196 protein-coding genes, 6 tRNA genes and 2 pseudogenes (1 of these 204 only partly in view) are annotated in these 230,686 nt (G+C 43.6%); 94 read left to right on the forward strand and 110 right to left on the reverse strand.

Annotated elements, in window-relative coordinates:
- Window positions 1–658, forward strand: the 3' portion of a protein-coding gene (locus ACX6CI_RS18835; protein ID WP_458775206.1) for an aldo/keto reductase. It extends 284 nt beyond the left edge of the window; 658 of the gene's 942 nt are visible here — the last part of the coding sequence; its start codon lies off the left edge, out of view; the stop codon is at window positions 656–658.
- 190 nt (window positions 659–848) lie between these two features.
- Window positions 849–2,477 carry a diguanylate cyclase domain-containing protein gene (locus ACX6CI_RS18840; RefSeq protein WP_458775207.1) on the forward strand — a complete coding sequence of 543 codons (1,629 nt, stop codon included), beginning with the start codon at window positions 849–851 and terminating at the stop codon, window positions 2,475–2,477.
- Here ACX6CI_RS18840 and ACX6CI_RS18845 read toward each other — a convergent pair.
- Window positions 2,474–3,790, reverse strand: coding sequence for a thiamine pyrophosphate-dependent enzyme (locus ACX6CI_RS18845; protein WP_458775208.1), 1,317 nt, complete (start codon window positions 3,788–3,790; stop codon window positions 2,474–2,476). The two genes, ACX6CI_RS18840 and ACX6CI_RS18845, sit on opposite strands and share 4 nt — an antisense overlap.
- Window positions 3,787–4,836 (reverse strand): transketolase C-terminal domain-containing protein, encoded by a 1,050-nt coding sequence (locus ACX6CI_RS18850; protein WP_458775209.1) that lies wholly within the window; start codon window positions 4,834–4,836, stop codon window positions 3,787–3,789. The genes ACX6CI_RS18845 and ACX6CI_RS18850 overlap by 4 nt, the downstream gene beginning before the upstream one ends.
- Window positions 4,837–4,980: 144 nt before the next feature.
- On the opposite strand from ACX6CI_RS18850, the gene ACX6CI_RS18855 reads away from it, so the two are divergent.
- Window positions 4,981–5,748: a TatD family hydrolase gene (locus ACX6CI_RS18855; RefSeq protein ID WP_458775210.1), complete on the forward strand. Its 768-nt coding sequence runs from the start codon at window positions 4,981–4,983 to the stop codon at window positions 5,746–5,748.
- On the opposite strand, the gene ACX6CI_RS18860 is transcribed toward ACX6CI_RS18855, so the two are convergent.
- From ACX6CI_RS18860 to aroD, 3 genes are all read right to left on the reverse strand, one after another.
- The gene (locus ACX6CI_RS18860; protein WP_458778488.1) at window positions 5,741–6,115 is read right to left on the reverse strand and encodes a diacylglycerol kinase; all 375 of its coding nucleotides are present in this window, start codon (window positions 6,113–6,115) and stop codon (window positions 5,741–5,743) included. The two genes, ACX6CI_RS18855 and ACX6CI_RS18860, sit on opposite strands and share 8 nt — an antisense overlap.
- A gap of 197 nt (window positions 6,116–6,312) precedes the next feature.
- Entirely contained in the window at window positions 6,313–8,028 is a 1,716-nt protein-coding gene (gene hcp, locus ACX6CI_RS18865; protein ID WP_458775211.1) for a hydroxylamine reductase, read from the reverse strand.
- 352 nt (window positions 8,029–8,380) lie between these two features.
- Entirely contained in the window at window positions 8,381–9,151 is a 771-nt protein-coding gene (gene aroD, locus ACX6CI_RS18870) for a type I 3-dehydroquinate dehydratase (protein WP_458775212.1), read from the reverse strand.
- 222 nt (window positions 9,152–9,373) lie between these two features.
- Between aroD and ACX6CI_RS18875 the strand changes: the two genes are divergently transcribed.
- A complete protein-coding gene (locus ACX6CI_RS18875) occupies window positions 9,374–9,850 on the forward strand; it encodes a cyclic nucleotide-binding domain-containing protein (protein ID WP_458775213.1) in 477 nt (158 codons plus the stop codon).
- A gap of 345 nt (window positions 9,851–10,195) precedes the next feature.
- Here ACX6CI_RS18875 and ACX6CI_RS18880 read toward each other — a convergent pair whose 3' ends face one another.
- On the reverse strand, window positions 10,196–11,272 hold the full coding sequence (locus tag ACX6CI_RS18880) for an AI-2E family transporter (RefSeq protein WP_458775214.1): 1,077 nt from the start codon (window positions 11,270–11,272) through the stop codon (window positions 10,196–10,198).
- Between the two features lie 477 nt (window positions 11,273–11,749).
- Complete coding sequence (locus ACX6CI_RS18885) at window positions 11,750–12,274, reverse strand: hypothetical protein (protein WP_458775215.1); 525 nt, start codon at window positions 12,272–12,274, stop codon at window positions 11,750–11,752.
- A gap of 344 nt (window positions 12,275–12,618) precedes the next feature.
- Here ACX6CI_RS18885 and ACX6CI_RS18890 point away from each other — a divergent pair, with 344 nt between their 5' ends.
- The 4 genes from ACX6CI_RS18890 to glgC all read left to right on the forward strand — a co-directional run bounded on the left by ACX6CI_RS18890 (window position 12,619) and on the right by glgC (window position 16,208).
- Complete coding sequence (locus ACX6CI_RS18890; protein WP_458775216.1) at window positions 12,619–13,185, forward strand: flavodoxin family protein; 567 nt, start codon at window positions 12,619–12,621, stop codon at window positions 13,183–13,185.
- Window positions 13,186–13,389: 204 nt separating this feature from the next.
- Window positions 13,390–13,665 carry an Lrp/AsnC family transcriptional regulator gene (locus ACX6CI_RS18895; RefSeq protein ID WP_458775217.1) on the forward strand — a complete coding sequence of 92 codons (276 nt, stop codon included), beginning with the start codon at window positions 13,390–13,392 and terminating at the stop codon, window positions 13,663–13,665.
- A 3-nt stretch (window positions 13,666–13,668) separates the two neighbouring features.
- Complete coding sequence (locus tag ACX6CI_RS18900; protein ID WP_458775218.1) at window positions 13,669–14,868, forward strand: MalY/PatB family protein; 1,200 nt, start codon at window positions 13,669–13,671, stop codon at window positions 14,866–14,868.
- Between the two features lie 119 nt (window positions 14,869–14,987).
- Window positions 14,988–16,208 carry a glucose-1-phosphate adenylyltransferase gene (glgC, locus tag ACX6CI_RS18905; RefSeq protein WP_458775219.1) on the forward strand — a complete coding sequence of 407 codons (1,221 nt, stop codon included), beginning with the start codon at window positions 14,988–14,990 and terminating at the stop codon, window positions 16,206–16,208.
- A gap of 42 nt (window positions 16,209–16,250) precedes the next feature.
- Here the strand turns inward: glgC and ACX6CI_RS18910 are convergent, their stop codons facing one another.
- Window positions 16,251–16,697, reverse strand: coding sequence for a group II truncated hemoglobin (locus tag ACX6CI_RS18910; protein ID WP_458775220.1), 447 nt, complete (start codon window positions 16,695–16,697; stop codon window positions 16,251–16,253).
- Between the two features lie 241 nt (window positions 16,698–16,938).
- The gene (locus ACX6CI_RS18915; RefSeq protein WP_458775221.1) at window positions 16,939–18,135 is read right to left on the reverse strand and encodes an FprA family A-type flavoprotein; all 1,197 of its coding nucleotides are present in this window, start codon (window positions 18,133–18,135) and stop codon (window positions 16,939–16,941) included.
- A gap of 356 nt (window positions 18,136–18,491) precedes the next feature.
- On the opposite strand from ACX6CI_RS18915, the gene ACX6CI_RS18920 reads away from it, so the two are divergent.
- Window positions 18,492–19,310: a rhodanese-like domain-containing protein gene (locus tag ACX6CI_RS18920; protein ID WP_458775222.1), complete on the forward strand. Its 819-nt coding sequence runs from the start codon at window positions 18,492–18,494 to the stop codon at window positions 19,308–19,310.
- Between the two features lie 58 nt (window positions 19,311–19,368).
- Here ACX6CI_RS18920 and ACX6CI_RS18925 read toward each other — a convergent pair whose 3' ends face one another.
- Window positions 19,369–19,911: a hypothetical protein gene (locus ACX6CI_RS18925; protein ID WP_458775223.1), complete on the reverse strand. Its 543-nt coding sequence runs from the start codon at window positions 19,909–19,911 to the stop codon at window positions 19,369–19,371.
- Between the two features lie 363 nt (window positions 19,912–20,274).
- Between ACX6CI_RS18925 and ACX6CI_RS18930 the strand changes: the two genes are divergently transcribed.
- The 9 genes from ACX6CI_RS18930 (at window position 20,275) to ACX6CI_RS18970 (ending at window position 29,639) form a co-directional block, all read left to right on the forward strand.
- Complete coding sequence (locus ACX6CI_RS18930) at window positions 20,275–21,453, forward strand: ABC transporter substrate-binding protein (RefSeq protein ID WP_458775224.1); 1,179 nt, start codon at window positions 20,275–20,277, stop codon at window positions 21,451–21,453.
- Between the two features lie 124 nt (window positions 21,454–21,577).
- Window positions 21,578–23,158: an ABC transporter substrate-binding protein gene (locus tag ACX6CI_RS18935; protein WP_458775225.1), complete on the forward strand. Its 1,581-nt coding sequence runs from the start codon at window positions 21,578–21,580 to the stop codon at window positions 23,156–23,158.
- 58 nt (window positions 23,159–23,216) lie between these two features.
- On the forward strand, window positions 23,217–24,308 hold the full coding sequence (locus tag ACX6CI_RS18940; RefSeq protein WP_458775226.1) for an ABC transporter permease: 1,092 nt from the start codon (window positions 23,217–23,219) through the stop codon (window positions 24,306–24,308).
- A gap of 6 nt (window positions 24,309–24,314) precedes the next feature.
- Window positions 24,315–25,247: a nickel transporter permease gene (nikC, locus tag ACX6CI_RS18945; protein WP_458775227.1), complete on the forward strand. Its 933-nt coding sequence runs from the start codon at window positions 24,315–24,317 to the stop codon at window positions 25,245–25,247.
- A 38-nt stretch (window positions 25,248–25,285) separates the two neighbouring features.
- A complete protein-coding gene (locus ACX6CI_RS18950; protein ID WP_458775228.1) occupies window positions 25,286–26,170 on the forward strand; it encodes an ABC transporter ATP-binding protein in 885 nt (294 codons plus the stop codon).
- Window positions 26,157–26,933 carry an ABC transporter ATP-binding protein gene (locus ACX6CI_RS18955; protein WP_458775229.1) on the forward strand — a complete coding sequence of 259 codons (777 nt, stop codon included), beginning with the start codon at window positions 26,157–26,159 and terminating at the stop codon, window positions 26,931–26,933. Before ACX6CI_RS18950 ends, ACX6CI_RS18955 begins: the two co-directional genes overlap by 14 nt.
- Window positions 26,934–26,962: 29 nt before the next feature.
- Window positions 26,963–27,742 (forward strand): C40 family peptidase, encoded by a 780-nt coding sequence (locus ACX6CI_RS18960; RefSeq protein WP_458775230.1) that lies wholly within the window; start codon window positions 26,963–26,965, stop codon window positions 27,740–27,742.
- 71 nt (window positions 27,743–27,813) lie between these two features.
- Complete coding sequence (locus ACX6CI_RS18965) at window positions 27,814–28,845, forward strand: dipeptidase (RefSeq protein ID WP_458775231.1); 1,032 nt, start codon at window positions 27,814–27,816, stop codon at window positions 28,843–28,845.
- Window positions 28,846–29,210: 365 nt separating this feature from the next.
- A complete protein-coding gene (locus ACX6CI_RS18970) occupies window positions 29,211–29,639 on the forward strand; it encodes a hypothetical protein (protein ID WP_458775232.1) in 429 nt (142 codons plus the stop codon).
- A 307-nt stretch (window positions 29,640–29,946) separates the two neighbouring features.
- On the opposite strand, the gene ACX6CI_RS18975 is transcribed toward ACX6CI_RS18970, so the two are convergent.
- Both ACX6CI_RS18975 and ACX6CI_RS18980 read right to left on the reverse strand, forming a co-directional pair.
- On the reverse strand, window positions 29,947–30,444 hold the full coding sequence (locus ACX6CI_RS18975; protein ID WP_458775233.1) for an ecotin family protein: 498 nt from the start codon (window positions 30,442–30,444) through the stop codon (window positions 29,947–29,949).
- A gap of 10 nt (window positions 30,445–30,454) precedes the next feature.
- Window positions 30,455–31,300, reverse strand: a complete 846-nt coding sequence (locus ACX6CI_RS18980) for a DUF4405 domain-containing protein (protein WP_458775234.1) — start codon at window positions 31,298–31,300, stop codon at window positions 30,455–30,457.
- A gap of 202 nt (window positions 31,301–31,502) precedes the next feature.
- On the opposite strand from ACX6CI_RS18980, the gene ACX6CI_RS18985 reads away from it, so the two are divergent.
- Together ACX6CI_RS18985 and ACX6CI_RS18990 are read left to right on the forward strand one after the other, a co-directional pair.
- A complete protein-coding gene (locus tag ACX6CI_RS18985) occupies window positions 31,503–32,213 on the forward strand; it encodes a fumarylacetoacetate hydrolase family protein (protein WP_458775235.1) in 711 nt (236 codons plus the stop codon).
- Window positions 32,214–32,279: 66 nt separating this feature from the next.
- Window positions 32,280–33,047: a PHP domain-containing protein gene (locus ACX6CI_RS18990; RefSeq protein WP_458775236.1), complete on the forward strand. Its 768-nt coding sequence runs from the start codon at window positions 32,280–32,282 to the stop codon at window positions 33,045–33,047.
- Between the two features lie 76 nt (window positions 33,048–33,123).
- Here ACX6CI_RS18990 and ACX6CI_RS18995 read toward each other — a convergent pair whose 3' ends face one another.
- Window positions 33,124–34,587: an MltF family protein gene (locus ACX6CI_RS18995; protein ID WP_458775237.1), complete on the reverse strand. Its 1,464-nt coding sequence runs from the start codon at window positions 34,585–34,587 to the stop codon at window positions 33,124–33,126.
- A gap of 385 nt (window positions 34,588–34,972) precedes the next feature.
- Here ACX6CI_RS18995 and ACX6CI_RS19000 point away from each other — a divergent pair, with 385 nt between their 5' ends.
- Complete coding sequence (locus ACX6CI_RS19000) at window positions 34,973–37,270, forward strand: response regulator (RefSeq protein WP_458775238.1); 2,298 nt, start codon at window positions 34,973–34,975, stop codon at window positions 37,268–37,270.
- Window positions 37,271–37,331: 61 nt separating this feature from the next.
- Here the strand turns inward: ACX6CI_RS19000 and ACX6CI_RS19005 are convergent, their stop codons facing one another.
- The 6 genes from ACX6CI_RS19005 to ACX6CI_RS19030 all read right to left on the reverse strand — a co-directional run bounded on the left by ACX6CI_RS19005 (window position 37,332) and on the right by ACX6CI_RS19030 (window position 54,494).
- Window positions 37,332–39,800, reverse strand: a complete 2,469-nt coding sequence (locus tag ACX6CI_RS19005; RefSeq protein WP_458775239.1) for a bifunctional aconitate hydratase 2/2-methylisocitrate dehydratase — start codon at window positions 39,798–39,800, stop codon at window positions 37,332–37,334.
- Window positions 39,801–40,493: 693 nt separating this feature from the next.
- Entirely contained in the window at window positions 40,494–48,635 is an 8,142-nt protein-coding gene (locus ACX6CI_RS19010) for a retention module-containing protein (protein WP_458775240.1), read from the reverse strand.
- A gap of 178 nt (window positions 48,636–48,813) precedes the next feature.
- On the reverse strand, window positions 48,814–49,440 hold the full coding sequence (locus ACX6CI_RS19015; protein ID WP_458775241.1) for a response regulator transcription factor: 627 nt from the start codon (window positions 49,438–49,440) through the stop codon (window positions 48,814–48,816).
- A gap of 3 nt (window positions 49,441–49,443) precedes the next feature.
- Window positions 49,444–50,802, reverse strand: coding sequence for an HlyD family type I secretion periplasmic adaptor subunit (locus tag ACX6CI_RS19020; RefSeq protein WP_458775242.1), 1,359 nt, complete (start codon window positions 50,800–50,802; stop codon window positions 49,444–49,446).
- A 22-nt stretch (window positions 50,803–50,824) separates the two neighbouring features.
- Window positions 50,825–52,996, reverse strand: a complete 2,172-nt coding sequence (locus ACX6CI_RS19025) for a type I secretion system permease/ATPase (RefSeq protein ID WP_458775243.1) — start codon at window positions 52,994–52,996, stop codon at window positions 50,825–50,827.
- Window positions 52,997–53,153: 157 nt separating this feature from the next.
- Window positions 53,154–54,494 (reverse strand): TolC family outer membrane protein, encoded by a 1,341-nt coding sequence (locus tag ACX6CI_RS19030; RefSeq protein WP_458775244.1) that lies wholly within the window; start codon window positions 54,492–54,494, stop codon window positions 53,154–53,156.
- Between the two features lie 528 nt (window positions 54,495–55,022).
- Between ACX6CI_RS19030 and ACX6CI_RS19035 the strand changes: the two genes are divergently transcribed.
- Window positions 55,023–55,412 (forward strand): tetratricopeptide repeat protein, encoded by a 390-nt coding sequence (locus ACX6CI_RS19035; RefSeq protein WP_458775245.1) that lies wholly within the window; start codon window positions 55,023–55,025, stop codon window positions 55,410–55,412.
- 538 nt (window positions 55,413–55,950) lie between these two features.
- On the opposite strand, the gene pruA is transcribed toward ACX6CI_RS19035, so the two are convergent.
- Both pruA and ACX6CI_RS19045 read right to left on the reverse strand, forming a co-directional pair.
- Complete coding sequence (gene pruA, locus ACX6CI_RS19040; RefSeq protein ID WP_458775246.1) at window positions 55,951–57,591, reverse strand: L-glutamate gamma-semialdehyde dehydrogenase; 1,641 nt, start codon at window positions 57,589–57,591, stop codon at window positions 55,951–55,953.
- A 73-nt stretch (window positions 57,592–57,664) separates the two neighbouring features.
- Window positions 57,665–58,576 carry a proline dehydrogenase family protein gene (locus tag ACX6CI_RS19045; RefSeq protein ID WP_458775247.1) on the reverse strand — a complete coding sequence of 304 codons (912 nt, stop codon included), beginning with the start codon at window positions 58,574–58,576 and terminating at the stop codon, window positions 57,665–57,667.
- 234 nt (window positions 58,577–58,810) lie between these two features.
- Between ACX6CI_RS19045 and ACX6CI_RS19050 the strand changes: the two genes are divergently transcribed.
- Window positions 58,811–59,482 (forward strand): GntR family transcriptional regulator, encoded by a 672-nt coding sequence (locus tag ACX6CI_RS19050; RefSeq protein WP_458775248.1) that lies wholly within the window; start codon window positions 58,811–58,813, stop codon window positions 59,480–59,482.
- A gap of 26 nt (window positions 59,483–59,508) precedes the next feature.
- Here the strand turns inward: ACX6CI_RS19050 and hemW are convergent, their stop codons facing one another.
- The 5 genes from hemW to rdgC form a co-directional block, all read right to left on the reverse strand.
- Window positions 59,509–60,681 carry a radical SAM family heme chaperone HemW gene (gene hemW / locus ACX6CI_RS19055; protein ID WP_458775249.1) on the reverse strand — a complete coding sequence of 391 codons (1,173 nt, stop codon included), beginning with the start codon at window positions 60,679–60,681 and terminating at the stop codon, window positions 59,509–59,511.
- Window positions 60,638–61,375 (reverse strand): RadC family protein, encoded by a 738-nt coding sequence (radC, locus tag ACX6CI_RS19060; RefSeq protein WP_458775250.1) that lies wholly within the window; start codon window positions 61,373–61,375, stop codon window positions 60,638–60,640. The genes hemW and radC overlap by 44 nt, the downstream gene beginning before the upstream one ends.
- 44 nt (window positions 61,376–61,419) lie before the next feature.
- Window positions 61,420–62,841 carry an Asp-tRNA(Asn)/Glu-tRNA(Gln) amidotransferase subunit GatB gene (gene gatB / locus ACX6CI_RS19065; RefSeq protein ID WP_458775251.1) on the reverse strand — a complete coding sequence of 474 codons (1,422 nt, stop codon included), beginning with the start codon at window positions 62,839–62,841 and terminating at the stop codon, window positions 61,420–61,422.
- Window positions 62,842–63,010: 169 nt separating this feature from the next.
- Window positions 63,011–63,559, reverse strand: coding sequence for a hypothetical protein (locus tag ACX6CI_RS19070; protein WP_458775252.1), 549 nt, complete (start codon window positions 63,557–63,559; stop codon window positions 63,011–63,013).
- 145 nt (window positions 63,560–63,704) lie between these two features.
- On the reverse strand, window positions 63,705–64,310 hold the full coding sequence (gene rdgC / locus ACX6CI_RS19075) for a recombination-associated protein RdgC (RefSeq protein ID WP_458775253.1): 606 nt from the start codon (window positions 64,308–64,310) through the stop codon (window positions 63,705–63,707).
- Between the two features lie 412 nt (window positions 64,311–64,722).
- Between rdgC and ACX6CI_RS19080 the strand changes: the two genes are divergently transcribed.
- The 4 genes from ACX6CI_RS19080 to ACX6CI_RS19095 all read left to right on the forward strand — a co-directional run bounded on the left by ACX6CI_RS19080 (window position 64,723) and on the right by ACX6CI_RS19095 (window position 65,379).
- Window positions 64,723–64,798: transfer RNA gene (locus ACX6CI_RS19080), tRNA-Lys, on the forward strand.
- Between the two features lie 15 nt (window positions 64,799–64,813).
- Window positions 64,814–64,891: transfer RNA gene (locus tag ACX6CI_RS19085), tRNA-Glu, on the forward strand.
- Window positions 64,892–65,210: 319 nt separating this feature from the next.
- A tRNA-Lys gene (locus ACX6CI_RS19090) sits at window positions 65,211–65,286 on the forward strand.
- A 15-nt stretch (window positions 65,287–65,301) separates the two neighbouring features.
- Window positions 65,302–65,379: transfer RNA gene (locus ACX6CI_RS19095), tRNA-Glu, on the forward strand.
- A 369-nt stretch (window positions 65,380–65,748) separates the two neighbouring features.
- Here the strand turns inward: ACX6CI_RS19095 and nadB are convergent.
- Window positions 65,749–67,275, reverse strand: coding sequence for an L-aspartate oxidase (nadB, locus tag ACX6CI_RS19100; protein ID WP_458775254.1), 1,527 nt, complete (start codon window positions 67,273–67,275; stop codon window positions 65,749–65,751).
- A 169-nt stretch (window positions 67,276–67,444) separates the two neighbouring features.
- Here nadB and ACX6CI_RS19105 point away from each other — a divergent pair, with 169 nt between their 5' ends.
- Genes ACX6CI_RS19105 through ACX6CI_RS19115 form a run of 3 tightly spaced genes read left to right on the forward strand, consistent with a single transcriptional unit; the run spans window position 67,445 to window position 69,591 of the window.
- Window positions 67,445–68,221, forward strand: coding sequence for a ParA family protein (locus ACX6CI_RS19105; RefSeq protein WP_458775255.1), 777 nt, complete (start codon window positions 67,445–67,447; stop codon window positions 68,219–68,221).
- 2 nt (window positions 68,222–68,223) lie between these two features.
- The gene (locus ACX6CI_RS19110; protein ID WP_458775256.1) at window positions 68,224–69,087 is read left to right on the forward strand and encodes a ParB/RepB/Spo0J family partition protein; all 864 of its coding nucleotides are present in this window, start codon (window positions 68,224–68,226) and stop codon (window positions 69,085–69,087) included.
- A gap of 27 nt (window positions 69,088–69,114) precedes the next feature.
- Entirely contained in the window at window positions 69,115–69,591 is a 477-nt protein-coding gene (locus ACX6CI_RS19115; RefSeq protein WP_458775257.1) for an SH3 domain-containing protein, read from the forward strand.
- Window positions 69,592–69,984: 393 nt separating this feature from the next.
- On the opposite strand, the gene ACX6CI_RS19120 is transcribed toward ACX6CI_RS19115, so the two are convergent.
- Together ACX6CI_RS19120 and ACX6CI_RS19125 are read right to left on the reverse strand one after the other, a co-directional pair.
- Window positions 69,985–70,076 (reverse strand) — tRNA-Ser (locus ACX6CI_RS19120).
- A gap of 12 nt (window positions 70,077–70,088) precedes the next feature.
- Window positions 70,089–70,174: transfer RNA gene (locus ACX6CI_RS19125), tRNA-Ser, on the reverse strand.
- Window positions 70,175–70,348: 174 nt separating this feature from the next.
- On the opposite strand from ACX6CI_RS19125, the gene ACX6CI_RS19130 reads away from it, so the two are divergent.
- Genes ACX6CI_RS19130 through ACX6CI_RS19140 form a run of 3 tightly spaced genes read left to right on the forward strand, consistent with a single transcriptional unit; the run spans window position 70,349 to window position 73,167 of the window.
- Window positions 70,349–71,902: a sigma-54 interaction domain-containing protein gene (locus ACX6CI_RS19130; RefSeq protein WP_458775258.1), complete on the forward strand. Its 1,554-nt coding sequence runs from the start codon at window positions 70,349–70,351 to the stop codon at window positions 71,900–71,902.
- 18 nt (window positions 71,903–71,920) lie between these two features.
- Window positions 71,921–72,472 (forward strand): epoxyqueuosine reductase QueH, encoded by a 552-nt coding sequence (locus tag ACX6CI_RS19135; protein WP_458775259.1) that lies wholly within the window; start codon window positions 71,921–71,923, stop codon window positions 72,470–72,472.
- A gap of 20 nt (window positions 72,473–72,492) precedes the next feature.
- Window positions 72,493–73,167: an XTP/dITP diphosphatase gene (locus tag ACX6CI_RS19140; RefSeq protein WP_458775260.1), complete on the forward strand. Its 675-nt coding sequence runs from the start codon at window positions 72,493–72,495 to the stop codon at window positions 73,165–73,167.
- A 12-nt stretch (window positions 73,168–73,179) separates the two neighbouring features.
- On the opposite strand, the gene ACX6CI_RS19145 is transcribed toward ACX6CI_RS19140, so the two are convergent.
- The 4 genes from ACX6CI_RS19145 to dnaN form a co-directional block, all read right to left on the reverse strand.
- Window positions 73,180–74,223 (reverse strand): NAD(P)H-dependent glycerol-3-phosphate dehydrogenase, encoded by a 1,044-nt coding sequence (locus ACX6CI_RS19145; protein WP_458775261.1) that lies wholly within the window; start codon window positions 74,221–74,223, stop codon window positions 73,180–73,182.
- Window positions 74,216–76,780, reverse strand: coding sequence for a DNA gyrase subunit A (gyrA, locus tag ACX6CI_RS19150; RefSeq protein ID WP_458775262.1), 2,565 nt, complete (start codon window positions 76,778–76,780; stop codon window positions 74,216–74,218). Before gyrA ends, ACX6CI_RS19145 begins: the two co-directional genes overlap by 8 nt.
- Before the next feature lie 55 nt (window positions 76,781–76,835).
- On the reverse strand, window positions 76,836–79,250 hold the full coding sequence (gyrB, locus tag ACX6CI_RS19155) for a DNA topoisomerase (ATP-hydrolyzing) subunit B (RefSeq protein WP_458775263.1): 2,415 nt from the start codon (window positions 79,248–79,250) through the stop codon (window positions 76,836–76,838).
- A 141-nt stretch (window positions 79,251–79,391) separates the two neighbouring features.
- Window positions 79,392–80,522 carry a DNA polymerase III subunit beta gene (dnaN, locus tag ACX6CI_RS19160; protein WP_458775264.1) on the reverse strand — a complete coding sequence of 377 codons (1,131 nt, stop codon included), beginning with the start codon at window positions 80,520–80,522 and terminating at the stop codon, window positions 79,392–79,394.
- 361 nt (window positions 80,523–80,883) lie between these two features.
- Here dnaN and ACX6CI_RS19165 point away from each other — a divergent pair, with 361 nt between their 5' ends.
- Window positions 80,884–81,996 carry a serine hydrolase domain-containing protein gene (locus ACX6CI_RS19165; RefSeq protein WP_458775265.1) on the forward strand — a complete coding sequence of 371 codons (1,113 nt, stop codon included), beginning with the start codon at window positions 80,884–80,886 and terminating at the stop codon, window positions 81,994–81,996.
- Window positions 81,997–82,031: 35 nt separating this feature from the next.
- Here the strand turns inward: ACX6CI_RS19165 and ACX6CI_RS19170 are convergent, their stop codons facing one another.
- The 4 genes from ACX6CI_RS19170 to ACX6CI_RS19185 all read right to left on the reverse strand — a co-directional run bounded on the left by ACX6CI_RS19170 (window position 82,032) and on the right by ACX6CI_RS19185 (window position 83,228).
- Window positions 82,032–82,205: a hypothetical protein gene (locus tag ACX6CI_RS19170; RefSeq protein ID WP_458775266.1), complete on the reverse strand. Its 174-nt coding sequence runs from the start codon at window positions 82,203–82,205 to the stop codon at window positions 82,032–82,034.
- An 18-nt stretch (window positions 82,206–82,223) separates the two neighbouring features.
- Complete coding sequence (locus ACX6CI_RS19175; protein WP_458775267.1) at window positions 82,224–82,526, reverse strand: hypothetical protein; 303 nt, start codon at window positions 82,524–82,526, stop codon at window positions 82,224–82,226.
- 11 nt (window positions 82,527–82,537) lie between these two features.
- Window positions 82,538–82,852, reverse strand: coding sequence for a peroxiredoxin (locus ACX6CI_RS19180; protein ID WP_458775268.1), 315 nt, complete (start codon window positions 82,850–82,852; stop codon window positions 82,538–82,540).
- Window positions 82,853–82,970: 118 nt separating this feature from the next.
- Window positions 82,971–83,228: a sulfurtransferase TusA family protein gene (locus ACX6CI_RS19185; protein WP_458775269.1), complete on the reverse strand. Its 258-nt coding sequence runs from the start codon at window positions 83,226–83,228 to the stop codon at window positions 82,971–82,973.
- Window positions 83,229–83,526: 298 nt separating this feature from the next.
- On the opposite strand from ACX6CI_RS19185, the gene ACX6CI_RS19190 reads away from it, so the two are divergent.
- The 6 genes from ACX6CI_RS19190 (at window position 83,527) to cmk (ending at window position 89,941) form a co-directional block, all read left to right on the forward strand.
- Complete coding sequence (locus ACX6CI_RS19190; protein WP_458775270.1) at window positions 83,527–84,759, forward strand: YeeE/YedE thiosulfate transporter family protein; 1,233 nt, start codon at window positions 83,527–83,529, stop codon at window positions 84,757–84,759.
- 211 nt (window positions 84,760–84,970) lie between these two features.
- Window positions 84,971–86,035 (forward strand): histone deacetylase family protein, encoded by a 1,065-nt coding sequence (locus tag ACX6CI_RS19195; RefSeq protein WP_458775271.1) that lies wholly within the window; start codon window positions 84,971–84,973, stop codon window positions 86,033–86,035.
- A gap of 39 nt (window positions 86,036–86,074) precedes the next feature.
- The gene (locus ACX6CI_RS19200; protein ID WP_458775272.1) at window positions 86,075–87,166 is read left to right on the forward strand and encodes an HD domain-containing phosphohydrolase; all 1,092 of its coding nucleotides are present in this window, start codon (window positions 86,075–86,077) and stop codon (window positions 87,164–87,166) included.
- A gap of 46 nt (window positions 87,167–87,212) precedes the next feature.
- Window positions 87,213–87,497, forward strand: coding sequence for an Asp-tRNA(Asn)/Glu-tRNA(Gln) amidotransferase subunit GatC (gatC, locus tag ACX6CI_RS19205; RefSeq protein WP_458775273.1), 285 nt, complete (start codon window positions 87,213–87,215; stop codon window positions 87,495–87,497).
- A gap of 217 nt (window positions 87,498–87,714) precedes the next feature.
- Window positions 87,715–89,172 carry an Asp-tRNA(Asn)/Glu-tRNA(Gln) amidotransferase subunit GatA gene (gene gatA, locus ACX6CI_RS19210; protein ID WP_458775274.1) on the forward strand — a complete coding sequence of 486 codons (1,458 nt, stop codon included), beginning with the start codon at window positions 87,715–87,717 and terminating at the stop codon, window positions 89,170–89,172.
- An 88-nt stretch (window positions 89,173–89,260) separates the two neighbouring features.
- A complete protein-coding gene (gene cmk, locus ACX6CI_RS19215) occupies window positions 89,261–89,941 on the forward strand; it encodes a (d)CMP kinase (RefSeq protein WP_458775275.1) in 681 nt (226 codons plus the stop codon).
- 79 nt (window positions 89,942–90,020) lie between these two features.
- Here the strand turns inward: cmk and ACX6CI_RS19220 are convergent, their stop codons facing one another.
- Window positions 90,021–90,656, reverse strand: a complete 636-nt coding sequence (locus tag ACX6CI_RS19220; RefSeq protein WP_458775276.1) for an OmpA family protein — start codon at window positions 90,654–90,656, stop codon at window positions 90,021–90,023.
- Window positions 90,657–90,944: 288 nt separating this feature from the next.
- On the opposite strand from ACX6CI_RS19220, the gene rlmKL reads away from it, so the two are divergent.
- The 13 genes from rlmKL (at window position 90,945) to ACX6CI_RS19285 (ending at window position 102,633) form a co-directional block, all read left to right on the forward strand.
- Window positions 90,945–93,095 carry a bifunctional 23S rRNA (guanine(2069)-N(7))-methyltransferase RlmK/23S rRNA (guanine(2445)-N(2))-methyltransferase RlmL gene (gene rlmKL / locus ACX6CI_RS19225; RefSeq protein ID WP_458775277.1) on the forward strand — a complete coding sequence of 717 codons (2,151 nt, stop codon included), beginning with the start codon at window positions 90,945–90,947 and terminating at the stop codon, window positions 93,093–93,095.
- 139 nt (window positions 93,096–93,234) lie between these two features.
- Window positions 93,235–93,636: a response regulator gene (locus ACX6CI_RS19230; protein WP_458775278.1), complete on the forward strand. Its 402-nt coding sequence runs from the start codon at window positions 93,235–93,237 to the stop codon at window positions 93,634–93,636.
- Between the two features lie 23 nt (window positions 93,637–93,659).
- Complete coding sequence (locus ACX6CI_RS19235) at window positions 93,660–94,052, forward strand: hypothetical protein (RefSeq protein ID WP_458775279.1); 393 nt, start codon at window positions 93,660–93,662, stop codon at window positions 94,050–94,052.
- Between the two features lie 48 nt (window positions 94,053–94,100).
- Complete coding sequence (locus ACX6CI_RS19240) at window positions 94,101–95,786, forward strand: response regulator (protein ID WP_458775280.1); 1,686 nt, start codon at window positions 94,101–94,103, stop codon at window positions 95,784–95,786.
- Between the two features lie 227 nt (window positions 95,787–96,013).
- The gene (locus tag ACX6CI_RS19245) at window positions 96,014–97,048 is read left to right on the forward strand and encodes a 3-oxoacyl-ACP synthase III (RefSeq protein ID WP_458775281.1); all 1,035 of its coding nucleotides are present in this window, start codon (window positions 96,014–96,016) and stop codon (window positions 97,046–97,048) included.
- The gene (gene amrA / locus ACX6CI_RS19250) at window positions 97,048–97,617 is read left to right on the forward strand and encodes an AmmeMemoRadiSam system protein A (RefSeq protein ID WP_458775282.1); all 570 of its coding nucleotides are present in this window, start codon (window positions 97,048–97,050) and stop codon (window positions 97,615–97,617) included. The genes ACX6CI_RS19245 and amrA overlap by 1 nt, the downstream gene beginning before the upstream one ends.
- Entirely contained in the window at window positions 97,614–98,237 is a 624-nt protein-coding gene (locus ACX6CI_RS19255; RefSeq protein WP_458775283.1) for a hypothetical protein, read from the forward strand. Before amrA ends, ACX6CI_RS19255 begins: the two co-directional genes overlap by 4 nt.
- Window positions 98,238–98,271: 34 nt before the next feature.
- Window positions 98,272–98,469 (forward strand): hypothetical protein, encoded by a 198-nt coding sequence (locus ACX6CI_RS19260; protein WP_458775284.1) that lies wholly within the window; start codon window positions 98,272–98,274, stop codon window positions 98,467–98,469.
- 6 nt (window positions 98,470–98,475) lie between these two features.
- Complete coding sequence (locus ACX6CI_RS19265) at window positions 98,476–98,982, forward strand: PaaI family thioesterase (protein ID WP_458775285.1); 507 nt, start codon at window positions 98,476–98,478, stop codon at window positions 98,980–98,982.
- A gap of 65 nt (window positions 98,983–99,047) precedes the next feature.
- Entirely contained in the window at window positions 99,048–99,374 is a 327-nt protein-coding gene (locus tag ACX6CI_RS19270; protein ID WP_458775286.1) for a hypothetical protein, read from the forward strand.
- 16 nt (window positions 99,375–99,390) lie between these two features.
- Window positions 99,391–100,440 carry an NAD-binding protein gene (locus ACX6CI_RS19275; protein WP_458778489.1) on the forward strand — a complete coding sequence of 350 codons (1,050 nt, stop codon included), beginning with the start codon at window positions 99,391–99,393 and terminating at the stop codon, window positions 100,438–100,440.
- A gap of 17 nt (window positions 100,441–100,457) precedes the next feature.
- Complete coding sequence (locus ACX6CI_RS19280) at window positions 100,458–100,673, forward strand: 4Fe-4S dicluster domain-containing protein (protein WP_458775287.1); 216 nt, start codon at window positions 100,458–100,460, stop codon at window positions 100,671–100,673.
- Window positions 100,674–100,845: 172 nt separating this feature from the next.
- Window positions 100,846–102,633 carry a hypothetical protein gene (locus ACX6CI_RS19285; RefSeq protein ID WP_458775288.1) on the forward strand — a complete coding sequence of 596 codons (1,788 nt, stop codon included), beginning with the start codon at window positions 100,846–100,848 and terminating at the stop codon, window positions 102,631–102,633.
- A 220-nt stretch (window positions 102,634–102,853) separates the two neighbouring features.
- Here ACX6CI_RS19285 and ACX6CI_RS19290 read toward each other — a convergent pair whose 3' ends face one another.
- Together ACX6CI_RS19290 and ACX6CI_RS19295 are read right to left on the reverse strand one after the other, a co-directional pair.
- Window positions 102,854–103,918 carry a cytochrome-c peroxidase gene (locus ACX6CI_RS19290; RefSeq protein WP_458775289.1) on the reverse strand — a complete coding sequence of 355 codons (1,065 nt, stop codon included), beginning with the start codon at window positions 103,916–103,918 and terminating at the stop codon, window positions 102,854–102,856.
- A 214-nt stretch (window positions 103,919–104,132) separates the two neighbouring features.
- A complete protein-coding gene (locus ACX6CI_RS19295) occupies window positions 104,133–104,453 on the reverse strand; it encodes a hypothetical protein (RefSeq protein WP_458775290.1) in 321 nt (106 codons plus the stop codon).
- Window positions 104,454–104,658: 205 nt separating this feature from the next.
- On the opposite strand from ACX6CI_RS19295, the gene ACX6CI_RS19300 reads away from it, so the two are divergent.
- The 3 genes from ACX6CI_RS19300 (at window position 104,659) to ACX6CI_RS19310 (ending at window position 107,228) form a co-directional block, all read left to right on the forward strand.
- The gene (locus ACX6CI_RS19300; RefSeq protein ID WP_458775291.1) at window positions 104,659–105,132 is read left to right on the forward strand and encodes an RNA polymerase sigma factor; all 474 of its coding nucleotides are present in this window, start codon (window positions 104,659–104,661) and stop codon (window positions 105,130–105,132) included.
- Entirely contained in the window at window positions 105,132–105,704 is a 573-nt protein-coding gene (locus ACX6CI_RS19305; RefSeq protein WP_458775292.1) for a glycogen-binding domain-containing protein, read from the forward strand. Before ACX6CI_RS19300 ends, ACX6CI_RS19305 begins: the two co-directional genes overlap by 1 nt.
- A 423-nt stretch (window positions 105,705–106,127) precedes the next feature.
- On the forward strand, window positions 106,128–107,228 hold the full coding sequence (locus ACX6CI_RS19310) for a hypothetical protein (RefSeq protein ID WP_458775293.1): 1,101 nt from the start codon (window positions 106,128–106,130) through the stop codon (window positions 107,226–107,228).
- Between the two features lie 305 nt (window positions 107,229–107,533).
- Here ACX6CI_RS19310 and ACX6CI_RS19315 read toward each other — a convergent pair whose 3' ends face one another.
- The 4 genes from ACX6CI_RS19315 to ACX6CI_RS19330 all read right to left on the reverse strand — a co-directional run bounded on the left by ACX6CI_RS19315 (window position 107,534) and on the right by ACX6CI_RS19330 (window position 111,829).
- On the reverse strand, window positions 107,534–107,962 hold the full coding sequence (locus tag ACX6CI_RS19315; RefSeq protein WP_458775294.1) for a hypothetical protein: 429 nt from the start codon (window positions 107,960–107,962) through the stop codon (window positions 107,534–107,536).
- A gap of 321 nt (window positions 107,963–108,283) precedes the next feature.
- Window positions 108,284–109,549 (reverse strand): MFS transporter, encoded by a 1,266-nt coding sequence (locus tag ACX6CI_RS19320; protein WP_458775295.1) that lies wholly within the window; start codon window positions 109,547–109,549, stop codon window positions 108,284–108,286.
- A gap of 157 nt (window positions 109,550–109,706) precedes the next feature.
- Entirely contained in the window at window positions 109,707–110,834 is a 1,128-nt protein-coding gene (locus ACX6CI_RS19325; protein ID WP_458775296.1) for a hypothetical protein, read from the reverse strand.
- 8 nt (window positions 110,835–110,842) lie between these two features.
- Window positions 110,843–111,829, reverse strand: coding sequence for a hypothetical protein (locus tag ACX6CI_RS19330; protein ID WP_458775297.1), 987 nt, complete (start codon window positions 111,827–111,829; stop codon window positions 110,843–110,845).
- 333 nt (window positions 111,830–112,162) lie between these two features.
- Between ACX6CI_RS19330 and ACX6CI_RS19335 the strand changes: the two genes are divergently transcribed.
- Complete coding sequence (locus tag ACX6CI_RS19335) at window positions 112,163–113,608, forward strand: sigma 54-interacting transcriptional regulator (RefSeq protein WP_458775298.1); 1,446 nt, start codon at window positions 112,163–112,165, stop codon at window positions 113,606–113,608.
- 89 nt (window positions 113,609–113,697) lie between these two features.
- On the opposite strand, the gene ACX6CI_RS19340 is transcribed toward ACX6CI_RS19335, so the two are convergent.
- The 8 genes from ACX6CI_RS19340 to cbiM form a co-directional block, all read right to left on the reverse strand.
- Window positions 113,698–114,384: a CPBP family glutamic-type intramembrane protease gene (locus ACX6CI_RS19340; protein ID WP_458775299.1), complete on the reverse strand. Its 687-nt coding sequence runs from the start codon at window positions 114,382–114,384 to the stop codon at window positions 113,698–113,700.
- Window positions 114,374–114,661 (reverse strand): hypothetical protein, encoded by a 288-nt coding sequence (locus ACX6CI_RS19345; RefSeq protein WP_458775300.1) that lies wholly within the window; start codon window positions 114,659–114,661, stop codon window positions 114,374–114,376. The genes ACX6CI_RS19340 and ACX6CI_RS19345 overlap by 11 nt, the downstream gene beginning before the upstream one ends.
- A 289-nt stretch (window positions 114,662–114,950) precedes the next feature.
- On the reverse strand, window positions 114,951–115,664 hold the full coding sequence (locus ACX6CI_RS19350) for an energy-coupling factor ABC transporter ATP-binding protein (RefSeq protein ID WP_458775301.1): 714 nt from the start codon (window positions 115,662–115,664) through the stop codon (window positions 114,951–114,953).
- A gap of 95 nt (window positions 115,665–115,759) precedes the next feature.
- On the reverse strand, window positions 115,760–116,833 hold the full coding sequence (locus ACX6CI_RS19355) for a DUF933 domain-containing protein (protein WP_458775302.1): 1,074 nt from the start codon (window positions 116,831–116,833) through the stop codon (window positions 115,760–115,762).
- An 81-nt stretch (window positions 116,834–116,914) separates the two neighbouring features.
- Window positions 116,915–117,664 (reverse strand): cobalt ECF transporter T component CbiQ, encoded by a 750-nt coding sequence (gene cbiQ / locus ACX6CI_RS19360; RefSeq protein WP_458775303.1) that lies wholly within the window; start codon window positions 117,662–117,664, stop codon window positions 116,915–116,917.
- Window positions 117,665–117,681: 17 nt separating this feature from the next.
- A complete protein-coding gene (locus ACX6CI_RS19365) occupies window positions 117,682–118,461 on the reverse strand; it encodes a DUF4198 domain-containing protein (RefSeq protein ID WP_458778490.1) in 780 nt (259 codons plus the stop codon).
- Between the two features lie 22 nt (window positions 118,462–118,483).
- Window positions 118,484–119,071 carry a hypothetical protein gene (locus ACX6CI_RS19370; protein ID WP_458775304.1) on the reverse strand — a complete coding sequence of 196 codons (588 nt, stop codon included), beginning with the start codon at window positions 119,069–119,071 and terminating at the stop codon, window positions 118,484–118,486.
- 2 nt (window positions 119,072–119,073) lie between these two features.
- Window positions 119,074–119,676 carry a cobalt transporter CbiM gene (gene cbiM, locus ACX6CI_RS19375; RefSeq protein ID WP_458775305.1) on the reverse strand — a complete coding sequence of 201 codons (603 nt, stop codon included), beginning with the start codon at window positions 119,674–119,676 and terminating at the stop codon, window positions 119,074–119,076.
- Between the two features lie 159 nt (window positions 119,677–119,835).
- Between cbiM and tsaA the strand changes: the two genes are divergently transcribed.
- Complete coding sequence (gene tsaA / locus ACX6CI_RS19380; RefSeq protein WP_458775306.1) at window positions 119,836–120,543, forward strand: tRNA (N6-threonylcarbamoyladenosine(37)-N6)-methyltransferase TrmO; 708 nt, start codon at window positions 119,836–119,838, stop codon at window positions 120,541–120,543.
- Here tsaA and lptC read toward each other — a convergent pair.
- Genes lptC through ACX6CI_RS19400 form a run of 4 tightly spaced genes read right to left on the reverse strand, consistent with a single transcriptional unit; the run spans window position 120,540 to window position 124,256 of the window.
- Complete coding sequence (gene lptC / locus ACX6CI_RS19385; RefSeq protein WP_458775307.1) at window positions 120,540–121,121, reverse strand: LPS export ABC transporter periplasmic protein LptC; 582 nt, start codon at window positions 121,119–121,121, stop codon at window positions 120,540–120,542. The genes tsaA and lptC overlap by 4 nt on opposite strands.
- Window positions 121,118–121,756: a KdsC family phosphatase gene (locus tag ACX6CI_RS19390; protein ID WP_458775308.1), complete on the reverse strand. Its 639-nt coding sequence runs from the start codon at window positions 121,754–121,756 to the stop codon at window positions 121,118–121,120. Before ACX6CI_RS19390 ends, lptC begins: the two co-directional genes overlap by 4 nt.
- Window positions 121,756–122,595 carry a 3-deoxy-8-phosphooctulonate synthase gene (gene kdsA / locus ACX6CI_RS19395; RefSeq protein WP_458775309.1) on the reverse strand — a complete coding sequence of 280 codons (840 nt, stop codon included), beginning with the start codon at window positions 122,593–122,595 and terminating at the stop codon, window positions 121,756–121,758. The genes ACX6CI_RS19390 and kdsA overlap by 1 nt, the downstream gene beginning before the upstream one ends.
- Window positions 122,595–124,256 (reverse strand): CTP synthase, encoded by a 1,662-nt coding sequence (locus tag ACX6CI_RS19400; protein ID WP_458775310.1) that lies wholly within the window; start codon window positions 124,254–124,256, stop codon window positions 122,595–122,597. Before ACX6CI_RS19400 ends, kdsA begins: the two co-directional genes overlap by 1 nt.
- A 199-nt stretch (window positions 124,257–124,455) precedes the next feature.
- Between ACX6CI_RS19400 and msrB the strand changes: the two genes are divergently transcribed.
- Window positions 124,456–125,508 carry a peptide-methionine (R)-S-oxide reductase MsrB gene (gene msrB, locus ACX6CI_RS19405; RefSeq protein WP_458775311.1) on the forward strand — a complete coding sequence of 351 codons (1,053 nt, stop codon included), beginning with the start codon at window positions 124,456–124,458 and terminating at the stop codon, window positions 125,506–125,508.
- A gap of 78 nt (window positions 125,509–125,586) precedes the next feature.
- Here the strand turns inward: msrB and ACX6CI_RS19410 are convergent, their stop codons facing one another.
- A complete protein-coding gene (locus ACX6CI_RS19410) occupies window positions 125,587–126,306 on the reverse strand; it encodes a YkgJ family cysteine cluster protein (protein WP_458775312.1) in 720 nt (239 codons plus the stop codon).
- Window positions 126,307–126,366: 60 nt separating this feature from the next.
- A complete protein-coding gene (locus ACX6CI_RS19415; RefSeq protein WP_458775313.1) occupies window positions 126,367–126,891 on the reverse strand; it encodes a YqaA family protein in 525 nt (174 codons plus the stop codon).
- A gap of 195 nt (window positions 126,892–127,086) precedes the next feature.
- On the opposite strand from ACX6CI_RS19415, the gene ACX6CI_RS19420 reads away from it, so the two are divergent.
- On the forward strand, window positions 127,087–128,319 hold the full coding sequence (locus ACX6CI_RS19420; protein ID WP_458775314.1) for a lytic murein transglycosylase: 1,233 nt from the start codon (window positions 127,087–127,089) through the stop codon (window positions 128,317–128,319).
- Window positions 128,320–128,333: 14 nt separating this feature from the next.
- Here ACX6CI_RS19420 and ybaK read toward each other — a convergent pair whose 3' ends face one another.
- The 3 genes from ybaK to ACX6CI_RS19435 all read right to left on the reverse strand — a co-directional run bounded on the left by ybaK (window position 128,334) and on the right by ACX6CI_RS19435 (window position 131,956).
- Window positions 128,334–128,804: a Cys-tRNA(Pro) deacylase gene (gene ybaK, locus ACX6CI_RS19425; protein ID WP_458775315.1), complete on the reverse strand. Its 471-nt coding sequence runs from the start codon at window positions 128,802–128,804 to the stop codon at window positions 128,334–128,336.
- Between the two features lie 31 nt (window positions 128,805–128,835).
- Entirely contained in the window at window positions 128,836–131,646 is a 2,811-nt protein-coding gene (locus ACX6CI_RS19430) for a PAS domain S-box protein (protein ID WP_458775316.1), read from the reverse strand.
- 88 nt (window positions 131,647–131,734) lie between these two features.
- A complete protein-coding gene (locus ACX6CI_RS19435) occupies window positions 131,735–131,956 on the reverse strand; it encodes a hypothetical protein (RefSeq protein ID WP_458775317.1) in 222 nt (73 codons plus the stop codon).
- Between the two features lie 270 nt (window positions 131,957–132,226).
- On the opposite strand from ACX6CI_RS19435, the gene ACX6CI_RS19440 reads away from it, so the two are divergent.
- Window positions 132,227–132,886 carry a DUF2959 domain-containing protein gene (locus ACX6CI_RS19440; RefSeq protein ID WP_458775318.1) on the forward strand — a complete coding sequence of 220 codons (660 nt, stop codon included), beginning with the start codon at window positions 132,227–132,229 and terminating at the stop codon, window positions 132,884–132,886.
- A 114-nt stretch (window positions 132,887–133,000) separates the two neighbouring features.
- Window positions 133,001–133,858, forward strand: coding sequence for a KPN_02809 family neutral zinc metallopeptidase (ypfJ, locus tag ACX6CI_RS19445; RefSeq protein WP_458775319.1), 858 nt, complete (start codon window positions 133,001–133,003; stop codon window positions 133,856–133,858).
- A gap of 110 nt (window positions 133,859–133,968) precedes the next feature.
- Here ypfJ and ACX6CI_RS19450 read toward each other — a convergent pair whose 3' ends face one another.
- On the reverse strand, window positions 133,969–136,650 hold the full coding sequence (locus ACX6CI_RS19450; protein WP_458775320.1) for a hybrid sensor histidine kinase/response regulator: 2,682 nt from the start codon (window positions 136,648–136,650) through the stop codon (window positions 133,969–133,971).
- Between the two features lie 258 nt (window positions 136,651–136,908).
- A complete protein-coding gene (locus ACX6CI_RS19455) occupies window positions 136,909–138,684 on the reverse strand; it encodes an SLC13 family permease (RefSeq protein WP_458775321.1) in 1,776 nt (591 codons plus the stop codon).
- Window positions 138,685–139,208: 524 nt separating this feature from the next.
- Between ACX6CI_RS19455 and ACX6CI_RS19460 the strand changes: the two genes are divergently transcribed.
- Window positions 139,209–140,366 (forward strand): glycosyltransferase family 10 domain-containing protein, encoded by a 1,158-nt coding sequence (locus tag ACX6CI_RS19460; RefSeq protein WP_458775322.1) that lies wholly within the window; start codon window positions 139,209–139,211, stop codon window positions 140,364–140,366.
- A 58-nt stretch (window positions 140,367–140,424) separates the two neighbouring features.
- Here ACX6CI_RS19460 and ACX6CI_RS19465 read toward each other — a convergent pair whose 3' ends face one another.
- Window positions 140,425–141,705, reverse strand: coding sequence for a CDP-alcohol phosphatidyltransferase family protein (locus ACX6CI_RS19465; protein ID WP_458775323.1), 1,281 nt, complete (start codon window positions 141,703–141,705; stop codon window positions 140,425–140,427).
- 331 nt (window positions 141,706–142,036) lie between these two features.
- On the reverse strand, window positions 142,037–142,396 hold the full coding sequence (locus ACX6CI_RS19470; RefSeq protein WP_458775324.1) for a tRNA-binding protein: 360 nt from the start codon (window positions 142,394–142,396) through the stop codon (window positions 142,037–142,039).
- A gap of 209 nt (window positions 142,397–142,605) precedes the next feature.
- Here ACX6CI_RS19470 and ACX6CI_RS19475 point away from each other — a divergent pair, with 209 nt between their 5' ends.
- From ACX6CI_RS19475 to ACX6CI_RS19485, 3 genes are all read left to right on the forward strand, one after another.
- On the forward strand, window positions 142,606–143,628 hold the full coding sequence (locus ACX6CI_RS19475; RefSeq protein WP_458775325.1) for a succinylglutamate desuccinylase/aspartoacylase family protein: 1,023 nt from the start codon (window positions 142,606–142,608) through the stop codon (window positions 143,626–143,628).
- A gap of 49 nt (window positions 143,629–143,677) precedes the next feature.
- Entirely contained in the window at window positions 143,678–144,685 is a 1,008-nt protein-coding gene (locus ACX6CI_RS19480) for a DUF3089 domain-containing protein (RefSeq protein WP_458775326.1), read from the forward strand.
- A gap of 89 nt (window positions 144,686–144,774) precedes the next feature.
- The gene (locus ACX6CI_RS19485; protein ID WP_458775327.1) at window positions 144,775–145,995 is read left to right on the forward strand and encodes a multidrug effflux MFS transporter; all 1,221 of its coding nucleotides are present in this window, start codon (window positions 144,775–144,777) and stop codon (window positions 145,993–145,995) included.
- Between the two features lie 44 nt (window positions 145,996–146,039).
- Here the strand turns inward: ACX6CI_RS19485 and ACX6CI_RS19490 are convergent, their stop codons facing one another.
- The 5 genes from ACX6CI_RS19490 to ACX6CI_RS19510 form a co-directional block, all read right to left on the reverse strand.
- Complete coding sequence (locus tag ACX6CI_RS19490) at window positions 146,040–146,603, reverse strand: hypothetical protein (protein ID WP_458775328.1); 564 nt, start codon at window positions 146,601–146,603, stop codon at window positions 146,040–146,042.
- Window positions 146,604–146,722: 119 nt separating this feature from the next.
- The gene (locus ACX6CI_RS19495) at window positions 146,723–147,223 is read right to left on the reverse strand and encodes a cytochrome P460 family protein (protein ID WP_458775329.1); all 501 of its coding nucleotides are present in this window, start codon (window positions 147,221–147,223) and stop codon (window positions 146,723–146,725) included.
- A gap of 30 nt (window positions 147,224–147,253) precedes the next feature.
- Window positions 147,254–148,363 carry an Lrp/AsnC ligand binding domain-containing protein gene (locus ACX6CI_RS19500; RefSeq protein WP_458775330.1) on the reverse strand — a complete coding sequence of 370 codons (1,110 nt, stop codon included), beginning with the start codon at window positions 148,361–148,363 and terminating at the stop codon, window positions 147,254–147,256.
- Complete coding sequence (locus tag ACX6CI_RS19505; RefSeq protein ID WP_458775331.1) at window positions 148,347–148,940, reverse strand: metallophosphoesterase family protein; 594 nt, start codon at window positions 148,938–148,940, stop codon at window positions 148,347–148,349. The genes ACX6CI_RS19500 and ACX6CI_RS19505 overlap by 17 nt, the downstream gene beginning before the upstream one ends.
- A gap of 12 nt (window positions 148,941–148,952) precedes the next feature.
- Entirely contained in the window at window positions 148,953–150,590 is a 1,638-nt protein-coding gene (locus tag ACX6CI_RS19510; RefSeq protein WP_458775332.1) for a hydantoinase/oxoprolinase N-terminal domain-containing protein, read from the reverse strand.
- Between the two features lie 152 nt (window positions 150,591–150,742).
- On the opposite strand from ACX6CI_RS19510, the gene ACX6CI_RS19515 reads away from it, so the two are divergent.
- The 7 genes from ACX6CI_RS19515 to ACX6CI_RS19545 all read left to right on the forward strand — a co-directional run bounded on the left by ACX6CI_RS19515 (window position 150,743) and on the right by ACX6CI_RS19545 (window position 157,568).
- Window positions 150,743–151,699, forward strand: a complete 957-nt coding sequence (locus tag ACX6CI_RS19515; RefSeq protein WP_458775333.1) for an ABC transporter substrate-binding protein — start codon at window positions 150,743–150,745, stop codon at window positions 151,697–151,699.
- 12 nt (window positions 151,700–151,711) lie between these two features.
- Window positions 151,712–152,530, forward strand: a complete 819-nt coding sequence (locus tag ACX6CI_RS19520) for an ABC transporter ATP-binding protein (protein ID WP_458775334.1) — start codon at window positions 151,712–151,714, stop codon at window positions 152,528–152,530.
- Window positions 152,527–153,279, forward strand: a complete 753-nt coding sequence (locus tag ACX6CI_RS19525) for an ABC transporter permease (protein WP_458775335.1) — start codon at window positions 152,527–152,529, stop codon at window positions 153,277–153,279. Before ACX6CI_RS19520 ends, ACX6CI_RS19525 begins: the two co-directional genes overlap by 4 nt.
- Before the next feature lie 132 nt (window positions 153,280–153,411).
- On the forward strand, window positions 153,412–154,317 hold the full coding sequence (locus ACX6CI_RS19530; RefSeq protein WP_458775336.1) for a 1,4-dihydroxy-2-naphthoate polyprenyltransferase: 906 nt from the start codon (window positions 153,412–153,414) through the stop codon (window positions 154,315–154,317).
- An 81-nt stretch (window positions 154,318–154,398) separates the two neighbouring features.
- Complete coding sequence (locus ACX6CI_RS19535) at window positions 154,399–155,202, forward strand: enoyl-ACP reductase FabI (RefSeq protein WP_458775337.1); 804 nt, start codon at window positions 154,399–154,401, stop codon at window positions 155,200–155,202.
- Window positions 155,203–155,220: 18 nt separating this feature from the next.
- Window positions 155,221–156,048, forward strand: a complete 828-nt coding sequence (locus tag ACX6CI_RS19540; RefSeq protein ID WP_458775338.1) for a nitroreductase family protein — start codon at window positions 155,221–155,223, stop codon at window positions 156,046–156,048.
- A 332-nt stretch (window positions 156,049–156,380) separates the two neighbouring features.
- Complete coding sequence (locus ACX6CI_RS19545; protein WP_458775339.1) at window positions 156,381–157,568, forward strand: hypothetical protein; 1,188 nt, start codon at window positions 156,381–156,383, stop codon at window positions 157,566–157,568.
- Window positions 157,569–157,923: 355 nt separating this feature from the next.
- On the opposite strand, the gene ACX6CI_RS19550 is transcribed toward ACX6CI_RS19545, so the two are convergent.
- The 8 genes and pseudogenes from ACX6CI_RS19550 to ACX6CI_RS19585 all read right to left on the reverse strand — a co-directional run bounded on the left by ACX6CI_RS19550 (window position 157,924) and on the right by ACX6CI_RS19585 (window position 165,325).
- Window positions 157,924–158,391, reverse strand: coding sequence for a GNAT family N-acetyltransferase (locus tag ACX6CI_RS19550; protein ID WP_458775340.1), 468 nt, complete (start codon window positions 158,389–158,391; stop codon window positions 157,924–157,926).
- A gap of 75 nt (window positions 158,392–158,466) precedes the next feature.
- Complete coding sequence (locus ACX6CI_RS19555; RefSeq protein WP_458775341.1) at window positions 158,467–158,814, reverse strand: hypothetical protein; 348 nt, start codon at window positions 158,812–158,814, stop codon at window positions 158,467–158,469.
- A 247-nt stretch (window positions 158,815–159,061) separates the two neighbouring features.
- Window positions 159,062–160,177: a sodium ion-translocating decarboxylase subunit beta gene (locus ACX6CI_RS19560; RefSeq protein WP_458778491.1), complete on the reverse strand. Its 1,116-nt coding sequence runs from the start codon at window positions 160,175–160,177 to the stop codon at window positions 159,062–159,064.
- Between the two features lie 123 nt (window positions 160,178–160,300).
- A pseudogene (locus tag ACX6CI_RS19565) lies at window positions 160,301–160,576 on the reverse strand (biotin/lipoyl-containing protein); the annotation flags it as partial.
- Window positions 160,577–160,790: 214 nt separating this feature from the next.
- Window positions 160,791–162,587, reverse strand: coding sequence for a biotin/lipoyl-containing protein (locus ACX6CI_RS19570; protein ID WP_458775342.1), 1,797 nt, complete (start codon window positions 162,585–162,587; stop codon window positions 160,791–160,793).
- 81 nt (window positions 162,588–162,668) lie between these two features.
- Complete coding sequence (locus ACX6CI_RS19575; protein ID WP_458775343.1) at window positions 162,669–162,938, reverse strand: OadG family transporter subunit; 270 nt, start codon at window positions 162,936–162,938, stop codon at window positions 162,669–162,671.
- Between the two features lie 250 nt (window positions 162,939–163,188).
- Window positions 163,189–163,473, reverse strand: a complete 285-nt coding sequence (locus ACX6CI_RS19580) for an antibiotic biosynthesis monooxygenase family protein (RefSeq protein WP_458775344.1) — start codon at window positions 163,471–163,473, stop codon at window positions 163,189–163,191.
- A gap of 115 nt (window positions 163,474–163,588) precedes the next feature.
- Complete coding sequence (locus tag ACX6CI_RS19585) at window positions 163,589–165,325, reverse strand: vWA domain-containing protein (RefSeq protein WP_458775345.1); 1,737 nt, start codon at window positions 165,323–165,325, stop codon at window positions 163,589–163,591.
- A 161-nt stretch (window positions 165,326–165,486) separates the two neighbouring features.
- On the opposite strand from ACX6CI_RS19585, the gene ACX6CI_RS19590 reads away from it, so the two are divergent.
- The 8 genes from ACX6CI_RS19590 (at window position 165,487) to ACX6CI_RS19625 (ending at window position 176,933) form a co-directional block, all read left to right on the forward strand.
- Window positions 165,487–166,299: a hypothetical protein gene (locus ACX6CI_RS19590; RefSeq protein ID WP_458775346.1), complete on the forward strand. Its 813-nt coding sequence runs from the start codon at window positions 165,487–165,489 to the stop codon at window positions 166,297–166,299.
- A gap of 79 nt (window positions 166,300–166,378) precedes the next feature.
- Window positions 166,379–167,263 carry a hypothetical protein gene (locus ACX6CI_RS19595; RefSeq protein ID WP_458775347.1) on the forward strand — a complete coding sequence of 295 codons (885 nt, stop codon included), beginning with the start codon at window positions 166,379–166,381 and terminating at the stop codon, window positions 167,261–167,263.
- Between the two features lie 63 nt (window positions 167,264–167,326).
- A complete protein-coding gene (pyrF, locus tag ACX6CI_RS19600) occupies window positions 167,327–168,034 on the forward strand; it encodes an orotidine-5'-phosphate decarboxylase (RefSeq protein ID WP_458775348.1) in 708 nt (235 codons plus the stop codon).
- A 289-nt stretch (window positions 168,035–168,323) separates the two neighbouring features.
- The gene (locus ACX6CI_RS19605; RefSeq protein ID WP_458775349.1) at window positions 168,324–169,781 is read left to right on the forward strand and encodes a TrkH family potassium uptake protein; all 1,458 of its coding nucleotides are present in this window, start codon (window positions 168,324–168,326) and stop codon (window positions 169,779–169,781) included.
- A gap of 212 nt (window positions 169,782–169,993) precedes the next feature.
- On the forward strand, window positions 169,994–171,328 hold the full coding sequence (locus ACX6CI_RS19610) for a PhoH family protein (protein ID WP_458775350.1): 1,335 nt from the start codon (window positions 169,994–169,996) through the stop codon (window positions 171,326–171,328).
- Window positions 171,329–171,549: 221 nt separating this feature from the next.
- On the forward strand, window positions 171,550–173,583 hold the full coding sequence (locus ACX6CI_RS19615; RefSeq protein ID WP_458775351.1) for a TonB-dependent receptor plug domain-containing protein: 2,034 nt from the start codon (window positions 171,550–171,552) through the stop codon (window positions 173,581–173,583).
- Between the two features lie 6 nt (window positions 173,584–173,589).
- Entirely contained in the window at window positions 173,590–174,144 is a 555-nt protein-coding gene (locus ACX6CI_RS19620) for a YfiR family protein (RefSeq protein WP_458775352.1), read from the forward strand.
- Window positions 174,144–176,933: a response regulator gene (locus ACX6CI_RS19625; protein ID WP_458775353.1), complete on the forward strand. Its 2,790-nt coding sequence runs from the start codon at window positions 174,144–174,146 to the stop codon at window positions 176,931–176,933. Before ACX6CI_RS19620 ends, ACX6CI_RS19625 begins: the two co-directional genes overlap by 1 nt.
- A 28-nt stretch (window positions 176,934–176,961) precedes the next feature.
- Here the strand turns inward: ACX6CI_RS19625 and ACX6CI_RS19630 are convergent, their stop codons facing one another.
- From ACX6CI_RS19630 to ilvY, 5 genes are read right to left on the reverse strand one after another with little or no spacing between them, the layout of a single operon-like run.
- Window positions 176,962–177,441, reverse strand: coding sequence for an LEA/WHy family protein (locus tag ACX6CI_RS19630; protein ID WP_458775354.1), 480 nt, complete (start codon window positions 177,439–177,441; stop codon window positions 176,962–176,964).
- A gap of 22 nt (window positions 177,442–177,463) precedes the next feature.
- Window positions 177,464–178,870 carry a Trk system potassium transporter TrkA gene (gene trkA / locus ACX6CI_RS19635; RefSeq protein WP_458775355.1) on the reverse strand — a complete coding sequence of 469 codons (1,407 nt, stop codon included), beginning with the start codon at window positions 178,868–178,870 and terminating at the stop codon, window positions 177,464–177,466.
- A complete protein-coding gene (locus ACX6CI_RS19640) occupies window positions 178,870–179,793 on the reverse strand; it encodes a cation diffusion facilitator family transporter (RefSeq protein ID WP_458775356.1) in 924 nt (307 codons plus the stop codon). The genes trkA and ACX6CI_RS19640 overlap by 1 nt, the downstream gene beginning before the upstream one ends.
- Before the next feature lie 22 nt (window positions 179,794–179,815).
- Entirely contained in the window at window positions 179,816–180,574 is a 759-nt protein-coding gene (surE, locus tag ACX6CI_RS19645; RefSeq protein ID WP_458775357.1) for a 5'/3'-nucleotidase SurE, read from the reverse strand.
- Between the two features lie 12 nt (window positions 180,575–180,586).
- Window positions 180,587–181,477 carry an HTH-type transcriptional activator IlvY gene (gene ilvY / locus ACX6CI_RS19650; protein ID WP_458775358.1) on the reverse strand — a complete coding sequence of 297 codons (891 nt, stop codon included), beginning with the start codon at window positions 181,475–181,477 and terminating at the stop codon, window positions 180,587–180,589.
- A gap of 235 nt (window positions 181,478–181,712) precedes the next feature.
- Here ilvY and ilvC point away from each other — a divergent pair, with 235 nt between their 5' ends.
- Entirely contained in the window at window positions 181,713–183,185 is a 1,473-nt protein-coding gene (ilvC, locus tag ACX6CI_RS19655; protein WP_458775359.1) for a ketol-acid reductoisomerase, read from the forward strand.
- A 275-nt stretch (window positions 183,186–183,460) separates the two neighbouring features.
- Entirely contained in the window at window positions 183,461–183,802 is a 342-nt protein-coding gene (locus ACX6CI_RS19660; RefSeq protein ID WP_458775360.1) for a ComEA family DNA-binding protein, read from the forward strand.
- Between the two features lie 582 nt (window positions 183,803–184,384).
- On the opposite strand, the gene ACX6CI_RS19665 is transcribed toward ACX6CI_RS19660, so the two are convergent.
- The gene (locus ACX6CI_RS19665; RefSeq protein ID WP_458775361.1) at window positions 184,385–184,525 is read right to left on the reverse strand and encodes a hypothetical protein; all 141 of its coding nucleotides are present in this window, start codon (window positions 184,523–184,525) and stop codon (window positions 184,385–184,387) included.
- Window positions 184,526–184,860: 335 nt separating this feature from the next.
- On the opposite strand from ACX6CI_RS19665, the gene ACX6CI_RS19670 reads away from it, so the two are divergent.
- Entirely contained in the window at window positions 184,861–185,553 is a 693-nt protein-coding gene (locus tag ACX6CI_RS19670) for a helix-turn-helix domain-containing protein (RefSeq protein WP_458775362.1), read from the forward strand.
- A gap of 27 nt (window positions 185,554–185,580) precedes the next feature.
- Here ACX6CI_RS19670 and ACX6CI_RS19675 read toward each other — a convergent pair whose 3' ends face one another.
- The 15 genes from ACX6CI_RS19675 to ACX6CI_RS19745 form a co-directional block, all read right to left on the reverse strand.
- The gene (locus tag ACX6CI_RS19675) at window positions 185,581–186,768 is read right to left on the reverse strand and encodes an acyltransferase family protein (protein ID WP_458775363.1); all 1,188 of its coding nucleotides are present in this window, start codon (window positions 186,766–186,768) and stop codon (window positions 185,581–185,583) included.
- A gap of 70 nt (window positions 186,769–186,838) precedes the next feature.
- Entirely contained in the window at window positions 186,839–187,624 is a 786-nt protein-coding gene (locus ACX6CI_RS19680; RefSeq protein WP_458775364.1) for a carbohydrate ABC transporter permease, read from the reverse strand.
- Between the two features lie 54 nt (window positions 187,625–187,678).
- Complete coding sequence (locus ACX6CI_RS19685) at window positions 187,679–188,539, reverse strand: carbohydrate ABC transporter permease (protein ID WP_458775365.1); 861 nt, start codon at window positions 188,537–188,539, stop codon at window positions 187,679–187,681.
- A gap of 475 nt (window positions 188,540–189,014) precedes the next feature.
- Window positions 189,015–189,809, reverse strand: coding sequence for an ABC transporter ATP-binding protein (locus tag ACX6CI_RS19690; RefSeq protein ID WP_458775366.1), 795 nt, complete (start codon window positions 189,807–189,809; stop codon window positions 189,015–189,017).
- Entirely contained in the window at window positions 189,806–190,630 is an 825-nt protein-coding gene (locus ACX6CI_RS19695) for an ATP-binding cassette domain-containing protein (RefSeq protein WP_458775367.1), read from the reverse strand. Before ACX6CI_RS19695 ends, ACX6CI_RS19690 begins: the two co-directional genes overlap by 4 nt.
- Window positions 190,627–191,463 (reverse strand): nickel ABC transporter permease subunit NikC, encoded by an 837-nt coding sequence (gene nikC, locus ACX6CI_RS19700; RefSeq protein WP_458775368.1) that lies wholly within the window; start codon window positions 191,461–191,463, stop codon window positions 190,627–190,629. The genes ACX6CI_RS19695 and nikC (ACX6CI_RS19700) overlap by 4 nt, the downstream gene beginning before the upstream one ends.
- Window positions 191,460–192,404 carry a nickel ABC transporter permease subunit NikB gene (gene nikB / locus ACX6CI_RS19705; RefSeq protein ID WP_458775369.1) on the reverse strand — a complete coding sequence of 315 codons (945 nt, stop codon included), beginning with the start codon at window positions 192,402–192,404 and terminating at the stop codon, window positions 191,460–191,462. The genes nikC (ACX6CI_RS19700) and nikB overlap by 4 nt, the downstream gene beginning before the upstream one ends.
- A 35-nt stretch (window positions 192,405–192,439) precedes the next feature.
- A complete protein-coding gene (gene nikA, locus ACX6CI_RS19710; protein ID WP_458775370.1) occupies window positions 192,440–194,029 on the reverse strand; it encodes a nickel ABC transporter substrate-binding protein in 1,590 nt (529 codons plus the stop codon).
- Between the two features lie 170 nt (window positions 194,030–194,199).
- Window positions 194,200–194,331, reverse strand: a complete 132-nt coding sequence (locus ACX6CI_RS19715; protein WP_458775371.1) for a hypothetical protein — start codon at window positions 194,329–194,331, stop codon at window positions 194,200–194,202.
- Window positions 194,307–195,275, reverse strand: coding sequence for an FmdE family protein (locus ACX6CI_RS19720; RefSeq protein WP_458775372.1), 969 nt, complete (start codon window positions 195,273–195,275; stop codon window positions 194,307–194,309). Before ACX6CI_RS19720 ends, ACX6CI_RS19715 begins: the two co-directional genes overlap by 25 nt.
- Before the next feature lie 597 nt (window positions 195,276–195,872).
- Window positions 195,873–197,087, reverse strand: a complete 1,215-nt coding sequence (locus tag ACX6CI_RS19725; RefSeq protein ID WP_458775373.1) for an ABC transporter substrate-binding protein — start codon at window positions 197,085–197,087, stop codon at window positions 195,873–195,875.
- Between the two features lie 199 nt (window positions 197,088–197,286).
- The gene (locus ACX6CI_RS19730) at window positions 197,287–198,975 is read right to left on the reverse strand and encodes a sensor histidine kinase (protein WP_458775374.1); all 1,689 of its coding nucleotides are present in this window, start codon (window positions 198,973–198,975) and stop codon (window positions 197,287–197,289) included.
- 194 nt (window positions 198,976–199,169) lie between these two features.
- Entirely contained in the window at window positions 199,170–199,640 is a 471-nt protein-coding gene (locus ACX6CI_RS19735; RefSeq protein ID WP_458775375.1) for a hypothetical protein, read from the reverse strand.
- 231 nt (window positions 199,641–199,871) lie between these two features.
- Window positions 199,872–200,471 (reverse strand): alpha/beta hydrolase, encoded by a 600-nt coding sequence (locus ACX6CI_RS19740; RefSeq protein ID WP_458775376.1) that lies wholly within the window; start codon window positions 200,469–200,471, stop codon window positions 199,872–199,874.
- Window positions 200,472–200,674: 203 nt separating this feature from the next.
- On the reverse strand, window positions 200,675–201,238 hold the full coding sequence (locus ACX6CI_RS19745) for a cysteine hydrolase family protein (protein ID WP_458775377.1): 564 nt from the start codon (window positions 201,236–201,238) through the stop codon (window positions 200,675–200,677).
- Window positions 201,239–201,367: 129 nt separating this feature from the next.
- On the opposite strand from ACX6CI_RS19745, the gene ACX6CI_RS19750 reads away from it, so the two are divergent.
- On the forward strand, window positions 201,368–201,652 hold the full coding sequence (locus tag ACX6CI_RS19750) for a hypothetical protein (RefSeq protein ID WP_458775378.1): 285 nt from the start codon (window positions 201,368–201,370) through the stop codon (window positions 201,650–201,652).
- A 204-nt stretch (window positions 201,653–201,856) separates the two neighbouring features.
- Here the strand turns inward: ACX6CI_RS19750 and ACX6CI_RS19755 are convergent, their stop codons facing one another.
- The 10 genes from ACX6CI_RS19755 to ACX6CI_RS19800 all read right to left on the reverse strand — a co-directional run bounded on the left by ACX6CI_RS19755 (window position 201,857) and on the right by ACX6CI_RS19800 (window position 214,277).
- Complete coding sequence (locus ACX6CI_RS19755) at window positions 201,857–204,223, reverse strand: hybrid sensor histidine kinase/response regulator (RefSeq protein WP_458775379.1); 2,367 nt, start codon at window positions 204,221–204,223, stop codon at window positions 201,857–201,859.
- A 108-nt stretch (window positions 204,224–204,331) separates the two neighbouring features.
- On the reverse strand, window positions 204,332–205,357 hold the full coding sequence (locus tag ACX6CI_RS19760; protein WP_458775380.1) for an ABC transporter substrate-binding protein: 1,026 nt from the start codon (window positions 205,355–205,357) through the stop codon (window positions 204,332–204,334).
- A gap of 95 nt (window positions 205,358–205,452) precedes the next feature.
- The gene (locus ACX6CI_RS19765; RefSeq protein ID WP_458775381.1) at window positions 205,453–206,502 is read right to left on the reverse strand and encodes an ABC transporter substrate-binding protein; all 1,050 of its coding nucleotides are present in this window, start codon (window positions 206,500–206,502) and stop codon (window positions 205,453–205,455) included.
- A 533-nt stretch (window positions 206,503–207,035) separates the two neighbouring features.
- Entirely contained in the window at window positions 207,036–208,673 is a 1,638-nt protein-coding gene (locus ACX6CI_RS19770; protein ID WP_458775382.1) for an FAD-binding oxidoreductase, read from the reverse strand.
- A 1-nt stretch (window position 208,674) separates the two neighbouring features.
- A complete protein-coding gene (locus ACX6CI_RS19775; protein WP_458775383.1) occupies window positions 208,675–209,079 on the reverse strand; it encodes a VOC family protein in 405 nt (134 codons plus the stop codon).
- A 146-nt stretch (window positions 209,080–209,225) separates the two neighbouring features.
- On the reverse strand, window positions 209,226–209,975 hold the full coding sequence (locus ACX6CI_RS19780; protein WP_458775384.1) for a cysteine hydrolase family protein: 750 nt from the start codon (window positions 209,973–209,975) through the stop codon (window positions 209,226–209,228).
- A gap of 78 nt (window positions 209,976–210,053) precedes the next feature.
- Window positions 210,054–210,947 carry an alpha/beta fold hydrolase gene (locus tag ACX6CI_RS19785; RefSeq protein WP_458775385.1) on the reverse strand — a complete coding sequence of 298 codons (894 nt, stop codon included), beginning with the start codon at window positions 210,945–210,947 and terminating at the stop codon, window positions 210,054–210,056.
- Between the two features lie 352 nt (window positions 210,948–211,299).
- A complete protein-coding gene (locus tag ACX6CI_RS19790) occupies window positions 211,300–211,884 on the reverse strand; it encodes a TetR/AcrR family transcriptional regulator (RefSeq protein WP_458775386.1) in 585 nt (194 codons plus the stop codon).
- A gap of 301 nt (window positions 211,885–212,185) precedes the next feature.
- A complete protein-coding gene (locus tag ACX6CI_RS19795; RefSeq protein WP_458775387.1) occupies window positions 212,186–213,562 on the reverse strand; it encodes a dihydrolipoyl dehydrogenase family protein in 1,377 nt (458 codons plus the stop codon).
- A 67-nt stretch (window positions 213,563–213,629) separates the two neighbouring features.
- Window positions 213,630–214,277 (reverse strand): peroxiredoxin-like family protein, encoded by a 648-nt coding sequence (locus ACX6CI_RS19800; protein ID WP_458775388.1) that lies wholly within the window; start codon window positions 214,275–214,277, stop codon window positions 213,630–213,632.
- A gap of 142 nt (window positions 214,278–214,419) precedes the next feature.
- On the opposite strand from ACX6CI_RS19800, the gene ACX6CI_RS19805 reads away from it, so the two are divergent.
- The 9 genes and pseudogenes from ACX6CI_RS19805 (at window position 214,420) to ACX6CI_RS19845 (ending at window position 228,706) form a co-directional block, all read left to right on the forward strand.
- Window positions 214,420–214,986 (forward strand): TetR/AcrR family transcriptional regulator, encoded by a 567-nt coding sequence (locus ACX6CI_RS19805; protein WP_458775389.1) that lies wholly within the window; start codon window positions 214,420–214,422, stop codon window positions 214,984–214,986.
- Between the two features lie 377 nt (window positions 214,987–215,363).
- The gene (locus tag ACX6CI_RS19810; RefSeq protein WP_458775390.1) at window positions 215,364–216,593 is read left to right on the forward strand and encodes a TolC family protein; all 1,230 of its coding nucleotides are present in this window, start codon (window positions 215,364–215,366) and stop codon (window positions 216,591–216,593) included.
- Window positions 216,580–218,256 carry an efflux RND transporter periplasmic adaptor subunit gene (locus ACX6CI_RS19815; protein WP_458775391.1) on the forward strand — a complete coding sequence of 559 codons (1,677 nt, stop codon included), beginning with the start codon at window positions 216,580–216,582 and terminating at the stop codon, window positions 218,254–218,256. Before ACX6CI_RS19810 ends, ACX6CI_RS19815 begins: the two co-directional genes overlap by 14 nt.
- Entirely contained in the window at window positions 218,243–221,383 is a 3,141-nt protein-coding gene (locus tag ACX6CI_RS19820; RefSeq protein ID WP_458775392.1) for an efflux RND transporter permease subunit, read from the forward strand. Before ACX6CI_RS19815 ends, ACX6CI_RS19820 begins: the two co-directional genes overlap by 14 nt.
- Before the next feature lie 76 nt (window positions 221,384–221,459).
- Window positions 221,460–221,876, forward strand: coding sequence for a copper-binding protein (locus ACX6CI_RS19825; RefSeq protein ID WP_458775393.1), 417 nt, complete (start codon window positions 221,460–221,462; stop codon window positions 221,874–221,876).
- A 655-nt stretch (window positions 221,877–222,531) separates the two neighbouring features.
- Entirely contained in the window at window positions 222,532–224,511 is a 1,980-nt protein-coding gene (locus ACX6CI_RS19830; protein WP_458775394.1) for a CHASE2 domain-containing protein, read from the forward strand.
- Between the two features lie 1,123 nt (window positions 224,512–225,634).
- Window positions 225,635–226,480, forward strand: coding sequence for a DMT family transporter (locus ACX6CI_RS19835; protein ID WP_458775395.1), 846 nt, complete (start codon window positions 225,635–225,637; stop codon window positions 226,478–226,480).
- A 183-nt stretch (window positions 226,481–226,663) separates the two neighbouring features.
- A pseudogene (locus ACX6CI_RS19840) lies at window positions 226,664–227,538 on the forward strand (site-specific integrase).
- Window positions 227,525–228,706, forward strand: a complete 1,182-nt coding sequence (locus ACX6CI_RS19845; RefSeq protein WP_458775396.1) for an IS91 family transposase — start codon at window positions 227,525–227,527, stop codon at window positions 228,704–228,706. Before ACX6CI_RS19840 ends, ACX6CI_RS19845 begins: the two are co-directional and overlap by 14 nt.
- Before the next feature lie 461 nt (window positions 228,707–229,167).
- On the opposite strand, the gene ACX6CI_RS19850 is transcribed toward ACX6CI_RS19845, so the two are convergent.
- A complete protein-coding gene (locus ACX6CI_RS19850; RefSeq protein ID WP_458775397.1) occupies window positions 229,168–229,602 on the reverse strand; it encodes a hypothetical protein in 435 nt (144 codons plus the stop codon).
- Window positions 229,603–230,686 lie beyond the last annotated feature (1,084 nt).

Raw genomic sequence — 230,686 nt, forward strand, 5'->3', positions numbered from 1 at the left:
TCTCAAAAACCTGCAACTCGACTACCTTGATCTCTACCTCATCCATTGGCCCGTCGCCTTTCGCGCTGATATCACCTTTCCCAAAAAACCTGAGCAGTTTATCCCCCTAGAAGAGCTGCCCATCATTGAGACCTGGCGTGCCATGGAAAAGATGGTAAAAAAGGGGTTATGCAACCACATTGGAGTCTCAAATTTCAGTATCCCAAGACTCAAAGAACTGCAGTCCCAGGCATCGATACAACCCTTTGTTAATCAAATCGAGCTACACCCCCTTTTGCAACAAGCTGAAATGGTTCGTCACTGTCAGGAAACAGGAGTGCACCTCACTGCCTACTCCCCCTTAGGTTCAGCACAGAGAAAAGAGATCAAAGGGTTTGATATCCTGCGACACCCTCTTATAACTGATCTTTCAGCCAAATACCAGGCGACCCCAGCCCAGATTGTTCTTGCCTGGGGATTACAACGGGGTACCGTTGTTATTCCAAAATCCACCCACCCTACAAGGCTGCGAGAGAACTTTGAAGCCTCCCGTCTGAAGATAACTGATGGCGATATGACCGCCCTTAGTGAGCTTGATCGCGACCATCGTTTTTTGGATGGTGCGTATTTTGCGCCTCCCGGATCACCATATAGCGTAAAAAACCTTTGGGCAAATTAACCCAGGTAACAAAATCCCCCCTTTTGCTTATAAAGAGCATCATTTTATTGCCATTTCCTACCAATCAGGTGTATTCTATTACATTGTCACATTAATGTGATTTATTCTACACATCCAGTCAGTTGAATTTAGAAAAGAATTCGCACAATTAAGTTGTGCGTGATAGTCCACTCTAACCCAATACGTGATTATGGATTTTTTTTATAACCTGCCTGTACCGGCTCTGCATCTCAACGCTGACGCCAAAATATTAAACAGCAATAGGGGAGCGGACAATCTCTTTGGCTGGGAAGAACTTCCCAAAACACAAACGCTGTTCACTTCATTTCTCCAAGCAGACGACAAGGATCTATTTTTACGTTTTTTCCAGAACATCTCTACAATACCAACAAAACACAGTACCACCATCCATCTCACTGATACCAATCAGCAAAAAATTACAATCAGCGCTTCGCGCAATGAAGGCAATGACGTTATATTCCTCATAAACCAGCAGGATTCATGGAGTGCAGGCTGTGGCGAACTGTGTCAACATGCAGCTATCCTTGAAGCTCAGTACCAGCACAATCCCGGTGGTATTCTGATGGTCAATGACAAGATGGAGATGCTTTCCTTTAACGATGAATTTATTAATATATGGGGTATTCCAAAAGAAGTGCAGGCCTCACGTGATGAAGAGACAAGCCTTAGGTTTGTCGTTGATAAACTTGTGGATCCAGCAGGTTTTATCGCAAAGGTCGAGTCCCTCTACAACAACCAGACTGAAGTCGGGACAGATGAAATAGAGCTAAAAGATGGACGAATCCTCTACAGACACACCTACCCGGTACACAGCTTTGGAAAATACCTTGGCCGTGTCTGGTATTTTTTGGATATCTCGCCTTTAAAACAGGCACAAATCAAAATTGAAAAACAACAAATATTTCAAAAAGCAATTATCGAAAACGTCCATGATAGCATTGTTGCCTGCAACTCCAGGGGAAAAATAAACCTCATGAACTTCGCTGGACGTGAGTTATATGGCTACACAACTACAGATCCCATTGGTATAGACATTAGCGAACTAAACCAGTTTGCCCATGATGGAACCACACCTCTTACTGGCAGTGATTGCCCGCTACAAAAAGCCCTCAGTGGTGAAATTGTGGATAACCAGGAAGTTGTTATCACAACCGCGACCAAGAAACAGCATACCTTAAGAGTAAATGGCCAGTCCATGCTGTATGACGGTTCAGATAAAATTGGTGCAGTCGTATCGCTCCACGATATCACTGATATCACCAGGGCAAAAAAACAACTTCAATTTATGGCCTACCATGACGCGCTTACGGGCTTACCCAACAGAAGGCTCTTCCATGATCTGCTGTTGCAAAACCTGAAACAGGCAATCCGTAATGATCAAAAAGTGGGGGTACTGTTTCTCGATATGGATAATTTTAAATCTGTAAATGACACCCACGGCCACGATGTTGGCGATGCTCTGCTCACTGAGGTTGGCAAAACCTTACAATCCTGCCTGCGGGAATCCGATCTCATATGCAGATGGGGTGGAGATGAATTTATTATCGGGTTACCTGAAAATCATGGTTCAGAGGACATCCTCAGAGTTGCAGATAAGATATGTACCACAGTGCTTGCATGTATACAGGCAAAGAACAAGACCTTTAATATCAGTGTCACAATTGGGGTTTCAATAGCCCCTGACCATGGAAGTGATCCGGATATTTTGATACGAAATGCCGATGTCGCCATGTACCACGCCAAAAAACTCGGCAAAAACCGCTGTGAACTCTTTTCAAGAGATCCTGTAACAGTTTAATCTAACGAAGTAGAAGCAGTATACGAAAGTAGTTGATTTACCAATTCAATGGATTGGTCACACATCTTTCCAGAATATCTTATAGTAATTGCCTTTTTCAAGGTAGCTGGTTCAATAACCAGCTTCATCTCGGCAAGTTTTGTTATAAGTACCAAACCTCTCTGCGTTTTCTTCACCTTCATACCGCCCAGAGAGATTTTATTTACTTCTGCCTTGGTAGGAGGAATGTGTAGACCTGGCCATGATAAAATTGTGGTCTTTTTATCCAGTTTTTCAAAAAGAGATTTTCGTCTCTCAATACCCTCCTGAGCTACACATAACACAACCGTTGGGCTAGTCATTCCTGTATACCCAACTGCCTCCAGATCAAATACTAATTCAGCAACTGAATGTCCGCGTAGTACTGTGATTGGATAATCGTTTTTCTGGGTTACAAAGACACCACTACTCATTGCTGCAAGGCTCACTATCTCTGCAACTGTATTAATAAACTGACCAGCGGCCCCTAAAATAACAATCTCAGACCTCTTTTGAATACGAGGTGTTGCCACCACCTCTATTTCATTAAGCGGTTGTGGTCGCCCAGCCTTGTTCGCTGCCAGCCTGTACTGAGCACCATATTCCTGTCTTGCTCCATGGTTGTTCATTTGACTTCTATTTTCAGTCTTCACCATTTCAGCCTTTAACTGGGAAGATGTCATTGGATTCTTTTTCAGATGCCTGCCTGGGCAAAGCCCCCAGATATCAAGAAGAGCAAAGCCTGGAAACTCAATAGCCCGCGCAATTGTTGTGTGCAACTCTGAATCATTTGCCAATGCTTTCTCTTTAAAGAGTGCGCCTGAGGCACTTGCGACTGTGCAGATATCAAGTGGTGCTTCAAGAGTGTTCAAAAAATTTGAAGCACTTTGAGCCGATGCTGGTGTTGTGCTTGAACACTGTCCTCCGGTCATACCGTAGTTAAAGTTATTGAGTACCAGTAGTGTTATATCGAGATTTTTCCTGCAACTTGCCAGTACATGGGCTCCACCTATGCCAAGACCACCATCTCCCATCACAACCAGTACTATAAGCTCAGGGCGCACCATCTTTAAGCCGGTGGCATAGGTCAGAGCACGGCCATGGAGACCATGGATAGCATGGCAGTTAAAAAACGTATCAAATAGGCCTGAGCAACCAATATCACTTACAATTACAAGTTGCTCCCCCTTTAAATCCAAAGACTGAGCAGCCTGATCCACCGCCTTGACAATATGATCGTGTCCGCATCCCGGACAGAACAACAGAGGTCTTTTACTGTTAAGAAGTGACCTCATGTACCAACCTCCCTGACAATGGTCTCCGGACTGATCAACTCCCCATTCATCTGACCAAAGAAGTGAACAGGAACCGTACCTGCTAATCTTCGTATCTCACGAACATATTGTCCCAGATTCATCTCTATCACGACCACCTTCTCTCTATTCTGCACTGCCAGTGCGATTACTTTTTCAGGAACGGGAAAGAGTGTTTTAATCACCATGAGAGCTACCCGTTGTCCTTCTTCTTGTAACACTGAAACAGCCTCCCGTGCAGCGCGGGCTGTTACCCCATATACTACAAGCAGAATACCCTCCTCCCCATCACCTGCAAATTCAACTGGTGACAGTTCATCAGTTACTGTCTCAAGCTTATGGGCAAGTCCATCAACTACGTCTTCTATTACCCTCGTATCAGTGGTTATGTAGTTGTCCCTGCCATGGGTAGACGAGGTGAGTCTAAAGAGTTGTTCTTTACCAGGGACGGGAGGCAGTGGCACACCCTGTACCTGCAAATCATCAATATCAATGCTTTCACGGGTCATGGCCAACTCTTTATTGGAGGCGATGAAAACAGGACAGTGATACCGTTGTGCAAGGTTGAATGCTTGTATCGTCAGCGAAAAAGCTTCTCGCACATTTTCAGGGGCAAGAACAATTACAGGCAGGCCGCCACTATTCCCCCACCTGAGAAACTGAATGTCCCCATCTGCTCCCTTAGTGGCCGATCCTGTGGAAGGTCCTAAACGTTGTACATCCACAATCACTATCGGAATTTCAGCCCCAATGGCAAAGGAAATCTGCTCACTAAAAAGGCTCATTCCTGGCCCTGAGGTGGCTGTCATTACCCTGGCTCCACCTGCAGCTGCTCCCAGACAACAACCTATGGAGGCGATCTCATCTTCTCCTTGAAGGCAAACTCCACCTGCTGGAGGGAGGAAATCGAGCATGTGGTGAAATATTGAGGTAGCAGGTGTAATGGGGTAACCTGCGAAAAAGTTACAACCTGCAGCCATGGCGGCACGTGCAACTGCTTCATTTCCATCGAGAAAAACAGAGCCCATTTTGCACCTTTTCCTGTATTATAAAAAATTCCCTATCCACTCTAAAAAAACAACCCTTTACAAACGGTAGCACACTACATCAGGTAGTTACAATGTTATTAATATGTCACTGTTGTTTTACGTGGTATAGGGTACAATACCCATATGAACCTCATCGACAGCCACTGCCACCTCAACCATCCAAAACTCGCTACCCAATTAGGTACGGTACTCGTTGATGCCAAAAGAGTTGGTGTAGAGGGCTATATCATTCCAGGCGTTGTTGCCGCCCAGTGGAAAGAGATTTTAGCACTTGGCTCAACAAAAGAAGGGAGATACTGCGCTGTAGGTTTACACCCACTCTTTATGCAAGAGCACCGTAACCCTGACCTTGTACTTCTTGAAAAATTATGTGAAGAAAACCGAATAGTTGCAATTGGAGAAATCGGTCTTGATTTCTTTTATGGAAGAGAGAAGAAGAAAGATCAACAGCTTCTATTTGAGCAACAACTAGATATTGCAAGCCGCACTGGTCTTCCAATCATCCTGCATGTACGAAAAGCCCATAACGAAGTTCTTGCAACCCTTAAAAGAAAACACTTTACGAACGGAGGGAGCGTACACGCCTTTAACGGCAGTCTCCAGCAGGCTGAGCAATATATTGAGCTTAACTTCGTAATTGGAGTTGGAGGTGCAATAACCTATGACAGGGCTAAAAAAATACGGATGATGGTAAACGAAGTCCCCGTTCATTCCATTATCCTTGAGACAGATAGTCCCGATATGCTGGTTTCAGGTAAAGACACAGGTCCCAACCTTCCTCAGTATCTACCGGAAGTCCTGTATGAACTGGCTAGGCTTAAACAGATCCCCCCAGAGCAGTTGGCAGAAATTATCGGAACAACAACGCTCAATATTTTTAATCTCAGGTAAAAAAACGACTCCAGCCTATAAGCCCCCAACTTATAACCACAAGAGACAAACTAAAAAAAACTGCAGCTGATCCCATATCTTTAGCCTGTCCAGATAAGACATGTCTCTCAGAGCCAATCCTATCTACAACTGCTTCTATAGCGGAATTTATAAGTTCAACCACAACAACAAGTACACAGGGACCAATAAGTAACAGCTGCTGTTCAACAGTCTCCCCCAACCAAAATGCCAAGGGAAAAAGGATCAGCATTAAGGCGAGTTCCTGGCGAAATGCAGCCTCATTTTTCAACGCTGCGCGTATACCACGATAGGAATAGTAGCCAGCCCAGAAAACCCTTTTTAGTCCTGTACGACCCGGCTTTGTCATCTCTTCATCAGGATTACATGCTTCTTCAGTCATTACAAACCCTTGTGTGTTTTTTTGATCTGTGGATACAGTTGATGTGCCAGCACAATATAAAGCAGAGTGAAACCTGAAACAACATTTCCCTTTTGAAACACAATAAAAAGGGCAACCGAATACATCGGTTGCCCTTAAAAGCGTACAGTAACTTCAGCCTAAGCTTATTTTCCAGCCATCATTGCTGCTACATCTTCTTCTACAGTTCCAATTGGCTTGATATCAAAGTTTTCCACTAGCACATTAAGTACAGTTGGGGAAACAAAGGCGGGAAGGGTGGGCCCTAAACGGATACCCTTAACACCTAAGTGCAACAGCGCTAAAAGAACAGCCACAGCCTTCTGCTCATACCAGGCAATATCAAAAGAGATTGGAAGCTCATTAATATCTTCCAGCTCAAAGACTTCCTTAAGCTTCAATGCAATCACCGCAAGGGAGTAGCTATCGTTACACTGGCCCGCATCCAATACCCGCGGTATACCGCCAATATCACCAAGATTAAGCTTATTATATCTATACTTTGCACAACCGGCGGTGAGTATCACTGCATCTTCTGGCAACTGCTCGGCAACTTCAGTGAAGTAGCCGCGACCTTTTTGACGACCGTCGCAACCAGCCATGACAACAAAGCGCTTAATTGCACCGGATTTCACTGCATCTACAACCTTGTCCGCAAGGGCAAGTACCTGATTATGGGCAAAACCACCTACAATTGTACCTGTCTCAAGCTCTTCAGGAGCCTTACAGCTTTTAGCCTGTTCAATGATGGCAGAAAAGTCTTTTGCCTTACCATCCACACGGTCGGCAATATGTGTAACACCGGGGTATCCCGCCATTCCGGTGGTATACATTCGATCCTTATAATTATTGGTATCTTTAATAGGAATGATACAGTTAGTGGTCATCAGGATTGGACCGTTAAAAGCCTCAAAATCCTTGTTCTGATGGAACCAGGAACCACCATAATTACCTTTGAGGCTCTCATACTTCTTGAACGCAGGATAGTAGTTGGCCGGCAGCATTTCACCATGGGTGTATACATCTACGCCAGTTCCTTCCAGTTGAACAAGAAGCTCTTCAAGGTCTTTGAGATCATGGCCACTAATAAGAATACCAGGTTTATCACTTACACCGATATTAACCTCAGTAATTTCAGGGTTACCATAAGCACCAGTGTTTGCTGCATCAAGCGCTGCCATGGTAGTTACTGCCACTTCACCCGCTTTAAGTACAAGACCTACCATTTCATCTACGGTATGCTCTTCGGTAGTAGAAGCAAGACCCTCAATGACGAAGTCATAAATTTCTTCTTTTTCAACACCGAGAACAGCTGCATGCTCTGCATAGGCACCAATTCCTTTTAAACCAAGAATCAGGAGTTCCCGCAGGGAACGTACATCTTCATTTTCCATCGCCAGCACACCAACGGTTTTAGCCGTTGCCTGGTAAGTGGATGAGTCAGAGGAGAACCAGAGAGCAGAAGCGTCAAGCTTGTCAGAAGGTGAGCTGCTCTCTCCCATACCCAAAAACTGCATGAGTTTTCCAAAGATTGATACCTTATCATCTTCAGAAGGAAGTGCATCATACTGTGTTTTCAGCTGCTGCTTGATTTTCTGGGAGCGCTTAATCCATCTCTCAAGACTGGCGTTATCAAAGTTGGCGTTGGTGATGGTGGTGAAAAGACCCTCAGAGAGGAACAGACCTACATTTTTATCAACCGGAGTGCCGGCCTCTTTTAAGCCTTTTGCCAGTACAGAAATACCTTTAAGATCATAGATCAGAAGATCCTGAAGGTTGGAGGTGGACTCTTCCTTTCCACACATTCCTTTGACAGTACAACCAGTACCTTTTGCCGCTTCTTGACATTGAAAACAGAACATAATGACTCCTTTTAGCTCGTGTAACCGCTTTATAGTGAATCCTTCTTGCCCTGAAAGCCCTTAGTGCCTTACTCCTGAAAGCCTGTCATAAAAAGCAAGAAACTCAGGAGTTACATTTAAAATCGTAAGCTTAGTCTTACCACCAGATAGTGAACGTAGTGAGACCTTCGAGGCACTTATCCCGTTCATCGGGGTTAGATATTACAAAACCGGAAGGAAGCGGTATTAAAACGAGGTTTCCCCCGCACCTTTTCTGCATTGTTCGAAATCAATAGTACCTTAGACTGTATCACCCTTCTTTGACCTGGATCAAATTATAAATTTCTTTTTGTCTTTTCCTCTTTTATCTTTTTTATTTGTACAAGAGAGACATACCCGCTCGCAGCCCATCTATTGAATGCTGACCTGGAGCTGAACTTTCTCTGCCCGCAGCAAAAGTAACATCGGAACCAAAGAGCCCTCCCGCCAACCTGCTCACGCCACCTTCGAGTCCCATAGATATGGTTATCATGGGTACATGGATATTGCCGATCCTGGAACTGTTCGTGGCGCTCAGTAAGGTCAACACATCAGTATAACAGTTTGGCATAACTGCAATTTTTACTATATCAGCCCCTCTTTCCTGGGCTCTGTAGAGTACCTCACAGATAGTGGACTCAGGGGGAGTCTCAGTAAAATTGTGGTGGGAGAGTATAAGTTTAACATCTGCTCTCTTAGCCTCTTGAATAATCGTATCAAGAAACAGATCGTCGTTATCCAGTTCAACATCAATCATATCAACCAAACCTGTCGCCATAGCACCCACGACCAGACTCAGTCTCTTTTTTTGAGACAGAGTTTGTACTCCTCCTTCCCTTTCACTTCTGCAGGTGAAAATAAGAGGGATATCCCCTATAACCCTACGCAGCTGCGTTAAGGCCTGCAGACAAAGATCCTGATCTCCATAACCTGCATAACTATCCACCCGCCACTCAAGAATATCGGGACGACACTGAACAAGTTCGGTCGCCTCGCTTAACAAACCTTCAAGCTCTGGTGAAACCAGCGGTAAACATATACATGGCTTCTCTCCACCAATCACAACTCCCCGTATCTCTATCTTTGTTTTGCTCTGTTGCCTCATCCCACTACCTTTCCATATTTTTTCTTAACATCATGTTTAAACACTCAGTGATTTCCTCTTAAACACAGATTCCTCTATTACACTACTAAGACAAAGTTGACTTTACGAGCAAAACTGCCATATGCTTGTACTAGGCAAAGAGAAGTGACTGTTTTTTATAAGTGACTGTCTTTAATTCTTAGAAGATAACCACTACACCCAGTAGATAATGGAGGCCCTCCCATGGCAACAATTTCTTCGATAATTCGACAAAATATTCGGCAACTTGAGCTATTCACCAATTTACTGGATGATGAAATTGATATCTTAGTCAAACATGCGAAAATTCATTCCCTTATGGAGGACGAAGTCCTGTTCAATGAAGGGGATGATGGTGATTTTTTCGCAATTGTGATTGATGGAGAAATTCAGGTAAAAAAACAGACTGAAAAAGAAAAGCCCATAACCATCGCAACACTCACAAACGGTGCTACACTTGGGGAAATGTCACTTATTGACCATGACACAAGGTCAGCTTCAGCGGTTGCCGCAAAGCCATCAACGGTATTTATTCTTTCTAGACAGAGCTTTGATAGCCTGGTCGACCAATCTCCAAGATGTGGCGTTAAACTCATTCGTAAAATTGCAACTATCCTTTGTGCTACTATACGGAGAACATCAGATATGTTTGCAGATTCTATAGAGCAACCTAACGCGTGAATTCTAGCATGGTATTTCATCTTCGGTTTGTATAGGTGTTGGCTTCCACTGGAATGTCGTACAAATACCGTAACACGTGAATCAGCTCAAGATATTAAAGAGTCAGGCAGGACTGTCGCATTCCCTTAATATCTCAAAAGAATATGAAGAACATTTCAATAGTATATCACTTCGAGCTGAAAGATAAGGCAGTTATGACTTTTCTGATACAGCTCGACGGTGAAATACTGCTATTATTACAGGTTCATGAGAGTGCTTTGCCTGAGTGAATATTACTTCATTACCATAGATGTCCCAAGTGCCAGCTTCCTTTCAACAAGCCAACAAGCCATCTTTACCCGTAGATCAACTCTTATCCACCCCGGCCTCACTCTTTCTTTTTATATACAGGGCGACCTCCCTGTTGGAAGCAAGTAGTAAGGCAATCCACCGATTTGATTCACTATTGGCCAGACCTATCTTAACCGCCATGGTAAGAGGAACAGAGAGCAGCATTCCAACCGGCCCTAGAACCCAGCCCCAAAAACTAAGGGATAGAAATACAACAAGCACCGACAGTCCAACCCCCCGACCCATAACTTTGGGCTCGAGAATCGAACCTATACCAATGTTAATGACCAAAAAACCGAGTGCAGTCAACAAAGCCTGTCCAAATCCAAACTGTATCAGGGCCAGGAGAATTGGAGGAATAGCGGCTATTATAGAACCGATATTGGGTATAAAGTTGAGTAGAAAGGCCAGCAATGCCCAGAGAATAGGAAAATCAATTCCCAGAGAGCGCACCAGAACATACACTATTACCGCTGTGAAAAAGCTGGTTAACGTCTTAATTCCAAGATAGCGATTAACCCCCTCTCCTATTGCTGCATAATCAACACCAGGTGACTTCGAGCCCCAATGTATCGCTTTAATTTTATCTGAAATACCGGTCGCCTCTAAGAGGAGAAAAACAAAGGTAAGCAGGATAAGAAAGGCGTTGGTCAAAATTCCTCCAAGACCATTGAGAGTACCCGCCACCAACATCATTAACTTGCCAGGGTTAAACAATTCCTCAAGACTGGATGTGTCTATGGTTACTCCATGGGTGGCAAACCACCCCCAGAGTTCCCGGGTTATCCCGGTAAGCCTCTCCTGATAGACCGGTACGTTTGTAGAAAAATCACTCAGAGACGTACCCACAAGAATCACGACTCCTGTCCAGACACCAACAACGAATACTAGTATCAACAACAGTCCTAACATCTCCGGCACTCCTTTATTTTTCAAAAAGAAAAATAGTGGAGCACAGATAATTGAGAGAAATATTGCCAATATAAAAGGGACGATAAGAGAACTTGCCGCCTTAATTCCAGCGATAATGATGATAAAGGCAGCAACCTTCACTATGGCACTATTGCTCATTGGTACTTTTGTATCCATCATTATTGCCTCAGGTCATTATTTATGATTGGTAGAGACGCCCCCGCCCCCACCTCTCTTCCCATTCAATAGGTCTGAAGTAATTTCTTCAGCCTTTAGGTAGCTGAAATAATTTTAAAAATACAATAAAAGTCCCAGGATTTACCTAAGGTACCTTATAATAGCTGATAGTTACAAAGAAATATTCCACTTTTACAAACCTCACAAGCATTTTGACCCTTCTTAGTTACGAGTTAAGAATACGATATCAGACATAGGTGACAAGGAATCTTGCTCCTACCTTGAAAAAGGCTACTCACAAAGGCTTGTAAGAATATTAAGGCAGATCATGAGGTAGACAGTTCCCCGTCCCTTGAACACCAGGGGCCACTGTCTAAGGACGATGAAACGGGGGGAAGAAAACATCTGCAGTACTCTACATTTTTATGCAAAAACCAACTGACGCATCTACATATTTATAGGGACAATCATACTATCAGATCAGACATTCTCGTTGGCGACTTCCTGCCGATTACGATTTAAGCCTTGAAAAATAGAAAGCAGGAGTGATTCATTAAGTTTGGCCTCAAGCTGCGCCTCATATTCATCTGCGTCACTTAACCCTGCCCCAGTTATAGACTGTGAACTGTTCTCATGTTCCTGTATCTCAACCCTTTCCCACTTATAGCTGGAATTTTCCGGTGTAAAATCATCACCCTTATGTCGATCAAACCACTGGTCAGTTTCATCATGGGTCCCTAAATGGGTGACAAAGAGATGGCTGTCATTCATAACCGTGACCAGCCTGTAGCCTGCGCCCATATCATACTTCACACAATTTTTAAGGCGCTGCTCCCCTTTTCTGGTTCGCTTGGTTGCCACCTTTTTATGGTGCAATCCAAACTCTCTCATGTCACTTAAAAGTTGCCTGCACTTGAGCATTACACAATTCACGTAATTACTACTGTCAGTGATTTTGTCCAGCTGTCGTTCCAAAGAACAAGATATATGTAAGTAAAAGACCATTGTATCTTTCCTGGTGATGGATGAACATTCTTGTTAGTACCTTACTCAGGAAAACCTACCATAAAGAATAAGGCTTTTAATTTGCCCAATTGGATAATTGGATAATTGGATAACACAAGATTGCATTAGCCTCTGTTACTCATAATTTTAAATAAAACAAACCTCTTCGTCAAATACGTTATTCCTATGCATCGACCACGAGTAATTGGCTCTTTCAATGTGTTATTCCTCAGGAAGTAATTGACAAACTGGAGGAGAACCAGATAATACACATCCAACAAGATCACAAATTCTCCCCCCGATCAACGGGAGGTGAAATCGGAAACATCTTAAAGGAGAACACCTTGAAAGCACTAATATTACATGGCGGAGCGAGAAAAAAAGGAAATACCGCAACTGCTGCAGGTATAGTGGAAACAGAACTCAGCTCCATGGGGCATGAGGTTGAATCCATCTTTCTATTCGAGCAAGATATCAAGGCATGCCTTGCATGCGGTAAATGTAAACAAAAGCCTGAAAGTGTGTCCTGTGTACAAAAAGATGATGCCAGCATTATTCTTGAAAAACTAACAAAAGCGGATCTGGTACTCTTTACATCTCCCCTCTATTTCTGGGGACTCGCAGGACCACTGAAAACCTTTATCGACCGCACCTTCTCACTCTATATTGACTACCACAAACCAACCCACGCGTCTCTGGTAGATGGGCAACGGCAGGCACTGCTTGTAACCGGTGGCGGTCCATATGATAATAATGCAGAACCTGTATTTACCGCCTTTAGCAGACTGCAAAACCCTCATAAGGCAATAAAAGCAGGGGAACTCTTTATCGGAAAATGCACAACGCCTGACAAACTTGTAGAAGAGCATACTGAAAAGATAAAACAATTTGCGAGTAATCTTGTTGCTTAGAACTGTTCAATGTCAAAGGCCCGTAGTCATACCGATATGGGCCTTTAATCGATACTTCGTCCTGCAGTTTGTCCTCATGTTCTATCAATCCAAGGGATTCCATCTCCCCTTACCCAACACTTAGATTGCGTAACAATTGATAATCAGGTTAATGTCCTCTTAAGAAGATTTTTATTTTACTCATCCAAATTTCTCGGAGAAAATATGGTCACCTCAATTGTTCTTATCAACACAGAAAGAGCCCAAATAAACGAAGTCGCTGAACAACTGGCTGCAATGCAAGAAATATCTGAAGTCTACTCCGTAAGCGGTAAGTATGATCTTATAGTCATTGCTAGAGTAAAAACTAACGATGACCTTGCAAGTCTTGTCACAAACAAACTTCTCGCCATTGAGGCCATTACAAAATCAGAAACCATGCTTGCCTTCAAAGCCTTTTCAAAACACGACCTTGAAGCAATGTTTAATATTGGAATGTAAGAAATGACCATACAGCACTACGATTTTGATGAGATAATAGACCGACAGGGAACCAATGCCATGGCAGTTGAAGGGTTTCGGGACTATTTATTTAAAGGACAGGAGAACTTGCAATTCCCAGTCCCTGATGACGAACTCATCCCTATGTGGGTGGCGGATATGGGTTTTGCAACGCCCCCTGAAATCATTACAGCCATAGAAGAGCGATTGGATAAACGAATCTTTGGTTATACCAAAATATTTGATACAGACTATTTCAAGACCTTTTCCAATTGGACAAATTCCCGCTATGGATGGAGTCCCCAGGCAGAACATCTGCTCACATCTCCAGGTATCATCCCGGCGCTTTTTGAACTCATTGAATATATATGCAAACCTGATGAAAAGATCATCATCTTCACTCCATCCTATGCTTTTTTTAAACATGCCGCCGACTACAACAATGTTGAGCTTGTCACATCTGAATTAGTTGAGAGGAATGGCAGGTATTCCATTAATTTTGATGAGTTTAAAGAGAAGTGTGCTGACCCTAAAGTCACCCTTTGCATATTTTGCCACCCCCATAATCCAACCGGACGAGTATGGACAAGTAAAGAGTTACAGAAGGTTGGAGATATCTGCATAAGTAACGATGTGACAGTAATCTCAGATGAGATTCACTGCGACATCCAGAGAAAAGGTGTAGGTCATACGCCTTTTGCCAAACTGTTTCCAAAATCAGAACAAATCATCACCTGCATGGCCCCGAGTAAGACCTTCAACCTCGCCGGCTTTCTCTTTGCAAACATTGTCATTCCAAATAAAATTGTCCGAAAAAAATGGCATGCAAGACACCACATCTTTGATAACCCTCTGAGCATTGCAGCAGCGCAAGCCGCCTACAAGAGCGGGGAAAACTGGCTCGGCCAGCTCACAGATTATCTGGACGAAAACTTTAGGTTCACTCAAGATTTCCTGAAACAGCGACTACCTAAGGCACAATTTTCCATCCCTGATGCAACCTACTTTGCCTGGATCAATGTCGAGGCCTACCTTGCTGGGGAAGAAAACCTGACCCGCTATTTTGCAGAACAGGCCGGAGTTCTTTTGGAAGGTGGTAATATGTTTGTGGCTAATGCGGACAACTGTATTCGTCTCAATCTTGGTTGCCCCAGATCCCAACTGGAAAGAGCCCTTACTCAAATAGCTCAGTGCTGTACTTAAAGTGTGATAGAATATAAGGTTAGAGGTGTATCACAATCAAATGGTTGTTTAACTCGTACTATTATCAGGGAATTGGGCACAATTAAATTTGTTGATATTTTATATATAATCAAACTGTTATGCAAAAGAACACGCTGACGTTTATATTGGCAGGAGGCATGGGCTCCCGGTTATTCCCACTCACCTCCAAAAGAGCAAAACCAGCGGTACCTTTTGGTGGAAAATACAGGATTATTGATTTTACTCTTGCAAACTGCCTCCACTCGGGCTTACGCAGAATCCTGGTTTTAACCCAATATAAATCTCACTCCCTGAATAAACATCTCAGGGACGGCTGGTCAATTTACAACCCAGAATTAGGAGACTATGTGACCCCGGTTCCTGCCCAGATGAATCGTGGCGATCACTGGTATCAGGGCACTGCAGATGCAATTTACCAAAATCTTAATCTGCTTGAGCGCAGCGATGCTGAATACACATTAATCCTCTCGGGGGATCATATTTACCGGATGGATTACGAGGCATTGCTGCAATCCCATAAAGAGCAAGAGGCCGATGTAACAATTGCCTGTATGGATGTTGCTGTGAAAGATGCCTGCGGCTTCGGTATTATTGTCGCCGATCAGGATATGCAGATTGTTGAATATGAAGAAAAGCCAGAACACCCCACCCCTTTTTACAATGACCCACTACGGTGCCTGGCCTCCATGGGTCTATATGTCTTTTCCACAGAATTACTACAGAAGGTACTGATTGCTGACCAGAAAAATCATAATTCAAACCATGATTTCGGCCACGATATTTTACCCCAACTTATCAATGATTACACTGTTAAAGCCTATAAATTCGGCAGTGAAAAGGGGCGGGTCACTCCCGATCGCTACTGGCGGGATGTGGGTACCATAGATGCCTATTACCAGTCAAACATGGACCTGCTAAAACCGGTTCCTCCACTGAATCTGTATCAGAAGGACTGGCCAATTCGTACATATCAGCCCCAGTCTCCTCCGGCTCGAACAGTTGCTGGAATCTCCGGGACTGAAGCGGTCTTTGTTAATTCAATTCTCACAAATGGTGTGGAGATTTCAGGCGGAAAGGTCAAAGATTCGATCCTTTTTCATCATGTTTATATCGATGATAAGGCTACCATAAACAAATCAATACTTTTTGATGGGGTTCATGTGGGAGCTGGGGCTAAATTGCAAAACTGCATCATTGATAAATATGTACAGATCCCAGCTATGGAAGAGATTGGTTATAACCTTCAACAGGACCGGCAACGCTTTACTGTCTCAGATGGTGGTATCGTTGTGGTGCCTGAAGGGTATGTCTTTGGGTAGGTGTCCATTGCTGGAACCTATCTTTTTCTAAAAATTGTACAATTATTCTTCAATCCGGTTCAAGACATTCGTCTGCTGCAGCAACTGTTGTTGACACCAGTTGTAAATTTTCTCAGCTGGAACCCGAAAGCGCTGTGCAAGCTCCTGCTTTAAATCCTCTTCGATATCCTGTTGTTCTATAGCCTGGTCCATGCATGCAAGCCACATATCCCGCTCAGCTTCATTGATGTCTAAAAGAGCATGGAGGCCGGTTAAATTGAGAGAACCATGCTTTTCCTTATACAGTGGAGGGCCACCGAGCCAGCCACAGAGAAAAAGAGTAAAATTTTCACAGGTCGCTTCTATATTAACCGGATGCATTTCCCTTATTTTACGCGCCTCTGGCAGACTGCTCATTATTTCATAGAAACAATCCGCAATCGTTCTCACTCCCGCGCGCCCACCCAATCTTTCAAAGGTGGAGGTATCATGTGTCGCCTCTTCTTCCATCTCTTTTCCATGTATGTTTTTGATTTATTGCTCAATCCTTTATGCTCGTACAAGGTTTTATATAAGTAGACTACATATAGTTACAATCATGAACATGTCACCCCTAAGAATTACCATGTACAGGCCTGGATAGACGAAAAGGATTGGCACATAATATATGCCCATTCGGGTAAGAGAAAACGCTACCTGTATAGAACATTCCATTCAAGTAGCGTTTTGTGTTACTTTTTGGAATTACAGGCTAAGCGACAATAGCCTCCTGTTCTTCCATGGCTGCTGCAATCTTATGCCCATATTCACGACACTGCTGTAACTGATCTTCATCAGGCACAAAAACAATACGCATACCGTCATCGATCCGCTTAATTTTCAGTTTATCAAAGGTATCGCAAATCTGCCGAACCGATTCCCCGCCCCAGCCATGGGAACCAAAGGCAGCCCCTATCTTGTTACGTGGCTTCAGGCCCGTAATATGCTGGAGAAATGCAGCCATACTTGGAATGACACCGTTATTGATGGTCGGGCTGCCAAGCACTAGAGTTGAAGAGGTGAGCAGTTTCTCCATGATATGGGCTCGGTGAGTGTCTTTAAGGCAGCAGAGTGTTGCTTTAACACCTTTTTCTTCCAGTCCCTCAAAGATTGCCTTTGCCATTAATTCGGTGGACTTCCACTTGGTGTCATACACCACGAGAGCCTCGTTTTTGCTTTCCTGACGACTCCAACTTTCATAGGCTTCAATGATCTTTGTCTGGTTCGTCCGCCAGATAAGTCCATGATCCGCGGCAATCATGTTAAGATTAAGCTCCATACCATCAACTTTTGTCAGCAGTTTTTTGATAAGCGGCGAGAGGAGATTGAGGTTATTAGCATAGAAAAATCTGGCGCCCTTCATGACAAAGTCGAGATCACACTCATCATCAAAACGTTCATTGGTAGCAAGATGCTGACCAAAGGCATCATTGGAAAAAAGAATGCCGTCTTCTTTGAGATAGGAAAACATAGAATCTGGCCAGTGGAGCATACGTGTGGTGATAAAATGTACAGTCCGCGCTCCCAGGCTAATCTCATCACCGCTCTTTACTACTTCATACGGCCAGTCTTCCCTGTGGAAGTGAGCAATCAGCGCCTTTTTCCCTGCGGAAGTACAAAACAGTTTCTCAGGTTGTACAATCTTCATGATATCCGGCATGCTACTGGAATGATCAGGCTCCACATGGTTAACAATCATGTAATCAATTTTTTCGGGATCAATAATTTTCCTGATATTTTCCCACAGCTGGTCCTGGTGTGAGTGTTTAACACCATCCACCAGGGTCACCTTATCATCGATTATGAGGTATGCATTGTAACTGGTTCCCGTATAACCACTTGATGCTGGAATATCCCAATCCACTGCACCTACCCAGTACACTCCTTCTGCAAGCTTTATATCACTCATTATTTTTCCTTTCATGAATTTGGGTTTGAAAATTTCAGCCGAAACTTCTTTCATAACCTTTACTTTTAGATCTGATTCTCATTCCTATTTTCGCTATGTACAGTGTTGACGAATCCATTGCAATGGTAATTTTTATTTTCGCCGTTTCTATCTGTTTTTGCTTCATTTTTGCATCACAAGGATGCACATATGCACCATTTGAATAGCAATATATTTTCCTGTATTACTTTGATGCCCATCAAACCTAAAAATAATTTCAACATCCTATGTGGCATAAAACTTGGGAGAGATTCTCAAAACTATTTTCAATTTGAGATCAAGCCGTACTAACCCAAGTTTTATATGAAGGAATAATTATGGAAAAAGAATACCAGGACCTCACCGCAGCAGAAGTTAAAGAGTTTATGCGCACCACAGGTGAGGACAAATACCAGCTCATTGATGTGCGGCTTGAAGAAGAGTACACAGATGAACACCTTCCCGGGGCCATATTGATCCCCGTGGGAGAAATTGAAGACCGGGTGGAAGAGATAGATGCGGACAGGGATATTATCTTTTACTGCTTTTCAGGAAAACGTTCTGTTGCTGCCTCTGTTTTTGTTGGTACACACCCGAATTTCAACGGAAAGATATACAACATGCTAGGCGGTATTCTCACCTGGGATAAAAACACCATACCGGATATGCCCAACGTAAAGGCCTTCGGAGTTTCCGGTACTAAGGACGAGCTACTCTACCAGGCCATGAACCTTGAAAAAGGTGCACACAGGTTTTACGAAATGGTCCTTGAAGAATTCCCGGATGCGCCGTTTACCCCAGTCATGGAAATGCTGGTCAATGCCGAGGAGGTCCATGCAAAAATGATTTATAATTACTGGGCTGACACCCAGGATACTCCCCCCACCTTTGAGCAGGTATACGCCTCGCTTTCAGGTGATATTCTTGAAGGAGGTCTTGAGCTTGACACTTTGACCTCAAAATTAAAGATGAATGGAACCAAATGTCAGGGCGTTATCGAAATGGCAATGGCAATTGAGTTTTCTGCCTACGACCTCTATCGCAATATGGCCCATCTGAATAAAAATACTCCCATGGCAGAACCCTTTCTTGTACTGTGCCAATCGGAAAAAGGGCATATGAAAATTGCGGCCGAAGCGCTTTCTGCCTGCAACTAACCTCTCCTTTGTAGGCTCATAGCATTAGTTTATTTTACTCCGCTATGGGCCTCATTCTTCATTTATCCCGCCAGTCATCCCCGTGTATTTCGCTGTTTATGTAATCAAGAAGAAACATACGCTTATCCTTTTTAAAGAGTGACAGATCCGCTACAAACTGCTCGTACGTTGCGGTTTCCTCCACAAGATCAGCTGTTGCTCTATCAAGTTCTTCCTGCACGTACTCACGGTCATCATCGTCTTTACACTTTGAGAACTGTTTTTTAAGGCTTTTCACTTCTGCTTTGGCCTCTACTACCTGCTCCTTGGAGTTTTTAATCTCATACTTAAGCTCTGCTTCCCGCTCCGCCATATCTTCTTTAAGGCTGCGAACAAAATCAGCGATGTCATCTTTTTCAAGATATCCAACACTCAACATGTATTTTTTATAAACCTGTACCGCCCTTGATACGGAAACAGGTTTCCCCACAGGTGGTATCATTTCAGGGGTCATAAGGGAAAAAACCGCTTCTTCCATAGCATCCCCCTCCACCTCACCCTTTTTCAATAACGTGCTGGTAATTTTACTTAACAGGCCTTTTTTGCCTCGTAACTGCACCACACTTCTCTCCTCATTCAAACAATATTGAGCAATAGCTTTAAAATCATTGGTTATAAATAAAACAGTTGTCTTTTATAGCTCTTAACCAATTTTGGCCTACTTAAAAACAGATCATTTCAGCTTGCAGAATTTCATATTTTCATCGTACAATAGCATTTCAGTAGTGAGTCAATACACAACAATCTACCCCCGATGAACGGGATAAGTGCCTTGGAAGTAATTTTAAGTTTGCAATGTTAACAGGTTCTCCAGTTTTCTCGGAGTCTACGCTACCTGTTTTTTTATGACAGCTTTTCCGGAGTAAGGCACTAACGCTATGACAGTAGTCATTTTAAATTAATTTCGCATCTTTGGAGTTTCACAATGTCAATACGCCGTACAACTGTTGCCCTCTCATTATCTGCCTTGCTCTTCTTTACAAGCATGGCAACCAGCGCCATGTCAACCGAGACCATTGCCATAGGCCTTGACCTGCCACTTTCAGGTGCCTTAAAAGATCTTGGTCTTGATAGTCTTGCTGGGGCCAAATTACTTGAAGATCAAATAAATGATAAAGGCGGTCTCCTGGTTGGAGGAAAAAGGTACCCCATAGAATTCATTACCGTTGACAACAAATCTAACATAGAACAATCGGTCAGTGGAGCCCTTAAACTCATCAGCCGTGATAAGGTGCTTGGGGTGGTAGGGCCTAATGCCAGCTCCAACGCCATCCCTGTTGGCGGCATCTGCTCCTCATTTAAAGCTCCCATGGTGACTCCTACCTCCACCAATCCGGCCACCACACTGAATCGCCCTTTTGTTTTTCGAGCCTGTTTCCTTGATGACTTCCAAGGGGAGGCAATGGCAAGATTTGCCATAAAACAATTTAACGCCGAAAAAGCAGCTGTCCTGTTTGATCAGGATAACGCCTACCCAAAGGGACTTGCAAAGTTCTTTAAACAAGCTTTTGAACAGGAGCAAGGGGATACATCCGTCGTTGCTTATCTCAGCTATGAATCAGATTCAAGCGATCTCACTACTCAGATATCCACCCTGAAAGAGTCGAAAGCGGAGGTTCTTTTTCTTCCCCAGTATGCCCATGAACTACCAGGAATACTCAAACAAATTCGAGATGCTGGCTGGGACAAGCCTGTTCTTGGTGGTGATGCCTGGGAATCTTCCGAGCTGATGGGTAATTGTGGAGATCTGTGTAAGGGTCTTTTCTTCAGCTCCCACTTCAGTCCCTACGGTGCTGAAGGTGTAGCTCTTTCTTTTGTTCAGGAGTATGAGAAAAAAACAGGCAACCTTCCTTCAGCATTTGCAGCTCTTGGTTATGATGCAACCAACCTCCTCCTCACTGCAATTTCAAAGCTTGAGACGCTTGACGGCAGCCTCTTTGCTCTTCGCGCCGAAATACAACAACAGCTTTCCACTATCACCGGCTTTGAAGGAGTCTCCGGTACCTTGAACATGAACCCCAGTGGAAATCCCGCCAAAAGTGCTGTGATCATTCGTATTAGTGATGATGGAAAATTTGAAGCCTATGCTTCCGAAAAACCATAAATGTGGTATGGTATCCTCCAGAACCAGTACAAATAGTAGTGAATGAAGAGCATCGGAAGACAGTGAGTGAACCTACGTAACACACACTGTCTTTACAAAGTTCAACATACTCTGGAGGAAACGTATGAAAAAACTGTTATCAGGTATATGTTGTCTTGTCTTTTTCTTTGTGGGTTTAGCCCAGGCGAGTACCCCAAAAGATTTTCTGGTCATGGGAACCAAGATTGATGACATCATCACCCTTGATCCAGCTGAAATATTTGAGTTTTCAGGTGCTGAATATGCTGCTAACGCCTATGACCGCCTCATTAACTACGATGTAGATGACGTCAGCAACATTTATGGAGGAGTTGCTGAAAGTTGGGATATCGCCGAAGACGGGATAACCTACACCTTCAAAATCCGTAAAAACATCACCTTCCCATCCGGAAATAAACTCACCGCAGATGATGTTATCTTCTCACTGCAGCGGGTAGTAAAACTTGATAAATCCCCAGCCTTTATTTTGACACAGTTCGGTTTTACTCCTGAGAATATTGACAAAACCATCATGAAGATGGACGATTACACGGTTAAACTGACCATCGACAAACCATACGCCCCTACATTCTTTCTCTACTGCCTCACAGCAACCCCCGGCTCTATAGTGGATATGAAAGAGGTTATGGCCCATGAGGTTGATGGTGATATTGGCTACAACTGGCTTAAAACCGCCTACGCTGGCTCCGGTCCATTTATGCTGAAATCCTGGAAACCTTCAGAGTCTTTGATTCTTGACCGTAACGACAGCTATTGGAATGGCCCTGCAAAACTCAAACGTGTTGTACTTCGCCACATAGCTGAATCGACAACCCAAAGACTACTCCTTGAAAAAGGGGATATTGATATCGCCCGCAATCTACAGTCCGATGACATCAAAGGACTAGCAAATAATAAGGATATTACAATTCGTAAAAAAGCAAAAGGTGCGGTGTATTATCTTGGTTTAAACCAGAAAAATAAATATCTGCAGATCCCACAGGTACGTCAGGCATTTAAATACCTGATCGACTATAAGGGAATGGAACAGACCATCTTAAGTGGTAAGGCAACCGTGCACCAGGCCTTCCTGCCAAAAGGTTTTCTTGGTGCCCTTGAGGACACTCCCTTTACTCTCAATGTAGAAAAAGCCAAGGAACTCCTGGCAGAAGTTGGCTTGGAAAAAGGGTTCAGCGTCACCATGGATACTCGCAACAATGAGCCTACAACCTCCATGGCCCTTGCCATCCAGGCGACCCTTGCAGAGGCAAATATCAAACTTGAAATTATCCCCGGTGAAGGAAAACAGACACTCACAAAATACCGCGCCAGAAACCACGATATCTATATCGGACGCTGGGGACCAGACTATATGGACCCCCACACCAATGCAGAAACCTTTGGTCGTAACCCCGACAATTCAGATGAAGGCAAAACCAAGACCCTTGCCTGGAGAAATGCCTGGGATATACCTGAACTGAGTAAACGAACAGAGGCCGCCGTCCTTGAAAAAGACACCAAGAAACGAGCTGATATGTACATTAAGCTGCAAAAGGAACTGCAGCAAATATCACCCTTTGTCATTATGTTTCAGGACATAGAGATCCTTGGAAAACGTGCCAATGTGAACGGCTTCGTACTTGGACCTAGTTTTGACAGCAATTTCTTTAAGGATACAACCAAGTAAAAATGTCGCGCTAAGCTGAAAACTTCAGCAAACATTCCGCACTACTAGGTAGTGCGGAATGTTTGCTGAAGTTCTTTCTCAACCTTCCTACCCGCTGGATACCTCATTTATGCTGGAGAGTATCACCCGAAGACGAATACAAAAAGCCCTGCCCCAGGCTGGCGGTTTACTTGTCATGGTGGCCGTAACCTTTGTTGGTCTTCTGCTCATCACCTTTCTTATTGGCAGGGTTGTGCCCATCGACCCGGTGCTAGCTGTTGTTGGCGATAAGGCGTCCCCTGCAGTATATGAAAAAGCCCGCCTTGCCATGGGCCTTGATCTACCGGTATGGAAACAGTTTATCATCTATGTACAAAAGGTGGTCCAGGGTGACTTAGGTGTCTCGGTACTCACCGCAAAACCTGTTCTCGATGATATATTCAGGGTCTTTCCAGCCACCTTCGAACTCGCTTTCATAGCGACTCTTATCGGTATCTTTATCGGTATACCCCTGGGAGTATTTTCTGCCGTCTATAGAGGAAGTTTTCTTGACCATGTAACAAGAGTTGTTGGCCTGCTTGGTTATTCCCTGCCCATCTTCTGGCTGGCTCTTATTGCTCTTATGATATTTTATGCCAAACTCGACCTGCTCCCAGGGCCTGGCCGTATAGATGTTTTTTACGAGGATATCGTGGACCCGGTAACCGGCTTCATGCTTATCGACTGTCTGCTGGCAAGAGAGTGGGATATCTTCAAAAATGCTTTTTCCCATCTCATCATGCCTGCAGCGCTTCTTGGTTACTACAGTATGGCCTATCTTTCCCGCATGACCAGATCCTTTATGATTGAGCAACTTCGTCAGGAATATATTCTTACAGCCAGGGTGAAAGGAGTGGCTGAGTGGAAGGTTATCTGGGGACACGCTCTTGGCAACTGCGGTATCCCACTCATTACTGTCATTGCTCTCAGTTTCGGTTCTCTTCTGGAAGGGTCTGTACTAACAGAGACCATATTTGCATGGCCGGGTCTGGGGCTTTATTTAACAAACTCACTATTGAATGCTGATATGAACGCAGTGCTCGGATCAACCATTGTGGTGGGAGTAATTTTCCTGAGTGTAAATCTTTTCTCTGATTTTTTGTATAAGATAGCGGACCCCCGTGCACGCTAATTAACCATGGACAATCAACTCATACACAACAGGCCTCAACGGCAAAACTGGCAAAACTGGCTCCTTTCAGACAGCCCCCATTCCGCTCTGCAGGCAAGCCTTGGCAGGCTGTATATAGGTCTTTTAGAATTTGTCAAAAACAGACTCGCTCTTCTGGGCTTTGTTATCATCCTGACCCTTATTTTTCTGGCAATTTTCGCCCCCCTAATTGCTCCATTTGATCCAATTAAAACTAGTCTCGTTGATAGACTGCAAGCTCCTTCGATTGCCCATTTTTTCGGTACAGATGAGATGGGCCGGGACATCTTTAGTCGTATTATCTGGGGCACCAGACTCACCCTTTACGTGATCGGCCTTGTGGCCATTATCGCAGCCCCGGTTGGGATTATTATCGGCACAATTTCAGGATATTTCGGAGGGTTTATTGATACCCTCCTCATGCGTGTAACAGATATCTTTCTCGCCTTCCCAAAACTCATACTGGCCCTTGCCTTTGTTGCAGCACTGGGCCCGGGCATAGAAAATGCCATCATTGCCATAGCCATTACCTCCTGGCCCCCATATGCACGGATTGCACGGGCTGAGACGATCACAATTCGTAACTCTGATTTTATCCGGGCTATACGCTTGCAAGGGGCAAGCTCGTTTAGAATTATCACAAAACATATTATGCCGCTTTGTCTCTCTTCACTCATTGTGCGGGTTACCCTTGATATGGCAGGAATCATCTTAACCGCCGCAGGACTTGGCTTTCTTGGACTTGGCGCCCAGCCGCCTTCCCCTGAGTGGGGGGCCATGACGTCTAGTGGACGCGCCTTTATCATTGATCACTGGTGGGTCATCACCATGCCGGGGACCGCTATTTTTATTGTAAGTCTCGCCTTTAACCTTTTTGGTGACGGGCTACGAGAAATACTTGACCCCAAAAGTGACAGTTAACAATCAATAGTTAACTCATAAACAGTTTAGGATAAAAAATGACCAGCCCACTGCTCTCTGTATCTAATCTCAACGTCTCCTTTCCATCTCCAAAAGGAGAGGTGCATGCAGTAGAGGGAGTGAGCTTTTCTCTTGGCCGGGAAAAAATAGGGATTGTGGGAGAGTCCGGCTCAGGCAAATCGGTTACAGGACGTGCAATACTCCGCCTCACCCCTCCCTACGCGAACGTTCAATGTGATGGGATACAGTTTAAGGGAAAAGATCTCCTCAGTCTCAGTGACAGAGAGATGCGTACTATTCGAGGCCAGGAAATTTCCATGGTCATGCAAGATCCTAAATATTCTCTTAATCCGGTTCGCACAGTAGGTCAGCAGATAGTGGAAGGATATAGGATTCACCGATCTGTTTCAAAACGCGAAGCCAAAGAGAGGGCCCTTGAAATGCTGGCTGCTGTGCAAATACGTAACCCAGGTCAAGCATTTAATCTCTTTCCCCATGAGGTATCCGGCGGCATGGGCCAAAGAATCATGATTGCCATGATGCTGATCCCGGAACCAAGCCTCTTAATAGCCGATGAACCCACCTCGGCACTTGATGTCACAGTACAACTCCAGGTACTTGCTATTCTTGATGACCTCGTCAGTAAAAGCGGCATGGGCCTTATTTTTATTTCCCACGACCTCGAACTCGTTGCCTCCTTTTGTGACCGGGTAATCATCATGTATGGCGGTAAAATCATGGAGATTGTCGAGGCAAAGGATTTGCATACGTCAAACCATCCATATACCAAAGGATTATTGGGTTGCCTGCCTAAGATTGATGGACAAGAGCCCAGACTTCCAACCCTTGACCGAGACAATGTATTACCTCAAGACAATGAGACTCATTCTGCCCAAGAAGGGGAACCCCATGCTGCAGATTGATTCTCTTGATCTTATCTTTGGACACGGCAAAACAAAGAACCATGCTGTGAACAATGTATCTTTTTCTGTAGAAAAGGGGGGCAGTTTTGGTCTTGTGGGCGAATCAGGTTCTGGTAAATCCACGGTTCTCAACTGTATATCAGGACTACTCAGCAAGTGGAACGGTTCCATTGTTGTTGACGGTACTCCGGTCCAGCCTAAACGGACTGTGGAATTTTATCGTAGGGTGCAGATGGTATTTCAAGACCCATACGCCTCTCTGCATCCACGCCACACCATTGACACAACCCTCAAAGAACCTTTAGCTATTCACAGATTCAGGGATGCAAATGATAGGGTCATGCAGGTTTTAGAGGAGGTGGGACTGGGGGCACAGTTTCGTTTCCGCTTCCCCCACCAGCTCTCAGGGGGCCAACGCCAGCGGGTAGCCATTGCACGGGCACTTATTGTAGAACCTGAGGTTCTTCTCCTTGACGAACCTACCTCCGCCCTTGATGTCTCCATTCAGGCAGAGGTACTCAACCTCCTTCATGATATACGTATGGAGCGAAAACTGACCTACCTACTTGTTAGTCACGATCTAGCCGTGGTCTCCCATATGTGCAACAACGTACTGGTTATGAACCGCGGACAGATGGTTGAAAATATAACGAAGGAACAACTCATGCATGGATCTCCCCAACACGCATATACCAAACAGCTTTTGCTGGCCAGTAAAGGTTATAACAGGGATGTCATTGATCAATTCCAGGACTACACTTAAGAAACAGAGATACCGCAAGGAGCCCTTCCATGATCACAACCGCAACCATTAATGTAGGAGTAAGCAGCCACTATCAGGAACCATCCTACGCAAGTGAGCTGACCACCCAGGGATTACTTGGAGAAGAGGTAAAGGTCATAGACCATCAGCCTCTCTTTTCCCAAATAATTCAAAATGATGGTTACACAAGCTGGATATCCACGGACCAACTCTCCTTCCTGCCCCAGAGTAGTCATCCCGCTTATATGGTTACATCGCATTTCATTGCGATTCACAAAGAAGCTTCACCAGGCTCAGATAAAATACGTGATGGTGTCATAGGCTCTACCTTGCATATAATCGATGCAACAGACGACTGGTTCAGAGTAGTGCTGCCCGATGGCCTCTGTGGGTGGGTCCTTCGTAAAGACCTTGGCAGTCAAAAAGAGTTTACAGCTGAAAATCTTACCAGGCAGGCAAGGGATTTTCTTGGTTACCAGTACACCTGGGGCGGTAAAAGCCCCAAAGGATTTGATTGCTCCGGGCTGGTGCAAACTATCTTCACCCTCTGTTCCTACCAGCTCCCTCGGAATTCAAGTCAGCAGCATGAACACCACTTTTTCTCAAACGACCACAGTGAGGCCAGGGCCGGGGACCTGTTCTTTTTTGGAAAGACTACAGACAGAGTGAGCCATGTAGGTCTTGCCACAGGAAATGGCAGATTTATTCACGCCAGCGGCTGGGTAAGAGAAAATAGTTTAAACATCAAAGATTCTGACTTCAGCCAGCATCACCTGGATACCTTCATCTCAGTTAACCGCTATAGCTGACGAATGAACATAGACCTCATACAGATAGTGCATCACATATTTTACCCGCAGCACCTTTAAGGAAATAAACCATGGACAGCTCTCTTCAACAGCAGGTGGATGACCTGCACCGTAAGGCATTCACCGTGGATGCCCACTTTGATCTTACCTATGAGGTTTCAAACAGACGTGAGAGGGGCCACCAGAAAGTCATTGAAACAGACTATCTGGACCAGTTCAAGGCTGGAAGTTTTGACCTGATTGTCTCTGCCATATTTATCCATGACTACTATCTCCCGGAAATGGGCCTTAGAAGGGCGCTTGACCAAATTAGCTGTCTCCATAAAGAAATTGAAGAATCTCCAGGTAAATTTTGCCTCTGTCGAACCGTCCTTGAAGCGGAACAGGCGAAAAAACGTGGTGAAGTTGCTATTTTTCTCTCCCTTGAAGGAGCAGAGCCGCTGCAAAACGATATACATCTGCTGCGTATCTTCTATGAACTCGGGGTACGTGGCCTTGGCCTTGTATGGAGCCGCCGTAACATGGTTGGAGATGGTGTTTTTTACAGTCCTCGGAAAAGTGGAGCACCCGGTGGCATCAGTCCCTTTGGTGTTCACCTCCTTGAAGAAGCGGAAAAACTTGGTATGTTCATAGATGTCAGTCACTTAAATGATACCGGCTTTGACGACGTTCTGGAGCTCTGCCAGTCTCCGGTTATCGCCTCACACTCTAACTGCAGGTCCCTCGCCTCCTCCCCACGTAACCTGACCGACTCCCAGATTGAAGCAATCGCCAGGAAAAACGGGGTAATCGGCATGAATTCCATCAATAAATTTATTCGTGATACTGTTGAGGGTGTTGCTGTACCCCAATTTGTGGACCACCTCGACCATGTTGTTAAGATCGCTGGTATTGATCATGTGGGTGTTGGTTTTGACCTATGTGACAGCTTCAGGGAATACCTGCATATTGAACAGGAACTCCCCAGTAAAGACATCATCGACAGTCATGCAGGCCTTGGCGAATTTACTGCGGAGTTGATCCGAAGAAATTACAGCGAAGATGGCATATTAAAGGTTCTTGGGGGTAACTTTTTAAGGGTATACAGGGCAACAGCGGGCTAACCTCAAGAGATTTTGTCACCCCTCACAACGTGTTTATTTTTATACGTTACATTCTTATCTTTTTCTCAACTGGAGTGTATTTGACAAAAACGCTTCAATGTGATAGGTATTTTTGTTTGTCGGCTATATAGCTAACCCCGATGAACGGGATAAGTGCCTCGAAGGTCTCACTACGTTCACTATCTGGTGATAAGACTAAACTTACGATTTCAAATTCAATTCCTGAATTTCTCGAAGTCTACGCTATCTGTTTTTATGACAGGATTTCAGCAGTAAGGCACTAAATTAGTGAACAATATTCAGTTACAGATACAGCCGCAATAATTCATTATCATTAATATTCCTACCGTGTAAAGGAGATGGCCATGGCAAAATCTGTAATTTTCAAGGTTATCAACAACAGAATGCAATTCAGATGTTCCGCGTGTAAGGCAAAGAGAAATGTAACTATCCCGGCGGACATTCGGACAAAATCAATCCGTTGCCATAAATGTGCAGAGCTCACACGCTGCATTTTTAACAGACGAGTACGGCCGAGAGAAAATCAGAGTGGTTCCATCATCCTCACCACCAGTGCAGGAAGAGAAGTGGAGGTAATGCTCAATGATCTCTCGACTGAGGGTCTTGGTTTTGACATTCCCGTTGGTTCAGCCAGAACATATAGAATCGGAATAGGAAATCAGGTTCGACTTCGCTGTGCCTGGAATCCTCGACTTATCCCGACAACAGCCTTTATTGTAAAAAATATTAAGGGCCAACGGGTCGGACTTAAAACGAAAAAACTGGTGGGTTAATCTTTTTTCTACCACACTCTATGGGGAAAGAGCTAAAGCACCATCTCCCCATAGATCTTGCTTACAAAACTTACCTTCTTTCTCCCTTAGCCCTTGCTCCTGCGCCAGCAGAACGTGATCTTGCATGGGACTGTCTCTGTACACTACCTGAGCGGGAATAACCGCTGCTCGACGACCTGGAAATTGCCTTGTAACATCTGCCTGAGACAACCATGTAATATTGCTGTTCTCTCACCTCCGGACAACACCTTTGCTGATAAATATAACGCCTACCAGAATCTTATAAAAAAACCCTAATATCTAACGGTTACTCTCCTTTCTTCGCTTCCTGTTCTTCACCGGCCGTCCAGATTCTATAACGGATATTCACCCCCTTAGGACCATAGATTACTAAGGGCAAACGGCTATTATAGCGAACCATGAGAGGCCTGCCGGAGACATAATTCTCTGACAACTCAGAACCTTCAGGAACAGCCATCATGGTGCTGAGGACATGATCTTTTCCACTCACCTTGTAATAGGTGTATCCCCACCCCTTAAGACTCACAGGTTCAAGACTCAACCCAAGTCTTACCTTGTTCACTCCATCTGTTTGAACAAGTTTACCGGGAATCAACTCCACCTTATAGTGTATCTCCTCACCCTGCCCTTGTTCCGCAAGCACTATTACATGACGTACCTCATCATCTTCTGCCGGCGGAAAGGCGTCCAGTGGGGATTGAGCCCCGGTGGAGACTGCTGCAATACCAAGAGTTAATCCAACACTCAACACCCCAATAACACCTGTATACATCATCTGATTCATTCTATATCCCCTACTCTTGTTTAATTTGTTCTACCACCCCTTGAAGCACCTCGAAAAGAGCATGGGGGTCACTGTTATTTGCTGTGGCAATCTCTTTGATACTTTGACTTACTTCTGCAACAATTCCATGCTCCCCAAGTGCCGCGACAATCTTTTCACTATCAAGCCCATAAGTGTCACAAATATCCTGGAGTTTTTGCCTGCCCATTCCGGGAAACGGTTGCGTGGGAAAAGAAGATTCTCCTATAGTCTCTGCAGGTTTTGCCTTTTGTGCCGCCAGCCACACCTCTTTTGGGGTGAGCTTGTTCAGTTTCGCAATCTCAAGTAAGCTTTGACCATTCTCTCCAAACTTCACCCCAGCATCGTTCAGCGCCTGCTCCACTCTAGCAAGGTCTAGCCCCGTTCTTTTAGAGAGTGTCTTTAAGGAAGACAATTCGGCGTGTCCATAGGGAGGTTCACCATATTTGTCAGCAGCAGCTTCTTTAAATGATGTTCCAAAATCGAGAATAGTTGATAAGGGAGGAATCCCCATCAAGGTTCCTCCAATAAAAAATATGGTGAGGAGCAGGCTGATGCTAAACTCCAGCGTAAATACTCTCAGTTCTCTGGCCTTATTTTTCAGATAGGACACGATGGCCTTCCAGTTCAGGTACAGGTGAAATAAGCCCGCAGTAAGAAAGAGCCAGCCCAGGTTGATATGGATATCACCCCACTGACTTTTGCTCAAGCCCAGCATTTTCCAGTCGGACCAGTAGGCAACTCTTCCCTCAGGTACTATGTATAATACAACAGAGGTAACAGACAGGGGGACCAGTGAAACAAGTAAGGTGAGTGAGAAAATTTTACGAAATTTCATTGTACTAATCCTTATGTATACGTATTAACTCACTAAAGAACATAACATCTTTCAATCCAAAGAATTGGCACTATTAGTATGTTATACAAGGGGTGCTTTGACAAAACAAATGACAATTAAAATAATTGAATATAAAACAAGTTACTGAGCAAACGATGACCTCCTCTTTTAAAAGATCCCAAAATTTCAGGAGAAACCAAATATGACAGTTCAACTTCCAATGAGTGATGGTAGTAGTTACACAGTAAAACCAACCAAGATCGTTGCCCTGGGCCTCAATTATGTTGAACACATAAAAGAGAGTCAGTCGGTTTGTACAACCAATATTGATGAGGCAATTCCCACAGAACCTTTGCTTTTTCCTAAGACACCCAATGTTCTTACAGGCCCGGGCCAACCTGTAATTATACCTTCATTTTTACAAGATTATAATTTTGATAACTGTAGAACAGACCATGAAGCAGAGCTTGCTATTATCATCAAAGACCGGATCAAAAACATACCAGCAGCAGAGGCAATGGACCATGTTCTTGGCTTTACCTGCTTTAACGATATCAGCCAGAGAAACCTGCAAAAAGGTGATAAATCAGGTTGGTTCAGAGGCAAGTCTCTTGATACATTTGGCCCCATAGGTCCTGTTATTGTGAGCCCGGACAAAATTGGTGATCCGCAAAACCTTAATATAGAATGCAGAGTTAACGGCAAGGTGATGCAGCAATCCAACACAAGACATATGATCTTCAAGCTTCCCGAAATAATCTCCTTTGTCTCGAAAATGTTCACCCTGGAGGAGGGAGACATCATCATCACAGGTACTCCAAGCGGTGTCAGCCCACTCCAGCCTGGCGATACCGTTGAGGTAGAAATTGAAAATATAGGGATTCTGAGCAATAGGGTTGAGGCTGAGAAATAATTCGTTCAGTTAACTGGTTACCGTTATCTCACGCCATGACTTAATTCACATATTTTAAGGTATACGATGCACATCGAAGTTGACAGTCACACCCACACCGTGGCAAGCGGCCATGCCTATAGTAGTCTTGCTGAAAATGTTTCTGCGGCGTCTATTAAGGGAATTCGCTTACTCGCCATAACAGACCATGGTCCACAGATGCCCGGTGCACCACATTTCTGGTTTTTTATGAATATGCGTGTCATACCCCGGGTAATGAACGGAGTTGGAATATTACGCGGGGTGGAGGCGAATATTCTTAATAGTAATGGTGAACTAGATATTGATGAAGACATCCACCAGCAAATGGACATTGTGCTTGGCAGCCTCCATGAACCCATCATCGCCCCCACAAAAAAAAGCATCCATACGGACGCTGTTATCAATGCCATGGCATCAGGGAAAATTGATGTGTTCGCCCACGGTGGTAACCCGGCTTTTCCTATTGATTATCTGGAAGTAGCAAAGGCTGCGGCCCAGTTTGGGGTTCTCATTGAGATTAACAACTCTTCATTTACCACTTCCAGGCAAGGTAGCAGGAAGAATTGCGGACAACTGGCTGAAGCCGTTGCCAAAGAAGACGGGTTACTAACCTTTGGAAGTGATGCACATATTGCACTCAATGTGGGGGGATTTATAGAATGTCTTGATTTAGTTACAACGCTTGGAATCTCTGAGCAAACAGTTATCAGCCGAAATGCAGCAGCCTTCCTTAACCATCTCAGCAAGAGACGTACCCAAGTTAATATGGATGATTACAGGGCTGTATTATACAAATCACCTTCTCCCCCGTAAACTCCTATCCACTGCTCAAAAACGGGACCTTCCAGCGAGGAAGATCCCGTGCAACGGGGTTAGAAATCAGAGAATATTACTTTTTTGCAGCTTCAACCTGATCGTGAAACTTCTCACTGAGCAGCTTATACGCAATATAGTATTTCATAATATTACTCACATATTGCACGGTTTCCCTGCCGATTCTTTTAGCGGCAACCACCTCTACATTATCAAACCAGACATTAGGATCCAGTCCCATTGTCTCGGCCTCTTTACGTAATTTGGCTACCCTGTTTGGTCCTGCATTATATGAGGCAAAGGTAAAAAAGGCCCGGTTCAGAGTATCCAAATCCTCTTCTGGTGGAAAATATCGATCTGCCATAAAACGGAGATATCTAGTACCCGCATGGATATTAGGTTCTATCTTATCAACATTTTTAATACCCACATTTTTATCCTTTGCTGTGGTTGGCAAAATTTGCATGACACCGACAGCTCCAGCCTTGCTTCTCAAACTTTGATCGAGTGTCGACTCCTGATAGGCGAGTGCTGCTAGCATCAGATAATCAAAGTCGTACTGCTCTCCATATTTTTTGAAAAAGTGAATACTGTTTTCAAATTTTTTCCGCTCAGCACCACTGGTTGCATTATTAATGTACTTTGCCGACTTCAAATACCGATTAATAATAACGTTACCGGTCAAAGTTCCTTCTTTATGATCTTTTGCAAATGCAGTCATAACTGCCTGGAGCTCCGGACTGTTTTTTCTGACAGCCCAAGCAATCTTACCGCCACTATGAATTTTTGCGTCCATATGCAGCTTGATGCCAGGTAGAACCTTTTCCCAAAGCTTTGCTTTATGGCTATCAACAATCACAGCCGGAATCAACCCTGCGCCAACCATCTCCATGAGATCTGAGTCTTCAAGGCGTTCTTCCGCTTCCACTATCTTTACCGGCTGCTTGTCAGAGGTTTTTAGCACCTCGTTAAACATCAGCAGGTTTTCATAATAACTGCTGGATTTACGCACATGAATTTCCATACCCGCTATATCATATGGCCGTTTAATAGTTTTCACACCCTTGCCTGTAACCAGGATTTCACTCACATCCTTTGCAAAAGGAGTACTGAAATCAACTATCTTCCTACGTTCATCGGTAATGGTCAGATTTCCCATGGCGATGTCACCCATACCATTTGCTATCCTCTCAAGTTGTTGAGAGCGAGGAGTTGGAACCAGCACCACCCGAACCTTTAAGTTTTTCGTCTTTTCCCGTTTATTAATGAATTTTTCAAAATTGATAGCGGTTTCGTACGTAATTCCTTTAGGTTGTGCACCATCAAAGAAAAAGAACGCCCGATTATAGGGAACCAGGACCCGTATTAATCGTCGTTCAACCATTTCTTTATAGTCACCGCTAAACGCTGCGTTACCCTCTCCTATTATATACTTCTCTGTATTACTATCAAATACAGCAAAAGAGCACTCCGGTAACATGAACCCCACCAGCAGAAGTCCAAATATTAGTCTTTTCACTCCTCTTTTTCTACCAACCATCCTCATATCCTATAATTTAATTAATGTTTTCCAGCATAAGGGTTCGTTTGCAAACTTTGGTCTTTAGTTAAGACCATACTTAACTAAAGCTTTAGCGTGTTGCCAAGTCTAAAGAAAAGAAATTGAAAAAGTTTGCTCACAAACTTCATATCCGGATTTTTTTTTGATATGATTATTAAGTGCTCGGGGGGGCCAGGGAAGGGAGTATCATAGTGTTTATAGTGCAAGACCAATTAACTATCCCCGATGAACGGGATAAGTACCTCAAAGGTCTCACTATACTCACTATCTGGTGATAAGACTAAACTTGCGATTTCAAATTCAATTCCTGAGTCTCTTGTTTTTTATAACAGGCTTTCAGGAGTAAGGCGCTAACGAGAATTGTATGATTACTTCCCGAAACGGTAGTACCGACACACCACAAATTCCTGTCCTGGACCTCATTGGTGAACTTGCCAACTGCCACTCTTCTGTACAAACGACTGAACAACTCGCTGCTTTTCTTCGAAAGGACATTTTCCCCAAACTAGGCGATTTTTCAGTTGAGATCTATCTAAAAATTGAGGGTGCAGATATATTTAGTCCCCCTGGAAATGGAACAAGTACAACTCATATAAATAGCGAGCAAGTCCCGCGATATATTCCCCATAACGATGCATCTGTTACTCAACTAGAAAAAAGTAAGGTTTCACTTCAGCTGAGTAACAGTTGTAATAAATCAGATATTCTCAGGTCAACGTCCCATTCAACCCAGTTGCTTGTTCCTATCTTTAACGATACCCAGTTAATTGCTATTTTGTACATAGCTACATCAAACATCTCCTCTTTTTCCAAGGAATACTGCAAGGCCATCGAGACACTCAGCAAAATTATCGGTGCCCGGCTCAAAAGTATGGGAACAATATTACAACTGCAGCAATCCATTGCTGAGGTTGAGTATTCAGAACGACTGAGAACAGCACTCCACGAGATCAGTGAAGAAGCGCAAAAATCAACTGATATCAACTGTTTATATGTGAAACTCCACCAACTTGTCGCGAAAATAATCCACGCGCCTAATTTTTTCATCGCACTCAATAAAAACAAGGCTGATGGCAGGTACATACACTTTCCCTATTTTGCCGATGATAATGACCCGGAATTTCAGGGAGCTGCATTTAAGGTCAATGCCGCTCCATTAAGCCTTACCAGCTTCTTACTACAGTCACAGGATGTACTGCTGCTCACCCCTGGCAACTTTGATGAAGTGTGCCATAATAACGGTATTGTCCCCCGGGGAACCCGTCCTACCAGCTGGCTGGGTGCGCCCTTCTACCTGGAAGAGATCTCTGGCGTTGTGGCCGTACAGAGCTATGACGACACCATTTACAGCGAAAACGACAAGGAACTCATGTCATTTGTCGCCCGACAGGTTGGTGCTGCACTCAGCAGAAAACTTGCGGTGGATGAGTTAAAAAAGGCAAAGGAGTCGGCGGAAAACGCAGAAAAAAACAAATCCATGTTTCTTGCCAACATGAGTCACGAGATCCGCACCCCCATGAACGGTATTATCGGCCTTACCGATCTGCTCTTAACCACAAAAATCAACGACCAGCAAAGAACATACCTGGATATGGTGAACAGTTCTGCCAATCGGTTACTCAAACTTATTAACGATATTCTCGATTTTTCAAAAATTGATGCAGGAAAACTCGAGTTAGAGCCAGCCCCTTTCAGCCTGCGTAATATTCTGGCCAGTGGTCTTGAAATTTTGGCCATTAGTGCCGCTGAAAAAAATATCAACCTCAGGGTTGACTGTGACCCTCGAATTCCTGACTCGCTGATTGGAGATGAGTATAAACTCAGCCAGGTACTCATCAATCTTGTGGGCAACGGCATTAAATTCACCCAGGCAGGGGAGGTTGCAATTTCGGTACAGCAGCATACCCCCATTGCTGATAACACCATAGAGCTCGATTTTCTTATTAAAGATACCGGAATTGGTATTCCTAAAAATAAAATTTCTCAGGTCTTTCAAGCTTTTAGTCAACTGGGAACGACACGGGACTCCAGTAACCGTGGAACCGGTCTGGGCCTTGTTATTGCGGCGGAACTTGTTGAGATAATGGGGGGTAAGATATTTATTGAGAGTCAGCAGGGAACCGGTACCTCCTTTCTCTTTAGTCTTCGTTTTCCACTCGATACCCAGAAAGAGCTTGTGGCACCATATGCAAGCACTGGAGTTATAAACCAACAGACAAGAGGAGTACTTAACAGACGACTCAATATTCTTCTTGTGGAAGATGAATATATTAACATGACTCTTGCTGTAACAATACTAGAGCGTGAAGGTTGGCGTGTTACAACCGCAGAAAACGGACTTGAGGCCATACAGCTCCACGAGGAAGAACAGTTTGACCTGATATTGATGGATATCCAGATGCCCCACCTTAACGGTTATGAAGCCACCAGGAAAATCCGTCAAGGTGAGAAGGAGGGCAGCCATATCCCCATCATTGCCATGACAGCCTATGCCATAAACGGTGATAAAGAAAAATGTTTAGCAGCTGGAATGGATGGTTATGTATCTAAGCCCATTCGCCCGGAAAAACTGAACTTTGAAATTGAAAAGGTGCTCGAACAACACCTGACCGAGTCCCCACTGCACGCAAGCGCGCAACTTCAGACTCCCGCCTCAAGTTGATCGTTCTCCCCCGCCTAACCTCTAAGGCGGGGGAGAATATCACTTTTCTTACTCTTTGTTATTAACCCAGGTTCTTCTTTTCCAGGAACTCAAAATATTCTGCAGGACTTGGAATCTCACCTTTAAGGCCGGCTATAGCAGTCAGCTCTGTTGAAGCAAGATAAACCTGTGAACCATCACCCAGTCTATTATCAAAGTTACGGGTTGAGGTCGAAATCACCGTGCCACCAGGCCGTACCCGGGCCTGATTCCCCATACAAAGGCTGCAACCAGGGATTTCAACCCTACCGCCAACCTGAGCAAAAACCGACATTCCACCCTCTTTTACCATGGCATCCTGATCCATTCTGGTGGAAGGAGCCACCCAGAGTTGGGCCTTTGCATAGGGCTCACCATCAAGGATTGAAGAAGCCGCCTGGAGATGGGTAAGATGGGTCATACATGAGCCAACAAAGGCCTCATCAATCTTTGCACCCGCCACCTTTGACAAAACCTTGACGTCATCCGGGTCGTTGGGACAGGCAAGTATAGGCTCTGTAATCTCAGCCAGATCAATCTCGATCACACATAAATATTCGGCGTTCTCATCGGCCTGAAGAAGAGACGGCTTCTCAAGCCAGACCTTTAGCTCGGCAATACGATTTTCAATACAGGTCGTATCCTGATACCCCGAGTCCACAAGTGACTGCAGAGTATCAACATTACTTTTTACATTTGTCACTACCGTTTCAAGGGGAAGACGCACAGCGCAACCCGCTGCACTTCGTTCAGCTGAAGCATCTGTGAGCTCAAAAGCCTCTTCCACAGATAAATCATCAACACCTTCAATCTCGAGCACGGCTCCAGCAAAGATATTCTTCTTGTTTTTCTTCTCCACGGTGAGAAGGCCTTTTTCAATGGCCGCAAGGGGAATTGCGTTAACCATATCCCGTACAGTGATACCAGGCTTTCTTTTGCCCTTAAAACGTACAAGAACAGACTCTGGCATTTCAAGGGGCATAAAGCCTAGGGCAGCACCAAAGGCAACGAGGCCCGAACCCGCTGGAAAGGAAATTCCAAGGGGAAAGCGGGTGTGAGAATCCCCCCCTGTTCCCACGGTATCTGGAACAAGCATCTTGTTAAGCCACGGGTGGATAACCCCATCACCCGGTTTTAATGCCAGGCCCCCACAACCCACAGTGGTCTCCTGCATAATATTCCATCTGCCAAAATCTGAAGCCTTAGGATAGGCTGCTGTATGACAGAAAGACTGCATAAAAAGCCCCGCCTTAAATCGAAGACAGGCAAGTTCTGCGATTTCCTGCATGGTCATGGGGCCAGTAGTATCCTGGGAACCTACCGTGGTCATCTTCGGCTCACACACAGTACCCGGCAAAACCCCTTCCACTCCGCAAGCCTTTCCAACCATCTTCTGGGCAAGACTGAATCCTTGATCTGCTTTTTCTTCAGGATTGGTCACAGTGGAAAAAATATCCGGAAAATCTTCATTTAAAAAACTGCAGGCAGAGCGGGTCAACTGTTTACCGATAATAAGATTAAGACGTCCACAGGCCCTATATTCATCAAGAAGGGTGGGAGATGCGGGCTGCATCTTTATTTCAGCCCCTGACTGGCCTGTCAGACTCCAGTTTTTAAGATCAAGGGTAAGGATATCCCCTGTTGCAATTGTTCCCATATCACACTCTATGGGCATTATACCGGCGTCTCTTGCTGTGGCATAAAAAATCGGAGCCATGGTTCCTCCGAGCACTACACCCCCTACCCTCTTATTTGGTACGCCTGGAATATCATCTCCCGTATGCCAGAGCAGAGAGTTGACCGCAGACTTTCTCGACGACCCTGTCCCCACGACATCACCTGCAAAAGCCACCTGCTTATTCTCACTGCGGTAGCCAGCAATGGTTTTAATTCCATCGGGAAACCTGCTGTAACCAAAAAAGTCTGCATGAAGCGGAATATCAGCCCTTGACTGGGCCTGATTGCCGGGTGAGAAGTCATCGGTATTAATTTCACCGTCAACCTTATAGACAGTGAGTTCCATGGTTTCTGGAAGAGGTTTTGCCTCTGTAAACCATTCAGCCCTAGCCCAGGATACGATAACATCTTTGGCATACGAATTTGTTTTTGACAGCTCAGCGACCTTATCAAAACCATCATAAACTTTTATCAACTTTTTTAAACCGGTTGCAGCCTCTGCAGCAATAGTTTCAACCTCAAGTAATTCCACCAGAACTTCTACATTATAACCACCACCCATCTCAGACAGTAACATCACGGCTGCAGCCGGTGAAAGGTTTTGTACAGTCAGTTCCCCAAGGGCGACGGATTTCAACCAGGCAGCTTTTACCTTTGCGGACTTGCTAACACCAGGTTCCACCCTCTGTGCGAGAAGATCCAGGAGAAAAGAGCTTTCCTCACTTCCTTTTTCCAAAAGTGTTGTAACACCTTCTGTCTGTTCCGGGGTGAGTGGTAATGGTGGTACACCCTGCTCTTTTCGTGCTGCAGCTTCCAATTTATATGAGTTCAACATAGGTTCCTCTTTGGTTAATCTTCGCGCAAATTTACTCAAGGCAACATAAAAATTGTTTATGAAGCCGGGATCAGGCTGGTGAATATAGCAAAAATCAGCGACGGAACCAAGGTTTAGCAATAAATTCCTATTACTATGGCCTGGTGACCAATATTACAGCCTAATTTACAACGGGAAAATATGAGTAGTAACTATAGATTGTAGTTATATAAAGGGAGAGAAATTAAATAAATGAAGGAAGCAAAAATATGGCCTGGGACAGTAGCTGTCCCTTTATGTAGGGGGACCTAATCCTACTAATAGCTTGTCAAAATGTCACCCAAGTCTTGAATTATAGCAGATGTTCTTAGTCAGCAGTGCCATTGCAGATGATGGGCATAAAAAAGAGAGACCGAGCCAGATAGCTCAGTCTCCCATTCTTAGGTCACTCACTACGGAGCTCAGGTCGCTCCTCAGCGTTGGCCTATCCTCCGAGTGAGCATTGTAATTATATCAAAAGCAAAGAAATAATAACAATAATAGGACAGGTTAGGCACACCGATATTTATTGCCCCCTTAAATTTATACATAGCCTGGATCACATTAACAGCTACCAGGCCAATTAAACACAGTAAAACCGGAATACGACATATAAGTACTTTTCAACACCCCTATATGTCGTGTTCCGGTTTATAGTTGAGCTACAATTTAGCTTTACGGAGTTACAGGAGGAATCAGATTATCAAGGTCATCCTCTATAGTCTCAGTTGGCACGTCCTGGTCGGTGACTGTATCATTACCATCTTTGTCTCCTATTGTATCAATATCACTACCACCGGTAAGGATATCAATTTCACCATCCTCAACAATATCAGAGTTGCCAGAGGATGCATCAGCTCCAAAGACAGCATCATCACCAACTATCACATCACTACCGGCACCCCCATCTATTGTATCAGCACCAGTACCACCAATGATCTGGTCTTCGCCACCGCCACCATCAATTATGTCATCACCACCACCACCATAGATGTTCTCACCTTCTACACCTCCAACAAAGGCATCGGCATCATCTGTCCCAATCATCTCATTGTCACCATCAAACTCAACACTGATTGTTGCTTCGTCGGTATCGCCGTCAGAATCAGTAATGATCACATCAAACTCTTCATTCACGTCTGTCTCAGTTGATGAAACAGCGAAATCTATACTGGTCAGTTTGAAATTATTATCAATTGCTTCAAGTTCAACCCTGCTTATTTCACCAAGGTTTGCAGTTTGATTAATTGTAAATTCCTCTGAGCTCTCTAAAACGATCTCCTCTCCAGTGTACTGTTGCAACGCTCCCGAGGAAATAATGTTTCCATCAATATCAAGTCTATTCCCATTTTCGTCAAACACTGTATATCTTACAGTTAAATCGCTGGAGTTGGGGACGTGTTTCAGACCAAAGCTTATATCCCCAACAGCAACAGTGCCATCCAACCCAGCGGTACCAAAATCTATAACCAATAATCCCTCACCTTCATTAACTATATTATTTTGAATTCCCATACCATCAGAGCTGCCATTGACATTATTGGCCCCACTCGCATCATATGATGATAGTGTAAATAAAACATCGGAAGATGCTGGAACAGTTTGCGATGGACTATAAGCCTGAGTTGTTCCATCATCATTTTCAGCAATAACCAAGAAGTCTTTTGGCCCACCCGGAAATGAGGTTCCAGATGTGTCAAATTCATATTCAATAATACTGTCAAGCGGAGCATGCATTTCTAGATTATACTCATCGGTAGTAGGATCAACAGCCAGGGTGAACACCAAACTGCCATCAGGATCATTTGGGTCAGTTACCGCTTTCAAAACACTCTTATCTGACGGGTCAACATAGTAATATACCGGTTGCCCTCCAGAGAGATGACTTGAAACAGAAGAAAAAGTCGTTGCTCCGTCCCACCCCTCAATATTTGAAGTAAGATCAGCACTGACAGACTCATCTGCACCTTCATCCACTTCAAAAACACCAACAAGAGTAACACCAGCCTCATTTGCAATATATGCATCTGTAACTGTACCGATTTCAGGAACATCATTTTCTACAACTACATTAATAAGGTTGTCAAATGAGACAGAATCACCATCAGCATCTGTGGCAGTAACAAACTGACCAAGATTATTAATCGCCAAGGTTTCTGCATCACCAAGACCCTCATGGTCGAGCTGGTCATCGAGATCAAAGGTCGCAATACCGGTTGCAGGATCAACACTAAAGGTAAAGACCGTAACGCCTGCTGCTGTGGCGGTTAAGGTACTTCCACTTACGGAGTAGGTTACATCGTTGGTCTTAGATTTAAGCCCAGTTGCAAAACCTGGAGGAATTGCTGTAAAACCGTAGGTCAGATCTTCATCTGCGCCAGATTTTGTTATTGCTGAGAGATCGTAGGTGACAACTGTATCGCCACCACCAATTCCATCGGAGGAATCTACTGGAGTAGCCAAACCATCTTCGTAGACTGTTTGAGATTCAAGTTTTCCTGTAATTTCTGGAACATCATTTTCTACAACTACAGTAATAAGGTTGTCAAATGAGAAAGAATCACCGTCAGCATCTGTGGCAGTAACAAACTGACCAAGATTATTAATCGCCAAGGTTTCTGCATCACCAAGACCCTCATGATCGAGCTGGTCATCGAGATCAAAGGTCGCAATACCGGTTGCAGGATCAACACTAAAGGTAAAGACCGTAACGCCTGCTGCTGTGGCGGTTAAGGTACTTCCACTTACGGAGTAGGTTACATCATTTTCCCTGGACTTCAGACCAGTTGCAAAACCTGGAGGAATTGCTGTAAAACCGTAGGTCAGATCTTCATCTGCGCCCGATTTTGTTATGGAAGAGAGATCGTAGGTGACAACTGTATCGCCACCACCAATTCCATCGGAGGAATCTACTGGAGTAGCCAAACCATCTTCGTAGACTGTTTGAGATTCAAGTTTTCCTGTAATTTCTGGAACATCATTTTCTACAACTACATTAATAAGGTTGTCAAATGAGACAGAATCACCATCAGCATCTGTGGCAGTAACAAACTGACCAAGATTATTAATCGCCAAGGTTTCTGCATCACCAAGACCATCATGATCAAGCTGGTCATCGAGATCAAATGTCGCAATACCGGTTGCAGGATCAACACTAAAGGTAAAGACCGTAACGCCTGCTGCTGTGGCGGTTAAGGTGCTTCCACTTACGGAGTAGGTTACATCGTTGGTCTTAGATTTAAGACCAGTTGCAAAACCTGGAGGAATTTCTGTAAAACCGTAGGTCAGATCTTCATCTGCGCCCGATTTTGTTATTGCTGAGAGATCGTAGGTGACAACTGTATCGCCACCACCAATTCCATCGGAGGAATCTACTGGAGTAGCCAAACCATCTTCGTAGACTGTTTGAGATTCAAGTTTTCCTGTAATTTCTGGAACATCATTTTCTACAACTACAGTAATAAGGTTGTCAAATGAGACAGAATCACCATCAGCATCTGTGGCAGTAACAAACTGACCAAGATTATTAATCGCCAAGGTTTCTGCATCACCAAGACCATCATGATCGAGCTGGTCATCGAGATCAAAGGTCGCAATACCGGTTGCAGGATCAACACTAAAGGTAAAGACCGTAACGCCTGCTGCTGTGGCGGTTAAGGTGCTTCCACTTACGGAGTAGGTTACATCGTTGGTCTTAGATTTAAGACCAGTTGCAAAACCTGGAGGAATTTCTGTAAAACCGTAGGTCAGATCTTCATCTGCGCCCGATTTTGTTATTGCTGAGAGATCGTAGGTGACAACTGTATCGCCACCACCAATTCCATCGGAGGAATCTACTGGAGTAGCCAAACCATCTTCGTAGACTGTTTGAGATTCAAGTTTTCCTGTAATTTCTGGAACATCATTTTCTACAACTACATTAATAAGGTTGTCAAATGAGACAGAATCACCATCAGCATCTGTGGCAGTAACAAACTGACCAAGATTATTAATCGCCAAGGTTTCTGCATCACCAAGACCCTCATGATCGAGCTGGTCATCGAGATCAAATGTCGCAATACCGGTTGCAGGATCAACACTAAAGGTAAAGACCGTAACGCCTGCTGCTGTGGCGGTTAAGGTGCTTCCACTTACGGAATAGGTCACATCATTTTCCCTGGACTTCAGACCAGTTGCAAAACCTGGAGGAATTGCTGTAAAACCGTAGGTCAGATCTTCATCTGCGCCCGATTTTGTTATTGCTGAGAGATCGTAGGTGACAACTGTATCGCCACCACCAATTCCATCGGAGGAATCTACTGGAGTAGCCAAACCATCTTCGTAGACTGTTTGAGATTCAAGTTTTCCTGTAATTTCTGGAACATCATTTTCTACAACTACAGTAATAAGGTTGTCAAATGAGACAGAATCACCATCAGCATCTGTGGCAGTAACAAACTGACCAAGATTATTAATCGCCAAGGTTTCTGCATCACCAAGACCATCATGATCGAGCTGGTCATCGAGATCAAATGTCGCAATACCGGTTGCAGGATCAACACTAAAGGTAAAGACCGTAACGCCTGCTGCTGTGGCGGTTAAGGTGCTTCCACTTACGGAATAGGTCACATCGTTGGTCTTAGATTTAAGACCAGTTGCAAAACCTGGAGGAATTGCTGTAAAACCGTAGGTCAGATCTTCATCTGCGCCCGATTTTGTTATGGAAGAGAGATCGTAGGTGACAACTGTATCGCCACCACCAATTCCATCGGAGGAATCTACTGGAGTAGCCAAACCATCTTCGTAGACTGTTTGAGATTCAAGTTTTCCTGTAATTTCTGGAACATCATTTTCTACAACTACATTAATAAGGTTGTCAAATGAGACAGAATCACCATCAGCATCTGTGGCAGTAACAAACTGACCAAGATTATTAATCGCCAAGGTTTCTGCATCACCAAGACCCTCATGATCGAGCTGGTCATCGAGATCAAAGGTCGCAATACCGGTTGCAGGATCAACACTAAAGGTAAAGACCGTAACGCCTGCTGCTGTGGCGGTTAAGGTGCTTCCACTTACGGAATAGGTTACATCATTTTCCCTGGACTTCAGACCAGTTGCAAAACCTGGAGGAATTGCTGTAAAACCGTAGGTCAGATCTTCATCTGCGCCCGATTTTGTTATGGAAGAGAGATCGTAGGTGACAACTGTATCGCCACCACCAATTCCATCGGAGGAATCTACTGGAGTAGCCAAACCATCTTCGTAGACTGTTTGAGATTCAAGTTTTCCTGTAATTTCAGGAACATCATTTTCTACAACTACATTAATAAGGTTGTCAAATGAGACAGAATCACCATCAGCATCTGTGGCAGTAACAAACTGACCAAGATTATTAATCGCCAAGGTTTCTGCATCACCAAGACCCTCATGGTCGAGCTGGTCATCGAGATCAAAGGTCGCAATACCGGTTGCAGGATCAACACTAAAGGTAAAGACCGTAACGCCTGCTGCTGTGGCGGTTAAGGTGCTTCCACTTACGGAATAGGTCACATCATTTTCCCTGGACTTCAGCCCAGTTGCAAAACCTGGAGGAATTGCTGTAAAACCGTAGGTCAGATCTTCATCTGCGCCCGATTTTGTTATGGAAGAGAGATCGTAGGTGACAACTGTATCGCCACCACCAATTCCATCGGAGGAATCTACTGGAGTAGCCAAACCATCTTCGTAGACTGTTTGAGATTCAAGTTTTCCTGTAATTTCTGGAACATCATTTTCTACAACTACATTAATAAGGTTGTCAAATGAGACTGAATCACCATCAGCATCTGTGGCAGTAACAAACTGACCAAGATTATTAATCGCCAAGGTTTCTGCATCACCAAGACCCTCATGATCGAGCTGGTCATCGAGATCAAAGGTCGCAATACCGGTTGCAGGATCAACACTAAAGGTAAAGACCGTAACGCCTGCTGCTGTGGCGGTTAAGGTACTTCCACTTACGGAGTAGGTTACATCGTTGGTCTTAGATTTAAGACCAGTTGCAAAACCTGGAGGAATTTCTGTAAAACCGTAGGTCAGATCTTCATCTGCGCCCGATTTTGTTATTGCTGAGAGATCGTAGGTGACAACTGTATCGCCACCACCAATTCCATCGGAGGAATCTACTGGAGTAGCCAAACCATCTTCGTAGACTGTTTGAGATTCAAGTTTTCCTGTAATTTCTGGAACATCATTTTCTACAACTACAGTAATAAGGTTGTCAAATGAGACAGAATCACCATCAGCATCTGTGGCAGTAACAAACTGACCAAGATTATTAATCGCCAAGGTTTCTGCATCACCAAGACCCTCATGATCGAGCTGGTCATCGAGATCAAAGGTCGCAATACCGGTTGCAGGATCAACACTAAAGGTAAAGACCGTAACGCCTGCTGCTGTGGCGGTTAAGGTACTTCCACTTACGGAGTAGGTTACATCGTTGGTCTTAGATTTAAGACCAGTTGCAAAACCTGGAGGAATTGCTGTAAAACCGTAGGTCAGATCTTCATCTGCGCCCGATTTTGTTATTGCTGAGAGATCGTAGGTGACAACTGTATCGCCACCACCAATTCCATCGGAGGAATCTACTGGAGTAGCCAAACCATCTTCGTAGACTGTTTGAGATTCAAGTTTTCCTGTAATTTCTGGAACATCATTTTCTACAACTACAGTAATAAGGTTGTCAAATGAGACAGAATCACCATCAGCATCTGTGGCAGTAACAAACTGACCAAGATTATTAATCGCCAAGGTTTCTGCATCACCAAGACCATCATGATCGAGCTGGTCATCGAGATCAAATGTCGCAATACCGGTTGCAGGATCAACACTAAAGGTAAAGACCGTAACGCCTGCTGCTGTGGCGGTTAAGGTGCTTCCACTTACGGAGTAGGTTACATCATTTTCCCTGGACTTCAGACCAGTTGCAAAACCTGGAGGAATTTCTGTAAAACCGTAGGTCAGATCTTCATCTGCGCCAGATTTTGTTATGGAAGAGAGATCGTAGGTGACAACTGTATCGCCACCACCAATTCCATCGGAGGAATCTACTGGAGTAGCCAAACCATCTTCGTAGACTGTTTGTCCTGGTAATTCATTTGCAATAATAGGCGTATCATCTTCAATTACGATTGTGAGAGTTCCTGATTCGAGTACGATTGAATCACCATCTGTATCAGTCACTTCAATTGATTTTGATAAGTCTAACGACTCAACTATGCCTCCTGTTGAAACGAGACTGAAGTTTTCGTCTGATTCCACACCTTGCGGCGGTGCAACGTGGTCAAGTTGGTCCAATAGAGTAAATGTATAGTCGCCGCTTGGCTCTACTTTAAAAGTGAAAACCAGCCTATCTCCTCCTGGATCTTCATCAGAAACACCCTGGTTACGTCCCTGAATTGGTTGTAGTGTTGAACTTCCTCTCACCCACGCTTCAAGTGTGTCACCATTGACAACATACTCAACTTCCCCTCCCTGTGAAAACAAATCTGGGAGATCTGCATTTTCAATAATTGTGAATGATCCCGGGTTATCAGCGCCGACAGTGACAAAATCGACAAGAGATCCTGATACTACAGCAGAATCTTGTTGGCTTGGAACAGGGTCGACTTTCAGATCATTATCATCAGGATTGCCGTCAGAACCAACGACATTTGGTATTCCATCACCTAAATTATCCAGACCCTCCTCTTCAACAACTCTTGCAACTTTAATTTCTGTTTGTAACGGCGCATCGTCATAGATATTTACTGTTAGGCTGCCGCTCGCAGTATCACCATCTTCGTCTGTAATGGTGAAAGTAAAGGTATCTGATAGAAATTGATCAGAAGAATGAGGATCTACATCGGGATGAGAAATATTATCTGTTAAGGTATAGGTCCATGTTCCATCGTCATTTATGACTAAGTTCCCATATGAACCGCCTACAGTCAGTGTCTGGCCTCCGGAGTTATCAATGGTAAGCGGTGCTCCGCCAAAAGAAATGGTACCCGGTGTGTCATCACCAAAATCCACACCAAGCTCTGCCGCTAATGTTCCAGAAACAGATAATTGTCCAGAAACATTCAGCAGCGATGCTTCAGGGGCAGTCCCGTCGGCTAGATTCTCTTCTCGCAGTTCTGCAAGATAATCTCCTGCAACCGGAACTGAACTTTCTGGATCCTCTTCAGGAAGGTCATCGCCAGGGAGATCATCTGCTTCCGGGGCTGCCGCAACCAAGGGTTCTTGAAAGGTCACCTCTTCAACTATCTCTTCTTGTTCTTCTTGTTCTTCTTCAAACTCAGTTTCTGAACCAACAAAGTCATAGCCAATTCCAGTAGTTTCAGCACCAGCCTCAGGGGTTACCTCATCAGCAGTTAACTGAAAACGGGGTGCCGAGGAACCGCCGCCAGCATTTGCCGGTGCCGCTGTTGGACCTGCAGCAGGAGCTTCAAGGTCAATCGTAGGATCAAAATCTCCAGAAAGCAGTGCTTCCTGAATATCTTCAACTTCTGCCAGAACCTCACTTAGGTCCTCAGAACTTTCCTGATAAACATCTTCATCAAGGGTTACATCAGACATTCGCCCTAAATCAAGCTGACTATTAACACCATCATCAAATACAATCGAAATTGAACCATTACTGGATGTAATTATACGCTCTCCTAAAAACACAGGTCCATTGGGTGTCAGTAGACGCGTAGTTCCATCAGGCGCCAGGGCCTCAACTTTGCCATATACGATAACTGCGCTACCAATTGGTTGATTTTGTGAGGGTATGTTTTCTGTACTTTGAAGGGATATATTATCTTTGGCCATTTTCAGCTCCATCAAGCAAATGTTAGTCTCTATTAACTTCTTATAATGATATTACCCTATACAAAATGTGTCTATCGTACTTTAGTACTAGGAATTAATATTTATTAAGAAGAACTTTTAATATGGGGGGGGGAGAAAAATGACCTAATATTCTGTAATCAGAATTATTTTTGGGGCATCAACGGCCAAATAGCAGAGCTAACTGCAAACGCCCTTTTGTGCTGGTTTTAGAGTAGATTTTACTCAAGTGAGCTTTAACAGTCCTTTCAGCCACTCCTATTTCACCAGCTATTTCTAAATTATGCAACCCATCTGCAACCAATCGAGCTATCTGAAATTCTCTTGGTGTAAGAGAGTCGAGAACTGTTGTGGCTTGACTATTATCTTCAACTTTTCGCTGCTCATCTGAGGATGGAAGCCCACGAATCAATTTACGCATAAGAGATGCCCCAACCCAGATGAGCCCAGATTCTAATGCCTCCAATCCCGCTTTTAGTTTGTCTGGTGATAGATAAGTGTTTGCATAACCGACACACCCCAGTTGAAGACACAATAAGCCTTCTGCATCATCAGGCCTGTCAGAAAGAACAAAAATTTTTTTCACTTTGTCACTTTGAGTTATCTCTTTTAACTGCTGCTCATCAACCATACTTCGATGGAGGAGTAAAGATGTATGCCCCCCCTTACGTAATCTGATTGCAAGTTCTTGAACGGAGGAGACGCGCACGATAGTCCAATCCTCTTGCAGAGCATTGGACCAACGATTAAGTACTGAACTGTTATGACTACACAATAAAATTGACATATATTACTTTTCCCGAAATGCCATACCCTTTGCACGCAAAATAGGTTTAAGTAAATAGGAGAGTATGGTCTTTTTCCCAGTTAGGATATCTACAGTTGTCACCATCCCAGGAATAATGGGCATTGGGCCATTTTTTCCCTCGAGATAATTTTTATCTGTGCGAACTCTTACAACATAGAAACTCATACCCGACTCAGTCGTTATTGAGTCCGCACTAATATGCTCCAGTTCTGCTTCAAGCCCGCCATAAATAGTGAAATCATATGCAGTAAACTTGACCATAGCCCTTTGGGCTGGCCTGAGAAAAGCAATATCACTTGGTTTTATCTGTGCCTCAACCAACAACGTATCTTCAAGAGGAACGATCTCGATTAAATCCATACCGGGCTGCACAACCCCTCCAACGGTATTAACAAGAACCTGTTTTACGGTTCCATATACGGGAGAACGAATTACTGTACGTTCGAGCCTATCCTCAATTGCACCGGCATTGGCCGCCATACTCTCCAGCTCAACTTCAACTTCGTTGAGTTCTTTTTTTGCAAGATTGATAAATGCCAGTTTATTCTCCTGCTGAATATCATATGCCTCAGTGAGCTTCGACTCTATTCTTGGGATAGCCAGACTTGCAGAGGTGATTTCCCCCTGTAAAGTGCTCAATTCTCTTTTAAGGCGTAACAATTCAACTTCTGAAACTGCCCCATGAGCTATCAGCGGCTCTGTCAAATCTATTTCCTGCTTAAGAAAAACGTAGGTTCGCTGAAATTCCTTTTTCTTCTCTTTAAGCTCAAGTAACTCTTGTTTTCTCTGAATAATTTGCTGGTTGAGTATGGCGAGAGTCGCGGTAAGCTCTTGTTGCCTGGAAACATACAACTGTCGTTCCCTTGCAGCAATTTCAGGTTTTTCATCTCTAACCATTTGAGGGATATCAATTTCAGAACCTTCTGTTTCTGCCCGTAACCTGGCTGCTTTAGCCAGCAGCGCCAGATAATTTAATCTGTACTCCTGAAATGGTGCTGAAAAACGGGTCTCATCAAGGCGCATGATCATCTGACCTTCTTGCACAATATCCCCTATTTTCACATAGGTTTCGGCAAGTATACCGCCCTCGAGATTTTGGATCACTTGAATTTGCCTCGAAGGAATAACCTTGCCCGTTCCACGAGTAACTTCTTCAATTTCTGATACGGCCATCCAATAAAAAAGAGCTATGAGCAAGAATAAAGTGGACCAGATGATAACCCTGCCACCCGCTGGGGTTTGAATAAGAATTGTTGTCCTGATATCAGTAATCAGATCCTTATCAGCTTTTATATTGTGGGAGTAGATCTGTGTTGATGTATCCGGGTTTCTGTCTGTCACACGACCACCTGCCAAAAAGGATTTAAAAATTCAACTGCCCGTTTTTAATTGCCTCAAGAATACTTTTACGTGGCCCATCTGCTCTAATTTCGCCATCCTCGAGTAAAATTATTCGATCGACTAAATTCAATAAAGACGCACGATGGCTTATAACAATGAGGGTTTTTTCACTGAGTGTCTCAGCCAGCCTTTTGCGTAATATTGACTCTGTTTTCGCATCCATGGAACTCGTTGGCTCATCGAATATGAGAACCTGCGGATCAAGAAGAAGGGCTCTGGCAATAGCCACACTCTGCCGCTGTCCGCCTGAAAGTAACTTCCCTCTTTCTCCTACTTGCATATCAAAGCCAAGTGCATGTTTGCTGGTAAACTCAGTGAGCCCTGAAACCTTAGCTGCCCTCAATACATCAGCATCATCGGCGATATCACACCCCAGCAAAATATTATCTTTCACACTGCCACGAAAAAGGGTTACGTCCTGAGGTACACAACCGATAAATCGGCGAAGTTCCAATGGATCAATTTGCCTGAGATCAGTGTCATCTATCGCCACCAAACCAGCGTCAGGTTCGTATAAACCAAGAATCATCTTACCAAAGGTTGTTTTTCCAGAACCAATTCCCCCTATGATTCCCACCCTTTCCCCTGATAATATCTTGACGCTCACATCTTTTAAAGCAGCAAGACTTTGCCCGGGATAGGTGAAATGCACGTTTTTAAACTCTATCGCTCCTGTCAATTCAGTTCGGTGTAAAAAGTTTTTATGTAAAGGTCGCTCAACTGGCATGTTCATTACATCTTCCAAGCTGTCAAGCGCTGTTCTCGCCCTATGGTAGCGTGTCATTAAACTTACGACCTGAGCCATAGGAGCCACAGCCTGCCTTGATAGAATAACAATGGCTATCAACCCTCCTTGAGACATCAAACCTTCAGCAATAACATACACTCCTGTAACCACAACAGCGACAACGGTAAAATTCTGCATAAATGCAGCAAGATGAGTAACTGAGGTTGATAGAAAACGTGCTCTTGACGACCAGTGGGAAATATAGCTCACAGCCTCTTCCCAAGTGTTTTGAATTTTACCCTCAGCACCCAATATTTTTAAAGTTTCAAGACCACCAAGTCCTTCGACAAGAATAGAGTTCTTTCGAGCCGATGCATGATATGTCTCTTCAACCGCCTTTCTAAGGGGTCTTTGAATAATTAATGTGTAGATAAGAAGTATGAGAATAGCTGTAAGATGTATAAAGACAACATTCCCAGCCAAATACCAAATTACCAGCAGAGCCAAAACCACAAAAGGCAGGTCCACAATAGCTGTTATGGAAAACGAAGTTATGAAGTCTCGAACATGTTCAAATTGTAATATTTTATTTGAAAAAGACCCGGTAGATTGTGGCCCGTAGGCCATCTTCAACCCGAGCACTTTTTCAAACATTCTGGCAGAAACTTCAAGATTAGCCCTTTTACCAGCCTCATCAATAAAATACCCCCTTAAGCCCTGCATAAGCAAAGAAAAGAGGTAAGCAATTGCTATTCCTATTGCTAAGACCCACAAGGTTTCAAAGGCACTGTTAGGGATAACCCTGTCATACACATTGAGAATAAAAAATGGGGTGGCCAGCCCAAAAATATTTATCAGAAACGATGCAAGCAGCACGTCTCTATAAATCCTCCAGGAAGAGAAGATTGCCCCCCAGAAGAACTTTCTTCGTTGGGGGATTTTTCTAGAAATTGAGCCCACTCCCTCCTTCAGCTCAGGGTGGGCAAAAATAGCATAACCGGAGTAGTCTTTTGCGATCTCCACAACAGAGACTACCTTCACTCCTTCTCCAGATTCCGGAAGGTTAAGCTGGAGTTTAGTTCCCCCATCTGTGAAGTGCCTGAGAACCACTGCTTTTTTATTGTTAAGCAGTAAAACGCAGGGAAGCTCTAGATCAGATATTTTTTCAAGAGGACGCTTAAGTACCCTTGCCATCAACCCAGCTCTTCTCGCAGCCCTTTGTACAAGCTTAACTGTCAACTGGTTGTCTTCAAGCGGCAGTCCAGCTCGTAAGGTCGTGCGCGAAATTGGATTGCCATAAACCTTTGACAGGATAACAAGGCAATCTGTCAAAGGATCATCAATAACATCAAAGTCCTGACCGGTTTGCCACGCTGATTTTTTTTTCCGAACAATCTTTCTTATCATATTTCTGAAGGCTGTGGCTAAAGAGAGCTTGCAACTGCGAGCAAAGTACTACCCGTCTAAAATACGGAGGTTTTAACCTTTTAGAAAAACAATAAAACAAAGGTGTATAAGAGTTAGGTAGTACTCATCAGACGCCAAGCACAACTCATATAGTTATTCAATTACCCTCATCTTCGGAACCCTGCTTCTCTTCATCCGCTTCGACCTGATGTCCATCCGCCCAATCCAAACCCAAGCCGTGCACAAGACCACCCATGGAGTTTAAAATTCTGAATTGAGAGTACAAACCATCATAGATTGCATTAATCACATCTTTTTGAGCAGTTATCGCTTCAGCCTCAGTATCAAGCACATCGAGCAATGATCGCTTTCCTATATTAAACTGTTGTGTATAAGTTCTTGCAGTCGCCTTTGTTGACTCTGCATGTTGTTCCAAATATACTTTTCTATCCAACACAGACTGGTAGGCCATCCAAGAGAGCCTTGTGGATTCTACAACCTGACGCTGGGTGTTATTCTTTATCTCCCGCGCCTCACTTATAAGCTGCAATGTCTCCGCCTTTCGCGCCTGATCCTCAAAACCATTGAAAAGGTTATAGCGGAGTCGCAACATTGCTCTAGTGCTCTCCTCTCTCTCCTCAGTACCATCCACCTCTTCTTCCCAGGTCTGGTCCACTTCAATATCAATAGTAGGGTAGTATGGGCTAGCTGCAACTTCGTGTTGCTCTTCTCTTGCCTCAAGATCAGCAATTGCTGACTGTAATGTTGGATGCTCCTCTTCTGCTCGTCGCACTGCCTCATCCAAATTACCTGGCATTTGATCATCTACATCAGCAGGTCTTTGCAAGCTACCAGGCAGGTGACCGACTACTGAGAGGTAATTTGACTTTGAGTCAAGAAGATTAGTGTTGGTTACAACAACATTGGATTCGGCAAGAGCCAGGCGCCCCTGTGCCTGTTCAGCGTCCACCTGAGCTCCGACACCAGATTGACTACGTAGATTTATCTGATCCACCAACCTCTGATGAATAAGGAGATTTTGCTCAGCTAACTCTTTGAGTTCTTCAGCTCTCAAAACATTGAGATACACTCTTGACGCACGCAGAGCTAAGTTTTCTGAAACTCCTCTCACTCCATACGCTGCTGATCGAACTCTTGCCTCCTGTCTGTCCACTTCATTCATAGTGGCAAACCCTTTGAAAATATTCCACCGAAGACTCAGACCGTATTCAACAGGATTATAGTCCCCATCATCGGGTTCCTGAAAATCTTGAACACCTACACCTGTCATAAAATCAAGTGTTGGTAAATTAGCAGCTCCAGCCTGCCGTACCTCTTCGTCTCTTGCAAATCTATTATATGCCTGAGATCGGATTTGAGGATTCGTTAAGATGACCTCTTGAACAGCTTCGGACAATGTTTCTGAAAAAACATTGTTTGAACTTAATAAAAAACCCGTAATGAAAAAGACACACCATTTTACAGTCGTTCTGTTCATTATTCACTCCCTATGTAAATGACAAATTACACAAATACAATAAACAATCCAACACACATAATTTTCCTCTGTGATTTCAATCTGTTTAAATAATCATCGGTATTCTTCTAAACTTTGTCAAATATATCTTTCCTCCCTTACCTGGACCGCAGCAGACTAACAACCTGATATTCTATAATTTGTAGCCTAATACTATAAACATATTTTTATTTTGCTGTTGCTCGACCCTATAAAAGAGGTTCAACAATGCATAATTATAAACTTCTGGTAAATTTAATTATTTTTCTTGCGAATACATCTGTAATTTTCTAAACACTTAATCTAGAGTATGAAAATGTCGATAGTGTATTTTAAAGTTACTTTCGAGCCATAATAAGGCTTCTACTGCTCCACCTTTTTATAGATATGCGAACATTACTTTTACTCAATTGCACATTATTTTTTTGGGCAAGTTTAGCTTGCTATGGCTATGCAAAACAAACCTGTGACCCGGCTCTACTCAAAAGAGCCCACTCCGGAGATGTAAATGTGCAGAATCTGGTCGCACACATTTACTCATCAGGCAAAGATGGAGATGCAGATTTTCACAAGGCAAGGTACTGGTATGAACGAATTATTACAGAACAGAAGGGCGATGCTAAGCTCATAGGTCATGCAAATCTGATCTTAGGACTCCTCTATACCAGCGGTAAAGGGGGAGAAAAAAATTATGACAATGCGCTTCATTGCTTCAAACAAGCAGCACGTCAAGGTTACTACGACGCCCACCTGAGCATAGGCAAGCTCTACATTCAAGGGCTAGGTGTTGAACAAGACTATAATAAGGCAAAAGAATGGCTTATAATTGCAGCAAACAAAGGTCACCTCAAAGCTCAAAGACTCCATCATCTTATTGAGAAACAACTGACGCAACAGTAACTACCAGCCATCTATTCTCAGCAACCCATCTTCTTTAGACCGTCCTTTCAAGAGATTTTGTCTGACCCAAAGTGATTAGGAATTCATTCAGCGTGTAAAGGCGTCTTCTCTCCACTATTCCATACAATTTTGAACGAACGTATACATTGATGACCTGAAATTTCAAAAATCCAGAAGCGGATCTTCGTATCCTGCCCCACAGTGTATTGACCTCAGCATCAACCTATCAATTAGCTCATTACCCCATTCCAAGTTCTTGTAAATGTACCTTCCTTGCATTCAGGGCACTGTGTATCCAAACGATCATAAGAGGATAATATATACAGGTTTCGAAAATACCTCCTCCAAGCACCAGTTAGATTTTGATATGCTTACTGTATTTGGCGTATCAATTAAGCAGACCCTCAAAAGTATGTCAGCACGTTACTACTAGTATGGCAACTAATATTAACGTGCTATAATTAATAGGTTATTTGTCTATTAGTATAAAATCCCCCTACATTAATGGACAGCCACTTTTCTGAGGAAGCTCTAACTACTACTTTTCATCCATAAATGGATAGACAAAATCAGTAGGTGGTACAAAGGTTTCTTTAATAGTTCGGGTAGAAACCCAGCGCATCAGATTTGCCTGGGAGCCTGCTTTATCATTGGTGCCTGAGGCTCGACCGCCACCAAAAGGCTGTTGGCCAACGACAGCACCTGTTGGCTTATCGTTGATATAAAAGTTACCTGCAGCGTGCTCCAGTTTTCCGGTGGCAAAACTTACAGCCCTACGGTCATTTCCAAAGATTGCGCCGGTAAGTGCGTACATAGAAGATGTGTCACACAACGCAAGGGTCTCTTCGAACTTGTCGTCTTCATAAACATAGACAGTCAGCACAGGGCCAAAGATCTCTTCCACCATGGTTTTAAAGTGCGGATCAGATGCGAGTATCACGGTGGGCTCAATGAAATAGCCAACGCTGTCGTCACACCTTCCACCCATAATGACTTCGCCGCCATCGCTGGTTTGAGCATAATCGATGTACTCAGAGATTGAATCAAAAGCGGCTTTATCAATAACAGCCCCCATAAAATTTGTGAAATCAACAGGGGATCCCATCTTGACGCGACCAAGCTGTTCCCTCATCTCCTTTTCAACCTCGGGCCAGATAGACTTTGGAATATATGCCCTGCTCGCTGCGGAACACTTTTGTCCCTGATACTCAAAGGATCCTCGAACAAGGGCTGTTGCCAGGGGTTTAATTTCTGCACTGTTATGGGCAAAGACAAAATCCTTGCCGCCTGTTTCCCCAACAATTCTTGGATATGATCTATAGTTTGCTATATTGTTTCCAATGGTCTTCCACATGCTCTGGAACACTCTGGTGGAACCGGTAAAATGCACCCCAGACAGCCTGGAATCAGCAAGACATATATCGCCTACACTGCTGCCGGATCCGGGTACAAAGTTGATTACCCCGGGAGGTAAACCTGCTTCTTCCAGGATCTGCATTATCAGATACGGTGTGTAAACAAGTGATGATGCGGGCTTCCAGACAACAGTGTTACCCATTATGGCAGGCGCTGTGGGCAGGTTTCCTGCTATGGCTGTAAAATTAAAAGGGGTTACCGCGAACACAAAACCCTCAAGAGGTCTATGCTGCACATAGTTCCAGATGCCAGGCGATGATACTGGTTGTCGTTCGTAGATTTCCTGGGCGTATTTTACATTAAAACGGAGAAAATCTATAAATTCACAAGCTGCATCAATCTCTGCCTGGAACACATTTTTACCACCAGCAAGCATTGCACCAGCATTGATCAGCGCACGGTATTTTGTAGCGAGCAGATCGGCTGCTTTAAGAAAAATAGCACAACGCTCTTCCCAGCGAAACTCCTGCCACATCGCCTGGGCATCAACAGCTGCATCAATTGCCATCTGCACCTCTTGAGGCCCCGCCTTATGATAGGTCGCAAGAACATGGTTATGGTCATGGGGCATAACTGCCTTGCCAAGATTGCCGGTTCGGACCTCTTCTCCAGCAATAATAAGAGGAATATCAAGCTCTTTTCCAGCCATTTCTGTGAGTGCCGCTTTAATAGCTGCTCGCTCTGAACTCCCGGCAGCATACCCAAGAATAGGTTCGTTCACCGGCTCCGGTATATTGATAACTCCATTATTTATAAGATTCATTCTACTGCTCCTCTATTATTCATATTGTAATTGATTCTTTACTACCATAGTAATGGCTGGAAAATTGGTGGAATTACCCTTTATGAAACAAGGCCTTTATGACAACTCCAGCCATCTTTGGATTTTCCTTCAAGCGTCTTGTACTGTAACCAAACCATTGCTTGCCAAAAGGTACATAGACCCGCATTCTGTGACCCTTATCGAGGATAGATTTTCTAAGCGCCGGAGTCACTCCGTAGAGCATCTGGAACTCATACTTATCTGGTGGAACATCATATTTTTTTATAAGCTGATATGCCCCTTCAATAACAGGGACATCGTGGCTGGCAATTGCCGGATACATCTTTTGCTGAAACATCAACTCCAGGTCAGATATAAAGTGCTCGTTAATCTCCTCATATTTTTTATAGGATATTTCTTCCGGTTCCACATAGATGCCCTTACAGACACGAAGATTAACCGGACTATCCACACTGTTTATATCTTCTAAAGCTTCAATATCACTGTGGGTTCTTTTGAGATACGACTGGACCACAAGACCTACATTATCTGGAAACTCGGCCTTTAACCTTCTGTACATATCAATTTCCATATCTGTGCAGGGCGAGTCCTCCATATCAATTCTGACAAAATTATTATAGGAGGCGGCTTTGGCAACAACGTCTCGAATATGATTATACGCAACCTCTTTATCTATCAACAGGCCGAAAAAGGTCGGTTTGAGCGAGTAATTGCCATCAACACCTGCGGCCTCTGCTGCCTCAATCACCTCAAGGTATTCCTTTTTGTTTTCCTCAGCCTCATCAAGGGTGGTAATAAACTCACCAAGGACATCAATGGTGGTCATAATACCTTCGGCATTCAACTTCTTGGCGTTGGCTACCGCCTCTGCTATTGTCTCCCCTGCTATGTATTGTTTTGAGAACATCCAAACCAATTTTTTGGGCATATACGGAAGTACACCCGCTATCATTGCATTAATCATGTCACCCTCCTTGCTCAGATTCAACACGCCACAATCTATTGCTGACTAGTGTCTTTCGTAGATTTGTGTTGCACTGATTAATTGTATACAATATATGGATACATATTTAGTACGTTATTAAAAGGGGCAATGTCAACCTATTTTGTGTATAGTACAAAAATAGTTACGCTTTTCATTTTTGTAAAATTGGGATCTTGCCTCAATTACAGTATCAACTTCAATCGACTTTGTAGAATGGGACAATCCAAAAGACAAAACTCAGAAAACTCTGTTTACTTAAAGCTCAAAACCGCCATCCGAAAACGGTATATTAAACAAGGAAGTCAGCTGGTTGAAGTCACTCTGGCACAGAAACTTGGAGTTAGTAGAACACCTGTCAGAAGTGCTATAAAAAAGCTTGAAGCTGAAGGGCTGGTCAACAGTATTCCAAACAGGGGCGCCTTTGTAATTACCCCGACAAAGCAGGAAATTGAGGAAACATTTCTTGTCCGTGCAGAACTCGAGTGTATGGCTGCAGGCCTTGCCACAGAAAACTGTACCACTCAATTTATTGACGATCTCCACCAGCTTATAGAGTCCGAGCCCACCGCATTTGATAAAAATGATCTCGATAAATACTACGCTGTAAATGATAGCTTCCATAGACGAATTGCCGAAATGTCCGGCAATAATGTGCTGTGCAGCTACATTAAAGAGCTCATGGATCGAACCCGTATTTATCTCATTCTTTACGATCCTTTTTACAAAATAGAGTACAGCCCGACCAGTGAGCATTTAGATATTATTAAGGCAATAGCTTCCAGGGATCCAAACAAGTCCTGTGCTGCTGTCAGAGCCCATATAAATAGCTCCATTATTGGCCTCCAGGCTGTGGGAGAGATGCCTGAAGATTATATTTCTTTATAACTGAGCCAGGTAAACTCGGAAAATCATTACACCAGTTCAGCCATTATTTGGTTAGAGAGTGGCCAGCCTTTTTCACTTATCTTAAGATTAGAATCGCTCAGCTCCACCATTCCTGTGTTCAACAGTTTCTCCAGAGTATCTCCATAGTGGACCAGGGGGGTCAGATCATATCGCCGTTGTAGCTCGTTGACATCCACTCCCCGCGTCATTCTAAGGCCCATGATAACAGTTTCACGAAACGAAGCGTCTTTATCTAGACACTCACTTTCAAAAATTGGAGATACTCCCCCCATTATCTTCTTAGTATAATCTATTGGGTTAATGATTCTTTTTTCTCGAACGCCTCCAACAAAGCTCACTGCTGCTGCTCCAGCCGCCCAATAATCTCCATTTTCCCAGTAATTTATATTGTGCCTGCACTCATACCCCTTAAGAGCAAAATTTGATGTCTCGTACTTAATAAAACCCTGATCTTTACATATCTCTTCAGTGAGCGCATCTATTTGTAAGATCACCTCTTCTTTAGGGAGGGTGAGCTGACCTTTTTCGTCAAGTTCACCAAAATAGGTCCCCTCTTCCACCATTAACTGATACAGGGAAAGGTGTTGTGGTGAAAGACTAAACGCCTGTTGAAGAGATTCTCTCCAACTCTTAGTTGTCTGGCCTGGCAGACCATACATGAGATCAATATTGATATTGGTAAAACCAACCTTTTGTGCCATGGTACAGACCTCAATAGCCTGACTTCTATCATGTAACCGGCCTATCATTGTAAGCTCAGACTCTATAAAAGACTGAACCCCCAGAGATAACCTGGTGACACCAGCGGTTAAAAGTTTTTCCAAATATAATGCATCAACTGTACCGGGATTAGCCTCCACGCTTATCTCACAACCAGCTTTCACCCCAAACAATTCTTTACAATACCCTATGAGCGATACCAGTTCAGTCGGCTCCAGACAGGTCGGTGTTCCACCACCAAAAAACAGTGTAGACAACTCCGTAGCACCTGCTGCATGAATAGACCGTAGTTCCTGTCGCAAGGCCTCCAGATATTTTTTTTGTATATCAGTTGTGCTTACGTAGGATGAAAAAGAGCAGTAGTGGCATTTTTTACGACAATAAGGAATATGCAGGTAGAGATAACTCATGGCTTTACGGTGAGGAGAGCGAGGCAAGGGTTCTATTACACTGCTCACGAATATCGCTCATAAGATTCTCATCGGCAAAACTCAATGTTCCATCCCCTATTATCAGGTGATCCAGCAACTGAATCTGCATACATTGGCAGAGTAAAAATAGAGTTTTTGTAAGCTTTATATCCTGCTTCGATGGTTTAAGTGATCCGGAGGGATGGTTGTGGGCTAAAATTATAGCCGCAGCATGGTGATCCATGGCCCGCTTTATTATTTCTCTAGGGTAGATTGTGTTAACGTTTAAGGTACCTTCTGAGACAATTTCTGAGTCGATAATCGCGTGGGATGAATCGAGAAACAACACTGTAAGGACCTCTATTTTAAGCCCTCGCATTGAGTGAACAAGATAATCAGCAACCTCTTTGGAGGAGTGCAGGTAACGTTTTCCCGAGATCCTGTCTTTCAGGTAGTGACTTGCTACGGCCTGAATAAAGCGGAGGGCAAATGAGTTTTTAGGGCCTATACCTTTTACTTTTTGGAGCGAACTTGCCGGTGCATCTAATACTTTTGAAAAACTACCGTACTCTACTAAGAGTGCTTTGGCAGCCTCCTTACAATCACTCCGTGGAGTTCCAAAGGAAAGGAGCAGCTCAAGGATTTCCACATTGCTAAAACCGTCAATACCGGTTTCTAAAAACCGGTCTCGCAAACGGCCCCTATGCCCTGCGCCCTTATTCTGCCACTCCTTTTTGTCCACGTGTTCTATCTATCCATCTAATATGAGCCTTTTGCAAAAGGCTCTTATGATAAGGCCTTTATAAAGAGTTCATTGGCCATTTTAGGATTAGCCTTACCTTTGGTTTTCTGCATCAACTGCCCAACGAAAAATCCCATGAGCTTTGTTTTTCCATTACGAAAATCCTCAGCTTGACCGGGGTTGGCCGCAATTATCTCTTCGACCATAGCTGTAAGTTCGCCTTCATCAGAAACCTGAACCAGATTTTTCTCTTCTACGATGGTTTCAGCACTTTTGCCAGACTCCATCATATCAAAAAACACACTCTTTGCGATCTTTCCACTGATTGTGCTCTTCTCCACCATCATAAGAAGCGAGGATAGTTGCTGTGGGCTTACTTTACATGAAGAGATATCATCACCCTTCAATTCACGTAAAAGTTCCGTCATGATCCAATTTGAAGCTTTTTTTGCGGGAACTCCTGTCGCAACTACATCTTCAAAGTATTGTGCCACCGGTCTGTCCGATGTGAGGAGTAGTGCATCATACTCAGGGAGTTTATATTCAGTCTCAAAACGTAGCTTCTTTTCATCGGGCAGTTCCGGTAATGATTCCCGTACTTCTTCAATCCACTCATCGCTAATTTCAACCGGAACCAGATCAGGACAGGGAAAATAGCGATAATCATGGGCATCTTCCTTCCCCCGCATGGACTCTGAGCAATGTTTATCAGGATTCCACAACAGGGTTTCCTGAATAATTTTTTCACCGTCAAGGAGCATGTCCCGTTGCCTGCGAACCTCATACTCAAGGGCGTGCTGTACATGGCGAAAGGAATTCATATTTTTAAGCTCAGTCCTGGTACCAAACTCTTCCTGACCAACAGGCCGAAGAGAAATGTTTGCGTCACACCTAAAACTTCCCTCCTGCATATTACCGTCACAAATACCTAGATATCGAACTATTGCGTGCAGCTTTTTCAGATACGCAACAGCTTCCTCAGGCGAACGCATATCAGGCTCTGAAACAATTTCAAGAAGTGGTGTTCCTGTTCTATTGAGATCAACATGGGACACAGGATCAACTTCATCATGGATAAGCTTACCCGCATCCTCTTCCATATGAATTCGAGTTATTCCTATAATCTTTTTAACTCCATCCACTTCAATTTCTATTGCACCCCTCCCAACTATAGGCAGGTCAAACTGAGAGGTCTGGTATCCCTTTGGCAGATCTGGGTAGAAGTAGTTCTTTCTCGCAAACTGGTTAAACTGGTTTATGACAGAATTAGTCGCCAAACCAAGCTTTATAGCAGACTCAACCACAGCCTTATTCAGAACAGGCAATACTCCTGGCATCCCAAGGCAAATTGGACAGGTGTGACTGTTTGGAGGAGCACCAAAGGTAGTGGAGCATCCGCAGAATATCTTTGTGTTCGTGTTTAACTGGGCGTGAATTTCCAGCCCAATAACTGTTTCAAACTCCATAATGTCCCTACATTTTCTCAATATTAGTGCCTTTTACCAAAATACCTGTCGTTCTTTTCAAGGCCGCTTAGGCGTGTAAAAAAGAAGGATTTTGAGGCTCATTAAAAATGATACACTATCCATTGGATAGTTATCCCATTGTATTGTCCTTAATATCCTGCTGGATAACTCACACAATTACTGCAGATTTTTCAATCCAGGTACGGATATTTGCCAGTTCTTCTGACCATTCAGGTGATACTCTAAGTACAAGAAACATTTTGAACAGTCCATTGACTAGTCTGATTATTTCTTCAAGCAGAAAGACACGCTCAAGGATCATACCTTCCACCTCTTCCGGATTGTCCCCCTTATCGCCCTCCGTACCCTCAGTTTTTGGTAGTCTAACATTCTTAAACTCCATTAAGGCACCCGTCAGGGTAAGACTATACTCGTAATTACCATGGCCTATGAGGATTCTTGCTTGCTCAGGCTTCTTGCCCATCTGTAAACCAGTACGAGCCTCCTGAAGTTCAGCCTGGAGACCAGTACAAACTATTTTTTCACTGGACTCGCCTTCCCCTGACTCAAGAACAATGTGTTTTTCAAAAACTACGGTGATATCACCCTCACCCTCAAGTTCTACACTGCCGCCTCTTTCTTCACTCTTCCACCAGAGCCAAGTTAAAAACTCTTGGCCTAAAAAGCGTTTTTCTGCAATTAAATCAACTAAATCCATATATAATATATGCCACAAATTATGGCAAACCCGTCACTTATATTTATGTTACGTAAGTAATACTCAAAGTAATAGATCATCCACTTTAATTGAGATGGCTGAGTCTAAATTCCTGAGTATTTGTTATGTTTATTTCTCCAGTGTATTAAATGAATATCTCAGGATTAATTCGGTCCAGCACAGCAACCTGCTCTTCGTCAAGAAGATGCTCAGCAGTTATATAGGGAATCTGCTGCTTGATGAGAAGCCCAAAGGTTTCTTTAAAATAATCCTCAAGCAGAGCCTGAGCCTTTTTATTAGTGCTAAAGAAAATCAGGGTTGCATCAGAAAGGCTCCAGCACAATTCGTAGATTGTGGGAATTGGAACAGCCTTTCTCATCAACTCTGTTCGAATTCTGTCCTTAATTTCAACCTTCATTGACCTGGGAAGTTTTTTTAACTCTTTTTCAAGTCTTACTCGCTCTTCTTCTTTCTGAACAACCTTCTTAAGTATTGCCGATGAAACCTTTCGCTCATCGATGCGTAGCGTAAGCGTTATATAGTCCCCTGCTGCATACGATGCGTATTTGAACTCCGAGTCAAACATATTTAAAACAGATACCCAGCCTATGGAGTATTCATCGTAGGTATCATCAATATCTCTAAAGGCAAACGACACAACCCGATCAGCAACAAAATCTAATAAGTTTTCAGGTAATTCACCCTCAACTGAGAATCTCACAAAACTAGCAGAACCTTTTAACAAACCCATAATTATATATATATGTAATGAATTCTTTAACTTCATGAAGATCAGAACTATTTCACTCTGACCCCACTTTATTGTGGTATGTAGCTCAAACTTCGCTAATCCGCGAATGAGCCCGGATAAGTATCCTCAGCAAATTCATCTATAATGAACAACAGAAGGGCGAAGAATTCGAATAAGCATAAACTGCAGATAAGCGTAACATTCGAATGAAACTGTAGGATACTAAATTAGTTCCCTTTGATATAGCACTCCTGTAATTAGCCCACAACTAAATTATATATTATCAAGCACACATGACTTCACATTTGCAATTTGTCGACCTTGACTGTTTGACCTTTGAGTGATAAATTAGAAAATAATGATAAAAAGATATTGACACAGTCCAGTGAGTTTTGTATATAAACCGCTCCACGGGTCGTTAACTCAGCTGGTAGAGTATCTGACTTTTAATCAGAGAGTCGCGCGTTCGAATCGCGCACGACCCACCATGGAAAATTTGTTTTGTCCCCATCGTCTAGTCAGGTCCAGGACATCGCCCTTTCACGGCGACAACACCGGTTCGAATCCGGTTGGGGACGCCATATATAAAAGGCTCTTAATTCTACTGAATTAAGAGCCTTTCTTATTTTCAGGGTCATATCTGCTTTATCTTGTTTCCGCTAAAGGCGGATCCTTCACTTACTACAATCCCTCTATCACATATCTCATTTCTATTACTTTGTTCTCAGTAGGTTTCCTAAGCAATTAAAATTATATGATATATATTCATGTTGTTTATGAATAAGTAGTGCGTTTATCTGCAATAACATACATATGAAACCTGGACTTCTTTACATTACATCAATTTTCTTGTTTTTTATTTGACACCGTCCGGTGAGTTTTGTATATAAACCGCTCCACGGGTCGTTAACTCAGCTGGTAGAGTATCTGACTTTTAATCAGAGAGTCGCGCGTTCGAATCGCGCACGACCCACCATGGAAAATTTGTTTTGTCCCCATCGTCTAGTCAGGTCCAGGACATCGCCCTTTCACGGCGACAACACCGGTTCGAATCCGGTTGGGGACGCCATATATAAAAAGGCCCTTAATTCTTTCCGAATTAAGGGCCTTTCTTTTTTTACTCATATAACTTTTAAAGTATTCCGTATAAACAGAGATTGAACTCTTCAGTTAAAATGTTGCCCAACTTCATAATCACTTACCCCGATATCACCATTTCATTAACTCCGATTACACCACTCCCTGTAACACAGATTTTATAGCAGGGTAGGGCATGTTAGGTTTAAATTGTCTTTTGATCAAAACCAAACAGTATGTAATCAACTGCCCCTCATTAAAAAAAAAGGTCAGTAGATATTTTCTAATATCCACCGACCTCAAAAAAACGCGCACCAATTAAACAATTTTACTTATAGCGCGTATTCATTTTCCTCTTAACTCATTCATCCAAAATATAGTGTAGTCCCTGGGACTTTTTCCTTCGTTGTGATGCTTCAATTACTAGTAAGGCTACGTTTAATATGTTACGTAATTCCAACATATTAGGTGATATTTTGTAGGTTTTTACTAGTTCCTCAATCTCGTCTTTTATTTCTACAATTCTCTTATGAGCCAGTTGGAGACGAGATTGGTTCCTCACAATTCCAACATAATTCCACATAATTCTACGAATTATATCCCAATTATGATTAATAAGGATTTCTTCGTCAATTGCCCTATTCAGGTGACCGTGATATTCTTCGATAGAATTTTCATACTCAATGTTTAAATCTGACCAATTGTTTTTACAATACTCAAATGAAGCATTTGCAAAAACCACAGCCTCGAGTAAGGAATTACTCGCCAATCGATTTCCACCATGCAAACCAGTACATGCTGATTCACCTAAACAAAAAAGTCCTGGAACAGTGGTTTTACCATGAATATCTGTTTTTACGCCTCCACATAAGTAATGTGCAGCGGGTACTACAGGTATAGGGGTTTTTGAAATATCTAAACCAATGGATTTGCATTTTTCAAAAATAGTTGGGAACCTCTTCTTTAAAAACTCACTTCCTTTATGTCTGATATCGAGATACACACAGTCTGCTCCTGTTTTTTTCATTTCAGAGTCAATAGCTCTTGCTACCTTATCTCTTGTTGCCAACTCCATTTTCTCAGGTTCGTAATCTTCTAAAAATCGACGACCTTTTTCATCGAGAAGTAATGCACCTTCACCTCTAACTGCCTCTGATATAAGAAAGTTTTTTGTCTGGTGATGATAGAGGCAAGTAGGGTGGAATTGTACAAATTCCATCATTGACGTTTCAGCACCAATACGATGGGCAAGCGCCACACCATCCCCTGTAGCAATATCAGGATTAGTGCTATACAGGTAAACCTTGCCAATACCACCAGTGCAAATCGTGGTAATTTTAGATTCAAATATAGCAACTTCTCCCTGCTCATTTAATATATACGCTCCAACACACCTGGAAACTCCCGTTTCATCCGACGTTATCAGATCTACAGCCATATGATTTTCTAACAGTGTTATATTTTGATTTTCAGAAACACTTGAGATAAGGGCTCGTTCAATTTCCTTACCTGTCAGATCATATGCATGGGCTATCCGGCGCATCGAATGACCACCTTCTTTTGCGAGACTCAATTCACCATTATTTTCTTTAACGAAATCAACGCCAATATTTATAAGTTCCTGTATCCTTTCAGGTCCATTACTAATAACAAAGCGTACAATTTCTTCATCACACAATCCATCGCCGGCTTCCAGAGTATCATTGATATGATTTTCAAAACTATCATCACCATTTAATACCGCAGCAATGCCACCCTGGGCAAGATTTGTAGCTGTATCAATTTTCTCTTTTTTTGTTACTACTATTACCTTACCAAGGGTTGATGCCTTGAGAGCGAAAGAAAGACCAGCTATACCGCTACCAATGACAAGAAAATCAGTTTTCATCAAAATCTCCTGTTCCAATGTTTCACGTGAAACATTGGATAAATATTAAATAGAAAGTACTAGAATATATACCATAAATAAAAAATGGAGCAAAGATTACTTTTTTTTGAAGATATTTCTGTCGAAAACGTTTACTTTTAGCAAAATTCAATCAAAGGAATGTGATTTTATGGATAAAAAAGCAAAAATTATAGCTGTTGCAAATCAAAAAGGTGGGGTTGGTAAAACAACTACATCCATAAATCTGGCAGCAGCCCTTGCGTCAAAACGTAAAAAAGTACTACTCATAGATTCTGATCCCCAAGGGAATTCTTCCAGCGGCGTCGGTATTAATATGAAAAAGGTGAGGGTTCATCTTTATCACGCCTACGCCAGTGGATATTCAGCAGAAGAAGTACGATTAAAAAGCACCATTAAGAATTTAGATATCATTCCTTCCAGTATTGATCTTGTTGCGGCTGAGATAGAAATGATAAGTGTTGAAAACAGAGAATCACGGTTAAAATTCATATTGGAACCTTTAGTTGATCAATATGACTATATAATAATAGATTGTCCGCCTTCACTTGGATTACTCACTATTAATGCTCTTACAGCAAGTGATTCCGTTCTTATACCTATGCAGTGTGAGTATTTTGCCATGGAGGGTCTTGCTCAACTCGTCAGCACTATACGATCGGTTAAGAAAACCTTTAATAAAACACTATATATTGAAGGTCTTGTTTTAACTATGTTTGACAAGCGTAATAAACTCACTCACCAGGTTGCCGCTGAAATCAAAAATCACTTTGTAAATCAATTATTTACCACGGTAATTCCAAGAAACGTACGGCTAAGTGAATGTCCAAGTCATGGAAAATCCATCATTGATTATGATAAGACTTCCACTGGTGCTATAGCCTATATTAATCTGGCAAAAGAATTCTTAAAAAGACAGAGGAAATAACTATGGTTAAAAATACGGGATTAGGACTAGGTGTCGGCGTTCTATTCGGAGAAGAGACTGAAAAATATTTCGAGTGTCCAATTAATGACATTGTTCCAAATAAATTTCAGCCACGGACCCACTTTAAAGAAGAGGATCTGCAAGAACTTTCCAATTCGATCAAAGAGAAGGGCGTTATACAACCTCTTATTATAAAGTCGGGTGATGATGGGGCATACGAATTAATAGCAGGAGAAAGACGCCTCCGCGCTTCAAAACTTGCAGGACTTGAAGTTGTTCCTGTTGTTGTTATGGATGTTGAGGATGATGACTCCCTTTTGGAACTTGCACTCATTGAGAATGTTCAGCGCACCGACCTCAACCCTATAGAAGAGGCCGAAGCGTATCGAAAACTCATCGACAGATTTGGCTATACACAGGAGCAGACAGCTCAGCGGGTAGGCAAGAAACGTTCGACTGTCACAAACCTTCTGCGTCTTTTAAAACTACCACAGCAGTTCCAAGACGATGTTGTACAAGGCCTTTTATCTGAAGGACACGCACGAGCGTTAATAAAGCTTATTGATGATCCAATGAAAATGATGGAAGTCCGTGAGATCATAATTAAAAATGGTCTATCAGTAAGACAGACCGAAAAGCTCATTAAAAAAACTGCAGCTTCACCTTCTCAACAGACTAAGGGCAACCAGCAAAAGGTTGCAGAAGGAATTCCACAATCATATACTAAGGCTCTTACAACTCAATTGACTAACCGCCTTAACTCTAAAGTTGCAATTGCACAGAATGGTACCAGGGGTAAAATTGAAATTGAATATTACTCCCTGGATGATCTTGACCGCGTTACTGCTATGCTACTCGGTGATTAATAAAATATTTTAAATGGTTTAAGTCATATGTACAATAATTTCAATAAGTTAAAATCATTACTTGTAGTTTTTTCCCTATGTACCTTTTTAATAGTCGCAACGAGTGTATCTGCAGAAATGACGAGTATAAAAGGTGATAAAATAAATCTTAGAAAAGGACCAGGAACGAAGTATTCCATTCTCTGGGAGTATGGCAATGGATACCCGGTTACGGTTATAAAAAAACAGGGAAACTGGGTGAAGGTTAGAGATTTTGAAAAAGATACGGGATGGATTCACAAATCACTTCTCCACTATAGCCCTCATGTAGTCGTGAAGGTTAACAGGAATAGTAACGGTAAAATCAATATTAGAAAGGGGCCAAGTACCTCTAAAGCCATTGTAGGAAAAGCGCAGTATGGTGTAGTTTTCAAAACATTGGAGCGTAAATCTGGATGGATCTATGTTGAACACGAATCTGGCTTGAAAGGGTGGATTAAGGAAAGTCTGCTCTGGGGATATTAAAAACATCCCTTTACATTACTAAAAAGGCCCTTGAGCTATTTGCTCAAGGGCCTTTTTTTTATTCAAATTGCAAACTTTGGATGGGCTGACAATCAGGTATTATGTCGTCAATTAATAGTCAGATATCCGATCCAAGAAATTATGAATACCCATAACGGACAAATATCAGATTCGTAAAATTACAGTAAGGGAAATTGTGTTGATACAAAGAGGATAAACAGTATAAGCACATTATGAATAACACAAAAGAAAGAAGATACCTCAACTCAGTTTCTCGGAGTCTACGCTATCTGTATTGTACGATAGGCTATCAGGAGGAAGGTACAAAAATAGTGATAAAATAAAAAAGGACCTGTAAGCGTTATCGCTTACAGGTCCTTTCTTAAATCTATATGGCGGAGAGGGAGAGATTCGAACTCTCGGTGGAGTCTAACCCCCACACTCGCTTAGCAGGCGAGCACCATCGGCCTCTCGGTCACCTCTCCGTAATATATAATTGGCGGAGGAAGTAGGATTCGAACCCACGGTACTTTCGTACAACGGTTTTCAAGACCGCCGCCTTCAACCACTCGGCCATTCCTCCGTGCAGGACCTTTTACCACTAGTTAAATAATCTGTCAATGATATCATTTTGAAAAAATGAATTTTGATGAATATTAAACATTTTTGTAATAAAGGTTCGAAAAAGAAGGGTACCCCTGTTATACTATGTATGAAATGAATAAATTCAATAATCTTTACCATATATTGTCATACAATGACTGTTCATACAGATATATCAAGGCAGTTAGAAGACCTCACTGCACTCTACGAAATTACCAAACAACTCGCTTCTTCTCTTGAATTAAGAGACTGCCTGGAAAAAGCTATGCAGATTCTTTCTGAAATGAAGGGAATGGAAAATGGTACCGTAACAATTGTGAACCCAGTTACAGGTAAGTTAGAGATAGAGGTTGCCCACGGATTAACCGCTGAAGGAAGAAAAAGAGGTAAATACAAAATAGGTGAAGGAATTACTGGTCGGGTTGTATCTACTGGTGAACCGATCATCGTTCCTCAAATATCAGAAGAACCCCTATTCTTAAATAGAACCAGGGCCAGAGGAAACGTCTCAGAACAGAAGAGATCCTTTCTCTGTGTACCGGTTAAAGATGGCTACAATGTTATTGGTGCCTTGTCTACAGATCGATTTTATAAGGACGGAATAGGGGAACAGGCAAATACAGATCTACAATATCTCACTGTACTCTCCTCCATCATTGCCCAGACTGTAGTTCGTATTCAAAAGGTTAACCGAGAGACCGAGGAACTGTTTACAGAAAATCTGAAACTAAAAAGAGAACTTTCAGAGAAAAACAGGATTAATGACATCATTGGTAATTCGTCTCGAATGCAGGATGTTTACGAAATGATCCACAGGGTTGTCGATTCAAACGCCACCGTTCTCTTACGAGGAGAATCCGGCACCGGAAAGACCCTTGTTGCAAAGGCTCTTCATTACAATGGCAAACGTAAAGATAACCCTTTTATTGTTGTTAACTGTTCTGCACTACCTGAAACTCTTCTTGAAAGTGAGTTATTTGGCCACGAAAAGGGTGCATTTACGGGTGCCACCGATAGAAAAATTGGTCGCTTCGAGCAGGCGGAGGGTGGAACCCTGTTTCTTGATGAAATAGGAGAAATAAGTAATTCAGTCCAGGTAAAACTTCTTAATGTGGTCCAGGAGAGAACATTTCAACGCCTCGGCTCCACAAAACAACTTAAATGCGATGTTCGTTTAGTGGCAGCGACTAACAGAGATCTTGAAAGTGCTGTTGCTGATAAATCGTTCCGTGAGGATCTCTACTATCGGCTCAATGTTTTTCCTGTGTATATGCCGTCCCTTAGAAAACGACGAACCGATATTCTTCTAATAGCTGAATTCTTTTTAGAAAAGTATGCTGCTGAAAATAATAAAAAAATTCGCCGTATTTCTACCTCTGCCATTGATATGCTCATTCAATACCATTGGCCTGGTAATGTTCGAGAGTTACAGAACTGTATGGAACGCGCTGTTATTATTTGTGATGGAGATAGCATAAAAGGCATCCACCTTCCACCAACTCTTCAGATCGCTGAATCTTCTCAACGGGAAAATCCCTATTCTCTATCTGTATCAGTTGAAAATTTTGAGAAAGAACTCATTATTGAAGGCCTAAAGCGTAACAACGGCAACCAGACAAAAACGGCCAAGGATCTCGATACCAGCCTTAGAATAATTAATTATAAGATTCATCAGTACAACATAGATCCAAAAAATTATAAGATTTAATCATTTGATGTAGGTAACGTGAAAATACTACTCCACTCCTGCTGCGGTCCATGCACCATATATCCACTTACGGTGCTTAAAGCTCAGAACCATGATGTAACGGCTTACTACCACAATCCGAACATACATCCATTCAAAGAGTTTAAACGCCGCCTTGATACCTTAAAAGAATTCTCAACGGCGGAAAACTTCCCTTTGGTGGCAGATGAGAAGTATGGGCTTACTGAATTTCTCCAGCAAGTGGTTTTCAAAGAGAAAACCAGATGTCCTATCTGCTATGAAATGCGTCTTGAAAAAACCGCTGAATATGCAGCTGAAAACGGTTTTGATGGATTTACGACCACTCTTCTCTACAGCAGGTATCAAAATCATGGGATCATAAAACAACAGTGTAACGATATTGCTGATAAATATTCACTCTCTTTTATCTATGAAGATTTCAGAACAGGCTGGCAACAGGGAATTGATCAATCCATAGAAAAAGAAATGTATCGTCAACCCTACTGTGGTTGTATTTACAGCGAGCAGGAACGGTATGATAAGAGTCTTCGTAAAAAGCAAACCAAATAAAAATTGAAAGGAAAGAGCCGATGTTAACAATGCTCGTAATAGCCACAACAAATCAAAACAAACTAAAAGAATTCAAAGAGATATTAAAAGATCTCGATATTGAAATACGTTCACTTGCTGATTTTGGACCCATCCCGGAGGTAATTGAGGATGGTCAAACCTTTGATGACAATGCCTACAAGAAAGCTTGGCAGACTGCAAAAATTCTTGGTTTACCAACAATAGCCGATGACTCAGGTCTTGTCGTCGAGGCTTTAAATGGTGCTCCTGGAGTATATTCAGCAAGGTATTCTGGCGAAGATGCCACCGATGAAAAAAATGTTACTAAACTCCTCTCTGAATTAAAAGGTGTCGAAAACAGGAAGGCTCAATTTCAATGCGTTCTTTCCATCGCTGTCCCATCTGGTCCGGCGCTTACCTATGAGGGTAAGTGTGAGGGTGTCATTATCGATGAGAGAAGAGGGGATAACGGATTTGGTTATGACCCGGTTTTCTACTTTGAAGAGTTTGATAAGACCTTTGCTGAACTATCCATGGATGAAAAAAACAGGGTGAGTCACAGAGGAAAGGCACTTGCTCAGGTTAAATCAGAAGTACAACAGATCAAAAAATGGCTGGAGCAGCGTCTTTTTGAGGAAAAACCACCAAAACCGGATCACAGTGAGTTTGAGGGGAACGACTGGTCAAATCAGTAGTAATTTGTCCTATTATTCAACTTTGAGTTCACGATTGAGCAGGTCACGTACGGCATCTCCGCAATTCTTATCTTCGTAGATGATCTTATAGACCTGCTCTAAAATTGGCATATCAATAGCTAATTTGTTTGCAAGCTCATAAACAGACCGGGTCGTCTTAATCCCTTCTGCCACCATCTGCATCTCATCTTTAATCTGCTCTAGCTTTTTGCCTTCACCCAGTTTTAAGCCAACTGTCCTATTTCTACTCAAACTCCCTGTACAGGTCAGGAGTAAATCTCCAACCCCACTCAGGCCAGAAAATGTACTTTCTTCTGCATTAAGCGCTGTACCAAGGCGAGTTATTTCAGCAAGCCCCCTGGTAATGAGCGCAGCCCTGGTATTAAGACCATACCCGAGACCGTCACACACTCCAGTTGCAATGGCGATAATATTTTTTGCAGCAGCGGATATCTCGAGACCTACAATATCAGAACTTGCATATACCCTGAAACAATCGGTTACAAACACCTGCTGAATTTCTTTTGCTACCGTAAGATTATGGAATCCAACTGTAACAGCGGTTGGTACTGAATTGGCGACTTCTTGAGCAAATGACGGTCCTGAAAGTACGCCGAGTTCAATACCATTATTTTGTGATGACACATAGGGAGATACAGCAGAAAAATGGAGTAACAGCAATTCTTCCATCACCTGGGTCATGGTGAGAAGACTACTGTTTTCGATACCTTTAACAGCGGAAACTATACGACAATTGCTGGCAAGGTGAGGAATAATTTTTGTAAATACATCCCGGTAAGAATGGGAGGGTACAACCATAACAACAATACCTGCACCAGTTACGGCATTGATTAGCTTGTCTGTGATCGTAAGCGTATCCGGAAAAGAAATCCCCGGGAGGTATTTACTGTTTTCTCTTTTAGTCCTTAGATCGTCACTATGAGCCTTTCTATGGGCCCACAGTTCGACGTTATCATACTTTTGACCCAGGAGTATTGCTAAAGCAGTACCCCATGAGCCAGCACCGATTACGGCTATTTTAGACGATTTACTCATCACCTTCCGTTGCAGGACCTTCAGCTTCTTCAGCAGGTTCATCGACAGTGGATGGTTCATCCGCACCAGTGAGGTTTTCTTCGCCTGGGTTTTCTTCATCATCTTCACTGTTATCTTTTGCCACACTGTCGAGACTAACGACCTTTTCAGTTTCATCAATATTGATGAGGCGAACACCCTGGGTTGACCTGCCGATAACTCGTACAGCACTTAAGTCCATACGGATCATCTTACCGGAGTCAGCTATAAGAATTACCTCGTCATCGTCGTCCACCTGTTTAGCGGCTATAATGTCTCCATTTCGCTCACTCTGCTTAATGCCTTTTACACCTTTACCACCACGTTTTTGGATCCTGTATTCCTCAATAGGACTCCGCTTTCCAAAACCATTTTCGGTGGCAATAAGAATAGAGTTATCGGATTCCGCAACAATTGCGCTAACCACAAGATCGTCATCACCAAGGGTTATACCTCGGACCCCTGCAGCTGTTCGTCCCATGGTTCGAACATCGGTCTCTTTAAAGTGAATAGACATACCTTTTTGAGTAACCAGCAGGACTGTATCATCACCACCTAATACGTGAGCTGCGATAATTTCATCACCCTCATTGATAGTAAGAGCCCTCTTACCTTTTCTAAGAGGCCTTTCAAATTCCCTTAAACTCGACTTCTTGATTCGTCCAAATTTGGTGACCATCAAAATAGTCTTCTGGTTAGATTCATCTTCAAAACTGCTTATTGGCAGAATGGCGGCAAGTTTTTCATCTTCTGCAAGATTAAGAAGATTAACAATAGCCTTACCCCGTGCAGTACGTCCTGCAAGCGGCAGTTGATAAACCTTTCTCCAGAACACCTTGCCGTGATTGGTAAAAAAGAGGAATGTATCAAGAGTTGAAGCAACATAGAGATTGGATACAAAATCCTCTTCAACATTATTGACACCCTTAACACCCTTACCACCACGATGCTGAGACCTGTATAGCGAAACAGGATTTCGTTTGATATATCCAGAGTGGGTAATAGTTACCGCCATATCCTCGGGTTGAATCAGATCTTCTGGCAGAATATCGTCGATTGCATCGATAATTTCAGTTCTTCTATCATCTCCGTAGGTTTCTTTGACCTCAAGAAGTTCCTCTTTAATGATAGTCATTATAAGAGCTTCACTACCTAGAATTTCTTTGAGTTTAATAATCTCAGCCAAAATTGCAGCGTATTCACTGGCAATTTTATCCCGTTCAAGACCTGTTAGTCTCTGCAAACGCATATCCAGAATCGTCTGAGCCTGAATTTCACTGAGCTCAAAACGTCGCATCAATTCATCCTTTGCTTCCTGTGGATTCTTTGATGCCTTAATGAGTGCTACAACCTCATCAAGATTGTTTATGGCAATATTTAAGCCTTCTAAGATATGAGCTTTTTCTTCAGCTTTTCTCAGTTCAAAGGCGGTTCGTCTATAAACAACGACTTTTCTATGGGAGATAAAATGTTCTAAAATCTGTTTGAGATTGAGTACCTCTGGTTTGTTGTTGACAATTGCCAACATATTCATACCAAAAGATTTCTGCATCTGAGTCATGGTATAGAGCTGATTGATGACGATCTCGGGCATTTCATCTTTTTTCAGCTCGATAACTACTCGTAGACCATGTCTATCTGACTCATCACGAACTTCTGTGATGGAGTTAATCTTTTTATCTTTGACCAGATGGGCAATTTTTTCTACCAGCACTGCCTTATTTACCTGGTACGGAATCTCGGTAATTACTATTGCCTCACGCTTACTATCTTTGATTTTTTCAATGTGAGTCAGCGCACGCATAATGACCACTCCGCGCCCTGTTTCATATGCCTCCCGGATACCTGCCCGCCCACAGATCTGGCCTCCTGTTGGAAAGTCAGGTCCAGTGATTACGGACATTATTTCATGAACAGTCATGTTGTCATTATCAATAAATGCAATGAGAGCATCAATAACCTCTGTGAGGTTATGGGGAGGGATGTTCGTTGCCATTCCTACGGCGATACCAGAAGAACCATTAATCAGAAGATTTGGAATCTTACTTGGCATTACTGCTGGTTCCATTAGGGAATTATCGTAGTTGGGAACCCAATCAACAGTCTCTTTATCAAGATCACTGACGATATCACGATCAATCCTGGTCATCCTCGCTTCGGTGTAACGCATGGCAGCAGGAGAATCACCATCAAGGGATCCAAAGTTACCCTGACCATCCACGAGTGGATAACGAAGAGAGAAGGGCTGAGCCATTCGTACAATTGTGTCGTAGGCCGCTGTATCACCGTGTGGATGGTACTTACCGATAACATCACCGACTATTCTCGCTGACTTAACGTAGGGTCTGTTATAATGGACACCGAGTTCACGCATTGCAAAAAGCGCTCTGCGATGAACTGGTTTCAATCCATCACGGACATCTGGCAGGGCTCGACCAATGATGACGCTCATGGCGTAATCGAGGTATGATTTCTGTAATTCCTTTTCTATGGAAATAGTCGGGAATTGTTCACTATTATTATCTATTTCTGTGCTCATAAGAGTATATCTGGATAGAAATTAAATTCGTTAACTAAAGCGTCACTCTTCAGGGTTAAATATCAAGGTCAGTAACTTCAAGGGCATGATTCTGAATAAACTCACGTCTAGGCTCAACCTTATCACCCATAAGGGTTGTGAAAATATCATCGGCCATTTCAGCATCATCAATGGAAACCTGCATTAAGGTCCTGTTTTCAGGATTCATAGTGGTATCCCAAAGCTGTTCAGGATTCATCTCACCAAGACCCTTATAGCGCTGTAAATGGCTTCCTTTGAACGACTCATCGCGAATTTGTTGAAGCATTGCTTTCCAGTCTTCCACCTCAACACTTTTTTCCTGACCGGTCTTGTTGATCTGATTGATAACAAAAGAACATTTCAGATACGGACGAATAATATCAAACAGACCAAGTGCTGTTCTATATTCATTAATAAGAGGGATTTGAGGCCCCAATGTCATCATAATCTGCACTTTGCCACGCACGGCAACATCAAACTCATAACAGTCAGGACGCCATCTACAGGATCTGAGATTACCAAGGACCAGTTTATCTTCAGGTAGCCTTTCTCTTAGCCCATTTACAAATGCTTCATCCTTAAACTGATCTGCAGAACGAATACCATTATCAAGAAGAAAATAGAGCATTTCATCCCAGATATTCATTCGATTCATATAAGCGGTAATTCGCTGATAAATTGATACTTTTTCAAGGAGTTCTACAAAGGCCTCATTTTCAATTACTGTTGTTTCTTCTCCCTTTGCCTCAAGGCTCAGGTTGTGACTGGCTCTGGTGAACAAGTGACTGTTCAGCTCATTCTCATCAAGGAAATATTTCTCTTTTTTACCTCGCCCAAGTCGATAAAGGGGAGGTTGACCGATATAGATAAATCCACCTTCAACCAGTGGCAGCATCTGTCGATAGAGAAAGGTCAGTAGCAGGGTTCGAATATGCGCACCATCGACATCCGCATCAGTCATGATGATGATTTTATGGTAACGCAGTTTTTCCTGATCAAATTCGTCTTTACCGATACCACAACCAAGGGCACCAATCAGTTGTTTGATCTCTTCACTGCCGAGGATTCTATCAAATCGAGCCTTTTCAACATTTAATATCTTACCGCGAAGAGGTAAGATAGCCTGGTTGGATCGATCACGACCCTGCTTTGCTGAACCACCCGCAGAATCTCCCTCCACTATGAATATTTCTCTTTTTGCAGGATCCTTTTCCTGGCATTCCGCTAACTTACCCGCCATAAAAAGCGAGGTTGAACCTTTTTTTCTGGAAAGATCCCGAGCTCTTTTTGCAGCTTCTCTTGCACGTGCTGCATCCACGACCTTTGAGAGAATTTTTTTGGCTATATTAGGATTCTGTTCAAGAAACAGGGTAAGTTTTTCACTGCAGATAGACTCAACAATGGATTTAACCTCACTGTTACCAAGCTTGGTTTTGGTTTGTCCTTCGAACTGTGGATTAGGAACACGAACTGAAATAACACAGGTCAATCCTTCACGAATATCATCCCCACCTACTTTCTCACGCATGTTTTTTGGGATAATATCGTCATTTGCATACTTGTTAATACATTTTGTAAGAGATGATCTAAAGCCCGCTACATGGCTTCCACCTTCACGGGTGTTAATATTATTAACAAAAGAAAATAAACGCTCAGAATACCCATCATAATGCTGCAGGGATATCTCCACTTCCACATCGTCTTTTTCACCACTAATATAAATTGGTTCATCAAAAACAGGGGTTCTTTTACGATTAAGATACTGAACGTAGCTGATAATTCCACCTTCAGCATGGAACTTATCTTCTTCTCCACTTCGTTCATCTTTTAAAACGATCTTCAGTCCCTTATTGAGAAAGCTCAGTTCACGGACTCTGCTTTTTACCGTTTCATAGTTGTATACAGTTGTTTCAGTGAAAATTGACGGATCTGCAGTAAAGGTAATCTTTGTTCCTGTCTTTTCACTTTCACCAACAACTTCAAGCTCACCGGTCTTATCACCGTAGGCATAAGATTGTCTGTATAATTTTCCATTCCTGCGGATTTCTGCAGTGGCAGTTGTGGAAAGAGCATTTACAACAGATACACCCACACCATGCAAACCACCTGAGACCTTGTATGAGGAGTGATCAAATTTACCTCCTGCATGGAGGGTTGTCATAACAAGCTCAAGAGCAGTCATATCCTCTGTGGGATGTTTATCCACAGGAATACCACGTCCATTATCTTCCACTGAAACTGAATTATCTTCGTGGATGGTAACCCTGATGCGGCTACAATAACCGGCAAGAGCCTCATCAATACTGTTATCAACAATCTCCCAGATGAGATGATGAAGACCTTCTTCTGCTGTATTACCGATGTACATAGATGGTCGTTTTCGTACCGCTTCTAGACCATCAAGAACCTGTATCTGTTGTGCGCTATAGTTGTCGCCTGTTTCAGTCACACTAAAACCTCTGTTAAAATATTAATAACTTTCTCTCTTTTGGTTAATTGGCTGTGTGGTAATGCACCAGAGAAAGTGTTCTCAATACAGATTTTAAAAACGAGATTAAAACCCTGTATGTAAATTCAAGTCTGCTTCGGCCTATAACTGCATAGGCATAATGATACTGACAAAACCCTTATCATCTTCAGATTTCATCAGACATGGGCTGGCATTGGTGTTGATGTATGCCTCTACGGTCTCACACTCCATAACCTGCAGGGTTTCTATAAAATATCTGCAATTAAAGCCAAGGGTTAATGACTCACCATCATAAATAACAGACTGTTCATCTTTTGCATTTCCAAGATCAGCGTTTTGAGATGAGAGTATCATTTTACCCTGTTCTATCTGCAAAGATATGGTGTGGAAGATATCTTCTGTGAACAGGTTAATTCTCTTTAATGACTCAAGAAAAGGGATTCTGTTAATTTTAAGACAGTTAGTGATCTCCACCGCATTAACAATGGCCGAGTATTGTGGAAACTCTCCGCTTTTAAGACGAATAACCATGATTGCCTTATCATCTCGTACTACAAGCTGTTTTTCCTCGAAGGAAATCTCTATAGAATCTCTGCCTTCACAGAATTTTTTCCACTCCTGTATTCCTTTTTTAGGAATAAGTGTTACATCGTTGAGCTGCATCTTATCGAGGTCAACAGCAACATTTTTTTGCATTATAGAGAGCCTGTGACCGTCTGAGGAGACCATTTTAAGATAATTGGTATCTCCAACCTTCTCTTTTTCAAACAACACAGAGGTGAGGGAATAGATGTTTTCCTGCTCATTAGCTATGGAAAAGATAACTTTTTCAATAAGCTCTAAGAATATGAATGTTTCAAAGCTGAGGAAGTTATCATCTTCATAATACGGAAATTCAGGATATTCATCATTTGGCATGCCCGCCAGATTGTATGTACTCAAACCAGCTTTTATAACCACCCAGCTGTTGTCTGTTTCTTCAACAGAGATGGTTTCTGATCCCGATTCACGAACAATCTCAAAAATTTTCTTTGATGGTAGAGTAAGGGATCCTTCTCCATGAATTTCAGCAGGTACAAAGAGTCGCATACCTACTTCCAAGTCTGTACCTGTAAGAGTAAGTCCACCAGTTGTTGTCTCTATGAGAACATTTGAGAGAATAGCAAGGGTTCCCTTTTTATTTGTGATGTTTTGAAGACTATTTAAGCCATCTAAAAAATCGTTTTTGGTGACCGTACAGTTAAGTGCCATAGAGCAACTCCTTTGACCAAGCCTTATTATATATTTTTATACTACTATTATTATCAGTATTAGTATGTTGATTAACTATGTAACTGTTTAAAAATAGTACGTTTATTTTAAACAAAAGAAACGTTGGTATGTTCTCGTTTTTGTTTATATTGAGTTATTAACAACTGAACTAACAACGTTTCAATAAAGTTTGCACAATAGCCTGTTTATTGGTTGTTAATAGTTGTGTTGATATCTTTTAAAATATTGATAATACATGCATGGATTTTATCGAAAAAACATACATATATTTATTTGTTACAGTTTCATGTAATCTAGTAAAAATAGCTAAAAATTTCAATATAATAATACGTAGGAAAAAATGGATACAGAGATGCGGGAAGATATACACACCTCCCTTGAAACATTAGTGTATAAAAATATAAAAAATAACGTTTTTTCAGCATGTTCTGTAGGTGTTGCGGATGCAAGAAAAGGGAAGGGAGGTAACGCTGTTTTTAACTATGGAAATAGTGGCGGGTCTTCAGCCCATTTAGTTAATAATAAAACGGTGTTTGATCTGGCATCCCTAACTAAGCCTTTGGTCACTACATTGTCTATTTTATCCCTTGTTGAAAGTGGAACACTTCAATTAAGTGACAAGATAACGGACTATCTCAAACTTGAGGGGGATGGTACAAGAGATATTAGAATTGAGCATCTCCTGGAGCATACTTCAGGTCTGGCTGCTCATTTTGAATATTTTAGATCTCTTATAGTTCTTGATGAACAGATTCGAGAAAACAAGCTTTTTAGCTATATAGAGAGAGAAAAGCTCCTCACAAAACCTGGAACAAAAGAGGAGTACAGCGATATTGGCTATATCATTCTTGGAAAACTTGTTGAAAAATTAAGTGGAAAGAGACTGAGTGACTACTGGGAAAAAGAGATAATTTGTCCCTTAGGCCTTGAAAAAGAGCTCTATTTCGCAAAAAATAAAGATATGAGTGGGATTGTATTCCCAACTACAGGATCGTGCATGTGGACAAAATTGGAGCTTTCAGGGCTTGTCCATGATGATAATTGCAGATCAATTGGTGGTGTCGCAGGTCACGCTGGCCTGTTTGGAACTACAAAGGGGCTGTTAACACTCATTGAGACTCTGTTTAAAATGTATGACAACAGCTATTCACATCCATCGTTTTCCTTTGATGGAGTGAAAGAAAGACTTAAGGGAGATCATGGAAGATTTATCCTGGGATTTGATACTCCAACAGGTGATACCCCGAGCAGTGGAAAATACTTTTCCAGCAGAACACTGGGGCACTTAGGGTTTACGGGAACATCATTTTGGATGGATTGTGATCAGAAGATAGCAGTAGTACTACTGACAAATAGGGTGTTGTGCGGAGAAGATCTTACAGGAATACGGGAGTTCAGACCGGCAGTGCATGATCTGATAATGAAAAAACTAACCCCGGTCACGGGTAGATGAACCGGGGGTAGTTTGTACAAAAAGAGCCGAACAGATTACCACCAGCAGATGGTCTGGTCTGCGGAGTAGATCTTTTCCACAAGAGCATCATAATCTGGGGAATCAACATTCAGATCAAAAGTGTCAGCTTCGCGGTCGCGGGTGACAATTTCAACAAGTTTCTGAACGGTTGCATCTGGTTCTGATCTGTATACATTGAGGACTTTCATAGTCATAGCTCCTGAATATTATTTAATGCCGTATGGTATAATGTGTGTCATATCACGGAGTTTTTCACCAAGTGCTTCGATATCAATAGCTTCAAATCCATTTTTCTCAACATTTGCGGGAACAGTTGAGTACACATCGCCTTCCATATCACGGAGCATTTCAATACTTTCAGTATTGAGTTCATCGAGCTTTTCGATTTCTTTGTCTAAGACAACGCCGTATGCATACATGTTCTCAACTGCGAGACCAAGTGCAGAACGGATACCATCAACAGCATAGTCTTCGTGTCTGTACATTAAACATACTTTTTTGTATTCCATTTGATATCTCCTTACAGGCTTAAATAGCAGTCGTAATCTTCGATAATAATTCCGTGCTGAGCCTGGGTAGCCATTTTCTTAGGCTCGAGACCTTCAGGAACATCATCAACAGCGAAACCTTGCTTAACATAACTGTCGACACAGATAGAAACGTCGTCAGCCAGTTCGCAAAGTTCTGGAAAACGTGGATCTTTAGATAGGGTGGTAGCTTTCCAGGTAAAGAAAACTTTTACATTTGAGCCCTTAGCCTTAGCGGCCTTGGTTATACCCATGACGTGGTCCATGTTCTCAGGACTGGTCACAAAAATACCTAAACTTTTTGCCATTGTTACTTCCTCCACAAAAAAGGTGGTTCCCTAATAAAAAATACTCTGAATGCGACGCCATAGAAAGCGACCACATTCAGAGTGATTTACTCATACAACTAGAAAAGGTGTATTAAAATCAACCTTTCTTGATATAAAAGCTGATGAAACCTTCGCCTTCTTTCTCGCCAAGGTATTCGTGGCCGGAACGCTCACACCAACCTGGAATATCGTTTCTTGAACCTGGATCGGTACCATCAACCTGGAGTACATCTCCAGCGGCTAATTTACCAATTTCTTTCTTGGTACGAAGAAGAGGCATTGGACAGCTCAAACCTTTTGCATCTAGGACAGTTGCTGGGCTTACATCATCTGCTACTTGTTTTACGTCACTCATTTTGTTCTCCTAAAATGAATTAATTATTAATATGCACACATTGCACTATTGAATATAAAAACAGCTTAAAATGTATATTTCCGATCCTGATAAATACTGTAGCTTAAATTATCTGTCAAGGAGCTATAATAAGGTATTACTAAATACTGAAAATAGCGTCAATAAATTATTACTGCCACAATGTGTTAGTCTGAGCAGATACAGGTCGTTTATCTTGACAAAAACAGAGGTGATGTGTAAAAAATTAGCTTTTATTTTAGACGCAATGATATGCATATTCAACTAGGAGATAGACGTTATGAGTGAGGAGTCAGTTTTAAAAAATAAGGCAAAGGAATTATATTCTTTGTTGTGTGAAAAGGAGTGGAATCCCTATGTGACGGGGGTGGTTGTAGCCTTTTTCTCGGTTATGATCATGGCTTGGTGGAGACCATGGGGTGCTGTTGGTGCCATCAGGAACTGGGGTGACTGGATTATGTTTGGAGGGGCTACTCTCTTTAGTTCAGAGGCAGGAGTTTTTGCCTATTACGATGAGGCTCCCCGCTCCATTTTTGTAGCATCAGGATCTGTAATTGGTATTGGTTTTGTTGTTGGGGCATTTATTTCTGCCTGCCTGGGTAAGGATTTTGCTCTTCGTGTTCCACCCTACCGAGAGATGGTTAAGGCTGTAATCGCCGGTATCCTGATGGGTATTGGTGCTACTCTTGCCGGTGGCTGTAATGTTGGTGGTTTTTATAATGCTCTAGGAAACCTTGCGGCAAATGGTTTTACTATGATGTTTGGTATGGTTTTTGGCGTAATTCTTGGCCTTAAACTTCTCTATCTTGAAATGGAACATATCACCTGGGGTGATGGTGGTTCTAAAACCGTAGCCTTTCCTGCGAAGGTTCAATACATATTAGGAGCTGTTGGAATTTTAGGCATTATTGCTGCAGCCTATACGTATGCTGGTAATGAAGATAGTGATTATATAGCATCGCTGAGTGGTATTATCCTTATTGCTGCTTGTCTTGGTTATACCATGCAACGTGGTCGCTGGTGTATGGTTCAGGGCTTTCGTGAGCCACATATGACTGGAGACTGTACTCTTGCAAAATCTGTTATGCTATCAATTGTTATCGTAGCAATTGGAGCCGCAGTTTTAAAATATGCAGTACCTGTACGAGCTGAAGGTGAAGCTGTGCTTGCAGCTGCAAACTACGTAAGTCCTACTTTTGGCTGGGGCGGTGTTGTTGGTGGCTTTATCTTTGGACTAGGTGCAATGTTTGCCGGTGGTTGTGGATCCGGAACTCTCTGGAGAGTTGGTGAAGGTCAGGTAAAACTCATCATGGTAGTACCATTTTTTGCAATTTCTGCTTCTATTATGAAGGCGTGGATTGTTGACGAAGAGTATGTATTAGGTGCTAGTGTGTATCTGCCTGAATCTCTTGGGTATGGACCTACTCTTCTCATTATTGGTGGTGTTATGGCACTCTGGTATGTGATTGTTACCTGGAATGAGGAAACCAATAAGTTGATTGTACCAATGTGATAAAATCATATTGTAACTGATGTATTAACGCGGGCCATGTTTCATGGTCCGCGTTTTTTTTTGCCTAAGATTCTGGTGTAAGTTTTGTATCTATATAAAATTGCGCTATACTATAGTGATTAATAATAGGTGATCAATAATAAGTGTGGATTGTCGATGGATTGAAAAGATTGCATTTGAGATGCATGGAACCCAACTAAAAGAATACCATATGAATAAAACAGCCATATTAGCTGATGATGTTTTTAAAGAACACGATCCTGGGTTTGACCATGTGGAATGTCCTGACCGAATTATTACTCTGCTCAATGTTTTAGAGGGACTACGGGAACAAAATGTTTTTTTAGAGCCATCTTTTTCTGCACCAAATGTGGATACCATACTTCTCAATCATACACTTGATCACATCCATGAGGTTGAAGCCACATCCGGGAAAATTTATTCAGCCCTTGATGGGGACACCTTCACATCGCCAAAGAGTTATGAGGCGGCCATGCTTGCAGCAGGGGCCGTAATCAAGGGAGTTGATCTCATTGTTGGTGGTGAAATTGATAATGGTTTTGCACTGGTGAGGCCGCCAGGTCACCATGCGGAAAAACATAAATCCATGGGGTTTTGTCTCTTTAATAACATCGCATTAGCTGCACGTCATGCAATAGAAAATCTGGGCCTGGAACGCATACTTATTCTTGATTGGGATGTACACCATGGAAACGGTACGCAAAATTCTTTCTATGATAGTGATAAGGTAATGTTTGTTTCTATTCACCAGTCACCACTATATCCTGGAACGGGTGGTTTAACAGATCTTGGGGTTGGCTCAGGTCTTGGTTATACTATCAACATTCCTCTTCCTGGAGGACAGGGGGATCTTGAATATGCCAATATTTTTAATTCAATTGTGGAAAGGCTTGTTTATCAATATAAGCCTGATCTTATACTGGTGTCAGCAGGTTTTGATACCTATCATGGTGATGGAATCAGTGCCATGCGTATGACCCATCAGGGCTATGGTTATATGACCAGGTCTATTATGAAATGGGCAGAAGATCTTTGTGACGGCAGAGTGTTGATGACCCTTGAGGGTGGCTATAATCTCAGCGGTTTGCAAGAGGGGGTTTTCACAGTACTCAGTGAACTTGCAGGCCAAAAGTTGAATACTGCCTTCCCGTCTTTTATGGATGAGCACGTTTTTAACCAGCTTAAAAATGAGCAGACACCCCATCCAGCCATAGAAAGGGTTCGTGATATTGCCAAAGTATACTGGAATTTGTAAACTTATCTACCTCAGGAAAAAGATATTTGGAGAGAGTACGTGAATAAGCAAGTAAAAAAAATATTGATAGCAGACGATGATGCTATGGTTCGAACGACAGTATCAAAGATACTGAAAATGTTCGGCTACGAGGTAGAGACCGCTGCTGATGGGTATGAGGTTGTAGAAACCATAGACGATACCTTCGATGTTGTAATTCTCGATATAAATATGCCTGAAATGGATGGTTTTGAAACCATGGAAAACCTGAATAAACTGAACCTTGATATTCCGGTTCTGTTTTTAACAGGTGCAGGCTCCATGGATTATGCAGTAAAGGCAATAAATTTAGGTGCCTATGACTTTTTAACAAAACCCATTGAAGACCTTGATATTTTTAATGTCAAAATCAGAAGAGCCATAGAAAAAAGAATGTATGTACTCCAGGAAAGGGAGTATAAATCGGCTCTGGAAGATGATATTCGGGTAAAAGCTGCTCAACTGGAAAAACAGAATAAACTGCTGATCACCTATAGTAATAGCCTTGAGAAAGCAACGGTTCAACTGATGACCAGCCTCCAGAATGCCATGGAGGAAAAGGATTACTATACAGCCGGTCATACAATGCGGGTGACTGAATATGCACTGATGCTGGGTATGGCCATGGATCTTCCTGGCGAAGAAATTACGGTCCTCAGAAGAGCTGCTCAATTTCATGATATCGGCAAGCTGGTGATAGATCTTTCCTGTATTCAAAAACCAGGCAAACTAACAGATGAAGAATGGCTCCTTATCCGCAAGCATCCGAGTATAGGGGCAAATATTATTAAACCACTTGGTTTTATGGAACGTGAACAGTTTATTATCCGCCATCACCATGAAAGAATGGATGGCAAGGGATACCCTGATGGACTTACAGGTGATGAACTTGACGATTTGACTAAAATAATAATCGTGGTAGATAGTTATGATGCCATGACGTCGAGAAGAAATTATCGAACGAATATGACAATGGATCAGGCTTTAGAAGAGCTTAAGAAATGTAGTGGAACACAGTTTGATGAAACTATGGTAGATTACTTTTCCCGTTCCATTAAGGACTTTACTCCCGGAGAGAGCTTTTTGAGCCAGGAGTCTTTAGATAACGTTTAATAAAAACAATTAAAGTTAATAGTTGTTGTAATTATATAATATAATAATGAAAATTAGCAAAAAAGAAGTAGAGCATGTAGCAAATCTTGCACGACTGAACCTGTCTGAAGGTGAGCTCGAAACAATGACAGGCCAGCTTGATAATATATTATCCTACGTGGATAAGCTTGAAGAGCTTGATACTACAGATATAACTCCCACCACCCATGTTTTTTCAGTGAGCAATGCCTTTCGTAAGGATGTGGTGAAGGATTCACTGGACCAGAGTGAGGCTGTAAAGAATGGTCCGGTACAGAATGGCGAGTTTTTTCAGGTTCCAAAAGTTATTTAGTACCTTACTCCAGAAAAGTGTCATAAAAAACAGGTAGCGTAGACTCCGAGAAATTGGGTGTTGGAAAACTTGCTGATATCGCATCATTTCCATGGTACTTATCCAGCGAGACTAAAAATTTTTCTGGTTTATTAAGGTTACTATTTTCCGCTTACGGGCATAATTAAAATCTATATCAAATCGGACACTGCAGTGTCCGCTTTTTTTTGAGGTTTACATGAATTTGTACGAATTGACTATTTCTCAGGCTCTGGAAAAGATGGCTGCAGGGGAGCTGACAAGTGTAGAGCTTACCCAGAGTTATCTCGATAGAATAGAAGCTGTGGATGATAAGGTTTCAGCTTATATTACAGTGGATAGACAAGGGGCTCTTGCCCAGGCAAAACAAGCAGATGAAAATCGAAGCCAGGGAAAGATTGGTAAGCTCTGTGGTATTCCTGTTTCCCTTAAAGACCTGCTCTGTGTCAAAGATGTCAAAATGACCTGCGGATCAAAGATGCTTGAAAACTTTGTTCCTCCTTATGATGCCACCGTTGTTAAAAATATCAGAGAAGCGGGTGGTGTTATCTTAGGTAAGGTAAGTATGGATGAATTTGCCATGGGCTCGACCTCTGAGACCTGTAGTTTTGGTGTGCCGCAAAATCCATGTAAAAAGGGATATGTTGCCGGAGGCTCATCTGGTGGATCAGCTGCAGCTGTGGCGGCCTATGAATGTGGAATATCCCTAGGTTCTGACACTGGTGGTTCCATCAGGCAACCGGCATCTCTATGCGGCGTAGTAGGAATGAAGCCTACTTACGGAAGGGTTTCGCGTTTTGGGCTCACCGCCTTTGCCTCATCCCTTGATCAGATTGGTCCCTTAAGCAGATCGGTTGAAGATTGTGCAAGGGTAATGGATGTTATCAGCGGTCATGACCCAATGGACTCGACCTCTGTTGATAGGGAGGTTCCGGAATATACAGCCGCACTTGTGAGTGGCCTTGCCGGTATGAAAATAGGTGTGCCAAAAGAGTACTTTACAGAAGGTCTTGATGGTGAGGTTGAAGCTGTGATTAAGAATGCCATTTCTGTACTTGAGAAGCAGGGTGCTGAAATTGTAGAAGTGTCACTGCCGCGTACAGAATACTGTGTGGCAACCTATTATCTCATCGCCTCTTCAGAGGCCAGCTCTAATCTTGCCCGTTATGATGGTGCGCTTTACGGCTATCGTACCGAGGATTCTGAAACTCTTGTGGATATGTATAAGGATACAAGATCCACTGGTTTTGGCGCAGAGGTTAAGCGCCGAATACTCATAGGAACCTATGCACTATCTTCAGGTTATTATGATGCTTATTACAAAAAAGCATCCCAGGTAAGAACCCTGATACTTGAAGATTTTAAAAAGGCCTTTGAACATTGTGACGCCATTATTTCACCTGTAACACCGACTCCTGCCTGGAAGATGGGAGAAAACAGTGATGATCCTCTGGCGGTGTATATGTCTGATATTCTCACCATATCAGCAAACCTTGCTGGCATCCCAGGGATGTCTGTGCCCGGAGGCGTGACCAGTAATGATCTCCCTGTGGGGGTACAGTTGCAGGGTGATCACTTCTCAGAGGAAAAGCTTTTGAAAATAGGCTTTAATCTGGAGCAGGGCTTAAATCTTGAACAGCAAAAACTCGATATTTAATTGTCTGATTGCGCAATTGTGAATGGTTATATGAGTGGTTATTTGTCGAGTGTGACGAAAGTCTGTAATTTGAGGTTTATAAAAAATAATGTCTGAGAAACTAAACATCATAACCATAGACGGTCCTGCAGGGGTGGGGAAATCCACTGTAAGCAGGATGGTTGCAGCAGCTACCGGTTTTACCTATCTTGACACGGGGGCAATGTATCGCGCTGTAGGTATATTTCTCCAGGAGCAGAAGGCTGATTTAACAGATAATGCAGCTATCGAAAAGCTATTGGCTACCCTTGACCTGCAGCTTCTTCCTGCTCCTGATACAATGAGCGATGTTGGAGTGCTTGTTAACAACAGGGATGTGAGCTCAGAAATTCGCACCCCTGAAATGGCAATGGTGGCTTCAAATGTTTCAGCCCTTGCTGTTGTACGGGATTACCTCACCTCCATGCAGCGAAGCTATGGAGAGCGGGGACAGATCGTGGCAGAAGGTAGGGATACCGGCACCGTTGTGTTTCCTGCTGCAGCCCATAAATTCTTTCTTGATGCCAGGGCAGAAGAGAGGGCCAGGAGGCGTTATAGCCAGCTTAAGGCTAAAGGTGTTGCGGCTGACTACGATGAGCTCCTTGCAATGACCCTTCAGCGGGATAAAAACGATAGTGAGCGGGATATTGCACCACTTGTGCAGGCAGAAGATGCCTGTAAAATTGATACAACGGAAATCAGTGTTGATGAGGTTGTGTCTCTTATTTTACAACAGGTCAAAAAAGGGTAACCGCTCTTTTAAAATGCAATAAAAAAGGGGCGCTGAACATTTTAGTTCAGAGCCCCTTTTGTTTTAATTGGTATTTGTTTTACTCTATACCGAAATCAACCCTTCGGTTATGGCTGTAGGCATCTTCATCCTGGCCAAGGAACAGAGGTTTTTCTTCACCAAAAGAGACTGTTCTCAAACGACTTGGATCTACGCCCAGATTAATTAAATATTGCTGGGTGTTTATAGCGCGTCTTTCACCGAGTGCCAGGTTGTATTCGTTGGTACCCCGTTCATCGGAGTTACCTTCTATAATGATATTAGCATTGGGAATAGAATTGATGTAGTTCGCATTCTGGATCAATACATCGGTCATCGAAGGTTTTACACCCGCTTGATCAAAGTCAAAATAGATAGGGTAAAGGTTGGCAGAAGATCTTCCGTGGGCCTTCTTGTATTCGTATGACTGTTGATCAGCCATATGTCTGGGATCATCGGCACCGCCACCGGTATAACCTACGGAGTCATCCAGGGTTCCTTCAGTGGGGAGGTTATCTTCAGAAAAGCCACCACCAGCGGAAGGGTAATTGATATCATTGCCACCGGACATTGCTGAACCGTCACCACTCATACCTGTATCAGGTGGAACAACGTTTTTCTTACTGCACCCTGAAATAAGCAGAAATGAGCTGATAGTACATGCAATGACAAGCGTCGTTAGTATATTTCTTTTCATAAGAGCTCCTGTTGTTAAAAAACGATTATTGTATCGTAGATGCAGTAAATTTTATAAGATGAGTAAAAATCAAGCAAAATTAATATCTAATTTAGCCGTATTGTTGTAGAGGTCAAGAATAAACTGTTGAGAAAACGGTAAGAAAACAATTGTCTGTCGCAGGTTGCACTTCCATGGCACCCTGTTGACGCGTTAGTAAAATATAGAGATTCACGGTTAAAAATCACCTGTTCTAGAGGAAAAACCACTTGGTTTTAACTAACAAAAACAAGGTGTAAGGCTTAATATATGAAAATGTATAATCTTGTTGCAACCTGTGCCAGCGGAGTTGAATCACTGGTAAGAGATGAAGTCCAGCAGTTTGGTGGAAAAAATATTGAAGAGGATAAGGGGGTTGTGCGCTGGAAGAGTGATCTTGAAACAGCATACAGGTGCTGTCTCTGGTCAAGGTTTGCCTCCCGAATACTTCTTACAATATCCTCTTTTCAGGCCGAAGATGAAGAGATGCTCTACCAGAATGCTAAGAAGGTTAAGTGGCAAGAACAGATGGACGTTAAAACATCATTTGCCATTAATTGTACAATCACAGGCAAGTCAAAAATCACCCACAGTAAGTATGCAGCCTTGAAGGTAAAGGATGCACTGGTTGATTCTTTTCGTGACAGTGTGGGAGACAGACCTTCTGTGCAGGGGGATAAACCGGGGGTACAGTTTCATCTGCATATCGAGGGGCCTGGGGCAACGCTCTTTGTAGATCTGTCTGGAGAGAGTTTGCATAGACGTGGCTATAGAGCTAAAGGGACCATTGCTCCTCTTAAAGAAACCCTGGGAGCTGCAATTGTAGCCCTTTCCGGATGGCCCAATGAGGGTGGGGATCTGGTTGATCCCATGTGTGGAAGTGGAACCCTGCTCATTGAGGCGGCTATGATGTTTGGTGATTCTGCGCCAGGGCTTAGCCGCAACTATTTTGGTTTTTATGAGTGGGGTGGTCATGATGATACGCTTTGGCGTGAGCTGGTTGAAGAGGCCATGGCCCGGGAGGATAAGGGCCTGGAAAAAGAGTGGCCCGTAATTATAGGTTACGACTCTGATCATGTGGCTGTAAGTGCAGCTAAAAAGAATATACAGCAGGCGGGCCTGGAGGACTATATCCAAGTGCGTCAGGCAGAACTTGCATCACTTTCTCCACCAAGCAAACGCGGCATGGTACTATCTAACCTGCCCTATGGCGAACGTTTATCGGAGGTTGAGTATGTTGCACGGCTGTACCGGGCTTTTGGACGTATAGCAAAAGAGAGATTTGTTGGTTGGCGGCTTGGAGCATTTATTTCAAACCCTGATTTAACCGATAGTTTTACCTTTGCCTGGGATAAAAAATTTAAGCTCCATAACGGTTCCATCCCATGCAGGCTCCTTACCGGTACGGTTGTGCCGGATGCTGAGCCTCAGTTTATCTGGCGTTTGCCTGAAATAGAGGAAACAGACGAAAAAGGCGACAAAGGGGAATTTGCCAACCGTCTGATTAAAAATATGAAAAAGATGCAGAAGTGGGCCACCCGTGAGGGTGTTGACTGCTACCGCATCTATCACAGTGATTTGCCCGAGTACAATTTCAGTATTGACCTCTATTCCAAGTGGATTCATGTGCAGGAGTACGCTGCTCCTAAGACAGTGGACAAAGAAGTGTCAGCGAGCAGACTTCGCCATGGTTTGGAAGTGATCCGTGAGGTTCTTGGGGTTCGATCAAACAGAATCTTTGTGAAGAGGCGGGAGCGGCAGAAGGGAGCCCGTCAATATGAAAAGAAAGACAGTAAGAAGAAAATGTATGAGGTGAGGGAGGGGGCCTGTTCTATTTTAGTAAATTTTACTGATTATCTTGATACCGGACTCTTTCTTGACCATAGACCCGTGAGAGAGAGAATTTACAGGGAAGCCCAGGGAAAGAGATTTCTTAACCTCTTTGCTTACACCGGAACAGCAACGGTCCATGCCGCCATGGGTGGGGCTGCAACGACCACGACCGTGGATTTATCCTCAACATATCTTGACTGGGCTCGACGTAACCTGGCAGTAAACGGGTTTTCAGAGGTGAAGCACCGGATTGAACAGGGTGACTGTGTCCAGTGGCTGGGGACTGGTCACTCCAAGTTTGATCTTATTTTTATGGATCCTCCAACCTTTTCAAATACCAAAAAAGACAAACGTGTTTTTGATGTGCAAAGGGATCATCTCCACCTCATCGATCTTGCAACCCAGCGCTTGGACACAGAAGGTTTGCTCATATTTTCCACTAATTTTAGAAAATTTAAACTTGATGAAGAGGTAGAGAAGAGGTGGGAAGTAAAAGAAATAACGCCACAAACCATTCCCTTTGATTTTTCCAGAAATAAAAGAATACACAGATGTTGGGAAATTAGGCATAAGGAAAGAATCTGGTAAGTAAGGACCTGTTTTATATATGGAGGTTCCATTAGTGTAACTATAATGATATTATTCGTTATATATAATTTGAATGGTATTGTATTAGCTATGCAGACTGAAAACAACAGTTGCACTTTCAGGAATGAAGAGGTTTGGAATGAAGACGTTAATTGTTGAAGATGACTTTCTTGCACGTGCGCTACTGACCACCTTGATTTCAGAATATGGTGAGTGTCATATCGCGGTGAATGGTAAGGAGGCTCTTGAGGCCATTGAGCGAGCATACAATGATAAGGTTCCATACGATCTGATATGTCTTGATATAAAAATGCCTGTAATGGATGGGCATGAGACTCTTCTTGAGTTGAGAAAAATGGAGGAAGAGCATTTAGTATCACTTGCGGACGCAACGAAGGTCATTATGGTTACAGCTGTTGATGATTCTAAAAATATGATGAAAGCAATTCGTCAGGGACATTGTGAGGCCTATCTTACCAAACCATTTGATAGGAAAAAGCTTATTGACCACTTAAAAAAATTAGATCTCATTGAATCGTAACTTGATACACTGCTGAGGGTTGTATGGGTCGTAGGAATACCAAATTAGATTATATTGACGTGCCAGTTCCTGGAAAAGTTACTGTTTCAATATTAGATTATCATTTTCAAGTAAAGTATGAGTTGGGTGAGGAGCAGGCGAAGGCTTTAGTGATGAGTTCTTGTGAGTCGTTGAATGATTTCTTATTGGACGCACGCTCACTTCTCGCTGCACATGATAAAGATATGGAGTACGAACCTATCAGGGGTATTGTACACCGTGCAAAGGGGTTATTCCTTATTATGGGGCAGGATGAGTGGGCTGGTTATGCAACATCCTTAAAGAAAAGCGCGATAGGTAAGGTCCATAGTAATCTGCAGATAGTTGTGGCTAATATAGAAAAGAACTTTACTGATATTATTGTGTTGTGTGACTAACTGTCACGTGTGGAAAGTAATTTGGTACTAATTGATGGGGAGGGCTTTGTGGCTGATATTGATAAATTAGAAAAACGGCTAAAGAAAGTTGAAGCGGAACTTGTTGAACAAAAGCGTACCAATAAATTACTGAAAAAACGGGCTTTACAGGCCATAGTTGGCAACAGAAACAGTCAGCTTTGTGAAGAGGGGCGAAAAGAGTGTGAGGCAGGCCTTGTACGGGCTGAGCTTTCCAGTCGTGTTAAGTCAGTATTTCTTGAGAATGTGAGCCATGAAATCCGCTCTTCCATGACTGGTATCGTTGGTATGACAGAGCTGGTTCTTGAGACAGAAATGTCCTCGGAACAGCGGCTGTACTTAGAAATGGTGGGTTCATCTGTTGACAGGCTTCTGGTGGTGGTCAACGAAGTCCTTGATTTTTCACGGATTGAAACCGGAGAAATTGAATTTGAAGCTGAAGACTTTAATCTCAAACAGGGTCTGGACCATGATCTGTATGTGATGAGTCAGGCGGCCAATGAGAAAGGGTTGAAATTCACCTGTACTGTTGAGCCTGATGTTCCGGCACTGGTTCATGGTGATGAGTCCAGACTTATTCAGATTGTTACCAATATTGTCAACAATGCTATTAAATATACGGATAAGGGATCAGTAGCTGTTACCATAGCAAATGATGGTTATGATTCCGAAAACAACCTGAAGCTAAAGTTCAGTGTGCGGGATAGTGGATGCGGTATTGTTCAGGAAAAAGTAGAGCAGATCAATCACTATTTTAAGCAGGATATGAAACCCCATGTGGCCCTGCCGCTTTCCATCGGAACGACTGGACTTGGGCTGACAGTTACCTCCCAGCTTGTAAAACTTATGGGTGGTACCATTGGTGTTGAAAGTGATGGTAAGGGCACCCATTTCTGGTTTGTACTACCCTATAAAGAGGTCGCGGACTTATCCACCCTTGAAGAGAAGGCCACAGAGACAGTTGCCAATATTAAGGAAGAGGCAACCTATGCCCTGCGCGGGGCAAAGATCCTGCTTGCTGAAGATGAGTACATCAACCGTGTTCTTATTGAAACGGTCCTTGATCAACTGGGGGTGGATGCAACTGCCGTTGAAAGTGGGGAAGAGGCGGTGGTAGAGGCCTGTAGTGGTAAATACCAGCTGGTTCTAATGGATGTTCAGATGGATGGAGTAGACGGTCTTGAAGCAACCCGGCGCATCCGCAAGTATGAGAAAAAAGAAGGTGGCCATCTTCCAATAGTGGCCCTGACAGCCCATGCTATGACTGGTGACAGGGAAAAATGCCTCCAGGCTGGGATGGATGATTACCTTACAAAGCCCGTTAATAGAAATGAGATTTTAGAGGTGATGACAGAACATCTCACCAGCCGTGCCCTGGTTGTGGACAGCGATATAGAGAGTCAGAATATTTTTGTCAGAAGCTTAATTGAAGCTGGCTGGCAGGTGACTATTGCTGAAACCAAAAGATCCGCTATGTATGAGGCATCTCTTAATCATTTTGAGCTCATTATTCTGGACACCTCAAGCGCTCAGATAGAGGGTTTGGAGGCAGTGAAGACAATCCGGCAACTGGAAGAGTATACTGGTCAGCGTGCAACTATTCTAAGTTTGGATGAAGATAGTCAAGGAGGTGAAAATGATGCCTTCGATGGAACAATTGTGCGTCCGGTAACAAAAGAAAAACTATCGGCACACCTTGAAGCTGTAGCAGGGTAGATCGGCTTTATTCTCTACCCGATATGGATACAAACCTGATTTTGGCTTGGAAATAGGGTATACTCCCTTTCCGATTAACAGCGCCGGGGTCAGGCTTGTATCAAGAATTGATACCCAACTATCCCGCCTCAACAGTTCTTCGTATCGTTTAGAACGCATTAACAAAGTCAAAATTATTCCGGTTATTTCTGTATTACATTGATATTAACACTACCAGAAAATACTCCATGATACATTATTCCAAGGTTTGCCTTGATACTTTCGGTTACGAGCTTCCCCCTAGAACTATCTCCTCTGAAGAGATTGAGACAAGACTAGCGCCTGTCTACGAGAGACTTAACCTGCCCGCTGGTCGTCTTGAACTGATGAGCGGTATTAAAGAGCGGCGTCTCTGGGAGGACGGTACCAGACCCAGCCAGGCAGCAACTCTTGCCGGCCAAAAGGTCTTGGCAAAAGGCGATATAGATCCAGCTGAAGTTGACTGTTTGATATTTACCTCGGTTTCAAGAGATATGATGGAACCAGCCACAGCGGCCTTTGTTCACAACAGTCTTGGTCTGTCATCCTCTGCTCTGATCTTTGACATTTCAAACGCCTGCCTTGGCTTTTTGGACGGTATGGTGATGCTTGCCAACATGATTGAGCTGGGTCAGGTGAAAAACGGGCTGATCGTCTCTGGAGAGACTGCCGAAGAATTGCTGGAGTCAACCCTTGTCACCCTCTTAAACGACCAGAGTTTAAGCCGTAAAACCATAAAGCCGGCCTTTGCATCACTTACTATCGGTTCTGGTGCTGTAGGCCTGTACATGCGCAGGACAACAGACAATGAGGATGGGGTACGCCTTGTTCATGGAGCATGGCAGGCTAATACCACTCACAGCAATCTTTGTCATGGTGGGCAGGAGAGTAATGCAACCCTGATGGCAACCAACTCCGAAGAACTGCTGCATAGAGGTGTTGAGACAGCGCAGAGTACCTGGCAGTTATTTTCTAAAAAAGAAGGTTGGCGGGGAGGAGACATCGATCGATTTTTCTGCCATCAGGTCGGGTCAGCCCACGCAAAACTTCTGTTTGAAAGCCTTGGTCTGTCGCCTGATAAAAACTTTGAAACCCTGGCAAGTCTTGGTAATGTTGGTTCTGTATCTGCGCCAATAACCATGGCCATGGCCATGGAACAACAGATATATAAACCCGGTCAAAAAGGAGCCCTTCTTGGAATAGGAAGTGGAATAAACTGTATGATGCTGGGAGTTGAGTGGTGATGGAACATCAATTTACAACGAAACAGCGGGCAACGCTGTTACAATTTGCCCGGGCTGTGCTATGTCACAGGTTGCAGGGAGGGGAGCCTCCTGCCACAACTAAAGAACCTGATTTTTTACATAAGAGAGCTGCCTTTGTCACCTTGACCATGGGTGGGAAGTTGCGGGGGTGTATCGGTAACCTTGTACCGGTGGGACCATTATGGCAGGGTATTCATGACAACGCACTCAGTGCCGCATTTCATGACCACCGTTTTGATGCCTTGACAGCAGAGGAGCTTGCCCTCGTATCTATAGAAATTTCTGTCCTCAGTGAGCCGAAGAAACTGTCCCATGGTGGTGGAAATGATCTTGCTGATAAGCTTCGCCCTGGAATTGATGGGGTGATCCTTAGAAAAGATGGACGAAGTGCCACCTTCCTTCCTCAGGTCTGGGATCAGCTACCGACCACTGAACTATTTTTGGACCACCTTTGTGTAAAGGCGGGACTTCCGCAAAAAAGTTGGCAGGCAGGTGATGTATCCATTGAAACCTATCAGGTCGAGTGTTTTTCTGAGAGCGAGTTATGAAAGAAATTATTTTGTCGAGTGAAGATAAGCTTGAGTTAGAAGACATTTATAGCCAATTGCAATTGGAGTATGAGCGACTTGCCGGGGAGCTGGATTTCAGCTGTACCGGTTGTCCTGATAACTGTTGTGATTCCTATTTTCTCCACCATACCTACGCGGAGTGGGCATATCTTTGGGAGGGAGTTCGTGCCCTTGATAAAAACGATCAGGATGCACTCATTGTAAGGGCAGAGGCCTATGTGAGTGCCTGCGAAGAAGCCGAGCAGCGCGGTGAGCGGCCCCAGGTGATGTGTCCTGCCAATAGCGAAGGACTGTGTCAGATATATAAACACCGTCTACTGGTGTGCAGGACCCACGGGGTTCCCGCAAGGATGACAAGGCCAGACGGACAGGCCATGCAGTTTCCCGGCTGTTTTCGTTGTCAGGATATTGTAGAGGCTAAAGGGGCTGGATTTGTGATCGAGCCGGTTGAACGAACACCTTTATTACGACGTCTTGCTGTTCTTGAAAATAATCTATTGTATATGAAAAGGCATCTCCACCCGAAAGTGAAGCTGACTATTGCTGAAATGCTTGTTAAGGGGCCGCCAGAGTTATCGTTTGGTTGTGGAGACGGTTGAAAACTAAAGTACTCAATGTTTAAACGGGAATAATATGAGAAGTCCAAATGAATTGTGGGAAGCTCTAGGTGATATAGATGATGAAGAGGCTCAGCATGTTTTAGCCAGGCTTTTTGCCATGTATGAGCAGATGCTGACCCAGGACGGAGCAACTGAGGAGACTGATCGGTTTTTTCAGAATTTGCACAACGCAATTGAGCTGACCCAGGAGTGTAACCTCAATCGGAGGTAGGTCCTAATGCGAGTAAAGGTAGTTAAAAAGCAGCCTAATTCAAAAATGTGCTTTGTCTGCGGTGTAGACAATGATTTCGGGCTTAAAAGTAAGTTCTATGAACTTGAAGATGGTCAGCTGATGTGTGTTTTCCAACCTGCAGAGGAACACCAGAGCTATCCAGGAAGATTGCATGGGGGAATCGCTGCAACCATTCTCGATGAAACCATCGGCCGAGCCATTATGATATCCGGTTCTGGTGAGCTTTGGGGGGTAACCATCGATTTTTCAATGAAGTTTCGAAAACCGGTCCCTCTTGATCAAGAGGTTCGAGTGTTAGCACGTGTTATTTCTGAACAGAACCGATCCTTTGTGGCGGAAGGCGAGATTATACTCGCTGATGGTACTGTGGCTGTCCAGGGAAAAGGGAAATACCTGAAGATGAATATCGATAAAATTGCTGATTTCGACCATGAGGGTGAAGAATGGCGAACTGTTTCCCTTGATGATGATCCTGAATATGTGGAGATCTAGCAAAATAGAAATTTAACAAATTTCGTTGTTGCGCCTATCCCTACGCTTTTTGTAGGGGCTTGTTGGTGACATACTCTAAAGTGCTTGCAGTACTACCGCTTCTAGCAACAGTATCCGTGCATAGCGACGGACACCATGGCTCTGCACTATTTGATATTGGTTCATTACCGGGATACTTGCGGATTATCGTAACATTACTTGCAATTTCCTCTATATTTCTTCTTGGCAAATTTGCAAGCAGGCCAATATTTCGCACCATTGCGGCAACCAAGGTCAGGGAAATCTTTGTCGCGGCAGCTCTTGCCATGGTGGTTGGAATATCACTCTTGATGACTGCTGTCGGTCTGTCTCCTGCTCTAGGGACTTCTTGCAGGCGTTGTCCTTGCCGATAGTGAATGTCGACATGAGCTGGAAAGTGATCTTGAGCCCTTTAAGGGACTGCTTCTTGGAATATTTTTTATCTCAATTGGCGCCAGTCTCAATTTCACCCTGATTGGAAATGAAATTATTCTTATCACGGGTCTCACAGCAGGGCTTATCGGCTTTAAATGGCTTGTACTCACTGGGGTCAGTTTTACCTTCAATATGGATAAGCAGGTGCGTTCACTTTTGGCCATTACCCTGGCTCAGGGTGGTGAGTTTGCCTTTGTTTTATTTCAATTTTCCAAAACCAATGGTGTGTTGCCAACTGAGACTATTGAACCTCTTATTTCTGCTGTTGCAATCTCCATGTTTCTTGCACCACTGCTTTTTCTCGCTCATGACAAGTACGTTTCAAGAAGGCAAGGAGATGAGGCCTCAGAGCGTGAAGTTGATACAATTGAACGGAGTGAACATAGGGTCATTCTTGCGGGATTTGGCCGTCTCGGAACTGATCTTGGTCGCTTTCTTATTTCAGCGGGTATCAAGCCAGTTATCCTGGACCACGATTCTGCCAATGTAGATGTCTTACGAAAATTTGGATTTGAAGTGTATTACGGAGATGTTACACGGCTTGATCTGCTTGAAGCCGCAGGTGCTGAAAGTGCTGAACTCCTTATCATCACCATCGGAGACATAGATAAAGCAACTGAGCTTGTTGAGTTAGCACGTAAACACTATCCGCATCTCAAAATAGCCGTAAATGCTACAGAACGTTCTGCCGCCTATGAACTTATGGATATTGGTGTCACTGACATTCGGCGTGAAACATTTGGAAGTGCGCTGGATCTTGGTCAGGATGCATTGAAAATGCTCGGATTTGACCCCTATGAAGCATATAGGCTCAAACGTATCTTCAGGAAAAAAGATGAAGAGATAATGCCAGACTTATACAGAATGCACAGGGAAGACGAAGATCAATATATATCGATGTACCAGAAGCATAATGCCGATCTGGAAGAGATAATGAGTCTAGACCTGGAAACGGATACCGAAGAATTAGATAAGGCCTGGACAGCGAAAAACCCGGAAGACTGATGAGCAAAGTTTGAAAAATGAAGACAAAAGTTAAGGCACCCCTCATTATCAGGGAGTGGTGCCAGGGGTGCGGTATCTGTGTAGTACTGTGCCCTGAAAATGTATTGGTCCTCGGGGAAGGAAATAAAGTAACGCCACTATTCTCGGAAAACTGTTCCTGTTGCAGGCTGTGTGAAGCGAGGTGCCCAGATAAGGCAATTGCTGTTATCGACAACAAGAACAACGGATGGTAAATCGAAATACCCCCCTCTTCTTTTGCAAAACCCACCTTTTGATATTTAAAAACATTGTAACCTTTTTATTCTTAAAACGTTGTTATAGAGAAGGACAACTATGCCATCATTTCATAGGCCACAATGACTTATCCATTACGGATGAAGTATTTTCCTGAAAACAGGGGGACATGTGAAAACTATATGTATAGCATTCTTTCTTTGTATACTGAGTAGCAATATTGTCTGCGCTACCAGTCAAACGGAATATTCTAGTTCAACAACCATGGGGGCAAGAGAAACTCAGAATCCCACTTTTTTAAGAGATGATAATGGCAATGGTAATGCCGGTGACAATAACAATAATGGAACTATAGAAGAACATTCTACCATCACCGAATATGTGGGGCCTGCCACCTGTATTGCCTGTCATGATGAAGAAGCACATGAAGCACTCAACTCGATCCATATGCAATGGAAAGGTCCAACTCCGGAACTCACCAACACTGACGGAGAATGGCTGGGTAAGGCTTTTAAAGGAATTAATACATTCTGCACCTATGCAATGACTTCACAGGGAGCCTGTTTTTCCTGTCATGTAAGAGCAGACGGCAATGCACCACATCCACCCGAGGTCCTTGATGTGGACTGCTTGATGTGTCATAGCGAGATCTACCAGAGAAAATTCCTTCATGATCCTGAAAATACTGTAACAGTGGAAAATGTTCTTGGTGATACTCAGACATATGTTATGGAGTATCTTGATGCAGATAGAAATTTCATTACTGTTCCAGACTTTGACAAGATGCCTGATGGAATAGATATGGTTGATGTTGCCAGAAATGTTCATCTGCCGACGCGATATACTTGCCTGCGTTGCCATGCATCTGCCGGTGGAGGCGATTGGTTGAAGAGAGGGGACATGGGTTGGAGTACAGTCAATGCACCTGTAGAAGAGGATGTGCACCTCTCGCCAGATGGAGCGAACCTGCACTGTACGAACTGTCACTCTGCCTCAGATCATATGATAGGTGGACGTGGAATTGATCTGCGTCAGACGGAGGCAACAGACCCTGCCTGCGATGCATGTCATTCGAGCACGCCCCACTCCAACAAAGTTCTCAACAGACACGCAAAAGGACAGGTAGCCTGCCAGGTGTGCCATATCCGTACGTTCGCCAAGGGTGGCAGCACTGAGATGTCGCGGGATTGGCAGATACCTGTGTGGAATCCAGCTTTCTGTTCAGGTCAGGGCGGTTTTATCGGAGAGGAAGTCCGAGCTTCGTTTGTCACCCCCGAGTATGTCTGGTTTGATGGGACATCGTATGTTTATAATATAGGCGAGGTTATAGAGCCGGATGAAGATGGCATTTACCATATGGCTAAGGCAAACGGTGCAGCTTTTGACGGCAAGTCCTCCATCGTACCGATCAAGCGACATTGGTCTATCATGCCCCTGCACGATGAGAGCAGCCAGATTGTGCCACCTGCTATAATGTGGATGTTTATGACCGGCAGATTTGAAGATGCCGTTACCATAGGGATGGATGCAGCAGGGATGACTGGCAGCTACTCAATCATTGAAGCAGACGCAGAGATGTTGATAACCCATGGCGTTGACCCAAAAGAGAAGGCTCCAAAATGCAATGAGTGTCACGATAATTCAGGCCATACTCCTGACGGTTCCGCTCTATTAGCACTTACTGCCCTCGGCTATCACAATCTTCCTGACTCAGTGAAAAACTGTACTCTCTGTCATGAGGAGAAATGGTTATCGTGGGAAGCGACACACAGGGTGCATAGAGAAGAAAGAATTGCATGTACAAGCTGTCATACATCCGAGCCCACGGGCTTGATCAGTAAACCGGGGATACTTTGCTCAAGCTGTCATGAGAAGAAATCGTGGGAAGATGAATCTCACAAGAAGCATCTAGAAAAAGGTCTTGTATGTACAGATTGTCATGTATTTTTAAATAGATAATGATAATTGCGGGGTTTCTATCACAATCTTGTGATTTAACATGGTCTATCTCGGGCGTTTAGTCATTGTTCTATCAAGGAGGGAGGAGCAGACTTTACTTTTTTCAACCTGCCCCCAAACATTGTGACATCAAAAAAATAAGGGACGATTTAAAGGCAAATCGTCCCTTCAATACTCTTATGCAGTTCTTTTTTTGCAGCACAATATGTTTAATTCTTTTTTAGTAATCTGAAAGTGTAAAGAGAAAGGCAACCAGGTCATCAATTTCTTGACTCGTCATTCCAATATTTCCCAGGTCTTTGTCATTAATGTTTTCATTTACTTCAGGGAAATCCCACTGGGCTATGTCACGAGAGTTTTTGAAACGAATAATATCTTGTAGTGTTGCGAAATAACCATTATGGCCGTAAGGAGCAGTTAATGCGACATTTCGCAATGTTGGCACCTTGAATTTACCGTTTTGCAGCTCTGCATCATCGATTTCCTCAACTGTAGCGAGGAAGCCGCCTAGACCCAAATCTATCGGATTATCTTCTAGGATTGGATTTATCGGTATTCCTATATTATGATATGAGAAATTGGTAAAAACTGGCAATTCAGTACCTTGGCTCAGTGAATGACACTGTGCACATTTTTGCCCGAAAACACCCAGTCCTCGTATCTCTTTTTCTGTGAGTATGCCCGCGTCATAGCGCGAGGTGAATCGCTGGAGTTCATTTGATCTTTCGTATGCTGCTATAGCAAAACCGATATTATCATATGCCTCTTCTGTGTCAGTAAGAGAATTAAAGCCAAATACTAATTCATAAAGATGTACATAATCAGAGTCTCGAACAGCCTGGACAACTGCTTCCTTATTCGGCATGTTCATCTCCACCGGGTTAAGCGGCGGTCCTTGAGCCTGTTCAGCAAGTGGATCTACAAGTGTCCATCCTGTAGCACGGCCATCCCAGAACATTCCTCCGATGTATTCACCATCTTCTCGCTGGTGAAGAATTGGGCTAGAACCTGCATATGCAGCCGATGGTGCGTTTCTTCCACCAAAGCTGACATTATCATCTCCCAGGGATACCACTGTAAAATAGGGATCTCTGCTATTCGTCGGGTCTGCGAAGCCTGATGAATGATGGTGACAGGTTTGGCATGATTGCGTCTTGTTGAGTGAAAAATCCTTGTCTTTATACATGATCTTGCCAAGCTGTTCGATATTAGATAGAGAAGCCGCCTGACCTTGGGATGTAGTCATACCAGCAATACAACATAATATGAGTGCTATTTTATTCATATCCTCTCCTTGGTATTCATGTCGCAATAGATTTTTGATGAACTCAGCTGTATAACAATTGTGCGGGAAAAACATAGAATCCTTCGAGTATCGCGGGTGTAAGATTCTAAAATCGACAAACGACCCCGGCAAAGACAAGCTCTGGCAGGATCGTTGATTATACTTTGCCTACCTGCTTAACCTCCAGATAGGGAAAAGTGGTGGTTAGGCTATTTTAGCAAGACTGGTCTTGGTCCGTGTCTCGATCCTGATCCCGGTCTTGATCTTTTTCTTTGTCACCTGTGTCGCTTCCTCCTTGCCCATTGCCCCCTTCATTACCGTTTCCAGCACTCACCAACAATACAGTGTCGTCGATGGATACCAGAGAGCTCACAGAGCAGTCTCCTGGGCCGTTCCCAGTGCCATCAGCTGGACCGTCTCCTGTTCCTGTCCCGTCACCAGGTCCGTTGCCATTACTTGCCATAGCAGGAAGCGAAAGTAGTGCGATGATTGATGCGGTAATGATGGATTGAGAAAATAATTTTCGGTGTTTCAAGGTGATTCCTCCTTGTCATTTTTTAACTACATTAAATAAAGGTGAACTATGCACGATTGTGCACACGATACTGATACAACGCAGTCAAACAAGAAAGTTACATTTTTGAGGAAGGAAAATAATTTTTTTTAATTTTGTAACCTGCTGATACATATTCCGTTATATATCTATTGTAGTGAACACAAGATCACCTCAGGTTTTCATTATGTCAGGACAATACAAACATTTTTATCTGAATTACAAAGACAAACTTTTCAGTTACCTTTTGTATAAATGTGGAGACAGAGAGCTGGCTCTAGAGGTAACGCAGGAGAGTTTTGCCCGGCATCTGAAAAGCTATAGCAATAGTGATCGATTAACACCATCTCTATTGTTTACAATCGCAAGGAATGCTCTTGTAGATATATACCGGAGTAGGGGGAAATTCAAAATTGTGGATTCCCCTGAAAAATCCACAGGCATAAATGAAGAGGATCGTTTCATTGTAAGAGAAGAATCTTCTCTGATGTATGAGGCTATGAAAAAGCTCAATGAAACGGATAGAGAGTTGCTTGTCCTCGCTGTAAATGGTTTACCTTATAGTGAGATAGCCAACACTCTTCATTTAAGTACTGCCAATGTCAAAGTACGGATTCACAGAGCAAGAACACAACTACGGAAAATCATGGTGGAAGGCTGATGAAGACAATTGATCACTTGATAAGTATGTATTTGGACAATGAATTATCATTAGGACAAAAATGTCATTTTGTTAATAAGGTTCATCAAGATAAAAAATTTTACGAGAGTACAGTTGAGCTTATTAAGCAGGAAAAAACTCTCCATAACGTCTTACGTCAAGAAGCCCCGGTAACAAAACCTGGAAAGATAGTACAATCGAGAATCGTTCGTTTAACAGGCCAGGCAATGGTAGCTGCTACTATTTTAACCCTCTCATTTTTCAGCGGCACTTATTTACAGAAATCTCAACAAACAGCTTCTGTAAACCTGGTGAGCGACAACTACCGAAGGTTTGTTCTCCACCAAAAAGAAACAGACCAAGTAGAAATTGTGGGAAGCTTTACCCAATGGAAAAAGATTCCACTTGTTCGTAGTGGACAGGAAGGATATTGGGAGGTGACGTTGAAACTGCCGAGTGGAGAGCATCGTTATTCTTTTGTGATAAATGGCAACCAGCATCGCCCTGATCCGACCGTACAGGACATGGAGATGGATGATTTTGGTTCTTCAAATTCAATTTTACAAATATAACTACTGTATGAAAAGACTAACTTACAGAATCCTCTGTTTTGTAACACTACTCTGTTTATCTATAATATCTGGATGTACTTCTCAGCATTATTTAAGAGTACAAGAGAGCAATGTTGTTTTTTATTTGAAAAATCAAAGTGCTAAAGAGGTATATTTTGTTTCAAGTGTTGACCATTATCAACACAATAAAGCATTGCTCGAGAAAGGTGGTCTTTGGTCTTACTCCATACCGATGGACAGCGAATTTTCTTATTTTTATATAATAGATGGGGTTATCACTATTCCAAATTGTAAGGCAACTGTGCAGGATGATTTTGGAGGCAGGAATTGTGTTTTTTCACCAGAAACGTAACTTTTGGCAATTATATCCGTTTATATTACAGGTAGCACGTATGGGAAACATTTATTTACTGAGAGGTTGTTATGGCTCCAAAATATAAAAGTGTAGTGTTGTCATATTTTCTAGCAGTAACTTTACTTGCCTTTACACCTGTAATCGTATTTTCGAAATCTGCACCACAGGGCCAGGGTATATCTCAGGAAAGTATGACCGAAGAAATGCGTGTGGAAGAGATACGTAATCTTGAAAAGCAGGTGAAGGAATACGGTTTTGGTGAAACAGACCTGAATGAATTGAGAAGCATACTGAGAAAAACCCAGTCAAATGAATTACCCTTAGATCCTGTAGTGCATAAAGTTTATGAAGGTATGGCCAAAAATATACAACCTGCTGGTATTGTGCATGCGGCAACTCAGGTAGAGGATAGGTACAGGAACGCAATACATTACACAAGACTCTTATCAACTACACAGACTAACAAAGGGAAATTAACAGAAATCATCGCTCAAACTCTAGCTGCAGGGATGAAAAATGAAGATTGTAATGAGCTTGTCCTACAATTAAATGCACGTGTTCGTACCATGAACCGGCTCGAAAGAAACGGATTAATAGGCGAAACCATGATTACAGCGCGCGACATGGCACGTAGGCAAGTGCACTCACCAACTGTGTCGAACGTACTCTCCAGTGCCCTTCAGCAATCTTTTCAGGCGAAAGATATGACCCAATTAAGACAACGTTTTAGTGCTCAGGCAAAACGAAATTCTCCTGAAAACATTGCTATAGAATTTCGAAAAAACATTGTTAGTGGTGTTGCGGCAGGAAAACTTGGCGAAGACTTTGCTACTTCGAATTCTGCCGGTTCTGTAGGTTCATCCGGCGGTGATGGCGCGTCTGGTGGTTCATCTGGCGGCAGTAGTGGGTCTGGTGGTTCATCTGGCGGCAGTAGTGGGTCTGGTGGTTCATCTGGCGGTAGCAGTGGGTCTGGTGGTTCATCTGGCGGTAGCAGTGGGTCTGGTGGTTCATCTGGCGGTAGCAGTGGGTCTGGTGGTTCATCTGGCGGTAGCAGTGGGTCTGGTGGTTCAGCTGGCGGTAGTAGTGGGTCTGGTGGTTCATCTGGCGGTAGTAGTGGGTCTGGTGGTTCAGCTGGCGGCACTGGCGGGTCTGGGAGTAATAACCGTTAAATAGAAATTTCGAAATCCTGTGTTACCTAAGAATAAGGTATAAATTGTAGCAATCCAATAGTGACTACACACATCCGGATGCAGGGGCTATCCGCAGCTTAATTGTTATCTTTGCTGGAACACTCAATGTTTATCACGCCTGATAAACCGTTCTGCTCTACATTGTTGATATTAAAACTGAATAGATAACCTTCAAATAATCCCGATTATATAATTCAAATCTGCACTGGAAAAGGGTAGTTGATCTATACACAGCACAGGTAGAACAGGCCTGAGGCTTGGTCTACCTGTTAATGGATCAGTTATTAGTCAATATTAATACAGCCTTCAACACTCTGAGGGGAGCACAGTAGAGTATCAACGCTGATAATCACCTCCCTACCCCAGTCACTTCTTTCACTCCATTCATTAGAATTAGAGCTAACACTTGTAGATACCAGTTCCACATAATCCCCAAAAGAGATTGAAACAGTCACTTCGTCATCAAGCAAGGAGATACCAGCAAGTAAATAATCATCAATTATATCTTCTGCATCACTGACAGAGGATACTGTAATTGTGGTTGTTTCCATAGTGCTATCAAAGACCATGGTAGCATGGGGAGTGTCTGATACTAACTCATCAATCATTGCATAAATTTCTTCATCAACCATGTCTGCAGTAGGATGATGGGCAAGGGTTGGGCTGACAGTAAAGGCCAGGCAAAGGGCAACAATACTTATGCGTTTACTCATGGTAATCCCCCTTGTTAAATTGTTTTTGCAGTAGCTCCAATCTACCGCAGATAATTGTGGATATAACTCCAAAGACAGCACCTGTGCGTAATCAAATTACAGTGTCTATCGCATAGACATATATTTTTTTATTAAACGCATAAAAGAAGATTCGGTTACAGCACTACTAAGATATAAGTAAATTAATCTTCTTTAGCTCGCGTTGTAACCCTATGTACATTATTCATGATAAATCCAATTAGATCTTTGCTTCAGAAGCGTTACAATCCCAGGTTTTTGGTGAAACTTTACTGTATCCAGATATCAACTTGACCTGTAACCTTATTCTGCATCGGTCACTCTGGTAAGAATAAGGGCTCCAACTACAAAGAGGATCAGAAGACTTAATACCCCCCAGCGACTATCACCTGTAGTAGTTGCTACTATGCCCATGAGAAATGGGCCTGTGATGGCTGCAAATTTCCCAAAAACATTATAAAATCCGAAGAATTCAGAGCTTTTTTCCGGCGGGATGAGTTTTCCAAAGTAGCTTCGGCTGAGCGCCTGGATACCACCCATGGAAGAGGCAATGAGAAAGGAAACAGTCCAGAAGGCATATATACGCAGTTTCAGGTCTTCAACTGCGGGTAGACAGAAGGCGAAGATGGTTACAAAGATATACACCCCAATACCAGTGAGCAGCATCTTTTTAGGTGTGAACCTCAGGGCAAGTCTGCCATAAAGGATGGTGAATGGAAAAGCCACTATCTGAATGAAGAATATTACCCCGATAAGTGTATTAATACTAAAACCAAGGTCCCGCCCATAGGCAGTAGACATTGAGATGATTGTACCCACCCCATCAATATAGAAGAAGTAGGCCCCCAGAAAGAGAAACGCCTGCTTATGTTTTTTGATTTCCTTTAGCGTTTTGAAAATTCGTTTAAAACTGTCTGTTACCGGACTCTTTGTCGGTTCAATGTGGTGTTTCTGTTTGAGGTCAAGAATCGAAGGCAGGGCAAGAACTGCCCACCACAAGGTGACGATGATAAAGCCGATCTTGGTGGCGTTAATCGGGAGACCATCACCCATTCCAGCTTGTAATAAGATGTAAATTATAAGAGCAAACGGGATGACACTGCCGATATAGCCAAACCCGTATCCTTTTGATGATATCAAATCCATCCGTTCTTTAGTTGTCACATCTATGATAAAGGCGTCGTAGAGCACGTTCGCCCCGGACCACCCAATTCGTGCAAGGACAAAGAGCGTGAGGCAGAGTAACCACTGTCCCTGTTGGACCATGGTAAGCGCGAGACTGAAGGTAAGTCCAATCCCAAGGAAAATGAGAAAAAAGAACTTTTTTCTCATTCTATAGTCAGCCATGGCACCTAAAAGCGGTGAGAGAATGGCTAAGACTAGAGCGGCTGTGGAGTTTGCATATCCCCAGTGGGCAGTTGAAACAGCATTTGAGAGGTGGGAGGCGGCAAAGTCTTTATAAAATACGGGCATGATCGCCGTAACCATCACCAGTACAAAGGCGGAATTCCCCACATCGTATAGTATCCAGCTGCGTTCTTCCTTGGTAAGCTGTTTTGATTGTGTCACCAGAAGTACCACCCCTTGACCCTGAGTTATGAAACTGTACGAAAAGTATTATCGATTAACGTTCATTATATCAAGATCAAAAAGCGAAGTATTATTTGATGAGTCGATGGAGGCAAAAAAAAAACCGACCAGGGAGGAACCTGATCGGATTTTTTGTTTATAATTTAATTGTGTTTCTTTGGTTTGTTACTCTGTTGACCTTTACATAGTTTTTCCCAAGGTCTCGAATAATCCAACCCTTATCTGCCCTGTAGTCTTCACGAAATACCTTAAAGTCAGACCATGAAAGAAAATTTTGGTTTTTGGGGTCGCAGAAGCTGTCAACGCTAACAACTTCAAATTTCTCCTTATTGAGCTTAAAGCCAAGAAGTGTAGGTGATTTTTTATACCGTTCTCCAAAGCGGATGTTCTGGACAAATGCGAAGGTAGACTTCGTACGTGACAGTACCATTTTGCGTGGGGTAAAGTTTTTGGCTACAGAGTTCATTATTGCATTATTCATTTCTTTTACGGCTACTATCTCAGGATTAATGAGATTGTATCCTGGTTTGGTAGGATTCCAGAAATCCCTAAATCCTACATAGGTTTTTAACAGGTGTTCATTACAATTTTGGCTCGAATCTTCTACGTAATCAGAGAGAAGGTTGTACTCAGGGTTATGGAAGAAGGTGAAGGCCCCGTTGGTTACGAGTTGGTCTGTTGTGTATTTTGCCTGTCCATTGTCATCTCGAACTTGCCTTCCTTTGTTGTTTTTGAAGTATCGTTTGTTTGGCTCAATGTTCAGTTGTCCGTTGGCCCGTAGAAGGTTCCATAGTTTGAGTTGTACTTTTTTTTCAGGTAGGAAGACGATGGCATCTTTTTCAAAGGAACCCACAAAGAAATGCGGTAGGGTCCAGGCGCGCAGTTCGCTCATGTCATACTCCTTATCTCCTATCTTTTTAGCACCTTTCATACGAACCAGGTTAAAGGTCAGGTAGTCCGAATTTTTTCCAAATCCATTTCGTATGACAAATCCACAATGGGCCATTCCTGATAGATCCAGGTTATCCACATCAGACACTCCAGTTTTTGGGTCTCCTGCTCCTCTTCTGGCAATGATACCGACGTAGGCATCATTTTTTCTGAGGTAGTCTTCAACGTGATCAATAAGGAGGGTTGTACGTTGCATGTTTTCCTCCTGGTTGCTTTCACCGGTAGAATCTTCACTGAGACCTTTAGCAAAGGCAGGATCTATAAGTAGGTAGAGTATGACGAGAACAGAGAATATTTTTGATATAAGTTTCATGGAAAATCCTATTGTTGAATGTTAGCAGTGGTGTTGTTTACAGCATCAGTAAGAGAGTCAAGTGAAGCTACCACAAGGCCTGAGCCGGTATTAATGACAACCACGATTGCGTCATTGGCTCCGTGCACGCTTGTGCTGATGGCTTTGACGGTAGTTGTTGCGGCGCGCTTAGTGAGGTCTTTTGCATATTTGACACTGTCTATACCAAGACTATGGAGGTGGGATGCTGTTTCAACGGTAAAGGTGTAGGTTTTAATTCCACCTTTAATTGATGACTGTACTGCGTTGATGCTGGCTTCTTTTAATATCTGGTTGGCCTCTGCCACAGTCATGAGCACATAGCGCTCTGTTATTTGGGCCGACTCGATGCATTCTGCTGCGATTGCAAGAGAACTGTCGATAAATGATTGTGCTGCATCTTCACTGAGGTGTATTCCCGCTTTTCCTGCATTGGCAATAAGCACTGTGCTGTCCGCGCTTATCTCAACTCCTGCAGCAGCAAGGGTTACGGCAAGTTCTGCAGCTTCACCACTCAACCTGCCACTTGCCGCTGCAATATTGACAGCCTGCGAGAGAAAAAGTTCTGCAGTGTCTGTAGAAATGTAGATGCCGGAGAGGGCAGCGGAGGCCACGAAAACAGCGGAGTCTGCAGAAAAATCGACTCCGGCTCGCGTTAAGTCTGCGCTGAGTTGGCCTGTGGTAACCAGACCTTCAGTGAGGACATCCGATGAAAATACAACTGCATCGCCGGAAACTTCAGCAGCATCAATGATTGTGTGAGCAATCGGTGTTCCTAGGGTTATAACAGCATCGGCACTGAGGTAGACGCTGGCACCGGAAAGACAGGCTGCAGCAGAGGTGAGCATGAGTGCAGAACCTGAGATATCGGCGCTTGCATCTTCGCTTGCTCCTCCAAAACTTCCAGCAAAACATGGAGTGGTGCAGAGTAATAGGGTGGCGGCAACAGCGGCTCTAAATGTATTAAGTAATTTCATGTTGTTCTCCTTGTAGTTGAGTTGACTCGTTATCTTCAGGTCATGTTGTGTTTGTTTCGACCTGTTACCTCAACTAAAGCAGGCTGCGTGCCAAAACTGTTGTTTTTGTAATAAATCGTTTAAAATCAAATGTTTGTTTTGTTTGTGATGTTCTTTAATTAAAAAGAAGTGAGGGAAATTGTACTTTTAATGGATAAGAAGTATACATATTGTGTATGTTGAGTGTTGGTTGTGTCGTCAATTTTGCTTGAATGAGGTGATAATTCTATCTTTTATTACTTTTATCGGTATTAATAGTATTTTTATTGTACGTAAAATGATTGGGAGGGTGCTGTGGATTCAGAAGAAAGAGAGTTCTTTAGAAAGATCAATGAGGCAGCATTTGCAAACCCCTTTGGTGCACAGCGGGAAATAGTCGATCTTGAAATATCGGGCATGAAAGAGACAAGCAGTAATGAGGCTATTCTCGAAAAGCTGATGGTGGATGTGGGGACAAGAATTGAACGATATAAGGGAAAAAATGTCGATCTGGATAGTGAAGAGCGGATGTTATTGCGCTACGGCGTGTTGTTTTACACCTTTCACCTCTTCTGTGATTCCTATGATGAGCATATTACCCGGCAGGTTAAACAGGGGGAGCAGCCAGTTGAGGTAAGGTTTGCCAAGGATGTTCTACAACTTCTGCAGGAATATGGTTTTTCGAAAAAGGAGGCTTTAAAATTCTTCTCATTTTTTTTCCAACTGAGAAGAGGGTTCTATTTTATCAGTGGGATCATAGGAAATAGCCCTTCAGTTAAGAACCTCAGGCAGGCGTTGTGGAACAATATTTTCACCTATGATGTCAGTTTATATGAACGGTTTCTCTGGAACCGGATGGAAGATTTTTCCACAATAATCCTTGGGAAAACAGGCACAGGAAAGGGGATGGCGGCTGCGGCAATCGGCAGGTCTGGACATATTCCATTTGATGAAAAAAAAGGATGTTTTGCCGATAGCTTTTCGAAGACCTTTCTCTCCATTAATCTGTCACAATATTCGGAACATCTTGTAGAATCAGAGTTGTTTGGGCATACCAAGGGTTCCTTTACCGGTGCAACCGGTAATCATCTAGGGGTGTTTTCAAGGTGTAGTCCCTATGGGGCAATATTCTTAGATGAAATAGGTGAGGTCTCTGTGACCTTGCAAATAAAATTACTGCAGGTGATTCAGGAGCGGCTTTTCAGTCCGGTGGGAAGCCATGAAACTCATAAGTTTCAAGGCAGGGTGATAGCGGCAACAAATCAGCCTCTGGAGAAACTGCGAGCAGAAGGAACCTTCAGAGATGATTTTTACTATCGCCTCTGCTCAGATACCATTTATCTGCCGTCCTTAAAGAAGCGTCTTGATGAATACCCCGGAGAACTTAAAGAGATTCTCACAGCGATGCTTGGTCGGATCCTGGGCCACAGTTCCAAGGCACTCACAAGAGAGATCACAGAACAGATCCATAGGAGTGTTCCCCCAGATTATAATTGGCCAGGCAATATTCGGGAGTTGGAGCAGTGTGTACGCCAGATGTTATTAAAACGTAGCTATACCTGGGAGGTGAGCCAGGAAACCCGGGAAAGAGTGACTGAATTCCAACAACACTTTATGGAGGGGAGGTTTTCAGCTAACCAGATGCTTTCGTCATACTGCACGCACCTGTATCAGATACATAAGACCTATGAAAAGGTGGCCCAGCTCACCCAACTTGATCGCAGAACTGTTAAACGATATATTGATATGGCTTTCTCATGAACATTGTGCTGATGAGAAAATCGGGGTAAGGGGAAATGTATGTGATCACGCAGTAGGTTGTCTTTCTTTTTCTTTCTTAGCTTGGCAGATCACCATAAAAACCAGCTATCGGTCTGCACTACATAGATGGCCAGAGCAAAATTTGCCACACCATGGGCAACAACACAGGATATCAGGTCTTTTCTGACTATCCATAGCATCGACATTAATAGACCGAAACAGATAGCCGCCGGCCATTCGTACATATGGTGGCCGGAAGCAAAGGCGACTGTTGAAATAATGACAGCCATCCAGGACCAGGCGCCTGGCTGAACATCGTTGACAGTTTTTTCGTCCAGGGCAATAGCGAGTGGCTCATCTCCTTTCTGCGTTCTGACCTCCCACCACTGAAGCGCCAAACGAAAAACAAAACCCCTCATAAGGATCTCTTCAGCAAGCGGCACGAGTAGTGAAGCTGCGATAAGCCTCAGCGTAAATGCTGAGGCAGACCATGGCTCAGTAGCACTAGGGTCTGCAAAAGGTATCAGGGTAAGAATCCAGATGATAATACCTACCAGGCCGACAAGCCCACCCCATAGAGCTGAAACCAGTGGGGACTTAGGGCCACGGAGAGGGAAATACCATTTCCAGGCCCAAATGAGCAGCGCGGATGTCAAAACTATGCGCAGGCAGTAATTGATTTCTCTGGAGAGAGTATCGCCCAAGAGTGAAGCTATCACGACATATGCCATAAAAGGTGCGGCATATGGCAGGACAAGGCGGCGATTAGGAATCATCGTGGGTATCTTTAGATTCTATATCAGTATTTTCAGCTCCTGCCAAAGCAGCTTTTTCCCTCAGGTCAGCCTTTCGGGTTCGGATAAAGTCGATGACAGCCCAGGGGAGGAGTAGTCCGCTGGTAACACGGTTAAAGGTAGCGTGCTCGAGCATTTCCGGATCACTCGTTAGCCAACCATCATAGAAGCACCAAGCCCCCATCACGGCAAGAATTAATGGAAACAGATAGGGGCTGATCTCCGGTGGTGAGGCTTGTTCTTTTTTGTTTTCTGACATGATTTTTACACCTTATATATCTCTATATTTCCAGGGAAAATATAGTAGCCAGTAGTTTGAGTGGTAGGTTGTATTGTGATTAGCCCCTACCTTCTTTCAGATGATGTTTTGTTAGGAAAATATCCTCTTTAGCCCACTAAAGCCATGATTTTTAGGTAAATTTCTAGTAATACACTCTGCCGATCTTTTATACTTTCTATTAATAGATAAGTATTGTCCTGTAGTTATACAATCGTGTTCCAATAACGCACTACGATGAAGTGGGTGAAGGAAAACTGAGATCAGGTTATCAAAGATCATGCTGGTGTGGATGATCACCCGCCACGTGGATGTGTCGGTGCACATGGATGTGGTCCTTGTCGCACTTGTGAATATGACCTTGGTCGATCTTATAGAGCGTATTGGTGGTGTGGCTGAGGAAATCCCAGTCATGGGAAATAATGACCTGATAGAGGTCAAGACCGTTCAGGATCTCTATTAACCTGCTGGTGGTTTTTGGGTCGAGGTTATTCGTTGGTTCATCAAGCAGCAGTACCTTAGGCTTCATGGCAAGTATGGTTGCGAGAGCCACCAGTTTTTTTTCGCCCCCGGAGAGCCGATGGGTGATGCGATCTTCAAAACCAGTAAGACCTAGGTTTTTCAGAGTGTTCTCTGCAATAGCAATAGCTTCAGCCGGTTTAAAGCCAAGGTTCAGCGGGCCGAAGGCCACATCCTCTATGACTGTGGGGGAAAAGAGTTGATCGTCCGAGCTTTGGAATAAAAAGCCAACTTCACGGCGGAGATTAAACATATCAAGTTTGGTGGTCACCTGTTCGCCATGAAAGAGCAACTCACCTTCCGTTGGTTTTATCAGGCCGACCATCAGATGGAGTAAGGTGGTTTTGCCGCAGCCGTTGGGGCCAATTATGCCAGCATGTTTATCTTCAACTTTGAAAGAGAGATTGTGGAGAATCGGTTCTTTGGCCTGGGGATAGGTGTAGCTTACCTTACAAAGTTCGAGCATGGTCTTCCTGTTTGGTGCTTCTATTTTGAGAGATGTAGTTCTGACTTCCAATGTTTAATGATGCGATAATTGAATGACACCATTAAAACTAAAAATTATACCTTGAAGCGGATATTTAAGATATCACCATCTGCAACAATATAGTCCTTTCCCTGCAGGTACATCTTCCCGGCTTTTTTCAGCTCAGCCTCTCCGCCCGCTTCCATGAGGTCAGTGTAGCTCATCTGTTCTGCCCGGATAAAACCACGTTGTAGATCGGAGTGGATAACCCCAGCTGCCACAGGGGCTGGGGAGTCTTTTTTAACCAGCCACTGTTTTACCTCGTCGGTTCCAACAGTAAAAAATGATGCAAGCCCTAGTGCCTTGAGGCACAGTACGGTCATAATCCCCAAGGCCGGGGTTTCAATTCCAAGATCTTCGAGGAATTCCTTCTTTTCCTCTTCAGAATCGAGAAGTGCGATTTCAGATTCGACCTGGGTACAGACCAGCATGGCCTCAACTTTTTGTTTCTCACAAAATGGAGCTGCACTTTCAAGTAGTGCTGTGTCTCCCACCATATCTTCGGAGACATTAAATGCGATTATAAGCTCTTTTTTTGTGATGAAGGGGTAGCTTAAAATGAGGGCTTGTTCTTCTTCAGACAGCTCAATAAGTCGCAGGGGGAGTTCATTTTCAAGGTGATCCTGAAAGCGCTTCATGAGAACCAGTTCCTTCTCCTGCTTCTCATCCTTTATCTTTTTTATGGCTTTTTCCAGCCGTTCTATACGTTTTTCGACAAAGATCTGGTCATGCATGATAAGTTCGGAGTAGACCGCCTCAACATCACGCATGGGATCAACTGAGCCTTCCGGATGATAGATTCCCTCATCTTCAAAGGCGCGGACGACATGGCAGAGTCCATCAACATCAGCGATATCATTAAAGATGTCACCTTTGGCGATGTTTTCCTTTTCCATCTTTGGCAGCAACATAAGCTCAATACGAGCCCTTGCCTGCTTTGCCGGCTTATACATGGTGACAAGCTGATCAAACCGTGGGTCCTGAATATCTGCTGAACCGGGCAGAGCCTTCGGCGGGCCTGAGCGTTCCTGAACTTCGTTACCAGTTAGAACTTGAAAGAGATTTTTTTTACCTGCCTGGGGAAGACCAATGATTCCAATTTTCATCATGTACCTCGAAAGTGTGCACAGGAGAGCGGACTATTTCGGATTTTTTAGTGTAATACCTAAGGGATTACCACATGGTGCTGATTAGGTAAAGTGAAGAAAACCAAGTGATGCGGTGGTCATGATACCTGCAGTAAGGAAAATGATATCTCTTCGGACGATTGTATGGTGGGAGAGGGGGATGAGATGGCCGTTAAAGCCCCGTAATAGCATTGCCTGGTGGATTCGGTTGCCGCGATTGTAGCTTTTAACGAGTGTCATACCAAAGAGGTAGGCCACCGTTTTATAGGTGTGGATTGTGGTGGCCGGCTGAAAGCATCTCATCTGGGCAGCACGAGACAGTTTCAGGTATTCCTTGTGAATGACGAAGATATAGCGGTAGGAAAAAAGCAGGAGAAAAGAGAGCCTGCCTGGAAGGCCTAAGCCTTCCAGAGCATGGCCCAAGCTTGCTATGGTGGAGGTTGCAAGCAAAGTAATAATAGCAAGAACTATGGTATTGGTTTTCAGGGTAATGATGGCAGAGAGTAAAATTCCCTCTCTTGCAAAAGAGAGAGGGCCAAGTTCAAAGAGCGGTTCTCCTCCATACGTAATGGGCAGTGTCAGCCATAAAAAGAAAATAAAGCTATTGGCAGCCAGCAGCCGTTTTGCAACAAGACCTATGGGGAGGCGTGCAAGAAGAACAAGTAGAATCGAGATGGACAAGGCAATAGCTATCACAGTAAAACTTTTACTTACTGCAACGAGTAGTATAAAGCAGAAGGCTACAATAATTTTTACTCGTGGATCAATCTCGTGCAGTAGTGAGTTGCTGTGGGCAAAGGCCTCATCCATCATGGTCGTTCTCTCCTAAATTACTGTACAGCGGTCATGGAGTGAAAATAAGTCCATAATACAGCTCCCAACTCCACCCCTTTATCGTTACCCTGGGGGTCTTTTAAGGTGTAGTCTGCTTCTGTCAGAGCCGCAAAACCCCACCATCCTTCAACAGGGCAGGTAAATGTGAATACTCCGTTAGAGTCGGCCATGACCACCTGTGTAATGTGATAGTCAGATGGTGCTGCATATTGACCTTTAGGGTTATACAGTTCCACTTCTACCTCGGCGCCTGGTGCGGCTTTTCCATTTACAAGAACCTGGCCCATGAAGCTGTTCCCTGCATAGTTACCAAAGGGTCGAAGCAGCGGAATTATTTCTGTTGGTAAGCCTGCTGGTTGGTCCCAGCCCTGATCATCACCAAATGCAGGAACGAGTGTTTTGGTGTAGTGGATTATGGAAACATCCTCACTTGGTTCCCAGTATGGGGTGGGCTCCATGACAAACTGATAGACACCGGGACGCTTGAAGGTATACGATGATGTAAATGCAGCATGATCAAGGAGACTGATTTCTTTAAGGCTGGGATTTAAATCGGTATTTTCGCCATCTTTGACCACGAAAAACTGCTTTGGTTTTTCAAGGTTCATTGTACGGTTTTCAAAAGGGTGGGAAAAGCTTAGTGTGATTTCACTGGTTTTATTATCTTGTCCAATAATCGGTTGATCAGGGATAACCATACCAAAATGAGCCTGAGCTGTACTACAGATTGATAAACAAAACATTGACAGGACCACACGTTGACCGATTTTTCTCATACCGTTCATTTCAACCTTCTCCTTATTGTTTTTTTGATTTCATATAAGCAGCTATCCCTGCCAGTCCGAGAATGTACCCAATACCTCCGAGGATATCTTTTACATCAGGTTTTTGATCAGATTCTTCAGCAAGCTGTCTGCGAATAGGGGCGAGTTTTTTCTCGAGAGCTTCATTAATTATTTGAGTGAACTGTTCTTTGGTAAGAGTTACTGCAGGAGAGTTGCCGGTAGTTTTTGTGGGCGGGGGATTATCGATCTTTGGGGAATCCGAGGTGAGCTTATCTGGGGAACCCAATTGATAAAGCCAATTGTTTTTATGACCATCTCCGCTATTTACCACGATGTTGATTTCCTCTACTGAAGAGTCTGGCGCAGGAAATTGAAAGAGTCCTTGTTGGTTGCTTTTACCCTGGAGAATTTCATCTCCTGTACTGGTGTTGAAAACTGTAATTGTGGCATTTTGTGCAGGTTTACCCCGACTGAATTTTGATTCTGTGTGAATGGTGTCACCTTCCCCCCAGGCAAATACTCGTACCTTATGGGCCAAACATGGGATAGAAATAAAAAGGGAGCAGAGAACTATGAGAAAGGCGATACGTTTTGCTTGCATGATTATTCTCCTACACCTAAAAATTCGGGTTGCACCTTACATAGGAAAAGCACAGTGAACATGGTTATAATTCCTTCAATAACCATAAGGGGGAGATGGACAGCAACCACAAGCTTTGCAACTCCCATAAAGCCCTCATCTGTCGTAGAGAGAGCAACAGCCATCATTAGGGAAGAAAGGAGAATGGAAAAACATCCGCAGCAAAAAGCAGCAACCTTTCTTTTATTGCCATTTGCTATGATCCAGGGGCGGAAAATGTAGTAGCAGAGTACGGGCGGAAGTGCCATGATGGCAGTGTTGGCCCCAAGTACTACTAAGCCACCGTAATTAAAGAATATGGCCTGGAGGAAAAGAGCTGTGACAATTGCCGGGAAACAGCCCCAGCCGAGGACAAGTCCCATAAGGCCGCCGAGGATGAGGTGGACATTACCAGGTCCTATGGGAACATGGATGAGAGAAGCGACAAAGAAGGTCGCAGTCAACATGGCGACGGTCATTATTCGGTCGTAGTCGAGGTTTTTTAGACCAATAGCAGTACCGACAACGGTAATAGCACCGCCACTAAGTAGAACAGGGGAACTGAGTACTCCTTCGGATATATGCATAACTCCACTACTGAATAGAATATAAGTGATGTAACACGATAAAAATATTTGTATTACAGTACTGTGGTGTGAAGGGTGTGTCAAGGACCTTGTAACACTATTTTAAAAAAAATGTTACGGGTGTGGGCCGTGTAACCAACTAGTACAACGAGAGTTATTGTGAATAACACAAATATAGAAGTGCAGCCTATTGGAATAATCCATTCATGTTTTACAGAAAAGTTTGGGATACCCCGGCAACCCGGAATGGTTCCGGCTGCCATTGCAGAGCTGGAGTTGTATCCTCCCTATAACCGGGAAGAGGTGACTCGTGGCCTGGAGCAATTTTCCCATGTATGGATTCATTTCCTTTTCCATGAATCAGTCTCGGACGGTTGGAAAAATACCGTTCGCCCGCCATGGCTTGGTGGGACAAAGCGCGTGGGTGTTCTAGCCACCCGCAGTCCACACAGGCCAAATCACCTTGGACTTTCTGTTGTACGGCTGCAGTCTGTTGAACGGGGGAAACAGGGAACGTCACTTATACTCTCAGGCATTGACCTGTTGGATGGTACCCCTGTAATAGATGTGAAACCCTATGTTCCCTATAGTGATAGTGTACCATCAGCTGAGTGTGGATATGCAAAGGGTGAAGTGCCAGAGGTGAGTGTACAACTCACGGATCAAGTACGGATATTCTGCGAGGATTATTTACGTAAGACAGAGAGAAATCTCATGCCCCTCATAGAGCAGATGATACGTCAGGACCCCAGGCCGGCAAAACAAAAGGGCGCTAAGGACAGTTTTGGTATACTTCTCTGGGATGTTAATATTCGCTGGAGTGTAACCTCTGACGGTTTTTTGGTAGAGACTTGTGAGCAGCTTTAGGGGGCAACAAAGTCATCTAAGATACAGTGTACCCTCTTATCGATGATATAGGTCTTGGTTGCAATGTCATAGTCGAGGCGGCCACCATTAATTGTAGCACCGTCACCTTCCAGGCGTGTTGGCCCGGGACAGTGAACATTACGTCTATCGTTATCGTAGTAGAGCAGTTCTGTATATAAAAACTGATTGTCGTGGGTTTTATGCACAACAACATCTTTGATGAGGGTGAGTAGCTTTGTTACGGTGTGGTATTCACCATTTTTAGCAATAATTTTTGTTATATTCCCATCATCATCAAAAATATCCGCATCCACATTATCCATTAAAAGGATATCTGGATCATCCCCGGTGTAAGCAGTGTCCGCAATAATGAAAGCTGTTTTTATACCATTCTGATTCTGGGTAATTTTCACCTTATCAAGGGTGAATCGCTGGACCGATTTTTTGGGTGGATGTTTAACCTCAGGGTCAAAACCACCCCTTGGGGTGAGAAATTTACCAACGGGGATGGACCAGAGCGGATAGGTGATGATGAAAAATAGCGGGACAAGCCAGATGACGTTGCGGTTTAGTTTCATCTGTTCTTATAGGTTTGTAGCAGTTGCTGGGTGAGGTTCTTGGCTTCTAATATAAGATTGCAGGCATCTCGCACTGCCCCTGAGCCACCGGAGCGGTCTGTGATGAAATGTGCCACCTCTTTCACCTCGGTAACCCCGTTAGCAGGTGTAATCGCAAGTCCCACCTGGCCTAAAAGAACGAGATCCAGCCAGTCATCACCCATGTAGGCGATTTCGTAAGGTTTGTAACCTGAACTTTTGAGTATTTCTTTAAAAGCCTCGTTTTTATTACCCATCCCCTGATACACGTAGGTCATTTTTAATTCCTTTGCCCTCCGCGCTACTACCTCAGATTTTCTGGCAGTAATGATACCGACATCAATACCTGAATCGAGCAAAAGACGAAGGCCAAAGCCGTCCTGGGTGTTAAAGGATTTACTTTCAGCGGTACTGTCTGTGTAGAGAAGGTTGCCATCCGTCAGCACTCCATCCACATCAAGAAGCAGAAGGCGTACTTCCTTTGCCTTTGCAAGAGCACGTCTATATTCTGGAGATTTTTCCATGTTCTGCTTTTCCCTTACACGGGCTCGATATCCCTCAAGAACTTCGCAGTCTGAGGGATAGCCATCAGGCGAGTTGGAACAGTGGTTTGACATTACGAGTTAGCTGCTTCACGTATGCGAACAAGTCGCGCCAGAAGAGTTTCGACCTGATCAAGAGGAATGGAGTTTGGACCATCACAAAGAGCCTTGTCTGGGTCCGGGTGCATTTCCATAAAGAGACCGTCAATACCAGCTGCGACAGCTGCCTTTGTCAGAGGTTCAATAAACTCACGTTGGCCACTTGACGCACCACCAGCACCTCCAGGAAGCTGTACTGAATGTGTAGCATCAAATATTACAGGGCAGCCAAGAGAACGCATGACAGGCAGAGAACGCATGTCAACAACAAGGTTGTTATAGCCAAAGCAGGCACCACGCTCAACAAGCATGGTCTTGGTACCACCGGCACCTTTAAGCTTTTCCACGGCGTTTTTCATATCCCAGGGTGAGACAAACTGGCCTTTTTTAACGTTAACCGGTTTATTGCTTTCTGCTGCTGCCACGAGTAAATCTGTCTGGCGGCAGAGAAATGCAGGGATTTGAATAATATCGAGAACCTCGGCGGCAGCTGCCACCTGACTGGTATCGTGGATGTCAGAGATAACAGGAACGTTTAGTTCTGCCCGAATTTTAGCAAGGGTCTTGAGACCTTCTTCAAGACCTGGCCCCCTGTAGGAACTCAGAGAGGTTCTGTTCGCCTTATCAAAGGAGGCTTTAAAAACATAGTTTACTCCCAGCTTTGCACAGACCCCAGCCATTTTTTCGGCAATCCTTCGTGCTAAATCTTCAGACTCAAGGGCACAGGGACCGCCGATCAGCAGCAGAGGCTGATCGGTACCGACCGTAATTGGAGAACCTGATGGAGTTTCTATATTAACTGCAATAGTACTCATCACTTATTACCTTGTTTCTGCTTTAAAGCAGCACTGATAAAGTCTCTAAAAAGTGGATGCGGCTTCATAGGCTTAGATTTGAATTCAGGATGGAACTGGCAACCGAGGAACCATGGATGGTCTTCAATTTCAACAATTTCAACGAGGTTGTTATCGGGAGAAGTTCCGGAAATAATCAGTCCTTTCTCTTCTAACTTGGCTCGGTAATCGTTGTTGAATTCAAAACGATGACGATGTCTTTCGCTGATCTCTTTCGACTTGTATGCCCTGTATGCATTGGTGTCTTCTTTAAGTACACAAGGGTAGGCTCCAAGGCGCAGGGTCCCACCGAGATCAGATTCTTCATCGCGGATCTGAACTTCATTTGTTCTGTAATCAAACCATTCTTTAATGAGATAAATCACAGGATCAGGAGTTTGGTCATCCATTTCCACTGAGTTGGCCTTGGGAAGATCAAGCATATCCCTGGCAAATTCGACAACAGCCAGCTGCATACCCAGACAGATACCAAAGAAAGGAATCTTGTTAACACGGGCATAGTTGATTGCTTTGATTTTACCCTCAACACCACGTAGACCAAATCCGCCTGGTGCTAAAATACCATCACAGGAGTCGAGCAGGTTAGCGACATTTTTGGATTCAAGATCCTCAGCACTGATATAGGTGAGGTTAACTTTGGTGCCATTGGCAAGACCACCATGGACCAGGGCTTCATGTAGACTCTTGTAGGATTCGGTCAGGTCGACGTATTTGCCGGTAATGGCGATGTTGACTTCGTTCTTTGGATTCTTGATATTGTGAACCAGTTTCTCCCAGTGGGATAGGTTGGGTTGTCCAGTCCAGATATTGAGTAACTCTAAAATCTTGGTATCAAGGCCCTCTTTGTGCAAATGAAGTGGAAGTTCATAAATGCTCTCCACATCAATAGCGGTAATAACCGCATCTTTTCGAACGTTGCAGAAAAGAGCAATCTTATCTTTGAGGCTCGACTCGATCGGTACTTCGGTACGAAGGACAAGAATATCAGGCTGAATACCGTCAGCACGAAGTCCACGTACAGAGTGTTGGGTTGGTTTTGTTTTAACTTCACCCGCAGTTTTAATATATGGTACAAGGGTGAGGTGGATAAATAGAGTGTACTCATGGCCAAGATCTCCGCGAAGCTGGCGGATGGCCTCAATAAACGGTAGTCCTTCAATATCACCAGTTGTGCCGCCAATTTCGATAATTGCAACATCCACTGTGCCATCAAGCTGTCGTACTGCAGCTTTGATTTCATCGGTAATATGTGGGATAACCTGTACCGTTCCACCGAGATATTCACCCCGTCTTTCTTTCTGGATGACGGAATAGTAAATACGCCCGGAGGTGTAATTGTTTTTCTGGCCCATGACAGCGTTGGTATAGCGCTCATAGTGGCCCATATCCAGATCGGTTTCCGCACCATCATCGGTGACGTACACTTCCCCGTGCTGGAAAGGATTCATGGTTCCAGGATCGACGTTGATGTACGGGTCGAGCTTCTGGAAGGTTACTGTAAGCCCGCGACTTTCTAGAAGAGCTCCAAAAGATGCAGAAGCAAGGCCTTTCCCGAGAGAAGAGAGAACGCCGCCTGTTACAAAAATAAACTTGGTCCGTTTGGTATTATTTGACTTTTTCATGGGGGCCACTATAGCAATGGTGCCGCGATTTTGAAACAGAAAATTCGATTTTATGAGGAAAAATATTGCGAAAAGAGTAACAAAATATTGGAGCGGGATATCCGCCTGTTAGGACCTCTTGATAAAGATGCTCTCCATGCCTATGGTTTTGCTTGTGTCTTTGGAAATATCACGACCATTGTCGTTATAAGGAGGAACTATGCAATATTTAATATTATTGTCTGTAACATTGATTGTTTGCCTTACTGTTTTTTCCACTGGGGACTCCCAGGCATCCGATCATAAAACTGCTGTTTTTGGCGGAGGATGTTTTTGGTGTATGGAGCCGCCGTTTGAAGCTCTTGAGGGTGTCATTGATGTAAAAGCCGGTTATTCAGGTGGGGATGAGATAAATCCAAGCTATGAAATGGTGTCCAGTGGAATGACCAGTCATATAGAATCAGTTCAGGTTGTGTATGATCCTGATACAATAACTTTTGATGAGCTTTTAGATACCTTTTGGCGCTATGTGGACCCAACAGATCCTGGCGGACAGTTCGCTGATCGTGGCGATCATTATAAGACAGCCATTTTTTACTCCAGTGATGATGAGAAAAAGATAGCGGAGGAGTCAAAGGCTGCCCTTGAAAAGTCTGAAGTTTTTGATCGGCCCATTGTGACAGCTATTCTACCTATCAAACCTTTTTATCCAGCTGAAGAATACCATCAAGATTATTACAAGAAAAATAGTGTCCATTACGAGGCCTATAAGGTTGGCTCTGGCAGGGCAGGATTTTTAGCAAATATCTGGCGAGATCAGCCGAAAGGCAGCAAATCAGTAAGACTCACAGAGGATGAGTTACGCAAGAAGTTGACACCACTGCAGTATGAGGTGACCCAGCAGGACGGAACGGAGCGTCCCTTTCAAAATGAATATTGGGACAATAAAGATGAGGGGATCTATGTTGATATTGTCTCAGGAGAGCCCTTGTTCAGCTCAAAGGATAAGTATGATTCCGGTACCGGTTGGCCAAGTTTTTCAAAACCGCTGGTGGATGAAAATATAGTGGAGAAAAAGGATACCACGCTTTTTTCTGTACGTATTGAGGCAAGAAGTAGTGGGGCAGATTCACACCTTGGCCATATTTTTGAGGATGGTCCAGCCCCAACGGGTCTGCGTTATTGTATGAACTCTGCCTCCCTGAGGTTTATCCCTGTCAAAGACCTTGAGAAGGAAGGGTACGGGGAGTTTGTAAAAGAGTTCAAGGAGTAGATTCTACAGCAGTAGAATAAGGTGTGACTACAACGGCCACTGATACCTGGGCATCAGTGGCCGTATATGTTGATATGACTATTTTCCGTTGAGGATATCTTCAATTCGTTTTCCATCAACTTCAGTATCAAAAATAGATTCAAGTAGCTGGGCTACCTGAGGACCTTCTTCTTCGCTCAGTAAAAATCCGGGCAGAGGTTTTGCGGTAAGGGTTCGCATTCTACCCTGCATAATAAGGGTTTGGTTGAATTTATCTGCAATCGCGCGGTACTCACCGATATCAAGCATGGCAAGAAGAACATCCAGCAAATTTCCCCAGTACTCTTTTTGACCAAGGTGTTCAATGACTTGGGTCACAGCCGTTGAGGCCTCGAGGTGAAGATCGGAGACCTGGGCTGGATTACCTGGGCTGCAGGTGATGGTGGATACAAATAGTCTGCAGGAAAAAGGACGGACCGGATAAATGGTGCAGACATTATCCTGTAAAAATGGACAATCACCTGTGTTGGTCTGGATTTCCGGGTCAACATCTCGGCCATCAAGGCAGGCCTTGGCAAAATCATTGGTGCTGAATTTCGGACGACTCAGTTCACCTGCCTGCAACAGCGCTGTTGCAAACTGGTCAATCATATTTTCTTTGATGACATATCTGAGGATTTCTTCGCCTTCAATAGCTGTGATAGTAACATTTTGAGAGCAGCAGGTGGAGCAGCCCTTACAACAGGCGTATTCAGTTTGGGATTGGTCAGTCCATTGTTCAAAGGAGGTGTAAATGGATTGCAGGATTTTATGTTTCATGTAAGTCAGCCTCGTTTGTCTATAAGTAAAACCAGCCCGGTAGATAAGAGTTTACCGAGCCTAGTTGATTAATGCTTTATGTGAAAGATACGCCACAGTAGCATATCGTGAAAATTTACCAAGAAAAACCAGTATGGAAAAGCGCAGCCAGTGAACTTTAAATATTCCTGCGATCAGACAAATAGGATCTCCCACAACCGGGAGCCAGGCGAGAAAAAGTGACCAGCTTCCATATTTCTCATACAATTTTTTGGCCTGATTTTGTTGTGTTACACTGATTCGAAGAAGTTTGTTGATGATATATTCAGAACCGTATTGACCTATCGCGTAGGTTGTACAACTCCCGAGGTAGTTACCAATAGTTGCAATAATAATAGTCTCACCCAGTGCAAAACCCTGGGAGATCATAACAATAAGCAACCATTCTGAGCCGAGCGGCAGGATGGTTGCTGCAAGAAAACTGACAATAAAGAGCAGTGGTTGGCTGGGAGTCCCTGCAATAGAGGAAAGTAGTTCCATTATGCGAATATTTGTAGAGTGTTGTGACTGTTGAGTTTCATAATGGTGTATGTTGCCGGTTTCCACAGATTTATCGCCAAGGTACTTATCCCGTTTATCGGGGGTAGACTGAAGCAAAGTGAATAGTGGTCTAAATATTGTGTTTTATAACTGCCATTTACCATAAATTTGTGGGAAAAGAATGAATGCTCTGGTATTCAATCAAACTTATATTGAACTGTCAGTATCTTACCAACAATAGAATCTTTACTGGAAAATGAAATGGTATTTCATCTATATAATAGAGTTCGGAAGGGCTGGAACGTAGGCTTACTCACTGTAGCGCTCACTTTGGCCACTGGGGCTTTTACCACTGTGCAGGGGTCGGAGTCCTTTGAACAGTGGATAGCTGATTTTTACCCCGTTGCGGCAAAAGAGGGGATAAGCAGGCAGACCTGGGACAATGCATTTCAAGGTGTTACGGAGCCTGACCCTGCTATCTTGAAAAAAGCAACATATCAACCTGAGTTTACCACTAAGGTCTGGGATTATTTGGATGCCAGGGTGAATAGTCTGTCTGCTGAAAAGGGTAAAAAGAATGAAAGATATTTCCGTCAGACCCTGGACGCAGTAGCGAAAAAATTTGGTGTTAGAAGATCAGTCCTGCTCGCCATCTGGTCCATGGAGTCAAACTATGGAGATATATTGAAGAAAACTGATCGTCTTCACTATGTTCCAAGGGCCCTTGCGACTCTTGCTTATGGAGATCCGAAGCGCGGCAAATTTGCCAGGACACAACTTGTGGCATCACTGAAAATCCTTCAGGCGGGGGATGTGGACCGGAGTCAATTTATGGGGTCCTGGGCTGGTGCCATGGGGCATACACAATTTATCCCAACAAGTTATCTTGCCTATGGGGTGGATATGGACGGTAATGGTCGCCGTGATATCTGGAACTCGGTACCTGACGCCCTTGCAACAGCTGCAAATCTTTTGCATAAGAATGGATGGCGAACCGGAAAAACCTGGGGATATGAAGTGTCTGTTCCTGCTGCCAAGCGTGGTCTTGAAGGAGAGACGAAGCTTCTCAAGGAGTGGAAAAGATTAGGAGTAGTCAGACAGGGCGGGAAATCTTTTGCCTGGCCCGATGATAAGGCAGTGTTGAAATTTTTTGCAGGAAAAGATGGCCCCGCCTTTCTGGTGATGAAAAACTTTTATGTTATAAAACGGTATAACAATTCAGACTCCTATGCCCTTGCAGTGGGGATGCTCGCCGATAAAATTGCAGGGTATGGTGGAATGATTCAGAAGTGGCCAAGGCCAGCGGGGTCCCTTGTTGTGGACGAAAAAATCGAGTTACAGAAAATCCTCCAGGCTAAGGGATACTATTCTGGAGTAATCGACGGTGCCCTGGGTAAGGGCAGCCGTGAGGCTATTCGCGCATATCAAAAAGATGCTGGTGTTGTCGCAGACGGTGAACCCACTACTGCACTACTCAAGCAGCTTCGACGCTAAGAGCCTCCTCACATTCAGCTCGCTGCGATCTGGGCAAAACTCCCCGAGGTTAAACGACTGAGGTCTTCGGGGCGCAGTTCTATCTCAAGTCCCCTGCGACCTGCGCTGACAAAAATGGTCTTGTGGTCACTTGCGGATGCATCGATGATGGTGGTGAGTCGTTTCTTTTGCCCAAGGGGGCTTACTCCACCCAGCACATAGCCGGTGGATTTTTCCACAAGAGCCGCATCAGCCATGGCGGCTTTTTTTTCTCCGGCGGCTTTTGCCATCTGCTTCATGTTCAATTGCCCTGAAACAGGGACTATTCCTACAGCAAGATCTCCATTACCCAGCTGCACAACCAGGGTTTTAAAGACCTTTTCAGGGTCAAGGCCCAGGCTTTCTACAGCCTCTAGCCCATATGAAGAATGGTTTGGGTTGTGTGAATATTTATGGACCTGATACTCTATCTTTTGCTTTTTGGCTTCGTTTATTGCGGGGGTCATATCCTATCTTTCATGTTAAATTATGAGTGCCTTATTGTTGAGCCATTACCCTACCAATTACGTCTAAAAATGCAATTTTTGTATATGGTTTACTGAGTACATCAATAAATCCATAGTCCCTGTGGTTGGCAAGAATAGGATCTTCGGCATAACCACTTGAAACTATCAGAGTGGCCTTCGGGTCAATTTCTAATATCTTGGCTGCCGTCTCTTCCCCTCCCATGCCACCTGGTACTGTAAGGTCCAGGATAACCAGGTTATATGGCTGATCTGTAGCTAATGCTCTGCTATACTCTCTGACAGCATCTTCTCCGCACTCTGTTGTCTCAATTTCAGCGTCACTATTTCGTAGCATCCGTTTCATGAGAATTAGAATTTCCCTATTATCGTCCATGGCGAGTATGCGACAATTTTTAAGCTGCGTTGTGGGTGCGGCGGCCGCGTTTGCGACGGGAAGTGGTGTGCTGTTTGCGGGGAGGTATATGGTGAATGCTGTTCCCTCGCCCCTTTTGGATTGTACCTGTATATGACCGTTGTGTTTGATAATTATGGAGTAGGTGGAGGCGAGGCCAAGGCCGCTTCCTGTCTGTTTGGTTGTAAAATATGGGTCAAAGATTCGAGTCAGATGCTCTGGTTCGATCCCCGTACCTGTATCAGTTATTGTCATCTGGATAAAGGGGCCCGCTTCAATCGGCAGGGTAGAGGTCTCGTCCACATCAGCATTACATAGATCAACGGTGAGTGTGCCACCTTCGGGCATTGCCTGGACACCGTTAATGAACAGATTAGATAGAACCTGACCTATCTGTCCCTTATCTACATTGGCAAGCCATAGATCCGGTTCAGAATTAATTTTGGCAGCGATATTACTACCCGCAAGGTCAAAATTGATGGCTTCTCTGATGAGGGTGAGAAGCTGGGTGTCTTCTTTGACTGGAGCGCCCCCCTTAGAGAATGTAAGTAACTGCTGGGTGAGCCGGGTGGCACGACTCAGGGATTGTCCTGCACTGTCCAAGAATGGATAGGCTTTATGCTCTTGGTCAAGGAGCTCTTTTGAGATTTCAATATTACCAAAAATACCCATGAGGATATTGTTAAAGTCGTGGGCGATACCTCCTGCGAGGGTACCAATTGATCTGAGTTTGTTTATCTTGAGCAACTCTTCTTCAGCGAGTTTCTCCTGGTTAATGTCGTTGAAGAAGATAAGATACTTATCATCTGTCACATAACCGATATGGATTGAGGCAAAAAGGCTCGTACCATTCTTATGGGTAAATTCAGGAGCAATATTTGCGTTCCCATGCACTTTTGCATACCTAAGCCCTTCAAACAGTTCCGGGTGGTAATTTTCTGGCAGGAGGTCTTCCAGTTGTTTTTGTAGCAGTTCTCCTTCCTTAAACCCGCTGAATTCACACATTTTTTTATTAACCCTGGTAAATTCATGCTGAAGATTGAGTACAGCAACTCCAATGGGTGCCTGGGCTATATACTGTGACAGCTGTTGTTCGTTTTTTAATAATTCCTGTTGGATCTGGTATTTGTGGGTGATATTTCGAAAGGCCAGCACAACGCCAAAGATGTTACCTTCATCGTTTTTTATTGGTGCAGCTGAATCATCAATAATGTACTCCTGGCCGGATGCAGAGATGAGGGTAGGGTAGTGGGAGTGATTGACGCTTACCCCTGAGCGAAGGACCTGTTCTGCCGGGTTTTGCAATGGCTTACGACTTCCTGTGTCTATTATGGTGAAGATCAGAGCCAGCGGCTTGCCAACACCATAGTCCTCTCTGCAACCCACTAGTTTTTCAGCAACCGGGTTGAGTCCCGTTATAATTCCCTCGGCATCTGTTGTGATTATTCCTTCGCCAATGGATTGTATGGTGGTCCTGTAGTTTTCCCGGCTTTGGATGATATCCTTTGTTCTGCTGCGAACAGTTTTCTTTAGACTGATGTTCCATCCCCAGAATATGGCGAGTAGGCTGGCAATGCATAGTATTAGCCCCAAAAGAGAGGTAAGCAGGGTGGACGACAGGATATTGGGACTCTGCCCAAGCCAATTCTGATAGAGTTGTTTCTTGGTCCGTGGACTGAGCTGATCCACCGCTTTTTCAAGGATAGTGGAAAGGATAGGGTCCTGCACGGAAGCTGCAGCCGATAGTCGGTTCAGGTAGCCGCTTTCTCCGGCAATTTTCAGGTTTGTAATACCCTGTTCTTCAATGATGTGGGATGCATACATCTGGTTCAAAACCATGGCATCATATATACCCACCGAGACGCCCAGAAGTCCCTCCTTGTTATCAGATACCGGAGTAGGGATGAGTTCAGGAAATTTTTCCGCCAGATAATCGTTGATTGCGTAGTTGGCGACGGTGCAGACTGATTTACCGAGTAAATCAGCCGTTGTTTCAATGGATGAGGAACGTTTGCTCGCTATTATATACGGTACTTTGATAAACGGATCAGTGAAAGAGAGGTACTGTTTTCGCCCATAGGTTTCGGCTATACCCACAATAATAAAATTATTATTATGTTTGGAATATTCAATGAGGTCGTTCCATTGATCAAAATTTCTATAGCCAAAGGAAATACCGATGTTTTCCTCAATTTCTTTTAAGAAATCAACAAGGAGGCCCTTATAGGTCCCATCTGTATCATGGAATGCGTTTGGCGGGGCCTCATAACCAAAGAGAACCTCTATGCTATTTCCATTTTTTTTTAACCATTGCACTTCTTCATCGGTGTATATGGGGGAGGTGGTTGTATTACAAGAGCACAGTAGTAGGAGAAGAGTGGTGAAGATGCTTAAACAGAGTTGTGATGGTAAGTATTTGGTCAGCATCATTTAAATCACAATCAGAAAATGTATAGTAATAGCGAGTTATCAAACTAGCTGTGGTAATGATACCTTGATCTACGGTGAGTTATTTCTGTTATTCTATTTTCCTACCTTTGTCTGTACCAGCGGTGGGTGGATTTTCCTGGGGATCAGATGAGTTTTCTTCTAGGGTTATGCCGGTTCCGTGGCAATCAGGGCAATCTTCCCAGGTGAACATAAATCTGCTGGCACCACCAAAGTACGATGTTTGTCCAGACCCTCCACAACCTATGCATGGAGTGGTTTTTTTTACGGGTTGAGGTTTGTTGTCAGTCATTTTGTGGTATGAGTAGTTTAGAAATATAATTTTTTTATGAATGAATTTCGTGAAACTGCTTATCCCGGCTTATTTTTTCATTTCGAGGGTTTGTTGTAATAAAATGCCTTTCAGAGGTATTGAGCAGCTTGTCACATTTAAGGTAGTATATCATTCAAAAGACTACGAAGCGAGAAACGAGCGGATTTTTTGCAACTTAGGTGTCTGTGTTTATTTTTAGATATTGAAATCTATAATTTTTTTTAAATATTTTTATCTGGAGGATTCTAAATGAATGGAAAGACAGGTTGGTCTGTGATGAATTTTGCAATTATCATCTGTTGTGTATGTATGATGAATGCGTGTTCTAGTACGTACTACAGTGCTATGGAGAAGGTTGGTAAACATAAAAGAGACATTATGGTGGATCGGGTTGAAGGGGCTCGTGATTCACAGGCTGAAGCTCAGGAGCAGTTTAAGTCAGCTCTTGAACAGTTTGATTCTGTTGTAAAACTTGAAGAAACGGATCTGAAAAAAGCCTACGACAGTCTGAATACTGAGTACGAAAAGAGTGAAGCAGCGGCGGCGAAGGTGTCGAGCAGGATTGATTCAGTGGAATCTGTTGCAGATGATCTTTTTGATGAATGGGAAGATGAGTTGGAGGAGTACCAGAGTAAGGAGTTGCGTGACTCCAGTAAGGCTCAGTTACGCAGTACTAAATCTCGCTATAAAGAGATGTTGGCATCCATGCACCAGGCTGAGGAAAGCATGGAGCCAGTACTCAGGATTTTCAGGGATAATGTTCTGTTTTTAAAGCATAATCTTAATGCGCAAGCCATCGGATCACTCCAGGGAGAATTCACTAACCTGAAGGGTGAAATTGACAGTCTTATAACAAAGATGAACACCGCTATTGAGTCGTCAAATAAGTTCATCGCCGATATAAAGTAGCGAAATCCTGGGTACCTTAGAAGTCATTTTCTGCTTTGATCAGGCAGAAAATGACCTCGTGAAGATACCTATCCCGACTTATTTCCCCTCTATCGGGGTAAGGGAGGTAAATCGATGCGTTGGAAAACAGGTCGTCGAAGCAGCAATGTAGAAGACAGAAGGGGAAGAAGAATCCCCGGTGGTAGCATTAAAGGCGGGGGGATCGGTATTGTTCTTCTTGCCCTTGTGGGCATGTACTTCGGTATTGATCCATCTGTTATACTTAATTCAAATGTATTGAATGAGGGATCAGCTCCTGGCTCATCTCGTCAGCAGACCGAACGTGTGGTAAATCCTGAAGAGGATCGGCTTGCTGACTTTGTCTCTGTGGTTTTAGCAGATACTGAAGATACCTGGGAGGCGATTTTCAGAGATGGAGGTGGCGTCTATGAAAAGCCCAAACTTATTCTTTTTACAGGTCAGGTAAAGTCCGCCTGTGGCTTAGCCCAGTCGGCAACGGGGCCGTTTTACTGTCCTGCGGATAAAAAGGTGTACATTGATCTCGGATTTTATAAAGAGCTGAAAAATAAGCTTAATGCTCCGGGAGATTTTGCTCAGGCCTATGTTGTGGCCCATGAAATTGGTCATCATGTACAAAATCTACTGGGTATAAGTGGGAAGGTGCAGGCCAGGCGTGCTTCAATTTCTGAGACCGACTATAATAAACTCTCAGTAAAGCTTGAACTGCAGGCAGATTGTTTTGCAGGCATTTGGGCTAATCACGCTGACCGGGTTCGGTCTATTTTAGAGCCGGGAGATGTGGAAGAGGCCTTAAATGCAGCGAGTATGATAGGTGATGACCATCTGCAGAAGCAGTCGCGGGGCTATGTTGTGCCCGACTCTTTCACCCATGGCAGCTCAGCACAGCGGGTGCAGTGGTTTCGCACAGGTCTTGTCAGCGGAGATATTAATAACTGTAATACGTTTCAATAGTCAGTTGTACCTTTGATACAGGTATGGAAGGAGTTGTTTTCTTCAGGTTTGGTTGAATATAATGGGCCAACGCTTGCGCGTTGGCCCATTATTGTTTGCACATTAATTCCTTATTGATGAAGAACTTGATCGAGTGCTGCCAACATCTTATTTATGGACACCGGCTTCTCCAGATACTCACTGATGCCCAGGGAAAGAGCCTTCTGTCGGTTAATGTTCTCACTGTAGCCAGTACAGAGAATAATTTTGGTGGTGGGACGTCGTGCTATGATCTTTTGGGCTAGCTCAGCCCCTGTAAGATTTGGCATTGTCATATCGGTTATCACTGCCGCATACTGTTCACTATGGGTGTAAAAATGTTCCAGAGCCTTTTGGCTGTCAGAGAATGATTGAACTTTATAGCCGTAGTCCTCAAGGTAACTCGTAGCTAGAGTAAGGAGATTAGGTTCATCATCTACAAGAAGAATCTTTTTCCCACTGTTGACATCTGAATGTATGTACTCCTGAAGGTCTCGTGTTCCAGAGTCCTCCTCCGTGTCATCATATATTGGCAGGTAAATGTTGAAAGTCGTTCCACTACCTTCCTCGCTATTTACGACAATTTGGCCACCGTGGCTTTTAATTATTCCATGTACGACAGCAAGTCCCAATCCTGTGCCGGCTTCTGGACCTTTTGTGGTAAAATAGGGGTCAAAAATCCTCTCTAAAACTTCTGGGGACATTCCTTTACCACTATCCCCTACTATCAGGTGAAGACAGGCATCCATAGAAAAATCTTGAAAATTATCATTTTTCGGAGATATGCCATTTTGTATCTCTTGAAGTTTCAGCATGAGTGTTCCGTTATTACCCCTCATGGCGTGATAACTATTGGTACAAAGATTCATGACTACTTGGTGCATTTGGGTCGGATCAGCAAATATCTTCTCTCTGCTCTCCATTTCTAATTGAATCTCTAAATTGCTCGGTAAGGTGGATTGTAATAGTGTGATACTTTCATGCACAACATCAGCTAACACAACCGGTTGTCGATCCTGCTCATTTTTTCTACTAAATGTAAGAATCTGGCGAATTAAATGCTTAGCTCTGTCTGCTCCCTTGAGTGTTCCATCAAGGAGTTTTGCAACTCCTGGAGTAATATCGGCCTGTAGTTGCGCAAGCTCGGTGAACCCAATGATAGAACTTAAAATATTGTTGAAATCATGGGCTATACCTCCTGCGAGTGTACCGATGGATTCCATTTTCTGGGATTGCGTGAGCTTATTTTCCAGTTCAATCTTTTCCTTTGCAGCGGAAAGTTCGTTGGTTATATCACGGGAAATGCCGAGGAGAAAAATCGGGTCATTTTTTTCATCGAAGAGGGGGATCTTTTTGGTATGAAGATAACGTTTGCCAAAAGATGTTTGTATCTCCTCTTGAGGGATATCTAACAGATTTTTGTTGGTAAGTACCTCTCTGTCGGTGGATGTAAAAAAGTCGGCATCTTCTTTAGTGAAGAAGTCGTAATCGTTTTTACCAATAACCTTGTTCGCTGGTGTGTTAAAGAAGGATTCTCCGACCTTGTTCAGACTGACAAAGGTTAAGTTCTCAGCTTCTTTAACAAAAACCATGTCGGGTAGGTTATCCAGAACAGAGTTTAAAAAATTCCTACTTGTTTTGAGTTCGTTTTCTGCTTTTCTTCGACGTATAATGCTGATGAGTAGAAAAGTTATAAGCACACAGAGTAGAATAAAAGTAACAAGGGCTGAAATGATAAATGATCGAAATTCTTCGTAGATTGACAGTGGTTTGTTTATGATCACAGAATCTTGAGGGAGACGGGATGGGGGAATCTCCAGGCGGACCAGTTCGTTATGTTCAAAGGTTGGGATATTATCACCGGTCACATATCGCTCTGTTTCGTCTAGTCTCTGATGTGCCAACAAGCGTGACCCAAGAATGGCAGCTCTTTGTCCTTGTGCGAAGCCACTGGTGACAATACCACCGAGAACACCGTCCTGCATGTATACATCTTCCATACTTATGATGGCATAGTTTCCATGTGATTTCAGACGATTAATGGTTGTCGGTATGGAGAGTACCTGATCATTCTTGTCATGAAATCCCCCTATTGTTGTGAGAACAAGCACTGAGTTGGGCGTGGTTCTGAGTTGGTTTTCAACCTGGTCGAATTTGCTGTGTGCGAGAAAGCTAAAATCATATTGAGGGAAATTCAAGGCAGCTGCGGCTAAAATTTGTCTGTATATAGCCTGGTACGTTGCTGAATTATCACCGATGAAGGTAACTTTTTCGACATCTGGAAATAGATTTTTGATAAGTTGTAAATTGGCTGTTACATCTTTTACTTCAAAAACTCCGTAGGAGTTGCTTGAGGGATTACTATCAAAAAAGGAGATGTTATTTACGCCGCAAAACACAACGGGTGCAGCAGGAAATATCTTACTTCTGTTGTGAGTGATGAATTGTAGTGCATTGTCATCAGTTAAAAATATTATATCTGGTTGATATTCTGAATATTTCGTCTGTAGATAGTCAAGAAAGAAGTCCTCGTAACTGGGGGTAAATCTGACTCTTTTGGTGTCGAGGTATTCTGTTGAAAAGCTTATGTCACTTTCTGGGTTATGCTGCTGTAGTGTTTCAACAAGTCCCCTATTTTCGTGTTTTGTCCAGGGATACTCCTGATGATAAGAGTGGAGTATAAATACTTTCACTTCAGCGGCAATTGTAATTTCTGGCTGAAGTAGTGTTGCGGTGATAAAAATGAACTGGAAGAGGAGAATAATCCTGATCATAAGTAAACTTTAAGGTTAAGTTCAGCCACAATTTTAAATCATTATTATAGCCTAAAAAACATGCGTTTAACTCAAAGTATCAATTTTTCAGCGTTTGTTCAAGGCGATGAGAGAACCTTGTGTCAGGGAATGGAGTTGTGAGGCTATTATGTTCTGCCAAAAATGTAATTACGCCATTCGTACTACGTGATCTATCTTCTGGACAACAATATCCGTTATTGATTGTTGCTTTGCATTATCTCAAGACATCTCTCCCTGTTAAAACGGCCAGATATAGGGAATGCAGAGAGTTGAAGCGATGACCACAAAAGCATTTAGAGGAAGACCAAGTTTCATATAATCCATAAAACTATAACCGCCGGGTCCATATACCATGAGATTAGTCTGATAGCCGACGGGGGTTGCAAAACAGGCGCTTGCACCAAAGCAGATCCCGATAATAAATGGTTTAGGGTCTACCCCAATACCCAGCGCTGTTGAAATGGCAATGGGTAGAAGCAGTACAGCTGTGGCGTTATTGCTGAGAATCTGGGTGCATATGGATGTAAGCAGGATAAGTGCTCCGAGAATGATAAGGGGAGAAAACCCTGAGAACATACTGATAAAGGTCTCGGCATAGAGCTGGCTGGCACCGGTTTTCTGCATGCCGACGCCAAGAGCGATGGTTCCTGCAATAAGAAGTAGTACATCCCCCTGCAGCGCCCTGTATGCGTCACGCATTTGCAGGCAGCCTGTAACAATCATCAAAAAGGCCGCGGTGAGTGCGCAGGTCATAATATCAGCAAGTCCAAGGGTGGCTGTGCCTATCATACATATGAAATTGATGATGGACCAGGCGGCCTTTCTTTTGTGTACCAGTTCCTCATACACGTCTTCAATAACAATATATTTGTTCTCAGATCGTATGGATTCAAGCTTTGACTCATGACACCAGACGAGAAGGATATCCCCCGTTTGCAGTTTAACATCATGTATCTGTTTTTCCGAGATGTGCAGGTTTGAACGCTTTACAGCGATTATATGAACATCAGGGTCCTTTGCCAGCTCTGTTCGTTGGATTTGTTCTCCACGGAGTGAAGAGTGGGGAGAAATAATAAGTTCCACCACGATGGGTGCATCTCTCTGGGCGCCAAGAACCAACCCTTTTTCAGAGCTTGGCAGGTCAACCTGTTCATTGTGAAGAATGGCAACCAGATCATTGAGTGAACCTTTGACCAGCAGTATGTCTTCTGCACTGATTGTCCGCTTGTCCCTTGCTGGGTGGTAGATGTGGGACTGATTAATCAGCTCGATGACATCCATGGATGGATACTTAGCCGTAAATAATTCGAAAGGGTTTTTACCGATGAGGTTACTTGTGGCAGGAATCTTCAGCTCTGCCAGATATTTACGATGTTCACTGTCCTGAAGTTGACAAACAGGGTTGGCGTGATCGGGCAGTACTTTTGGGGCAATGAAATAGAGTAGAATAATCCCAACTATGGCTATGGGTACCCCAAGGGTTGAAAGTTCAAACATAGTGAGCCCGTCATAGCCGTTTGTGACACTGAGATCGCTGATGATAATATTGGTAGATGTTCCAATAAGTGTGCAGGTTCCGGCGAGAATTGAAGCATAGGAGACGGGAATAAGATATTTGGACGGGCTGAGACCGAATTCACAGCACATGCTCATTACCACCGGAATAAAGAGGATCACCACCGGGGTGTTATTGATAAAAGCGGAAGCAATGGCTACAGAAATGAGAATGATGATAAGGGCCAGTTTATGGTTGCCCCTGGCCATCTGGATGATTTTTCTGCCAAGAAATTCAACTCCACCTGTACGCATCATCCCTTTGGAAACAACAAACATGGCTCCTACGGTGATAAGTGCAGGGTTAGCAAAGCCGCTTATGGTTTCCTTTGGAGTGAGTATTCCACTTACAACAAGGAGGACCATGATACCAACAGCAGTGAGGTCAACTGAAATCTTCTCGCTGATGAGCAGGTATAGGGTGATACAGAGAATTGAAGAGACTATCCAGATATCCATATGTTTATAAAGGCTTTCAGACTGGTTAGTAGGAATTACACGTATCCTGTTATCTTAGGTTTGATTGTATGGTTTGTCTAGTCTAAGAACGTTAATGGCAGCGCGGAAAAATAGGTTGCTGATGATGAAGCGTTGCACTACGATGTTTTGGCGATTTAGTGCCTTACTCCTGAAAGCCTGTTATAAAAACCTGAAACTCAGGAATTGAATTTGAAATCGTAAGTTTAGTTATACGACCAAGGCACTTATACCCCCTTGTGGGGTGTTAGTGCCTTACTCAGGAAGAGCTGTCATAAAAAACAGGTAGCGTAGACTCCGAGAAATTGAGTGTTGGAAAACTTGCTGATATTGCACTATTTCCAGATAGCGACCGCAGGGAGACCTTCGGGGTACTTATCCAGCGACACTAAAAATTTTTCCGCTTGTCGGGTTAGATTCATATCCATTGTGATGACCCGAGCCAAGAGCCTATCCGGTTAGAATATTATAGAAAGAAGGGTCCAAACCTTTCAACTGAGGACACAGTGTCAAAGAAATTTTTTTCATTCAATAATTTAGGTGGAAAACTAGGGGATCCGAGTGTTTCCCTGGATAAATGGGGCAAACCAGAAATTCGGGTTAAATTCATGCACAGGGGGCTTAGAAAAGGTCGCTCTTGTGAAGGATTTTTACGCCAGTTTCCAGGCCTTTTCCCCCAGTGGGGAAACTGTGTCTTTGACTTTGATGTGGATTGCACAGGCTATGATTGGCTGGTTGTCTACCAGGATCTCCCCCCAAGCGATAATTTTTTCACCGAAGAAAAACTTCTCTGTCCCCGGGAAAAGACCGTGCTTATTACAGGGGAACCATCATCAATCACTGTCTTTGGTAAAGACTATCTTAAACAGTTTGGCTGTATCATCACCTTTCAGGAACCGTGGGCAATGCGTCATCCCAATGTGATATATCACCATCCAGGGCTTATTTGGCATTATGGTCTGCCCTTTGACAAAGGAAATTATATCACCTGGGATCAGATGAATGGTATGGAACCGCCAAAGAAAACAAAACTAATTTCAACTGTATGTTCCCAGAGAACAGGCAATGTGACTTTGCACTCAACTCGGGTCGATTTTACCTGGCGTTTGAAAGATGATCTGGAGGAGTTGGATATCTATGGTCATGGCGTGAATCCAATGAACGATAAGGCGGAGGTTCTGGATCATTATCAGTTTCATATTGCAGTTGAGAATCACGTGTATAACCACCACCTGACTGAAAAACTTCCCGATGCCTTTCTAGGATACACCCTGCCGTTTTACCATGGGGCCCCCAATGCGGAAGAATACTTCCCCAAAGAGAGTTTTATCCCAATTGATATCAACGACTTTGATCGTTCCCGTGAGATTATCAAATTCCATTTAGCCAATAATGAGTATGAAGACCGACTACCATATATCATAGAAGCACGGCGAAGGGTGCTTGAAGATCAGAATCTTTTTGGAATATTGAGTAGTACAATTGCTGAGCAGGATAGAAAACTTGCGGATAGAAAGGGTACACTGGGAAAGGTGATTCGCAATCGCTCAACTATGCGGATAAAGAATCCACTTGCAGGTTTGAGAAGTCTTAGCGAAAAAGCAGCCATTAAGGCCTATCACCGGGTGACATTTAAGTCTCGCAATAAGCCAAAGGGGCTTTAAGGATCGTTTTGAGCTCTGGATACCGAGCTCAAAACTCTCATCTCTGTTTGGGGTGGTACTACTTCAACCACTTACGCCCTATGATCATATATACAACTACCGAGGCAAGTATAAGACAGCCAAAAAGCTGCACACTTTTAGTTTTTAAAATATAGGCGATACAGACAATTATTGTGGAACTGATCACAAAAAAGATTGGCTTCGGGAGATGTTTTAGTACCACACGGCCTAGATGTGCAAAACGGATGTGACTTGTCATGAGGCCAATGGAAAGTGCAGCCATTATCCAGAGATAGTCTGGCGGTACCACAAGGGCTGCACCAAGAACGATGAGTGCTCCAGCGGGACTTGGTAGGCCATTGAAAACACCATCCGGCAGATCATTTCTTTTTTTGTCAAAAGCGATAAAACGTACCAGCCGGTAAGCTACACCAGTAACATAGATGAGCCCAAAAATGAGGGCAAAAGTTCCTTCTGATTGATAGATAATGTAGGCGGGGGCCAGGCCAAAGCTTACAAAGTCGGCTATATCATCAAGGTAGGGCCCATACTTGGTTCCCCCATGTTTTTCTGCCATTCTGCCATCAAATAGATCAAAAAGTTGACCGAGGATAATGACCAGGATAGCCCAGGCAAATAACAGGTTGTGGGAGAGGTAGAGGCTTGTAATACCGCAGATAAAATTAAGGGTAGAAAGGATATCTGCATAGAGCTTGTTGGGAATAAATTTAAACAGTAGTGATGCCCCTGACAGCACAATACAGGCTATGAGAACCTCATCTCCAATATCAATGATAAAGGGGTTTTTTTCGATAAGCGCGCAGAAAATTACGAGCCCAAAACAGATGATGGCCTTGATTTTACCAAAGTTATTTGCAGCACCTGAAGTCTTTAATAGTTTGAGGATATGTCGCGCGAAAAACTGGCCGAGAAACTCAATGACAACAAGAATCCAGACAAACTTAGGGGTGAGTATCCCAGCATAGGCAAAGCCAATAAGCGGAGGTAGATAGGTGAGCTTATCGCAAAAAGGGTCCAGCCACTCTCCCCAACTCGTAACCATATCGCAACTTCTGGCCACAACCCCGTCAACCCCGTCCAGAATAGCTGCGACGGTGAAGATAAGGATGGCTATACTCTGCATACCTGCATAAAAATAGAGAACATAGCCGACTATGGCCATGGCAGCCCGCCAGTAACAAATAGCGTTGGGATGAAGGAGCCATTGATTGGCAAAAATATAGTCGCGCATTGACTGTTTCTTGACCATCTGCGCCATAAAGTAATATATGGCAATTCCGATGCCGGCAGAAGCAGTGATAACCAGAAATCTTTCCATGTAGTTTCTCTATATGTTTATGCCCGAAGGACAGAGTTGTTATGTATCATTGGTTTGGCCCATAATTTCAACACTCTGCTCTTTACCATTTTACGAGCAATTAGTCTATTTATACAGCTGACATAGCTGTTTGCCTTACTGGTACAGTTGTCGATAATATGAATATTTTATATGCGCATAAGAAGTGACAATGGCTCAATAAAGGATAGTTCCTCTCAGCAGTTGTCACAGGTATAACGTAAATATTGTTGAGACAATAATATAAAGTTAACGATATTTAGTATAGTTATAGATTTGTTGTTGTGATGTATTTGTGGTTTATTCTTTTCTTCTAGAAAAGCTTGCTGCCAAGTTTCGCGTTTACCGCTGGAGATACAAAGGTGGCCTCCCCACTCTCAGCTTTTGGGTATTGAACCCCAATTACAAGAACCTCTGAAGTGACAGGGCCCATAGTTTTTGGTTCAAAATTAAGTACTGCCATAACTAAGCGATCTTTTACCTCTTCAACGGGATGGGAGGTAAACCTTCCATAGCTGGTGCGCTTTCCATATTTACCAAAATCGATAACCATTTTATAGGTGGGTTTATGTGTCGCAGTTTCGAGTTGGACCTCAATAATTCGCCCAACCCGAATATCGAGTGGCTCAAATGTAGTTTCAAATGATACTATTGGTTTTGTGGGTTTAGCCATATTTTTTCCTTAAAACTCCATGTTTCAGCAGATTAGTCACTATTTAAATTGGATTATCTTCAGTGGTGATGTGTACTTTGTGAGAAGAGTACTTCTACCGGGTTTCTTGTCTATTGCCTTTTCATTGGTCCACGACTAGTGTCAAAGATAAATATAATATGATTGAAGGGTTTTGGCCGTTATTTTCTCAAAGTGGATTGTACATGCAAATGGATAGTAAAAATATTAATGGTCTCGATCATTTAGGCTGCGGCTATCTTAATGGTCCGGAACGAGGCTTGCCTGCTGAAGATCTTAATCTATTTGGTCATATTGTTGTACCTGGAACAAGAAAGAACCTGGAGTGGATATATCCATTTGATGAAGCTGAAACAGCTGCTGCAATGGTTGTTCATGTGGTAAATGGTAAATTCCCGGGGCCTATATTGTGTTTAACCGCTGCAATTCATGGGGATGAGTTGAACGGGATTGCTATCATTAGACGAATAATTGATGGCTTGAATCCGGAGACACTCCATGGAACTGTGATTGGAATTCCCATTGTTAATCTGGCAGGATTTAATCACCACAGGAGAAATATTTCTGGCGAAGTTGATCTGAACAGGTGTTTTCCCGGAAGTGCAGTAGGCAACTATCCTGATCAGGTCGCAGACGGTATTTTTCAGGATATTATTACCCATTGCGACGCTGTTGTTGATCTCCATACCGGCTCATCGTTGCGGGAAAATATGGTTCAGCTTCGAGCGGATTTATCAAACCTTGATGTGGCACATCTGTCTGCCGGATTTGGTGATATGAGCGTACTGCAGAGTTATGCCATAACAGGAACTCTTCGCCAGGCTGCAACAGATGCAGGGATAGCGGCCATAGTAATGGAGGTTGGTGGCTCCCGGGGAGTTGAAAACGACAAGGTTTTAACTGGTGAGCAGGGCGTGATATCATTGCTCCGGTCCGCTGGAATGGTTGGAGAGGAAGGGTTTGTTCCTGCCGAGCAACATGTATATCTTGGAGGCGGCTGGGTCCACGCTGAAGTTGGGGGGATTTTAGTCAACCGTGTTGAGCTGGGGATTATAATTGAGGAAGGGCAACTACTTGCCGATATCATTGATCCCTTTTCAAGCGAAGTACACCATGTACTAGCGCCATTTACCTGTACCGTTTTAGGCAGGGCTCACAGTCAGCAAGTAGAGCCGGGTTTTCGCCTTTTCAGACTGGCAATGAGGCGCTTGTAGGATGGGTTGTCTCTTTAGAATTCTACATTTTAACAGATATTCGAAATCTATGAATAATTATCGTCATTTATCTTCAGTCTATTTTTTCCTCATTGTAGTATTAATTTTCATAAGTGCTTCACACTCTTTAGCTATGACACCCTTTAATATAAAAGATGTTCCTGCTGCCCCAGATTATGGGCAGGCAACAGGGTGGTTGGCCAAACCAACTCAGTTGGATTCTCCTGTTGATGTTTTTTTCGTCTATCCCACCGTTCTGTTTAACGATACTGACTGGTTGATGGATACTGAAAGGGTTGATATGCGTAAGGCGGCTCAGGCATCTCTTGATACCCAGGCAGTTGTTTTTAAAGGGCATGCAAATATTTTTGCACCAATGTATCGACAGATGAATTTAGCAGGGCTGGGCCTATCAAAGAAGGATGCGAGCCCCTTGCAAGAGATTGTACATGATGATGTATGGCAGGCTTTTAATCATTATCTCAAATATGAAAATAATGGACGCCCATTCTTTTTAGCAGGACATAGCCAGGGATCAATGATCTTAACAGATCTTATGTTAAACCACTGGGGAGCAACGGGGGCAGAAGAGAGGATGATTGCAGCCTTTTTACTGGGCTGGTCAATGACACAAGAGGATTTAGCCTCCAATTCGGCTATAGAGATGTGTGATAGCCGAGACCAAACGGGCTGTATTATTTCCTATAACACAATGGCAGCAGGCAGGCAGTCAGTTGCCCCTACTCTTAAAAAGGGAGCTATTGCTGTAAACCCTCTTTCTTGGACGATGGATGGAAATCTGGTTTCAGCAGAGCAAAATCTTGGCTCAGTTTTTTTTAAGGGAGGTTCTGATCCCGTAGAATATCCCCAATTTACCTCAGCACAGATAGTAGACGGAGGTTTGATTGTTCATCCAGCAGATAAAAATCTCGTTACAGTTAAGGGCTCTCATTTTCCGGAAGGGATCTATCATGCCTTTGATTATTCACTCTTTTTTATGAACATCAAAGTCAATATAGCTGAGCGTATCGAAGCTTTTTTCAGCAAGAATCAATAAGGGTGACGGGATGCCATTATACAGACTATTTGAAATAAGGCTTCTTGCCATGGGAGACAACTGCCTCAGAACCACTGTAGTTTTCTGTAATGCCGAATAAAAAACAGCCCCAGCCCCAGCGTGAAGCCGGCGCAGTCTTTGTCGCCCGTATGGCTCTGATCTCCTCGCTCACGGCTCTTAGCATCGATATGATGTTGCCAGCATTCCCGGCAATAGGTCATACACTTCACGTCAATAATCCGGATAATCTACAGCTTCTTATTACCCTGTTTATGTTCGGCATGTTTTTCGGTGAACTGATTTTTGGACCTCTTTCAGACGCGCTTGGCCGAAAAAAGGCCCTTGGAATCAGTGTGGCAATTTATTGCTTTGGTACATTTGCAGCAATGTGTGCCACCAGCATTGAGATGCTGCTTTTAGGCAGGATTGTTCAAGGAATAGGAGTGTCAGGGCCAAAAATTATTTCCAGGGCAATGATTCGAGATCAGTTTGAAGGGAGCAGGATGGCCAGGGTGATGTCATTTGTTATGACGCTCTTTGTTTGTATTCCTATGATCGCACCAGCCCTTGGCCAGCTGATATTGTCTGTTACGAGCTGGAGAGGGATTTTTGTATTCTTTCTTGTTATGGCGGTCATTGCAACCACATGGATTATGGTGTATCAACCGGAAACCTTACCTGTTGAGAAGAGAAAGCGGATAAAAAGAGACGTTCTGATCCACAATACATGGCGTATCCTGCGAAATCCCAATGTGATGTTTTACACGGTAACGGCTGGCTTAACCTTTGGTATTTTCCTGCTCTATCTCAGTACATCTCAAATAATGTTTCAACAAATGTACTCCATAGGGGATAGTTTTGTTTTGTATTATGCCCTGCTTGCGACGGGGTTTGGCATAGCAGCTCTACTCAACAGCAAGTTGGTTATGAAATACGGAATGTATAGGCTCTGTGTTGTCGGAACCCTGGGGTTAATTGGAGTAGGGGTATTATTTCTTGTTACGGGGAGAGGTGGACCGCCAGAGTTTATCTATTTTATGGTGGGATGCTATGTTTTGATGTTTTGCGTTGGTTTATTGTTTTCAAACCTTTCTGCACTGGCCATGCAACCCCTTGGTAAGATTGCAGGTCTTGGAGCATCCATAGTATCAGCTGTCTCCACAATCCTTGCAGTGGCAATTTCAATCAGTGCCGGGCGTTTTTACAATAACAGTCTCTACCCTCTTATTGTTGTGATCCTGATATCAGCATTTATCTCCCTTGGGCTACTGTATTCTGCCCATCACAACACAAGAAATTCTATTGGTTGATACCAGATGATCATCTGGTACCAGCCAACAGAGACGGATAGATATTAAAACTCAAAGAGAACCCACTTTTCAGGTTTTTTATCTTTTTCAATTGGGACAAAGCGAAAGGAGGAGGTGTCGAGCTCTTCCCACTGCTTGGTATTGAGTGTACTGGCTATTGGGCGGTAGTAAAAGGACAGCTTCATTTTCTGGGTAGGTTTGTCCAGTTTCAGTTTAATAGTGACATCCGGTTGTTTCCACTTATAAACAGATTGGTCCCCTGCTGTAAGTTTAGATGCAGGCAAGCCGTAGAGAGATTTCATGTGATTGAATAATTTATCATACACTTCGGCGGAATTTATGTTGAGGTAGACACCAAAAAGATGGTCTTGATGGAAGCCATATATGATTTTATCAATCGTTACGTTACCGATTGTATACTCTTCCCCTGGCTTACTGTAATAGGCCACCTCTCCCTTCTGACCAACTATTGATAAGCCAGTATGCTTTGAAGCATTATCTCCCCATGTATATTGCATAAAACCGTTTTCAAAGTTTGATGCGTAAGTCGTCGTTCCAAGTATAACTGTCAGGCTTACTAAGAACATGATAATAATATTTTTCCTCATTCTCATCTTTCTCCTTTGATGGTCAATAACCGCAGGCATCTCACAATTTTTTTCTTTGAGTCTCTTCTGTTGAGTACCATAAGCAGAGGTAGAGTTAAAACACCCCTGTAGAGCCGACATTATTCAGATTTGAAAAAGTTTTTATTGGTAAAAACAATATCATCATTGAGAGCGGCTGCATGACAATCAAAACAGAATGTATTCTTTACTGCTTTTTTGTTGAGGGCGGTGGAAAATCTCCAGTTCTCTTCTTCTTCCTCATCAATATCACTTACTTTTACCATGATGGTAAGGTTGGGCGATTTTTTCTTCTCCCAGGCAGTCTTATCTTTGTACTGCTCTTTCACAAGTACTGTTCCGACAGGATACCTGTAAGGACCATTACCCTGGTTTACAGCAAGGCCGATATCATTTACATAAACTTCTCTGTACCCCATGAGTCCTTCATGAACATCACCAAGGGACCCCGTTTGATCTCCTGTTATAACCTTATCCTTAGTTATCATTGTCCAGCTACTGTAGTCGGACCATCTTTCATCAACCTTACCAATTGTAGCACAGGCTGTAACCACGCAACTTGTCAGGGCAAGTAAACCAATTTTTTTTACTATTTTCTTCAAAACCGATACCTCCAGAAATTGTTATGGGGATTAGATATGACAGCGATCATTACTTTTTACCTTTGAAATACCTGGGATGAGAGTTTGTGAAGAGACAATGCCCTTCCACTGACGGATGCTGGATTGAATAAACTGTGATATCAGCTCCGCATCGGAAGAGAGAAGGTCCCTCATCAAGATGATCTTTACAAGGAGATCAATGGAACCATGGATGGCATGTACCTCCTGAACTTCTTTTAAGGCGAGAAGCTTGTCCATGATCGGTTGTTCGTATTTTCCTTCAATATTAATGAGAACAAAAACGGTGATCTCCCGTTTCATCTCTGGATATTCCTGTTCTTTACGCTCGGCCATTTTATCCCTGAATGCCTCCATATCGGTGGGAATGAGTTTATCAATTCCTATGCCGTACTTTCTCTTTTTGCCCTTTTCCCACTGATGTACAGAGATGTAGAGATACAGATCATCCACGGTACGATTCGGGAATGAGTTAACAAGGTGGCTGTTTCTAATAAGTGTAAAAAGGGGTCGGTAGATTGAAGAATACCAATCGGTTGCAGCCTCTTTAAAGGTGACCTCCTGCTTACGTTTGGATGTGAGAAATTTCTGGTGTTCTTCTACCTGCCATTCAAGGTGTTTACACTGCCCCGGCTCGGTGAGATCAGGACATTCTGAGAGTCCTGCCCTATCCTTGAAGCCAATTTTTTCATTATACAGGTTGTTTTCAAAGGTGTTTTTACTGGGGAGTAGCTCAACAATCCGAGAACGAATATGGGTATGGCCCAACTCTCCTGCCGCCTTAAAGCGATGGTGGCCGTCTAGAATGAAGAAGTCTTCCTTGATCTGATAGAGAGCAATTGGAGGGAGATTTTTTCCATCTCGCATTGCGCCCAAAATACCCTGGAGACGCTCATTTTTACTGGAGTGATGGGTTTTAAACTGGTTGTCAAAGTCGTGGTACCTTCCAACGCTGCCGACAATTTTTTCAAGGGGAACCATAAGAGTACCCCTCTCAATGGCCTCATAGGCCTTTTCCTTTTCCTGACGAACATTAAAGCTGCGAGAGTCCTCTTCCACAGGTTCTGTGTTGCCTGTAACAAGGTTTTTCAGTGCCTTGAGCGGCTTATATTTCGAGAACATAGTAACCATAGCAGTTTATTACCGAGGTTGAGTTGATGGAGGTGATTCTTTCTGAGTCATCCTCAAAATGGGCATGGATATGTCCGTGCAGGAAATAGCGTGGTTTGTATTTGTCAATAAACCAGCGAAAAATCCTAAAGCCACGGTGGCAAAGGTCTTCAGCATCATTAATAAACCTGGGTGGGGCATGGGTAACGACAATGTCAACGCCCTTACTGCGCCAGAGACTAAAGCGCATTCTCTTTATAAAACGCGTCATCTCTTTTTCAGTGTATTGATTTATTCCACCATTATACCATCTCGAGCCTGAAAAACCGCAGATGGTAAGATCTGAAAAGTTGAACATGCGACGATCGATATGACCACAGCCGACTGGTGGCGCACTCTGGTAGCGAAGATCATGATTACCCAGTACGTAATAGAGCGGTGCGTTGTAATGGTTTCTAAGAGATGAGAGATACTCTGGCGGCAAATCTCCACAGGCAATAACCAGGTCGATTGTACCAATGTCAACTCCCTCTCCAACAGGTTCTAGCAGGGATTGTGTGACGGTGTCTGCAACGCAGAGTATTCTCATGTCGATATAAAATTATAGATTATTATCCATGCCGATCATAGCTGCTCCGATGGCATTTCCAACCTCACAGTTGTCAGGAAAAAAGATAGTGGTCTTTAGGCTTTTGGCAACCTCTGGCAATAGAAATGGAGCCGCCGCGCCCATTCCGATAAGGGGTGTTTTGATCCTGAAGTCCACTCCGAGGACAGGGTGGTTATTGCGTGTTGAGACAAACGAGGTCAGGGAATTCCCCCAGTAGTGTTTGATCACGTGATCGATGATAAGATTTTCTATCTTTTCCCTCGTTGTATCAATGACGAACTGGGCAAAGTTCTGAGGTTCCATTCCGCAGGCACGACCAATAATTGTTGCTCCTTCAAGTGCAATATCGCGGTTACCTATGTTGATTTTACCAAGAACATGCAGGGCGTCGGTGGGCGTGAAACCACATTCGAAGATTAACTGCTGTCTTGTGAGTTGTTCCAGCTCCTTATCAAGGGGAATTCCGCTCAACCCTGTTTTTTCCCGTATGGTTGCAGGAGTAATTTGGCCTGCACTTTGTAAAAGTGCAGAAACTTCGGTTGTGGGAAGTGCATCTCCGCTACCAGGGTAGAGACAGATCAGTTTATTATTTCCACCGGTGCCAAGCCATGACGTCAGGGGGGGGAGGGACTCAGCGGTTGCGAGGGGGGTGACTCTCGCAGGACCCAGGGTGAGTATGCCCTTGTCATCAACAAATGCATGGCTGTCACCACCGATCCCACCGGTGTGCATGTCAATTGCCTCAACATGGGTTCTCCATCGTCCAATTTGGCAGCCTTCTTTACTCATAAGAGGTTGCCCATCTTCTATCATGGCGATATCTGTGGTTGTTCCTCCCACGTCGATAACCAGACACTGCTCAGCACTTGAGTGAGTTGCACCAAAAGATGCTGTGCATGCAGGCCCGCTTGCCACAGTAAGCCCAGCCTCATGGATGGCCTTGTCTCCGCTAATGGCTTTTCCGTTTCCTCCAATAACAAGAACAGGACACGTGAGTTGGAGTTTTTCCATGGCCTGGCCAACACCCTGGGTAAACTCTTCCATGATAGGCATGAGTTTGGCATGCAGGCCGGCTGTGGCGGCCCGCTCTTCCATTCCGGCAAGATCACTGATACGGTGAGAGCAGAAAACCGGTTTCGGGTCAATCATCCCGATCGCCTTTTCAGCTACCATCTCATGGGCCGGATTTTTAATTGACATGGCTGAGCAGACACCGTAGGCATCCACTTCTTTCTGCAGTCCCTGGATCACTTCAACAAGATATTCAAGTTCCAGGGGTTCTTCTTCCTCGCCAACAATAGTGTGTCCACCTTTCACAAAGACTACAGCTTTCACGGGCAGGCTAAAGTGTTTAACATAGCCAATGACAATCACTGCAACCCGGGCGCCCTTATTTTCCACCACAGAGTTAGTGGCAAGAGTTGAGGAGAGTACAACCTTTTTAATATGCTGGGGCGAGGCACCACTTATCTTCAAGAGATTGGCTAAGGCTTCGCCTGTTGAAACAGAGAGATCAAAATGGGTCGTCGGCTTCTTGGTTTTTGCAATAATGGTGTTGGACTCAGTGTCAAGAAGGACCGCATCGGTGTAGGTGCCGCCGGTATCGATACCAATAATATATTTTTGCATGTTTTACGTTGCAGGAACTATGGGTTTTTCGTTAAGAAAGAGGCTATATAAGTTGAGCATAGCGTAAACAGGAAGTACATACTATCCTGTATCATCGTATCAGACCCCTCTATTTACTAGATTGGGGAATTTAATCCAAGAGTGTGAGTGATATGTTAAGAAAACTGTCATTTTTATGTGTGTCATTATTGTTAATTTGTGTGGTTTCTCCATTAACAGCAATTGGTGGGGAGGATAAGGCAACTCTTCGTCTGGCCTTACTGCCTATTCCAGATGTTCTGCCGGTGTATGTTGCCCTTGAGAAAGGATATTTCAAAGAGCTGGGTGTTGAAGTAGAAGCGCTGCCTGTGGGTAGTGCCGTTGAGCGTGATCAGTTGATGCAGGCTGGAAAAGTTGATGGAATGATCAATGAAATTTCCGGTGCGGCTAATTTTAACAGGGACAAAAACCAGGTTAAGATAGTATCCATTGCGCGGTCTCCAATTGGTGATAACCCGCTGTTTAGAATTCTTGCAGCACCCGGTAGCGGAATAAGTAGTGTGGCTGATCTTGCAGGAGTTCCCATCGGTATTTCAAAAAATACTGTCATTGAATATATCTCCACCCGTCTTTTGACCGCAGGTGGACTCAAAGATGATGAGATTACATATAAGTCTGTACCCGTGTTGCCAGAGCGTCTGCAACTCCTGTTGCAGGGACAGTTAAAAGCGGTAACTCTTCCTGATCCTTTGGGAGCGGCTGCGATTAAAGGTGGCGCTGTTGAGGTTGTCAGTGACACGAAAGGTCGGGATGTGAGTGCCTCAGTCATCACCTTTTCAAGCGAGACCCTTGCCAGCAAAACTGAGCTGGTGAAGAACTTTATGATCGCCTGGGACCGGGCAGCGGGTGACCTCAATGCGGATCCGGCAGGACATCAGGCTTTGATGCTTAAAAAAATTCGGGTTCCAAAAAATATCCAGGGGGAATTTGTTATTCCACCCATGCCAAGAAAAGCGCTGCCCACCAAGACCCAGTGGGACGATGTTATGGCCTGGATGATGGATAAAAACCTTATCACTGCGCCCTTAAGCTATGAAGAGTCTGTGACTGCGGATTTCTTAGCCAAGTAACTGGTACAATAGATGATTTCAGCTGAAAACCTCCGTTTCGCCCATGGCGACGGAGGTTATATTTTTGATAACTTTACTCTCACAATAGAACGGGGTGAGGCATGGACAGTTATCGGACCTTCCGGTTGCGGTAAGACCACACTGCTTTTTCTTATGGCGGGCTTGAAAATTCCCCTTGGTGGAACCATCCAGGTGGGTGGGGAAGAAATAAAGCGACCACGGCCTTCAACAGGACTGGTCCTTCAGGATCATGGTCTATTGCCCTGGGCATCAATTTATGACAACACCCGCCTGGGTCACAAAATTCGTCACTTTTATGGTGCAGATGGTAAACATTCTCCAGAAAATGTAGACTTTGACCATGAAAAGGAAGAAAGGCGAATACAACACTGGTTGAAATGGCTCGGGATTGATCATCTTCAGCATATGTACCCATCACAGCTCTCAAGGGGGCAGAGACAACGTGCTGCCATTGCAAGAACCCTGGTGCTTGAGCCGGATTTATTGCTGATGGACGAACCATTTTCAGCCCTTGATGCGCCAATTCGAGAAGAGTTGCAAAAGGTGATGAACAGTTTTCATAAAGAATCTGGCTTAACTTCTATTACGGTAACCCATGATATAGAAGAGGCAGTTGTTCTAGGGGAAAAGATTCTTGTGTTATCTGAGAGTTGTAATAGTCAGCCGACCATTGTAGACAACCACCTTCTTGGTGCCATGGACAAAAGAAACAGCCCTGAGTTCAGGGAGAAGTGCAGTGAACTCCATGAGCTTCTTGCCGGGTATCGACAGGGTGCGGGTGCTGACTTTGCAGGAGGGACATCTGGATGAAAACTAAGACCACACCTCTTTCCACACTCGCAGGTGTTGTAATGTTGTTTGCTATCTGGCAGTTTTTTTCGCTCATAGTAAACCGTCCCATACTGCCATCGCCCATTGAGGTGGTCCCCCTGTTTCTTAAAAATATGTGGGGGGAGTTAGGCTTGCACTTTCTGGCTTCGTCCGGGCGGGTGCTGGCTGCAGTTATTCTTGCAACAATCTTTGCCGCGCCCTTAGGGCTGCTCCTTGGGCAGATGCCCAAGGTGGACAGGGTTGTAGGGCCGCTTATAGCCATTATCTATCCGATTCCCAAAATCATCTTTCTCCCTGTTATTTACGTACTTATGGGGATCAGTGATTTTTCGAAAATCACCCTGATTGCGATCATCATTTTTTTTCAGATCTTAGTTGTGGTCCGCGATGAGGCTTCGGGTTTACGAAAGGAACTTATTCTCTCGGTAAAGTCTCTGGGAGCAGGAAGAAGAGCCTTATTTCGCTATGTGTATTTGCCCGCCTCTTTGCCGGCTGTTTTAACTGCCTTAAGGGTTTCAGTTGGTACAGCGGTCGCGGTGCTCTTTATTGCAGAGCAGTCTCTTACCAGCTATGGTCTTGGCTATTATATTGTCATCGAGACCTATCAGGTACTACTGTATAAGGAAATGTATGCTGGGATTATGGGAATGGGGTTACTCGGTGTTCTGCTCTATTTTGCCATTCAGGCTATAGAGCGGAAGGTAAGTAAACATCTCTTCATTCCATGATTGGATCGCAAAAAAAATCGATCTACTTAGGTGTAGGTTTTTCGTGATATCAAATTTTTTTCAGAGACCATCTCATTGCTTTGAATGATTTTTTTGAAAGAAGATTAAATATAAATAGTGTTTTCTAAAGTTATGCAAAATCAGGATCATAAAAATCTGTCCAAGTTGGGCCTGTGGTGGCTTGCGATTAGACCTAAAACTCTTCCTGCTGCAGTGGGGCCGGTGGTAGTTGGTACAGCTGTTGCTCTGTCCGATGACAGGTTTTTGCTTCTTCCCGCCCTGGGATGTTTTCTAGGGGCGATGTTATTGCAGATTGGGGTTAATTTAGCCAACGATTACTTCGACTTTAAAAATAATATTGATTCTGATGAACGACAGGGGCCGGTTCGGGTAACCCAGAGTGGTCTTATCCCTCCTGAGGACGTTAAACGGGGGATGATTGTTTCTCTCATTCTGGCAGCTCTTGTATTTATATATCTCGGCTTTGTCGGGGGAATTCCAATTATCCTCATCGGGATTGCCTCAGTACTGGCAGCTCTGGCGTATAGTGGGGGACCTTTTCCCCTCGCCTCCAATGGTCTTGGGGAAATCTTTGTTTTTATATTTTTTGGTCTGGTGGCCGTGGGTGGAACATACTATATTCAGGCCCAGCAGCTCACCATGCAAGCACTAGCGGCTGCGGTACCTCCCGGTCTTCTTATAACGGCCATTATGGTGGTAAACAACCTGCGGGATATTGATACTGATACAAAGGCGGGTAAACGCACTCTTGCAGTAATGCTCGGACGTTATCGTACCATTATGGAGTATAAGGCTCTCATTTGGCTCAGTTATGTTGTTCCTGTCTGCATGCTTGCTAGCGGGATGGCGGATGCTTTTATCCTTCTCCCCTTTACCACCCTGCCCATGGCCCACTCTCTTATGGTGAAAGTTGAGTGTGATCTTGGAACTAATTTAAATGAGCTCTTGGCAAGTACAGCAAGGCTTTCGCTTATTTACAGCCTTATGTTTTCTTTTGGTCTGGTATACAGGTTTTAGTGTCTTACTACCCAACTTCTGCCAGAATAAACGAGAAAATAACAATTCAAATTTAATTTAATCTTTGTAGCACGCGAAAATATGGACTTTTTAAAAGTAGAGAACAAAACATTCATCGTCTTTGGTTTGGCAAATAAAAAATCAGTCGCCTGCGCAGTCGCTAAAACCCTTGTGGAGCAGGGAGCAAAAGTTATTCATGTGGTTCGCTCAGAAGAGCGGGTGAAAAATGCGAGAAAACTCTTTCCTGATTCACCAGTGTACATCTGCGATGTTGAAGATGAAGAAAACATAATCCGGGTAAGGGCAGAGGTTGAAAAAGATCTTGGGGGAGTAAAAGTTGCTGGCATCGTCCACTCCATAGCCTTTGCCAACTATTCTGATGGTATGAAGCCGTTTCATGAAACAAGAAAGGATGATTTTCTCCAGGCTGTAAATATTTCCTGCTTTTCGTTTATCAGCATTGCCAACCACTTCAAGGATCTTTTGGCTGAAGATGGATCTGTGGTGACAATTACTATCTCAACCACGAAGATGGCTGCTGAAAACTATGGGTATATGGCACCAATTAAGGCGGCTCTTGATTCGTCACTCTGTTTTCTTGCTAAGTCCTTTTCTGAGTTTTCCAGGGTACGTTTTAATGCGGTTGCACCTGCATTGCTTAAAACCTCAGCTTCAGCTGGTATTCCAGGATACATTGATAGTTATCTCTATGCTGAAAAGGCAATTCTGCGTAAAGAGGCACTAACGACCCAGGAGGCATCCAATACAGCCGCCTTTTTACTCTCTGAACGATCGTCTGGCATCAATTGTCAAACCATAGTGGTTGACGCAGGAATGTCGGTCAATTATTTTGACAAAGAAATTGTCACTAAAACTGTAAGTTAAGAAATTTTGAGGAATGAGATGCTCGATTTAATTATAGATGAAGAAACCTGTATAAGCTGTGGCCAGTGTGCAAGCGACTGTCCAGCTATGATTATCAGTATGGATACCAACTTGCCAACGATTACTGAGGATCTGGAGCAGTTTTGTATCGGTTGTATGCACTGTGTTGCTGTGTGCAGTGAAGGGTCTTTATCCATTCTGGGTTATACCCCTGAAAAAGGTGTTTCCCTTGAGAAAGCGGCTGTTCCATCTCCTGAGGCCGTTGAGTTGCTCATCAAGAAGCGTCGATCCAACCGCAATTATCAGGATGAAAACCTCGATCCTGCGCTCATTGAAAAGATGGTCCACGTTGCCTCCCATGCACCGAGTGCGCATAACGACAGGCAATTACTGTATACCATCGTTGAAGACAAGGGAATCGTCTATGACCTGCGTGATGAGGCCTTTGCGGGCCTTGAAAAGCTTATTGCTGATGGCAATCTTCCTGAAGGTATGGAGATGTTTGTCGACATCATTGATGGCTGGAAGGCGGCGGGCAAAGATATTCTTTTTAGAGGTGCTCCCCATCTACTCATAGTCTCTGCTGATATGGATAGTGCCGCACCTCTCCATGATTCTGTCATCGCCCTTTCCACATTTGAGATGTATGCTCAGGCAAATGGTGTAGGTACCATTTGGAATGGTCTTGCCACCCTTGTTATTTCAGAGCTTGTGCCATCCCTTAAAGCTCGATTGGGAATACCTGAGAATCACGAAATTGGCTATACCATGGGGTTTGGAATGCCTGCCTTGAGTTACAAGAGAACAATTGAGAGAAAGGCTCCGCAAATTAACCATGTTCGATGACTTTAGACTTTTTGAGTTTATAACTTGGTTTAGGTAAAATATACTAAAATCTCCCTTTTAAAAGGGAGATTTTTTTTGGCTTGGGCAATCCGTCGAGTCAAAGCAGATACATTAGTCGTTGTGGGAAAGCTCTACTCTTTTCAGCTCATTTCATTTAATCTCGCCAGTACAATAACCAACCACGTACAGCTTATATAATCTAACATAAAGATGCATTTCTCTGTTTCTGGTACTTGAGTGTTCAGCCTGGAATATGGTAGCTTCAAATGAGCAATATCGTTTTCAGGAGAAGCCGTCTGAAGTGACCGTTCTTTTAACCGATTGGAGCTTATATGAGTCGTTCCTACCCAAGAGAAGTCGTCACTCCACATCGTCCGATACCAACGGAGATACCTAATGGAGTAGCACCAACTGAATTTTACAACAGCCCATGTAATTTGAGACATTTGAGTCGGGAAAGTGGACTGTTGCGAACCGAGGAGGGCTTTTTACTGTATAGGAAGGCTTTTGGTCACTCGAATCTTTTTGACACTTCAATAATATACGACACATCGACAAAGGTACTGGATCCCATGGGACGTCCTGTCAGGAGGGACCAGCTCACAAGGGATGAAAATCTGACCTTTAGCAGGATGACGAACGTTGTCCTGCAGTATATGCTTGAAAAATATCCGGACCCGGACGAACATCTCCTGTTTTGTGGGGAGGCAAGCCTTGACGCGACATGGCCAATCAATAAGCCGGGTGTGCCGAGTATCAGGATGATCCACAACCATTTTATGGTGTTTGAAAAGTCCCTCCTTGCAGCGTCTCCTCCTGCGAGTGCTGATGATCCAAATCTGACAGATAGTGGGCAAAATGGTCTGTTTCTCAACTATCTAAGTGATGTGTATCTGCGCTTTTTTGATGTACTGGACTTGAAGGTCTTGCGTCCTATTCCACCTGATGAATGTAAGTTATCGATAACAGGTTACCCCCAGGGCTTACCAAGTTGGGAGGTTGTCGGCGGGGCTGAGCAGCTGAATAAAGGACAGTTTTGGAAAGAGTATGATATGGTTTTGAGTGGTTTTTTAGAGTTTTACAGGACATTTTTTAATCTGGTTGCCTCGGGAGACACCAAGGTTCCAAAGGATTCGCAATATGCGGATCAGATCGAAAATATCCTCCTGTACTCCAATCAGCTTCATCAAGCCGCACGGATTTTACGTTTGCAGGTGATTGAAGATCCTATGTTTGCCAATGAGATACGTTGGCAACCCGCGTATAAACAGCTTTTGTACAGGGATGATAAAGGTCGTTTGATAGTCACCATCAGTCAGAATTCGGTGGGAAACGCAATCACTGAACTCTTGGGTATTGTGGTGAAACGTATTCCAGATGAAGAGGCTTATGCACAAGTTGAGAGTAGACTGGTAGAGCAATTACTCGAGCTTCGATATCGCTTGATAGGCTATGGACTGGGAAGTGCTGTCGCAACACCGTCCTGGCCAAGCGGTCGATTTGAGCCGCCAATGAAATAAGCTTTGGGTTTGACCGTTTTAGTTTTTCGGGTAGAAGATATTACAGAAGCTTTGTGACAAAAGGTTAGACGTGTTTTACTCATTATCCCCGTTCCAATGAGTAAAATGAACGTATGGTGCCTTGAGGTGTTCTACAATGGAGTAACTCTGAAGTTATCATCAGGCGAACTTCAGTGTACCTCTCTTAAATGTCGTACTATGTACTAATTTGACTCTCTAGTGATTGTATTAACTTTTTGTAGGAATCAGGATAGTTAGATACTATCAACCACACGAAACTACAACATGGAGCAACCGCAGTGCTCTGCCGCAAATTTGAAGCGCAGCATAAAATGTGTCCGACAGTAGCGATTTGTTAAACAAATGCATATTTCATTTTATATCCGCCCGTAATCTCGAAGCCGTTATTTTGGTAAAAATCAACTGTGCCATTAAATTCTGGAACTGGGGGCGTACATAATTCTAAACGCTTCCAGTTTTTTGACCTTCCATACTCAACAATTTTTTCTAAAAGGTGCTTACCAATGTTTTGTGATCGGTATTCAGATAAAACATAAAACTCCTGAATGATGCCGAACACACCTGCCGCATAAAGAGATCGGCTTTCACAAATAGCACCAAATCCAACAATCGTATCATTGTCGAAAGCAGCGACAACCTGATAGTGGCCATCTTTGATAAAATTATCACATAAATTTGTCGTTAGCGGAACATCGACATTAAAATGCTCAATTCCTGTTCTTTCTATAATTTCATTAATCAAGCATACAGCAAGTTTTGCTATTTCATTTGAATTTGTGACATCAACTAATTTATATTCCATATTACGATTATCTTCTCACCTTGTTAAGAAAGTATTGTCTTCCATGAGCGTATTAAAAAATGGAGCAATGATACGCTACACTGAATTCCATATAAAACAAAGCACTCCAATGCTACCAGCAAGAAACCATGTGTTCAAAAAAATCGCACTTCCCCATTCCCTGATTGCAACCAAATTTTTTGACAGTTTTAAAGAAAATTTAGATTGCTGTCCATACCAATGAATTATTAAAAATATTCCCCATCCCCAAATAATCAATAACCAGCCAACCCCAAGCAGAGGAAACAAGTTAATTTGTAGCTTTATCGAAACCAGTATTGATAACATGCAGACAAAGACGCCAATACCAACCATCCCAAGATAGTACCAGCGATATCGATAGTATCTCAAAGATATCCTTTTATACAAGTTTGGTGTTGGCATACTGGGTTTACCTGTTCATTTATAAATATAATATAGTTTACTTACTACCTGTTATGCACAGATGAAGTATGTCAGGCAATCTGCAAGATACCACGGCAGTAGCATCAATTAACCACTAAAAGTTAAAACGGTTAAACTTGAGTGCAACTGGTCAAAATATATTGCTTGCGCAGAAGAAGTTGAATAAAAAAGGGGTCGGCCACAGTAAAGTGACCGACCCCTCTTGGTAGTAAACAATGGTGCTGTTTTACAACAGAGCGAGTAACACACCAGCAGCGACAGCAGAACCGATAACGCCGGAAACGTTGGCGCCCATGGCATGCATGATCAGGTGGTTTTGAGGGTTGGCCTCAAGACCTACCTTATTAACAACTCTGGCAGCCATCGGTACAGCAGAGACACCGGCTGCACCAATCAGTGGATTGATAGGAGTCTTACTCATCTTGTTCATAAGTTTGGCAAGAAGAACACCAGCTGCAGTACCAATACAGAAGGCAACCATACCAAGAGCAAGGATACCTAAGGTCTCAAGGTTAAGGAACTTGTCAGCAGACAGCTTGGAGCCAACGCCTAGACCAAGGAAGATGGTGACGGTATACATCAATGAACTCTTGATGGTATCGGTAAGTCTGTCCACAACACCACATTCTTTGGCCAGATTACCAAGCATAAACATACCGATAAGAGGGGCCGCCGAAGGAAGCAGAGTCGTACAGATTCCAAGTACTAAGAGAGGAAGAATGATCTTTTCAAGCTTGGACACATGGCGCATCTGAACCATCTTGATCTGTCTTTCTTCTTCAGTTGTGAGCCATTTCATAATTGGCGGCTGAATTAGAGGTACGAGTGCCATATATGAGTAGGCTGCAATGGCGATGGACCCCAGAAGTCGTGGTGACAACTGGCTAGAGAGAAAGATTGCTGTGGGACCGTCAGCCCCGCCGATGATACCAATTGCAGCGGCATCGGCCAGAGAGAAATTGATCCCGGGAACCAGATCAGAAAGCGCAAGAGCGCCAAGCAGGGTGGTGAATATACCAAATTGTGCTGCGCCACCTAAAAGGATAGTCTTAGGATTGGCAATCATTGGACCGAAATCAGTTAATGCACCAACACCCATGAATATGATCAGAGGAAAGACACCGGTGGTGATACCCACTTCATAGATATAGTAGAGAATTCCGCCTGGTTCGGCGATTCCTGCCATGGGGATGTTGGAGAGAATTGCACCAAACCCGATGGGTACGAGTAGGAGTGGCTCAAACTTTTTGAATATCCCCAGATACATCAGAAGAAGGCCCACAAAAATCATCAGAACTCGACCAATTCCAACAGTCCAATCCTTATTGAGTTGACCATCGATTATTCCGTAAATACCTGTTGTCTTGTATAAATTACCAATAAGATCAGATATGGGAGGAAGGGCGTGATCCTCTTCGATGGTGGGTTTTTCCGCTACAATTTCAGAAGTCTGAATAGTTCCTATAGGGTCATTCTTGTGGAGCTTCTGGTATGAGGTGACGTTTAGCTCAGTGATTTTTCCTGACTTCCCCGCACGAAGAACAATAACTGCTCCATCCTCCGCCTTCAGGGTAGCGATTTCATCACCACTGTAGATGTAGTCACCGGGTGCAACCAGAACCCGTTTTATTTTAGCGTCTGCAGGAGATACTATTGCAATGGTACCATCCTTGCTTTCAGCAAAGGAGGTCCAGGGCAAAAGCAGACCCAGCAGAACAACCATGAAAATTTTGATTTTCATAATACTATCCCGGTAAAAGCAAAACGATGGGCCCCCGGACGTATTTGAGGGGGCCTGAAATTATAGGCTACCTTTAAAAATTGCTATTTCGCCCAACTTCTTCGTTACACACAAAATTTTATCCTCGGAATATAGGTATATGCCTGTGGTAAAATTTTTCATGTGCCTCGAATTTTGACGAATTATCTGATTTTTCAAGGTACCCTAAACGCAATCAGCCGATGGTAAAGAGCAGGTCAGAGGCCTGAACTGTATCACCGGAGTCCACATGAATGGCGAGCACCTTACCTGCACATGGCGACTTGACTTCCGATTCCATCTTCATCGCTTCCATAACAACGAGTGGCTGATCAACAGTCACTGCGCTGCCAACTTCCACCATTATTTTAACAATGTTGCCAGGAGTTGGGGCCTCAACATCAGTACCTTCAACAGCGGCAGGTGCTGCAGCCGGAGCAGCTGTGGCTGCGGGTGCTGCCTGGATACCGCCTGCTTCAGAAACAGAAACGTTGTATGGCTTGTTGTTTACGGTGATAGTGTAATCCCGTGGGCCAATGGACGCAGCAGCAGGAGCAGCCGTAGCCTTAGCAGCAGGCTTTTTGGCTTCTGCTGGCTCATCGGTAATCTTACGGATGTTGGTGACGGCATTACCTTGGAGGAAGTCCAACCCTTTTTGCTCACAACTTGCAACAATGAAGATGTTTTCGTCATTAACCGGAAGGTTGTTTTCCTGGAGGATTTTGGTCGCTTTAGGAATACCGGGTTCGAGAATATCGAGAGGATTTTCGGTGAAAACAGGCTTTTCAAGCTGTTCTGAAGCAAGCTTAATGATTTCAGGGTCAGCAGGAACAGGAGTACGACCAAAGTAGCCAAGAACCATGTTTCCATAACTAGGATTAATTTTCTTCCATTTACCCTGGGTTACGTTGAGGTATGCCTGCTGAAAGTAGAACTGGGATACTGGGGTAACAGAGGTACCAAAACCACCACGGGCAACAACTTCAGCCATCTCTTTGATAACATCGCCGTAGAGGTGCAGGGTTCCGGTATCACGCATCATCATGGTGTTGGCGGTAAGCGCGCCACCAGGCATTGGAGACAGGGTAACCTTAGGAGAAACCATCTTCGCTTCTGGTGGGAAGAAGTAATCTTTCATCGCTTCTTCAAATTCGTCTGAGGCGACGATAACCTTCTCATAGTCGAGATCGAGAGTATAGTCGGTGCCTTTAAGGGCGTGCATCATGGAGAGGATGTCAGGCTGACAGGTACCTCCACTTACAGGAGACTTGGCAAGATCGACTCCGTCAGCACCACCTTCAATGGCTGCCATATTCTGCGAAATTCCAAGACCTGCTGTGTCGTGGGTATGGAACCAGAGTATGGTGTCGTCAGAAACGATCTTACGGGCAGCCTTCAGGGTCTCATATACTTTTCTTGGATTTGAGGTTCCTGAGGCATCTTTAAAACAGATGGAATGGAATGGAATGTTTGCATCGAGGATCTGCTTGAGGCGATCCATGTAGAAATCCGGATCATGGGCACCGGAACATCCTGGTGGAAGCTCCATCATGGAAACAACGATCTGGTGGTTGAGACCGTGATGTGCAATACGTTCACCTGAGTATTCAAGGTTACGAACGTCGTTGAGTGCGTCGAAGTTACGGATTGTGGTCATTCCGTGCTTTTTGAACATCTTGGCATGGAGATCAATGATATCACGGGGGCATTGACTGAGTGCCACCACGTTAATTCCACGGGCAAGTGTCTGCAGGGCAACGTCGGGACCAACTTCAGTTCTAAAGCGATCCATCATGTCAAAGGCGGACTCACCACAATAGAAAAATAAACTCTGAAAACGGGCACCACCGCCGGCTTCGATGTTTGTGATACCAGCTTCTACAGATGCTTTGACAGCGGGCATGAAGTCATCAGTGAAAACCCGGGCACCAAATACAGATTGAAAACCGTCTCTGAAAGACGTGTCCATGAATTGAATAACTTTTTTACTCACCGTTCATCTCCTCGTATAAATTGTTGACTCTAATACTACAATTTTTACCGATTAATATTCTTTTGCTCCAGCCAAAAGGGCCTAGGCTTGTGCAAAGCGTTCCGCTTCATATGCAGCAACTGCTGCTGCAATGACTGCGATGTCATCATCAGCATCAACGGATGCAGCTTCTTTGGCCTGTTTTCTTTTAAGCGCCTGGAGTTCTCTTTCTTTTGCTATGGCATCAAGTTCTTTTGCAGCCTCACCCTTAGTGAAATAGGCAATGAGATTGATGAACAGAATCATAAGGCAAAGAAATAGCATGACGGTTGTCATGCCTACAATCATTAGCTTAACACCTTCAAATAACATTTGGTCCTAACCTCGCTTGAGTTGAATTGTTATTGGTATGTTAAAAGACGAAGGGCCCCAGAGTACCACAGAGTATAGGGGGGAATCAAAACAGTAACGTAAATAGAAAGTACAAATGTTTCTGATCTAACGTACTTTTTTAGATATGTGCATAGTCGCTTACTATGCACAATAAATGAATTGGATTCGTCTACGTGGAGAAAGACTGTACCACACTGTTGTGGCGGGGTACAGTCTTTTTAGGGAGGGATTATACTTCGTATACAGAGTAGTCGGTTTCTTGTCCGAGAAGGAGGTCAATTTCGCACTGAATAGTGGCTCTTTCCTCATTGTTAAGCCAAGCATTCCAGTCTTCTATAGATTGCCAAGTTGAGATAACCATGCACTCATCCTCGCGATCAACTCTCTTCAATGTTTCTCCATAAATGTATCCGGGTTGGTTTAACGTTAGACTACGGAGTTTTTTGAGCAGCAGGGTGAGAGCCAGAACATTTTCTGTAGTAACGTTCCTTTTTATGAATATTTTAACCGTCATAGAACACTCCTTTTTGATCTGGATGGTAGGTTATGAACATCTGCTCCTAACAATATAAATTATAATAAATATAAATAAAATTGTAAAGGGGCTCGTTGTTAACCATACTGGTTCATTATGAGTTGTTAAGAAGTTCTGCTGTCTCAACAAGCTTAATAAATTCTGCCCTTAAGCCTTCACTATCATTTCCTTTACTGTTTTTTGCGATATCGATAAGCTCTGTGTAATGTACTGCTTTGAGATATTCAGAATTCTGTAAATGCATACCAAACCATGCAACCACAGTGGCGAATCTGTAATCATTACTTGTTTCTTTAAGTTTGTTCTTGGATTGTTTCAGGGTATGCTTAAGAAGCTTGGATTCTGTTTTTACAGGATCTTTGTACCTGAGGCTCACTGTGAGGATTTCATCCCCTATTGTGTTCTTATTACGAATATTTTGTTTGTATTTAAGTTGAGGGACTTCAGGTATATCTGAACTATCTGGTGGAATAATTTCATAAAGGGCGGTGACGGTATGACCGACGCCTATTTCACCTGCATCTTTTGTGTCGTCTGCAAAGTCCTCATCGGCTAGAATCCTGTTGTCATAGCCAATAAGCCGGTATGCACCTACAAGTGCCGGATTGAACTCTATCTGAAGTTTGACGTCTTTTGCAAGGGTGTAGAGGGTGCTGAGCCTCTCTTTCACCAGTACCTTTTTGGCTTCAAGAAGAGAGTCAATATAGCTGTAATTACCATTTCCCTTATCAGCCAGCATTTCCATGGTGTCGTCTTTGTAATTGCCATTTCCAAAACCAAGAACAGTCAAAAATACTCCTTTTTCACGCTCATTTTCAATGAGTCTGGTTAGTTCACTACGGTCGGTAACACCAACATTAAAATCCCCATCCGAGGCGAGAATGATCCGGTTATTCGCCCCAGCAAAATAGTTTTGATGGGCAAGGTCATAAGCCTTTGTGATGGCTGCCGATCCATGGGTTGATCCTCCAGAGTGAAGTTGGTCAATGGCCTGGGTAATTGTATCTTTTTGGTCTCCTGACGTTGGTGGCAGGACTACACGGTTACTACCAGCATATACAACGATTGCAAGTCTATCCCTTGCTGAAAGCTGTTTGGTGAGCATCTTCATAGATTTCTTAACCAGGGGCAACTTTTGTGGTTGATTCATTGACCCTGATACATCAATAAGAAATACAAGGTTTGAGGGAGGAAGGGCTTCTGCAGATATTTCAGCGGCTTTAAGGCCGATCATCGCAATCTGGTGATCCTGGTTCCAAGGGCATGGGCCGAGCTCTGTGGATATTGCAACCGGGTCTTTCTCTGGACGTTGATAATCGTACTCAAAATAGTTGAGCATCTCTTCAATTCGAACGGCTCCCACAGGAACCTTTTGGCCGTTTTGCAGGAAGCGGCGAATATTGGCGTATGATCCGGTATCAACGTCAATTGAAAAGGTGGAAAGAGAGTCATTGGAGGCAGCTATAAAGGATTGTTCGGAGACAGGATTATATGATTCTTGGGAGTAGTGTTGAGGCGTCGGCAGAAAGTGGGATGGACTCGGGGGTGCGGCACTGGTTGCAGCATAGTTGAGTGAACGTTTATGTAATTCTTTGTGGCGACCTTTCTGAGCTACTTGTTCAGAGACTAAGGCAACGTCGCTAAGAGTTGAAATTTGAGGAATCGTATTTCCCGCTTTAGCGCTATCAAAATCTGTTTGCTGTTTCCCTATAGTAGCATGTTTGACCTTATCTTCTGGCTCGGTTGTTGGTATCTGAGGGCTGCAACCTTGTACCAAAAAAGATGTGGTGAGTACCACGGAAAGTATTCTGGAATGAGTAAAACTGTTCATACTGGTCTCCTTAATCATAGTTGTTGTTTACCGTTTATCGGGGTGTGTTCTGTGTTACTATTTGAGGAAGACGACCAGTTGTGTAAAATGTGTCGAATTTTTTCAAGCTATCCTTTTAAAAGTTACAAAAGATTGAAATCACAATATCGCTAGGAGTTGTTTTGACAGATTGGAGAGAGCTGGTTTTTCAACATTGGGACCTGATTACAGCTTTAAGTGTGCGCAGATTCGGTTCGACGTCTTTTGCTGAGGAGGCAGTACTTGCAGCAGTTGATGGCTTGAGCAAGGATGACTGGCACCGGCTGAAAACGTATAAGGGTGAGGCGTCCTTTAAAAGTTATCTCAGTGTTTTGGTTGTCAGACTTTTTGAAGATTTTTCGAGAAAACGCTTTGGGCGGGTTCGACCACCTGCCTGGGTGAACAGTCTCGGGGGGATTTGGCCGAAACTATTTGTTGCCCTCTGTCTTGAAAGACTTGGGGTAGAGTGGGCCGTCGAAGCCCTCCACCAGCGGGATGGGGTACCACCGAAAAAAACAGTAGAAGACGCTGCATATACCTTACTTGGCAGAATTCCAAGCTGTGGAGCAAATAGTAGTGAGACCACCTTTGATGACTTCACCGAGAACCATATTGCAGGGAACAACAGTGGAACTGGCGACAACAATTTGTATGAAGCCAGGGAGAGTGCACAGTTTATAGAGGATATTTTTTCAGCGATATGTGGCGAAGGTGTCGAAATAGATGGCAGGGCGGTTCAATCCAAATATAGTCGTTTGACCATATCGCTTACAGCCCAGGAACGACTGTTATTAAAGCTCCATTTTCAGGATGGTATGAATATCACTGAAGCTGGACGAATGTTAGATCTTAATCGATTTCAAGTCCATGGTAAGATGAAACGATTAATGGGACGTCTGCGGGATGAGTTTGAACGAGTAGGGCTTGCAGAAGAGATTAGACAGATTCTTCGTTGATGATGACAAAATCTAACTTCTTGTCCGTCTATTACTGTATGAGATATCAAAGGTACGATTTAAAATTGGTAAATAGTCTATGAAGCCAACTGGGAAAAAAGATCGTTTAACCGCCGTACTGGCCCTTGGGGCGGATGAAAAAATGCCAGTCGAAGGGTGCCTGGGAGATGAAGAGTTTGCTCTCTTACTTGAGTCCAAGCTACCGGATAGACAGCAAAAGCTATGTATGGACCATCTGGCCCGGTGTGATTCCTGCTATGGACAGTGGAAGATAGTAAAAGAAACTCAAATCTCCCAGAAAAGAAATAATATTATCCCAATCATTACAGCGAGATCTTATAAATATATCGGGTCAACCCTTGCTGTTGCTGCAACCCTTGCCCTTTTTCTTAATGTATACGAGCCAGATGTAACGCAAATGCCGGCTATGGACAAGGACGATACTGTCTCAAATAGCCAGATTTTGCCTGAAGCTACAGAAGTTCTGGAGGATAGTGGGAGTGGGGTGAGTGCAATGGACTCTTCAGAGGTATTGGAGCAAAAGAGTGGTGCTCCGGAGCCATTAAATTACATGCAGAAATCAAAACTCCGTGGTAAAGCAGAATCCAGCAATATTGAGGCACCAGCGGCTCTTGCACCTTCCATGGAGGATGAGCTGCAGAGTCGGCGGTCAGCGCCTGTAAAATCATCTTCTGTGAGGAAAGCGGCAAGGAAAGAAATTCCATTGGAGGGTGATATCTTTAGGCTTATAAAGAGTGGCTGTGAACAGCCCACCTATGACGCTACGTATTGGGATAGAGTGGTTCATGTAGAGAGGTTGGCGGGGGAGGGCAGTAAGGTGTCACTGTCAGAAGACAATGTTGTCCGCTTAATGGAGCTCATCGATGATATGGATGGAGCAAACTGGCAGCACTATTGTGATGAAATGTTAGGCTTACTTGCAGAAGAATACAAGAGCAGGTAATAGTAGGCAACGAATAGTCTGATACCTAAGAACAACTATAAATAGAGACAAGAGACGAAAACTATGAGTGATATAATACCGTTAAATGAAAGAATCATCGTAGCCCTTGATGTTGATGACAAAGAGCAGGCAAAAGAGCTTGTTAAAAAATGTGAATCCCATACCTCCTACTTCAAGGTTGGTCTACAGCTCTTTATGAGCAGCTGGTTTGAGACAGTGGACTGGATTGTTGATCGTGGTCATAAGGTTATGCTGGATCTTAAATTTTTTGATATCCCTGAAACCGTTAAACTTGCAGTGGAACAGGTGAATAACCGTGGGGTTAGTCTTGCGACCATCCATGGCAATGATCCAATTATACGTGCGGCTGTGAGTGCCCGTGGTGATATGAAACTTTTGGCTGTGACCGTGCTGACCAGTTTTGGTGAAGAAGATCTCCGTGCCATGGGAATGACTCAGTCCATAGAGGACCTCGTCTATTTTAGAGCTAAAAGGGCACTAGAGCTTGGTTGTGATGGTGTGGTATCCTCAGGGCTTGAAGCTGAAAAAATGCGTACAGACCTTGGTGAAAAACTGCTCATCGTCACACCGGGAATTCGACCGGGAGCTAATGTTCGGGATGGCAGTGATGATCAAAAACGTATAGTGACTGCAGGTATGGCCATTAAAAATGGTGCAAGTCACGTTGTTGTGGGCCGTCCTATTACAAAGGCAGATGATCCGATTCGGGTTATTGAGCAGATGCAGCAGGAAATCGCAACTGTCTCATAAATGCAAGCTGTCACGATCACTGTAACCCTGGTAAACGGCAAATAAGCCGGGACTATTTTTGGTACTCGCTCGACGGGTATAAGTGCCGTGCCGGTTAGTACCTTACTCAGGAAAACCTGTCATAAAAACAGGTAGGATAGATTCCGAGAAACTGAGTTGAGGTAAATTCATTGTTTCGAGTAATTCACAAGGTACTTATCCCGTTTATCGGGGCTAGATTAACCTTATGGTTGCAAATAGAACATCTGAGTTGTTTGTTGTGACAGAAGTTCAAGAGTAAGGCTCTAAAATGAATATCACCTCTATTGCAAATGTATTTGGGACCCTGCTTATTGTAACCGGGAGCTCAATGCTGCTTCCGGCACTCTGTTCCCTATACTATGGGGAAGATGATCTTGTCGCACTTATTGTCTCAGCCTGTATCATTGTACTGGCGGGGATACCATTCAAACGGTTTTTCCGAAATGAAAACCAGCTTGGGATTAAGGACGGGATTTTCCTTGCCTCCTTTGGCTGGGTGGTTATTTCTGTGGTTTCGACCCTGCCGTTTCTGATCCACGGGAGTATTCCGTCATTTACCGATGCTTTTTTTGAAATGATGTCGGGCTATACCACAACCGGGGCGACGATCTTAAACGATATTGAAGCCCTGCCCCATGGTTTACTCTTCTGGCGGAGTCAGACCCATCTCCTTGGAGGGATGGGCTTTTTGACCCTGACCCTTATATTCCTTCCTCATGGTATGGGGTCTGTGCGGGTTTTCCGTGCGGAATCAAGCCCAGGTCAAGTGATTACAAAGGATAAATTTAAGGCCCGTAATAAGGACACCTTAATCTGGCTCTGGTCCATTTATATCATGCTCAATGTTGTTCAGGCTTTTTTGCTGAGCATCCATGGCATGTCTGTTTTTGACTCATTGTGCCATGCCTTTGGTACGGTTTCAACCTCAGGCTACTCCACTATGAACGCTTCTGTTGGAGCATTTAACAGCGCCTATGTAGACTGGATAACCACAATATTTATGATCCTTGGAGGAGTGACCTTTGTTCTTTTTTATCAGGTAGCCAAGGGGGATTGGGAACAGGTCAGGATGAATACCGAGTTTCGCTGGTACCTGGGCTTTCTTATCTTTTTTTGCGGTATAGTTTCGCTCATCCTCTATCAAAACGAGGTGTACGCAGGTTTTTGGGATTGCCTTCGTTACGGTACATTTCAGGTGGTTTCAATACTTACCACCACTGGTTTTACCACTGCGGATTATGAACTCTGGCCCCAGGCGGCACAGATGTTTATTTTTGTTGTCTGTTTTGTTGGTGCCTGTGCCGGTTCAACCACCAGTGGGATCAAGGTGGTGCATTACGTTGTTATTATGAAGTATATGTACTCCTCAGTGAAAAGGATTTTTCTTCAACCTATGTCTGTCACGGCCCTGCGTATTAATGGCCGCCCCGTCGATGCCTCCATTATCGATCTTTCTGTCTGCTATTTTATAGTTAATATCTTTTTAGTTCTTATCGGGGCCTGTGTCATGGTACTGCTCGAAGATATTGACTATATCACCTCCATGAGCTCTATCATCGCAACCCTTATGAATATCGGTCCAGGTTTTGGGGATATTGGCCCGAGTGAGAATTTTAGTTTTTTCAGTGATACTTCAAAATGGTTTCTCTCCTGGAACATGCTGGTGGGTAGGCTCGAGATGTTTTCTGCACTGGTTATTTTCTTTCCTGCATTCTGGAAAAAATAACAGAACTCAATCATTAATATCACCAAGTGATAATAGATTCTTAATCATCAATATAAGTTATTTGTTTTCCTGGTGAAAATGACTTAACATATTATTAACTGGAGGTATTTTTGTACCTTAGGAGTTTGTGATCAGCTCTCTTGCTGTAGCAAGCGGGGAGTGGATTTAGGGTTCGATGAATGCCTCTTAAACCTCTGATTGGTTGGAGATTTATGACCCTAAACAGTAAAGTCTTTATCCTTGATACCAATGTAATTCTTCACGACAGTTCGTGTCTCTACAATTTTCAGGAGCACGACATCATTATTCCAATCACCGTTCTCGAAGAGCTGGATAGTTTTAAAAAAGGCCAGCAAATTATCAATTTTCATGCACGACAATTTGTGCGGTCGTTAGATGTACTTAGCTCCGATAAACTGTTTAACGGCGGGATGCGAATAGGTCCCGACAATGGGAAAATCGCCATTCGCCTGGAACGTCCGATGCACGACGACCTAAAGGATTCCTTTCCCGGACAGGATAAACCCGATCATAGAATACTTAATATTGCCTACCATATTGCCAAAGAGCAGGTCGGAAAAAGTATCGTTTTAGTAAGTAAAGACGTTAACCTGAGGATGAAAGCCAGATCTGTTGGTTTACTTTCTGAGGATTATACAACTGATCATGTGCGGGGGGATTTGGAAAAAACCTATGCCGGATGCCTTGAAATTCAGGATGTTCCGGATCAGTTTCTAGATGCTCTCTATAGTGGGGATGGTGCAGAAAAAAAGGATGGGATGTTTGAAGAGGATGCTCTTCTTGACAATCAGTATATCATCCTCAAAAATGGTAAAAAATCTGCACTTGCGGTGTATAAAAAGAACACGGATACCATTGAACGTATTCACAAATCCACGGTGTACGGCATTGTTCCGAGAAATGCAGAACAATCCTTTGCTGTGCACTCCCTGCTTGATAACTCTATTCCCCTGGTCACTGTCACCGGAAAGGCGGGGACCGGGAAGACACTCCTGGCACTGGCCGCAGCCCTTGAGGTACGAAAGTACTATCACCAGATACTGCTGACGCGACCTATCGTTCCATTGTCTAATAAGGATATTGGTTATCTTCCAGGCGATATAAATTCAAAGATTGGCCCCTATATGCAGCCCCTATACGATAATCTTGGGGTGATTAAGAATCAGTTTCCGCAAAACAGCGATATGTATAAACGTCTTCAGCTTATGCTGGAAGATGAAAAGCTGATGATTGAACCTTTGGCCTATATACGGGGTCGGAGCCTTGTGAAAAAGTATATGATTGTGGATGAGGCGCAGAACCTTACTCCCCTTGAAGTAAAAACAATCATCACAAGGGCGGGAGAGGGAACTAAGATTGTATTGACTGGTGATATTCAGCAGATAGATCATCCATATTTAGATAGTAATTCGAATGGCTTGAGTAGTCTTATCTATAAGATGCAGGGACAAAAACTCTATGCCCACGTTGATCTTCAAAAAGGAGAACGATCAGAACTTGCAGAACTCGCCAGTGATCTGTTGTAAAGATCTTATTTTTCATGGAATCTAGTTTAAGCCCGTACCGTTGTTTGGTACGGGCTTTTTTATGTCCTGTTTTCGCATCGTCGGTCCTGTACCTTTGTAAGACCTCTAAAAATAGATGAGAAATTTGAGTAGGGATTATTAATGTGATACAATTTTAAATAGTTGATTAAGTCGTTTATTTATAGCCTCGTTAGTTTTGATATTTTTGATATGGACCTGAGATGAAAAAAACGCTTTTACGCACTCTATGTATGGGTACAGCCTGTTTGATGAGTGGTTTGCCTGTGAGTTGTTTTGCAAGTGGGGATAGTGGTGAAAATGAGTATATCGATATGGATATATCTCAACTCATGAATATTACAATCACTTCGGTGTCGAAGAAACCACAGAACCTCTCAGATGCGGCTGCCGCCGTTTTCGTCATTACCGCAGAAGATATAAAGAGTTCTGGAGTGACCAATGTGGCGGATGCTCTGGCAATGGCCCCTGGCCTGCAAGTGGCAAAAATCAGCTCTTCTAAATGGTCGGTCTCGTCCCGGGGTTTTTCAGGCTATACCTCAAATAAGCTACTTATTCTCATCGATGGACGTTCCGTTTATTCTCCAGCCTATAGCGGTACTTTTTGGGATCAACAGAATGTACTCCTTGAAGATATTGAAAGGATAGAGGTTGTTCGAGGGCCGGGTGGAACCCTCTGGGGAGCTAATGCGGTCAACGGTGTCATCAATATTATTACTAAAAAGGCGGAAGAGACCCAAGGTGGTTTATTGGTCGCCGGGCTAGGAGATCAGGAAAAGGTGCTTGCCGGAGGCCGTTATGGCGCAAAGCTTGGGGAATCCACCTATGGTCGCCTATCTCTATCCTATAATGACAGGGAAGAAAACAGCCTCTATTCTGGTGGGGAAGATGCTGGAGATGACTGGCAGAGTATGCGGGGCAGTTTCCGTGTTGATGGTGAGCAGGCTACAAAAGGAAACTGGACGGTACAGGGGGCGTTATATAAAAATGATGAAGACCAGATTGTGTCTCCGTACTGGACGCTGGAACCTCCCTATTTAACTTCTGTAAACGGTTCAATTGAGGATGAAGGTGCGAATGTTCTGGGTCGTTATGAGCACGCTTTTACTGACGATAAAATACTCACAGTTCAAGCGTACTACGACTATACAGATCGATCTGATGATTACTATCAGCAGACTTTTAATATTTATGATCTCGATTTGCAGTATCAAATTGGACTTGGAGCACGTAACAGTCTTACGATGGGAACTGGTTTTAGATGGACAGACGGCGACTTTAGTGATTCCGGTCAGGTTGTATTGTCAGATAGGACCGATGAGTTATACAGTGCGTTTGTTCAGGATGAAATTACCCTTGTTCCAGATAGTATCTGGTTTACCTTAGGGACAAAATGGGAACATAACGATTATACGGGAGCAGAGTGGCAGCCCAGTGCCCGGGTTCTCTGGAAACCAGCAGTAAACCATTCTGTCTGGACCTCAGTTGCAAGAGCTGTACGAACACCTTCCATGGTTGAGAGTGGAGGAGAGATTGTTGTTGCTGTAGTGCCCACTGAGTTTGATGTAATGCAAGTGAACATAGTGGGAAATGAAGATTTTGAATCAGAAGAACTCATTGCCTATGAGGCTGGATATCGTTGGCAAACGAGTGTTGATGTCTCTCTTGATCTGGCCATCTTTTATAACGACTATGAACAGACTTATACCGTAGCCAATGTACCGCCGGCCACTGGATTTGATCTTACATTTATCAATGGAGTGACTGGAGAGTCCTATGGACTGGAGGCTGTTGTTGATTGGAAAGCAGCCGATTGGCTTACGTTCCAGGCAGTATACTCCTATATTGATATGTCATTTGAGCTCGACGATGGAGTCAGTGAAACAGCGTCTTCAACTATATTTACTGGCTACGTTGAGAACTCCAGTCCACAGCATCAGGCATCTCTACGCTCCACTGTGGATATTGCCAAGAACTGGAAGGTTAATCTATGGCTTAGATACGTCGATGATATTGTGGTGATAAATAGTGAGGATATTCTTGGTGGAGAACTTGCTGTGGATGACTACTTCACCCTGGACGCCAATATCACCTGGAAAATCACAGATAGTATTGAGCTGATGTTGGCTGGTCAGAACATGCTGGAGGACCGCCAACTGCAATATGCTTCCGAATATACCACACCACCCACAGCTATAGAGCGTGGTTTTTATGGAAAAGTGACCTGGGAATTCTAAAAAGATATGGGTTTTTTTATTAATAAAAATATTACCATATTACTGTTATTGCTCTGCAGTGTTACCTTACCTTTCGGTTCAATTGCTGTGGCTGATGTTCCGGTTGAGTCAAAGGTGAAGGCTGCGTTTGTGGTCAACTTTGCACGCTTTATCAATTGGCCGACTGAGGTTTTTGAAGAGCGTAATGCACCTCTTGTGATCTGTACTGTGGGGCTTGCCAGGGACAATCAGGTTTTTGCGGGAATTGAATCCAAAAAGATTAAGGGACACCCGCTGGCTCTGCAGAGCTTTGCAGCACTTGAAGAAGTACGTTCAACATCATGTCATCTTCTCTATATGACTAATGTCCCCGAAAAGAGTGTGCAAGCATATCTGGCAGAGAGTAATTCGTCTCCCGTTGTCAGTATTGGCGAGTCGGATGGTTTTGCAGGTCATGGTGGGGTTATAGAGTTTATAAAAATTAAAGATCGCCTGTCATTTAAGATCAACAACTCAGAAGCAAAAAGGAGACGAATTCATATCAATGCATCTCTGTTGGATCTGGCAGAGGAGGTGTACTGATGGGACCATTGAGGAGTTGGTTCACGGCACTTTCAATTAGAAGAAAACTCCATGTTATCATTCTTCTTTCCTGCACTATTGCCCTTATCTTTGCAACAGTTGTATCCTTTATAAGTCAAAGCTATCTTTTTAACAAACAGCTCAGCAGTGATTTGAAAATTCTTGCCCAGGTGCTTGGTGAAAATAGTAGGGCGGCTGTGATGTTTCAGGATTCCGGGACACTGGATTCTATTTTGGGATCACTTGCAGAAAAGCCGGATGTGATTCAGGCTTATATTTCCGATGCTGATGATGTTGTGCTCTCTACCTATCACAACACATCCTTTAATAGCATCGAAGTCGGCCATACTAACACTGCGCCAGGAGTCTACATTGACGGAGAACGTGCCACAGTCTTGCAGCCACTGCTATTCGACGGTGAGAAATTGGGTAACCTGAGGCTCTTGGTTAGTCTTGATGAGTTCAGAAAAAATCAGTTGATAATTACCCTATTTCTAGCCATTTCTATTGGAATGGCCCTGCTTGTTGCTCTGGTCTTTTCTAACCGGATTTTGGGGTATGTATTAGATCCGATTCTCAGTCTCTATAAAACCATGGAGACCATATCAGAAGAGAAGCAGTATACCTTGCGCACAAAAGTGTACCATGATGACGAGTTGGGCCAACTTGCCCATGGTTTCAACAATATGATAGCTGAGATTCAGGAGCGTGATGACTATCTGGAAGATCAGGTTGATAAGAGAACAGAGGATTTTAGAAAAGCAAAAGATAAGGCGGAGGCCGCTAATAGGGCCAAAAGTGAGTTTCTGGCCAATATGAGTCATGAGATACGGACTCCAATGAATGCAATTATCGGCATGACCCACCTGGCCCTGCAGGCCAACCCAAGTCAGAAACAGCAAAAGTTCCTGATGACGGTGAAACACTCTGCTGATAATTTGTTGGGAATTTTAAATGATATTCTGGATTTTTCAAAAATAGAGGCGGGGCAGCTTCAACTTAACCATCAGCCATTTCTATTGGATCAGGTTATCACCTCTGTATTTTCAACAATGCAGATGCTGGCCCATGAAAAGGGTCTTGCTCTGAAATATATTCAGGACCCCGACCTGCAAAAAGCCTTTATTGGTGATGATCTGAGGCTTCGACAGATATTGTTTAACCTCATTGGTAATGCAATTAAGTTTACCCAGTTCGGTTCTGTTAAGGTTCATCTAAAGAGTGATCATGAGACGAACAAAGATGGCAAGATACAACTAGTAGCACGTGTTGAAGATACTGGTATTGGCATTGAACAACATAAGCTCGAAACTATTTTCAACAGCTTTGAGCAGGCCGATAACAGTTATGTGAGAGAGTATGGCGGAACGGGACTGGGCCTTGCCATTAGCCGACAACTCACCTCCATGATGGATGGTGAGCTGGCGGCGAGCAGTGAGCTCGGAGTAGGGTCTGTGTTCTCTTTTTCAATATTTCTGGAACCCTGTGAAGAGGGTGAAGTGGTAATGCCCAACAGGTCGGTTACTCATCAAAACTTTGCTCTACGTAAACTGCATATTCTTATTGCCGATGACAATGAAGTTAACAGGGATCTTGCCCGTATGGTTCTTGAGAAAGAACATGAAATTGAAACGGCCATAAATGGCCAGCAGGCCCTACTTGCCCTTTGTCATAACAGTTATGATGTGGTGCTGATGGACGTGCAAATGCCGGTAATGGATGGTTTGTCAGTGACTCGAATTATCCGTCAGGTAGAAGATGGAGAGAGCATTGATGATCCTGCTTTAAGCGGTATTCTCCCCCTTCTTCAGGAACGTTTGTCGGGAAGACATCTACCGGTTATTGCAATGACAGCCCACGCCATGGCAGGAGATCAGGATCTTTGTCTGGCTGCAGGTATGGATGGCTATGTTACCAAACCGTTTCAGATAGACCAGCTCTATGGCGCTCTGGGTATGGTGGATGGCTTGCAACAGGAACTTTCCAAAGAGGTAAAAGAGTCTTGGGGCCAGGTAGACCCCGTGGGTTCATCTGATAATCATTCAACTTCTGAGATTGTAGAGTTTTTAAGTTTAAATATCGGTCTTAGTCGTGAGCAGGCTGAAAACACAGCAGTAAAGGCTTGTAAGCAGATAGAAGAGATACTTATTCGTATGAATTCTTCGCAAGCCTTAGGTGAGTTGAGGAAGTTTAGAGATGATAGCCATCAGATAAAAGGATTGTTTCTACAATGCGGTTTGACTGAATGTGCTGATATCGCCCAGGCTCTGTTTGAGTGCTCCCAGGAAGAACTTGAAAACAATAACGTAGTAAAGAGTTTAAGGCGGATGAGTGAGGTGATGCAGGAGTTAGATCTACCTTCTTCCCCAGAATATACAGCAGTACTGGATAGTGATGTACAAGAGGCAGGAGGGCAGATTCTGGTCTTGGAAGATAATCTGGTGATCCAGGAAGTTGTCGGAGAGATGTGCGAGATGCTCGGTTATAAACCGCAAATGACAACTGATGGTTCCAAGGCCTTTGATCTGTATAGGCAGAGCGTTGATGCGGGGAAGCCGTTTGATATTGTGTTGCTTGATTTAAATATCCCACGGGGTATGGGCGGCTTAGAGACAGCTCAGAACATTCTGGCAATTGATCAGGGGGCGCGGATGGTAGTTTGTAGTGGTGATGCTGAAGACCCTGTGATGTCTTCCTACTTAGATCACGGTTTTTGTATGCGCCTGAAAAAGCCGTATTCTTTTAGTGATTTTAAAGAATTACTCAACGACTTGATACAGAATAAATAGTATTTTTAGAAGAGATAACCACACAATCCTACAGGTTATCTGTTGAAATCTGTCCCTTCTCTACTATGTTCATGGTGGGGGTAAATGGACCCATATCGAGTTTTGCATTAAAGGTGTACTCCAGGCTACTTGTTGGCTGCATGAGTAAGGAGCGAATAAGTTTTGCCCCACTTAACAGGTCCACAGTCGCCTGTATGGTGATATCTCCCTCTCCATATCCTTTTATCTCAGGAAGATCGCTTGCCACCCCGGCAAGGACCTTGTGCCCTTCAATGTTCACTGTATAGTACAGTCCATCGATGTTGAGTGGATCGCGGTTGGGATTAATGATATGCAGGCCAATTTCAAATGTAGGAACTATTCCGTCACTTGGGAGTAGTCGAAATGTTTTCAGACCGACGGTGGGTTCTTCATAGTTTGAAGTGAATTTTGCGCAACCACCCAGACAGAGTACGCCAATGAAAAAAATAATAATGAATTGTGACCGCAGAATGTTGTAAGTTTTCATTATGTTCATTTATTTTATATGGTTATGAGATAAACAGTTTCCTGACATCTTTGAGCGCCTTTGAAGGACAGACGACAATAACAGGCTCATCGGCCTGAATATGGGTATCACCCACAGCAATGAGCCATTTTGAATCTCTGTAAATAGCACCTATGATAAGTTTGTCCTGGTAAAATTTATCCAGTTTTGACAAAGGTTTTTTGGTGATAGGAGATTTGTCGGTGGCCACAAGTTCTACCACCTCGGTGTCAAAGCCGTGGAGGTGAGCAACGGAGAGAAACTCACTTCTACGAATGAATTTGAGTATCTCATTTGCCGCCATCACCTTCTTGTTCAGAGCGATATCAGAACCGATGGTTGCTGCAAGTATCAGGTAGTCTTCTTTACTGACAAGGGCGATTGTTTTACATATTTTCTGCTTTTCATTGGTGGCATTTTTCTGGCAGAGATGTTTGGCCAAAAGACTCGTCATGATATTGGTTTCATTTTCACCTGTGGTTGTCACGAAGGTGTCCATGTCAAGGAGTCCTGCCTGGGTCAGTACGTCGGCATCAGACCCGTCACCATGAAGCACATCAGTATGGGCAAGGCTGAGGGAAAGCTCTTTGGCATGTTTTTCATCTTTTTCAACAAGCCGTACCGCGACTGATTTTTCGAGAAGCTCCGCCACCCGTGAACCCACAAGCCCACCCCCAAGAAGCATGACCCGCTGTTGACGTTTGTTCTTCATTCCCGTAACTTCCATTAACCGTGGTAGGTGCTCATGGGAGGCCATGATGAAGATGTGATCATCGGGGAGAATAACTTCTCCACCCCGGGGGATAATGGTTGTTATACCTCTTGCTATTGCGATTACCCTGAATGGAAAGTCGTTATAGAGTGCTGCAATTTCCTGGAGGGTACGGTTGGCCATGGGGGACGACTTGTCGATGCCAGTGGCCAGAAGTTGAATGTCGCCTTGGGCGATATCAATGATTTCATTGCTGGCATTGATCTGAATGAGCCTCACTGTCTCCTGGGCAACAAGTTCTTCCGGGTGGATAAGTAAATCGACCTTCAGGTCCTTGTGGGTCAGGAGCGAGTCGCTGTTACCAAATTCCCGTGAGCGGACCCTGGCAATCTTCGTCTCGATACCGAATTTATCAGCTATCATGGCAGCCATCATATTGACCGCATCATTGTTGGTAACAGCGATCAGGTAGTCCATCTTATCGGCACCGGCTTCTTGCCAGCATTTGACGCTCATACCATTACCATGGATAAGCCGTGCATCGATCTGTCCATCGGCCTGCTGGATTAGTTTTGCATCCGCTTCAATGATAGTAACTGCGTACTCCTCATGGACAAGACGCTTGGCAAGATAGTACCCTACGCCACCAAGTCCTAGAATGAGGATGTTTTCCGTTGGTGTGCTCTTCTTACGAAACATTATGGTTTGGTCCTATCTTCTGGTTTAGGCGAGCTGTCTTTAGCCGGGTGATAATGGACAAATACCCGGCGCATATAATCGATATCTTCCATCAGCGTGTGTTCAACCCGGGTGGCGATGAGATCGCCTTCTGCAACTGTAAGATGAGGCGAGACACCCACCGTGATATTGAGAACCATGTACATACCAAAACGGTGGCCTGAAACTTCTTCAATATCTTTTACTTCCGGGATCTTAGCAATCGATACATTAATATTTTCTGTAAGTTCTTTCCCAGGTAGGGTGTTCATGAGGTCCGCTGCCGAGTCCCTGATGATTTCAACACCGGTTAAGAGGATAATTATGGAGACTATTCCTCCTGCAAGGGGGTCAACCCAGAGGAACCCTATTCTACCGAAGATAATTCCAATGGTAGCCGCAAGGGCGGAGAATATATCGTTGCGGTGATCGGCTGCAAGAGCCATGAGTACGTTGTTATTGGTCTCTTCCCCAATCTTTTTAGTCCACATTGCAAGCCAGATTTTAAGAAGCACTGTGAACAGAGCAATCCATAAGGCAAGCTGTGAGGCGCCTGTAAAATCACTGGTGTCGCTGATGAGTTCATAGACGTTGTTGATTGAGGCCCAGAAAATTGAAATAGCGGTGGTGATTACAAAGGCTCCAACAACCACTGCGGCTATTGACTCCAACCTGTCATGGCCGTACGGGTGCTCCTTATCTGCGGGTTTTCCTGAGAGGCGCATAAAGATATTGACCACGATTCCATAGGCAACATCGGAGGTGGAGTTTATCCCGTCTGCAAGGAGTGCCGGGCTATTACCCAAAATACCGACACTGGTTTTGATAATAGCAAGGAGGGTGTTTGCTCCAAGGCCGACATTAACAGCAAGAATGCCTTTTTTCTGACGTGTTTTTGAGCTCATAAATAGATTGTAATGAAGAGAATCAGTCTGTGTTTTCCAGTCCCCAGACATCCTGTAAAAATTCGATTCCTGCGTGGTTTGTAAGATCGAGTTGAATTGGTGTTATTGATACCTTGCCTGCTGCGAAAACGTGGACGTCTGTGTCCTGTTGGGGATCAGCAAGCGGGGTGCCGCCACCTATCCAATAGCGTGTATTACCCCATGGGTCAAGGGTTTCCTGAATGGCGTTTTGCCAGAGTCGTCTGCCCTGTTTTGTTATCTTAATCTCTCTATAGTCTTCGCCACTGGGGACATTGATGTTGAGTAAGGTCTTTTCAGGGAGCCTGTTCTCCAGAACTTTTTTCGCCATACAAAGTGCAACCTTCGTGGCTGCATCAAACTCTAGAGGAGCAGCACCACCCACAGAGATTGCAATGGAAGGGATGCCGTACATGGTTGCCTCAATGGCAGCGGATACAGTTCCTGAATAGGATATATCATCACCAAGGTTGGCCCCTGCATTAATGCCCGACACAAGAAGATTCGGTTTGGTTGGCAGGATCTTTTTAAGGCCGATAGCAACACAATCAGTTGGCGTGCCGTCAACGGAGTAGAGCTGAGGTCCTATCTCCTGAACTTTGAGTGGGCGGTGCATGGTAAGCGCGTGGGAGATGGCAGAGTTATCCCTCTCGGGTGCTATGACAATAGTGGTCCCCAGCGGTTGGAGGGCCCTGTGTAATGCTTTAATGCCCGGGGAGTGAATACCGTCGTCGTTGGTGATTAGAATAGTTGGCTTAACCATTTATATGATCATCTATTTTTGATTAAAAATTTCGTTTTCAACGATGTTCCAGAAAGAGTCGACCAGATTATTTCTACGACTTTTACTCAGAGCACAGGCACCGACCACAAAGGGTTTCAACATTGGACTTGTCTCAAGTATCGTTACTTCAGTTTTGAGGATGCTTTTATCAAGGACCAGTTGCGGGACTATACCAACTCCTGCTCCCATGGCAACCATGGCGATGATTGCCTCATTTCCAGCAATCTGGGAATAAATGTAGGGGCGTATTCCTTTTTCTGCAAACCATCTTTCTACTCGTGTTCGACTTAAGCCTTTTGCTGGAAAAAGAAGTGGGGTTTTCGACCAGTCGATATCACCCTTAGTATAGCACACTGTATCTGGAAAGTTTTTAGGATAGATAAAGAGTAGAGGTGTTTCTGCCAGTTCCAGAAAATCAATTTCAGGAAAGTGTTGATCCGGGAGGGCAGCGATGGCGATATCAACTTCCATGGTGCGCAGCATATTAAGGGCATTTGCGGCATCACCGGTTTTAATATGAAGATGTACCTTGGGGTGGGTTGCCCGGTATTTCCTGAAAATAGTCGGAAGAATGGAAAGGATAGCAGTGATTGAGCAATAGAGGGTCAGTTCGCCGCGCAGTACCGCGTCACTTTTGAGGTTGTTTTGAAATAACTGGTATCGGCTGATGGTTTCATCACAATACTCTTTAAACAGTGTTCCAGCGGGAGTGAGCGCAACTGATCGGTTGTTTCGGAAAAAAAGTGGTTCCCCAATATCACTTTCCATACGTTGGATGGTTCTTGTAAGACCAGAGGGCGTGATGTTGCACTCAACCGCACTTTTGCCAAAGTGAAGGGTGGAAGCCAGGTGTCTGAATAGTTCGAGATCTCTGATATTCATAGAAAAATGGTTAGTCTGTTGGTGGCTTTTTTTTCTGGTATATCTTATGTATCTAACGTGCCAGATGTTCGACTGGTTTTTTTTTGCCCAACTTTATGGCAAGTGTTGCAAAATATGCAATACAATATCACGAATAAATCACTTGACGCAACAGCCGTTTGTCAATATATCAATTGAGGACTTCACACTAATCAATGACGATTACCAAAAATAATACAGAATCAGGGAGATAATAATGGGTAGTAACTATTTTAACACCTTGCCATTGCGCAAGCAGATCGAGCAGCTTTCCAGATGTCGTTTCATGGATTCTTCTGAGTTTGACGGTGTAGATTACCTCAAAGGCAAGAAGATCGTTATAGTTGGTTGTGGAGCCCAGGGCTTGAACCAGGGTTTGAACCTTCGCGATAGCGGCCTGGACGTTTCCTACGCTCTTAGACAATCTGCAATTGATGAGAAGCGTCAGTCATATAAAAATGCAGCTGAGAACGACTTCAAAGTTGGTGCCTATGAAGAAATGATTCCAACCGCTGACCTTGTTATCAATCTTACACCGGATAAGCAGCATACCAACGTTGTTTCTTCTGTTATGCCGCTTATGAAAAAAGATGCGTGTCTTTCCTATTCCCACGGTTTTAACATCGTTGAAGAGGGAATGCAGGTTCGTGAAGATCTTACCGTGGTCATGGTTGCACCAAAATCTCCTGGAACTGAAGTGCGTGAAGAGTACAAACGCGGTTTTGGCGTTCCTACTCTTATCGCTGTTCATGATGAGAACGATCCAAAAGGCGAGGGTTGGGATATCGCTAAGGCGTATTGTTGTGCCACTGGTGGTGATAAGGCTGGTGTTCTTGAGTCTTCTTTCATCGCAGAAGTTAAGTCCGATCTCATGGGCGAGCAGACCATCCTTTGTGGAATGCTGCAGACCGGTTCCATCCTCTGTTTTGATAAGATGGTAGAAAAGGGAATCGATGCGGGATATGCCTCTAAACTTGTTCAGTATGGCTGGGAAGTTATCACCGAATCCCTCAAGCTTGGTGGAATCACCGCTATGATGGATCGTCTGTCAAATCCTGCTAAAATTAAAGCCTATGTTCTTGCAGAGGAACTGAAAAACATCCTAGCTCCACTGTTTGAAAAGCATATGGATGATATCGCGTCCGGTCACTTTTCTAAAACCATGATGGAAGATTGGGCAAATGATGATGCCAACCTTCTTAAATGGCGTAAGGAAACCGGGGAGACTGCGTTTGAAAACACCCCATCCACCGATGCAGAGATCAGCGAGCAGGAATACTACGATAAAGGTATTTTGATGGTTGCCATGGTTAAGGCGGGTGTTGAACTGGCGTTTGATGTCATGGTAGATTGTGGTATCAAAGAAGAGTCTGCATACTATGAATCTCTCCATGAAACACCTCTTATTGCCAACACCGTAGCAAGAAAGAAGCTCTACGAGATGAATGTGGTTATCTCTGATACCGCTGAGTATGGCAACTACCTTTTTGCCCATGCAGCAGTACCTCTTCTTGAGGGCTTTATGAAGACTGTAGATACCGATGTGATTGGTAAAGGAATTGATGTAAAAGACAACGGCGTTGATAATCTTGATATCATTCAGGTGAACGAATCTATTCGCTACACCCTCATTGAGGAAGTGGGAGCAGAGCTTCGTGGCTACATGAGTGCAATGAAGCCTATCATGTAACATTAGGGCCTTACATCAGGATTCCTGTCGTACACACAAGAAATCCGGATATTGGTTTGAATAGGGGGAGGAAGGCGTATGCTTTCCTTCCCCTATTTTTGTTTATTTTGTCATAAGTGTCAGGCTAAGTTAGCGGCAAAGATTGTTAGGATAATGCTTGAAAAATATATTGAATAGTCTAATGTACTATTGTAAAGATCAATAATTACGGGAAGTCACATATGGTATGTGGCAGTTGTATATTTAAATATTTTATACTCAGAAAGGAGTGTACTATGAAAATGCTGAACCTCTGTCTTGCACTTGTTTTTTCATTATCTCTTTGTTTTGCAGGAGCTCCTGATACCAGCTTTGCAGCGTCCAGTGATACAAAATCGACCGTATCTAAAACCGCCAAATCGGCTAAGCAAACAACTAAAGCAGCTTCAAAGGTAGATATAAATTCTGCTGATAAACAGACCCTCACTCAGCTTCCTGGTGTCGGACCGGCCACTGCGGATGCAATCATAAAATACCGTAAAGCGAATGGGAAATTTAAGTCGGCAAACGACCTGCTCAATGTAAAAGGGATTGGAGAGAAGACTTTGAAGAAAATGAAACCGCTTTTGAAGTTTTAGATCGGTTTATCCTCCTAATAATACATGGGAAATGTCATTTTATGCATTTCCCTTGTAAGGAGGGTGAAAATCTTACTTATCTGCTTATGTTGTCGAAAATATTGATATATTACTCTGGTCTTTTCTTGTAATTGTACTTTCTCATCCTAACTATTTACTGGTTCACTCGTTAGTCCTCTTGCATATTGATTATACTGTGTAAAGACTGTTGCCACTCTCCTCATTTTGACCTTGTCTTTGGGTATACGTAACAAAACCTGTTTTTCTGTTTTATATTAACATATTACGTTAGTGTAATTTTCGGTACGTCTCAGATCCTCCTCTGCCTGGAAACATCTAAGCTTGCCTGGATTAAGGAACATTTATTGTTGGTAGGGTAAATCTTTTGATTGAGGCGTGCTTTATCTTCATATTACCGGAGAAGAGGGCAGAAAATATCATAATCTCTTCAACCACTATTGAAGTAAAAGCGAAGAAAGGTGAAGGTCGAGATTTTTTGGAGCAATTAACTCACAAATACTGTCGTCTAGCTCAAATCCATGCGGTGCGGCAGATGCTTATTATTAAATGTATCAAGTGCGATCATACGTGCACGAGGCCGACTCCAAGACCGGCGATAGTAGCCTCAGCCTCCACCAGAGCCCTCAAGAGACGCATAACCTTGTTCTTTCTGCATAGTTCCTGACATGCCAAGGCAATATAACTTGAATCGACCTCGTTCAATTATCTCCTTAGTGAAGAATAGTATTGCAATTATAAAATGATACATGCTTTGTTAACTGTGTTCCTGGTGCAGTAAACAGAGAATACATGATAAAGTTGTTTTCTTTTGATCATCAGACAACACGAGTGTTTCCAACTTCGATTTGAGGGTTGTTAGATAGAGGCTTAAAATTATGTATGGGCGGATACAACGTTTAATTATTGGGGAATCAAACACAACTCAGCCTTCAACCCCGCACCATCAGCCTTTGCGCTATTGGTGGTCACAGGGTGTCCAGCACCTTTGGCTCAGAATGAGTCCCTCTGATGCGTATCTGTTCAAGGAATTCTTCCAGATGTACAACAGGTACGGGACCCATGATATTGAGTTCCCTATCTATCCCCATGGTCACCTCTGCATCAGCGTCAATTTTCAGATTGGTCATACCGGTGTGTACCTGTTTGGCCTCAACAGAGGTACCTGGAATGGTGTTCTCACCAAAAAAGAGTTTGTCTTCGGGGGGGCATTTACAATTGGTGATATCTTTACCCTGTTCGCAATACCCGGCGTTGAGCTGACGGATAAGATCATCAATCTTGGCGATATCTGGCCTTCCAGATCTCAACAATTGATTGAGCAGATCGCCGAGGCGAGCACCATGATGGAGCGGGCAATAGTCCTCGAAGCATTTTTCAGGGGACTAGTTCAAAGTGAAAGACAAAGAAGTCGACTGGTTAGTCGTGTTATTGATCAGCTCTATGAAAACCCTGTCGTATCAGTTCAGGATCTGGCTGAAACCCATGGAGTGAGCAGGCGACAGCTTTCAAGACTTTTTGCACAACATGTCGGTATTTCACCGAAAAACTTTTCCAATATCTTGAGATTGACCCAGGTGAAGAGAATGCTGCAACTTCACCCAGGCCTCGATTTGAGTGAGCTCAGTTTTAAACTCGGATTTTATGATCAGGCCCATTTCAACAGAGAATTCAAACGCTATTATAAAACTACGCCTACTTCCTTTATAAAAAACGGGCTTGATCTGCTTTGACTCCAGTCAAAATTACGGCTGCCTTACTTATCTGTTTTCAGCAACATACTCCTTCTCTAGCGTTTCAGTATATTCCCGCTTCTCAGTGACAAATGGCGTCGGTCGGTTTCCCGGTTTATGGCCAACCAGCCAGGGGATATACCGGTTGCACACAGGTATTGCCAGAGAAGCCAGGAAAACACTTATCGCGGTAACGAGTATTCCAATAAGAGTAAGCTCAACCACACCTGAGAACTTCGGAGCAATTATCGTTGCGAGGCGATCATTTACAAAATGATAAAAGACACCATTGAGCCCTAAAAGGATGAGAGTGTTGCCCCCAAGATAGTTGATAAGGGGAGAGGATTTGGTGCAGCGGGCAAGAACCAAGATAAATAGACTTCCTGCTGTAGCAGTAAGAGCAAACCAGAGGATGTGTCCGTGGGAAGAGAAGAGGATAACAACGGCATCATATGGAGAAAAGCTGAATTGTCCCTTATTGAGGTCATAGGTGAACAAGACAATCAGACCAAGGGGAATCGCCCAGAGTAACTGCAGTTTGCTGAATGTTCCGGCTGAATTAAACAGATCCTTTCGCTTCAGCAATCGCCCCAGGAGGAAAAAACTGTAGGCAACAAGGCCTTCCTGAAAATAGAAATAGGAAAACAATCTGCCTTTAACGGGGTTATATAGATCAAAAGTAGTACAGAACCACCATCCAGCAATATAAAAAATGACAATACCAGCACCTATTCGCAGGGTGGTGGAAAACAGACGCCCAATTAACAGGTGGATGACTTCAACAGCAAAGATACAGAGCAAAAACCATGTTGGAATATTAAAAGCGGGCAAACCAAGCTTTACTGTCGCAAGTAACGCCCATTTATATGCTCCCCATGACGAGAGATCCAAAGAGGCATGGTTACCGGTAATAAAAAACGTAGGGATGATAAGGAGTCCGCCAAAAAACAGATATGGAACTATACGCCCATATAACCGATCACGTATAAACCTCCAGGCCTTTGTCTCCAGGGTGATATCCTTTGCCACATAGCCTGCCAGAATGAAGAACAGCACCATATGAAAGCTATAGATACACTTGTATTGTGACGCTGCAATGGCGACTTCCTTTTTCATGATGCTCTCAATAAAGTGGCCATAATAGACAAGAAGGATGCCGTAAAATCGTGCTACATCAATAAAAGATATTCGTTGAACTGCTCTGACACTGGTCATTGAATGTGCCTCCATGCTGGCAGCGGTACCTCGTAAAACTCAGCTGCGCAAGTGTTTAGATGGTTTATGTTCAGCCGATTGTGAACCCTTTGGCTATGTGATTGCGAACAAAATAGATGAGTATAGCTCCTGGCAAGATAGATATCAGGGTCATCGCCATGACTAATCCGATATCTGTCCCAAATCCAAAGAGGTTATACACTGCCATGCTGATCGGTTTACCGTTTGTGACCGTGAGTATTCTGGCAAAAACCACCTCAACCCAGGAAAACATGAAGCAGAAAAAGCAGGCGACTCCAATTCCGGGTGCTATGACAGGTATGAGTTTTTGTATGAAAAAGCTCAAAAGTGAGTGCCCTTCGAGAAAAGCCGTTTCATCAAGTTCTTGAGGTACAGCGGAAATAAAGCTCTCCAAAATCCAGATTGATACAGGAATATTGAAGAGACAATGGGCCAATGCAATACCTGCAGGTGTGTTAATAAGCCTGAGGGAGGAAAAAAGCTCAAAAACTGGAAGAACCAGAACAACTGGTGGTGTAATTCGGCAGGCAATGAAGGCAAAAAATAGATATGTATCTCCAAAAAATCTGTATCGTGAGAAACCATATGCGGCTGGTAGCGCTACGGCAATCGAAAAGATGATATTGAGTGTCACATAGCTCACAGAACTACCGATAGAGCCCATGAGTTGTGCACTCTGAAGCACATGCTTGAAATTAATAATAGTCCACTGCCCCTGCATGGCTTCCGGATGATCCAGGGTTGCTTGAAAACTCAATACAACAGCTGGAATGAGAGGTAAAACTAGAAACATCAGATACATGATAAAGGGAATACGTCTCAGTGATGACTTCACTCGTTGCTGCCTGTTTTGCTCTGTTCGCATATCAGATGATGTTCAGTTTGATGTTCATGTATACCGTTCGGTTGGTTTTCGTGTCTGAAAAAAGATCCAGGCAACTGTCAGAATAATGAGAAAACAGATGATAGACCGGGCTGCAGACGGGCCATAATTAAATGCAAAGATATCCTCGCCAAGATCAACTGCCAGAAACATCGTTGAATCACCTGGCCCGCCGGCATTGAATCTGAACGCTTCTGTGTAGAGCATAAAACTGTCGACAAATCTGAGTAGTAAGGCCATGAACAGAACATTACGCATCTTGGGAAGCTCAATAAAACGAAACACCTGCCATCTGGAGGCACCATCAATGCAGGCAGCATGGTAGTACGCCTCAGGTATAACACTCAGGCTGGAGTAGCAGAGAAGCGTGACCAGGCTCGTCCAGTGCCAGATGTCCATTAGCAGAATAATCAACCAAGTATGTAGTGGGTTAAATTTCCAGTCCAAGAGCTCTCCGGCGAGTATATTCTGTAAGAGACTTCCTATATTGCTTTGAAGATAGATTTTCCAGATCACCGGTATGAGGTTCCAGGGAATAACTAGAGGAAGAGCTAGTATTATCAGGCATGGTGCGAGCCATTTTTTGCTTTTTGGCATTGAAAGAGCAACAATGATCCCAAGTGGAATTTCCAGAATTAGAACAATAAATGAAAAGAACAGGCTGCGACAAAGACTCTCTGTAAAATCACTCGACCAGAGTATTTCACGGTACCATTCAAAACCGACCCATACCCGATTTTCATGGCTGAAAACATCCTGCATTGAAACATTTACTATCGTGACCAAAGGTAATAAACCGGAAAGGCACAAAAGAAGTATCGTGGGAACAGCTAATAAGAGAGCCTTATTGTTGTCTGTCTTTTTCATTTACGCATTCGTTTAGCATGAACAATTCACCAGAGTGCAGATATTCTGGTGTGAACCTAGTATGAGATGATCTTTACAAAAGATTATCGCTGACTGAAAAGATACAGATCTTTAAAAAGAAAGGATTGTATAAATGGGACATTTATCAAAAGGAACGATTCATTGGGAGTGAACTACTTCTTCTAAAAAATTAGATTACATATGGGAATTTCGCATTGGTTGTTAAAAACCAATTCAGTAGTTTTGATTCAAAATCTCGAATTGATAGCCAGTTAGTATTGAGCATAGTGCCTGACACATTCTGGTGAAGAATATTGCCATGTGAAATAGTTTAAGTGCTCCCAAATGACCTTCATTCTGGGAGGGGAGAATATAAACGCTTTGGAAGAGTAACGGAAAACTGTTGTGCTTTGGGGTAGTGACATAGCCTGTTAGCTGTGTCACTAGGGATGGCTGATCGTCAATACCTGAATGTTTAGTTTGCCAGTCTCGGCCATGCGGGCAGAATCGAATTGGCCAGTTGCCTGAGAACTGGGTCACTGGATTTTTCGGCCAGAGATAAGTCATTGACCTTTGAAGAGATACGCCCCCTGTCCATAATTGCAACTTCGTCGCAAAAACCGGCAACTATCCTGATATCATGGGAGATAAAGAGATAGGAAACCCCTGTTTCCTGTTGCAGGTCGCGGAGCAGTTTTAATATCTGGGCCTGAATGAGCATATCCAGACTGGAGACCGCCTCATCTAAAACGATGAGGCGTGGCTGAACTGACAGCGCCCTGGCGATGCAGATTCGCTGGAGTTGACCGCCGCTGAACTGATGGGGATATTTATCCATGTCAAGCGGATCAAGCCCAACCATGTCCATGAGTGACAACACCCTTGGCACAACATCTTTTTTGGGCCAGCGCTTACTGTTACGAATGGGTTCAGCAATAATGTCTAGCACCTGCCAGCGTGGATTGACAGAGCCGAGGGCGTTTTGGAAAACAACTTGTACTTCACCTCGAAACTCTCTCCATTCCTGCCTGGAGAATTGGCGAAGATCTTTGCCGCGATAGCGAATAATACCCTCGTTTGGGCGTTCGAGCCCAAGAATCAATCGCCCCAGAGTACTCTTTCCCGCACCACTTCGTCCAATGACGCCGACACTGCCCCCCTCTTTGACAGCGAGGGAAATACCGGTGAGAGCTTTAACCTCTTCTCGCCTGCTGAACCAGCCACCCCGATAGTATCTTCTTGTTACCTTTTCGACTTCTAGAAGGTTCACAGCGTCGCCTCCCAACCAATATTTTTACCGTACAGGCTGAAATGCGCTGACAGCAGCGACCGCGTATAATCCTTATCCGGATGGGCGAAAATCTCGGCAACCGGACCTGACTCGACAAGCTTGCCCTCCTGCATAACCAGCACCTCGTCCGCAAGCCGGGCGATGACACTGAGGTCGTGGGTAACCAGCAATACACCGATGTTTTTCTCTTTTCTGAGGCGATCGATCAGGTCAAGGATGCGGGCCTGGACGATCACATCCAGATCGGTGGTGGGTTCGTCGGCGATCAGCAGTTCCGCTTCCAGGAGCAGGGCAAGGCTGACCATGATCCTTTGCAGCATGCCACCTGACAATTGAAAAGGATAGGCGGTGAGGATTTCATCCGGTTGATCGAAACCAAGATCGGCCAAGGTTGCACGTATCAGATCGGTATTTCGGCAAATCTCCATACCATGGGCGTGCAAAGTTTCAGTGATATGGTGGCCGATGGTAAAGATCGGATCGAAGCAGGTCATCGGATTTTGCATGACCATTGCCGCCTGTTTTCCCCGGAAACAGCGCAAAGAAGAGCTGGTTTCCTGAAGTGGTGTACCGGCCATGCTGACTTGACCGTTGCTGCGTCGAAGAGTCTGGGGCAGAAGATCCATCACCGCCAGGCAGGTCAGAGATTTCCCGCTGCCCGATTCGCCGATCAAACCGGTCACTTTTCCCCTGACCACATCGAAGCTGATGTCGCTGACCAGATGACGGTCAGGGCAGTTTTGGCGGCAAAGCGAGACTTGCAGTCCGTCAATTGAGAGAATGGTTGTGGTGCAACTCATAGTGACTTTTCCTCCACTGCAGGGTCAAGGGCATCGCGGAGTGCGTCTCCCAAGAGGTTAAAGGACATGACCGTAATGAAGATCATCACCCCGGGAAACACGATCAGGCCCGGATTGGTCCACAGGAATTGACGGGCGTCATTGATCATCACTCCCCATTCAGGTGTGGGCGGGGCCACTCCCAACCCGAGAAAAGAGAGGCCGGAGACGTGCAGTATCATATGGCCAATGTCCAGGGTGGCCAGAATCACCAACTGGGCAAACACAGGTGGGACAATATGTTGCAGGACGATCTTTGCCCTGGAAGCTCCCGACACCCGTGCAGCCAGAATATACTCCCGGTTTTTGAGTGACAGGACAAACCCCCTGATCAGACGGGCGTACCACGCCCAATGGGTGAGAACAATGGCAATTACCACATTGGTCAGACCGGTGCCTAAAATACCAATGAGAAACATTGCAAGGATGAAGGTAGGGAAAGTGAGGAAGACATCACAGAGTCGCATCAGAAAGGCATCTATTTTGCCTCCCGCATAACCGGAAAAACAGCCGACAAGAAAACCCAGAGCAAGGATGCAGACAATGATTGCCGATACCGTACCTACTGATACCTGCGCGCCGTAGATGAGCCGGGAAAGGATGTCCCTGCCAAGGTGATCGGTTCCCAGCCAATGGGCGCCACTGGGTGGCTGCAGTTTCAACTCCAACATGACATTGTTGGGATCGTAGGGTGCTATCTGTGGTGCAAAGAGTGCTGCCAGGAGTATTACACCGGCCAGCAGCAGCGCCAGGCGAGAGGAATTCCGTCGCAACAGTCGATTGATAACTTTCATATATTTTCCTCCCCGGCCAGGCGAATTCGCGGATCAAGTGCAGCATAGCAGATGTCAACCAGCAAATTGCAAACCACGAAAATGATAACCATAAAGAGGAGGAAGCATTGCATAACCGGATAGTCCCGATTGTAGATGGATGAGACTGCAAAACGGCCCACCCCCGGCCAGGAAAAAATGGACTCGACCACTACTGCTCCCCCAAGGAGTTCGCCCACGTGCATGCCGACGGCAGTGATCACCGGGATAAGCGAATTCTTAAAGACATGAACCCCTACTACCGTCCGCTCACGAAGCCCTCGCGCACGGGCATAGAGGACACTGCGGGCGTTGAGGTTCTCCAGCATGCTGGCCCTGATTAAACGAATATTGATGCAGGTTGACATCAGCGCCAGACTGATGGCCGGCATGATCATATGGGATAGGCCTCCCCGTCCCATCGGCGGTAGCCAGTGCAGCCAGAGAGAAAACACAGTCACCAGCAGGAATCCCAACCAGAAATTAGGCATCGATACTCCGAAAAATGCCAGGCCGCGGGTGATATGGTCCGGCCACCGATCCTTGTTGAGCGCTGCCCACATTCCGAGTGGAATACTTATCAGCAGCGTCAACAGCAGAGCGATGCCGGCCAGTTTCAGTGTCGCGGGAAAATAGTACAGTATCTCCGGCAATACAGGTCGGTGCGTGACGTAAGATACTCCGAAATCGAGCCTGAGAGCCTTGCCTATCCAGTCAATATACTGGGTGAGCAGAGGCTTGTTCAAACCGAGAAATTCTCTGGCCGTGGCAAGAGCCTCATCCGTCGGTGGAATCTGCGACAACCGCAGATAGGACATGGCCGGGTCATTCGGTCCTAAGCGCAGGATACAGAAAACCACCACTGAAACTGCAAACATAATGGGTATGAGAAGCAATAAGCGTCGAACTATAAACCGCAGCATTATATATGTTCTCCTTCTGGTCGAGCTCGGTAAAATTAATCTCTTTCAATCAACTCAAAAGGTATTTCCGCTTTGAGTTGGCCATATCGAGCCCCTTTAAGACCTTTTTTATGGACGATGACTCCCCGCACATAGGTAAGGGGCAGATACACCGCCTGCTCGTGGAGGTTAGTGAGGATATATTTGTAGAGTTCCTGTCGCTCTGCCTCATCTGTGGACAGCAAGGCCTGGCCGATCTTGGCATCGATCTCTGTTTTCATGGGTAAACCGATCTGGGCCTGATAATCGGCGTGTGATGGTGTTCGCATGGAACTGCAGAAGGAGTGGGGATCGTACGGCGCACCCCAGGTCTCGTTAAAAACCATGCCGAATTCGCCGGTCCTCTGACGGTTTTTGTTGGAGTCAGGTTCTTCACCGATCATATTTATTTTTATGCCGATTTTTCTGAGATCTCCCTGAATCGCTTCGGCAATAGCCTTTTGTTGGGCATCATTGCCGACAAAACAGAAATCGATGGTAAGCTCCTTGCCGTTTTTGTGCCTGCTCTCTCCATCTGCGCTCTGTTTCCAGCCAGCTTCATCCAGGAGTTTTTCAGCCTGCTGTCTGTCAAAGAGGTACGGTTTCAGGCCGAGATCACAGTAGGGTGTATCCGCGGAATACAGGGTGTCGGCCTTCTGCTCGACCCCGTAAAAAATTGCTTTGACCAGAGCATCCTTATCCACCGCATGTTGGATGGCCTGACGAACCTTAAGGTCAGCGGTCGGCCCACGTTTTGAGTTGATCGCCAGCACTCGGCTGGCCAGAGGTTGGGAAACCTGTGTAACATAATCAGGCATCGTGTTGAAACGTTCAAACGAATCGAGGCTTATCTGACCGCTGCCATGACCAGCAGCCCCATGGATCAAATCTATCTCCCCTGTCTCCATGGCGACTGCTCTGGTGGTCGGGTCGGAAATCACCTTGACCAGCAGGTTTTTAAACTTTGGTTTGATACCCCAGTAATTGTCGTTGCGCTCAAACAGGTCGAACTCGCCCTTACGGCTCTCAATCAACTTCCAGGGTCCGGTGCCCACAGCCTTTTTTATTGCTTTTGAGGTATTGCCGTCTTCCGGCATGGCTGCCGGACTCATAAAGCGCAAGGGGCGGATCAGGCAGAGTTCCTGCAGGGTCGGATAGTAGGCGTTTTTCATCGTCAAGCGGAAGGTAAACTCGTCGACAGCTTCAGCCTTGTCGATCTGGGCCACAAGCTCAAGCCACTTATGCCGGTCACGGTTCATCATGACCGCCTCAAAATTTTTCTTAACAGCTATGGCATTAAAAGGGGTGCCATCGGAAAATGTAACGTCCTTTCGCAATTGAAAAGTATAGACCTTTCCCTCGGAAGAGATGGTCCACTCTTCAGCCAACCAGGGCAGTACCTTGTTGCCCTCGCCATATTTGACAAGCGACTCGTAGAGCAGAGCCTGGGCAAACATCTGATTTGGGGAATACAAGTGTGGGTTCAGTTCCCCTACATTTGATGACCATGAATAGATCAGCGTATCTTTGTCGGCGAAAGCCTGGGGCGTCGCCGCAAAAAAAATAATGAATAAGCCAGAGAGAAAGCGTAGGAAAAGACGCAACATTAAAAGATCCTCCTTAAATTTTAATAAAAAAACCAACTGATTATTGATACCAACTGTCCATTGACGATTTTTTTATCCATCCAAAATAATTCTTGCATATGCCCTCTAGGATGTATGTTTATGTTGCAAAATCAGTATTTTCCTAACAACCATAATAAAAAGGAGACCCTCTATGAGCGACGGCAAACACTCCCACCAACATGTCCATGAACACCAACACGACCATGACCAAGAGGATCACGATCATAAACATCCATAATTGAAGGTGCAGGTGCTTTTACTGTATGCCATAGTGAATGCATCCCGGTGCTTCCTTCTGAAAACAGGGCTGGCACAAGATCTTGTCACGGCGCTCTATACAGCGAGTGGCAAGAACCTGCTGACCGCACATCGCACAAATAGTATAGAGACTCGTCGATTCCTGCGGTTGTTGCTGTGCACACTGAGTCGGCTCAAGGATGAAAAGTTCCTCTGGCGATAAGGCCAATATTCGACGAACGCGTTCGTCTATTAACTTTTGGAATGAGACAATGTCCTCCAATAGGGCACTATTGTTAATGATTTTTCCCTCCAACCAGTGAAAGGATTCCTCATCGCCGAAATTCATAGCTTTCAACCTGAAAATCCAACCTGTATCCTTGTGCCGGCTATAGAGTGTGTAATTATGTTTGCCATAGTCCATGACCATGAGGCGCTGGTTACCGACGGTCACCCCAAGAAGAATCTGAATCGCATCGAGGGCGGAAGTGCTGTTTTCGGCAAGAACAGAAAAATTGTTGTCTTCGAGAACATTCTCACCCGGAAGATGCTGGACAAATTCGCAGAACTTACTTCCCAGAACAAGCTCAGGACAAACATGACCGTGAAAGTCAACCACCCGCTTTAGTGCAATATTTGCTAACATCTTTCGATCCTCCAAAAACAATCGCATTAATTCCTGGTCCTTCAAAACCCTGAAGCAAAGCACCCAAATACTGGGATCAGTAAGCTCACTACTGTGATAGCATTCTGTCTGATTGTATAGATAGAATACATTTCCGACACCAACCTCCACTAGGTAACCATGTCCCAAATGATCTTCGGCAATTTTACAGCGACAGAGAATTCTGTTTACCGGGAACATCTTCCCCGCAAAGGCGAATCCAACCGGTAACTGGTGCACATTGTCACAGACAACCTCGATTTTCTGTTGAATATAATCAAGTTGCTCGAGATCAATCGACCGAAGGACTTCTGTTCGTTTCATAGCATAATTCTTTAGTTAATCTAAAATGTTAGAGTGTATCTGAAAAATTATACGAGACTATGTAATCACTAGTAATACTAATTTTATATTTGTGTTACTAGTGTGAAGGGGGCTCGTTGTCAAGAAAAAATAACACAAATTGTATAAAAGTGTTACCCGAGTGGTTCGCGCTAATCAATTGTTTTTATCGTAATTTTTCTGTTCTTGGGAAAATGTGAATGTGTAAAAATACGCAAAGTCTGAGTACGACAGGGGGAGTAGCTTCAAAATTTTAATAAAGATAGGGGAAATGGGGCATCGATACGAGCGTGTGGGGAAGTTTGGATATCGAATGTCTATTTTGTGGAATGTTTAAACGGGAGTCCAAACAAAAAAAATAAGTGGATGGATAAACTATGAATCTTCCTTGGCAATGTTAACATGTGGAGCAGGGCATTCCTGTATCTCTTGATACCGTTTGTTTTTTCACGAATGAGCAAATATCGTTTACGGCGCTGATTGTTCCTGCGGAACTGTACCATTGTGCTGATTATTTTAGGGAAAACATAGAACGCAACGACTTGTCACCCCACCCACCACTTTGACGAGGGTAAATGCCTATTTCTTGAACACTTGTTTCTTTGCCTTCTCAAGATTTTCGGTAACTGCCTGTATATCACCCGTTTCGAGAAAATCCGCTAAAAGCGGTACGACTATCTTGTCGAAAGCTGGTATTGTGTCTCTGTCAAAATACTGTGAGACACCTTCTGCCTCTTTTAACAGTGCTTCACCTGCCTGGATGAACATATCGCTGCTCGCTGTTCCCTTTTTATTGGGAGGAAGGTAACCAAGTGCCTCATTGAGTTTGGACTGAACATCGGCTTGGGCGATGTATTGAATAAACATTTCCGCTTCTTTGATTTTTTTTGAACTTTTGGCAATCATAAATACATCCATGGGGGCTTCTTCAAAGAGAGGGATTGATGGATCGATAGTGGGAAACGGTATAAAGCCAATATCCTTTTTAAACAGTTCTGGCAGCTTACCGGTGACAAAATTACCGATTAATGTAAACCCAATTTGATCGCGGTATAATAAGGGGAGTACTTCATCCCATGCGAGTTGTTTTTTGTTCGAGAGAAAGAATTTTTGATCGATCAGTTTCTTCAGTTCACTCAGTACATTCTGCACGCGTTCATCAAAGAAAGAGATTTCACCAGATAAAACTTGTTGGTGAAAGTCCAGTCCATTAATCCTGAGGTTTAGGTAGTCAAACCAGGCTGCAGCTGGCCAATTATTTTTTGTGCCAATACCAATCGGAGTAATTCCAGCCTCTTGCAACTTTTCACATTGTGCAATGAACTCCTCCCAGTTCTTGGGAGTTCCGCCAAATTTTGCAATCAGAGATTTTTTATAAAAAACACCCCAGTGATAATAGGCAAAGGGAAGTGCATAAATTTCATTATTGTATGTCACTCCACTTTTGACATGTGAAAAATTTTCATCAAAATTATTCTTACTCCAGAGATCTGTTATTGGATGAATAACATCCAGTTTTGCAAAATGATATAAACGCTGTGACGCTTGCCAATATAAAACATCAGGAGTGTCTTTTCCCTCCAGTAACCACTCAGAAATATTCTGTTTATACGCTGTATCTGATAGAGCGATTGTATTCACTTTTATTCCGGTTTCCTGATAGAAATCACTAAACGTCTTATGGTAGGCGTTTCTCTGTTTTGAGGCTATCAGGACAGAGACGTCAATCTCATTTGCATAGGCAGAAACTGCCACTACACTGATCATCAGATACAAGCCGATTACTATTCTCATCTGTTACTCCCTGTAGTAGAAAATTGTTTCTGGTTACCCATCATTTTCAACCAGCCTGAAAAGCCGAGCAGCAAGGGCTTCTCAGTTGTGTGCAAATTTGACGTAATGATCAACAATTGACTCCGGATAAAAGCGCGTATTGAATCGAAAAAAACTGAGTCAGCTATAAATAAACCCCATGTCCAGGGGGGGAACTTATTTACTCCTTTTCGGCGTCGTTTGAGCCATTCTTGGGAATAATGACCTCAAACACGGTACCTTTTCCTGGTTCTGAATCTACCTTAATTTCACCTTTATGTTTTTTGACGACAATATCATGTGCTATCGTTAGCCCCTGACCTGTACCTTTATCTACCGCTTTTGTGGTGAAGAAGGGGTCAAAGATCTTCCCTTTATCCTCCGGGGATATGCCATTACCGTTATCACGAAACGTGACGACCAGATTATTGTCTCGTATTGCTGTCTCAATAGCAATCACGCCCTGGATGCCTCCTCCCTCTCCGTATTTATCAGCGATGGCATGAGCGCTATTGACGATCATAATAAGAAAGACCTGATTTAATTCATCGAGGTAGCATGGGATTTGAGGGATGGACTGATCTAAGTTCAGATTGAGTTCCGCAACATATTTCCACTCGTTTCTTGCGACCGAGACAGTCGTTTCAATAGCCTGATTAACATCATGATTCTCCAGGTTGGTACCGGATGGATGGGAGAAGTTTTTCATCGCCAGGACTATTTTAGAGACTCTCTCGATTCCCTCCTTTGCCTGGGAAATGGCATCTGGCATTTCATCTTTGAGGTATTCCCAGTCCGCACTAGCCAGGCTTTCAATTATCTGGTTCTGGGCAGTTTGAACCTTTCCGTCCAATTCCATTGCAATAAACTTCTCTACCGGCTCAAGCATCTCTGTAATGTCACCTATAGCTTCATCGATAAAATCAATGTTCGTCAGTACATATTGTGTTGGGGTGTTGATTTCATGGGCGATGCCGGCAGCCAGTCGACCAACAGATTCCAGTTTCTGGGCCTGGACGAGCTGTCTTTCCAGCGATTTAAACCGGGTAATATCACGTATGGATAACAGCTTTGATGCATTCTGAGATGACTGAAATTCTGCCAATGTATACTCTATTATTACTGACTGGTGGTCCTGGGATAATGTGTATTGTCCTTTCGGCTTGAGAGAGCTTTGCTCAACGAGTTCGCTCACGAACTCATCTTCCGCCTGCGTGATCGGGATGCTCCGCCTTTGTGCCCACTCTTTAACCATAGACCGATAGGAGGTGTTTACATTTACCGTGTTGTTGTGCCTGTCCAGCGTGATAAGCCCTTCCGGCACAATATTGAAGAGTCTTTCGATATACTCTTTTTGTTCTTTCACCTCCTGAAATTGTTCTTCAAGGGAGGCCTTGGCGTCAGACGTACTGAGGTAAAGCTGCAAAATTATATAGAGGAGAACTGCGACAATAAAAATGTATACGTAAAAGTAGACGGAGTCATCTACCCACTCGACGAGGATTTTCCCAATTACTTGATCTTCATACAAGATATCATGTTCAAAATACATTTCCGGCAAAAGTCCGGTACGTGACAGCAGGCGTGTAATTTTTATTGTCTGACTGTTGGAAAGTTCTAATATATTTAGGTTGTTGACATCTATTACCTGGAGAGAGCTAAAGTTGTTTTTTTCAGATATGAGCTTGAAATACTCCTCTATGGCATTTATATCGTAATGCCACAGGGGCTCTGAGGCAAAAACCGCTATTTCACTCAATATGTCTTCAACGTTATCAATCTGCTGAGTACGGTAATACTTGCCTGCAAGAACAAAGAGTGCACCAATGATACATGCTGTGAAAATTCGCCTTTTCCAGATTTTTCTCATACTGGTCAATTCCATTAATGCTAAGATTTTTGCACTGATAGAAATACTGTTACTGTCATTATCATATGCCCTCGTCGGTTTGTCAAAGGTGATCTTCGAAACGTCAATTTCGTTTGCGAGGGCCCTGTCCTGTTTTCAAAAAATCCACAATTTGACAAGGAAAAAGAGGAGTTAAATTCTAGTAAAAATCTGAGCTATGTGTCTAAAATAGTAACTAAGTTGAGCAGTCGACTGGTTTGGGCTAATATGTTTACTGGTGGTGTAAACAGTGTCGGTTGCTCTTGTGAGAAGGGGTGGTTTTCCAGATTCGTGCCCTTGGAACTCCAGAAAGAAGGAGTTAAGCGCCTGGCTCGCTGGAACATGGTTTTTGATTCAGCAATCATTTCTAATAGTTGCTGAGATTCTGTAGACCAGATATCAGCAAAGGAAATTATCTGATCAAAAAATTCTATCGCCGGGATACCAGGCGATGTACTCACTTCGCCAATTTTGAATGTTCCACCAGACACGAATTCCCCTGGCTGAGCTGGGCTTGCCAGGTCGACGTATTTAGACCAAAGAGATACACCCCCCATATGATCGGCCTGAAAATTAATGCTGACACAAAGGTGCCCGCGGGGGTAGATGGGCAACTGTATAACCTGATCACCAAACCTGTTATTCATTTGAAAAAACTTGTCAAACAGGCAGAGTTTTCAAGGGGGAGTGTTCAGCCATTGATACTCTACACCTTGTGCCCACCAGTACCGTCATGGTTGGTGCTGCGGGGAAGAAGGGCTAAGTTGTTGAGAGTTTTCTCAAACGACTAATCGTTGTATTTGGCCATACATAATTAATTTGAGATGAGTATTTGAGTCGTTTTTCACTCAATTCTGAAATACTAGAGTAGATAAACGTCAACCATCCCCAGTGGGGATATCTAGAAAATTGAAAATTTCCTGCAGCACCTGTTGAGAGTAAAATCCATTTAGCAGGGCTTGTCCATGCTCTGTCCCATCGTACTCCTTCAAGATTTTTGGTTTAACAGCTTCTTCAAAACTTGTGTAGGCTCTGGATTTATAGAAATCCGATTTAGCAACGATGATCATCTTCTTGATTGCAGCTGATGTCATCGCCGGCCCGGTGGCTGGGGCAAGTAACACTACACTGATGACAGTATCAAAGGTATTCGCTGCCAATGCCTGGGTAATCGCAGATCCGCCTAAACTGGCACCGACTAAGGTGATTTCCTCAAACTTTTTCATCTCCAGATAGCGGACTGCAGCCGCCACATCGTCTGGTGATATAGAGAAAAGAGCCAGAGATGTGACACCCCGATCAGCAAGGACAGTGGCGAGTTGTCGCCAACTCTCCGCAGTTTTTCCCGATTGATGCACTAACACCACCGCCCTAGACAAACCACTTTGAAATAAGAGCGACTTATGCGATATACCCCCTGCAACTTTGAGTTCAATCAGTTCCTCGGCACTGGCGGAACTTATTAAACATATACTCATGAGTAAAATTCTGATCAATCCCGCGATTCGCATATTCTCTCCCCTGAGGATTCCCGGACATTTCACATTTCTTGAGTATAACCTGTAACGGTCAACACCTCATTTTGACAGAAATTCGTACTATTCCATTTTTGAAGAAATATTCAGACAGGCTTACATTTCATTGTTACAGGTAACCTCTCCACACATTCCATTATAGTCAGCTATCTAATATCTTTTGAGAGTACAACTTGAGCCCCTTTATCTTTATAAGATTCGATTTCATCCTGTAATGATGAGCACATTTTTGCTGCAACGCCATCGCCAATAACTGTTACCTCTAACCCTTTTTTAAGAGCCTCCGAGACTGTCGCAGATAGACAGTACTCTGCGGCAAGGCCTACAACGTATAACTTGGTAATGTTTTTTGATTTCAAGTAATTTTCAAATTCTTTATTTGAAAATGCACTAGGTTGTTTTTTCGTGAAGTGCAGGTCTCCTATAATTTTTAACCTGCTATCGAACTCTGTGTCCCTGACATATTCCTGCTTTATATATATTATCTGTGAACTGGCTTTTGCAAATTGATCGATTAACCTGTTGATGACAGGGAGCATATTATCTGCCTGCTCACGACAAACAGGAGAAAACCCGTCAGGCTCGGAAAATGCCTTTTGCACATCAATGACTATAAGAGCAGAGCCATCATCAAGCGCAGCGTGGGCAGACATGAGATGACATAGAACAAACAGCGACGTCAGCCAAAATTTTACGATTATTCTATTCATGTGATATCTCCTTTATAGTTCAGGTTTTATGCTGCTTAGGTAGAAGAGGGCAAAAAAAGTCAGTCACCTAAAAAAACGAACAACTACCACTCTTCATCAACCACAAGAGTGTAGTCTAGAAAAGATCATATGGCAATTTTACATCACCTGGACAGTTGTGAAGAATGCAAGCCGGCCAAAGCATTTCAGCCACTCACGCCTTCTGGGCTTCTCTCCAATTTACCAGTGAATATTTCTTGTTTTTTGTCAGGCCTGCGAGCCATCAGCAGTGGAATGTATCGGTTGAAAAGAGGGATAAATGGTGCAGCTAAAGCGATATTAACCATGGCTATGAAAAGACAAATCAGAGTCAATTCAATGCTTTCAGCTAACTTGGGTGCAATTATTGCGGCAAGTCGATCATTAACAAAATGATAGAATACGCCATTGAGGCAAAATAAGATAAGTGTATTTCCCCACTTGCCAGATACATCAAAATCAATTACATGCCTCACTAAGTTTGATAGCCTGTGTTACAGTTCTAGGCCGAGAGCGAGCCAACGTTGATCTGCACGATTACGGATCATTTCCGACGAATAATATACTCAGGAAGGTAAAGTTATAGCCGCTCTTTTCATATTAAGATTTCACATGGTAATCTGCGGTACTGGCATCAAGTGATCTGCGTACAGTGACTGCGAGGTCAGCTTTTGATAGAGGTTTATAGGCAAAGCCGTTGATCCCAATCTGTTGTGCTTGTTCTGGAGAAATTCGATTACTATAGCCAGTACAAATGATCACTGGAATATCGGGTCGTATTCGTAAAACTTCCGAGGCCAATTTGTCCCCAGTCATATGTGGCATTGTCATATCAGTTATAAGTAGATCAAATTGTTCTGGATGATTTTGGAAGAACTCTAACGCTTCCTTACTATTAGTTTTTGATACTACTGAGTAACCCAGTGACTCAAGAATCCGCACCCCCATTTTTGCAATTGCTGGTTCATCATCAACGAAAAGAATATGTTCTGAACCACCTGGAAGTTGTTTCTCCTTGGAAGTGTCTCTCCACTGTTTGTGCGTACTGACAGGGAGGTAAATAGTGAAAGTTGAGCCTTTTCCCAGGTTACTCTCTACTGTGATTGCACCGTTGTAGCTTTCAACAATACCTTTGGCCATTGCAAGACCCATTCCGGTACCTTCTCCCACCTTCTTGGTAGTGAAGTACGGCTCGAATATAGATTCAATGTTTTGTGGTGCTATTCCCTGGCCGGTGTCACTGATACTCAATTCAATATATTTACCCGGTTCAAGGTGTAACTTCTGCCAACGGTTATTCAAGTCTAGATCGATTTCTGTAAGTTGCACTTCCAGAACACCGGAGTCATCAGCGCTCATTGCCTGGGCTGCATTGGTACATAAATTCATCAACACCTGATGGACTTGAGTGGGATTCCCCAATATAAATGCTGAGCTTTCGATAGAAGAGTGTATCTCGACGGATGTAGGAATAGTTGAACGGATGAATTTAATAACTTCCTTTAGAATAGTGCTGAGTTGTAGAGGTTTCTTCTCCTCGCCAGATTGACGGGCAAATGCAAGGATTTGTTTTACCAGATCACGTGCTCTGTTACCTGCAGTATAAATTTCTTGCAATGATTCATCCAAAGATGATCCGCGCTCGGTTTCATCTATAGCCAACTCCGCATACCCTATTATGACGGAAAGTATGTTGTTAAAGTCGTGTGCAATACCACCTGCCAAGTTACCGATTGACTCCATTTTCTGAGACTGGATTAACTTCTGTTCAAGCATCCTTTTCTCATTTGCACTGTTTTTACTTTCTGTTACATCCTTGGCCATACTAATAACCAGCCGTCTTCCGTTTTTTTCTTTTCCAAGTGGTGCGGAACTAAAATCCCAGTAGATCTGCTTTCCCTCCACAGTTCTGATTTCAAATTCTCCTTCATCTGTTTTTGATTCTAGGTTGTACAGTGCAGCGATTGCGTTTGCGATATCTGCCGATCTTTGGCCGTAGGCTTTTTCCAGCCAATCACTCATCTGGGAAATTTCTTCATGAGTGTATCCTGTCAACTCTGTCCACGAGTGGTTAATCTGCAGAACTTCCCCATCCTCAGCATGGATCATAACCGGAAAAGGTGCCATCAAGATTGCTCGCCGAAATTTGTCTTCACTCTCCTGGAGCGATAAGTTGCTTTGCCGGAGTTCGTTCTGCAATCGCAACTGTTCTTCATTATAGGAGGTGATTGCATCGGCCATTCCCTTCATTTCCCTTGCAAGTTGGCCTAATTCATCTTTGGCTGAGGTGTTAAGCTGGGGTGAAGGTTGCTGCCTGGCGATTTGCGATGCTGCAAGTTGAAGTTGTTGAATTGGGCGAATAAGAATCTGTCTGAAAATTATAAACAGTATGAAAACAATAGATATCCCGGCAACAATGGCGACAATTATTGTCGTAAGTCGCATCTTTTGGAGATATTGATGTAATTCTTTGTCCTCTAGACTAAAAAATACAATCCACTCCCAAGACGGAAAAAGGTGGGCAGCAAAGTAACTCTGGAAGGGGGCTGTAGTAAAATGTCCAGTTGTATGTCCTGTGGTTGCGGTTTTTATGGCTATATCTGACCAGGCATTCTCCATGTCTTTTGATTTTTGCTGGGCAGAGGAGAAAATCATTTTCCCAGTGTGAGAGAAAATAAAGATATGACTTCCCTCAATACGCTGGGCATCTGCCTTGAATTTTGTTAACACCTCCTGTTTATAGTGGTCCACAAAGTAGTCAACTCCATCCATTTTAGAATCTTGAAGCAAATGTACCTTCTGTTCAAGCTCGGCTAAGAAATGAACTTCCAGTGATGTTTCAATGAATTGGAACAGGGAATCAATGCTGTTCTTTCGTGCAGTCCCATAGGACCAGAATCCAAGCCCCAGAATGATAATAAGAACCAGAGGAACGATGGTTAGAATGATTTTAAAATGGAGTTTCATCAACTTACAATAACATTACAATAATGTGCACTTTGGTTTGCGATTTTGAGAGTTGGTAAATATTCACCCCAATTTCTCCTTGGTTTGAGCAAGAAAATCTAATCCTGTTCAGTGAAAAATGTTATCTCCAGCTATTTTCAAAATTTCAGAAGGTATAACGAGTTTGTATTTTGTGGCTGTAGTCAGGTTTACGGCAATTTGGATTTTGGATGTTGGGAAAACAGGCATATCTCCAACATATTTCCCCTTTAGAATGGCATCGGCTAGTATAGCTGTTTCCCGGCCGTGTGCCTCAGGGTGTGTTCCAAAATTTAGAAGCCCTCCCATTCGTACTGCATCGATTGATGCAGTATGTATTATGGGTACAGAGGTTTCCTCAATTAACATTTTGGTAAAGTCAGCATCAAGACCTAAGGGTCCACGGGGCTGCCACCAGAAATCAACCTCACTTTCCAACTCCTTAGCTGCTGCAAACGCTCTTTCAGTCATTTCTTTTTTCCTGGAATCACCTTTCAAATAGGGGATTTTGTATGGGATAAAAACGATATCTTTATGAGCACCTACAGTTTCTATGAGGTGCGCAATATCCTTGTTGCTTGAAGGGTAGTTCGAGTGGATAAAGCCTATACGCACCGGTTTTGACACTGCGTTATTACGTAAAAAACTAGAAACAAACTCTAAGACAGTGTCTACAGGTGGTGAGTGAACTATGCCTGAGATATTGGAGTGGGTTGGAATGCCTACTGAGGTAATCAAGCCTACACCAACCGGATCTGTAACTCCGAAGAATAGTTGCGGTATATCAGTGTTTTCAAGATGTTTTCGTGCAACCTGTGAAGCTATGGTGGCGTTTGTTACCACTAGGTCTGGTCGCTTTTCTGCTAATGTCGATTCCATGAGACTATCGAGTTTTTGTATACTACCTTCCCCGTTTAACCGCTCTAACTCTACGTTATCTCCCTCTCTGTAACCTAGAACCCTCATGTGCCCCAGAAACCAATTACTGTTCTCTTGGACAAGGGGGCGGGTCATAGATTCGAGCAATATCACTTTTACTGGTTCAGCACAATGCCCACTAGAAAAAATGCCAGCAGCTAGCATTAAGGTAACGAGAAGTTGCAGAGTGCGAACCATGTTGATTCTCCTATTGAGTTTCCATCCTGAAACGGCAATTTCGCCGTATATCTTCGTTGTTCGATAAAAGGTTCATTCTGGGTAACCAAAGAGCTTTAATGATAAATATTTTCACCAGCCAGTTCGATGAGATCAGGTGGAACAACAATATTTAATTTCTGAGCTGTCGACATATTGAGACCAACATCAAACGCAGCTGAAAAAGTGACCGGCATATCACCCGGGTGTGTTCCTTTTAATATTTTGTCTACCAGTTCAGCACTTTCCCTCCCACTTGCCTCAATGTCTGGAGTAATGTGAATTAATGCTCCATCCTTTACACTTGACAGGGTTGGTCCTATAGCAATCGGGATATTTGAATTTTTTTGTAATATCTCGGTATACACATCCAGTTCCCCCAGGGGCCCTTGTGGTTGCCACCAAAAATCGACAGAATCTGAAAGAGTTTGTATGCCGGCTTTCACCTCTTCAATCATCTGCGGAATGCCATCCGGAACACTTCTGTATTGCAGGAGGTAAGGTTCAAAAAAGATGTCGCGTTGTTTACTCTGGAGCACTTGCAAGGATTTTAATTCCCCAACAGCTGACGGGTAAGATGAATAGATATATCCGAAACGAACTGGTCGTTTGGTTTGAGCTTGACCGATCAGGCGCATCACCAGATTGATGCGAATGTCGTTAGGGACAGAAAATGCACGACCTGTGATATTGGATGCAGTTTTGGCACCTATCTTTTTTATCAAACTGGCCCCTACAGGATCGGAAACTTGAAAGAAAAATATTGGAACGCTGGTGTCTTTCAAGACATTGAACGCCGCCTGGGATGCAAGTGTTGCAATGGTGACTACTGCATCGGGCTCTCCCTGCCGGACTGACTTTTTAAGTTCATTTTCAGCAAACTGTCGATCTCCATTTGCCCTGATTATAACCAGATCCAGGTTCTCACCATTTTTGTATCCAAGTTGGGTAAAACGAGATAAAAAGTGTTCGAGGTGAGCTTCACATGTGGGAACCGGCATTGTGACAATAATCACAACCTTTTTTATCTGAGTTGCACTAGCTGCCGTCACGAACATGCCGAACAGGCAAGCAGCAAACAAAAGGCAAGGTATGACTCTTCTAATCGGTGACCCTGGTTTCTTCATAGCTCCACCTGATGTTATAGAAAATTTGAGATTCGGAGGGTCCTTCACTATATGGACTTCAATTATTGTATCACTTCCGGTGAGGGGGAAAAAAGATATTTTTTTAAATATGATTTTTAAGAGTTGGGGGGGGAGGCTATAGTAGTGTGTGCCGGTATGTTGTTCTGAAAACAGATCAGGCTGCAGCAGGGTATCCTTAAAGATATAATGGCTGTAGAGACGTCTTGTTCAGTAGAGGTTAGCCATGTATATGTAAGCCAAATGAAGAAAACATGAAGTTAAGTTTCTTCCTGTATCTAGAAAAATATACCCCCTCAACCACCTGACAAAACACCAATAAACTGAAATTCAAGCTTAATCCATGCACGTCTACAACTGGGAACCAAAATAACCTTTTTTCAAGGTTGGCTTCTCGGTTTATGGATAAATACGATAGCGGTGGAAAAAGCTTTCGTTATTGTGATTTTGAAAGTTATGCTCGTAGATCTCCAATAATACTCCCTGTTGTAAGGCATTTGTATCTTGAGAACGGCTCACTTAAAGCTTTCCTGGTGAATATACTTTTCATTCACTCCAAGCTGTGCAAGCTGAGCGACTATGGACACCAGAAATTCCTTTGGGCCACACACAAAAAACTCACCCGCAAGCCCAGGAACAAAATCTTCGACCACAGAGCCATCAATTCGACCAAAGCGGTGATAGCCTTCACCCTGTTTGTCTTGAGCTGTCCTTGGTTTGCTGAAGACAATTTCCAGGTGAGAATTCGTATGGGAATCAATGAGCTGCTGTACCTCGGCCAGCAGTGGAGTGTGTGCTCCATCACGCGCCCCGTGAATAAAGTAGACCTGCCTTTTTTGTTGTACAAGCTCGTGCAACATACTCACCATCGGTGTTATACCGATTCCTACGCTAATAAGTGTTACCGGTTGCACATTCTCAGTGAGGACGAATTCTCCTTCAGGGTCCTGGGCATAAACTACATCTCCTGGATAAAGCCTGTCATGCAGGAGGCGTGAAACCAAACCCTTTTCCTCACGCTTTACGCTTATTCTGTATGTATCTCCTCCCGGTCCATTAGAGAGCGAATAGGTACGCTCTAAAGATTGATGTTCATCTATGGGTAACTCGATTGGCAGATATTGACCGGCTTTAAATGCAGGCAAGTCACCGCCGTCCCGGGGCACAAATTCAAAAGAGATGACATCCTCACTTTCTCTGATTTTGTTCTTTAATCGCAACTCACGAATAGCCCCTTCAGGTTCATCCCATCTGAGAGGCACGCTTTTTTCAAGCTGGATAATATGTTCGATGCTGATACGCAGTAATCGTCGGGCACCGGCGTGATCTGCTATATGCGGTGAATCCCAGTCAATTGTTGCTTTTCCGGTGAGCTGAAGCAGGCTTCCTCCTTTGAAATCAATAAACAACAGCCCTACCCTTGGATCCATCATAATATTGCCAAGAGTATTGAAGAGGTTATTCCCCGCATAATCCGGGATTATCAGCTCCTGGGGGGTCTCAATTTTAACAAAACCGGCCGAACCACCCCGGTGAGAAATGTCCATACCGTCACTGTCTCGTCTTTCGCCCTTCTTTCTATAACCACTTGCCAGAAAGAGGGTATCTGCCGTCCTGATCCAATTCTGCATAGATGCGGTAAGGCGTGTATGATTGGTTGCCTTTTGGCTCTCGGGGGCCGTTAGAGCAGAATGCCAGACGCGTTTGGATATGTATTGTGGACAGTTTCCAAAAGATTGACTGACAGCCACGGAAAATGAATCATCTGTTTGAGTTGAAATGATACCGTTAAGCCTGTTCCGTCGCCGTGTTTCCAACTCGATTCCAAGTAAACCGACCTCTGAGCCTTCCGTAAAAGACAGCTCCAGAGCGTCACCTCTTGACGGCTTTGCATGAACCTGCAGTTCGCTGGGCTCAGGAGATGTGACAAACCCGGGAGGGCCACAAAGCAAAGTGGCCCATGGCCTCCCTTCACTGTCGCGTGCGGAAGCTACCATGAAAGGAAGCTGCTGAAAGAATTGACGGTGCTGTTCCGGCATATATGGCCGGATCATCTGAGAGGCCCACGGCTTAACTTCTTCCCGCACTCCAGCACGAATCTGTACCGATTTTTCACCTTCGTGAATCGGTGCCCAGGGGGTAGCTTCCTTCATGTCATTCTCCTTGAGCTATAAATTCCACACGGATATTACCGGGGATAGAGCACATCATATGGCGAAAGGTGCTTTCACCAAGTGGTTCGGGTTGAAATTCAATTTCCACATCATCTCTTTCGGTAAACTGGGTATGCAGTTTTTTAAGATCAGTAACAGATGGGACCGTAAATGCCAGGTGATGGAGACCGATATTGGTACGGCGGTTAAAGGCGACAGCAGAAACAGGGTCTTCAGCTTGCCACAGCGTTATCATCACTCTGCCATCACTGACAAAATAGGCTGGATACTCTGGTTTTTCACCAACCTCTTCAAAGCCCAAGGCATCGATAAAAAATGTACGGGCACTTTTGATATCGGGCACTGTAAGGCCAACATGATGAACACCTTTCGTTTTAGCTTTCATACTTTTCCCCTATATGTTTTTGGATAATTGATATCATTTTCTCTTTTTCAGCAGCTTGAGGATAAGGTCCGCACTGGCACATGATTTTCCAACGAGATGAAAACAATGATTACGAACCTTGATCCTTTCACTGTACCTTCAGTTGCCTATTTGGCTGCTTCTATCTGTTGTTTAGCTTCCTGGGTTGTCCAGACGGTATTTGCGATGAACCGGAAATTTACCACTGCGGCGGCATAGCCGTCTCCCTCCGGAACCTGGGCTGCAGCCGTCGCGTCTTTCACCACCGCCACTTCAAAACCCTGCTCAATCAACTCCCGCATATGTGACTCGGTGCAAAGATTTGCGGACATCCCGGCGAGTATTACTTTGTCAATGCCACGCTTTCGCAGTTGCAGGACAAGATCGTTGGTTTCAGGGCCGTAGACCTTGTGCGGGCTGGTAACAATTGTCTTTCCATCCTCGATGTATGGTTTATACAGTTCAAGCCAATCCGCCCCTGAACCCTGAAATCCATCAAGACTGAGAGCGTCTTTGCGGTCAAACATGCCAATTTTATGCATCAGGGCTTCAAGGGCTCCCTCGAATTTCCAGCCATGATCATGGGGGTAATAGTAATGTGGAGAGACAAAAACAGGGAGACCTGCAGCTTTTGCGCTCTTGAACAGTATCTCGATGTTCTCCACGGTCTTATTTGCAGTAACGCTCTCTCCAACCACTCCCCACGTAACCCCGTCGGGACTGAGAAAGTCATTTTGCGGATCGGTTATAACAAGAGCGGTATTTGCTGGTGTTATAGGCATGCCCGGGTTTGGTAACCCGGCAAACACACTTGACACTCCTGTTACTATGAAAAATAAGGTTACTGCAACTACTTGCACCTGCTTAGGTTGTTTCATGGTTTTCTCCTTAGGGTATCTGTCTCAATAAATGGGGCGGCACACAGAAAGTGATGTGCCGCTCCCGGCATCATCTCATCACTGAATTTTTGTTTTCATGAACTGTCTCATCTTCGCTATGATGAAGGGGGCCTCTTCCTCAAGGGCAAAATGCCCTGTATCCAGGATGTTGTAATCAATATCCTTCACATCCCGCTTATACCCTTCAGCACCAGGGACAGGAAAGAATGCATCATTTTTGCCCCAGACCAGAAGCATTGGTGGTTGATTGTCCCTGAGATACTGCTGCCACTTTGGGTATTTCTTTAGATTATTCTGGTAGTCGTAAAACATTGAGAGCTGCGCTTCATGCTGGCCTGGGCGTGAGATCTTCATAAAATCGAGATCCCAGTTGTCGGGCAGGATGGCTTCAGGATTTCGTGTCCCGTGGGTGTATTGCCACTTCATTCCCTCATGGGTGAAAACATTTTCAATGATGTGCTGTTCGAGTTCCGGCGATTTGGTTTTCCAATAATCGAGAACCTTGCCCCAACCGGCTTCGGCTATTCCTTCTTCGTATGCGTTACCGTTCATTACCACAAACCCGGCTACCTTTTCGGGATGTTTGGTGGCAATACGAAAGCCGATGGGTGCACCAAAATCCTGGATCATCAGGACATAGCGTTCAAGTCCGCGCTGGATGAGAAATTTGTCCATGGTTTCAGCTATGTTGTCAAAAGTATAGGTATACTCATCGACTGTGGGAAAAGAGCTGTTGCCATAACCGGGGTAATCAGGTGCAATGAGATAGAACTCATCTCCCATTGCGGCAAGTACCTCACGATACTGATGTGATGAACTTGGAAAGCCATGGAGCAATACCAGAGCCGGTTTCGCTGATTTGGGATCTCCAGCTTCACGAAAGAAGATATTTAAGCCATTAACGTTTTCAGTTCCGTAGCGTACCCTTGAAAGATTTTCAGCGTATACCATTGTAGTGCCTCCTGTAAGTAAAGAAATTAGTACTGTTATGTTTGTTGCCAACTTACTATAATTCATGGTGTTTCCCTTCATTGGATGTTGAAGCTCCCATGGTCCTGAGAGCTTGTTATGAATAAATTGTATATAAATCTATCTGTAGATAGATAGGTTGTTAAGACGCAAACCTCCTTTAGTTCCCACTCGGCTATCCTCTTTGTCCTGCCCAGTGCTGAACCGAAAACTTTCCAGTGCTCAAGTAAGATATCTCTTAAACATATCTACCGATAGATAGATAAATGTGGCCGATTTAAAAACCGTAACTCAAGTTCCAAGAGTATCCGTGTAGTAATATCAGTATTCCACGCTACCCATGATGCTTGAAGTAACATGTGGCCTGGTTGACGATGGAACTCATATAATTTTTATCATCTTTTGCACGGGCAATCAAAACGCCACCTTCCAGGGTCGCCAGATAATATGCCGCTGCTTCTTCCGGGTTTAAAGATGGCTCTATTTCACCCTCAGCTTTTCCCTGGTTAATGGCATCCACGATCCATCCTTCTGTGAATCTATAAAAATCATCAAGGGCGCTTTTGCCTTTATCCGACATGGAAAGCAGGTCCGAGGTGAGCATGCCGTATATACAGAATTTCCCCTCAGACGCAAGATCAACGAACACCTCGCCTAAAAATCTAATCTTCTCCAGACCACTTGAGTGGCTTGACTTTGCATTCTCAAGTTTTTGCATGAGCTGGTCGTTGTGCCGCGTCAGTAAGGCTGTAGCCATGTCCTGTTTTGTTGGAAAGTAGTAGTGCATTGTGGACGTCTTAACCCCTACCTCCTGTTGCAGATCTTTATAGCTGAATGCATTGAATCCAGCCGTTTGAACATGTTTTTGCGCAGCATCAAGTATTTTATGGGCGGTTGGATTGAGTTCTTTCACAGTCATCACTTTCTTCCTAATTTAACAGTCTGTTTTGTATCTACTTGTAGATAGATATATGTCGGATTTGGTCTGTGTCAAGAAGTTATCTATTAATAGATAGAGAATATCGTATTTAATTCACTTGTTACTGGTTTTGTATCTAACCCCGGTAAACGGGAAATAAGCCAGGATAAGTGCCTTGATACTAACTTCAAACTATTGATGTTAAATGAACTTTCAGTTTTCTTGTTTTTTATGACAGGTTTTCTTGAGTAAGGTACTAAACAGCCAGAAATGTCAGTATAAGAAAGGACAATACAGCCGCCTATTCATTCTGGTACCTTCGTACAGCCGCAACAGCCTTCACAGATGCAGCAAGAATACATTCATTGAGTGCCGGATGGATATAAACCATTTCTGCCAGTTCACGGACATCATTTTTCAGGTGCATCACAGTAAGCACCTGGTGAAGCAGGGTATCAGATTCCTGGCCAATCAAATGGCAGCCAAGAATGGAGTAATCCTCGGGAGACACCAGGAGTTTTATTCGTGGATACTTTTCTCTTCTGGCCATTGCCCGTGCACTGACCTGCCAGTCTTCAAATATTGAAACGTAGGGAATATTTTGTTCCTGGAGTTGCTGCTCTGTATAGCCGACCGCCGCAACCTCAGGAATGCCATAGACACCATGGGCTATGTGCACATCGTTGATCGGCCCTTGAACTCCCCTGATCAATTTTCGCCTGAGGTAATGAATCTCATAGCTTGCGGCATGTTGCAGCATATATCGTCCGTTAACATCTCCTGCTGCATAGATTCCGGAAACATTTGTCTCCAGTTGATCATTAACTGTAATAAACCCCTTACTATCCACTTCAACCCCAGTGGCTCCGAGATTTAATGGCACTGTGTTGGGGATCCTCCCGGTTGCAAAAAGCACATTATCTATCTGTAGCATGGTTGTGTTCCCGGCCTCATCAATCGTTGCCGTAAAAGCTGTTCCATCATATGTTAAGTCCGTAAGGGTAGCATTGTATCTGGTATCCACATAACGACTGAACTCTTTTCTGAACACTTCTTCTATCTGCGTATCCTCTTTTGAAAGCAACCTCTCTGAACGGCTCAGAAGAGTTGTTTTTACGCCAACAGCGGAAAAGAAAGAAGCCATTTCACAACCGATGAAGCCCGCTCCGACAACTAAGAGCGATTCAGGTAAAACATCTTTCATAGGAAAGAGGCTGTCGCTTGTCCAAACCGGTAGAGCAGCAAAAGGGGGCTGCACTGGCCTGCTGCCGGTGGCGATTACGATGTTATCGGAAGTAAGCTCTCGTCCTGCTGCACGTATGATTCTTTTTCCAGTAAAGCGTGCTTCATCACGTAGAAGTTCAACAGTGTCAGGGAGACGCGCTTCATACCTGGGATCTACAGCAGTGATGTACGTATTCACCGATTCAAAGATTGCTGCCAGATCTGCACCTTTGTAATTTGCCGAAATAAAATGGTTCTCTGCCCCCTGTACTTGCCGCGCTGCTTCAGCAAATCCGAGGAGTAACTTTGAGGGTACGCACCCTCTGTTCGGGCAAGTACCACCGAGCTTGTCTTTTTCTATCAGGGCTACTTTGAGCCCTGATTTTCCTGCTGCAATTGCAAGATTGGCAGCCCTGCCACCACCGACTACGATCAGATCAAATTTTTCAGCCATTGTCGTACTCCTGTTTTTATGGAGAAACTGTGATTTTCATTGCAGCCCCGTTTTTCCACAGTTGAGTTCAGTCTATAGAATTAAGGGCTTGTACAACTTCCGATGGTTCAGCCCTGTACGTATAATCAGCATTTACGTCGGAAAACAGTACCTTGCCATTCGTGTCGATGACGAATGTTGCTGCCAGAGGCAGATCAAATTGACCAGAGCCATTATGGTGTTCAACGTCAATACCAAACTCCTGGTAAATGGGTTTCAGTGAGTCGGGAAGGGTAAACACAATTCCTAAAGATTTTGCATATTTTGCGCCGGGGTCGGATAATACGGTAAACTGTAATTCGTTCTTTTCAATGGTTGTAAGCGATGCGTCTGGCAATTCTGGCGAAATGGCAACCAGATTTGCGCCCGCAGCAGTGATTTTGTCTAACACCTCCTGGTATGCACGCAGCTCAAGATTACAATATGGACACCAGCCACCACGATAAAATGTTACAACAACGGGCCCTTTGGCTAATAAATCTGCCAATCGAGTTACCTCCCCGGATTGATTACTCAGGGTAAAAGCAGGGAAAATATCGCCAGGTTTCGGTGCATACTGCTCTAACTCTCTCGCTTTAAGAGCCCTGGTTTCAGATATCATTACCTGGTGTTTCTCGGCAGGAATATTTTGTGCTGAATCCTCACGTCGTTCACTTAATTGTTCATATAATTTCATGTCTATTCTCCTGGAAATATTTATTTTGAACGTTCATTCAAAATAGAAGATAGGGCTTTACAAATTAAGGTCAAGGATTATTTTTGAATGAACATTCAAAAAGCTACTTAACCTTTTGTGAATTCATCAGCGGCAAGAAAAAATGGCGAAAAAGAAATTTGAAATAGAGCATGTTATCAATACGGCTATAGCACTGTTCTGGAGGCAGGGCTACGCTGCAACAAGTATCCAGGCAATTGTCAAAGAAACAGGGGTACAACCGGGAAGTATTTACCATGAGTTTGGCAGCAAGGAAGCATTGTTCAAACTGGCTCTTACTCACTATGCTCAAAAGACCATAGAGGACGTGAGCAGAAAAGTTAATGCCAGTAATGATGTTCTGGAAGGAATAAGGAAACTGCTGTTGGGCCTCATTGAGGCTTCAGGCAGGGAGGATTACTGCGGCTGTTTCTTAATAAAAAGTCAGCTTGAACTCGCATCACAAAATAACGAAATTTATACATACGTTATTGAGAGTTTAGGGGAAATCGAGGAACACTATGCATCGTACTTAAACCAAATCTATCCCGCTGCAACAGCTTCTCTTTATGCAAGTCAGTTAATGATGGTGATCTTTGGTTTGAGGGTTTATGGCTACCGAAAAGGTTCTCGAGAAACTCTAGCCAAAGCTACTGAATCGCTACTTCCCTGGTTATTTGGACCAGCATAATAATTCAGGAGTCAATGCTGCCTTCAGGGCGACCAAGTGTAATTTTAATGCTGAAGTAGCTAAGCGTCCTAACAACTGCACTGATCTAGAACAGGATTCGTACTATCTACCTGGCTATTGTTGAAGGGCTCTTGCAACCTGATCAGGCCAACTTACTGAAAGAGACTGCCATTTTGAGGCTTGTCTGAAATGATAGAGACAGAGCAAAAAAGATCCTTTTACAAAGAATGGCAAAATATTCTGAGGGAAATAAATAAGCTTCACGTATCATACAGTATAAGCATCTCATTTGTAGAACTGGCTGGGAGCTTGTCCGGGAAAACAATTCGCTACCTTTTGGGAGTATCGGCCATTTAAAAATATCACTGGAGAGATTTATGAAACCTGTCTCGCTCACATGTCTCCTGCTCTTTTGTCTGCTTCCTGACGGAGCTTTTACAAAAGAACTGGAACATTATCTGAGTGTTCTTAATACTCATCCAAACGTACAGGCAATACTTGAAAGGCAAGAATCTTTTACATATCAAGCTGATGGAGCTATGGGCCTGCCCGACCCCTCGCTGTTTTTTGGGGTGGATAATATCCCTCTGACAGATCCATCTTTTGACCAGTATTTACCCTCTGCAAAGGTCATAGGATTTTCCCAAAACATTCCAAATAGTAAGGGGAGAAAAGCACAAAGAGAGGTGTTTAACTCCTCAGCGTCCAGCATTAACATATTGGCCGAATACACCAAATCGCAACTCCAAGCCCGATTCTTTTCAAGACTCGCAGACTTACAGCGAATTGGGCAGCAAACCAGTCATGAGATAAGAAAAAAACGAATCATAGCCGAGCTGGATGAGTATTACGAAGGACTGATTATGTCTGGGGAGTCGATCTATCAAAAAACCTTTCTGACAGAGATACAACTTTCAGAGATAGGACAAAAACTCAACACCTTGATGGCTCAAAAAACATCAGTCGAAGCCGATCTCATCCAATTAGTAGGTGAGGTTCCTGAGATTGACGAAATAGTAACAAAAGAAAAAAAATGGAATGGGGATCTAGGCACACTATATCCAGTGCAAATAGCACACCACGATATTGCTATAGAACAATCAAAAGTCTTAGTTGCAGGCAGTGAATACTCACCCGATTACGGCATAGTGGGAACCTATAAAATCCGTGAAGACGGTGAAAATGATACTTTCGAGGGTGATGACTGGTTTTCCATTCAATTCAGAGTTTCCATACCACTCTGGTCATCCAATAACCAAGGACCAAAACTTGAAGCTGCGAAAAGTCGTCAAAAAAGTGCTGAGAGTAAATACCGTGGAGTCATAAGAAAATGGCAGATGGAAACGGTACGTCTTCAAAGCGAGCAAAAAGCCTCGCTGTTAAATGTGCAGTTACTGAACGATAAAAACATCGCTATTAAGAAAAAAATAGCAGCGATGGAACGTACATATTCCGCAGGGCAGACAAGCCTGGAGCCTATTCTTCAGGCAGAACTGGCAAGACTCTCCCTGCTTTCACAAATTGATGGTGAAAAAGCACAATATATAAAAATAACACAAGAACTCAGTGCACATGTTTCTCTAGGGGAAGACCATGATATTCAATAATCGATGCAAACCTATCCTGATAATACTCTCCTTTCTTTTTGTAGTTTTCCTCCTCCAGACAGGAACAGGTTACGCCGAAGGGAATAAATATACCTGCCCCATGCATCCCCACTATATTTCAGACACTTTTGGAACATGTCCGATTTGCGGGATGGACCTTGTGGAAATGGAAGCTGGCACAGCAGATAGTGACGCTACAGAAGATGATGGTCTTAAATTGCCTTCACACATGATACAGCGAACCGGAGTGCGCAGCAAACCTACAGAAATAGCCTATTTTGGTCGAGCAATTCGAAGCTTTGGTGAAGTTGTGGTCAACCAGAGGCTTCAAAATGACGTATCGTTACGGGTAGAAGGATGGATAGAGGAACTCATTGTTAATGCTGAAGGGGATGAGGTTGAACCCGACTCTCTTCTGTTTCGATTCTATAGTCCGCAGCTGGTAGCAGCTCAACAGGATTACCTCACAGCCCTTGGCTCAGGTAATACAGGGAGACTCAGGGCAAGCGAAGACAGGCTGCGCTCCCTTGGTGTGCAAACGAAAGTGATTCGCCAAATCAAGTCGTCAAAAAAAATCATCCGCGATGTACCTTATTTTGCCGAGCAGAAAGGGAGTATCGAAAAAATATCCATTCGCCAAGGCAGCTATTTACGCCCTGGTGCAATTGCTATGCGAATTCAAGGTTATGAAAAGGTGTGGATTCAAGTCAACCTGGCGGAACAGGATATCTCATTTGTCAAAAAGGACAGCAGAGTCAATGTGGATTTCCCAAACCTTGGTATACATAAGGAAAATGTAACCATTGACTACATAGCTCCAACTGTAGACCCGGCCACTCGCACAGCACAACTTCGTCTCATCCTGCCCAATGAAAAAGGTCGTATCCGTCCTGGTGCGTATGTTGATGTAACTATTTTAACAGACCTAAGTCCACGCCTGGCGATACCCTATGAAAGTGTCCTGCAGAATAAGGAAGGTAACTATGTGATCATAGACCGTGGGAATGGAACGTTTCAGGCAAGAGAAATAAAAGTTGGGATGCAGTACCAGGGGTTGGTTGAAGTACAAGCTGGTCTACAAGAAGGAGAACAGGTCGTCGTCTCTGGACAATTTTTAATAGACTCTGAAAGTTCACTCAGAGAATCGTTTTTACGGATGGAAAAACTCTCCCTGTCTCTTGCTGAGCTCGAAGTGACTGACGATCAACTCGTGCTGCTCAATCACCTTGTTGAAGGCTCCATGTATGTCCACGAGGAGCTCGCTAACCAAAGGTTTCCAAAGCCCGAGATGTTGGATGCTTCTGAGCAGGCTGCACAGAAACTTACCCACGAGGTGAAAGAAAACAGACTATTCTTTGTTGTTGAGGATTTTCTTCATGCCATAAAAAACCGCAAAGACATTGTAACGAACAGTGGTTGGCAAGATCTTCTTGCCAGAACAACAGATGCCCTTTTTCCATGGATATCAGAAGGTAAACCTCGGTATTACAAGGATCTTGGACTCGCTCTCTTTTCCACTGAGGATGGCAGAAGTTGGATACAGTTTGCAGGCGACATCCAAACCCCCTACAGGAGTAGCAATGGTACTGTACAGGTATATGAGCATGCTCTTGATGGTAGTGGCGTAAAAACCGCCAGGGAGAGCCAGCATGCACAACAATGATTCAATCAAGATGGGTGCTATAGCTCGCCTCATAGGCTGGTCTGCTGAGAATAAGTTACTGGTTATTCTCTTTGTCATCACTTTACTTGTTGCAGGCGTGCGGGCCTTGCAGGAGATGCCACTTGATGCTATTCCGGATATGAGTGATACTCAGGTCATTATTCGAACCGACTTTGCAGGCCAAGCTCCAGAAATTGTGGAAGATCTCGTTACCTACCCCCTTTCAACCACGATGCTGGGGTTACCCCGAAGTAAAGCGGTTCGCGGTTTTTCAATGTTTGGCACCTCATTTGTGTATATCATTTTTGAAGATGGTGTCGATCAATACTGGGCTCGCTCCAGGGTTGTAGAAGCGCTTTCAAAGATAGGTGCCGAATTACCTCAGGCGGCAAGGCCACAGATTGGTCCCGATGCAACCGGTGTTGGCTGGGTGTATCAGTATGCACTTGTGGATAAAGACAACAAATATGACCTCTCGCAACTAAGAAGTATTCAGGACTGGTTTTTACGCTACGAGTTGGCAACGGTTGATGGAGTAGCCGAGGTTGCCTCTGTTGGTGGTTTTGTAAAAGAATATCAGGTGCTGGTCGACCCAAACCGCCTTCGCGCTTTTGATGTACCTTTAATGCGACTCATCGAGGCTGTGAAAAACGCTAGCATAGAGGCTGGAGGCCGAGTACTTGAGCGGGGTGAAACTGAATACATTATCCGCTCGAAGGGATATGTAGAGCAGCTCGACGATCTAAAGCAAATTGTTCTCTACTCTCGAAACAGTATCCCCGTTTTGCTCACAGATGTCGCACGGATAATCGAGGGTCCAGAACTTCGTCGAGGAGTCACCGAGCTTAATGGTGACGGTGAGGTGGTCGCAGGTATAGTCGTCATGCGAGCAGGTGAAAACGCGCTCAATGTGATTCGCGGTATCGAAAAAAAGATCAAAGAAATACAAAATGGATTACCTGAAGGGGTTGAAATTACCCCTGTCTACAACAGGGCCCCACTCATTGAGGGCTCCATATCATATCTTCGACATAAGTTAATCGAAGAAGGTATTGTGGTGGCTCTTGTTTGTCTGATCTTTCTGCTTCATGCCAGATCAGCTCTTGTTGCAATAATCACTCTGCCGCTGGCAGTACTCGCAGCTTTTATTGTTATGACTGCCCAGGGTATTACTGCAAACATAATGTCTCTAGGTGGCATTGCTATTGCCATTGGAGCCATGGTCGACGCATCTATCGTTATGGTAGAAAATGCCCATCGTAAACTCTCTGAGATGAGTTCTAATGCTACCAAAAAGGAACGATCAGCTGCTATTTTACTAGCAGCCCAGGAAGTTGGCCCCGGGCTTTTCTTCTCTCTATTGATCATCACTGTCTCATTCTTACCGGTTTTTGCTCTGACTGGTCAATCGTATAAACTTTTCTCGCCCCTTGCCTATACAAAGACATATTCCATGGCTTTTGCAGCAATCCTCTCAGTAACGCTCGTTCCTGTTTTGATGCTTTGGCTTATCAGAGGAAGAATTCGTAGAGAGGATGAAAACCCGCTTAATAGGTTTTTTATATTTCTCTACCGACCACTCCTTGTATTTGCTTTAAACCAAAAATGGATCACAGTTTTCGTAGGTCTCCTACTGCTCTTTTCCATGGCGTATCCGGTTACTAAAACGGGTTCTGAGTTCATGCCTGCTCTTTATGAAGGTGAGCTGCTGTACATGCCTACTACTCTCCCCGGGGTTTCTATAACCAAGGCAAAAGAAATATTGCAGAAAACGAACTTGTTAATTCGTTCGGTGCCAGAGGTTGAGATGGTTTTCGGCAAACTTGGCCGTGCAGAGACAGCAACCGACCCCGCACCTGTTTCAATGATTGAAAGCTGGATACGATTAAAACCTAAGGAGGAGTGGAGAGAGGGACTGACGAAAGATGCACTCGTTAAAGAACTGGATAAACGGGTCAAACTTCCGGGCCTTGTTAATTCCTGGGGTTATCCAATAAAAATACGTATGGATATGATCTCAACAGGAATTCGTACACCCATTGGAATCAAAATTACCGGTGACAATCTCCAGACTATAAATCGTTTGGCCTTGTCAGTGGAGTCTGCTGTTAAGGAGGTTGATGGAACCAGATCCGTTTTTGCTGACAGGGTAACGGGTGGAAAATATCTGGAAATAACCCCAGATCGGCAAAAAATTGCACGATACAGTATCGACCTCGGAACGGTTCAATCCATTATTGGAACGGCTCTTGGTGGAAAGAGGGTGAGCGAAGCGGTTCAGGGGCGGGAAAGATACAATATCATTGTCAGGTATAATCGACCCTTCCGCGAGGACTTTAATGACTTAGCAAATATTCTTGTACCAACACCTATGGGGCAGCACATCCCACTCGGCGAGATTGCACATATAGATTTTGTGGAAGGTCCGCCAATGATTAAGTCTGAGAATGCACGACTTACAGGGTGGGTCTTTGTTGATATTGATGGTCGAGACATAGGTAGTTACGTGGCTGAGGCAAGAGACATTGTGGCCCAGTCAGTTGATTTACCCGCTGGCTACAGTCTTATCTGGTCAGGACAGTTTGAGCAAATGCAAGAGGCTGAAGAGAAGTTACGTATAGCGGTACCTGCAACAATTCTAATTATTTTTACTCTTCTCATGCTGCATTTTGGGCGACTCGACAGGACCTTGATGATTATGCTCTCATTACCATTTGGGCTCATCGGGGGAGTATGGGCGGTCCACCTTGCTGGTTACTACTTTTCTGTTGCTGTGGGGGTAGGTTTTATTGCTCTTGCAGGTATTGCAGTAGAAACCGGCGTAGTTATGCTTCTATATATCGATCAGCAGGTACACATAACCAAACCACAAAACAAGAGAGACTTGTTGGATGCAATTATAGTTGGAGCGGCTCTACGAGTGCGGCCCAAATTAATGACTGTGGCAACAACAATGGTGGGATTAACCCCTATTTTTATAACAGAGGGTCTAGGGTCAGACGTTATGCGGCGTATAGCGCTGCCAATGATAGGTGGTATGGCAAGTACCACTCTTTTGACACTGTTCTTGCTCCCTGTAGTTTATTTTATCTGGGAATCAAGAAAAGTAAAAAAAAGTGAGGGGTAGCGGTGTTAACTCCGTATTACTAGTAGTAGCACTTAATAACTTGTTTACTATTATTCATCCAACAATGAGGAAAACTATGAAATCAATCACACAAGCAATAGTAACACTAGGTATTATTCTTTCCCTGACAGTGGCAGTGAGTATGGCAGCGGAGAAAGGTTCAATGTCAGGACATGAAAATATGGATCATGGTTCAATGAATCACTCTGCTTCAAGTCACGCTGAAATGGATCATAGCAAAATGGATCACTCTCAGGTGGGAGAAAAAACTGAGGTAATGGGAGTTGGAGTTATTCATCGTGTAAGTAAACTTAACAGGATGGTTAATATCACTCACGAACCAATTCCAGCTCTCAAGTGGCCTGAGATGACTATGGACCTCGCTGTTGCAGAATCAGTAGATCTTGGCAGCATCAAAACCGGTGAAAAAATCAAGTTTCACCTTGAACTTGGTGAAGATAAAAAATACGTCATCACTCATATCATGAAGTAGACTCTGCGGTGGGATTCACTTACAGGAGAAATCAGCATTTTTAATGTTACCTTCTCCTGTAAGGACGGTACGTGGTTAAAATCCGCTCTCCACAAATCAATGTGTCACCGTTTTTCAGCTGTTCAAGAAGAGTATCTATTAACCGCTCCTGTGTCGATTTTCGTGATGACATCGTCTTCTCGATCTAAGTTGTAATTGAGAGATCGTTTTTACTTGCATACTCTCAAACTTCAAGCCTCTGGTTCTTTCGCTCTTGCTCCTCAGTACTGACTCTGCAGTACCCAACAATTTGATGACCCATAACTCCTCCATTTATTACTGATTGACAAAAAACGCGCTGGTGGTAGTTATGTATCTAATCTTATGAGGAAAAGATCACGGTTTTTCGCGTGGTAACAATATCGGAGTTAACGTTCGTTTTTTTATCAAGGTTTCGTGATTCGTAAGTTTAGATAAAGTGGAAATATGTGGAATCCTCTCCATACAACTTTTTCGCAGACCATAGGGCTGAGTTCAAAAAATGGAACTGCTTTATTTGGGGCAAGATAGAAAATTATATTCAATGAACCCATTTAAGATGACAATTGTACCACAGCACAAAAAATCAGCGTAAAAAAGAGTTGTTATAGTCCATAATCTTATATGGGACGTTCCTGTGATACACCCAAATATTTCAGAAAATATACCTAAAAAGACTATATTTTACAGTGTGTTACTGAGTATATTCTTTTCATCAGGGGTCGGTTTTTTAAGTTATACAGAGGCGTTACCACTCTACTACATAGACAATTTTCTTTATGACTCATATCTGAGGCATCAGTCATCAGGAGTAATATCAGATAAAGTAGTTGTGATTGATGTCGATGAAAGAAGCATCAACTCCATCGGCCAATGGCCCTGGCCACGTTATCGTATTGCAGAGTTGATTGAAAAATTGGGTGGGATGCATCCCGCTGCAATCGGCCTTGACATAGTTTTCCCAGAGCCTGACCGCACCTCTCCCGCCACTCTGAGAAGAAGTTTTGAAAACGATTTTGATCTTAATGTCTCATTTACTGGCATCCCCGATCATCTCATTGATAATGACATGCTATTAGGTTATGCCCTATCGAAAACTCAATCAATTGGAGCTACTTACTTCTATTTTGATGCCCAGGAAAGTTATGAAAGCTGCCTTGAGCCACCGCTCTTAATCGAAGACAAGCTTGATCTTCTTGATCTATATCAAGCGACAAAAGCCTTGTGTAGCACCTATGTCATAAATAATCAGACTGAGCACAACGGATTTATCAACAGTATGCTGGACAGGGATGGTGTGATGCGGCAAACACTCATGGCAGTAGAGTATAATGGGCAGTATCATCCAAACTTGTCTCTTGCGGCTCTGATGCATTCCCTGAAAATAGACTATGCCGAAATCGTAAAAGGGAAATACGGTCCTGTTTTAAAAGTTGGACCGTACGATGTTCCGATAACAAAAGACGGCTTCGCTTTTTTACATTTTCATGCTCCTGCGTTCCAACAAAACACATTATCTGCAATTGACATTATTGAAGAAACCATCGCCGCTGAAGATGTTCAGGGTAAGATTGTGTTTATTGGAACCTCCGCTATTGGCCTAGGTGACATTGTCGCAACGCCTGTGGACAAAATCTTCCCCGGTGTTCAGACCTACTCGCTGATGGTTGACAATATTCTTCAATCAGCAAACCTTTACAAACCAGATTGGACAAATATCGCGATTTTTCTTTCCTGTATGATAACAGGTTTATTGATGGTACTACTTTTTGCCAGGAGCCGTGGCCCGGTAGCACTATTCTTGGGAACAGTGGTTATATCACTTGTATTGCTGCTGAGTGCTCTTTTTTTCGTGACTGTAGAAAAAGTATTTCTTTCTCCAGGAAGTCCAATGCTTGTGGCTGCAGGCCTTTTTACACTTTTTTCGACCATACGTTTTGCTGTCGAGAAGAAAGCCGCGTACATGTGGTACCAGCAGGTCTCCAATGTTCAACAGGTCACCATAGAGTCCATGGCCACCGTTGCTGAAACAAGAGATCCTGAAACAGGGGCACACATCAGGCGCACACAACACTATGTCAAAGCAATTGCAGAACATCTATTGAAAAAAGGTTTATTTAAACCGATACTCACCCTCGAATATATCGAGATGCTTTTTCTCTCTGCTCCACTGCATGATATTGGTAAGGTTGGAGTACCCGACTATATTCTCCTGAAACCTGGAAAACTGACTGTTGAAGAATACGAAGAGATGAAAAAACATACCGAATATGGACGAAAAACACTGCACAGTTCAATGAAAAAAATCGAGGGGGATAATTTTCTTGAGATCGCAGGAGAAATTGCCTATACACACCACGAGAAGTGGGATGGAACAGGTTATCCTCAGGGACTTATCGGAGCCAACATTCCACTGTCAGGCAGACTTATGGCAATAGCCGATGTGTATGACGCTCTGACAAGCAAAAGATGTTACAAGAACCCTTTCAGTCATGAAGAAGCAAAAAGGATAATGATTGAAGGTCAAAACACATATTTTGATCCCACTGTACTTGGTGCTTTTCTGGAAATTGAAGATTCTATAGTCGATATTGGCGCAAGGATAAAGGATGAGTAGTCAGCAGTAACTCACAAACATTGTTGGAGTTGAAATCCCAGCTAAATCAAAGGGTAACAACATTATTATTATGTTGCTTAATTGTTCATCATCAGCTTTAGAATATAGAGACTTTCAACAATACCAATTCTGCCATTATCATTTACACTTGCCCCACTTGTATTCCATCAGGGTTCAACCCTACCGCTAATCGAAGATAATTCCTGAACATCTACGTTTCTTCGATTCCCAGATCAAAACACCCTATAAGGTATAATTGCTCAAAAATGGCATTTACCTAAGACTCAACGGGGAGTTGGTGTTAAATTAAAATACTGTTCAAATCATCACCGAATAACTCATCTAGCGTTATTAGCGCTGTACGCTCACTATTTACTACCCGCTGTACCTCTTTAACAAGCACCACCAGCTGTTCTTCAGAAATGCCACAAAAAAGAGGAACAGGCTCACCAGTCTTTTCCTTATATAGTTAGAACAGGTTACTCGCATCGTAGTTCATAACCGCACCTTAAATTGCAGGTATCTAATACTCAAGGAAGAACAACTCGACCTGACATAATTATTAATTGGGCGAGACTCTGTAATCATCTTTTAAATTGAGACGTGTGTTTCAGGTTAGGGTATAGTGGAAATATGTTGACATTTACCCGAGAGGATTTTTTACGTATATTCTTGAATAATCAACATTTTCAATTGCTCCATTTGTAACTGTTTTTCAGGGAATAATATTGGAATTTTGAACGTGCCAGAATGCTCCTTTGTGGGCGAATTATTTAGAAAATAGACAGATGTCCTTAACAGGAAGCATCTCAAGTTTGAGTACTAATGGCTTTTAGGGAGGTGTGATCTGGCAATCTCTACCGAAACAAAACCTCCATGACCGAGAGGAAAGTACCAACATCTGAATCGTTTGGAAATGGAGTAACATTATGCTCGCAGGGGTTTGCCTAGGTAGCATGATGAATAATAGAACTGTGAGCCCAAGAAAGCCGGATTAGGACGCAGTAGCAGGGTGAGTAGCCCCGAAGACCTCCCCCTCTTGGCCTTCTTTCTTGTCATATTGTTCATTTAAACGTAGTATCAAACAGAATCCGATAATATTAATTATTTCAAAAGGTTCATTATGCCAGTTTCAGTTATGGTGGTTGTACTTATTGCAGCGATATTACACGCTTCATGGAATTTTTTAATTAAGCAACAAGGTGATAAGCATGTCAGCATGACAGCGGTTGTCTTGGGACACCTTCCTTATGCTATGGTTGCACTATTAATCTCCCCATTGCCAACTCTTGATTCTCTCATATATGCGATTGTAGGGGCACTTCTGCATACAGGCTATCAATTGTTCCTACTCTATTCCTACAAAGTTGGCGATCTAAGCCATGTTTACCCTCTTGCCAGAGGAGTTTCTCCTTTGATTGTTGCGGTCATTTCTGTGGGATACTTGGAAATTCGGCTCGACTCTATTGAATTGACGGCAATTGCGATTATTTCCTGTGGAATTATGAGCTTGTCTTTTTCTAGAAGGAGCGACGGACTAAGAAACGTAAAAGCAGCTGTTCTTGCCGTAATAACAGGAGTATTTATTGCTTCATATTCGTTAGTGGACGGAATGGGAGCTCGGATTGCTTCTACAGCCTTTGGCTTTTATGGAGTGTTGTCAATTTTCAATGCTGCTTTTTTTTCTATTTCTATGGCTGTCATTAAACCAGGCACTGTAACGACTACATTAAAACAACATGGCCGGTTGGCTCTCTTTGGAGGTGGTGCTTCATTCTCAGCTTATGCACTGGTTATTTGGGCTTTTACTAAGGCTCCAATCGCTATGGTAACTGCACTTAGAGAAACTAGTATCATCTTTGCTCTTTTACTCGGAGTGTTTGTTTTAAAAGAGCGGCTTGATCTAACAAAGGTCTTGGCATCGATGGCCACTCTCATTGGGGCAGGCCTGTTACGAATCAAACGTTAAAGATCAGTTGGATTGATCCCACAACACGATAGGGCTACCTCTCAGGATATCCATTTGAAAGTAGAACTGAACCGCTACGCGGAAAACCCCACCTCCCCATCTTGATTTACATTCAATAGTGTACCTCTTGGGTCGATAAGAACTTAAGGCGTTTTCTTATCCACTAAACAAAGGAGGTACATTATGAGTACTGCAGTCAGAGCTAAATTGATAGAACACATGAAGCTTGCCGGTTTCTCCGAGCATAGCCAGAGAAGTTACATAAATGGTGTCAAAGGGTTGGCGAACTACTATGACCAATCCCCTGAGAAATTGACCAATGGTCAAGTTCATATGTATTTCCGGTATCTTGTCCTTGAACGTAAGCTGTCATGGGCTACATGTAGCTCATACATGTGTGGCATTTTATATTTTTTCAGGCATCTATGCAAACGTAAGGTTGATGACCGGTTTGGTTTGCCTCCGCGGGTTCGAAGTAAAAAATTACCTATCGTACTGAGTATGGAAGAAGTCAGCCGAGTGCTATCCTGTACAAAAAACCTCAAGCACAGGGTTATGCTTAAAACAATTTATAGTGCGGGCCTTCGAGTTTCAGAAGCGGTCCACCTCAAACCAGAGCATATTGAAAGTGATCCATCAAGAATGATGATCAGAGTTGAACAAGGTAAAGGGCAAAAGGATCGCTATACTGTCTTGTCTGAGAATCTTCTTATTGAACTCCGCAATTACTGGCGTGAATACACTCCAGGTCAGTGGCTTTTCCCAGGAAAGAGCCTTGATGCTCCTGTGTCAACATCAACTGTCTCCAGAGTTTTCTACCGTGCAAAAAAAAAGCTCGCATAACCAAAGAGTGCAGCCTACATACGCTGAGGCACTCATTCGCAACCCACCTGTTGTACAACGGCTATGACCTGTACACAATCGGCCAGCTCCTTGGACATACATCAATAGAGACTACCGCTCTCTATCTCCACATAGTTCCTGCCAGATTCGCTGAACTTAAAAGTCCCCTTGATTTTCTTGAGCTAAGAGAGGAGGGCGACCATGCAAAGAAATAAAAGACAACCAGAGCTTGCAGATATTTTCCGTAAATATGGGGATGATTACCGACGTACCCACTTCTTATCCGGCCAGCAGGCTAGAACAATGTACCATATTGAAATCTGTCGGACCTCTGTCCTTGGTGGCCATATTGCAGCTTGCGATCACTGTGGATTTGAAAAGAATGCCTATAATTCATGCAGGGACAGGCATTGTCCGAAGTGCCAGACTCTTGTAAAAGAGAAATGGTTAAATTCCAGGAAATCCGAGCTATTGCCGTGCCCATATTTTCACAACGTGTTTACTTTGCCTCACGAACTCAATCCACTTATTCTGAGTAATCAGAAAATCCTGCTGGCTATATTATTCACTGCCGTTAAAGAAACTCTCCAGGTATTTGCCGCTGATTCACAGTGGCGGCTCATTGGGCAACTTGGTTTTATTTCTGTACTCCATACATGGAACCAGAAGCTCATGGATCATTTTCATCTGCATTGCATTATCCCGGCAGGGGTTCTTTCATTTGATAGGACAAGATGGGTTCCAGCCAGAAAGAACTATCTTTTCAAAGTGGAATCTTTAGCAAAAGAATTCAGGAAAAGATACCTACGAAAATTTGAGCTGGCTTACAACCAGGGATTACTGGTCTTTAATGGAAGGACTTCTGAGTTCGTTAACAAGGAAATCTTTCTAAAAATGGTTACTACACTGAAGGGAAAGCAATGGATTACCTACTCTAAACAACCCTTCGGAGGACCAGAGCAGGTGCTCGAATATCTTGGTCGTTACACGCACCGGGTTGCTATTACAAATAATCGAATTCTCTCGATTGAAGCTGACAAGGTTGCTTTCAATTATCGTGATCGTAGTGACGAGAACACTCTTAAAGTTCTTACCCTCAAAGCAACAGAGTTCATCCGGCGTTACTTGTTACATATTCTGCCACGGGGTTTTATGAAAATCCGCTACTTTGGATTTCTTGGTCATGCGAACAAAAAAAAATGTATTCCGCTACTCCGAAAACTGATTGATCCTGAGGCCCAAATACTCGAACAATCCTCAGAAACAATACAAGAGATGATGGTACGACTGACGGGAGTTGATGTGTCTCTTTGTCCTGAGTGTGGTAGAGGAAAAATGGTGTGCATTGAAGAGCTGCCCAACCTGTTACGAGATACATCCTGACTGTTGCTTCAGCAATAGTTTGGAGTCTTAAATGGCCAAGTTCCAGCTTTAACAGGAGAGGTGCGTCTACTTCAGAGTAATACGTTCCTCAAAACACTCAATTTATCGATTTAACGGAATAACTTGACGATTCTCTCACAAAAATATCGCTTTTCAGTAAAGTTCAGCTCTCATGAGCGTTTTTGTTTCGAGAAAACTGGCATGATCCACCATTGTATTTCCTGCCAGCCCTCCATTAAATCCCCATAGAAAAAAAACTCATCCTGAATAGCCTACACCGCAGTCCAGTTCTACAGGTTTATCAATAATTGCGGGAAGTAAACTGAAGAGAACAGATAACAAAAGAAGTCGTACTTTTGCCTACTTCCGAGAGCAGCGTTGACCGCAACTCTTGATAAACCTATTCATACTATCAGTCATAGATAGTGTCAAAAATGGAGGCTATGACCTTTTTCATATTTTCACTTTGGATTAAACAATTTTTGGATATTGTCGTGAGTGTCCACAGTATTTAAGATCCACCCTTTAGGTCCATTGTAAAAATAAAACTCCCACTGTATAGCATGCTGAGTATATTTGACTAAATAATTGATCTTAATAAAGGTATTCGCGACATTTGAACTGTTGATGTGAACAACATCGATTGGCAGCCCAAATCTTTTCTGAAACCCTTCAACTGATTGTGAAGCTTGTCTCTTGCCAATCTCAAATTCGTTGTCAGATATAGGCCAAAATGACCGTAGACCGTTGAATGCTTTTGATATATCACCACTTTTAATGATATTAATTGCTTTATTTGTTTCCATTTCAATCTGCTTAATGTCTTTGAAATAAGCAGCATTTGCTTCAGTAGCAAATGGTGTAAGGTATAGTAAAATTAGTAATAATTTTATCATTGTAATGTTTTCCAAGGGGATTGATAGTTCTACGGCATTCTCACCACACTCTATACATGCGCTGATAGGAAAGTATCTGGCGCGATGAATACTTTAGTTGAAGTAAATTAAGTTTAGCTATTGCGACAATACCGAAGCAAGAATGAAAAAGATCATTGCTGCTAAAACTGAGTAGTTGTAGTTCCTTCTAAAGGTCAATGACCTCTTGTGAATCATCGTATTTATTTTATTTACAATTATTGTCGCCAGTACTCCGTTAATTATGTAGTAAAACAAGATCATTAGTAACATAGCGATTGTGCTATTGTGTATACTAATTGGAAATAAATATATGATTAAATTGAATATGCCAGGGATGATGTGAAAGAACAAAATGAACCAGCTAGAAAAACTGATCCCTATTTTTGTGTCCTCTTCTTCGATCTTGTTTGTCGCTCCTGCCATACTCTGATTTTGAAACCATTTTTGCATAAATGCCCAGGATTGATCTAGTGACATGTGGAACAATCCAGCCTGTCAAAGAGTCATTGTATAGAAAATGACGAACTTCCTTTTTGTAATGTTATACAGAAATAAAACGTGTTAGGCAACTTGCACGATAATAACTGATTATCTTGCATCTTTGGATTTGAGATTTGCATTGCCAATAATGAACGGTCGTAAATTCAGTCTGGTTAAGATGCTTCCTGTGGAGATAAACAAGAAGGTGTCTGAAAAACCTAGCAACGCAGAAGAGTCTTCCTGGCCTTTCGAAAATCATAGTTTTCCTGACAATAATGAATAATATCAAATCCCAGATTTCTCCAGAGACTTTTTGATTTTCAAAAGTTACAATATCTCCTATAACTTGAAACAACTAAGCGTACACATTGTGTGCACAAACGAGAGAGTGGCAAATGACAAAACACGTAATCGTAGTACGTGCAAATGAAAATTTAGATGAAAAAGCCATTGATGAAATGCTAGAGCCAGCAAACTGAACAGAATTTGATTGGTCGGATAGACATCTATTTCTCCGAACCAAAGGAAATAAATCCAGATGAGTTATACCGGTATGTTGATTTCAATAACTCAAATCCCGTTA

This window comes from Desulforhopalus glucosivorans (assembly GCF_054397165.1).

What these genes read in the sequence shown, in the direction of transcription:
- gatB (WP_458775251.1), bottom strand. Translation starts at nt 62,841, where the DNA reads ATGGAGTTTGAAACAGTTATTGGGCTGGAAATTCACGCCCAGTTAAAC.
- ACX6CI_RS18935 (WP_458775225.1), top strand. Translation starts at nt 21,578, where the DNA reads ATGAAAAAACTGTTATCAGGTATATGTTGTCTTGTCTTTTTCTTTGTG.
- ACX6CI_RS19470 (WP_458775324.1), bottom strand. Translation starts at nt 142,396, where the DNA reads ATGGCTAAACCCACAAAACCAATAGTATCATTTGAAACTACATTTGAG.
- lptC (WP_458775307.1), bottom strand. Translation starts at nt 121,121, where the DNA reads ATGAAACTAAACCGCAACGTCATCTGGCTTGTCCCGCTATTTTTCATC.
- ACX6CI_RS19440 (WP_458775318.1), top strand. Translation starts at nt 132,227, where the DNA reads ATGAATGGAAAGACAGGTTGGTCTGTGATGAATTTTGCAATTATCATC.
- nikA (WP_458775370.1), bottom strand. Translation starts at nt 194,029, where the DNA reads ATGTTGCGTCTTTTCCTACGCTTTCTCTCTGGCTTATTCATTATTTTT.
- ACX6CI_RS19235 (WP_458775279.1), top strand. Translation starts at nt 93,660, where the DNA reads ATGGGTCGTAGGAATACCAAATTAGATTATATTGACGTGCCAGTTCCT.
- rdgC (WP_458775253.1), bottom strand. Translation starts at nt 64,310, where the DNA reads ATGGGTTTGTTAAAAGGTTCTGCTAGTTTTGTGAGATTCTCAGTTGAG.
- ACX6CI_RS18875 (WP_458775213.1), top strand. Translation starts at nt 9,374, where the DNA reads ATGGCAACAATTTCTTCGATAATTCGACAAAATATTCGGCAACTTGAG.
- ACX6CI_RS18930 (WP_458775224.1), top strand. Translation starts at nt 20,275, where the DNA reads ATGTCAATACGCCGTACAACTGTTGCCCTCTCATTATCTGCCTTGCTC.
- ACX6CI_RS19000 (WP_458775238.1), top strand. Translation starts at nt 34,973, where the DNA reads ATGATTACTTCCCGAAACGGTAGTACCGACACACCACAAATTCCTGTC.
- ACX6CI_RS19575 (WP_458775343.1), bottom strand. Translation starts at nt 162,938, where the DNA reads ATGTTATTTGAAGGTGTTAAGCTAATGATTGTAGGCATGACAACCGTC.
- ACX6CI_RS19370 (WP_458775304.1), bottom strand. Translation starts at nt 119,071, where the DNA reads ATGCAAGCAAAACGTATCGCCTTTCTCATAGTTCTCTGCTCCCTTTTT.
- ACX6CI_RS19545 (WP_458775339.1), top strand. Translation starts at nt 156,381, where the DNA reads ATGAGTCGTTCCTACCCAAGAGAAGTCGTCACTCCACATCGTCCGATA.
- ACX6CI_RS19675 (WP_458775363.1), bottom strand. Translation starts at nt 186,768, where the DNA reads ATGACCAGTGTCAGAGCAGTTCAACGAATATCTTTTATTGATGTAGCA.
- ACX6CI_RS19785 (WP_458775385.1), bottom strand. Translation starts at nt 210,947, where the DNA reads ATGGTATACGCTGAAAATCTTTCAAGGGTACGCTACGGAACTGAAAAC.
- ACX6CI_RS19390 (WP_458775308.1), bottom strand. Translation starts at nt 121,756, where the DNA reads ATGTCAAACCACTGTTCCAACTCGCCTGATGGCTATCCCTCAGACTGC.
- ACX6CI_RS19790 (WP_458775386.1), bottom strand. Translation starts at nt 211,884, where the DNA reads ATGACTGTGAAAGAACTCAATCCAACCGCCCATAAAATACTTGATGCT.
- ACX6CI_RS19475 (WP_458775325.1), top strand. Translation starts at nt 142,606, where the DNA reads ATGGATAGTAAAAATATTAATGGTCTCGATCATTTAGGCTGCGGCTAT.
- ACX6CI_RS19780 (WP_458775384.1), bottom strand. Translation starts at nt 209,975, where the DNA reads ATGAAACAACCTAAGCAGGTGCAAGTAGTTGCAGTAACCTTATTTTTC.
- ACX6CI_RS19410 (WP_458775312.1), bottom strand. Translation starts at nt 126,306, where the DNA reads ATGAAACATAAAATCCTGCAATCCATTTACACCTCCTTTGAACAATGG.
- ACX6CI_RS18995 (WP_458775237.1), bottom strand. Translation starts at nt 34,587, where the DNA reads ATGGTTGGTAGAAAAAGAGGAGTGAAAAGACTAATATTTGGACTTCTG.
- ACX6CI_RS18880 (WP_458775214.1), bottom strand. Translation starts at nt 11,272, where the DNA reads ATGATGGATACAAAAGTACCAATGAGCAATAGTGCCATAGTGAAGGTT.
- ACX6CI_RS19605 (WP_458775349.1), top strand. Translation starts at nt 168,324, where the DNA reads ATGAATATCACCTCTATTGCAAATGTATTTGGGACCCTGCTTATTGTA.
- ACX6CI_RS18950 (WP_458775228.1), top strand. Translation starts at nt 25,286, where the DNA reads ATGACCAGCCCACTGCTCTCTGTATCTAATCTCAACGTCTCCTTTCCA.
- ACX6CI_RS18860 (WP_458778488.1), bottom strand. Translation starts at nt 6,115, where the DNA reads ATGACAAAGCCGGGTCGTACAGGACTAAAAAGGGTTTTCTGGGCTGGC.
- ACX6CI_RS19455 (WP_458775321.1), bottom strand. Translation starts at nt 138,684, where the DNA reads ATGGATATCTGGATAGTCTCTTCAATTCTCTGTATCACCCTATACCTG.
- ACX6CI_RS19355 (WP_458775302.1), bottom strand. Translation starts at nt 116,833, where the DNA reads ATGATGAAAATTGGAATCATTGGTCTTCCCCAGGCAGGTAAAAAAAAT.
- ACX6CI_RS19720 (WP_458775372.1), bottom strand. Translation starts at nt 195,275, where the DNA reads ATGAAACGAACAGAAGTCCTTCGGTCGATTGATCTCGAGCAACTTGAT.
- ACX6CI_RS19555 (WP_458775341.1), bottom strand. Translation starts at nt 158,814, where the DNA reads ATGCCAACACCAAACTTGTATAAAAGGATATCTTTGAGATACTATCGA.
- nikC (WP_458775227.1), top strand. Translation starts at nt 24,315, where the DNA reads ATGGACAATCAACTCATACACAACAGGCCTCAACGGCAAAACTGGCAA.
- gatA (WP_458775274.1), top strand. Translation starts at nt 87,715, where the DNA reads ATGAATTTGTACGAATTGACTATTTCTCAGGCTCTGGAAAAGATGGCT.
- nadB (WP_458775254.1), bottom strand. Translation starts at nt 67,275, where the DNA reads ATGAAAACTGATTTTCTTGTCATTGGTAGCGGTATAGCTGGTCTTTCT.
- ACX6CI_RS19345 (WP_458775300.1), bottom strand. Translation starts at nt 114,661, where the DNA reads ATGTCAGAAAACAAAAAAGAACAAGCCTCACCACCGGAGATCAGCCCC.
- ACX6CI_RS19805 (WP_458775389.1), top strand. Translation starts at nt 214,420, where the DNA reads ATGGCGAAAAAGAAATTTGAAATAGAGCATGTTATCAATACGGCTATA.
- ybaK (WP_458775315.1), bottom strand. Translation starts at nt 128,804, where the DNA reads ATGACCCCCGCAATAAACGAAGCCAAAAAGCAAAAGATAGAGTATCAG.
- ACX6CI_RS19305 (WP_458775292.1), top strand. Translation starts at nt 105,132, where the DNA reads ATGAAGACAATTGATCACTTGATAAGTATGTATTTGGACAATGAATTA.
- ACX6CI_RS19500 (WP_458775330.1), bottom strand. Translation starts at nt 148,363, where the DNA reads ATGTTCTCGAAATATAAGCCGCTCAAGGCACTGAAAAACCTTGTTACA.
- ACX6CI_RS19695 (WP_458775367.1), bottom strand. Translation starts at nt 190,630, where the DNA reads ATGAGTTGCACCACAACCATTCTCTCAATTGACGGACTGCAAGTCTCG.
- ACX6CI_RS19115 (WP_458775257.1), top strand. Translation starts at nt 69,115, where the DNA reads ATGTACAATAATTTCAATAAGTTAAAATCATTACTTGTAGTTTTTTCC.
- ACX6CI_RS19310 (WP_458775293.1), top strand. Translation starts at nt 106,128, where the DNA reads ATGGCTCCAAAATATAAAAGTGTAGTGTTGTCATATTTTCTAGCAGTA.
- ACX6CI_RS18850 (WP_458775209.1), bottom strand. Translation starts at nt 4,836, where the DNA reads ATGGGCTCTGTTTTTCTCGATGGAAATGAAGCAGTTGCACGTGCCGCC.
- ACX6CI_RS19480 (WP_458775326.1), top strand. Translation starts at nt 143,678, where the DNA reads ATGAATAATTATCGTCATTTATCTTCAGTCTATTTTTTCCTCATTGTA.
- glgC (WP_458775219.1), top strand. Translation starts at nt 14,988, where the DNA reads ATGCAAAAGAACACGCTGACGTTTATATTGGCAGGAGGCATGGGCTCC.
- ACX6CI_RS19510 (WP_458775332.1), bottom strand. Translation starts at nt 150,590, where the DNA reads ATGCAAAAATATATTATTGGTATCGATACCGGCGGCACCTACACCGAT.
- ACX6CI_RS19290 (WP_458775289.1), bottom strand. Translation starts at nt 103,918, where the DNA reads ATGAATAAAATAGCACTCATATTATGTTGTATTGCTGGTATGACTACA.
- pruA (WP_458775246.1), bottom strand. Translation starts at nt 57,591, where the DNA reads ATGAATCTTATAAATAATGGAGTTATCAATATACCGGAGCCGGTGAAC.
- ACX6CI_RS18915 (WP_458775221.1), bottom strand. Translation starts at nt 18,135, where the DNA reads ATGAGTGATATAAAGCTTGCAGAAGGAGTGTACTGGGTAGGTGCAGTG.
- msrB (WP_458775311.1), top strand. Translation starts at nt 124,456, where the DNA reads ATGCAATATTTAATATTATTGTCTGTAACATTGATTGTTTGCCTTACT.
- ACX6CI_RS19765 (WP_458775381.1), bottom strand. Translation starts at nt 206,502, where the DNA reads ATGAAGAAACCAGGGTCACCGATTAGAAGAGTCATACCTTGCCTTTTG.
- ACX6CI_RS19185 (WP_458775269.1), bottom strand. Translation starts at nt 83,228, where the DNA reads ATGAGTGACGTAAAACAAGTAGCAGATGATGTAAGCCCAGCAACTGTC.
- ACX6CI_RS19755 (WP_458775379.1), bottom strand. Translation starts at nt 204,223, where the DNA reads ATGAAACTCCATTTTAAAATCATTCTAACCATCGTTCCTCTGGTTCTT.
- ACX6CI_RS19750 (WP_458775378.1), top strand. Translation starts at nt 201,368, where the DNA reads ATGGCAATTTTACATCACCTGGACAGTTGTGAAGAATGCAAGCCGGCC.
- ACX6CI_RS18955 (WP_458775229.1), top strand. Translation starts at nt 26,157, where the DNA reads ATGCTGCAGATTGATTCTCTTGATCTTATCTTTGGACACGGCAAAACA.
- gyrA (WP_458775262.1), bottom strand. Translation starts at nt 76,780, where the DNA reads ATGAGCACAGAAATAGATAATAATAGTGAACAATTCCCGACTATTTCC.
- ilvY (WP_458775358.1), bottom strand. Translation starts at nt 181,477, where the DNA reads ATGAATATCAGAGATCTCGAACTATTCAGACACCTGGCTTCCACCCTT.
- ACX6CI_RS19515 (WP_458775333.1), top strand. Translation starts at nt 150,743, where the DNA reads ATGTTAAGAAAACTGTCATTTTTATGTGTGTCATTATTGTTAATTTGT.
- pyrF (WP_458775348.1), top strand. Translation starts at nt 167,327, where the DNA reads ATGAGTGATATAATACCGTTAAATGAAAGAATCATCGTAGCCCTTGAT.
- ACX6CI_RS19735 (WP_458775375.1), bottom strand. Translation starts at nt 199,640, where the DNA reads ATGAATAACAGGTTTGGTGATCAGGTTATACAGTTGCCCATCTACCCC.
- ACX6CI_RS19815 (WP_458775391.1), top strand. Translation starts at nt 216,580, where the DNA reads ATGATATTCAATAATCGATGCAAACCTATCCTGATAATACTCTCCTTT.
- ACX6CI_RS19300 (WP_458775291.1), top strand. Translation starts at nt 104,659, where the DNA reads ATGTCAGGACAATACAAACATTTTTATCTGAATTACAAAGACAAACTT.
- ACX6CI_RS18980 (WP_458775234.1), bottom strand. Translation starts at nt 31,300, where the DNA reads ATGAAATTTCGTAAAATTTTCTCACTCACCTTACTTGTTTCACTGGTC.
- ACX6CI_RS19820 (WP_458775392.1), top strand. Translation starts at nt 218,243, where the DNA reads ATGCACAACAATGATTCAATCAAGATGGGTGCTATAGCTCGCCTCATA.
- ACX6CI_RS19615 (WP_458775351.1), top strand. Translation starts at nt 171,550, where the DNA reads ATGAAAAAAACGCTTTTACGCACTCTATGTATGGGTACAGCCTGTTTG.
- ACX6CI_RS18900 (WP_458775218.1), top strand. Translation starts at nt 13,669, where the DNA reads ATGACCATACAGCACTACGATTTTGATGAGATAATAGACCGACAGGGA.
- ACX6CI_RS19170 (WP_458775266.1), bottom strand. Translation starts at nt 82,205, where the DNA reads ATGAAAGTCCTCAATGTATACAGATCAGAACCAGATGCAACCGTTCAG.
- ACX6CI_RS19030 (WP_458775244.1), bottom strand. Translation starts at nt 54,494, where the DNA reads ATGAACAGAACGACTGTAAAATGGTGTGTCTTTTTCATTACGGGTTTT.
- trkA (WP_458775355.1), bottom strand. Translation starts at nt 178,870, where the DNA reads ATGTTTCGTAAGAAGAGCACACCAACGGAAAACATCCTCATTCTAGGA.
- nikC (WP_458775368.1), bottom strand. Translation starts at nt 191,463, where the DNA reads ATGAAAGTTATCAATCGACTGTTGCGACGGAATTCCTCTCGCCTGGCG.
- ACX6CI_RS19365 (WP_458778490.1), bottom strand. Translation starts at nt 118,461, where the DNA reads ATGAGAAAAATCGGTCAACGTGTGGTCCTGTCAATGTTTTGTTTATCA.
- ACX6CI_RS18885 (WP_458775215.1), bottom strand. Translation starts at nt 12,274, where the DNA reads ATGGTCTTTTACTTACATATATCTTGTTCTTTGGAACGACAGCTGGAC.
- ACX6CI_RS19685 (WP_458775365.1), bottom strand. Translation starts at nt 188,539, where the DNA reads ATGAAAAAGACAGACAACAATAAGGCTCTCTTATTAGCTGTTCCCACG.
- ACX6CI_RS19350 (WP_458775301.1), bottom strand. Translation starts at nt 115,664, where the DNA reads ATGCTCGAACTTTGTAAGGTAAGCTACACCTATCCCCAGGCCAAAGAA.
- ACX6CI_RS19540 (WP_458775338.1), top strand. Translation starts at nt 155,221, where the DNA reads ATGCTCGATTTAATTATAGATGAAGAAACCTGTATAAGCTGTGGCCAG.
- ACX6CI_RS19810 (WP_458775390.1), top strand. Translation starts at nt 215,364, where the DNA reads ATGAAACCTGTCTCGCTCACATGTCTCCTGCTCTTTTGTCTGCTTCCT.
- ACX6CI_RS19130 (WP_458775258.1), top strand. Translation starts at nt 70,349, where the DNA reads ATGACTGTTCATACAGATATATCAAGGCAGTTAGAAGACCTCACTGCA.
- ACX6CI_RS19595 (WP_458775347.1), top strand. Translation starts at nt 166,379, where the DNA reads ATGAAGCCAACTGGGAAAAAAGATCGTTTAACCGCCGTACTGGCCCTT.
- ACX6CI_RS19430 (WP_458775316.1), bottom strand. Translation starts at nt 131,646, where the DNA reads ATGATGCTGACCAAATACTTACCATCACAACTCTGTTTAAGCATCTTC.
- ACX6CI_RS19520 (WP_458775334.1), top strand. Translation starts at nt 151,712, where the DNA reads ATGATTTCAGCTGAAAACCTCCGTTTCGCCCATGGCGACGGAGGTTAT.
- ACX6CI_RS18940 (WP_458775226.1), top strand. Translation starts at nt 23,217, where the DNA reads ATGTTTGCTGAAGTTCTTTCTCAACCTTCCTACCCGCTGGATACCTCA.
- ACX6CI_RS19730 (WP_458775374.1), bottom strand. Translation starts at nt 198,975, where the DNA reads ATGAGAAAAATCTGGAAAAGGCGAATTTTCACAGCATGTATCATTGGT.
- ACX6CI_RS19485 (WP_458775327.1), top strand. Translation starts at nt 144,775, where the DNA reads ATGCCGAATAAAAAACAGCCCCAGCCCCAGCGTGAAGCCGGCGCAGTC.
- ACX6CI_RS19140 (WP_458775260.1), top strand. Translation starts at nt 72,493, where the DNA reads ATGTTAACAATGCTCGTAATAGCCACAACAAATCAAAACAAACTAAAA.
- ACX6CI_RS19640 (WP_458775356.1), bottom strand. Translation starts at nt 179,793, where the DNA reads ATGAGCTCAAAAACACGTCAGAAAAAAGGCATTCTTGCTGTTAATGTC.
- ACX6CI_RS19745 (WP_458775377.1), bottom strand. Translation starts at nt 201,238, where the DNA reads ATGAATAGAATAATCGTAAAATTTTGGCTGACGTCGCTGTTTGTTCTA.
- cbiQ (WP_458775303.1), bottom strand. Translation starts at nt 117,664, where the DNA reads ATGATGGATGAGGCCTTTGCCCACAGCAACTCACTACTGCACGAGATT.
- ACX6CI_RS19005 (WP_458775239.1), bottom strand. Translation starts at nt 39,800, where the DNA reads ATGTTGAACTCATATAAATTGGAAGCTGCAGCACGAAAAGAGCAGGGT.
- nikB (WP_458775369.1), bottom strand. Translation starts at nt 192,404, where the DNA reads ATGCTGCGGTTTATAGTTCGACGCTTATTGCTTCTCATACCCATTATG.
- ACX6CI_RS19175 (WP_458775267.1), bottom strand. Translation starts at nt 82,526, where the DNA reads ATGGAATACAAAAAAGTATGTTTAATGTACAGACACGAAGACTATGCT.
- ACX6CI_RS18985 (WP_458775235.1), top strand. Translation starts at nt 31,503, where the DNA reads ATGACAGTTCAACTTCCAATGAGTGATGGTAGTAGTTACACAGTAAAA.
- ACX6CI_RS19850 (WP_458775397.1), bottom strand. Translation starts at nt 229,602, where the DNA reads ATGATAAAATTATTACTAATTTTACTATACCTTACACCATTTGCTACT.
- ACX6CI_RS19795 (WP_458775387.1), bottom strand. Translation starts at nt 213,562, where the DNA reads ATGGCTGAAAAATTTGATCTGATCGTAGTCGGTGGTGGCAGGGCTGCC.
- ACX6CI_RS19770 (WP_458775382.1), bottom strand. Translation starts at nt 208,673, where the DNA reads ATGAAGGAAGCTACCCCCTGGGCACCGATTCACGAAGGTGAAAAATCG.
- ACX6CI_RS19670 (WP_458775362.1), top strand. Translation starts at nt 184,861, where the DNA reads ATGTACAACAGGTACGGGACCCATGATATTGAGTTCCCTATCTATCCC.
- ACX6CI_RS19330 (WP_458775297.1), bottom strand. Translation starts at nt 111,829, where the DNA reads ATGAAATTACTTAATACATTTAGAGCCGCTGTTGCCGCCACCCTATTA.
- ACX6CI_RS19340 (WP_458775299.1), bottom strand. Translation starts at nt 114,384, where the DNA reads ATGATTCCTAATCGCCGCCTTGTCCTGCCATATGCCGCACCTTTTATG.
- amrA (WP_458775282.1), top strand. Translation starts at nt 97,048, where the DNA reads ATGGAACATCAATTTACAACGAAACAGCGGGCAACGCTGTTACAATTT.
- kdsA (WP_458775309.1), bottom strand. Translation starts at nt 122,595, where the DNA reads ATGAGTACTATTGCAGTTAATATAGAAACTCCATCAGGTTCTCCAATT.
- ACX6CI_RS19505 (WP_458775331.1), bottom strand. Translation starts at nt 148,940, where the DNA reads ATGAGAATACTCTGCGTTGCAGACACCGTCACACAATCCCTGCTAGAA.
- ACX6CI_RS19420 (WP_458775314.1), top strand. Translation starts at nt 127,087, where the DNA reads ATGGTATTTCATCTATATAATAGAGTTCGGAAGGGCTGGAACGTAGGC.
- ACX6CI_RS19630 (WP_458775354.1), bottom strand. Translation starts at nt 177,441, where the DNA reads ATGAAAACTTACAACATTCTGCGGTCACAATTCATTATTATTTTTTTC.
- rlmKL (WP_458775277.1), top strand. Translation starts at nt 90,945, where the DNA reads ATGAAAATGTATAATCTTGTTGCAACCTGTGCCAGCGGAGTTGAATCA.
- ACX6CI_RS19775 (WP_458775383.1), bottom strand. Translation starts at nt 209,079, where the DNA reads ATGAAAGCTAAAACGAAAGGTGTTCATCATGTTGGCCTTACAGTGCCC.
- ACX6CI_RS19740 (WP_458775376.1), bottom strand. Translation starts at nt 200,471, where the DNA reads ATGAGTATATGTTTAATAAGTTCCGCCAGTGCCGAGGAACTGATTGAA.
- ACX6CI_RS19230 (WP_458775278.1), top strand. Translation starts at nt 93,235, where the DNA reads ATGAAGACGTTAATTGTTGAAGATGACTTTCTTGCACGTGCGCTACTG.
- ACX6CI_RS19490 (WP_458775328.1), bottom strand. Translation starts at nt 146,603, where the DNA reads ATGAGGAAAAATATTATTATCATGTTCTTAGTAAGCCTGACAGTTATA.
- ACX6CI_RS19465 (WP_458775323.1), bottom strand. Translation starts at nt 141,705, where the DNA reads ATGGAAAGATTTCTGGTTATCACTGCTTCTGCCGGCATCGGAATTGCC.
- ACX6CI_RS18855 (WP_458775210.1), top strand. Translation starts at nt 4,981, where the DNA reads ATGAACCTCATCGACAGCCACTGCCACCTCAACCATCCAAAACTCGCT.
- dnaN (WP_458775264.1), bottom strand. Translation starts at nt 80,522, where the DNA reads ATGGCACTTAACTGTACGGTCACCAAAAACGATTTTTTAGATGGCTTA.
- ACX6CI_RS19105 (WP_458775255.1), top strand. Translation starts at nt 67,445, where the DNA reads ATGGATAAAAAAGCAAAAATTATAGCTGTTGCAAATCAAAAAGGTGGG.
- ACX6CI_RS19050 (WP_458775248.1), top strand. Translation starts at nt 58,811, where the DNA reads ATGGGACAATCCAAAAGACAAAACTCAGAAAACTCTGTTTACTTAAAG.
- surE (WP_458775357.1), bottom strand. Translation starts at nt 180,574, where the DNA reads ATGGTTAAGCCAACTATTCTAATCACCAACGACGACGGTATTCACTCC.
- ACX6CI_RS19025 (WP_458775243.1), bottom strand. Translation starts at nt 52,996, where the DNA reads ATGATAAGAAAGATTGTTCGGAAAAAAAAATCAGCGTGGCAAACCGGT.
- ACX6CI_RS19625 (WP_458775353.1), top strand. Translation starts at nt 174,144, where the DNA reads ATGGGACCATTGAGGAGTTGGTTCACGGCACTTTCAATTAGAAGAAAA.
- ypfJ (WP_458775319.1), top strand. Translation starts at nt 133,001, where the DNA reads ATGCGTTGGAAAACAGGTCGTCGAAGCAGCAATGTAGAAGACAGAAGG.
- ACX6CI_RS18895 (WP_458775217.1), top strand. Translation starts at nt 13,390, where the DNA reads ATGGTCACCTCAATTGTTCTTATCAACACAGAAAGAGCCCAAATAAAC.
- ACX6CI_RS18845 (WP_458775208.1), bottom strand. Translation starts at nt 3,790, where the DNA reads ATGAGGTCACTTCTTAACAGTAAAAGACCTCTGTTGTTCTGTCCGGGA.
- ACX6CI_RS19525 (WP_458775335.1), top strand. Translation starts at nt 152,527, where the DNA reads ATGAAAACTAAGACCACACCTCTTTCCACACTCGCAGGTGTTGTAATG.
- ACX6CI_RS19530 (WP_458775336.1), top strand. Translation starts at nt 153,412, where the DNA reads ATGCAAAATCAGGATCATAAAAATCTGTCCAAGTTGGGCCTGTGGTGG.
- ACX6CI_RS19190 (WP_458775270.1), top strand. Translation starts at nt 83,527, where the DNA reads ATGAGTGAGGAGTCAGTTTTAAAAAATAAGGCAAAGGAATTATATTCT.
- ACX6CI_RS19145 (WP_458775261.1), bottom strand. Translation starts at nt 74,223, where the DNA reads ATGAGTAAATCGTCTAAAATAGCCGTAATCGGTGCTGGCTCATGGGGT.
- ACX6CI_RS18920 (WP_458775222.1), top strand. Translation starts at nt 18,492, where the DNA reads ATGGAAAAAGAATACCAGGACCTCACCGCAGCAGAAGTTAAAGAGTTT.
- ACX6CI_RS19610 (WP_458775350.1), top strand. Translation starts at nt 169,994, where the DNA reads ATGACCCTAAACAGTAAAGTCTTTATCCTTGATACCAATGTAATTCTT.
- gatC (WP_458775273.1), top strand. Translation starts at nt 87,213, where the DNA reads ATGAAAATTAGCAAAAAAGAAGTAGAGCATGTAGCAAATCTTGCACGA.
- ACX6CI_RS19255 (WP_458775283.1), top strand. Translation starts at nt 97,614, where the DNA reads ATGAAAGAAATTATTTTGTCGAGTGAAGATAAGCTTGAGTTAGAAGAC.
- ACX6CI_RS19715 (WP_458775371.1), bottom strand. Translation starts at nt 194,331, where the DNA reads ATGCATTCACTATGGCATACAGTAAAAGCACCTGCACCTTCAATTATG.
- ACX6CI_RS19450 (WP_458775320.1), bottom strand. Translation starts at nt 136,650, where the DNA reads ATGATCAGGATTATTCTCCTCTTCCAGTTCATTTTTATCACCGCAACA.
- ACX6CI_RS19725 (WP_458775373.1), bottom strand. Translation starts at nt 197,087, where the DNA reads ATGAGAATAGTAATCGGCTTGTATCTGATGATCAGTGTAGTGGCAGTT.
- ACX6CI_RS19660 (WP_458775360.1), top strand. Translation starts at nt 183,461, where the DNA reads ATGAAAATGCTGAACCTCTGTCTTGCACTTGTTTTTTCATTATCTCTT.
- ACX6CI_RS19400 (WP_458775310.1), bottom strand. Translation starts at nt 124,256, where the DNA reads ATGAAAAAGTCAAATAATACCAAACGGACCAAGTTTATTTTTGTAACA.
- ACX6CI_RS19015 (WP_458775241.1), bottom strand. Translation starts at nt 49,440, where the DNA reads ATGTCAATTTTATTGTGTAGTCATAACAGTTCAGTACTTAATCGTTGG.
- ACX6CI_RS19245 (WP_458775281.1), top strand. Translation starts at nt 96,014, where the DNA reads ATGATACATTATTCCAAGGTTTGCCTTGATACTTTCGGTTACGAGCTT.
- ilvC (WP_458775359.1), top strand. Translation starts at nt 181,713, where the DNA reads ATGGGTAGTAACTATTTTAACACCTTGCCATTGCGCAAGCAGATCGAG.
- ACX6CI_RS19760 (WP_458775380.1), bottom strand. Translation starts at nt 205,357, where the DNA reads ATGGTTCGCACTCTGCAACTTCTCGTTACCTTAATGCTAGCTGCTGGC.
- ACX6CI_RS19550 (WP_458775340.1), bottom strand. Translation starts at nt 158,391, where the DNA reads ATGGAATATAAATTAGTTGATGTCACAAATTCAAATGAAATAGCAAAA.
- ACX6CI_RS18840 (WP_458775207.1), top strand. Translation starts at nt 849, where the DNA reads ATGGATTTTTTTTATAACCTGCCTGTACCGGCTCTGCATCTCAACGCT.
- ACX6CI_RS19110 (WP_458775256.1), top strand. Translation starts at nt 68,224, where the DNA reads ATGGTTAAAAATACGGGATTAGGACTAGGTGTCGGCGTTCTATTCGGA.
- ACX6CI_RS19585 (WP_458775345.1), bottom strand. Translation starts at nt 165,325, where the DNA reads ATGAACAGTTTTACTCATTCCAGAATACTTTCCGTGGTACTCACCACA.
- ACX6CI_RS19010 (WP_458775240.1), bottom strand. Translation starts at nt 48,635, where the DNA reads ATGGCCAAAGATAATATATCCCTTCAAAGTACAGAAAACATACCCTCA.
- ACX6CI_RS19265 (WP_458775285.1), top strand. Translation starts at nt 98,476, where the DNA reads ATGCGAGTAAAGGTAGTTAAAAAGCAGCCTAATTCAAAAATGTGCTTT.
- ACX6CI_RS19070 (WP_458775252.1), bottom strand. Translation starts at nt 63,559, where the DNA reads ATGGATTTAGTTGATTTAATTGCAGAAAAACGCTTTTTAGGCCAAGAG.
- ACX6CI_RS19315 (WP_458775294.1), bottom strand. Translation starts at nt 107,962, where the DNA reads ATGAGTAAACGCATAAGTATTGTTGCCCTTTGCCTGGCCTTTACTGTC.
- ACX6CI_RS18990 (WP_458775236.1), top strand. Translation starts at nt 32,280, where the DNA reads ATGCACATCGAAGTTGACAGTCACACCCACACCGTGGCAAGCGGCCAT.
- ACX6CI_RS19325 (WP_458775296.1), bottom strand. Translation starts at nt 110,834, where the DNA reads ATGAAACTTATATCAAAAATATTCTCTGTTCTCGTCATACTCTACCTA.
- ACX6CI_RS19825 (WP_458775393.1), top strand. Translation starts at nt 221,460, where the DNA reads ATGAAATCAATCACACAAGCAATAGTAACACTAGGTATTATTCTTTCC.
- ACX6CI_RS19800 (WP_458775388.1), bottom strand. Translation starts at nt 214,277, where the DNA reads ATGAAATTATATGAACAATTAAGTGAACGACGTGAGGATTCAGCACAA.
- ACX6CI_RS19845 (WP_458775396.1), top strand. Translation starts at nt 227,525, where the DNA reads ATGCAAAGAAATAAAAGACAACCAGAGCTTGCAGATATTTTCCGTAAA.
- ACX6CI_RS19435 (WP_458775317.1), bottom strand. Translation starts at nt 131,956, where the DNA reads ATGACTGACAACAAACCTCAACCCGTAAAAAAAACCACTCCATGCATA.
- ACX6CI_RS19045 (WP_458775247.1), bottom strand. Translation starts at nt 58,576, where the DNA reads ATGATTAATGCAATGATAGCGGGTGTACTTCCGTATATGCCCAAAAAA.
- ACX6CI_RS19280 (WP_458775287.1), top strand. Translation starts at nt 100,458, where the DNA reads ATGAAGACAAAAGTTAAGGCACCCCTCATTATCAGGGAGTGGTGCCAG.
- ACX6CI_RS19195 (WP_458775271.1), top strand. Translation starts at nt 84,971, where the DNA reads ATGAATAAAACAGCCATATTAGCTGATGATGTTTTTAAAGAACACGAT.
- cbiM (WP_458775305.1), bottom strand. Translation starts at nt 119,676, where the DNA reads ATGCATATATCCGAAGGAGTACTCAGTTCCCCTGTTCTACTTAGTGGC.
- ACX6CI_RS18965 (WP_458775231.1), top strand. Translation starts at nt 27,814, where the DNA reads ATGGACAGCTCTCTTCAACAGCAGGTGGATGACCTGCACCGTAAGGCA.
- ACX6CI_RS19580 (WP_458775344.1), bottom strand. Translation starts at nt 163,473, where the DNA reads ATGACGGTTAAAATATTCATAAAAAGGAACGTTACTACAGAAAATGTT.
- cmk (WP_458775275.1), top strand. Translation starts at nt 89,261, where the DNA reads ATGTCTGAGAAACTAAACATCATAACCATAGACGGTCCTGCAGGGGTG.
- ACX6CI_RS19260 (WP_458775284.1), top strand. Translation starts at nt 98,272, where the DNA reads ATGAGAAGTCCAAATGAATTGTGGGAAGCTCTAGGTGATATAGATGAT.
- ACX6CI_RS19165 (WP_458775265.1), top strand. Translation starts at nt 80,884, where the DNA reads ATGGATACAGAGATGCGGGAAGATATACACACCTCCCTTGAAACATTA.
- ACX6CI_RS18975 (WP_458775233.1), bottom strand. Translation starts at nt 30,444, where the DNA reads ATGAATCAGATGATGTATACAGGTGTTATTGGGGTGTTGAGTGTTGGA.
- ACX6CI_RS18970 (WP_458775232.1), top strand. Translation starts at nt 29,211, where the DNA reads ATGGCAAAATCTGTAATTTTCAAGGTTATCAACAACAGAATGCAATTC.
- ACX6CI_RS19535 (WP_458775337.1), top strand. Translation starts at nt 154,399, where the DNA reads ATGGACTTTTTAAAAGTAGAGAACAAAACATTCATCGTCTTTGGTTTG.
- hcp (WP_458775211.1), bottom strand. Translation starts at nt 8,028, where the DNA reads ATGTTCTGTTTTCAATGTCAAGAAGCGGCAAAAGGTACTGGTTGTACT.
- ACX6CI_RS19220 (WP_458775276.1), bottom strand. Translation starts at nt 90,656, where the DNA reads ATGAAAAGAAATATACTAACGACGCTTGTCATTGCATGTACTATCAGC.
- ACX6CI_RS18910 (WP_458775220.1), bottom strand. Translation starts at nt 16,697, where the DNA reads ATGGAAGAAGAGGCGACACATGATACCTCCACCTTTGAAAGATTGGGT.
- ACX6CI_RS19180 (WP_458775268.1), bottom strand. Translation starts at nt 82,852, where the DNA reads ATGGCAAAAAGTTTAGGTATTTTTGTGACCAGTCCTGAGAACATGGAC.
- aroD (WP_458775212.1), bottom strand. Translation starts at nt 9,151, where the DNA reads ATGAGGCAACAGAGCAAAACAAAGATAGAGATACGGGGAGTTGTGATT.
- ACX6CI_RS18960 (WP_458775230.1), top strand. Translation starts at nt 26,963, where the DNA reads ATGATCACAACCGCAACCATTAATGTAGGAGTAAGCAGCCACTATCAG.
- ACX6CI_RS19835 (WP_458775395.1), top strand. Translation starts at nt 225,635, where the DNA reads ATGCCAGTTTCAGTTATGGTGGTTGTACTTATTGCAGCGATATTACAC.
- ACX6CI_RS19620 (WP_458775352.1), top strand. Translation starts at nt 173,590, where the DNA reads ATGGGTTTTTTTATTAATAAAAATATTACCATATTACTGTTATTGCTC.